A 230,686-nucleotide genomic window follows, 5' to 3' on the forward strand; every position below is an offset into this window, starting at 1 on the left:
GGCCCCCCCCGGGGGGGCCCCCCCCACCGCTGTGTCCGCGGCCGGGCGGAGCCGGTAGGCTCGCCCGCCTGCCGCCCGCCGGGCGGCGAGGCATGGAGAAAGCGCGGGACGAGCGTGGGCGACGACAGGATCGCGAACCTTCTGCTGATCGCGGGCGTTCCGCCGCTGCTCGCCGGAGGTTCCTGGCTGCTGCTGGGCACCCACACGGCCAGCGGCCCGGCCGCCCTGGCCGCCGGGCTCGGCTGGGCGTCGGTGTGCTTCTCCCAGGCGGCGCGGATGCTGGCGAGGCGCCGCTAGTGCTCTGGCCGGAACGCCGGGGCCGGCCCCGCGGGCGGGGCGGGCCGCCGTGTCCCGTCCCGTGGAGCGCGCACCTCGCGACGATCGAGGAGCGCCGCCGCGCGCTCGCCGCGGGCGGCGGCGGCCTCCTCGTCCGGTGACGGCGCTCAGATGTCGCGGAAGATCTCGATCTGCGCGCCGATCGTGTTCAGCCGCTCCGCGAGGTCCTCGTAGCCGCGGTTGATGACGTAGACGTTGCGCAGCACCGAGGTGCCCTCGGCGGCCATCATCGCGAGCAGGACGACCACGGCGGGACGCAGGGCCGGGGGGCACATCATCTCGGCGACGCGCCAGCGGGTGGGGCCCTCGACCAGGACCCGGTGCGGGTCGAGGAGCTTGACCTGGGCGCCGAGGCGGGTGAGTTCGGTGAGGTAGATGGCCCGGTTGTCGTAGACCCAGTCGTGGATCAGCGTCGAGCCCTGGGCGGTCGCGGCGATCGCGGCGAAGAAGGGCACGTTGTCGATGTTCAGGCCGGGGAAGGGCATCGGGTGGATCTTGTCGATCGGCGCGCGCAGCTTGGACGGCCGGACCGTCAGGTCGACGAGCCGGGTGCGGCCGTTGTCCGCGCGGTACTCGTCGGTCAGGTCGTGGTCGAGCCCCATCTCCTCCAGCACCGCGAGCTCGATCTCCAGGAACTCGATCGGCACCCGGCGGATGGTCAGCTCCGACTCGGTGACGACCGCCGCGGCCAGCAGGCTCATCGCCTCGACCGGGTCCTCGGAGGGCGCGTAGTCCACGTCGCGCTCGATGTACCCGACGCCGTGCACGGTCAGCGTGGTGGTGCCGATGCCCTCGACCCTGACGCCCAGCTCCTCCAGGAAGAAGCACAGGTCCTGGACCATGTAGTTGGAGCTGGCGTTGCGGATGACGGTGACGCCCTCGTGGCGGGCGGCGGCCAGCAGCGCGTTCTCGGTCACGGTGTCGCCGCGCTCGGTCAGCACGATCGGCCGGTGCGGGGTGACCTCGCGGTCCACGATCGCGTGGTAGGAGCCGTCGGTGGCCGTCACGTCGAGGCCGAAGTGGCGCAGCGCGTTCATGTGCGGCTGGACGGTGCGGGTGCCGAGGTCGCAGCCGCCCGCGTAGGGGATGCGGAAGCGCTCGGTGCGGTGCAGCAGCGGGCCGAGGAACATGATGACGCTGCGGGTGCGGCGGGCCGCGTCGGTGTCCATCGCGTCGAGTTCCAGCTCGGCCGGCGGCACGATCTCCAGGTCGTTGCCGTCGTTGATCCAGCGGGCCTTGACGCCGATGCTGCCGAGCACCTCGAGGATGCGGTAGACCTCCTCGATGCGTGCGACGCGCCGCAGCGTGGTCCGGCCGGCGTTCAGCAGCGTCGCGCACAGTAGCGCCACGCAGGCGTTCTTGCTCGTCTTGACGTCTATGGCGCCGGACAGCCGGCGCCCGCCGACCACCCGCAGGTGCATCGGTCCGGCGTACCCGAGGGAGACGATCTCGCTGTCCAGGGCCTCGCCGATCCGCGCGATCATCTCAAGGCTGATGTTCTGGTTACCGCGTTCGATACGGTTCACCGCGCTCTGGCTGGTGCTGAGCGCCTCCGCCAGCTGCGCCTGTGTCCAGCCCCGATGCTGCCGGGCGTCGCGGATGAGCCTGCCGATACGTACGAGATAGTCGTCGGTCATGACAATGAGGCTATCTCATATGTGAGATGAGACCATTCGGAAGGGGCCGTTCGTGACAGGGTCCGTACGAAATCCCCGCGCCGTCGTGACGCGCACAACCCGCCTTCACCGTACCCCCCCTTCACCGCGGTGCGCACGAGCAGCGGCGACCACGGAGCGTCATCACCCGGATGCGCCGGCGTCCGCGCGGGACGGACGCCGGCCCGTGCCGCGCGCCGCGCGCGTCCGGGATGCCCGCGGTGCCCGCTGTGTCCGCCGGTGGGCGTGTTCCGACAGGCCGGGACATGACCGCGCCGCGCAGGTGTACTAGAGTTATCTCGACATCGAGATATCTGCCGAGGCGTACCGTCAGATCGGCAGCAATGCGGTGGTACGCGTGGAAAACATGCATGAAGGAGACTGTCGTGTCGGCGAACAGCTTCGACGCCCGCAGCACCCTGCAGGTGGGCGACGAATCGTATGAGATCTTCCGGTTGGACAAGGTGGACGGCTCCGCCCGGCTGCCCTACAGCCTGAAGGTGCTGCTGGAGAACCTCCTGCGCACCGAGGACGGCGCGAACATCACCGCCGACCACATCAGGGCCCTCGGCGGGTGGGACTCGCAGGCCCAGCCGAGCCAGGAGATCCAGTTCACGCCGGCCCGCGTGATCATGCAGGACTTCACCGGCGTGCCCTGCGTGGTGGACCTGGCGACCATGCGCGAGGCCGTGAAGGAGCTGGGCGGCGACGCGGCCCGGATCAACCCGCTGGCGCCCGCCGAGCTGGTCATCGACCACTCGGTGATCGCCGACCGGTTCGGCACCCCGGAGTCCTTCGCGCAGAACGTGGAGCTGGAGTACGGCCGCAACAAGGAGCGCTACCAGTTCCTGCGCTGGGGCCAGACCGCCTTCGACGAGTTCAAGGTGGTGCCGCCGGGCACCGGCATCGTGCACCAGGTCAACATCGAGCACCTGGCCCGCACCGTCATGGTCAGGAACGGCCAGGCGTACCCCGACACCCTGGTCGGCACCGACTCCCACACCACCATGGTCAACGGCCTGGGCGTGCTCGGCTGGGGCGTCGGCGGCATCGAGGCCGAGGCCGCGATGCTCGGCCAGCCGGTGTCCATGCTGATCCCGCGGGTCGTCGGCTTCAAGCTCACCGGCGAGCTGCCCACCGGCACCACCGCCACCGACCTGGTGCTGACCATCACCGAGATGCTCCGCAAGCACGGCGTGGTCGGCAAGTTCGTGGAGTTCTACGGTGAGGGCGTCGGCGCCACCTCGCTCGCCAACCGCGCCACCATCGGCAACATGTCGCCGGAGTTCGGCTCCACCGCGGCGATCTTCCCGATCGACGCCGAGACGCTCGACTACCTGCGGCTGACCGGCCGCTCCGACCAGCAGGTCGCGCTGGTCGAGGCGTACGCCAAGCAGCAGGGCCTGTGGCTGGACCCGGCCGCCGAGCCGGACTACAGCGAGAAGCTGGAGCTGGACCTGTCGACGGTGGTGCCGTCGATCGCCGGCCCCAAGCGCCCGCAGGACCGGATCGTGCTGGCGAACTCCGCCCGGCAGTTCGCCCGCGACGTGCGCAACTACGTCACCGACGACGAGGAGGCGGGCAAGGAGTCCTTCCCGGCCTCCGACGCGCCGGCCTCGGCGAACGGCGTGCCCACCAAGCCGACCCTGGTCACGGCCGAGGACGGCAGCACCTACGAGATCGACCACGGCGCGGTCACCGTCGCCGCGATCACCTCCTGCACCAACACCTCGAACCCGTACGTGATGGTCGCGGCCGCGCTGGTGGCCAAGAAGGCGGTCGAGAAGGGCCTGACCCGCAAGCCGTGGGTCAAGACCACGCTGGCCCCCGGCTCGAAGGTGGTCACCGACTACTTCGACAAGGCGAACCTGACGCCGTACCTGGACAAGCTCGGCTTCAACCTGGTCGGCTACGGCTGCACCACCTGCATCGGCAACTCGGGCCCGCTGCCCGAGGAGGTCTCCAAGGCGGTCAACGACGCCGACCTCGCGGTCGCCGCGGTGCTCTCCGGCAACCGCAACTTCGAGGGCCGGATCAACCCCGACGTCAAGATGAACTACCTGGCCTCGCCGCCGCTGGTCGTCGCGTACGCCATCGCGGGCTCCATGAAGGTGGACATCACCAAGGACGCGCTGGGCACCGACCAGGACGGCAAGCCGGTCTTCCTGGACGACATCTGGCCGACCGAGGCCGAGGTCAACGACGTGGTCGCGTCCGCGATCGGCCAGGACATGTTCCGCGACTCCTACCAGGACGTCTTCGCGGGCGACGCGCAGTGGCAGGCGCTGTCGATCCCGACCGGCGACACCTTCGAGTGGGACCCGCAGTCCACCTACGTCCGCAAGCCCCCGTACTTCGAGGGCATGCAGATGGAGCCGGCCCCGGTCACCGACATCTCCGGCGCCCGAGTGCTGGCCAAGCTGGGCGACTCGGTCACCACCGACCACATCTCCCCGGCGGGCGCGATCAAGGCCGACACGCCGGCCGGCCAGTACCTCACCGAGCACGGCGTCGAGCGCCGCGACTTCAACAGCTACGGCTCGCGCCGCGGCAACCACGAGGTCATGATCCGCGGCACCTTCGCCAACATCCGGCTGCGCAACCAGATCGCGCCGGGCACCGAGGGCGGCTTCACCCGGGACTTCACCCAGGGTGACGGGCCCGTCGCCTTCATCTACGACGCCTCCCGCAACTACATCGAGCAGGGCGTCCCGCTGGTCGTCCTGGCGGGCAAGGAGTACGGCTCCGGCTCGTCCCGCGACTGGGCCGCCAAGGGCACCGCGCTGCTCGGCGTGAAGGCCGTCGTCGCCGAGTCCTACGAGCGCATCCACCGCTCGAACCTGATCGGCATGGGCGTGCTGCCGCTGCAGTACCCGGAGGGCGCCACGGCGCAGTCCCTGGGCCTGACCGGCGAGGAGGCGTACAGCATCAGCGGCGTCACCGCGCTCAACGACGGCACCACCCCGCGCACCGTCAAGGTCACCACCGACACCGGTGTGGAGTTCGACGCGGTCGTCCGGATCGACACCCCCGGAGAGGCCGACTACTACCGCAACGGCGGCATCATGCAGTATGTGCTGCGCTCGCTGATCCGCAAGTGACCCTCGCGTGATCCGCGGGTGATCCGGAGCCCGAACGGCGGGCGGGCATGACCCGTCCGCCACACCGGAAGTGACCCGTCCGGTGGAGCGAAAGTGACACGCCTTCGGATTCGAATCGAACACATGGGCCGCGTCTCCCGCCCGGGAGGCGCGGCCTTCGCGTTGTCCGGCCGTAACCCTTCGACCGATCGTGGAGCACCGTTCACCTGCGGTTTTGCCGGTCCACGTTTCGGACAGGTCTCAACTCGGGAAAGCTTCCCGCCCAAACAGCCGCTTGATCTTGCCCTCTTCGAGCCAAGTGGACTATACCTGTCGCGTCCAAGGAACCCGCAGGGCGCGGGGACGCGCGGGGGATGCGACACGGGTGGCACGGGCTGGTCGTTCGATATCGTTCCTCGCCTCACTGGATGCATGGCATCACTCACGCTTCAACTGTTCGCGGCTGTCGGCGGATTCCGCTGCACCGCATGAGTCCTGAAGAAGGCGAGGACTTGAGCATGGGATCCGAAATGAACCGCCGGGATCTGGTCAAGCGCTCCGCGGCGCTCGGCCTGGCAGCAGTGCCGGCCACCGGGCTGCTGAGCGCCTGTGCGTCCAGCGGGGGCGACGACACGTCCACCAAGCCCACCAAGGCGGCGGCCAGCAAGGACAACCCGTTCGGGGTGAACGACTCGGCCGCGCTGGACGTCATGGTCTTCGACGGCGGTTACGGTCACGACTACGCGACCGCGCTCGGCAAGCTGTACGAGTCCAAGCACAGCGGCGCCAAGGCCGGCGTCTCCTGGACCCAGGACATCACCGGCAAGCTGCAGCCGCGCTTCAACGGCGGCACCCCCCCGGACGTCATCGACGACTCCGGCGCCCAGCAGATCAAGCTGGACGTCCTGCAGAAGGCGGGCCAGCTCACCAACCTGACCCCGCTGCTGGACGCGCCCTACATCGACGACCCGTCCAAGAAGATCCGCGACGTGCTGCAGCCCGGCACGGTCGACGTCGGCAACATCGGCGGCGAGTTCGTCACCCTGCAGTACATCTACACCGTGTGGGGTCTGTGGTACTCCGGCAAGCTGTTCAAGCAGCACGGCTGGACCGCGCCGAAGACGTGGAAGGACTTCATCTCGCTGTCCGGGGAGATCAAGGCGGCCGGTATCGCGCCCTTCGCCCACCAGGGCAAGTACCCGTACTACATCAACGTCGCCATCATGGACCTGGTCGCCAAGAACGGCGGCCTGGACCTGCAGAAGCGGATCGACTCCTTCGACCCGACCGCGTGGGACGACCCGGCCGTCAAGAACGCCATCGAGGCGGTCTACGAGATCGTCGACAAGGGCTACCTGCTCCCCGGCACCAACGGTCTGACCCACATCGAGTCGCAGACCAAGTGGAACCAGTACAAGGCCGCGTTCATCCCCTGCGGTTCGTGGCTGGAGAACGAGCAGATGAAGGCCACCCCGGCGGACTTCGACATGAAGTTCATGCCGATGCCCTCGCTGGACGGCGACAAGCTGCCGTACGACGCGATCCGGGCCGGCGCGGGCGAGCCGTTCATCGTGCCGACCAAGGCGAAGAACGCCGCGGGCGGCATGGAGTTCCTGCGCATGATGCTGACCAAGGAGGCGTCCGGCAAGTTCGCCGCGGCCGCCAACTCGCTCACCGTGCTGAAGGACGGCGTCGGCCCCGACGTCCAGCTGCGTCCGGGCACCGCCTCCACCGTGGTGGCGCTGAAGGCCGCGGGCACGAACACGTTCAACTACAACTACCCGAACACCAACAGCGAGTTCGATGTCGCTCTGCAGAACCTCAGCGCCGAGCTGATGGCCAAGCGGCTGAAGCCGGCCGACTGGATCACCAAGGCCAAGCAGCTTGCCACGAAGGCCAAGAAGGGCTGAACCGCCGACGTCGTGCGTGATGCGGGGGCCGGACCTGCCGGCCCCCGCATCGGCACAGCCCCTCGATCAGGAGCAGGATCCATGCAGCATCGCAAATACCCCTTCATCGTGGGTTTCCTCATCGTTCCGCTCGTCCTGTACATCACGTTCGTCATCTGGCCGTACCTGCAGACCTTCGGGTACTCCCTGACGAACTGGACGGGTGAGTCGCAGTCGTTCAAGTTCGTGGGCTTCGACAACTACACGGCCCTGTTCCACGACTCGGTCTTCAGGACCGCGCTGTGGCACAACATCCTGCTCCTGATCTTCCTGCCGGTGATCACCATCCTGCTGGCCCTCTTCTTCGCCTTCATGGTGAACGTCGGCGGCCGCGAGCAGGCCGGCGGCGTCCAGGGCGTCAGGGGCGCCGGGTTCTACAAGATCGTCTACTTCTTCCCGCAGGTGCTGTCGGTCGCGATCCTCATCGTGCTGTTCGGCGCGGTCTACCGCAGCGACTCCGCGGGCCTGCTCAACGGCTTCCTGGTCAAGCTGCACCTGGAGGACGCGAACAACCCGATCGAGTGGCTGAACGACCCCAACCTGGTGCTGTGGTGCCTGCTGCTGGTCCAGGTGTGGGCGGGCGTCGGCTTCTACCTGGTGCTGTTCTCGGCGGCCATGCAGTCGATCCCCAAGGACATCTACGAGGCCGCGCTGCTGGACGGCGCCGGCCGGTCGCAGACCTTCTTCAAGGTCACCCTGCCGCTGCTCTGGGACAGCGTGCAGACCTCGTGGGTCTACATCTCGATCTTCGCGATGGACTTCTTCGCCCTGGTCTCCGGCCTGACCCCGGGCACGGCCTTCGGCGGCGGACCCGACCACCACAGCGAGGTGATGGCGACCTACCTGATGCGCAACTTCCTGGCGTTCGGCAAGAGCGGCTACGCCTGCGCCCAGGGTGTGATCATCATGCTGGTCACCTTGATCGTATCCGCCATCACGCTGCGGGTCTCCCGTCGTGACCGTATCGAGTTCTGAGCGGGGAAGCACCATGACCTCACCCATCACCGAGTCGCAGGCCGGCCTGATCAACGAGGTGCCCGTCGGTACGGGCAAGCCGCGGGGCCGGTCCAAGGACGGCGACGGCCGCTACGACGGCGACGGCGGACGCGTCCTGAACGTGTTCTCGCACGGCTTCCTCATCCTGTGGGCCGTGCTGATCGTCTTCCCGCTGCTGTGGATCACCCTCAGCGCGTTCAAGAACAACGCCGAGATCGGCGGCAGCGCCTGGTCCTGGCCGTCGCACTGGAGCTTCGGCGCCTTCAGCCGGGCCTGGGACAAGGGCATCGGCCACTTCTTCCTGAACACCGTCATCGTGATGGTCTTCTCGGTGCCGCTGACCATGCTGCTCGGCGCGATGGTCGCCTACGTGCTGGCCCGCTACGAGTTCCCGGGCAACCGGTTCTTCTACTTCTTGTTCGTCAGCGGCGCCATGTTCCCGTACTTCCTCGCGCTCGTGCCGCTGTTCTTCATGGTGCGCAACCTGCACATGCTGAACACGTACCAGGGCCTGATCCTCGTCTACGTGGCGTACTCGCTGCCGTTCACCACCTTCTTCATGCACTCGTTCTTCAAGACGCTGCCCACGGCGGTGCACGAGGCGGCGGTGCTGGACGGCGCCTCGCACACCAGGACCTTCTTCCAGATCATGGTCCCGATGGCGAAACCGGGTCTGCTGAGCGTCGGCATCTTCAACGTGCTGGGGCAGTGGAACCAGTACATCCTGCCGGTGACGCTGATGCAGCAGCAGTCCAGCACCGACAAGGACCACTCGATGCTGGCCCAGGGACTGGTCAACCTCGCGCTGCAGCAGGGCTACTCCGGCGACTACCCGGCGCTGTTCGCCGGCATGGTGGTCGCCATGCTCCCGGTGCTCGTGGTCTACCTCTCCTTCCAGCGGCAGGTTCAGGCGGGCCTCACGGCGGGCACCCTGAAGTAGCCGACGCGTCCGTCCAGCACCTTCCAGCGGCTCCGCGGCAGCGGAGCCGCTGTCGGGCGTTCGCCCGCGATTCCCATAACGGTGTGGTTCTCCCCCTTGACGGGACATCACACCAAACACTCAACTTAGAGTTCACATGTTGTAGACGACGGGGTCTCACGGGTGTGGCAGCAGTGACACCGGACCGGACCCCGTCCCGTGCGGGCAGCAGGAGGGGCTTCCGGCTGCCGGGCAGGAGTGGATGTCGTGGAGACTCCGGGATCGCAGTCATCGCTGCACCGGGCCAACCTGGAGCGGGTCGTGCGCGCCGTACGGCTGGCCGGGTCGCTCACCCAGGCGGAGATCGCGCGGAGCACGGGCCTTTCGGCCGCGACGGTGTCCAACATCGTCCGTGAGCTGCGGGACAACGGAACGGTGCAGGTCACGCCGACCTCCTCGGGGGGTCGGCGGGCGCGCAGCGTGGCGCTGTCCGGTGACGCGGGAATCGTGGTCGGGGTCGACTTCGGCCACTCGCACCTGCGGGTCGCCGTCGGGAACCTGGCCCACCAGGTGCTGGCCGAGCAGTCCGAGCCGATCGACGTCGACGCCTCGGCGTCGCAGGGCTTCGACCGGGCGGAACAGCTGGTCGCGCGGCTCGTGCAGTCCACCGGGATCAGCCCGGAGAAGGTGCTCGGTGTCGGCCTCGGCGTGCCGGGCCCGATCGACGTGGAGTCCGGGACGCTCGGCTCCACCGCGATCCTGCCTGGCTGGGGCGGCATCAACCCCCGCCAGGAGCTGTCCGACCGGCTCGGCGTGCCGGTCCAGGTGGACAACGACGCCAACCTCGGCGCGCTGGGCGAACTGGTCTGGGGCGGCGGCCGCGGGGTCAAGGACCTGGCCTACATCAAGGTCTCCAGCGGCGTCGGCGCCGGCCTGGTGATCGACGGCCGGATCTACCGGGGCCCCGGCGGCACGGCGGGAGAGATCGGTCACATCACGCTGGACGAGTCGGGGCCGGTCTGCCGCTGCGGCAACCGCGGCTGCCTGGAGACCTTCACCGCCGCGCGCTATGTCCTGGAACTGCTGCGGGGCAGCCACGGCGACGGTCTGACGATCCCGAAGATGGTCCAGTTGGGGCGTGAGGGCGACCCCGGCTGCCGCCGGGTGATCGGCGACGTCGGGCGGCACATAGGGATGGGCGTCGCCAGTCTCTGCAATCTCCTGAACCCCAGCAGGGTCGTGCTCGGCGGCGATCTCGCCGAGGCGGGGGAGCTGGTGCTCGGCCCGATAAGGGAGTCGGTGTCGCGCTACGCGATCCCCAGCGCCGCCCAGCGACTGTCCGTGGTGCCCGGCGCCCTGGGCGCAAGGGCCGAGGTTCTGGGAGCACTTGCCCTGGTTCTGTCCGAAATGGGCGATTCGACGCTTCTGGACGGGAACGTCCAGGTTGATACACCCGCATTCTCGGCATAACTGAGCGTTCACACAGCTAACGAAACGCGCCGTTGCCATCTCGTTAAGTGTTTACTTCTTGACGACACGACGTCAGCCGGAGTTGACTCACGACAACCTCGGCCGCGGTGTTGCGGCCCTGTCAGGGAGGCAACCTCACATGAACGCAATGACGCGTCGGATCGCCGTCGGAACGGTCGCCGTTTCGATCGCGCTCACCATGGCTGCGTGCGGCAAGGCCGGCGACAAGGGTTCGGACTCGGGCAAGGACAGCAAGTCCATAGGCCTGCTGCTGCCGGAGAACGCCACCACCCGGTACGAGAAGTTCGACAAGCCGCTGATCGAGGCGAAGATCCACGAGCTGTGCTCGGACTGCACGGTCTCCTACGACAACGCCGGCGCCGACCCCGCCAAGCAGGCGCAGCAGGTCAACACCATGATCACCAAGGGTGTCAAGGTGCTGATCCTGGACGCGCAGGACTCCGTGGGCATCCAGTCCTCGGTCCAGAAGGCCGTGGACGCGGGCATCAAGGTCGTCGCGTACGACCGCCTCGCGCAGGGCCCGGTCTCGGCCTACGTCTCCTACGACAACGAGAAGATCGGCGAGCTGCAGGGCCAGGCGCTGCTGGACGCGATGGGCCCGGCGGCCACCCCGTCCGCGGACGTCGTGATGATCAACGGTGACCCGGCCGACCCGAACGCCGCCCTCTTCAAGCAGGGTGCGCACAAGATCCTCGACGGCAAGGTCAAGATCGCTTACGAGCAGAGCGGTCTGTGGAAGGACACCGTCGCCAACCAGAAGGTGACCGCTGCGATCACCTCGCTCGGCAAGGCGAACATCAAGGGTGTCTACTCCGCCAACGACGGCATGGCCGGCGGTATCGCCACCGCCCTCAAGGGCGCCGGCATCAACGTCCCGCTGACCGGTCAGGACGCGGAGCTCGCGGGCATCCAGCGCATCCTCACCGGCGCGCAGGCGGCCACGATCTACAAGGCGTACAAGCCGGAGGCCGACGCCACCGCCGAGATCGCCGTGGACCTGCTGCAGAACAAGGACTTCAAGTCCGTCGCCGACACCACGCTGAAGTCCGGTTCCGGCACCGTCGTCCCGTCCAAGCTGCTGCCCGCCACCGCGGTGAACAAGGCCAACATCAAGGACACGGTCATCAAGGACGGCCTGTACACCTACGCGCAGATCTGCACCGCCGACTTCAAGGCGGCCTGCGACGCGGCTGGTATCACGCAGTAACCGCCACGCCGCCACAAGCCTGTCCGGCGCCCCGCCCCACCAATCCACCCCGCTGCCGGGGCGGGGCGCCGGACGGAATCGCTTCCGTGGCGAAGGGGCAACCCGGGGGGCGGGCATACCCCTAGCCCGACCCCGGTTCACTTTGTCATCCTGTGCTTTGCGCACTCCCTCCGCCGCTGTCCCAGCGCGCGGCATCCCCGCCGGTCAGGCGGCGAAGGAGATGGTTCACGTGTCCGCTACGCCCGTGCTGGCGTTGCGCGGAGTCTCCAAGCGATTCGGTGCGGTTCAGGCCCTCACCGATGTCGAACTGGAGGTCCATGCCGGAGAAGTGGTCGCCCTGGTGGGTGACAACGGTGCCGGCAAGTCCACACTGGTCAAGACGATCGCCGGGGTCCACCCCATCGACGAGGGCGTCATCGAGTGGGAGGGCAGGCCGGTCAGCATCAACCGGCCGCAGGACGCCCAGCAGCTCGGCGTGGCCACCGTCTACCAGGACCTCGCCCTGTGCGACAACCTCGACGTCGTCGGCAACCTGTACCTCGGCCGTGAGCTGCTGCGCTTCGGCAGCCTCGACGAGGTCACGATGGAGCAGCGCGCCCGCGAGCTGCTGAACACGCTGTCCATCCGGATCCCCAGTGTGCGGATCCCGATCGCCAGCCTCTCCGGAGGCCAGCGGCAGGTCGTGGCCATCGCCCGTGCCCTGATCGGCGACCCCAAGGTCGTCATCCTGGACGAGCCGACCGCCGCCCTCGGTGTGGAGCAGACCGCCCAGGTCCTCGACCTCGTCGAGCGGCTGCGCCAGCGCGGCCTCGGCGTCATCCTGATCAGCCACAACATGGCCGACGTGACCGCCGTCGCGGACACCGTCCACGTGCTGCGACTGGGCCGGAACAACGGTGCATTCCCGGTGAAGGGCACCACGAACGAACAGATCATCGCCGCGATCACCGGTGCCACGGACAACGCCGTGACCCGTCGGCAGGCGCGCAACGCGGAGGCGGCCAAGTGAGCAGCGACAAGACCACCCTCGACCAGGGCATCCCGGCCGACGAGGTGCCGCCGCCCGCCGTGGCGGCGATCGACCCGCGCCTGCTCGTGCGCGAAGAGGGCTTCAAGGGCTACATCACCGAGTTCAAGCGCAAGCTGAAGGGCGGCGAACTGGGCTCCCTGCCCGTCGTCGTCGCGCTGATCATCATCTGGACGATCTTCCAGGTCAAGGACAGCCTTTTCCTGAGCTCGGCCAACATGGTCAACATCAGCTACTTCCTGGCCGGCACCGGCATGCTCGCCATCGGCCTGGTGTTCGTGCTGCTGCTCGGCGAGATCGACCTGTCGGTCGCCTCGGTCAGCGGTCTGGCGTCGGCGCTCTTCGCGATCTTCGCCACCACGCACAACATCAACCCCTGGTTGGCGGCCCTGCTGACGATCCTCATCGGCGTCGGCATCGGCCTGGTGCACGGCTTCTTCTTCGCCAAGATCGGCGTCCCCGCGTTCGTCGTCACCCTGGCCGGCTTCCTCGGCTGGAACGGCCTGATGCTCTGGGTGCTGGGCGACACCGGCAGCCTCTCGCTCGCCGACAAGGGCCCGATGCACATCCTGGGCCAGCGCTCCTTCTTCCTGAACCAGGACATCGCCGGCGCCTACATCCTGGCGACCGTCGGCGTCGCGGCGCTGCTGCTCGGCTCCCTGGTGGAGCAGGCCCGCCGCCGCAAGGCCGGCGTGCCCTACCGCCCGACCAGCGAGATCCTCGCGCGCGTCGTCGCGCTCGCGATCGTCGCCTACGTCGCCGCGTACGTGCTGAACAAGACCGCCGGCGTGCCCAGCGCGCTGGTCATCTTCCTGGTCGCGCTGATCGTCTGCGACTTCGTGCTGCGCCGCACCACCTTCGGCCGCAAGGTCTTCGCGGTCGGCGGCAGCATCGAGGCGGCCCGCCGCGCCGGTATCAACGTGGCGTCGGTCCGTATGTCGGTGTTCGCCATCTCCGGCGGCTTCGCGGCCATCGGCGGCCTCTTCCTGGCCGCGCAGACCTACACCGCGACCCTCCAGGCCGGCCAGGGCAACCTGCTGATGCTCGCCATCGCGGCGGCCGTCATCGGCGGCACCAGCCTCTTCGGCGGCCGCGGCAACGTCTGGTCGGCGCTGCTCGGCATGCTGGTCATCCAGTCCATCCAGACCGGTCTCGACCTGCTGAACATGAACCAGTCGATCCAGTACATGATCACCGGCGCGGTGCTGCTGGCCGCCGTCGTGATCGACTCGGTGTCCCGCCGGACGCAGAAGACCTCCGGCCGCGCGTAGCACTCCCGCGCGAGGCGCGCCACGAGACACCTCACGAAACCGCCGGGTGGACCTGGACCCTCCAGGGCCACCCGGCGGTTTCGCGCGGTTTAGACTCGTCGGATCGGCCCGACCGGTCGGTAGCGACAGGCTTAAGGAGGCACGGGTGGCACTGCTGACCCGTATCAACGGACCCCGCGACCTGGACCGGCTGGACCGGCAGCAGCTCGTGGAGCTGGCAGCCGAGATCCGCGGCTTCCTGGTCGACGCGGTGTCCAAGACCGGCGGCCATCTCGGACCCAACCTGGGCGTGGTCGAACTGACCATCGCTCTGCACCGGGTCTTCCACTCGCCCCAGGACCGCATCCTCTTCGACACCGGGCACCAGGCGTACGTCCACAAGCTGCTGACCGGCCGCCAGGACTTCGCGAAGCTCAAGAGCACCGGCGGGCTCTCCGGCTACCCCTCGCGCGCGGAGTCCGAGCACGACGTGATCGAGAACAGCCACGCCTCCACCGTGCTGGGCTGGGCCGACGGCCTGGCCAAGGCGAACGAACTGCTCGGCCGCGACCACCACGTGGCGGCCGTGATCGGCGACGGCGCGCTGACCGGCGGCATGGCCTGGGAGGCGCTGAACAACATCGCCGCCGCCAAGGACCGCCCGCTGGTCATCGTCGTCAACGACAACGAGTGGTCGTACTCGCCGACCATCGGCGGCCTCGCCAACCACCTGGCGACGCTGCGCACCACCGACGGCTACGAGCAGTTCCTGGCCCGCACCAGGGACCTGCTGGAGCGCACCCCGCTGATCGGCCGGCCGCTCTACGAGACCCTGCACGGCGCCAAGAAGGGCCTGAAGGACTTCATCACCCCGCAGGGCATGTTCGAGGACCTCGGCCTGAAGTACGTCGGGCCGATCGACGGCCACGACATCGAGGCCGTCGAGTCCGCGCTGCAGCGCGCCAAGCGCTTCAACGGCCCGGTCATCGTGCACTGCATCACCGAGAAGGGCCGCGGCTACAGCCCGGCCGAGCAGGACAACATCGACCGCTTCCACGGCATCAGCCCGATCCACCCCGACACCGGCCTGCCGCTGTCGGCGTCCGGCGCCGACTGGACCTCGGTCTTCGGCGACGAGATGCTCAAGCTGGGCAAGGAGCGCGAGGACATCGTCGCGATCACCGCGGCGATGCTGCACCCGGTCGGCCTGACCAAGTTCGCCGAGGCGTTCCCCGAGCGGGTCTACGACGTCGGCATCGCCGAGCAGCACGCCGCCACCTCGGCGGCGGGGCTCGCCACCGGCGGCCTGCACCCGGTCGTGGCGGTCTACGCGACCTTCCTCAACCGCGCCTTCGACCAGGTGCTGATGGACGTGGCGCTGCACAGGTGCGGCGTCACCTTCGTGCTCGACCGGGCCGGCGTCACCGGCAGCGACGGCGCCTCCCACAACGGCATGTGGGACATGTCGATCCTCCAGGTGGTGCCCTCCCTGCGGATCGCCGCGCCCCGCGACGCCGACCAGGTGCGCGCCCAGCTGCGCGAGGCCGTCGAGGTCCACGACGCGCCCACCGTGGTCCGCTACTCCAAGGGCGCGGTCGGCCCGGCCGTCGCGGCGGTCGGCCGGATCGGCGGCATGGACGTGCTGCGCACCCCCGCCGAGGACGCGCAGCAGCCGGACGTGCTGCTGGTGTCGGTCGGCGCGCTCGCCCCGATGTGCCTGGAGATCGCCGCGCTGCTCGACGCGCAGGGCATCACCAGCACCGTGGTCGACCCCCGCTGGGTCAAGCCCGTCGACGCCGAGCTGCCCGCGCTGGCCGCCCGGCACCGGCTGGTCGTCACGGTGGAGGACAACAGCAGGGCCGGCGGCGTCGGCACGGCCGTGGCGCAGGCGCTGCGGGACGCCGAGGTGGACGTGCCGCTGCGCGACTTCGGCATCCCGCCGGAGTTCCTGGCGCACGGCTCCCGCAAGGACGTGATGGCGCGGATCGGGCTGACCGCGCCCGACATCGCCCGCCAGGTGACCGGCGTGGTCGCCACCATCGGCGGCGGGTTCGCCGACGAGGCCGAGGGCGCGGACGCCCCGGAGAGCGTCCAGGACTGACCGCGCGGGCCCGCGGCGGCCGCCGGCGAAGGGGGTTCACCCACAGGGATGGACCCCCTTCGCCGTGGACTGATGCGTAGGCGCGCCTGGAGCGGTGAGGTGAACCCCCGGAGTGGAGTACGACAGGCGTCCCGCCTTCCGGGGCGACCGAACCATCCGGAGGTGCCCCCATGGAGAGCAGGACCGACAAAGGGATCGGCGGAAGCAGGCAGGCGGCCCCGCCGCGGCAGCGGGGCGTCTTCCGCACCAAGTCCGTCGAGCAGTCCATCGCCGACACCGAGGAGCCGCAGCACGGGCTGCGCAAGGAACTCAGCGCGGTCGACCTGATCGTCTACGGCGTCGGCGTGATCGTCGGCACCGGCATCTTCGTGGTGACCGGCACGGTCGCCAAGCAGTACGCCGGTCCCGCCACGGCGCTGGCGTTCGTCGCCGCCGCCGCGGTCTGCGCGCTGGCCGGGCTCTGCTACGCCGAGTTCGCCTCCACCGTGCCGGTCGCCGGCTCCGCGTACACCTTCAGCTACGCCTCCATCGGCGAGCTGCCCGCCTGGATCATCGGCTGGGACCTGGTCCTGGAGCTGGCGCTCGGCGCCGCCGTGGTGGCCGGCGGCTGGTCGGGCTACGTGGCGAACCTGCTGAGCCACTTCGGCATCGACGTGCCCGCCTCGCTCAGCCACCAGCCGGGCCACTTCGGCTTCGACATCCTCGCCGCCGCCCTGGTGCTGGTGCTCACCGGGATCGTGATGGCGGGCATGAAGCTGTCCGCGCGGGTCACCGGGCTGGTCGTCGCGGTGAAGGTCACCGTGGTGCTGATCGTCATCTTCGCCGGGCTGTTCTTCATCACCGGCAGCAACTACACGCCCTTCCTGCCGCACTCCCAGCCGAACACCGGCAGCGGCTCCCACCTGCACGCGCCGCTGGTGCAGACGATGTTCGGCTTCACCCCGTCCTCGTTCGGGGTGATGGGCATCTTCTCGGCGGCCGCGGTGGTGTTCTTCGCCTTCATCGGCTTCGACATCGTGGCCACCGCCGCCGAGGAGACCAAGAACCCGCAGCGCGACATGCCCCGCGGCATCATCGGCTCCCTGGTGATCTGCACGACGCTCTACGTCGCGGTGTCGCTGGTCGTCACCGGCATGCAGAAGTACTCGCAGCTGGACACCAGCGCGCCGCTCGCCACCGCCTTCAAGTCGGTGGACGCGCCCTTCTGGTCCGGTCTGATCAGCTTCGGCGCGGCGGTCGGCCTGACCTCGGTGGTGATGATCCTGCTGCTCGGCCAGACCCGGGTGTTCTTCGCGATGAGCCGCGACGGCCTGCTGCCCCGCGCCTTCTCCCAGGTGCACCCGAAGTACGGCACCCCGTACCGCACGACCGTGCTGCTCGGGGTGGTCGTGGCGCTGATCGCCGGCTTCTTCACGGTGGGGGAGCTGGAGGAGATGGTGAACATCGGCACGCTGTTCGCCTTCGTGGTGGTCGCGATCGGCGTGATCGTGCTCCGCCGCACCCGCCCCGACCTGCCCCGCGCCTTCCGCGCCCCGTGGGTGCCGGTGCTGCCGATCGTGTCGGTGGGCGCCTCGCTGTGGCTGATGATCAACCTGAGCCTGGAGACCTGGCTGCGGTTCGCCGTCTGGATGGTGGTCGGCCTGGTCGTCTACTTCGGTTACGGCCGCTCGCACAGCAGGCTGGCCCGCGGCCGGGACGCCGCCGGGGGCCCGGGATTCGGGGCCGCGCCGAAGCGATGGTAGAAATGCGCGGAGAGCAGTGCGGGATGATGAGGTGGCGCAGTCATGACGGAGTCCAAGGGACCCGAGAGCCCGGATCGTGCGGCGGTCCCGGGCAAGAAGAAGCGGAAGAGTCTCCTTGACCGGGTGAGGCCCTACGCGATCGGCATCATCGCGATGGCCGTGGTCTTCGGCATCTCCGCGGTGATCGGCGCGCACGTGCGCAGCACCAAGGACGACAAGGTCAAGACGCCGACGAACGCCGCGGGACCCGCCGTGGTCCCCACCGGCCCGGCCGACAGCGCCTCGCCCAGCCCCAGTCCCACCCCCAGCGGGCCGAAGTTCGACCTGCCGGTGCACCCGTCGGTCCCGGTGACGATCACGGTCTACGAGGACCTGCGCAGCCCCGACTCCAAGGCGTTCGCCACGCGGTTCCAGCCGACCTTCGACCAGCTGCTGACCACCGGTCAGGTGCAGCTGCACTACCGGCTGGTGACCGCCTCCGACAAGAAGTACGGCGGCGACGGGTCGCTGCAGGCCGCGGCCGCCGCGGCGTGCGCGCAGGACCAGGGCCGGTTCACCAACTTCGTGGTCGCGCTCTTCAAGAACCAGCCGGACCCGCAGAGCGGCCGGCTGTCCAGCCAGAAGTTCCTGAAGGACATGGCCAAGCGGGCGCACAAGATCAAGCCCGGCACCTTCGACCCGTGCCTGGAGCAGGGCGACCACATCGGCTGGGTGCAGAAGTCCCAGGCGGAGTTCGCCGCCGCCGGCTACGAGGGCGCCGTACCGGTGGTGCTCGTCAACGGCAAGCAGGTCAAGGACGTGCAGGGCAGCCTGACCCCGCAGCGGCTGCGGTCGCTGGTGACGGCCGAGGCCAAGCGCGTCATCGCGGTGCAGGCCACCCCGTCCGCGACGGACGCGCAGCTCGGCTGACCCCGCCCCGGCGCCACGACGACGGCCCGCTGCTCCCGGCTCTGCCCGGGAGCAGCGGGCCGTTCTCGTCCGCGGGGCTCCGGATGCGTTCCTTCCGCGTGACAATTATCGTATTTCGTCAACTTTGCGGTCGCATCGGGTACGTCACAGATCTGACACCCGATCACAAAGGAGGCGAGCATGTCGACACCGGTCTTCGAGGAGGTCGAGCCCCCGCCGTCCTGCGTCTGCGAGAGCTGCGCACGGCAGCGGCTGGCCGACACGGTGACGCGCGGCAGCCGCGGACCCACCGCCCACCGCGCGGCGCGCGCCCTGGTGCTGGCCGCCACCGCCGCCGCCGGCACCGCGCTGTGCGGCGCCCCCGCCCTGGCGGCCCCCCCGGCCCCGGTGGGCGTGCCCGCCGCACCGCCCGCGGAACGTCCCGCCGAGGTCACGCCGGCGCCCCCGACGCCCGACCCCGCGGCGCCCCCGACGCCCACGGCGCCTGCCGATCCCGCCGCGCCCGACGGGGCGCCGCCCGCGGCCCCGGGCGCCCAGCCCGCCTCGGACGCCGGCGACGCGGCCGCAGGGACGCCGCAGGAACCTCAGACGTCCCAGCAGGCAGCCACGCCCCAGGGCGCTTCCGACGAGCTGCCTGACGCGCCGCTGCGGCTGACCCGCGGGCAGATCCTGGCGCGCGCCGAGACCTGGGTGGCCCAGCAGGTGCCGTACAGCATGACCTCGCGGTGGAAGGACGGATACCGGCAGGACTGCTCCGGCTTCGTGTCGATGGCGTGGGGCCTGGACGCCAACGCCTGGACCGGCGACCTGCACGACTACGCGTTCCGCATCACCAGGGCCCAGCTGCGGCCCGGCGACATCCTGCTCTTCCACAACCGCGCCGACCCCCGGCGCGGCTCGCACGTGGTCGTCTTCGGCGGCTGGGTCGACGCCGCGCACACCCGGTACACCGGCTACGAGCAGACCAGGCCGGGCACCCGGGTGCGCACCACGCCCTACGCGTACTGGACGAACTCCGCGAGGTACCTGCCGTACCGCTACAAGCACCTGGCGGCGGGCGGCGGGTCGGGCGCGCCCGAGCGGAAGGCGTTCCCGGGCACGGGCGTGTTCGGGCCCGGCGCCGACAACTCCTACGTCGCGCGGCTCGGCGTGCTGCTGGTCGGGCGCGGCGCGGGCGCGTACTACAAGGTCGGGCCCGGCTCGGCGTGGGGCGCCGCGGACCGCGGCGCCACCCGGGCCTTCCAGCGGGCGCAGGGCTGGACCGGAGCCGCCGCCGACGGCCTGCCCGGCCCCACCACCTGGAAGTACCTGGTGGGCCACCGCGGCAAGGACGTCAGGGCGGCCTCCCGCGCGGCCGTCCCCGCGGCACCGGCGGTCCCTCAGGCTGCGGCCGCTCCCGAAGCCGAGGCCGTCACCGCGGCCTCGGCCGCGCCGCGGTACCCCGGCGCGGCCGCCTTCCGGCCGGGCCGCAGCAGCGACGCCGTCCTCGCGCTGGGCCGCAGGCTGGCCGCCCGGGGCTTCGGCGGGCACTACACGGCCGGCCCGAGCCGCACATGGAGCGAGGCCGACCGGCGCAACGTGGAGGCGTTCCAACGGGCCCAGGGCTGGTCGGGACGGACCGCCGACGGCCATCCCGGCCCCGAGACGTGGAGGCGACTGTTCTCGTGACACCACCGCTCACCCCGCCCGACGCACCGTCGGGCCCACCACCACCCTCGACGGCGGTGCCCGCGGCGCTCCCCCCGGCGCCGTCGTGGGGAGGCGCCGACGACGCGGCGCTCGCCGACACCGCCGTGGACATGGCCGCCGTCGATCCCGGACTGCCCGCCCAGGGTCAGGCCCCCCCGCACGGCGGCCAGGGCGCGGACCTGCCGGCGGCCGCCCTCAGCGACGTGCCCAACGAGCGCCAGGGACCGTGCCTGGCCGGCTGGTTCGCGGTGCTGACCGCGCTGTCCGCCGCGGCCGTCGCCGGGTGGCTGCTGTGGCACGCCGGGCTGCTGCCACAGCCTTCGGGCGGCCTCTCCGCGCTGCCGCGCTCCCCGCACGGCGGCACCGGCCTCGGACTGTGGAGCGGACTCGCGGTGCTCGCCGCGCTCGCCGCGTTCGTGCTGCTCGGCCTCACCCGCGGCCGTCCGGGCAGCGTCTGGGTGCTCACCCGCTGCGGCGCCTACCGCGGCACCGTACGGCGCACCGGCCTGCTGTGGATCAGCCCGCTGCTGCGCCGCCGCAGGATCGACGTCACGCTGCGGCACTGGCGCAGCCGCCCGATCGGCGCGGTGGACGCCACCGGCACCCCGCTGCAGATCACCGTGCTGGTGGTGTGGCGGGTCAGGGACAGCGCGCGGGCCGCCTTCGCGGTCCACGACCACAGCCGCTTCCTGCGCGAGACCGTCGAGGCGGCCCTGGCCAGGGCGGTGTCCCGGCGGCCGGCCGACGACTTCCGCGGCGCCGCGCCGACCCTGCGGGACTGCGACCGGCTCGCCGACGAGCTGCAGTGGCTGGTCACCGCCGCGCTGCGGCCGGCCGGCGTCGAGGTCTTCTCCGCGACGCCGGTACGGATCGACTACGCGCCGGAGGTGGCCGCCGCCATGCGCCGGGCCCGGATCGCGGCGCTCGACGCGCGGCAGCGCAAGGCGGTGCTCGACGACGTGCTCGCCTCCGTCGCGGACACCGTGCGCGGGATCTCCGAGCGCGGGCTCGCCCAGCTCGACGAGTACGAACGCAAGGCGCTGGTGAGGGACCTGACGGTGAGCCTGCTGTCCCAGCCGGCCGCCCCGGCGCCGGGCCGCGCCCGCCTCAACTGACGCCCGCCGCACCCGAGGCGCCGCACCCTAGACGCACACGGCTCCGCACACGGGCCGGGGCCCGGCATCCGGAACCACCGGACGCCGGGCCCCGGCCCGTTCGGTCACGCCGTCGCGCTACCGCGGGACGCTCGCCACACCCGGCGCGAGGAACGGCTTGCCGTTCACCCGCTGCGAGACGCCCTCGCGGTCCAGGTAGGGGGTGACGCCGCCCAGGTGGAAGGGCCAGCCGGCACCGGTGATCAGGCACAGGTCGACGTCCTGCGCCTCGGCGACCACGCCCTCGGCCAGCATCAGCCCGATCTCCTCGGCCACCGCGTCGAGCACCCGCGCCCGGACCTGCTCCTCGGTCAGCACGGTGTCGCCCTGCTTCAGCAGGGCGGCGACCTCCGGGTCCAGCTCCGGCCGGCCGGAGTCGTAGACGTAGAAGCCGCGCTTGCCGGCCTTGACGACCGCGGCGAGGTTCGCCGAGACCGTGAAGCGGTCGGGGAAGGCGCCGTGCAGCGTCTCGGAGACGTGCAGGCCGATCGCCGGGCCGACCAGTTCGAGCAGCACCAGCGGCGACATCGGCAGGCCCAGCGGCTCGATCGCCTTCTCGGCGACCGCGACCGGCGTGCCCTCGTCGATGACGTTCTGGATCTCGCCCATGAAGCGGGTCAGGATGCGGTTCACCACGAACGCCGGGGCGTCCTTGACCAGCACCGCGGTCTTCTTCAGCTTCCTGGCCACCGCGAACGCCGTGGCCAGCGAGGCGTCGTCGGTGCCTTCGCCGCGGACGATCTCCAGCAGCGGGAGCACCGCGACGGGGTTGAAGAAGTGGAAGCCGACGACCCGCTCGGGGTGCTCCAGCTTCGCGGCCATCTCCGAGACCGACAGCGAGGAGGTGTTGGTCGCCAGGATCGCGTCGGGCCGCACCACGGCCTCCAGCTCCGCGAAGACCTGCTGCTTGACGCCCAGCTCCTCGAAGACCGCCTCGATCACGAAGTCCGCGTCGCCGAAGGCGGTCGCCTTGTCCAGGTGGCCCGAGACCAGCGCCTTGAGGCGGTTGGCCTTGTCCTGGCCGATCCTGCCCTTGCCGAGCAGCTTGTCGATCTCGCCGTGGACGTAGCCGACGCCCTTGTCGATGCGCTCCTGGTCGATGTCGGTGAGCACCACCGGCACTTCGAGGCGGCGCAGGAAGAGCAGCGCGAGCTGCGAGGCCATCAGGCCCGCGCCGACCACGCCGACCTTGTTCACCGGACGGGCCAGCGCCTTGTCCGGCGCGCCGGCCGGGCGCTTGCCGCGCTTCTGCACCAGGTTGAAGGCGTAGATGCCGCTGCGCACCTCGCCGCCCATGATCAGGTCGGCCAGGCCGCGGTCCTCGGCGTCGAAGCCCTGCCGCAGGTCGCCGCCCCGCGCCGCCGCGATGATGTCCAGCGCGCGGTAGGCGGCCGGTGCCGCGCCGTGCACCTTGCCGTCGGCGATGAAGCGGCCGCGGGCCACCGCCTGGTCCCACGCCTCGCCGCGGTCGATCTCCGGGCGGCCCACCTCGATCTCGCCCTTGAGCACCGCCGCGGTCCAGGCCAGCGACTGCTCCAGGAAGTCCGCCGCCTCGAACAGCGCGTCCGCGATGCCCAGTTCGTGCACCTGGGCGCCCTTGAGCTGGCGGTTCTGGTTGAGCGAGTTCTCCACGATCACGGTGACCGCGCGGTCCGCGCCGATCAGGTTCGGCAGCAGGGTGCAGCCGCCCCAGCCCGGGATCAGGCCGAGGAAGACCTCGGGCAGCGAGAAGGCCGGCACCGAGGCCGACACCGTGCGGTAGGTGCAGTGCAGGCCGACCTCGACGCCGCCGCCCATCGCCGCGCCGTTGTAGTAGGCGAAGGTCGGCACCGCGAGTGAGGACAGCCGCTGGAAGACGTCGTGGCCGCCCTTGCCGATGGCGAGCGCGTCCTCGTGCCGCTTCAGCAGCTCGACGCCCTTCAGGTCGGCGCCGACCGCGAAGACGAACGGCTTGCCGGTGACGCCGACGCCGGTGATGGAGCCCTCGGCGGCCTCCTTCTCGACCTGGTCGATCGCCGCGTCCAGGTTGGCCAGCGACTGCGGGCCGAAGGTGGTCGGCTTGGTGTGGTCGAAGCCGTTGTCGAGGGTGATCAGCGCGAACCGGCCGGCCCCCGGCAGGTCCAGGTGGCGTACCTGGGCGCTGGTGACGACCTCGCCGGGGAACAGCTCGGCGGCGCCCTTCAGCAGCTCGGTGGTGGAACTCACTTGGCGCTCCCGTCGAAGTGGGGGTTCTCCCAGATGACCGTGCCGCCCATGCCGAAGCCGACGCACATGCTGGTGATGCCGTAGCGGACGTGCGGCTGCTCCTCGAACTGCCGCGCCAGCTGCGTCATCAGCCGTACACCCGAGGACGCCAGCGGGTGGCCGAAGGCGATGGCGCCGCCGTACTGGTTGACCCGCGGATCGTCGTCGGCGATGCCGTAGTGGTCGAGCAGCGACAGCACCTGGACCGCGAACGCCTCGTTGACCTCGAACAGGCCGATGTCGTCGATCGTCAGCCCCGCCTTGGCCAGGGCCTTCTGCGTCGCGGGCACCGGGCCGATGCCCATCACCTCGGGCTCGACGCCGGCGAAGGAATACGCCACCAGGCGCATCCGCACCGGCAGTTCCAGCTCGCGGGCGACGTCCTCGGCGGCGAGCAGCGAGGCGGTGGCGCCGTCGTTGAGGCCGGCCGCGTTGCCCGCGGTGACCCGGCCGTGCGGGCGGAACGGCGTCTTCAGCCCGGCGAGCTGCTCCAGCGTGGTGCCCGGGCGCATCGGCTCGTCCACCGTGGCCAGCCCCCAGCCGGTCTCGCCGGCCTCGGCGTTGGTGCGGCGCACCGCGATCGGCACCAGGTCCTGCTGGATCCGGCCGTTCGCGTACGCCTTGGCCGCCTTCTCCTGGCTGCGCACCGCGAACTCGTCGGCGCGCTGCCGGGTCAGCTGCGGGAAGCGGTCGTGCAGGTTCTCCGCGGTCATGCCCATGAACATCGCGGACTCGTCGACGAGCTTCTCCGAGACGAACCGCGGGTTGGGGTCGACGCCCTCGCCCATCGGGTGGCGTCCCATGTGCTCGACGCCGCCCGCGACCACCACGTCGTACGCGCCGAAGGCGATGCCGCCCGCGGTGGTGGTGACCGCGGTCATCGCGCCCGCGCACATCCGGTCGATCGAGAAACCGGGGACGGTGGTCGGCAGCCCGGCCAGGATGGCCGCGGTGCGGCCGAGGGTCAGGCCCTGGTCGCCGATCTGCGTGGTGGCGGCGATCGCGACCTCGTCGATCCGCGCCGGGTCGAGGTCCGGGTTGCGCCGCAGCAGCTCCCGGATGCACTTGATCACCAGGTCGTCGGCGCGGGTCTCGTGGTAGATGCCCTTCGGGCCCGCCTTGCCGAACGGGGTACGGACGCCGTCGACAAAGACGACGTCCCTCGCGGTACGAGGCACGCTGGCTCCCTCACTTTTTATTGTGTTCCCTCGCCTCCGGGCGCTTGAGCCCGGTGTCGACGGTCGCCTTTTCCTGTGTTCCCTCGCCTCCGGGCGCTTGAGCCCGGTGTCGACGGTCGTCTTTTCCTGTGTTCCCTCGCCTCCGGGCGCTTGAGCCCGGTGTCGACGGTCGTCGCTCCCGCGCTCGTTCCTCGCTTGTCGCTCCTCGCTTTCGACACCGGCGCGCCCTTTGGCTCGCTCACCGGCTCGGCCGGGAGTAGGGCGGCGAGGGGCGAAAGCGCGGGGGAGTGCGGAACGCGGCTGCCTCGGGTCATGCTACTCGCGGGTAACCGATGTGCACACCTCTGGCGTGCGAAGCGGTGGAGGTCACATCGGGGCGCCGGCGTGCGGGCGGGCGCCCGAGGTCACGCGGGAGGCTCGGGGGCGGCCGCGGCCGCCTCGGGCGGCGCCGGACGGGCCGTCAGGGAGGCGGTCATCAGCGGGGTGACCAGCTCGACCTGCCAGGGGCGGGCGCCCAGCGAGGCAAGGGTGGAGGCGACCACCTGGGGTGAGGCGTCGGCCGGCGGCGCCCAGCACAGCCGGCGCACGGTGTCCGGCGACACCAGGTTCTCCTGAGGGAGGTTCAGCTCCTCGGCCAGCCCGGAGACGGCCGTGCGGGCCGCGGACAGCCGGGCCGCGGCCACCGGGTCCTTGTCCGCCCAGGCGCGCGGCGGCGGCGGACCGGTGTACGCGGCGGTGGGCTGCGGCAGTTCACGCTCCGGCAGTGCGCGGGCCCGGTCGATCGCGGCCTGCCACTGCTCCAGCTGGCGCCGGCCCATCCGGTGCCCGAAGCCGGAGAGGGCGGACAGCGCGTGCACGTTGGGCGGGGACTCCAGCGCGGCGGTGACGATCGCGGCGTCGGTCAGCACCCTGCCGGGCGAGACGTCCCGCTCCCTGGCGGTGAGGTCCCGGGCCAGCCACAGCTCGCGGACCACCGCGATCTGCCGGCGCCGCCTGACCTTGTGCATCCCCGAGGTGCGCCGCCAGGGGTCGACCCGCGGCGGCGCGGGGGGCGCGGCGGCGATCGCGGCGAACTCCTGCAGCGCCCAGTCCAGCTTGCCCTGGACCCGCAGCTCCTCCTCCAGCGCGTCGCGCAGGTCGACCAGCAGCTCGACGTCGAGCGCGGCGTAGCGCAGCCAGGGCTCGGGCAGCGGGCGGGTGGACCAGTCGACCGCGGAGTGGCCCTTCTCCAGGGTGAAGCCCAGCACGTTCTCGACCATGGCGCCCAGGCCGACCCGGGCGAAGCCGGCCAGCCGGCCGGCGAGTTCGGTGTCGAAGAGCGCGCCGGGCCGCATGCCCAGCTCGGCCAGGCACGGCAGGTCCTGGGTGGCGGCGTGCAGCACCCACTCGGTGTCGCCCAGGGCGTCGTCCAGGGTGGACAGGTCGGGGCATCCGACCGGGTCGATCAGCGCGGTCCCTGCTCCGGCGCGGCGCAGCTGGACCAGGTAGGCCCGCTGTCCGTAGCGGTAGCCGGAGGCGCGCTCGGCATCGACGGCGACCGGACCGGAACCCGCGGCGAAGGCCGCGACCACGCTGGCGAGGGCTTCCGGGCTGGCGGTCACCGGCGGGATGCCCTCGCGCGGGTCCAGCAGCGGGACCGGCGCCGCGGTCGTCCTGGTTGCGGTCTCTCTGGCGTCGGTCACCTGTCAAGGGTAGCCGTGCGAAGGCTTCGCCGCGGAGATCCACCGCACAGGCGTCCGTACGAGTGCGCGGTCGTGCGCCCCCCGGCGGGGGATGACGGCGCGCGCCGGGCATGACGGCGCCCGCCGGCGGAACGTTCCGCCGGCGGGCGCCGTGGCCGGGAGGTCAGTGGATGATGCCGGTGCGCAGTGCCACCGCCACCATTCCGGCGCGGTCGCCGGTGCCCAGCTTGCGGGCGATCCGTGCGAGGTGGCTCTTGACGGTCAGTGCGGACAGGCCCATCGACACCCCGATCGCCTTGTTCGACTGGCCCTCCGCGACCAGCCGCAGCACCTCGACCTCGCGGCCGGACAGCTCGCGGTAGCCGCTGCCGGGGTGGTTGCCCGGCGCGCCGGGCGGACGCCGCTGCATACGGGCCGCGGTGGCGCCGAGCGGGGCGAGCCCGGGGCGGCCGGCCAGCGCGCCCGCGGTGTTGCGGGTGCCGGTGACGACGTAGCCCTTGACGCCGCCGGCCAGTGCGTTGCGCACCGCGCCGATGTCGTCGGCGGCCGACAGCGCGAGGCCGTTCGGCCAGCCGGCGGCGCGGGTCTCGGCGAGCAGGGTGAGCCCGGAGCCGTCGGGCAGGTGGACGTCGGCGACACAGATGTCGCGGGGGTTGCCGACCCGGGGTCGCGCCTCGGCGATGGAGGAGGCCTCGATCACATCGCGTACCCCGAGGGCCCACAGGTGTCGGGTGACGGTGGACCGGACCCGGGGGTCGGCCACGACCACCATCGCCGTCGGCTTGCTGGGGCGGTAGGCGACCAGGCTCGTGGGCTGCTCGAGAAGTACGGACACCGGGCCTCCTGTGGCAAAGGGGACTGAAACGGTCACAGTCTCCTTCGGCAGCAATTGCTCCGGCCTTTAGGGAAAGATCACGATTTGTTGAGGATCAATTCCGGCAAATCGGACGGCCGCTCGAACGGAGGGCTCTCCGGGCCCGCCCCTTCCCACCTGCGCGGGCCCTCTCCGGCTGCGCCGGTTTAGCCGGCCCCGCTCTCCCCCCGGCCCGGGGGCGGCCCCCCACCGAGCGCCCTCCGGGCGCGCCCGTCCTGCGGCGCGCGTGCGCCGTGCCGTCCGCCGTGCCGGCCGCGCCGTTTGACGGGGGGTCCGCCCCCTGCGGTATGGGCGCCCGTCGCGCGGCGGGCACGCTCGCCGGGGGTGGGCGTATGTCCGCCGTGGCGGCGGGGCCGGCAGGGCCCGTGGGGCCTGCTCGCTGCCGGACGCGCCGTGGGGCGTGTCCGCCGTGCGGTGCGGGGCGCCGCAGGCCCGGCGGGCTCTGACCGTGGCGGGAAGCGCGTGCGCTGTGCCGCGTGCCGGCTCGCCGGGGGTGGGCGTATGTCCGCCGTGGCGGCGGGGCCGCCTGGCGGGGCGCTTCGCGGTGGGGGCGCATGGCGTGAGGCGGGTCCGCTGCGAGGGCGGGCACCGCCGCCGGGGTGGGTGCCGGGCGGGTGCCCGGTTCCCGCCGCCAGCGCGGCGTCAGGTGCGGCGTTTGGGGAGGGGGAGGACTCCGGCGGGGGCGCGCAGGACGGAGTCGGCGCCCTCCGCCGGGGGGAGTCCGGCGCAGGCGCAGAGGAGGTCGCACCAGGCGGCGAGGTGGGCGGGGAGGTCGGGGCCCGCGGCGCCCGGCCGCTCGGCGGGCGTCCATGACGCCCTGATCTCGATCTGCGTGTCGTCCTGCCGGTCGGCGATCCCGCCGAAGTAGTGGGAGGAGGCGCGCGAGACCGTACCGCTCGGATCGTGGTAGCCGGCCGCACGCGCGGCCAGCGCGCCCGTCAGCCACGACCAGCTCACCTCGGGCAGCAGCGGGTCGCCCGCCATCTCCGGCTCCAGTTCGGCGCGGGTCAGCGTGACCAGCCGGAAGACGCCCTGCCACGCCTCCTGGCCCTCGGGCTCGTGGAGCAGCACCAGCCGCCCGTCGGCCGTCTCCTCGCCGTCGGCGACCACCGTGGCCTCCAGCGCGAAGGCGTACGGGGCGAGCCGCCGTGGCGCCGGGACCTCCTCGATCCTGATCTCGGGCCGGGGCCGGGCGGCCCGGAGGTCCTCGACCGCCTGCCGGAAAGCGAAGGGGGTCTCATCGCCCAAGTGCCCGCGAACCGCTGCCATGCCCGGAAGGGTAAGCGCCCACGCCGCGCCGCGTGGGGACCAACACCGGCTTATTGGCACGCGTTGACAGCGCTTTCCGGCCGTCTGCCACCGGAACGTCCTGATCCGCCCCCCTCACGGCTCCGCGCGGCGAGTCCGGGCCCGGCCCGACGAGGCGCGATGACGGGCGGGCGCGGCGCCCGTGCGAAGATTCACTGCGTGAGTGCGCACCAGCAGACCGCTGCTTCCCCGTTCATCCGCGCCTGCCGGCGCGAGCCCGTGCCGCACACCCCGGTGTGGTTCATGCGGCAGGCAGGGCGCTCGCTGCCCGAGTACCTGAAGGCGCGCGAGGGCATCGCGATGCTCGACTCCTGCACGCGGCCCGACCTGGTCGCCGAGATCACCCTGCAGCCGGTGCGCAGGCACCGCGTGGACGCCGCGGTCTACTACAGCGACATCGTGGTCCCGCTCAAGGCGATCGGCCTCGACCTCGACATCAAGCCCGGCGTCGGCCCGGTGATCGCCGACCCGATCAGGACCCGGGCCGACCTCGCCCGGCTGCGCGACCTCGAGCCCGAGGACGTCTGGTACGTGACCGAGGCCGTCGGCCTGCTCACCGCGGAGCTCGGCGAGACCCCGCTGATCGGCTTCGCCGGCGCGCCCTTCACCCTGGCCAGCTACCTCATCGAAGGCGGCCCCTCGCGCAGCTACGAGCGCACCAAGGCCATGATGTACGGCGACCCCGAGCTGTGGTCGGACCTGGTGGACCGGCTGGCCCGGATCACCTCGGCCTTCCTCACGGTGCAGATCGAGGCCGGCGCGAGCGCCGTGCAGGTCTTCGACTCGTGGGCCGGCGCGCTGGCCCCGGCCGAGTACCGCAGCCAGGTCATGCCCGCCTCGGCGAAGGTCTTCGACTCCGTCGCCCGCTACGGCGTGCCGCGCATCCACTTCGGCGTCGGCACCGGCGAACTGCTCGGCCTGATGGGCGAGGCGGGCGCCGACGTGGTCGGCGTGGACTGGCGGGTGCCGCTGGACGAGGCGGCCCGCCGGGTCGGCCCCGGCAAGGCCCTGCAGGGCAACCTCGACCCGGCGGTGCTCTTCGCCCCGACCGCGGCGGTCGAGGCGAAGACCCGGGAGGTGCTGGACGCCGCGCGGGCCGCGGACACCGGCCACGTCTTCAACCTCGGCCACGGCGTGCTGCCCAACACCGCCCCGGACGCGCTCACGCGCCTCGTGGAGTTCGTGCACCTGGAGACGTCGGCCTGATCCGGCCGATCGCCCGGATCAGGCCGCGTCCGCGCCGGACCGTCAGTCCCGATCGGGCGCGGGTGCGGGCTCCGGCGCGGGCTCGGGCTCGGGCTCGGACCGAGGCGCGGTCTCCGGCCCGGTCCCGGACTTCGGCGCGGACGGCGCGTCCGCCGGGACCGCGGGGACCGGCCGGGCCTGTTCCGGCACCGGTCCCCAGGGGGACGGCGGCGCGCTGACGGAGCGCCGCGGGAGGCGGCCGCGGACCCGCCGGAAGACGAACCAGCCCAGCACCAGCACGACCGCGAACGGCAGCACGACCACGATCACCACGAGCAGCGCCCGCACCGTCACGTAGAAGGCGTGCCAGCCGTCGCCCGCCGCGTGGCCGACGGTGGTCCCCAGCCCGTCGCCCTTCTTCCGCACCGGCTTCTCCGGCGGCGCCGCCTTCACCGGCGGCTCGGTCAGCCGCAGCGTCACCGTCGCCAGCCCGGTCTGCGACTTCAGCGACGCCTGCTGCGCCTCCAGCGCCTCCAGGTCGGACTCGCGGGTGCTCAGCTCGCTCTCCAGCGTCACCACGTCGGTGAGCGAGCCGGCCTGGTCCATCAGCTTGCGCACCCGCGCCACGCTGGCCTGCTGGGACCTGATCCGGCTCTGCACGTCGACGACCTGCCCGGTCACGTCCTTGACGGCGACCTTGCGGTCGAGCAGCGTCCCCAGTCCGCCCAGTTCGGTGAGCAGCCGGTCGTACGCGGACGGCGGGACGCGCAGTTGCACGGTGGAGGCGGCGTGGCCCCGCGCGTCGACGGTGGTGTCCTCGTCGCCCGGGTAGCCGCCGGCCTCGACCGCGTACTCCCGTGCCCTGTCGAGCTGTTGGCGCACGTGCGGGGTCTGCACGGTGAGGTCGGCGGTGCGCACCAGGTAGGCGGGCGCCGCCGGGGGCGCGCCGGCGGGGCCCGCGGCGCGGCCGCTCGCGCCCGGCGCGGCGCCCGTCGGCCGGGACGCGTCCCCGGCGGCGCTGTCCTGCGAGCCGCCGCCGGCGCCGCCGTTCGCGTCGGCCGCGCCGCCGCCGGAGGCGACCGCCGGGTTCGCGGCCTTCGACGACGCGTCGCTTCCCGCGCTGCCGCACCCGGCGAGCGCCAGCAGCCCGGCGAGCACCAGGGCGGCCGCCCCCGCGCCCGACCGGGTCCCGCCGCCGCGCCGCGCCCGCCGGCCGCCCTCCCGCGGCGGCCGTCCCGCACGTCGTGCGCCCCCGGCGCGCAGCGCGCCGCAAGCCTGTGGTCTCCGCATCGAAATCCCCCTCGTCGCGGGGCCGTTGAAGGCCCTCAGAAGGCCCTGGAAAGGGCCGTCGAAGCTCTGTCGCCGATGGGACGTGCGGCCCGCCGGGCGGGTTGCGGGTCCGCGGTCCCGAAGGGGTCACGTTCGGAACTCGATCCGGAGTCTGCGACAGTGGGGGACATGAGCCAGACGCAGGACCGTACGCCCGGCGGCCCGTCCGCGGCCGGGCGCGTGGTGGTCATCGGCGGCGGGATCTCCGGACTCGCCGCCGCCCTCGACCTCGCCCGCGGGGGCGCCGCGGTCACCCTGCTGGAGGCGTCCGGACGGCTCGGCGGCAAGCTGCACGCCGACGAGATCGCCGGCGTCCCGGTCGACCTCGGCGCCGAGTCGATCCTCGCCCGCCGCCCCGAAGCGGTCGCCCTGGCGCGGGAGGTGGGCCTCGGCGACGACCTGGAGGCCCCCGCCGTGCTCGGCGCGACGCTGTGGACCCGCGGCAGGCTGCGGCCGATGCCGCAGGGCCAGGTGATGGGCGTGCCGGGCGACCTCGGACCGCTCGCCGCCTCCGGGGTGCTGTCGGCCGCGGGGCTCGCCCGCCTGCCGCTCGACCACGTGCTGCCGCGCACCGAGGTCGGCGAGGACGTCGCGGTCGGACGCTACGTCGCCGCCCGGCTCGGCCGCGAGGTCGTCGACCGCCTGGTGGAGCCGCTGCTCGGCGGCGTCTACGCGGGCGACGCCTACGAGCTGTCGCTGCGCGCCGCCGTCCCGCAGCTGTACGCCGCGGTCCGCACCGGCCGCTCGCTGATCGAGGCGGCCCGCGGGGTCCAGCGCAGGGCCGCCGCGGCGGGCGCCACGGGACCGGTGTTCAACGGCATCCGCGGCGGCGTCGGCCGGCTGCCGCTCGCCGTCGCCGACGCCTGCCGGGCGCTCGGCGTGGTCATCGAGACCGGCTCCGCCGTGCGCGAGCTGCGCCGCACCGGGCCGCACGGCTGGCAGGCGGTGCTCGCCGACCGGACCGTCGAGGCCGACGCGGTGGTGCTGGCGCTGCCGGCGCCCGCCGCTTCCCGGCTGCTGGCCGGCGAGTCGCCCGCCGCCGCGGCCGAGCTGGGCGCGGTGGAGTACGCGGGCATGGCGCTGGTCACCCTGGCCTTCCGCCGCCGCGACCTGCACCAACTGCCGGTCAGCAGCGGCTTCCTGGTCCCGCCGGTGGACGGCAGGACGATCAAGGCGTCCACCTTCTCCAGCCACAAGTGGGGCTGGCTCGGCGCGGCCGGCGGCGACACCTTCCTGCTGCGCACCTCGGTCGGGCGGCACGGCGGCGAGGCCGACCTCGCCTGGGACGACACCGACCTCGTACGGCTGTCCCGCGAGGATCTCGGCGAGGCCGTGGGGCTGCGCGCGGCGCCGGTCGCGGCGCGGGTCACCCGCTGGGACGCCGGGCTGCCGCAGTACGCGGTCGGGCACGTCGGCAAGGTCGCCCGGGTCCGCGAACAGGTCGCCAAACTGCCCGGACTCGCCGTGTGCGGCGCGGTCTACGACGGGGTGGGCATCCCGGCCTGCGTCGGCAGCGGGCGCAGGGCGGCGGGCGAGGTGCTGGCCACCCTGGTGCGGTCGGCCGGGGACGGCGCGGGAGAATAGCCCCATGACCGACTCGACTGCCGCGGGCTCCGCTGCCGCCTCCGAAGCCACCGCCGCCAAGGCCCCCCACGCGGGCAAGAAGGCCAAGGACCTCAACGAGGTCATCCGCTACACCCTCTGGTCGGTGTTCCGGCTGCGCGGGCCGCTGCCCGAGGACCGCACGGGCTGGGCGGACGAGGTGCAGGAGCTGTTCGGGCAGCTGGCCGCCAAGGACGTCACGGTGCGCGGCACCTACGACCTGTCCGGACTGCGGGCCGACGCGGACGTGATGATCTGGTGGCACTCCGAGACCGCGGAGGCGCTCCAGGAGGCGTACAACCTCTTCCGCCGCACCCGGCTCGGCCGGGCGCTGGAGCCGGTGTGGTCGAACATGGCACTGCACCGCCCGGCCGAGTTCAACAAGTCCCACGTGCCGGCGTTCCTCGCCGACGAGACGCCGCGCGAGTACGTCAGCGTCTACCCCTTCGTGCGGTCCTACGACTGGTACCTGCTGCCCGACGAGGACCGCCGCAGGATGCTCGCGGACCACGGCAAGATGGCCCGCGGCTACCCGGACGTGCGCGCGAACACCGTCGCGTCCTTCTCGCTCGGCGACTACGAGTGGATCCTCGCCTTCGAGGCGGACGAGCTGTACCGGATCGTCGACCTGATGCGCCACCTGCGCGCCTCCGAGGCGCGCATGCACGTCCGCGAGGAGGTCCCCTTCTACACCGGCCGGCGCCGCGAGATCGGCGAACTGGTCGCCGGCCTGGCGTGACCGGCCCCGCCTGACCGGCCCTGCGTGACGGGCCCTACGGCCTGCCGCGCAGGGCCGGGTGGTCGGCGATCACAGTGCAGGAGCCGGGTGCGATCTCGGTGAAGCCGGCGTCGCGCACCACCGGAAGGCCGGCGGCGGTCAGCCGCTCCCACCGCGGGCGCGACGGCGTGCGCACGCTCAGCGCGAACCCGTCCTCGCGCCACGCCTCGCGGTCGGCCTCGCCCAGCTCCCACCAGGCGAGCTGGGCGCCGTGGCCGGCCTGGGCCATCGCCTTGCCGGCGGACATGGCGACGTCGGGGTTCGTCCACAGCACCGGCCCGGCCGGGTCCGCCGGCTCCGGCGGCCGTGGATCGTCCAGCTCGGTGCCGGAGACCTGGAGCCTGGCCAGGTCCTTCGGCCAGCCGTCGAGGGGCACCGGCGGGAAGACCCGCACCTCGGCGGCCGCGCCGGTCACCGTGATGCCGGGCAGCGCCTCGGCCCGGCGCCACTCCGCGCCCCTGGCCCGCCGGACGACCTTGCGGATGCGCGCGTCCTGCCAGTCGTGGACGGCCCGCGTCCACGGGCCGTCCACCGCGGTCGCCCGCTCGTCGGCGAGCAGCGTCAGCACCGCGCGCGCCGCGGTCTCCAGCGCGTCCGTGCGGTCCGGCGGCGCGTCCCGCTCCAGCCGTACCACCAGCGGCAGTACGAACTGCGGGGCCGCGTCGCGGTCCGCCGCGGCGTGCTCGAAGGGACTTCTCGCCGGCTCGGGTGCTGTGTCGTGCGTGGTCACCGGCCCAGTGTGCCACCGGCCCTTTGCCGGGCGGCGCCGGTGGGCGAGGATGGCCGGGTGGACGGGGAACGCGAGCTGGCTCTGCACGGCATCGGGCGGCGGTACGGGGTCCGTGCGCCGTGGGTACTGCGGGACGTGGCGCTGACCGCGCCGCCCGGAACGCTGCTGCGGGTCGAGGGGGCGAACGGCAGCGGCAAGTCGACGCTGCTGCGGATCGCGGCCGGCGTCGACCGGCCCAGCACCGGGGTGGTGACCGGGCGGCCCGCGGACCGCACCGCGTACGTACCGGAGCGCTTTCCGCCCGCGCTGCCCTTCCCCGCGCTGCGCTATCTCACCCGGATCGGCGCGGTGCGCGGCCTGACCGCCGCCGACGCCCGGGTCAGCGCCCTGCACTGGCTGGACCGCTTCGGCATCACCGGGTACGCCTCGACCCCGCTCGACGAACTCTCCAAGGGCACCTGCCAGAAGATCGCCGTCGCGCAGGCGCTCCTCGCCGACCCCGCGCTCCTCGTCCTGGACGAGGCGTGGACCGGACTGGACGCCGCCGCCCGCGAGGTACTGGACGCCGCCGTCCAGGAGCGGGTCGCCGCCGGGGCGGTGGTGCTCTTCGTCGACCACGACCCCCTCCGGCTCGCGGCCGCCACCACCGCGGCGCTCGTCCTGCCGCCCCGCCCGGACGCCGGGTCCGCCGCGCCCGCGCCCGTGCCGGTGCCCAGCGCGCCGGCGCCGGCCGCCGGCCCCGCCGACCCGGCCGCGCCCGGCGCCGGCCTCGTGGTGATCGAGGCGGCCGGCGGCGGGGACGTGGCGCTGGAGAGCGGCGAGGCGAGCCGGGCGGCGGACACGCTGCGGGTGGTGGTGACCGCGGGGGAGTCCGACGGGGTGCTGCGGACGCTGCTCGCCGCGCGGCCGCCGTGGCACGTGACCGGCGTGCGGACGCTGCGCGGCCGCTCCGCGCAGCCGGCGCCCGCCACTCCGCGGCTGGACCGCGGCAGCACCGGCGCGGCGGCGAGAGCGGCGGCGCTGCTGCGCTACCAGGCCGAGCTGGTACTGCGCTCGCACCGCTGGCTGCCGCCCTTCCTCTTCTACGGCGCGGTCATGGCCATCGGGATCGCCGGCGGGCAGCCGCTGCTCGGTTCGCTCGGCTACGCGGCCGCGCTGCTGCTGCCGGTGGCCGCCTGGACCGTGCGGGTGTGCGTCACGACCGAGCCGCCCGCCGCGCGGGCCTGCGTCGCCTCGGCGGTGGGGACGCGCCGGGCGCAGGCCGGCGCGCTGCTCACCGCGCTGCTCGCGGCCGGGGCGCTCGGGGCGGTCGGCACCCTGCTGGTGACCGCCGTCAGCGGGGCGCACTCCGACGACCAGCGCACCGCCGTGCCGGTCGGCGCGGCGCTCGTCGCCGGGCTGATGGCCGCGGCCGTGTCGGTGCTGCTCGGCACGGCGGTGGGCGCGCTGACCAACCCGCCGGTGGTACGCGGCGGCGGCTGGTCGGTCCTCGGCACGGTGATCGCCGCCGGCGCGGTCCTCATCACCTCCGGCTCACCGGCCCAGGCGGCCGTCACCGGGCTGGTCAAGGGCTCCCGCACCGGCACCGTCCACTACCCGGTGCTCGCGCTCGGCCTCTCCCTGCTCGCCGCCGCTGCCGCGGCCGCGGTCTCCGCCGCGCGGCCGCCCGCCCGGCACACCTGACGTACAGTCAACCCGGCCTCGCTGGGCGGGGATCGGCGACCGGTCCGGGCGGCGGCCTGGTGCCGGGCCCGGGTGCGACGACAGGATGAGGGCATGGGGTCGGTGATCGCGGTCGCGGGGGTCGCCGTGGTGGTCGCCGGCGCCACGGGGGCCCTGTACTGGTGGGCGCGCAGGCGCCGCGGCTTCGGGACGCCCGCCGACCGGGCCGCGTTCGCCACGCTGCACCAGGCGTCACTGGCCGCGCCGCCGCTGCGCGACGGCCTCACCCGGGAGTCGGCCCGCCGGGCCGCCCGCCATCTGCGCGCGCTGCTGGGCACGCCCGCGCTCGCCGTGATCGGCGACGGCACGCTGCTCGCCTGGGAGGGGCCCGGCCGCCGGCACTCCGCGCAGGCCGTCGCGCACGCCGCGGAGGCGATCGCGGCCGGCCGCCCGTGGGTGGTGCCCGAGGAGGTGGTCGCCTGCAACGACCTCGACTGCCCGGTGCGCAGCGCCGTCGTGGTGCCGCTGGTGGTCGACGGCATGGTCGTCGGCGCGCTGTCGGTGTACGCCCGGCAGGTCTCGGCCGGGCTGGTGCGCGCCGCGGGCGAGGTCGCGCACTGGGTGATCGGCCAGCTCGAACTCGCCGAACTCGACCGCTCCCGCACCCGGATGATCGAGGCCGAACTGCGGGCGCTGCGCGCCCAGATATCGCCGCACTTCGTCTACAACTCGCTGACCGCCATCGCGTCCTTCGTGCGCACCGACCCCGACCAGGCCCGCGAGCTGCTGCTGGAGTTCGCCGAGCTGACCCGCTACAGCCTGCGCCGGCACGGCCAGTTCAGCACGCTGGCAGAGGAGTTGCGCTCGGTGGACCGCTATCTGCGCCTGGAACGCGCCCGGTTCGGCTCCCGCCTCCAGGTCGACCTGCTGATCGCGCCGGAAGTGCTGCCGGTGGCCGTGCCGTTCCTGTGCCTGCAGCCGATCGTGGAGAACGCGGTGCGGCACGGCCTCGGCGGCAAGCCCGGCCCCGGCCGGGTCACCATCCGCGCCGAGGACGCGGGCGCGGAGTGCCGGATCAGTGTGGAGGACGACGGCGTGGGCATGGACCCGGAGCAGGTCCGCGTGCAGCTCGCCGGCCGGGCCGAGGGGGACTCCCTGGGGCTGGGCAATGTGGACGAGCGGCTGCGCGCGGTGTTCGGCGACGAGTACGGGCTCGTCGTGGAGACCGCCCCCGGCGCGGGCACCAAGGTGAACGTGCGGGTGCCCAAGTACCGGAACGGGGTGCGCGTGCCGTGAGACCGCTGCACGTCCTGGCCGTGGACGACGAACCGCCCGCGCTGGAGGACCTGACCTATCTGCTGCGCGGCGACCACCGGATCGGCCGGGTGCTCGCCGCCGACAGCAGCGACGCGGCGCTGCGGCTGCTGGAGGGCGCCACCGTCGACGCGGTCTTCCTCGACATCCGCATGCCGGGCCTGGACGGGCTCGACCTGGTGCGGGTGCTCGGCCGGTTCGCCGAGCCGCCCGCCGTCGTCTTCGTCACCGCCTACGAGGACTTCGCGGTCGACGCCTTCGCCCTGAAGGCGTGCGACTACCTGCTCAAGCCGGTCGGCAGGGAGCGGCTGGCGGAGGCCGTGCGGCGGGTCGCGGCGGTGGTCACCGCGGCCGCCGAGGGCCCGGCGGGAGCGCAGGCCCAGAACGCCGCGGCCGCCGACCCCGCCGCCGACCGCATCCCGGTCGACGTCGGCGGCGTCACCCGTTTCGTGGCGCGCGCCGACGTGGCGTACGCCGAGGCGCAGGGCGACTACGTGCGCCTGCACGCGAACGGCGCCGCGCCGCTGGTGCGGGTCTCGCTCGCGGTGCTGGAGGAGCGCTGGGCGCCGCACGGCTTCCTGCGGGTGCACCGCGGCTTCCTCGTGTCGCTGCGGCACGTGGAGGAGCTGCGCGGGGAGGCCGGGCACTGGACGCTGAAGGTGGCCGGCCGCGAGCTGCCGGTCAGCCGCCGGCACAGCAGGGAGCTGCGCGACCTGCTGGTGCGCTGGTCCAGGACCCCCGGCGGTGACCCGTCATGACCACCGCACCGCCGGACCCCCCGCCGCCGCGCGTCGCGGTGACCGGCCCGCGCCGCAACCGCGCCGGCGGCTACTCGGCCCGACCCGGCGCCGCCGACCTGCACGCCCAGCCCCGGCTGGGGCAGATCTACGTGCGCTCGCTGGTACGGGACCAGCTGCGCCTCGCGCTGGGCGTGCTGGCGGTGCTCGCCGCGGTGCTCGGCGGGCTGCCCGCGGCGTTCGTCGTGTTCCCGGCGCTGCGCACCGCCGAGGTCTTCGGCTTCCGGCTGGCGTGGCTGCTGCTGGGCGTGGTGGCCTATCCGGTGATGGTGGGCGCCGCGTGGTTCCACGTGCGGCACGCGGAGCGCGCCGAGCGCGACTTCACCGACCTGCTGGGCGGCCTCCCGCCCGCTCCCGGGCCTCCCGCACCCCCCGGGCCGCGGACAACGGGCCCCGGGCCGCGGACAACGGGCCCCGGCGAGGACGCCGGGCGCGGCGGCGGATGAACCCGGCACTCGGCCTCGGCGCGCTGATCGCCGTGCTCGTGGCGACCGTCGCGGTCGGCGTCTACGGGCTGCGGCTGTCCCGGGGCACCTCGGACTTCTACGTGGCCTCCCGCGAGGTCTCGCCGCTGTGGAACGCCTCCGCGATCGGCGGCGAGTACCTGTCGGCCGCCTCCTTCCTCGGCGTCGCGGGCCTGGTGATGGCCTACGGCGTCGACATGCTCGCCTATCCGGTGGGCTACACCGCCGGCTACCTGGTGCTGCTGCTCCTGGTCGCCGCGCCGCTGCGCCGGTCCGGCGCGTACACGCTGCCGGACTTCGCCGAGGAGCGGCTGGGGTCCACGGCGGTGCGGCGGGTCGCGAGCGTGCTCGTCGCGGTGATCGCCTGGCTGTACCTGGTGCCGCAGCTGCAGGGCGCCGGGCTGACCCTGCAGACGGTCACCGGCGCGCCGCGGTGGGTCGGCGCGACGGTCGTCGCGGTCGCGGTGGTGACGGTCGCGGCGGCCGGCGGGATGCGCAGCGTCACCCTGGTGCAGGGCTTCCAGTTCTGGCTGAAGCTCACCGCGATCGCGGTGCCCGCGGTGTTCCTGGTACTGGCCTGGCGGTCGGCCGGCGCGCCCCCGCTGACCGGCCAGGACACCCCGCGGTTCGGCCACACCACGGTGGTCCGCCTCGACCAGACGGTGCGGTTCGAGGTCCGCTCGCCGGTGACCGTCACCGCGCGCGGCGACCTGGACGGCGTGCGGTACGCCGCGGCGGGCCGCAGCGTGCGGCTCGGCGACGGCCCGCACACCGCGCGGGCCGGAGCGCGGCTGACCTTCCCGGCCGGCGCCGTGGTGCCGCACCAGGAGGGCCTGACACCGGCGTCCGGCGTCCGCTGGGCGAGCCCGCTGTCCGGCGCCGGCGGCCGCGGCCACCCGGTGTACGCGATCTACTCGATCCTGCTGGCCACCTTCCTCGGCACCATGGGCCTGCCGCACGTCCTGGTGCGCTTCTACACCAACCCCGACGGCCGGGCCGCCCGCCGCACCACCCTGCTCGTACTCGTCCTGCTCAGCGTCTTCTACCTGCTGCCGACGGTGTACGGCGCGCTCGGCCGGGTGCTCGCGCCGCAACTGCTGCTCACCGGCAGGACGGACACCGCGGTGCTGGTGCTGCCGCAGCTCACCGAGGCGGGCGAGACCGGGCGGCTGCTCGCCGCGCTGGCCACCGCGGGCGCCTTCGCCGCCTTCGTGTCCACCGCGTCGGGCCTGACCGTGTCGGTCGCCGGAGTGGTCTCGCAGGACCTGCTGCGCGGCTCCACCCGGAGCTTTCGCTGGGCCTGCCTGGCCGCGGGCGTGCCGCCGCTGCTGATGGCGGTGACCACCACCGGGCTGCCGGTGGCCGACGCGATCGGGCTGGCCTTCGCGGTCGCCGCGTCGTCCTTCTGCCCGCTGCTGGTGCTCGGCATCTGGTGGCGGGGGCTGACCGATGTCGGCGCGCTGCTCGGCCTGGTGGCGGGCGGCGGGCTCGCCGCGCTCGCGGTGGTCGTCACCAGCGTCCACGGCGCGGGCCGCGGCTGGAGCGCGGCGCTCCTCGCCCAGCCCGCCGCGTGGACGGTGCCGGTGGCGTTCGCCGTGATGATCGCCGGGTCGCTGCTGTCCAGGAGCCGGATCTCCGCGGCCGCGGTGGACCGGGTGATGCTGCGGATGCACCTCCCGGAGGAGGTCGGCTCGGGCCCCGCGCTGCCCTGAGGCCGGCGCGCGGAGCGCTGCGCGGCACAGGGCGAGCGGCACAGGGCGCGCGGCGCGCCGCGCTCGCGTACCGCTCGTCGTGCCGGGCGGACCGTCCGGCGCAGCCGCGGGACCGTCCGGCGAGCGGTCGGGGCCGCTGGGCGACCCCGGTGGCGGGCCGCTGGCCGCGGAACCGGCCGCTCCCTAGCGTGACATGGGGGCCGGCGACGGCCCCGCACCGCACCGCGATTCCTCAACGAGGAGGGAAAACCGCCGATGAGCACTCCCACGACGGTCACCACGGCCGCGCCGGCCGCCGTCTCCGAGCCGGCCACCGCCGACCCCGGCCCGCTCGGCCTGGCCGCATTCGCCGGCACCACCTTCGTCCTCAGCTCCTTCAACGCGCACCTGATCGACCAGAGCCTGCTCACCGTCGTCCTGCCGCTCGCCCTGTTCTACGGCGGCCTGGTCCAACTGCTCGCCGGCATGTGGGAGTTCAAGAAGGGCAACACCTTCGGCGCCACCGCCTTCTGCTCGTACGGCGCCTTCTGGCTGTCGTACGCGGCGTACGTGAAGTTCGTCGTCGGCGACCTGCCCGCCGACAAGGCGCACCAGGCCACCGGCCTCTACCTGCTGATGTGGGCGGTGTTCACGGTGTACATGACGGTCGCCGCGCTGCGCACCAGCGGCGCGCTGCTCGCGGTCCTCACCGCGCTGTCCGTGACGTTCATCCTGCTGGCGGTCGCGGAGTTCGACCAGTCCACCGGAATCACCAAGGTCGGCGGCTGGATCGGCCTGGTCACCGCCGTGCTGGCCTGGTACGCCTCCTTCGCCGTCGTCGCCAACAGCACCTGGAAGCAGACGGTCGTCCCGGTCTACCCGCTGACCGGCCGGCGCGGCGGCCCGGTGGAGGGCGGCCACTGATGGCGGGCGGCGCCGACGGCCCCGCCGCGCCCGAGGGCAGTGGCGGGACGCTCTCCAACCTGCTGCGGGAGGAGCGCCGCTTCCCGCCGCCCGCCGACCTCGCCGCGCACGCGAACGTCACCGCGGCCGCCTACGACGAGGCGGCCGCGGACGGCGAGGCGTTCTGGGCGGCGCAGGCGGCCCGGCTGGAGTGGGCCGAGCCCTGGACGCAGGTGCTGGACTGGAGCAACCCGCCCTTCGCCCGCTGGTTCACCGGCGGCCGCCTCAACGTGGCGGCGAACTGCCTGGACCGGCACGTGCGGGCCGGCCACGGCGACCGGGTCGCCTTCCACTGGGAGGGCGAGCCGGGCGACACCCGCACCCTGAGCTACGCCGAGCTGAAGGACGAGGTGTGCCGGGCCGCCAACGCCCTGCTGGCGCTGGGCGTGCGGGCCGGCGACCGGGTCGCGCTGTACATGCCGATGATCCCGGAGACGGTCGTCGCGATGCTCGCCTGCGCCCGGATCGGCGCCCCGCACACCGTGGTCTTCGGGGGCTTCTCCGCCGACGCGCTGCGCGGCCGCGTCCTGGACTGCGACGCGCGCGTGGTGGTCACCGCGGACGGCGGCTACCGCAAGGGCGCCGCCTCGGCGCTCAAGCCGGCCGTGGACGAGGCGCTGGAGCAGTGCCCCGACGTCCGCAGCGTGCTGGTGGTGCGCCGCACCGGCCAGGACGTCGGCTGGACCGAGGGCCGCGACGTGTGGTGGCACGACCTGGTCGCCGCGCAGTCCGCCGAGCACGAGGCCGAGGCGTTCGACAGCGAGCACCCGCTCTACATCATGTACACCTCGGGCACCACGGCCCGCCCCAAGGGCATCCTGCACACTACCGGCGGCTATCTCACGCAGGTCGCCTGGACGCACTGGGCGGTCTTCGACGTCAAGCCGCAGACCGACGTGTACTGGACCGCGGCCGACATCGGCTGGGTCACCGGCCACTCGTACATCGTCTACGGCCCGCTCGCCAACGGCGTCACCTCGGTGCTCTACGAGGGCACGCCGGACACGCCGCACCAGGGACGCTGGTGGGAGATCGTCGAGAAGTACAAGGTGTCGATCCTCTACTGCGCGCCGACCGCGATCCGCACCTTCATGAAGTGGGGCGAGCGGATACCGGGCCGCTTCGACCTGTCCTCGCTGCGGCTGCTCGGCTCGGTCGGCGAGCCGATCAACCCCGAGGCATGGATCTGGTACCGGCGGGCGATCGGCGCGGACCGCTGCCCGGTGGTCGACACCTGGTGGCAGACCGAGACCGGCGCGCAGATGATCAGCCCGCTGCCCGGCGTCAGCACCGCCAAGCCCGGCTCGGCGCTGCGCGCGCTGCCCGGCGTCTCGGCGGAGGTCGTCGACGACTCCGGCAAACCGGTGCCCAACGGCTCCGGCGGCTACCTGGTGCTGACCGAGCCGTGGCCGTCCATGCTGCGCACCATCTGGGGCGACGAGCAGCGGTACGTCGACACCTACTGGTCGCGCTTCCCCGGCTGGTACTTCGCGGGGGACGGCGCCAAGAAGGACGAGGACGGCGACATCTGGCTGCTGGGCCGGGTGGACGACGTGATGAACGTGTCCGGCCACCGCATCTCCACCACCGAGGTGGAGTCCGCGCTGGTCTCCCACCCGCTGGTGGCGGAGGCCGCGGTGGTCGGCGCCGCCGACGAGACGACCGGCCAGGGCATCGTCGCCTTCGTCATCCTGCGCGCCGACGGCGAGCAGGCCGCCGCCGAGGCGGGCGGTGAGGACGTGGCCCGGCAGCTGCGGGCGCACGTGACGCGGGAGATCGGCCCGATCGCCCGGCCGCGGCAGATCATGGTGGTGGCGGAGCTGCCCAAGACCCGCTCCGGCAAGATCATGCGCAGGCTGCTGCGGGACATCGCGGAGAACCGGGCGCTCGGCGACGTCACGACGCTCACCGACTCCTCGGTGATGGACGCCATCCGCGACCGGCTGCCCGCGGGGCCGGCCGGCGGCGGGGACGAGGAGTAGCTCCGGCTCCGCGGCGGACGCCGCCGCGCCGCACACCGGCGCGGGTCACCGGCACGCACGGTCACGGACGCGGGTCACGGACGCGCAGTCGGCGCCGCGTCCGTGCCCGCACCGCGTGTTCCTCCGCGTGCTCCACCGCGCGCGGGGCGGGGGCGCGGGCCTCGCGGCGTCCGCCCCCCGGTCACGCCTTCGGCGTCAGCCGCAGGGAGACGGAGTTGATGCAGTACCGCTGGTCGGTGGGCGTCGGGTAGCCCTCGCCCTCGAAGACGTGGCCCAGGTGCGAGCCGCAGTTGGCGCAGCGCACCTCCACCCGCCGCATGCCCATCGTGCGGTCCTCGATCAGCTCCACCGCGGCGGAGTCGGCCGGGTCGTAGAAGGACGGCCAGCCGCAGTGCGACTCGAACTTCGTGTCGGAGCGGAACAGCTCCGACCCGCAGGCCCGGCAGGCGTAGACGCCCTCGGTCGTGGTGTCGGTGTACTCACCGGTGAAGGGACGCTCGGTGGCCGCCTCCCGCAGGACGGCGAACTCCTGCGGGGACAGCTCCGCGCGCCACTCGTCCTCGGACCTGTGCACCGGGTACGTGCCGGTGTCGTGCTTGCTCGCGTCGTGCGACATGTGGGACCTGGCCTCCTCAGTCGGCGAGGCGGGCGAGGATCCGCGGACCGAGATCGGTCACGTCGCCCGCTCCCATGGTGAGAACGAGATCACCGGGCTTCGCCATTCCTGCCACCGCCTCCGGGACCGCGTCCGTGTCGTGCCCGGCCGTCACGTCGGCGCCGGCCGCCCGCGCCGCATCGATGATCAGCGCGCTGGTCACCCCGGGGATCGGGTCCTCGCGGGCCGGGTAGATGTCCAGCACCAGCGACGCGTCGGCCAGCGCCAGCGCGGCGCCCATCTCGACCGCCAGCTCCCGGGTCCGGCTGAACAGGTGCGGCTGGAAGACCACCAGCACCCGGGCGTCGGCGCCGGCCGCGCCGCGGATCGCCTCCAGGTCGGCGGCCATCTCGGTGGGGTGGTGGGCGTAGGAGTCGATCACCTGGACGCCGGCCGCCTCCCCCTTGAGCTGCAGCCGCCGCTTGACCCCGGTGTACCTGGCCAGCGCCGACGCCAGATTGCGGGCCGGGACGCCGGCGGCGATGCCGGCGGCCAGCGCGGCGACCGCGTTGTGCGCGTAGTGCCGGCCGGGCACCGACACGGTGAAGGTGAGCATCCGGCCGTCGAGCAGGACGCTGACCTCGCTGGTCAGGCCGCGCGCGTTGATCCGGGTGATGCGCACGTCGGCGTGCTCGGACTCGCCGACCGTGACGATCCGCAGGCCCCCGAGGTCGCGCACCCGGGCGGTCAGCTCGACCGCGCCGGCCTGGTCCGCGGACACGACCAGGGTGCCGCCGGGCCTGATCCTGCCGACGAAGGTCTCGAACGAGTCGTAGATCTCCTCCATCGACGCGTAGTTGGCGTGGTGGTCCAGCTCCACGTTGAGGACGACGGCGACCTCGGGGGAGTAGGCGTGGAAGCTGCGGTCGCTCTCGTCGGCCTCCGCGACGAAGACCTCGCCGCCGCCGTGGTGGGCGTTGGAGCCGGGCGCGTCGAGGTCGCCGCCGATCGCGTAGGACGGTTCCAGGCCCAGCGCGGTGAGCGCGACCGCCAGCATCGAGGTGGTGGTGGTCTTGCCGTGGGTGCCGGCCACCGCGATCGGGCGGGCGTCCTCCATCAGCGCGGCCAGCGCGTCGCTGCGGTGCACCACCGGTACGCCGCGCTCGCGGGCCGCCGCCAGCTCCGGGTTCTCCTGCCGGATCGCGCTGGAGACCACCACGGCGGTGGCGTCCGGCGCGAGGTGCGAGGCGTCGTGCCCGAGGTGCACGGTCACGCCCAGCGCCCGCAGCGCCTGCGCGGTCTGCGAGTCCCTGGCGTCGCTGCCGGCCACCTGTGCGCCGCGCTGCGCCAGGATCTTGGCGATGCCCGACATCCCGGCGCCGCCGATCCCGACGAAGTGCGGCCGCTGCAGGGCGGTCGGAACGGACGGGCTGGACTGGCTCATGCGCGGATCTCCCGGGGTGTCGTGCGGTGGGCGTGCGCTGCGATTCTCGCACCTGCGCGGGCGGCTACTCGTGCTGGGCGAAGAGCTTCAGCACCGGGACGCCGACCTTGTGCCGGGCCCGGGACGTCCAGTCGCGGTGGAAGAACTCCTCGACGAAGTGCGGTGCGGTCAGCACGATCACCTCGTCGGCGCCGGTCCGCTCCACGACGGTGCGCAGCAGGTCCAGCGGGTGCCGGGCGACGACCTCGCCGACGGCCTGCGCGCCGCTCTGCCGCAGCGACTCCAGCGAGTGCGCGAGCGACCGCTCGGCCGGCGGCCCCGCGTCGTCGCCCTCCGGCACCTGGTTCTCCTTGGCGGCGTCGTCGATGTAGCCGAGCGCCACGTCGTCCACGGCCCGCAGCAGCACGTCCTGGTCGCCGCGCGGCTGCATCAGCACGACGAAGGAGACCGGTTCGTCGCCGTGGAGTGTGGTGACCATCTCCACGTCGGCGGGGGTGAGCGGCTTCTCGATCATGAGTACGGTCGTGAACACGGACCCGTCCTTCTCTCTCGTGAACCCTGCCCCGATCCTCACAGGGCTCGGCGGTAAGTGTTCCCGTGCGACGCCAGGTGGAACGGAGCAATCCGCTTTTTTCGGCCGGGTGCCGCACGTCAGCCACGGGCCCGGCGGTCCCGTACGTAGCGGGTGAAGAGGAAACCGTCCTCCTCCAGGATCGAGCGCGGCACGAAGCGGGCCGGCGGCGCCACGCCGGGGCCGTTCATGATCCTCGGCGCGTCACCCCCGGTGACCAGCGGCGACAGCGTCAGGCACAGTTCGTCGACGGCGCCGGCCGCGGCGAACTGCGCGAGGATCCGCGGGCCACCCTCGCACAGCAGCCGGGCGAAGCCCCGCGCGGCCAGCTCGCGCACCGCCCGCACCGGGTCCACGCCGTCGCCGTCACCGGCGGTCACCACCACGGCGCCGGCCGCGCGGGCCGCGTCGGCGGCGGCGCGCGGGGTGCCCGCGCCGGTCAGCACCAGGGTCGGCACGACGGGATCGGTGAACAGCGGCGTGCCGAGGTCCAGGTCGAGGCGGCGGCTGATCACGGCGATCGCCGGCGCGGGCGACTGGCCGTCGGCGGCCCGCAGGGCGGCGAACGCGGACCGCGCTCTGGCCGGGCGATAGCCCTCCTGCCGGACGGTCTCGGCGCCCACCACGACGACGTCGGCGAGCGCCCGCAGGACGCCGAACAGGCGCATGTCGGCCTCGGAGGACAGCGGCGCGGATCGACCCCCGGCGTGGGCGGCGCCGTCGAGCGAGCTGACCATGTTGGCCCGCAGCCAGGGGCCGTCCTCCCGCGGGGGGTACGCGTAGGCCCCGGCGAGGCCCAGCACCGTGTCCAGGGCCTCGCCCTGGCCTTCCGCCGTCACCGGATGCATCCGCCGCATCCCCCGATCCTGCCACGCCACCCGTGCCCGCCGCGGACCCCGCGCCCCCGGGCGGCGTCGCGGAGCCCCGACCGGCAGCCCGACCGGTGGGCGGGACCGCAGGCGGGACGGCAGGCGGCCAGAGGGCCGGACAGGGGTGGGGACAGGCGTGGGGAAGGCCACATCAGGGGGCGGGGTAGGGGACGCCGAGCCGCACTACCATGGGGAATTGTGTCCTCCTCGCTCGCGCCGAACGCCACGCACGCCGCCGGCACCGGGCCGCAGGCCCTGACCGGACGCCGGCCGCACGTGGACGCCGCCCGCCTCGTCGGCGAGCTGGTCCCGCCGCCGCGCTTCGACACCGTCCGCTTCGAGACCTACGTGCCCGACCCGGCGCGGCCCAGCCAGGCGGACGCGGTCCGCGCGCTGGGCGCGTTCGCCGCGGGGCTCGGCGACGCCGGGGCGCCGCGCAAGCGCTGGTTCCGGCGCGAGCCGTCCGCGCCCGCCGCGCCCGGCGGGGTCTACCTGGACGGCGGCTTCGGCGTCGGCAAGACGCACCTGCTCGCCTCGCTGTGGCACGCCGCGCCCGCCCCGCGCGAGCGCAAGGCGTTCGGCACCTTCGTCGAGCTGACCAACCTGGTGGGGGCGCTCGGCTTCCGGCAGGCCGTCGAGGCGCTCAGCGGCCACGCGCTGGTCTGCATCGACGAGTTCGAGCTGGACGACCCGGGCGACACCGTGCTGGTCTCCACGCTGCTCGCCCGGCTCGCCGACGCCGGCGTGCGCCTCGCCGCCACCTCCAACACGCTGCCGGGCAGGCTCGGCGAGGGCCGCTTCGCCGCCGCCGACTTCCTGCGCGAGATCCAGGGGCTGTCCGCCCGGTTCACCTCGCTGCGCATCGACGGCGAGGACTTCCGGCACCGCGGGCTGCCCGAGGCGCCCGCCCCGTTCTCCGACCAGCAGGTCGTCGAGGCGGCGGACACCCCCGGCGCCGCGCTGGACGGCTTCGGGCCGCTCGTCGCCCACCTGGCCACCGTGCACCCCAGCCGCTACGGCGCGCTGTGCGACGGCGTCCACGCGCTCTGCCTGCGCGAGGTGCGGCAGGTCACCGACCAGGCGACCGCGCTGCGGCTGGTCGTGCTCGCCGACCGGCTCTACGACCGGGAGGTGCCGGTGGTCGCCTCCGGCGTGCCCTTCGACCGCCTGTTCACCGAGGAGATGCTGGCCGGCGGCTACCGCAAGAAGTACTTCCGCGCGGTGTCCCGGCTGACCTCCCTGGCCCGCGACGGCCGCAGGCTGGTCCGGCAGCCGGGCTGACCCGCCGTACCGCCCGGACCGCCGCCGCGGCATGGCGCCCGGCCCGGTTCGGGCGCAGGATCGGTCCATGGCACAGCACAGCGGCAGCAAGGAGCTGCGGTCCCGGCTGCGCGTCGCGCCCGGCCGCGGCCCGCTCGACCTGACGGCGTACGACTCCTCCGACACCCCGGGCAGCCCCGGCGGCAAGCGGCGGACCCTGGCCGCGACCGAGGCCATGCGGCCCCGACTGGCCGAGCTGCAGCAGCGCCTCTACGCGCAGAGCACCGCGGGCGACCCGCGCCGGCTGCTGGTGGTCCTGCAGGGCATGGACACCTCGGGCAAGGGCGGCACCGTCAAGCACGTGGCGACCGGGCTCAACCCGACCGGCGTGCGGGTGCGGACGTTCAAGGCGCCCACCGAGGAGGAGCGCGCGCACCCGTTCCTGTGGCGCATCCGCAAGGCGCTGCCCGACGCCGGCGAGATCGGCGTCTTCGACCGCTCGCACTACGAGGACGTGCTGGTCGTGCGGGTGCGGGCGCTCGCGCCGCGGGCCACCTGGAGCGACCGCTACGACGTGATCAACCGCTTCGAGCAGTCGCTCGTCGACGACGGCTTCACGCTGCTGAAGGTGTTCCTGCACATCGGCTACGAGGAACAGCGCGAACGGTTGCTGGCCCGCCTCGACCGGCCGTCCAAGCACTGGAAGTTCGACCCGCAGGACATCGCGGACCGCGCCCTGTGGCCCGCGTACCAGGAGGCGTACGCGGCGGTGCTGGAACGCTGCTCCACCGACGCCGCGCCCTGGTACGTGGTGCCGGCCGACCGCAAGTGGTACCGGAACTGGGCGGTGGGCACGCTGCTGCTGCAGCACCTGGAGATGATCGGCCCGGCGTACCCGAAGGCCGCCTTCGACGTGCCGGGCAACCGGGCGAAGCTGCTGCGGACCTGACACCGCGACCGGCCCGCCCGGACGCGGTGCCGGTCAGCCCGAGCAGGCCGTGCGCTGGGCCTCCTGCCACTCGCACACCGGGCACAGCGTGGCCCCGCGGGTGCTCGCCGGGTGCTCGGTCGGCTCACTGCACAGCACGCAGTCGGCGACCGGGGCGGCCGGCTCCCCGGCCCGGCCCCCGCCGGCGGCGTCCTGGCGCCCTTCGCGGTCCTCGCCGAGGTGCCCGTCCTGGAGCCGGTTCCCGTTCCCGGGTGCGTTCGCAGTCACTCCGCCAGGGTATCGCCGAGCTCGCGGAGCACCGCGGCGCCGCGGGCCGGCAGCTGTACCGCCGGGCCGGGCAGCAGCGCGCACTCGGGCCGGCAGAGCACGACCTCGCAGGGCGCGGTGAGCGGCACCCGGGCCGGGGCGTCGGAGAAGTTCACCAGCACCCGGAAGGGGCCGCGGGCGATCCGCAGGGTGCGCCCGCCGACGGTGGCCGTCAGGGTGTCGAGCCGCGGGTCGCTCAGCGCCGGTTCGGCGCGGCGCAGCGCGATCAGCGCCCGGTACCACTCCAGCAGTTCGCGGTGCTCGGCCTTGTCCGGCTCCGCCCAGTCCAGCGCCGACCGGTCCCGGGTCGCCGGGTCCTGCGGGTCGGGCACGTCCTCCTCGGCCCAGCCGTGCGCGGCGAACTCCCGCCGCCTGCCCCGGGTGATGGCCGCGGCCAGCTCCGGGTCGCCGTGGTCGGTGAAGAACTGCCAGGGCGTGGCCGCCCCCCACTCCTCGCCCATGAACAGCATCGGCGTGAACGGCGAGGTCAGCACGAGCGCCGCCGCCGCGCCCAGCTGCGCGGGGGTCAGCCGGTCGCCGGTGGCCCGGTTGCCGACCTGGTCGTGCGTCTGGGCGTATCCGAGCAGCCGCTGGCCGGACACCGCGGAGGTGTCGACCGGGCGGCCGTGGTGGCGGCCGCGGAAGGACGACCAGCTGCCGTCGTGGAAGAAGCCGTGGGTGAGCACCTTGGCGACGGCCGACGGGCCCGCCGCGGCGAAGTCGGCGTAGTAGCCCTGCGCCTCGCCGGTCACCGCGGCGTGCACGGCGTGGTGGAAGTCGTCGTTCCACTGGGCGTCGAGCCCCAGGCCGCCGGCCTCGCGCGGCGCGGTGGTCCGCGGGTCGTTCAGGTCGGACTCGCCGACCAGGAACAGCGGGCGTCCCAGCGCCGCGCAGAGCCCCTGGACCGCCGTGGCCAGCTCCTCCAGGAAGTGCACCGCCCGGGTGTCGACCAGGGCGTGCACCGCGTCCAGCCGCAGCCCGTCCAGCCGGTAGTCGCGCAGCCAGGACAGCGCGCTGCCGATCAGGAAGTCCCGCACCTCGTCGGAGCCCGGCGCGTCCAGGTTCACCGCGTCGCCCCACGGGGTGTGGTGGCGGTCGGTGAAGTACGGGCCGAAGGGCGGCAGATGGTTGCCCGACGGGCCGAGGTGGTTGTGCACCACGTCCAGCACCACGCCCAGGCTGTGGCCGTGCGCCGCGTCGACGAAGCGCTTGAGCCCCTCAGGGCCGCCGTACGGCTCGTGCACCGCCCACAGCGACACGCCCTCGTACCCCCAGCCGTTGACGCCGGGGAAGGGGCAGAGCGGCATCAGCTCGACGTGCGTGACGCCGAGCCTGGCCAGGTGCGGCAGCCGCTCGATCGCCGCGTCGAAGGTGCCCTCGGCGGTGAAGGTGCCGACGTGCAGTTCGTAGAGGATCGCGCCGGGCAGTGCGCGGCCGGGCCAGGGCACCTGCCAGTCGAAGGCGTCGTGGTCGACGACCGCGCTCAGGCCGTCGGGGCCGTCCGGCTGGCGGCGCGAGCGCGGGTCCGGCAGCGGCGGGCCGCCGTCGAGCAGGTAGCCGTAGCGGGCGCCCGGCTCCGCGGGCAGCTCGGCGTGCCACCAGCCGCTGCGCGCCGGGTCGCGGCCGAGCGCCTGCGTGCGGCCGTCGACCAGCACCTCCACCTGCCGGGCGCCCGGCGCCCACACCTCGAACAGCACTCACGACTCCCGTCAGGTCGGTTCGCACGCGCGTCGGTCTCCCGCCAGATGCATGCCCGGCATACCCCCGGTTCAGACGGGGATCACGCGCCTCCCGTGATCGCGCCCGCCGCCGGGCCCCGCGGCGGCCGGCGCGCCGGCGCCCGTCACGCCCGGGTGAGCAGCGCGACGGGGGAGCCGGCGAGCAGGTCCGCGAGCGGCACGAGGCCCTCGTGGGCGGCGCCCGACAGGCGGTCGGTCCAGCGCCCGGGGGGCAGCGGCAGCGCGGTGTCGCGCCAGCCGCCCGCCTCCTCCAGCCGGCGCGACAACCGGGTCACCACGGTGATCGCGCCGCCGCCGCGGACGAACGCCACGCAGTGGCCCTCGGCCGGGCCGCGCGCGGCCAGCGGGTCGTAGCCGGCGGCGGGCCCGTACCACTGCGGCCGTTCCCTGCGCAGCCGCAGCGCCACCGCGGTCAGGCGCAGCTTCACGTCGTCGAAGACCCGCGGCGGTTCCCCGTCCAGCAGCCCGCGCAGGGTCCGCTCCAGGCCGAACCGCACGGTGCCCGGCTCCGCCTCGGTCAGCGGCCCCCGGTTGTCCGGGTCGACCAGCGTGAAGACCGGGAACTCGGTGCCCTGGTAGAGGTCGGGCACGCCCGGCATCGTCAGCTGCAGCAGCGCCGCGCCCAGCGAGTTCGCCTCGCCGTACGGCGCGAGAACCCGCGCGAACTCCCCGACGTCGTAGACCTGCGCCCCGCACGGCCCCTGGTCGGTGAACTCCGAGACGGCCTTCTCGTACGCCTCGTCCTGCTCGGTCCAGGTGGTGTGCAGAGCCGCCTCGCGGACCGCCTTGAGCGCCGCGGGGATCAGCCGGTCGGGATGGCAGAAGCCGAGCCCGACACCGGTCTGGAAGACGCTGTACGCGGTGTGCCGGTCGGGGGCGGCGGGCGTCGCGCGGCGCGCGCCCAGCCACTCCCGCCAGGCCCCGGGCAGCTCGGAGAGCACCGCGAGCCGCAGCCGCAGGTCCGCGCTGTGCTTGGTGTCGTGGGTGGACAGCACGGTGCCGGAGGCCGGCCGCTCGCGCACCCGGCGGGTGCAGAAGCCGTGGAACTGCGCCGGGCTGGTCGCCGGGCGCCCGGGGTCGCGCCCCACCTCGCACAGCGGGAGCAGCGGCGCGTAGCGGTAGAAGGCGGTGTCCTCGACGGACTTCGCGTGCAGCGCCGAGGCGACCTGCGCGAACCGGACGGCGAAGTCCGCCGCGTCCCCGTCCGGGCCGGACGCGCCGTCCGCGTCGCTGGCGCCGTCCTCACCGCCGTCGCGGCCGCCGCCGCCCGCGCGCCCCAGCGCCAGGTCGGCCACGAAGTCCAGCGTCGCGGCCGCCTGCGGGGTGCACGCGGTGCGGGCCGAGTCCGCCGCGTCCTCAAGCATCGCGGTGTCCCGCGCCGAGGCGGGCGTGCCGGGGACCACGTACGGCCGGTACACCGGCACGCGCACCAGCAGCTCCCTGATCGCCTCGGTGAGCGCCTCCTCGCGGGTCTGCCGGTCGGTGGGGGACTCGCTCAGCGCCGCGGTCCGCGCCTCGGCGCGCGCGTCGGTCCGCGGGCCCCGCTCCGCCGTGCCCGCGGGGTCCCGCCCCGGCCGCGCCGCCAGGACGCGCAGCGCGGTGCGGGTCAGCCGGGCGACCTCGGCCGCCAGGTCGCCGGTCACCACGCGGTGTGCCGCGCGCCGGGCGGTCTGCTCCCAGTCGCCGCCGCGGTCGTCCGCGACACCGGTGAACTCGCGGTAGAAGGCGGTCAGCTCCTCGACGCCCTCCGGATCGGTGAAGAGCCCGTCGATCCGGTCGAGGGCGTCGTATCCGGTGGTGCCGGCGCACCGCCAGTCCGCGGGCAGCGGCTCCTCGCGCTGGAGGATCTTCTCCACCACCGTCCAGCGGCCGCCGCTCGCCTCCGCCAGCTGCCGCAGATAGCCCGCCGGGTCGGCCAGCCCGTCGGGGTGGTCGATCCGCAGCCCGTCGGCGACGCCCTCGCGCAGCAGCCGCAGGATCGTGGCGTGGGTGGCGGCGAACACCTCGGGGTGCTCCACCCGGACCGCGATGAGGTCGGAGATGGTGAAGAAGCGCCGGTAGTTCAGCTCGGTGCGGGCGGTGCGCCAGTACGCCAGCCGGTAGAACTGCTCGTCCAGCAGCCGGGGCAGCGGCAGGTCCTCGGTGCCCGGCCGCAGCGGGAACCGGTGGTCGTAGTAGCGCAGCACCTTCGCGCCGGCCGGCTTGTCGCGGACCACCGCGAGCGCGCCCAGCACGTCCGGCAGCGGCTCGCCCAGCACCGGCAGCAGCACCTTGCCGCCGAGCGCCGCCCAGTCGACGTCGAACCAGGACGCGTACGGCGAGGACGGCCCCTCCCGCAGCACCGACCACAGCGGCGCGTTCAGGTGCTCGGGGGCCGGGACGGCCATGTGGTTGGGGACGATGTCCAGGATCAGGCCGAGACCGTGCTCGCGGGCGGTGCGGGACAGCTCGCGCAGCCCCTCCTCGCCGCCCAGCTCGGTGCGCACCCGGGTGTGGTCGACCACGTCGTAGCCGTGGGTGGAGCCCGGCACGGCCTCCAGGACCGGTGACAGGTGCAGATGGGTGACGCCCAGCTCCGCCAGATAGGGCACGGCCCCTGCCGCGTCGGCGAAGCCGAAGCCGGGCTGCACCTGTATGCGGTAGGTCGAGCTGGGCGTCGCGCTGAGTGCGGTCATGAGATCTTCTCTACCCCGGATCCGGCGGTACGGCGCGTCCAAAAGGGCCGAACGCACCACCCGCGCTCCGCCGGCCGCACGCACCGGCCGCGTCCGGCCCCGCCCGGACCGCGCGGCGCGCCGGGCCCGCTCAGTCGGCGGGGCGCTGCAGCACCACCAGGCTGCGGTCCGCGAGCAGCAGCCGGTCCCCGGCGCTGACCAGCTCGCCGGTGCCGGGCGGCACGCCCTCGGGCCGCTCGGTGTCCACCAGCAGCTGCCACTCCTTGCCGTGGTTGATCGGCACCGCGAACTCCTGGGCCCGCGGCGCGGCGTTGAACATCAGCAGGAAGGAGTCGTCGGTCACCGGCTCGCCGCGCGGTCCCGGCTCGGAGATCGCGTTGCCGTTGAGGAAGACCGACAGCGAGCGGGCGTGGGCCGCCTGCCAGTCCCGCTGCGTCATCTCGCGGCCCTCGGGGGTGAACCACGCGATGTCCGACAGCTCGTCGTGGGTGCCCTCCACCGGCCGGCCGTGGAAGAAGCGGCGCCGCCGGAACACCGGGTGGTCGCGGCGCAGCCACACCATCGACCTGACGAAGTCGTGCAGCCGCAGCGCCTCGTCGTCCTCCTCCGAAGTGCCCGGCTTGCCCGGCCAGGCGATCCAGGACAGCTCGTTGTCCTGGCAGTAGGCGTTGTTGTTGCCCCGCTGGCTGCGGCCGAACTCGTCGCCGTGGCTGATCATCGGCACGCCCTGGGAGAGCAGCAGGGTGGCGATGAAGTTGCGCATCTGCCGGCCGCGCAGGGTGCGCACCGCGCGGTCGTCGGTGTCGCCCTCGGCGCCGCAGTTCCACGACCGGTTGAAGCTCTCGCCGTCCCGGTTGTTCTCGCCGTTGGCGTCGTTGCGCTTGTCGTTGTACGACACCAGGTCGCGCAGCGTGAAGCCGTCGTGGCAGGTGACGAAGTTGATGGAGGCCAGCGGGCGGCGGCCGTCGTCCTGGTAGAGGTCGGAGGAGCCGGTCAGCCGGGAGCCGAACTCGGCGAGGGTGGCGCTCTCGCCGCGCCACAGGTCCCGCACGGTGTCGCGGAACTTGCCGTTCCACTCGGTCCACAGCGGCGGGAAGTTGCCCACCTGGTAGCCGCCCTCGCCGACGTCCCAGGGCTCCGCGATCAGCTTGACCTGCGAGACCACCGGGTCCTGCTGGACCAGGTCGAAGAAGGACGACAGCCGGTCCACCTCGTGGAACTGCCGGGCCAGCGTCGCCGCCAGGTCGAACCGGAAGCCGTCCACGTGCATCTCGGTCACCCAGTACCGCAGGCTGTCCATGATCATCTGCAGTACGTGCGGACTGCGCATCAGCAGGCTGTTGCCGGTGCCCGTGGTGTCCGTGTAGTAGCGCTTGTCGTTGCCGAGCCGGTAGTACGACGCGTTGTCCAGGCCGCGCAGCGACAGCGTCGGGCCGAGGTGGCTGCCCTCCGCGGTGTGGTTGTAGACCACGTCGAGGATCACCTCGATGCCCGCGCGGTGCAGCGCCCGCACCGCGGTCTTGAACTCCAGCACCTGCTGGCCGCGGTCGCCCAGCGCGCAGTAGCCGTTGTGCGGGGCGAAGAAGCCGATGGTGTTGTAGCCCCAGTAGTTCGCCAGTCCGGCGTCCGCCAGACGGTGGTCCTGGATGAACTGGTGCACCGGCATCAGTTCCAGGGTGGTCACCCCGAGTTCCACCAGATGGCCGATCACGGCCGGGTGCGCCAGGGCCGCGTAAGTGCCCCGGATCTCCTCGGGCAGCCCCGGGTGGGTCATCGTCAGGCCCTTGACGTGACCCTCGTAGATGACCGTCTTGTGGTAGTCGATGCGCGGCGCCCGGTCGTCCGCCCAGTCGAAGTACGGGTTCACCACCACGGAGGTCATGGTGTGCGGGGCGGAGTCCAGGTCGTTGCGCGACTCGGGCTGCCCGAAGCGGTAGCCGTAGACCGCCTCGTCCCAGTCGATCTTGCCGCTCATCGCCTTGGCGTAGGGGTCGAGCAGCAGCTTCGCCGAGTTGCAGCGGTGCCCGCGGGCCGGTTCGTACGGGCCGTGCACCCGGAACCCGTACCGCTGGCCCGGCATCACCCCCGGGAGGTAGGCGTGCCGGACGAAGGCGTCCGCCTCCCGCAGCTCCACCGCCGTCTCGGAGCCGTCGTCGTGCAGCAGACACAGCTCGATCCGCGACGCCACCTCGGAGAAGACGGCGAAGTTGGTGCCCGCGCCGTCGAAGGTGGCGCCGAGGGGGTACGACTGACCCGGCCAGACTTGCATGTAGTGACTCTTCCACTCCGCAACCGGACCGCGCGGACGACGCCCGCGCCTCCGGCCGTTACGTTGCCGAAGTCGCATCCTCCCATCCGGTCCCACCCGAGGGTGACACAGTCGCAACGGGCAGCGACCGCACGGGTGATGAGGTTGTCCGGTAGTAGTCAAGTAGGGTCGATACGGCTGCGGCACCCCCTGGGCCGCAGTACCCTTCCTTGATCGTGGACGGGGGTGGGAGGCGGTGGAGCGGTGACGTCCGGAGGTCTGATGCTCCCGGGTGGCGGTGAGCAGGGCGACCAGCACGGCGTCACCGCCGAGGGCCCGCCGGGCGCGGTCACGCTCGCCGCACCCCTGGAGATCGGAGCGGAACTGGACTGGGGCGCCGACGCCTGGGCCGAGGTGCGGACCCGCGCACGCCGGGCCGGGCGGGCATACGTGTGGCTCAACATCGTCGAACAGCGGCTGCGCGCGGTCGTCAACGCCGTGCTGCGCCCGATATACGAGCCCGTGCACGGCGAGGAGTGGGTGGTCGCCGCGGCCGGCCCGGCCGGCAGCGAATGGGTGCAGCGCGCCGTCGCGGTCCGCGAGGTCAGCCGCCGCAAGGGCTTCCTGCTCGACCCCGCCGACGACAACGTCCTCAGCTTCCTCACGCTGCCGCAGCTGCGCGAACTCCTGGTCCAGCACTGGCCGATCTTCGAGCCCTACTTCGACGACCGGCGGGAGCTCGAACTCGTCCTGGACGAGCTGGAAGTGGCCCGGCACGTCGTCTCCCGCAACCGCGCGCTGTCCAGGAACGTGCTGGACCAGGCGGAGCGGGCCTCCTCGCGGCTGCTCGAACTGCTCGGCGCGGGACCGTCCAGGGAGGGCTCCCAGCGGCTGCCCGTCGACGTGCTGGAGCAACTGGTCGCCGACCGCTACGCCGACGTGGTCGGCGTGTACCCCGATCGGGTGAGACTCCAGCGCCAGCTGCCGGTGGAGGACCTCTTCTCCGGCGCCCGGCGGCTCGACGCCATCGGCATCGGCCTCAACCTGCTGGTGCAGAACTTCTCCGGCCGCCGCCTGGTCGGGCTCGCCGAGTCCGGCTGCCGGGTGCGGCTGGCCTTCCTCAACCCGGCCAGCAGCTCGGTGCGCCGCCGGGAGCGCGAACTGGGCCTGAGCCGCGGCGAGCTGAGCCGGTCGGTGGAGATGAACATCATGCACATGCGCCGGGTGCGGGCCCGGCTGCGCGACCCCGGCGCCTTCGAGATCCAGGTATTCGACGAGACCCCGCGGTTCACCGCCTACCTGGTGGACGGCGACAGCGGCGACGGCCTCGCGGTCGTCCAGACCTACCTGCGCAGGGCCCGCGGCATGGAGGTGCCGGTGATGGTGCTGCGCGGCGGCTCCCGGCGCTCGGTGGAGGGCGAACGCCCCGCGGAGAGCGGCCTCTTCGAGGTCTACCGCGAGGAGTTCGAGGGCATCTGGACCGACTCCCGGCCGGTCTCCTGACCTTGCCGCGCGGCGGCCGGGCGGGCGCCGCGCGGAGGCCGGGCCGTCCGGACTGTCAGTGGTGCACAGGATGATGGCGGAGCAATCGGGGGATTCGGGAGGGAAGGACGCGCCATGGCATGGCATGAGGAGCTGCTGGTCGGCTTCGACCTGGAGACGACGGGCACCGACCCGCGCACGGCGCGGATCGTGACCGCCGCGGTCACCGAGGTCAAGAGCGGGGAGCCGGTCCGAGTCAGGACCTGGCTCGCCGACCCGGGCGTGCCGATCCCGGCGGAGACCACCGCGATACACGGCGTGAGCACCGAGCAGGCGGCCGCCGAGGGCCGGCCCGCCCAGGAGGTCGTCACGGAGGTCGCGGACGCGCTGCGCGCCCACTGGGCGGCCGGCGTGCCGGTCGTCGTCTACAACGCGCCCTTCGATCTCACCCTTCTGGATGAGGAGTTGCGGCGGTACGCGCTGCCGCCGCTGGTGCCCGCGGGCGGCGGCGCGGGCCCGGTGGTCGACCCGCTGGTGGTGGACCGGGCGCTGGACCGCTACCGCCGCGGCAAGCGCACCCTGGAGGCCGCCTGCCAGGTCTACGGGATCGTGCTCGAAGGGGCGCACGACGCGGGCGCGGACGCGCTGGCCGCGGTCCGGATGGCGCGGGCGCTCGCGCTGCGCTTCCCCGAGGCGGGCGGCGCCGACCTGGTCGAACTCCAGGCGCTCCAGGCCGGCTGGTACGCGGCGTGGGCCGAGGACTTCTCCGCCTGGCTGCGCAAGAAGGGCTCACCGGACGCCGACGTCGACCCCGGCTGGCCGCTGCGGGGCCCGCTGCGGGCCGACGCCTCCTCCTGACGGACGACGACCGGCCCGGTGCATACGGCCCCTGGGGTCCCCACGGCCGCCGCCCGGTGCCTCAGAAGGAGTACCAGCGGATCGTGCGGTCCGCCGAGCGCAGCGACGCCACCCGGCGGCGGAACTCGGTGAGCGCCGCGGGGTTGGCCGGCGCGTGCTGGGCGACCCACGCGCAGCCCGCCGTCTCCCGGGCACCGCGCAGCACCTCGCAGCCGTCCCAGTCCCGGACGTCCCAGCCGTAGGCCGCGGTGAAGGCGTCGTAGTCGGCGGACGGCACCCCGTAGCGGTCCCTGGACAGCGCGAGCACCACCAGATCGTGCTCGCGCAGGTCGGAGGAGAAGGTCTCCAGGTCGACCAGCACCGGGCCGTCCGGGCCGATGTGCACGTTGCGCGGCAGCGCGTCCCCGTGGATCGGGCCGCGCGGCAGGTGCGGGGTCAGCGCGGCGGCCGCCGCGGCGAAGCCGTCCCTGCGGCGGCGCAGGAACGCCGCGTCCGCCGGGTCGATGACGTCGCCGGCGATCCGCAGCCAGCGCTCCACGCCGCCGAGCAGATCCCGCGGCGGCAGCCCGAAGTCCGGCTCGGGCAGCGCGTGCACCAGGGTGAGCAGCGGCGCCACGTCCGCGGGCGCGGCCGGCCGCAGCGACTCGGGCAGCCGCTGCCAGTAGGTCACCGGATGGCCCTCGACGAGGCGGACCTCGGACTCCGCGGAGCGCACCGCGGGCACGTCGTGCTTGGCCAGCCAGTCCGCGGTGCGCACCTCGCGGCGCGCCCGGTCCAGCAGGTCGGCGCCGCGGCCGACCTTGATCACCAGCCGGCCGGCCGCGAAGACCGCGTTCTCCCCGAAGGAGATCAGGTCCGCCTCGCCGTGCCCGGCCGCGTCCAGCACCGACCGCGCCCGTTCCTGCGTGAACACCGCGTCCGCCATGCCAGCCCCTCGAAGTCCGCCCGTACGTGCGCCCGTTCGACCTGCCGCATATGCCGGTGACACCGTACACACGTGCGGCAAGGCTAGTGTCGCACCCGCGCGCCCCGGACTCGCGCCGGGTCCGCGCCCCGGCGCGTTCGCCGCCCCTTCCGCCGGCCGCGCCGAGGGCGGGCGAACGCGAGGGAAACGCGGTCAGACGCGGTCGGGCAGCGGCCGCGCGACCGGTGGCACGGCCGCCGGCGGCCGCGGCGGCGCGGACTCGTCGTGCGTCATGTCGGGCAGCCACCGCAGCCATCTCGGCAGGTACCAGTTGCGGTCGCCCAGCAGCGTCATCACCGCCGGCAGCAGCACCCCGCGGATCACCGTCGCGTCGATCAGCACCGCGAAGGCCAGGCCGACGCCCATCTGCTTCATGCTCTGCATGGACAGCGTCCCGAAGATCGCGAAGACCGCGACCATGATGACGGCGGCGCTGGTGACCACGCCCGCGGTGGTGGTGATGCCCTGCTCGATCGCGGCCTTGGTGGTCAGCCCGCGCATCCGGGCCTCGCGGATCCGGGAGACCACGAAGACGTGGTAGTCCATGCTCAGCCCGAAGAGGATCACGAAGAGGAACAGCGGCAGCCAGGCCACCACCGCGCCGGTGCCGGTCGCGCCGACCAGCGAGGCGCCCCAGCCGTGCTGGAAGACCACGGTCAGCACGCCGTAGGCGGCGCCCACCGACAGCAGGTTCAGCACGATCGAGGTCAGCGCGATGGCCAGCGACCTGAAGGACAGCAGCATCAGCAGGAAGGCGAAGACCGTCACGAAGGCGAACACCGGCGGCACGCTGCTGGTGATCTTGTCGGTGAAGTCCATCGAGCCGGCGGTCTCACCGGTGATCGGCGCCTGCACCCCGGCGACCTTGAGCAGCGTGTCGGGCCTGACCCTGTCGCGCAGCAGCCGCAGGTCCGCCTCGGCCCTGCCGTGGTCAGTTCCGCCGGCCAGCGGCACGTCGATCTGCGCGAGGTTCTGCGCGGCGTGCACGGTCACGGTGACGGGGCCGGTGCTCGCGCCGGAGGAGACCGCCTCGGCACGGAAGGCCGCGATGGCCCGCCGGACCCGCGGGCTGTCGATCGCGTCGGCCTTGACCACGACGTGCGCCGGGTCGGGCCCGCCGGGGAACGCGGCGTTGACGTGGTGGTAGGTCTGCACGATCGGCAGGCCGCCGCCGAGCTCCTGGTCCATCGAGAGGTTCTCGGTGTGCATGCCGAACGCCGGGATCGCGATCGCCACCAGCGCGCCGCCGGCCACCAGCACCGCGGCCCGGGGGCTGCGCAGCACCGGCCGCAGCGCGGTCCGCCAGAAGCGGCTGCCGCCGGCCGCGGCCCGGCCGCCGGTGCGCCGGGCGCGGGCCTGGACGGCGCGGCCCAGGAACGGGATCCGGCCCTTCTCGACCTTCCCGCCGAGCAGCGAGAGGAGCGCGGGCAGCACGGTCACCGAGCCGAACATGGCGATGGCGACGACGATCATCGTGGCCACGCCCATCGCCTTGAAGTCCCCGATGCCGGTGAAGAGCATGCCCGCCATGGCCACGATCACGGTGACGCCGGAGATCAGGACGGCCCGCCCCGAGGTGGCCGCGGCGATCCGCAGGGCGGTCTCCGGGTCGTGCCCCGCGGCCCGCTCCTCGCGCTCCCTGCGCAGGTAGAACAGGCAGTAGTCGACGCCGACCGCCAGGCCCACCAGCAGCATCACCGAGTTCGCGGTGTCGCTCATCGGCACCGAGTGGCTGACCAGCGCGACCACGCCGGTCGCGCCGAGGAAGGCGGTCATCGCCAGCATCACCGGCAGCAGCGCGGCGACCAGCGCGCCGAAGGCGATCAGCAGGATGCCGAGCGCCACCGGCAACGCCGAGAACTCGGCGGTCTTGAAGTCGTCGCCGAAGGCGTTGTCGACGGCCTGGTCGGAGCTGGCGTCGCCGAACTCCTCGATCCGCAGCTCCCGGTGGCCGTGCTGCACCCCGGCGACCGCGTCGAGCACCGGCTGCACCCGGTCCGCGGCGTCGTCGGCCGCGCCGAGCATGTCGAACCGCACCAGCGCCGAGCGGTGGTCGCCGGACACCGCGCCGGTGTCGTACGGCGAGGTGACCGCGGTGACCCGGCCGGTGCCCTTGACGGCGGCGATCACCGCGGCCACCGCGCCGCGCGCCGCCGGGTCGGAGACCGTCGCGCCCGGGTGGGTGACCTGGATCAGCACCATCTCGCCCGCCGCGTCCTTCAGGCCGGCGTCGTCCCTGAGGGTGGCGGCCTGGGCGACCTCGCCCGGCATCGCCTTGTCCTCGTTCACGTCGACCCGGCCGGCGGCCTGGCCGATCACCATGGCGACGACGACGAAGAGCAGCCACCCGCCCACCGCCGCCCAGCGGTGGCGGGCGCTCCAGCCGCCCATCGCCGCCGCGATGCCCATCCTGCTGCCGTGTGCGCGAGCGCGACTCACGGTGTGCCCCCTTGAAGGATCGTCGTGGGTGGCGGCCGACCTGCCGCTTCCCTGCACCCATGACGCTAGGGGCCACACGGGGGACGACCCATCCTGCCAACCGGTGACTTCCTGGCGGGCGTTCTCCCCCCCGGGGGTGGGGACAACCCCACCCCCGCCGTCCTGGCCGTCCCCTGCACGCACCCCCCGGTGGAGGCGCTGCCGCGCCCGCACCGGGGGAGTGCGGGGGCTCAGCGGCGCGGCGCCGGCGGCTGCAGCCCGAAGGCCGCGGTGTTGAGCGAGCGCCGCATGGCCAGCGCGATCGGCCGCTCGGCGAAGCGGTGGATCAGGTAGGACAGCACGATCAGCGAGCCGACCGTGACCCCGACGAGCAGCCAGGGGTCGACCCGGAGCCCGAAGCGGTGCGCGACGGTGATCCCGACGGTGTCGTGCAGCAGGTACAGCGGGAAGGTCATCGTCCCGGCCACGGTCAGCCCGCGCCAGCGCAGCCGGCTCGTCCAGCCGAGCGCGATGGCCGCGATCAGCAGGAAGAAGACCGAGGTCACCAGCACCAGCCAGCCGCGCCACGGCGACCAGGTGTCCCAGTTGTTGCGGCCGCCGCCCGGCGCCAGCAGGAAGTGCAGGGCCAGCAGCCACGACATCGCCACGACGCCCCACAGCAGCGGGGTGGGCCGGTACCGGTACATCAGGTAGAAGGCCATGCCGGCGATGAAGTACGGCGCCGAGGCCGGGTTGACCAGCAGCGTCAGCAGCGGGATGTGCGCGCCGGGCGCCAGCACCGTGGCGACCGTCCACAGCCCGCAGAAGATCACCACCCGCCGGTAGCTCAGGCCCTTCCACACCACGACCGCGAAGGTCAGGTAGAAGCACAGCTCCGGCCAGAGCGTCCAGTACACCGGGTCCAGGTTGTCCACGCCCAGCGGCGTCTGCAGCATCGTGAAGTTCGCGAAGAGCAGCCGCGGGTTGGGGTGGCCGAACGGGCCGTCGGTGAGGTAGATCACGCAAGCCGAGACGATGATCGCGACCCAGTACATCGGGTACAGCCGCGTCACCCGGGAGATGAAGAAGTCCCGGGGGCTGCGGCCCCACGCGCTCATGCAGATCACGAACCCGCTGATCAGGAAGAACAGGTCCACCCCGAGCCGCCCGAAGGCGAAGTACCGGTGCGCCTCGGGGAAGGTGTCCTGGTAGGGCCGCCCCCAGATGTCGAGCATCGCCCACGGCGTCTGCCCGACGAAGTGGAAGAGCACCACCGACAGCGCGGCCAGGAACCGCAGCCCGTCCAGCGCCGCCAGCCGGTCCTTGCGCGCTCCCGGCCGGCTTGCGGCCGGCCCGGCGGCCGGCTGCGCCCTCGGCAGCGGCACCTTCACCGCCACCGCCGTGCCGGCGGCGCCCGTGCCCCCGGCCCCCGCCCCGCCCGGTGGCGCCCCGGGCCCGACCTCCTCCGTCTGTGCCTGCTGTGCGGCTGCCGCCGCTCCGGCCGGCGTGGCCGCCCCCGCCCGATCCGTCTGGGTCATACATCCACCGTTCCGGTGTCGTCCTTCAGGTACAGGGCTCCGGAACCCTCGATCAGATGACCGACAGACCACGCGAAAGGTTGCCCTCAGGCGACCACCAGGCTGCTCGCCGGCGTACGCGCCTCGTCGTACCGCCGCAGCAGCAGCTCGGCCACCTCGGGGGCCGCGCCCAGAACCGGGGCCAGCACGTCAGCGCCGGCCGCGCGGGCGCCGCGTTCGATACGGTCCGGCAGGAAGCCGGGCGCGAGCACGTACGGCGCCACGGCGACCGACCGTACACCGTCGGCCCGCAGCTGCCGTACGGCGTCCTCGGTGCGCGGCAGCGCCGCGGAGGCGAACGCGGGCCGCACCGCGCACCAGCCGGCGCGGCGCCAGCGCCGCGCGATGTCGGCGATCACCGCCCGTGCCTCCGGGTCGGTGGAGCCGGCCGACGCCAGCACCACGCCGGTGGACGCCCGGTCGCCCGGCCGCAGCCCGGCCTCGCGCAGCCGCCGCTCCAGGGCCGCGGTCAGCAGCGGGGAGGGGCCCAGCACGTCGGCGGTGCGCAGCCGCAGCGCCGGCAGCGCCGCGGTCGCCTCGCGCAGCACCGCGGGGATGTCGGTCTTGGCGTGGAAGGCCCGGGTCAGCAGCAGTGGCAGCGCCACCGCGTCGCGCACCCCGTCGGCGGCCAGCCGCCGCACCGCCTGCGGCACCGAGGGGTCGCAGAAGTCGAGGAACGCCGTCTCCACCCGCAGCCCCGGCCGCGCCGCCGCCACCCGGCCGGTCAGCGCACGCACGGTCGCGGCGTGCCGCGGGTCGCGGGAGCCGTGCGCGATGACCAGCAGCGGCGGCTGCGGCGCGGAGCGGGGGCGGGCGGCGGGACGCAAACTCACTGGCTCCTGGAGTTCAGGCCGCGGCTGCGGAGCACCCAGCGCTCCAGCGGGCTGAAGAAGATCTGGTCGATGGCGATGCCGACGAAGAGGATGAGCAGGATGCCGAGGAAGACGCCGGCCATGTCCGAGCCCTCCCGCATGTTCTCCAGGTAGCGGCCGAGGCCCACGCCGAGGTCAGGCGAGGAGGCGATCAGCTCCGCGGCCATCAGGGACCGCCAGGAGAACGCCCAGCCCTGCTTCAGGCCCGCCACGTAGCCGGGCAGCGCCGCGGGCAGCAGGATGTGCCAGGCGCCGCGCAGGCCGGTCGCGCCGATCACCCGGCCGGCCCGCAGGTACAGCGGCGGCACCTGGTCGATGCCCGAGACCAGGCCGTTGGCGATCGAGGGGACCGCGCCGAGCAGGATCACCGCGTACATCGCCGAGTCCTCGATGCCCAGCCAGATCACCGCGGCGGGCACCCAGGCGACCGACGGCAGCGACTGCAGCCCGGACAGGATCGGGCCGATCGCGGCGCGCACGAACGGCACCCTGGCCACCACCAGGCCCAGCGGGGTGCCGATGGCCAGCGCCGCGAGGAAGCCCAGCAGGCCGCGCTGCACGCTGGTCCAGATGATGGAGAACAGGTCGCCGGCGTTCCACCGGTCGGCCAGCTCCTGCCACACCGCGTGCGGGCTCGGCAGCTTCGTCGGGTCGGAGAAGCCCGCCGACACGGCGATCTGCCACACCGCCAGGACCACCACGATCGCGGTGACCGGCGGCAGCACCCGCTTCAGCAGCACCTGCCCGACCGGGGTGCGGCCGACGGTGACGGTCTCCAGCGCGTCCAGGCCGGCCTCCAGGCCGGACATGTCGTGCACGTCCTTGACGTCGGCGTCCCCGGTGGGGGCCTTCCGCAGCGGTACGGCGCCCTGCGCGCCGGTCGTCTCAGTGCTGGCCATGACGGCGGATCTCCCCCCGGAGTTCCTCGGTGATCTCGATGGACAGGTCCGCCACGGCGGCGTCCTCGATGCGGCGCGGCTGCGGGATGTCGATGGTCCACTCCCGGGCGATCCGCCCGGGACGCGACGACATCAGCACGACGCGCTGCGCGAGCCGCACCGCCTCCCGCACGTTGTGCGTGACGAACAGCACCGACAGGCCGCTCTCGGACCAGATCCGGGTCAGCTCGTCGTGCAGCACATCCCGGGTGATCGCGTCCAGCGCGGCGAACGGCTCGTCCATCAGCAGCAGCTGGCTGTCCTGGGCCAGCGCCCTGGCCAGCGCGACCCGCTGCCGCATGCCGCCGGACAGCTCGTGCACCCGCTTGTCGTACGCCCCGCTGAGGCGGACCAGCGACAGCAGCCGCTCGGCCTCCGGGCGGCGCTCCTCGCGCGGCACGCCGCGCAGCCGCAGCGCCAGTTCGATGTTGCGGCCGGCGGTCAGCCACGGGAAGAGCGCGTGCTCCTGGAACATCAGGGCCGGCCGGCCGCCGGGGACGTCGATGCCCCCGGCGGACGGCTTGTCCAGCCCGCCGACCAGGTTGAGCAGGGTCGACTTCCCGCACCCCGAGGCCCCCAGGAGGCAGACGAACTCCCCCGGCGCCACGTCGAGCGTGATGCCGTCGAGCACCAACTGCTGGGCGCCGGGCCTGCCGAACGCCTTCGAGACATGGTCGAGGTGCGCTGCGTACGCGGCGGGTCCCGCGGTCTGCGCCGCGGGGCCGGTGAGAGTGTCGGCCATGGGGTGTCACCTCCTGGGTCCTCGGTGGGGGAACGGGTCGCCGGCCTGGCCGGCGGCGCGGGAACTACTGCGCGCCGAGGCCGGCGGCGCTCACGGCCGGCTCGCCCTGCGCCTTGAGGACCTTGTTGAGCAGCGTGAGGTCGTAGATGCCGTCCAGCTTCGGCGCCTTCAACAGGCCCGCGGCGACCGCGTGGTCGGCCTCGTCCTTGGCGGTCGACGCCAGCGGGTCGTCGAGGACCTTGATCGACTGCCAGGCCGGGTCGAGGACCTTCGCCGGCAGCGCCTTCTGGGTCAGCGCCTTGAGCTGGTCGTTCGCGTCGGCCTTGGCCTTGTCCGGGTTGGCGTTGATCCACGCGTTGGTCTTCACCGAGCCGCGCAGCACCGCCTCGACCACGTCGGGGTGGGCGGACAGGAACTTCTGCGACACGATCACATTGGTGATCACGAACTGCTTGTCCGGCCACAGCGTGCTCTCGTCCAGCAGCACCTTGGCGCCCTCGGCGACCAGCTTCGACGCGGTCGGCTCCGGCACCCAGGCGCCGTCGATCGAGCCGCTCTTGTAGGCGTCCGGGGTGATCTTGTTGTCGGTGCGGACCACCGACACGTCGCCCCTGCCGCTCTGCGCGTCGACCTTCCAGCCCTGCGTCTTGATCCAGTTGAGCAGCGCCACGTCCTGGGTGTTGCCGAGCTGCGGGGTGGCGATCTTCTTGCCCTTGACGTCCGCCAGGGTCTTGATCTTGGCCGGGTTCACCACCAGCTTCACGCCGCCGGACGCCGAGCCGGAGATGATCCGCAGGTCGCTGCCCTGGGACTTGGTGTAGCCGTTGATCGACGGGGAGGGGCCGATCCAGCCGATGTCGATGGAGCCGGCGTTCAGCGCCTCGATCTCGGCCGGGCCCGCGTTGAAGGTGGCCTGCTTGATCTTGGTGCTGCCCAGCTGCTGCTGGAAGAAGCCCTCCTTGAGCCCGACCAGCGCGGTGGCGTGGGTCAGGTTGGGGAAGTAGCCGATCTTCACCTCGTCGGCGGAGAGCTTGGCGGCGCTCTGGCTCCCGGCGGGGGCCGCGGCGGGGGTGGTGGCATTGTCGTCCGACTTGTCGGAACCGTAGCCGCAGGCGGCCAGTGCGCCGAAGAGGATCGGCAGGGCGGCGGCCGCGGCGACGAGTCTGCGGCGGCGGGCGGCGGTGCGGGCGAGCGGGCGGGGCAGGGCAGACACGTGGGTGTCCTCTCGTAAGGCCCGGCGTGTCGCGCCGTTGTCTCAGGGCGCGGCCGGAGTTGCGTCAGGTCTTCGAAAGCGGTGCGCCGGGAGGCGCGCCGGACAGGCGGGTTGAGGTACGGCTCTCAGCGCACACATCGTGCGACCCCGCCGGTCCCCGAGCCGAGCAAGCCGCTGCCGACCCGCCCGCCCTCCTTCGCGAAGCCCGAGAAGGCCTCCTGCGCCAGTTGAGACACCGTCAGAAATCCCATCCCTCGTCGTCTGCGTCCGGGGCCGCGGACCGTGCCTCGGCGAACGCCTCGCCCGCCATCCCGGCGGTCAGCGTCGTGCCGTCCGCGGGGTCGATCAGCAGGAAGGAGCCGGTCAGCCGGGAGTCCGCGTAGGCGTCGACCGGCAGCGGCTCGGCGGTGCGCACCAGCACCGCGCCGATGTCGTTGACGTCCAGGCGCTCCGGGTTGTTCTCGTGGGCCAGGCCGTGCGACAGGTCGATCCGGTGCGGGATCTCCTTCACGATCGCCTTGACCGTACGGGTGGCGTGCTTGAGCAGCACCCGCTCGCCGATCCGCAGCGGGCGCTCGTGCAGATGGCACACGGTGGCCCGGACGTCCTGCGTCACGGTGGGCAGCGAACCGCTCGGCGCGATCAGGTCGCCGCGCGAGACGTCCAGGTCGTCGGCGAGCAGCAGCGTCACCGACTGCGGGGCCCAGGCGGTGTCGACGCTCTCGCCGAGCGCGTCGATGCCCGCGATGGTGGTGGTCCGCCCGGACGGCAGCACGGTCACCGGCTCGCCGACCCGCAGCAGGCCGGAGGCGATCCGGCCGGCGTAGCCGCGGTAGTCGGGGTGCTCGGCGGTCTGCGGGCGGATCACGTACTGCACCGGGAAGCGCGGCGGGCAGGCCGCCAGGTCGTGGCTGACCGGGACGGTCTCCAGGTGCTCCAGCACGGTCGGGCCGCCGTACCAGTCCATGTGCGCGGACGGCTCCACCACGTTGTCCCCGGCGAGCGCCGAGATCGGGATGGCGGTGACGTCCGGGACGCCGAGCGAGGCCGCGTAGGCGGTGAACTCCTCGGCTATCGCCGCGAAGACCGGCTCGGCGTACTCCACCAGGTCCATCTTGTTGACCGCGAGCACCACGTGCGGGACGCGCAGCAGCGCGGCCACCGCGGCGTGGCGGCGGGTCTGCTCGACCACGCCGTTGCGGGCGTCGACGAGCACCACGGCCAGCTCGGCGGTCGAGGCGCCGGTGACCATGTTCCGGGTGTACTGCACGTGCCCCGGGGTGTCGGCGAGGATGAACCGGCGCCGGGCGGTGGCGAAGTAGCGGTAGGCCACGTCGATGGTGATGCCCTGCTCGCGCTCGGCCCGCAGGCCGTCGGTGAGCAGCGCCAGGTCGGGGGCCTCCTGGCCGCGGCCGAGCGAGGCGCGCTCGACCGCCTCCAGCTGGTCGGTGAGCACCGACTTGGAGTCGTGCAGCAGCCGGCCGACCAGGGTCGACTTGCCGTCGTCCACGGAACCGGCGGTGGCGAAGCGCAGCAGGGTGGTCGCCGACAACTGCTCGGCGGTGAGCGGACCGGTGGTGCTCGTCATGGCTAGAAGTACCCCTCGCGCTTGCGGTCTTCCATCGCGGCCTCGGACATCTTGTCATCGGCCCGGGTGGCGCCGCGTTCGGTCAGCCGGGACGCGGCGATCTCCGCGATGACCGCGTCGAGCGTGGCGGCGTCGGAGTCGACCGCGCCGGTGCAGGACATGTCGCCGACCGTGCGGTAGCGCACCAGGCGGGTCTCCACCGCCTCGCCGGCCTTCGGGCCGCCCCAGTCGCCGGCGGTCAGCCACATGCCGGACCGCTGGAAGACCGCACGGTCGTGCGCGAAGTAGATGCCCGGCAGTTCGATCTTCTCGCGGGCGATGTACTGCCACACGTCCAGCTCGGTCCAGTTGGACAGCGGGAAGACCCGCACGTGCTCGCCGGGGGCGTGCCGGCCGTTGTACAGCTGCCACAGCTCGGGGCGCTGGCGGCGCGGGTCCCACTGCGAGAACTCGTCGCGCAGCGAGAACACCCGCTCCTTGGCCCGCGCCTTCTCCTCGTCACGCCGACCGCCGCCGAACACCGCGTCGAAGCGCAGCTCGCGGATCGCGTCGGTGAGCGGCACCGTCTGCAACGGGTTGCGGGTGCCGTCCGGACGCTCACGCAGCCGCCCGTCGTCGATGTAGTCCTGCACCGACGCGATGTGCAGGCGCAGCGCGTGCGCGGCCACCGTGCGGTCCCGGAACTCCAGCACCTCGGGGAAGTTGTGCCCGGTGTCGACGTGCAGCAGCGCGAACGGCACCGCGGCGGGCGCGAACGCCTTGAGCGCCAGGTGCAGCATCACGATGGAGTCCTTGCCGCCGGAGAAGAGGATCACCGGCCGCTCGAACTCGCCCGCGACCTCGCGGAAGATGTGCACCGCCTCCGACTCCAGCGCGTCCAGGTGCGAGAGCGCGTACGGGCTGTCCGTCGCGTCGGTGTGCGCCACCGTCGTGGTCATGCCGTGCCCCTCTCCTGCGCAAAGGTGGTGGTGTCCGGCCCGGCGTCCGCGCCGCCGGCCGCCAGACCCCGCTCGGCGAGCAGCCGCTGGACGGCCGCCGCGGACTCCTGGACGGTGCGGCCCTGCGTCTCGATCCGCAGGTCCGGGTCCTGCGGCGGCTCGTACGGGTCGTCCACGCCGGTCAGCCCGGTGAGTTCGCCGGCGGCCTGCCGGGCGTACAGCCCCTTGACGTCCCGGTCCGAGCAGACGTCCACCGGGGTGGCGACGTGCACCTCGACGTAGCCGGTGCCGTGCGCCTGGTGGCGCTTGCGGACCGCCTCACGGCTGTCGGTGTACGGCGCGATGACCGGCACCAGCACCAGCACGCCGTGCGAGGCGAGCAGTTCGGCGACGAAGCCGATCCGCTGCACGTTGGTGTGCCGGTCCTCGCGGGTGAAGCCGAGGCCGGCGGAGAGGAACTCGCGGATCTCGTCGCCGTCGAGCACCTCGACCCGGCGTCCCGCGGCGCGCAGCGACTCCGCCACCGCGTACGCGATGGTGGTCTTGCCGGCGCTCGGCAGGCCGGTGAGCCAGACGGTGGCCCCGGTGCTCATCGCGTCCTCCTGAAGTGTCGTCACAGATGGATCCCGCACTCGGTCTTGCCGAGGCCCGCCCAGCGTCCGGAGCGGGCGTCCTCGCCCTCCAGCACCCGGCGGGTGCAGGGCGCGCAGCCGACCGAGGCGTAGCCGTCCATCAGCAGCGGATTGGTGAGCACGCCGTGCTCCGCCACATACGCTTCCACGTCCTGCTGGGACCACCGTGCGATCGGGGCGATCTTCACCTTCTGCCGCTTGGTGTCCCAGCCGACCACCGGGGTGTTCGCCCGGGTCGGGGACTCGTCGCGGCGCAGCCCGGTCGCCCAGGCGTCGTAGCCGCGCAGGCCCTCCTCCAGCGGCGCCACCTTGCGCAGGGCGCAGCACAGGTCGGGGTCGCGGTCGTGCAGCTTCGGCCCGTGCTCGGCGTCCTGCTCGGCGACCGTCCTGCGCGGGGCCAGCGTGATCACGTTCACGTCCATCACGGCGGCGACCGCGTCCCGGGTGCCGATGGTCTCCGGGAAGTGGTAGCCGGTGTCGAGGAAGACGACGTCCACACCGGGCAGCGCGCGCGAGGCCAGGTGGGCGACGACCGCGTCCTCCATCGAGGAGGTGACGCAGAAGCGCCGGCCGAAGGTGTCGGCGGCCCAGCGCAGGATGTCCTGCGCGGAGGACTCCTCGAGGTCGCGGCCGGCCCCGACGGCCAGCCGCTCCAGGTCCTGCGCGGTGCGCGAAGCGGCGCTCACGAGGCGCCTCCGTGCGGGGAGTCCGGCGAAGCCGCCGGGGCGGCGGCCTTCAGCCCCTCGGCGAGCAGGCCGAGGAACTTCAGCTGGAAGGCCCGGTTGCACGACCGGCACTCCCAGGCGCCGTGGCCCTGCTCCGAGGGGCGCAGGTCCTCGTCGCCGCAGTACGGGCAGTAGAAGGGCGCGGCGCGCTCCGTCATGACAGCGCCTCCTCGCTCGCGCGGGCCGCCCACTGCGCGAACCGCTCGCCCTCGGCGCGCTCCTGCTGGAAGCGCCGCAGCACCCGCTCGACGTAGTCGGGGAGTTCGGCCGAGGTGACCTTCAGGCCGCGCACCTTGCGGCCGAAGCCCGGGTCGAGGCCGAGGCCGCCGCCCAGGTGCACCTGGTAGCCCTCGACCTGCTCGCCGTTCGCGTCGGTCACCAGCTGGCCCTTGAGGCCGATGTCGGCGGTCTGGATGCGCGCGCAGGAGTTCGGGCAGCCGTTGAGATTGATGCCGATCGGCTCGTCGAACTCCGGCAGCCGCCGCTCCAGTTCGTCGATCAGCGCGGCGGCGCGCGCCTTGGTCTCGACGATCGCCAGCTTGCAGAACTCGATGCCGGTGCACGCCATCGTGCCGCGCCGGAAGGACGACGGCCTGACCTGGAGGTCGAGCGCCTCGAGTCCGGCGGTCAGCGACGCGACCCGGTGCTCCTCGACGTCCAGCACGATGAGCTTCTGGTCGGCGGTGGTGCGCAGCCGCCCGGAGCCGTGCTCCTCGGCGAGCGCGGCGATCTTCGTCAGGGTGGCGCCGTCGATCCGGCCGACCCGCGGTGCGAGGCCGACGTAGAAGCGGCCGTCCTTCTGCCGGTGCACGCCGATGTGGTCGCGCCACACCTGAGGGGGCTGCTCGGGCGCGGGACCGTCGGCCAGCTCGCGCTTGAGGTACTCGTCCTGCAGCACCTGGCGGAACTTCGCGGTGCCCCAGTCGGCGAGCAGGAACTTCAGCCGGGCGCGGTGGCGCAGCCGCCGGTAGCCGTAGTCGCGGAAGATGCCGACGACGCCGGCCCACACGTCGGGCACGTCCTCCAGCGGCACCCACGCGCCGAGCCGCTCGCCGAGCCGCGGGTTGGTGGACAGGCCGCCGCCGACCCACAGGTCGAAGCCGGGCCCGTGCTCGGGGTGCTCGACGCCGACGAAGGCGATGTCGTTGATCTCGTGCACCACGTCGAGCAGCGGCGAACCGGAGATCGCGGTCTTGAACTTCCGCGGCAGGTTCGAGAACTCCTTGCTGCCGATGAAGCGTTCGTGGATCTCGTCGATCGCCGGGGTGCCGTCGATGATCTCGTCCTCGGCGATGCCGGCCACCGGGGAGCCGAGGATCACCCGGGGCACGTCGCCGCACGCCTCGGTGGTGGACAGGCCCACCGCCTCCAGCCGCCGCCAGATCTCCGGCACGTCCTCGATCCGGATCCAGTGGTACTGGATGTTCTGCCGGTCGGTGAGGTCCGCGGTGCCGCGGGCGAACTCCTGCGAGATCTCGCCGATCACCCGCAGCTGAGCCACGGTCAGCCGGCCGCCGTCGATGCGCACCCGCATCATGAAGTAGCTGTCCTCCAGCTCCTCCGGCTCCAGGATCGCGGTGCGCCCGCCGTCGACTCCGGGCCGGCGCTGGGTGTACAGACCCCACCAGCGCATCCGGCCGCGCAGGTCGGCGCCGTCGATCGAGTCGAAGCCGCGGTGCGCGTAGATCGTCTCGATCCGCGTCCGCACGTTGAGACCGTCGTCGTCCTTCTTGCTCTGCTCGTTGGCGTTGAGCGGAGTGAAGTGGCCCATCGCCCACTGGCCCTCGCCGCGGTGGCGCCCTGTCCTGCGGCGGGCCGCCGGACTCGTCCTGGGGGCGCTCCCGGCCGGGTTCTGGGGGAGATCGGGGCTGGCAGCCATGGCGATGCGTCCTTCGGGCAGGCTCGGGTGCGGGTCGAAACAGCGCGGAACGGTCCCCTGACCCGGGCATGCACGGCTCGTCGGCGCGTCACGGGCGCGGCGGGGACCCCGCGCATCCACGACGACGGGGAGGGCGGAGAGGGAGGCCGGGTGCGGTCAGGCCGCCGGACAGATGGCGCTGGACACGCGGCAGAAGTCGACGTGCGGCCGACCTACCAAGGCGATTCCCGTGCGCGACATGACGAAAGCGTGGCACGACGGTCTCCGGAGCGTCCACCGCTATCCACTATGTGGACCAGATCATCTCACTCAGTGAGACATTGTGGTGTGCGTCACCCGGAACCCGCGACGCCGGTAATTGCCCAGCGCGTACGGCCCGTCGAGCGAGCAGGTGTGCAGCCAGACCCGCGCGGTGTCCTGCCGCCCGCGCCACCGCGCCGCGAGGTCCCAGGCCCGCTCGGTGCCGTACGACAGCAGGTGGCCGCCGATGCCCCGGCCGCGGAAGTCCGGCAGCAGGCCGAAGTACACGATCTCCACCGCGCCCTCGTCCTGCGCGTCCAGCTCCACGTAGCCCGCGGGCGTACCGTGCTCGTACGCCACCCACAGCTCGCAGCCGGGCCGGGCCAGATGCGTCCGCCACTGCTCGGCCGGCCACCCCAGCCGGTCCTTCCAGGAGACGTCCGAGCCGACGGCCGTATACAGAAACCGCCCGAACTCGCCCGACGCCACCTCCGCCCGCACGATCCGCAGACCCGCCCGCTCCTGCGGCGCCACCGCGGGAGTCAGCTCGTCCGGATCGGTCATCTCCAGATACCAGGTGGTCACGGGCGCGGCCGGGGTCGTGGTCATGGCCCTCACCCTACGGTGTGCCGGGCTCAGCCCTCCTCGTCCGGGCGCGCCGCGGCCACCGCGGGAGCCAGCGAATGGGGCAGCAGACCGGCCGGGTCCCGCGGCCGCAGCACCTCGACCTCCACCCCGTCCGCGAAACGGTACGGCCGGTGCGCCAGCACCCCCGCCAGGTTGCGGCGCAGCCGCGACAGTTCGGCGCGCACCGTCACCGCCCGGCCGGCGTCCCCGAACAGGTCCCCGGCCAGCTGCCCGGCCGTACGGCCCTCGCGGTGCATTGCGAGCACGAACAGCAGCTCCGCGTGGCGCGGGCTCAGCGGCAGCGTCCAGCGGCCCGCCGCGCCCACCACCGTCACCTCCCAGTCCCGCGGCCGGCGCACGTCGAGCACCACCCGGCTCGGCTCCGGCGGCTCCTCCTGCGGCCCCACCCGGACCAGCCAGCCGCCGGGCAGCGGTTCGAGCCGGCAGCGGCCCAGCGACGGCAGCCACGCCTGGCCCGCGCGCACCGCGGCGGGCAGCGCCACCCGGCCGGCCGGCGCGACTCCGGTCACCGCGGCCGTCCAGCCGTTGGCGTCCACCACCAGCGCCCGGCCGCCGATCCGCGCCAGGATCGGCGCGGCCGTCGCCCGCAGCCGCTCCACCGCCGCCCAGTGCCGGGCCCGCAGCTCGCCCTCCGCGACCCGCGCCACCGCGGTCACCAGCGACAGCGTCGCCGGATGCAGATTCGCCGCCGGCCCGCTGACGTCCACCACCCCGATCAGCCGGCCGTCCCGCGGATCGTGCAGCGGCGCGGCCGCGCAGGTCCAGCCGTGGTGGGTGCGGACGTAGTGCTCCGCCGAGTGCACCTGCAGCGGGGTGCGGGTGACCAGCGCGGTGCCGATGGCGTTGGTGCCGACGGCCTCCTCGGCCCACGACGCGCCCTCCGCGAAACCCAGCCGGTCCGCGCTCCTGCGCACCGCGACGCTGCCGTCCCGCCACAGCAGCCGGCCCTCCGGGTCGGTGACCACCATGATGTGCCAGGCCGCGTCCGCGACCGAGACCAGGCCCTCGCGCAGCACCGGGAGCACCTCGCCCAGCGGGCTCGACCGCCGCCGGTGCTCGATCTCGTCGGTGCTCAGCACGCTGCCCTGCCGGCCGGCGTCCGGGTCGATGCCCAGCCGCCGCACGCGCGTCCACGACGCGCCGATCACCGCGCGCGGCGCGACCGGCGGCGCGTCCCCCGCCAGGGCGGCCTCTCGCACCGCCGCCCGCAGATGCGGCGGCGTCCGCGGCGCGCGCCCGCCCGACCGCCCCCGTCCACCCGGTGAATGAGCCACGTCGCTCCTGCCCTGCGTCCCTCCCGTACCGCCCGCCTCCCATGCTCCCAGCGGCGCGCGGCGCACCGCAGCCCGATCCGCCATCGCGTGCGGGGCGGCGCGCCCCGCGCCAGGGGGCGCCGCCGTCTGCGCGCGGCCGGGAGCGGCTGCAACCGGCTGCAACGTTTGCGGGCCGGCCCGTCGCCGACGGACAGTGACGCCGCGTCAGCAGGTCGCGGGCACGGCCCGACAGACCGGGGGTGGCGCCGAGTCGGCGCGGCGTCATCCCCCCTCTTCTGCCGGCGGCTCGCCGCCGGGCCCTTCGGCCCGCCGCCTCGGGGGTGGACGCTCGGGATGGGGCGGAGCCACCGGCGTGACGCGCGGCGTCGGGTGGCGTACCGCGCGGCGCCGGCTCAGTGGGGGACCGGGGCGGCGCGCTCCACGACGGCGGGCAGGTCGAGGCCGGCCGGGAGGGTGCCGAAGGTCGCGCCCCAGTCGCGGCCCAGCCGGGAGGCGCAGAAGGCGTCGGCGACCGCGGCGGGGGCGAAGCGGACGAGCAGGGAGCCCTGGAGTACCACCGCCATCCGCTCGACGATCCGGCGGGCGCGGCCCTCGATGCCGTCCAGGTCGCCGAGTTCGGTCAGCAGGTCCTTGACCGCGCCGTCCAGCCGGTGGTCGGCGCCGCGGGCCCGGCCGATCTCGGTGAGGAAGGCGTCGAGCGCGCGCGGCTCGCGCTGCAGCACCCGCAGCACGTCCAGCGCCTGGACGTTGCCCGAGCCCTCCCACACCGAGTTCAGCGGGGACTCGCGGAACAGCCGCGGCATCCCGGACTCCTCCACGTAGCCGTTGCCGCCCAGGCACTCCAGCGCCTCGGCCGCGACCGGCGGGCAGCGCTTGGTCACCCAGAACTTGGTGACGGCCACCGCGAGGCGGCGCAGCGCGCGTTCCTGCTCGGTGTCCGCGTCGTAGGCCGCCGCCAGCCGGAGCGCCGTGGTGGTGGCCGCCTCGGACTCCAGCGCCAGGTCCGCGAGGACGTTGCGCATCAGCGGCTTGTCGATCAGCGGCCCGCCGAAGGCGCTGCGGTGCGCCGCGTGGTGCACCGCCTGCGCCACCGCCTGGCGCATCAGGGCCGCGGAGCCGAGCACGCAGTCCAGCCGGGTCGCCGCGACCATCTCGATGATGGTCGCGACGCCGCGGCCCTCCTCCCCGACCAGCCGCGCCCAGGTGCCGCTGAACTCCACCTCGGACGAGGCGTTGGAGCGGTTGCCGAGCTTGTCCTTCAGCCGCTGGATCGCGAAGGTGTTGCGGGTGCCGTCGGCGAGCACCCGCGGCAGCAGGAAGCAGGACAGCCCTCCCGGCGCCTGCGCCAGCACCAGGAAGCCGTCGGACATCGGCGCGGAGCAGAACCACTTGTGCCCGGTCAGCTGGTAGGTGCCGGACTCGGCGAGGGGCTGCGCGCGCGTGGTGTTGGCGCGTACGTCGGAGCCGCCCTGCTTCTCCGTCATGCCCATCCCGAACAGCGCGCCCGGCTTCGCGCCCGGCGCGACCAGCTGCGGGTCGTAGGCCCGCGAGCCCAGCCGCGGCTCCCACTCGGCGGCCAGCGCCGGGTCGGTGCGCAGCGCGGGCACCGCCGCGTGCGTCATCGACACCGGGCAGCCGTGCCCGGCCTCGACCTGGGACCACACCATGAACCCGGCGGCGCGGCGCAGGTGTCCGCCGGGCCGGGACCAGGCGTCGGTCAGCCCGGCCGACACGGCGTGCCCGAGCAGCCGGTGCCAGGAGGGGTGGAAGTCCACCTCGTCGACGCGGTTGCCGTAGCGGTCGTGGGTGCGCAGCACCGGCTCGTGGGTGTTCGCCTCCTCACCCCACTTCTGCGCCTGGGCGGAACCGGCCGCGCGGCCGAGTTCCCCGAGTTCGCCGGCGATCTCCGGCAGCAGGGCGGGATCGGCGTGCCGCTCCACCCCTTCGGTCAGCGCGCTGTCCGTGCCGTAGACGTCGTGGCCGACCAGCGGCGGAGCCTGGTTCGTCACGGTGTGAGTGAGGGTGCTCATGGCAGCTAACGTAAGGGGGTGCCAGCAGCAGAGGAAAGAAGCCATCGGCGTCCGAGCCGTTGGCGCAGGGCCCGTGCCCTGTACCGGAACGTCTCCAAGCGCAAGGTGGCCTGGCTGCTGCTCAAGGACACGGTCGACTCGTGCATGGAGTACCGCGTCACCGGGCTCGCCGCGGAGGCGGCGTTCTTCGTGCTGCTGTCGCTGCCGCCGCTGCTGCTCGGCCTGGTCGGCGCGCTCGGCTACGTCGACACCGTCATCGGGCTCGACACCATAGACCACATCCGGCAGAACATCCTCAGCGCCTCGACCACCGTGCTCTCCGACAAGGGCGTCAACCAGCTGGTGAAGCCGCTCGTCGACGACGTCTTCCACGGCCGCCGCCCCGACCTGATCTCGCTCGGCTTCCTGATCGCCCTGTGGTCGGGCTCGCGCGCGGTCAACGTCTTCGTCGACACCATCACCATCATGTACGGCCTGGAGGGCCGCCGCGGCATCGTCAGGACCCGGCTGATGTCGCTGGTCCTGTACGTGGTGGCGCTGGTGCTCGGCGCGGCGGTGCTGCCGCTGGTCGTGGTCGGCCCGAACGCGGTGACCGACGTGCTGCCCGGCGGCGCCGGCACCGTGCACGTCCTGTACTGGCCGTTCGTGCTGCTGGCGTCCGTCGCCTTCCTCACCACGCTCTACCACGTGTCGGTGCCGGTCCGCGCGCCCTGGTACGAGGACGTGCCCGGCGCGCTGGTCGCGCTGCTGATGTGGGTGGTCGGCAGTTTCGTGCTGCGGATCTACCTCACGCACGCGGTCGAGGGCCCGACCATCTACGGCTCGCTGGCCGCGCCGGTCGCGGTGCTGCTGTGGATCGGCGTGTCCGCCTTCGCGGTGCTGGTCGGCGCGGCCGTCAACGCGGCCGTCGACCGGGTGTGGCCGTCGCTGGCGACCGCGGCGGCCCGCGAGGAGAACGCGCGGCTGCGGGAGGCGGCGGCCGCGGAGGTGGTGGCCCGCGCCGCCGCCCGCAGGGCCCGCCAGGCGGCCGCCATGGAGGACGAGGACGACGAGGGGGAGCCGCCCGCGGAGTACCCCGAGCGGTGGGCGGACTTCCTGCCGCACGCCGATGTGCGCTCCCGGCTGCGGCGCCGCGCGGACGCCGCCCCGCTGCCGCACCAGCGCGGCCGGCCGGACGCCGAGCGCGCTCAGCAGCGAGGCCAGGGCCAGGGCCAGGGGCAGGGCCAGATTCGGGGCCAGTGGCAGGACCAGGAGCGGGGGCGCCCGCCGGGACCGCCCGGCGCGGCTGCGTCCCCGGCGTCCCCGCCGTTCCCGCCGCCCGGGCCGCCCTACGCGCCCCGGCCGCCGGGCCCGGCGCAGCCGCCGTACCCGCGGCCGCCCGACCACCGGCCCTGAAGCCGGGCCGGCCTTCCTCGCGCGGGCGGCCCGGGGCACCATGGAGGGGTGGGCGGATACCGGGAACGGCGCGGGCGCGCCGCCGGCGTCACCGTGTGGACGCGGACCGGTGGCGGCGGTGACTACCGGGTGCTGCCCGACGGCTGCATGGACCTGATCTGGCACGACGGCGCGCTGCTGGTGGCGGGACCGGACACCGCCGCGCACCTCACCCGGGACGCCCCGGGCTCCCGGTACGCGGGACTGCGCTTCGCGCCCGGCGCCGCGCCCGCCGTGCTGGGCGTCCCGGCGCGGGAACTGCGCGACCTGCGGGTCCCGCTGGACGCGGTGTGGGGCGGCGGCGCGGCCCGCGGGCTCGCCGAGCGCGCGGAGCGGGACCCGGCCGCGGCGCTCGACGCGTGGGCGGCCGAGCGGATGCGGCGGGTGGCGGCCGAGGGGAGCGCGGACGCGCTGCCCCGGGCGGTCGCCGCGCAGCTGGCGGCCGGGCGGACGGTGGCCGCCGTCGCGGCGGGCAGCGGACTCGGCGAGCGGCAGTTGCGCCGCCGCTGCGAGGCCGCCTTCGGCTACGGCCCCAAGACGCTGGCCCGGGTGCTGCGCCTGCAGCGCGCCCTCGAACTGGCCCGCCGCGGCGTCGCCTTCGCCTCCGTCGCGGCCGAGGCGGGCTACGCCGACCAGCCCCATCTGGCCCGCGAGGTCAGGGCGTTGACCGGGCTGCCGCTGGGCGAGCTGGTCCCGCCGACGCCGGGCGCCGATGAGGCCGGGCGCCGATGAGGCCGGGCGCGGCTGAGGTCAGGCACCGGTGAGGCCGGGCAGCGCCGAGGCCGGGCCCGGCGCTCAGGCCAGGGCGGCGAAGAGGTCCACGGCGTTGCCGTCCGGGTCGTGGACGACGGCGTAGCGCTGGCCCCAGAAGGCGTCCCACGGCTTGAGCCGGCCGTGGTAGCCGGCCTCGGTCAGCTCGGCGTAGACCGTGTCGACGCCGTCGGGCGAGCCGCAGTCGAAGGCCGGCGAGATCCGGCTGCCGGTCGCGGGGGACCAGTCGGGGTCGAAGGAGCGGACGGTCTCCACCGTGTCCCAGGCGAGCCGCAGGCCGCCGGGCAGCGTCGCCTCGGCGTGCGGGGCGGCGTCCGCGTCCGGCGGCACGTCGATGCCCAGCCGGCGGTAGAAGGCCAGTGAGGCCGCCATGTCGGCGACCACCAGGCCGATCAGGTCCAGTCGCGGGGAAAGGCGCGGTGCGCTGCGTGGTGCGTTCATGTCGGCCACGCTAGACCGCGCGGCGGCCGGGGTCTTGAACGAAACGGACGTCTCGCCGGTCAGCGCTCTTCCGGGTCACGGATTCGGTCGCGAGTCATTGACATGAACATAGTCTAGACCTTTGAATCGGCCGCACAGGCGCACGTCCCCACCGTCGCCCACAGGAAGGCCCCCACATGATCAGACGTCGCACGGCGACCCCCGCGTCCGCCCCGACCCGCACCGCGCTCCGCACCCTGGTACGGCTGTTCGCCCTGATCGCCGTGCTGCTCGGCGTGCAGGCAGGACCGGCGCACTCCGCGGGGGCGGCCTCCGCCTTCAAGGTGATCGCCTTCTACGACGGCACGTACGACGCGGCGCACATCAGCTTCGACCACGAGGCGAACGCGTGGTTCCCGCAGCAGGGCGCCGCCAACGGCTTCAGCTACACCTCCACCACCGACTGGAGCCAGCTCAACACCGCGAACCTGGCCAACTACCAGGTGGTGATGTTCCTCGACGACTACCCGCAGACCGCGGCCCAGCGGTCGGCGTTCCAGACGTACGTCCAGAACGGCGGCGGCTTCATCGGCTTCCACGTCTCGGCGTTCACCACCGACACCAGCGACTGGCCCTGGTACCACAACACGTTCCTCGGGACGGGCACGTTCCAGACCAACTCCTGGGGTCCCACGCAGGAGACGCTGAAGATCGAGGACCGCAACCACGCGGCGACGGCGGGCCTGCCGGCCACCATCACCTCGTCGGTCAGCGAGTGGTACAGCTGGCAGAACGACCTGCGGCAGAACCCGAACATCGACATCCTGGCGTCGATGGACCCGTCGACCTTCCCGGTCGGCACCGACCCCAACCAGACGTGGTACAGCGGCTATTACCCGATCGTCTGGTCGAACCGCAACTACAAGATGGTCTACAACAACTTCGGGCACAACGCGATGGACTACTCGACGAACACCACCCTGTCGTCGACCTTCGCCAGCGCCCAGCAGGACCAGCTGCTGCTCCAGGAGATCAAGTGGGCGGCCGGCCAGGGCGGTCCCGTCACCCCGCCGCCCGGAAACGCTTCCGGACCGATCAGCGGCTACGGCGGCAAGTGCGTGGACGTCGCGAGCGCCAGCTCCGCGAACGGCACCGCGGTCCAGCTGTACGACTGCAACGGCACCAACGCGCAGACCTGGACGGTCGGTTCCGACGGCACCCTCAAGGCGCTGGGCAAGTGCATGGACGTCACCGCGGCCGGCACCGCCAACGGCACCAAGGTCCAGCTGTACGACTGCAACGGCACCACCGCCCAGCACTGGACCCGCAGCGGCGCCACCCTGGTGAACGCCGGCTCGGGCAAGTGCCTGGACGCCACCGGGCCCAGCTCCGCCAACGGCACCCGGCTGCAGATCTGGACCTGCACCGGTTCCGCCAACCAGAGCTGGACGCTGCCCAGTTGATCCACCCCGCAGGAAGGCGCGGGCCCTGGGGAACCTCCCGGGGCCCGCGCCGCTTCATCCGCGGCCCCGCGCCACCGCTCCTGTGCGACAGCCGGCCCGGCCCGCTCGGGCGGGTCAGGCCGGATAGGCGTGTGTCCGGTCCGCCTCTACCGCGGCCCACACCTCGGCGCCCTGGTGCAGGGCCAGTTCGGCCACCGCGACCGCGGTGAGGTCCGCGGCCAGCGGCAGTTCGCCGCCGGCTCCGGCCAGCGCGACCCTGATCCGGTCGCCGCGCGACTCCAGGCCGGTGACCCGGGTCCGCCAGGCGTTGTGCGCGCGGTCCTGCGGCCGCCGGGCGTGCAGCGTCACCGCGGCGGGCGGGAAGGCCACGAAGGCCGGTCCGGACAGCTTCTCCGCGGTGGTCAGGGCCAGTTCGGGTCCGAGCGTCACGACATCGCCCTCCGCCCGGCCGCGGTAGAGGTTGAGTCCGACCAGCCGGGCGACGTAGTCGGTGCGCGGGCGGTGGGCGATCTCCGCCGGTGTGCCCTGCTGGACGATCGCGCCCTGCTCGACCACCACCAGCCGGTCGGCGAGCACCATCGCGTCCAGCGGATCGTGCGTGACCAGCACCGCCACCGCCTCGAACGCCGCGAGGTGGCGGCGCAGTTCGGCCCGCACGTCCAGCCGGGTGCCGGCGTCCAGCGCGGCCAGCGGCTCGTCGAGCAGCAGCAGCCGCGGCGCGGTGGCCAGCGCCCTGGCCAGCGCGACGCGCTGGGCCTGCCCGCCGGACAGCCGCCGCGGTCGGGCGTGCGCGTGCTCCGCCAGGCCCATCCGGTCCAGCAGCTCCGCGGCCAGCGCGCGCGCCTGCGCCTTGCCGGTGCCGTGGCAGCGCGGCCCGAAGGCGACGTTGTCCAGCGCGCTCAGGTGCGGGAAGAGCAGGTAGTCCTGGAAGATCACGCCGCACGGCCGGTGCTCGGCCGGCACCCGCAGCCGCCGCGCGGGCTCCTCCAACGGCACGCCGTCCAGCCGCAGATGGCCGCCCGTGAGGGGGGTGAGGCCGGCCAGTGCGCGCAGCGCCGTGGTCTTGCCCGCGCCGTTCGGCCCGAGCAGCGCCAGCACCTCGCCGGGGGCCGCCGTCAGCGACACGTCGAGCCGGAAGGCCCCCCGGTCCAGCACCAGCCGTGCGTCCAGCCCGGTGCCGTCGCCCGTGGCGTGGCCGCTGAGGGCGCCGGCGCGGGTGCCGCTCCCGCCGGGGCTCATGCCGCGCCCGCCCCGGTCCAGCGCTCCCGCAGCCCGGCGAGCACCGCCACCGACACCGCGAGCAGCACCAGGCTCAGCGCGATGGCCGCGTCCGGGTCGTCCTGCAGCGCCAGGTAGACCGACAGCGGCATCGTCTGGGTGCGGCCGGGGAAACTGCCGGCGAAGGTGATCGTCGCGCCGAACTCGCCGAGCGCCCTGGCCCAGGCCAGCACCGCGCCGGCCGCCACGCCGGGCGCGATCAGCGGCAGCGTGACCCGGCGGAAGGCGGTGAAGCGCGACGCCCCCAGCGTCGCGGCGGCCTCCTCGTACCGCGCGTCGGCGGCGCGCAGCGTGCCCTCCACGCTGATCACCAGGAACGGCATCGCCACGAACGCCTCGGCGACCACCACGCCCGCGGTGGTGAAGGGCAGGGTGACGCCGAACCAGGAGTCGAGCCAGCGGCCCACCACGCCGTTGCGGCCGAGCGCCAGCAGCAGCGCGACACCGCCCACCACCGGCGGCAGCACCAGCGGCAGCGTCACCAGGGCCCGTACGATCCGGCGGCCGGGGAAGCGGGTGCGGGCCAGCAGCCAGGCCAGCGGCACACCGAGGACCAGGGCCACCCCGGTCGCCGAGCTCGCGGTCTCCAGCGACAGCCGCAGCGCCTGCCACACCGCGGCCGAGGTCAGCTGGTCCGGCATCGACCGCCACGGCGCGCGGATCACCAGCGCGAGCAGCGGCACCAGCAGGAACGCCAGGCCGAGCAGGGCGGGAAGCAGCAGCGGCAGCGGGACGCCACCGGACCGCGGCCGCGGACGACGGACCCGGCCGGGAGCGGCAGGACCGGCGTCCGCGGACCGCACGGCACCCCTCACGGGTTGAGGAAGCCCGCCTGGCTGAGCACCTGGCGCCCCTGCGCGGACGTCACCAGGGCGATGAAGGCCTGCGCCGCCGTCGGGTTCGGGGCGTCCTTGAGCGCGACGATCGGGTAGGCGTTGATCGCCTTCGCCGACTCGGGGAACTCCACGCCGTCGACCTTGCCGCCGGCCGCCTTGACGTCCGTGCGGTAGACCACCGACGCGTCGACCTCCTTCAACTCCACCTTCGTCAGCGCCGACTTCACGTCCTGCTCGTACGACACCGGGGTCAGCTTCAGGCCGCTCGCGGTCAGCGCGGTCTGCGCGGCGGCGCCGCACGGCACGGTCTTGGCGCACAGCGCGACCTTCAGCCCCGGGCCGGTCAGGTCCTTCAGCGTGGTGACGTGCCGCGGATTGCCCGGCAGGGTGGCGATCTCCAGCTGGTTGCGCACGAAGGTGGTGGGGGCGCCCACGCCGTCGCCGGCGCCGGTGACGGTCTTCATCGTCTTGGGGCTGGCCGCCGCGAAGACGTCGGCGGGCGCACCGCCGGTGATGCTCGCCGCGAGCGTGTCGCTGCCGCCGAAGCTGAAGACCACCTTCGCCCCGGGGTACGCCTTCGTGAAGTCCTCACCCAGCGTCGTGAAGCTCTCCTTCAGCGAGGCCGCGGCGAAGACCACCACGGTCCCCTTCACCTGCGACGAGGCGGAGGCGGAAGCCGAGGGCGACCCCGTCGGGGTCGCGGAGGAGTCCGAGGTCTTGCCGTCGTCCGAGGACGAGCAGGCGCTCAGCGCCAGCAGCAGGGCGGCGGCACCGGCGGCGGCGGCGCCCAGGGCGCGGCGCCGCGCGGAACGGGTGGTCACAGAATGTCTCCCTCACTGATACGGCTATGCCGATGATATTGCCGCATCTGCGAGGCAGACGTCTCCTGGACCATTGCATAATCCGAACGATCGCCGCTCCTGGGCTCGCTTGTGCGATCCTCCGATGCCGCCGTCGGCGGGGCCGGCCCGGCCCCGCCCGCTCAGCCCGCCCGTTCACCTGCGCAGCGACGCCTGCGTGACCGGGGCCGGCCGCGGCAGCCGCACGCCGTCCACGGTGAGGTCGACGCGCTCGTTGTAGAAGCACATCAGCCCCGCGATCGGCAGCAGCTGCCGGGTCGGGAAGCTGTACGACCAGGCGATGTCCCGATGGGTGCCGGCCGGGGTGTGCGCCGACCAGTAACCGGTCGTGGTGCCCTTGTACGGGCAGGCGGTCACGGTGGCGGACGGCTCCAGCCGGGTCAGGTCGGCGTGCACCCGGTCCACGTAGTATCGGGTGGGCAGCCCGGTCTCGAAGACCGTCACGCACGACGGTGCGTCAGCGAGCAGCACCCCGTCCACCTCCACCCGCACCCGCCGGCCGGAGCGCAGCGCGTCGACCCGGGTGTAGGGGCTCCGCGGGTGCACGAAGACCTGCTCGTCCTCCTCGAACCACGCGTCGAGCGCGTCCCACTCGAAGCGGACGGTGCCCGCGAGGTCCGGCGCCGCGTCCTCGCCCCACACCCACGCCGCGCCGGTGCGCAACTCGCCGTCCAGCCGCAGGCCGTGCCGCCGCGCGGTGCCGGGCGCCCTCTTCTCCTCGTGGCCCTCGTCGATCAGTTCGGCCCCGGTCAGATCGGCCACCGGCACGCTGTACTGCGGATAGCCGGGCCACTCCCACACGTAGCGGGCCTGCTCGGTGTCCAGCACCGGCCGGCCGCCCGCGAAGGCGCGGATGCGGCGCGGCACCGGCTCGGTGTGCCCCGCCGGGACGATCAGCCCGGGATAGTTCTGGGCGGGGTCGGTACGGACGGGTTGCACCATGCTGGCTGCCCTCCTCGGCTGCGGGTCCCCGTGCCCTCCCGCCCAGGATCGCAGAGCCCGCGCCTCCTGGCACCCGGTGCCAGGAAGCGCGGGCCCGTTCCCCGCCGGCCGGTCAGCCGGCCGGCGGGGTCGAACGGTCCGGCCGGCCGGCGGTCAGCCGGTCGCCCAGCTGGTCAGCCCCGCACCGTAGGCGTACAGCGGGTTGCCGTACGTCGTCGGCACGGTCTGGCCGGCGTCGATCTTCGCCCGGATGTCCGCGCGCTCCGCGGCGGTCGCGCCGAGGTCGTACGGCAGGTCCCACGCCTCGTTGGCGTCGGCCGGATTGTCGCCGCCGCCCGGCTTGAGCACCTGGTCCAGGCTGCGCGGCAACTGCCAGGGCAGGTGGCCGTGCGGGGTGAAGTCCCCGAAGAGCAGGCTGGCGGTGGCCGGCCCGACCTCCTCGCCGCCGCGGTAGGTCACCACGATGGCGTCCGCCAGGTTGTTCCAGTCGCTGGTCACGATCGGCCGCGGCAGCGTCAGCACGACCACCACCGGGATGCCCTGGCTCTTGAAGTTCTGGATCAGGGCGAGCTGGTCGGCCGGCAGATAGGGCTGCGTGTCCGGCCAGGACGTGGCGTGGGTGTACGACGGCTCGCCCACGTTCACGATCGCCAGCTTCGGCGAGGGTCCGGTGTCCTGGTAGACGTTGACCCCCGCGGTCGCCGCTCTCTTCTTGATCGCGTCGAGCATGTCCAGCGAGCCGTAGTCCGGGTGGAAGTAGCTGGACCAGATGCAGCACGACGCGCCGTCGGTGGCCCGGGGGCCCGCGACCACGATGTTGTCGCCCGCGTTCAGCTTCACCGGCAGCACGCCGTCGTTCTTCAGCACGGTGTCCGACTCGCGCGCCGCCTGGTTGGCCAGCTGCACGTAGCTCGGCTGGTGGAAGCGGTACGGGCCGTTCACCGGGTCGCCGTACGGGTGGTCGAAGACACCCAGCTCGAACTTGAGCTTCAGGATGCGCGACACCGCGTCGTTGATCCTGGCCAGCGGCACCTGCTGCTCGAAGCCGGCCATGGTGAACCCGGTGGCGCCCGGGTCGGCGCCGCCCATCACGTCGGAGCCGGCGTTGGCCGCGTTGACCCATGCGCCCGACGGCAGCCAGTCGGTGGTGATCAGACCGGTGTACCCGAGGTTCTGCCGCAGGTAGGTGAGGATCTTCGCGCTGTCACCCGCGCCGGGGCCGCCCGGGTCCAGGTACGAACTGCCCGCGTAGCCCGGCATGATGTTGACCGCGCCGGCCTCCATCGCCGCCTTGAACGGGATCATGTGGTACTTGATCGTCACCCCGTCGTAGACGATGCCGGCCTCGCCGCCGGCGCCCTCGCCCGGCCAGTGCTTGACGGTGGCCAGCACCGAGCCCGGGTTCAGCTCCGGGCCGCCCTGCAACCCGGCCACCAGCGCCCGCAGTTGGGCCGCGGCCACGTCGGCGTTCTCGCCGCCGCCCTCCTGGATGCGCGGGTAGAGCACCTTCGTGCCCACCTCGGCCAGCGGCGACAGGGTGCCGCGCGCCCCGACCTCCAGCTCCTCCTCGCGCTGCATGTTGCCCAACTGGTAGTCCAGCGGGTAGTCCTTGCCCGCCGCCAGGGTGCTCTGCAGCGGGTACGTGGTCTGGTAGCCCGCGGTGGTGTCGCCCGCGGACACCGGCGGGATGCCGAGCCGGGTCGCAGCCGTGGACAGCAGCACGTTGTTCAGGTCGGCGGGCTGCGCCGGGCCGAAGTGCCAGCCCGACAGCGGGAACTGCTGGACGTTGTAGAACATCTGGTACGCCTTCTCCTCCAGCGTCATCCGCCCGAGAAGGTCGCTCACCCGCGTGTCGACCGACAGCCGCCAGTCCTCGTACGGCTCGATCGTGCCGTCCTTGTTCAGGTCACGGGCGCCGTTGACGACGTTCACCCCGTCGGCGACCTGCTCGATGTCCGGCAGGTAGACGCTGAACTGGCGGATGGTGGAGGTGGTCCTGGCCCCCGATCCGCTCACCGCGACCACGTACCACTTGTACGTCCACCGGTCGGTGATGTCCCACGTCGGCGTGTAGGTGGTGCCGGTGGGCTCGGCGACCTTGGTGTAGAGGTCGAGCAGGTTGCCGGAGGCGGTGAAGTCGTAGTCGGTGCGGCTGATGTTGATCCACACCTCGTAGTGCGCGGTCCCCGCGACGGCCGCCCAGGACAGCGCGGGCCTGCGGGTGTTGGAGACCATCGCCTTGTCGCCGGGCGCGGAGAGCTGGAACTGCCCCGTCGTGGCGGGCGCCTTGGTCGGCCCGGAGAGCAGCGGCGGGGTGGCGGTGGAGGCGTCCACCGTGCCGTAGACCTGGAACTCCCAGAGCGAGTAGCCGTATCCGGTGGCCCTGGCGGTGCCGGTCAGCCGCACGTAGCGGCCCTTGCCGGTGAGCGGGAGCTTCTCGACGCCGCCCTTGCCCGTGGTCGTGGTGTACAGGGGCGTCCACGCGGTGCCGTTGTCCGACACGTCGATGTGGTACGCGGTGCCGTAAGCGGACTCCCAGTTGAGCACGATGCCGCTGATGGTGCCGCTGCCCCCCAGGTCGACCTGGAGCCACTGGGGGTCGGTGTAGAGGCTGGACCAGCGGGTGTCGGTGCGGCCGTCCAGCGCCGCGGCGGGGGCGTTGCCGCCCTCGTAGGAGGAGGCGGACACCTGCTTGTAGGCGGAGATCACCGAGCCGGAGAAGTCGCCGCCGCCGGGGTTGCCGGTGCCGCCGGTGTCACCGCCGGTCGCGCCGCCGTTGCCACCGGTGGTGCCGGAGCCGGTGTAGACCTCGAACTCCCAGAGCGAGTAGCCGTATCCGGTGCCGCGCGCGGTGCCGTACAGCCGCACGTACCGGCCGGTGCCGTTGACGGAGAGCGTCTGCACGCCGCCCGCGCCGGTGGTGGTGGAGTAGACGTCGGTCCAGTTCTGCGCGTCGCCCGAGACCTGGATCTTGAACGTCTTGCCGTACGCGTTCTCCCAGTTGAGCACCACCTTGCAGACGGAGGTGCTCGCGCCCAGGTCCACCTGGAGCCACTGCGGGTCGGCGGCCGCGCTGGACCAGCGGGTCCCGGCGTTGCCGTCGAACGCGGAGGCGGCCGGGGTGCCGGCGTTCTCCGTCGAGGAGGTGGTGGCCGGGTGGTTCAGCGCCGCGTTCGCGGTGCCGCAGCCGGACGCCGTACCGGCGCTGCCGTAGACCTGGAACTCCCACAGCGAGTAGCCGTATCCGGTGCCGCGGGCGGTCCCGTACAGCCGGACATAACGCCCGGAACCGTTTACGGAAAGCGTCTGCACGCCGCCCGCGCCGGTGGTGGTGGAGTAGACGTCGGTCCAGTTCTGGGCGTCGCCCGAGACCTGGATCTTGAACGTCTTGCCGTACGCGTTCTCCCAGTTGAGCACCACCGAGCTGATCGTCGCGGTGCTGCCGAGGTCGACCTGGAGCCACTGCGGGTCGGCGGCCGCGCTCGACCAGCGGGTGCCGGTGTCGCCGTCGACGGCCGCCGAGGCGGGCGTGCCCGCGTTCTCCGTCGACGACGCGGTGGCCGTCTTGCCCTGGGACAGCAGCGTGTCCGCCGCCTGCGCGGTCCCTGAGGTCGCGCTGAGCGCGCCGCCGATCGCCAGCGCCATCACCGCGATGATGGCCACCAGCGGTCTGTGCCGCCTCGTACTTCGCAAAAGGAACGCCAACAGGCTCATCTGCATCTCCACGGAAGGTGCCGCCTGCCGGCGGCTGGGGGGACCTCGGAACGCCGGTCGCGGCGTCCGGAGTTGACATGGGAGAGCGCTCTCCCGGGAGTCTCGCGGCGAGCCCGAACCCGTGTCAATCCCTGTGCACCCGCTGTGCACGGCAGCCGGCCGCGCCGGCGGCCGGCTGGGCGACCGCGTGGCCCCTCGGCGGTGGGGCCGGGTGCGCCCGGCGTGTTCGGCTGGGCGTTCGACGCCCGTGGGGGGAAATCGGCGCGTCGGACCGGCCGAGAACGTAGGCTCGGAGCGTGAGTAGAGGTGTGGAGAGCCGACAGTGTGCCCGATGTGGCGAACTGGAGGCTCGTTTCGAGAACCCCGAGACCCCGAACCCGGGGGCCTTCCTCTACCGATGGGCCACCCACCACCTCGACGACCACGGCACGGAACCCGGTCCGCGGGAGGGCTGCGCGGAGTGCGCGGACTACGCGGTCAACTCCGGCGGCGTGCACGAGCGGGTGTGGGAGCGGTGGCGGCTGACCCACTTCATGTCGTGCGCGCTGGCCCCGGACTGGAAGCCCGACAGCGGCTGACGCGGGCGGAGCCGGCGTCCGCCGCGACCGCCGGCGTGCGGCCGACGAGCGGCGCGGCTACGGAGCCGGGGTGATCATCGTCATCCCGGCCGGGGAGCCCTCGCTCATCGCGGCGAGCGCCGCGGGGACGTCGGGCAGCCCGATGACCGAGCCGATCAGCAGGTCCGGGCGCAGCGTGCCCGCCGCCACCTGGCGCATCAGCTCGGGGTAGGCGTGCGCTGCCATGCCGTGGCTGCCCAGCAGTTCGAGCTCCAGGGCCAGCACCCGATCCATCGGCACCGCCGTGCCGCCGGCCGGCAGCAGGCCCACCTGCACGTGCCGGCCGCGCGTCCGCAGCCCCCACACCGAGGCCGCGCACGTCGCCGCCGAGCCCAGCGCGTCGAGGGACAGATGCGCCCCGCCGCCGGTCGCCTCCCGCACGGCCGCGGCCACCGCGGGGACGCCGCCCGCCGGGGCGGCGTCCTGCGCCGCCGGGTCCAGGCACACCGCCGCGCCCAGCGCCCGCGCGGCGCCCCTGGCCCGCGGCGAGGGGTCGACGGCCACCACGTGCGCGCCGGCCGCCACCGCGATCATCACGGCGGACAGCCCCACCCCGCCGCAGCCGTGCACCACCACCCACTCGCCGGACCGCACCCGTCCCTGCGCGACCACCGCGCGGTGCGCGGTGGCGAAACGGCAGCCGAGAGCGGCCGCGGTGGTGTACGCCATCGACTCCGGCAGCGCGACCAGGTTCACGTCCGCCTGATGGACCGTCACCAGCTCGGCGAAGGAGCCCCAGTGGGTGAACCCGGGCTGCTGCTGCCGCTCGCACACCTGCTGGTCGCCGCGCGCGCACGCCGGGCAGCTCCCGCACGCGCACACGAACGGCGCGGTGACCCGTGCCCCCTCCCGCCAGCGGCTGACGCCCGCGCCCGACGCGACGACCACGCCCGCGAGTTCGTGCCCCGGCACGTGCGGCAGCGCGATGCCCGGGTCGTGGCCGAGCCAGCCGTGCCAGTCGCTCCGGCACAGCCCGGTCGCCTCGACGCGCACCACCACGCCGCCGGGCGGCGGCGCGGGATCGTCGACGCGCCGCACCTCGGGCAGCCGCCCGAACTCCTCGACCAGTACGGCCCGCACGCCGCTCACCGTCCTCTCGCCCGCAGCCGGCCGACCGGCCGGAGCACTTGAACCTCTGGCTTGCGCCCCGGCCCCCCGCCCGGCAGCCCCAGACCCCCGCCCCTCGCCGCGAGTCCCGGTCCCGGTCCCGGTCGCCGTCGCCGTCGCCGTCGCCGTCGCCGTCGCCGTCGAGTCTGCCGGGCCGGTCCGCCGCCGCGGGCGCGGGGTCCCGGTTGCCGCCGGATCGCGCACGCGGAGGCCCTGCGGTCGGTCAGGGGGCGTCGAGCCCGCCGTCGGGGTGCCGTACCCCCGCCGACCACCGCTCGTGCAGGAACTTCACCGGCGGATGCCGCAGCGCGGCCTTCTCGTCCAGGTCGACCCCCCAGCCGGGCGCGTCGGACGGAGTCAGGTGGCCGTCGCGCACCACGGGGGTGCCCGGGAACACCTCGTGGGTGGCGTCGTCGTAGGTGTGCGACTCCTGGTAGCCGAAGGCGGGTGTCGACACGTCGACCGCGAGGTTCGCGGCCACGCCGACCGGCGAGATGTCGCCAGGGGAGTGGAACGCGGTGCGCACGCCGAGGAGTTCGGCCAGCGCGACCAGCTTGCGGGTCGGCGTCAGGCCGCCGACCGCCGAGGTGTGCAGCCGCAGCAGGTCGATCCCGCCGTCCCTGATCAGCCGCACCGCGTCGGTGACGTTGCCGATCTGCTCGCCGACCGCGATCGGCACCGGAGACGCCGCGCGGACCTCGGGCAGCCGGTCGTAGTGCTCCGGCGCGATCACGTCCTCCAGGAACGACAGCCGGTACGGCTCCAGCGCCCTGGCCAGCACCACGGCCTGCTTGGGCGTCAGCCGGCTGTGCACGTCGTGCATCAGGCTGACCTCCTCGCCGAGCCGCAGCCTGGCCGCCTCGAAGAGCCGGGGGGTCGCGCGCAGGTACTGGGCGGGGTCCCAGCCGTCGGGGTGCGGCGAGCGCGGGTAGCCGCCGCGGGTGCCGGGCGCGCCGTACGTGCCCAGGCCGGGGCCGCCGACCTGCAGCCGGACGTGCCGGTAGCCGTCGGCGAGCAGCGCCTCCGCCTGGTCCAGGGTCTCCTCGACGGTGCCGCCCGCGGCGTGCGTGTAGACCTCGACGGCGGCGCGGCTGCGGCCGCCGAGCAGCTCGTACACCGGCATCCCGGCGCGCTTGCCCGCGATGTCCCACAGCGCCTGGTCGACGCCGGAGAGCGCGTTCCCGAGGACCGGGCCGCCGCGCCAGTAGGACGAGTAGTGGATCAGCCGGGTGATGTCCTCGATGTCGGCGGGGTGCCGGCCCACCACGAGCGGGCCGACGTGCTCGTCGACGGCGGCGGCCACCGCGGCGTACCGCTGGGTGAAGGTCGCGCAGCCGAGCCCGTACAGGCCGGGCTCCGAGGTGTCGACGCGGACCACGACCAGCGGCAGGCCCTCGGGCGCGGTGACGACGGCGCGCACCGCGGTGACGCGCAGGCCGTCCCCGCCCTGCCAGGGCGGGAGGGCCTGCGGCAGGCCGCCCGAGGCGTCCAGCAGGCGGTCGGGACCTGATCCGGTCATGGGCTGTCTCCTCCGCGGGTCGCCGGTGATCGTCCGCGCCAGTCAACCACGGCAAAATGTTGCGCGACAGGACTTAATTCTTGGCAAGATTCCTGCAAGTATCCGGCGGTGGGGGGTGTGGTCCGCACCGACGCGGCGGGCGCGGCCTCGCGGGCGCGCCCGCCGCGGTGCCGGACCCGCGGTCCCACCGGACGGAAGGAGCCACAGTGAAGGTGCTGGTCACGGGCGCCGGCGGCACGCTCGGCCGGGAGGTGACGGCCCATCTGAGGGCCGAGGGCTGGACGGTCCGGGCGCACGACCGCGCGCCGCTCGACCCGGCGGTCGCGGACGAGGTGGTGACCGGTGAGCTGAGCGACCGGAAAGCGCTCTCCGAGGCGCTGGCGGGGGCGGACGCCGTGGTGCACGCCGCCGCGCTGCCCTCGCCGCACGTCGCGCCGCAGGACGAGGTCTTCCTCAACAACGTCTCCGCCTCCCATCTCGTGCTCGACGGCGCGGGGCGGGCCGGCGCGCGCCGGCTGGTGAACGTCTCCAGCCTGTCCGCGCTGGGCTTCGCCTTCTCCTGCCACGGACTGTCGCCGGCCGCCGTGCCGGTCACCGAGGAGCACCCCTTCGTCGGCGACGACGTGTACGGGCTCTCCAAGTACCTCGGCGAGGCGGTGGCCGCCCGGGTCGCCCGGCGCTTCGGGCTGACCGCGGTGAGCCTGCGCTTCCCGTTCCTCGGCACCGGGGAGCGGCTGCGCCGGCACCTCGACGCGGTGCACGCCGACCCCGCCTTCGACCGGTCCTCGCTGTGGGGCTGGCTGGACACCCGGGACGCGGCGCGGGCGGTCGGCGCGGCGCTCACCGCCGAGCTGAGCGGGCACACGGTCGTCAACGTCGCCGCGCCCGACACTTCGGCGCTGGAGCCGACCGCGGAACTGATGCGCCGTCATCACCCGCACACCCGGCTCGACGCACCGCTCGACGGCCACGCGGTGCCGTTCGACACCCGGCGCAGCCGCGAACTCCTGGGCTTCACACCGCGGTTCGCCTGGCGCGAGGAGTAGCCGCCGCGCCGCCCGTGCGGCTCCCCGTCCGAGTGCGGCTCCCCGGGGATCGCGGCGAGCGGGACGGTGCACGGGAAGGGGCCGCGGCGCCGGCGGCTGGCAGACTGGTCGCCATGGCGGCGGACCGGGGGCGGGCGGCACACGGCGGCGTGACGAGGATCGGCGTGACCGGGCACCGGGCCATCCCGCACGAGGCGTTCGGGCACGTCAGGGCGGCGCTCACGAAGGCGCTCACAGAGGCGCTGCGCGCGCCGCGCGGCGTGGGCGACCCGGTCGAGGCCCTCAGCAGCCTGGCCGCCGGCGCCGACCAGCTCTTCGCCGAGATCGCGCTCGACTGCGGTGCGCGGCTCACCGTCGTGACCCCGGCGGACGACTACGAGTCCACCTTCTCCCCGGCCGAACTCATCCGCTTCCGGGCGCTGCTGGACCGCGCCGACTCCCACGTCACGCTGGGCTACACCCGCGTCAGCGGCGAGGCGTACTACGCCGCGGGCGCGTACATCGCCGACCACTGCGACCTGATCCTCGCGGTGTGGGACGGCCGCCCCGCGCGCGGCCGCGGCGGCACCGCGGACGTCGTCCACTACGCCCGCGCCCTCGGCCGGCCGGTCTCCGTCATCTGGAAGCCCGGCGCCGAACGGCCCTGAGACGGGGCAAGGTTGGGACCGATACGTATCGGTTGGGGTGGCAAAGGCCCGAAATCGTCCGACGTCACGGTCTGTTGCGACAGCGCGGAGTACGGTTCCGCACAACTCAACGTGGGGGGGGACCCATGACGACGAGCTCGCACCAGCCGCCGGAAGCCGACGGACCAGGCGCGCCGGGGTCGGCGCCGGGGCAAGGGCCCAGGCCGGGGCCGGAGTCCGGTGCGCCGGAGACGTACGGCGCGGCCGTCTTCCGGACGCTCGACCGCGGGGTCAGGCTCACGCTCTACCGGCTGCTCGCGGTGCCGCTCGCGCTGGGCCTGGTGCTGGCCTTCCACCCCTGGACGTGGGGCGGCGGCTCGTCCGGGTCCTCGGGGTCGAGCGGGTTCGGCTCCGACAGCCCCTACGCCACGGGCGGCGCCGACGGGAGCGACCTCGACGGCACCGCCACCGACGACACGTCCACCGGCGCCGGCGGCGCCGACGTGACCGACGAGCCCACCCCCACCGAGACCACGCCGACCGAGGACCCGCAGAGCGAGGCCGCCGCGCTGGACGCACTGGTCTCCCAGTCGGCGGACGAGCGCAGCCAGGTCTCGGCGGCGGTGGCCGACGCCGAGCAGTGCGGCCCCGACGCCGGGCTGGGCCAGGACGCCACGACGCTCCAGGGCGCCGCGGACACCCGCACCTCGCTCGCCGAGCAGGCCACCGCGCTGCCCATGGACGCGGTGGCCGGCGGCTCCGACGCGGCGCAGCTGCTCAGCACGGCGCTGGACGCCTCCTCCTCCGCCGACGCCGACTACGCCCGCTGGGCCACCGCGCTCGCCGACGGGACGTGCAGGACCGGCGCGACGCACGACCAGAGCGACTACGTGTCCGGCGGCCAGGACAGCACGACCGCCCAGCAGGCCAAGTCGGCCTTCGTGGACGCCTGGAACCCGATCGCGCAGCAGTACGGCCTCGCGACCCGCAGCGTCGACGAGTTCTGACCCGCGCCCCTGCCGCCCGCGTCCCGCCTCCCGTCCCGACATTCCACTCGTACGCCAACCGGCCCCGCACCACTGGGAGTTCCGAGCCGTGACCACACACCGACCGACGCTCCCCGGACCGCGCGCGTACGACGACGCCGACCTGGCGCCCGCACCGCCGCCCGGCACCACGCCGCCCGAACTCAGCGAGGTCACCCGCCTGCTGGCGATCGGCGCGGAGACCGACCCGGAGTACGCCGACCGCGTCGTCGGCGAACTGGTCGGCAACAGCCACCGGTTCGCCGCACCCGCCTACGGCTACGACGCGGCCACCGTGCTCGGCCACGCCCTCGCCGCACGCGCCCGCCGCCGGGCGAGGACGACCGCCGTGGTGCTGGCGTGCGTGCTGTGGTTCCTCTTCGGCGTCCTGATGCCGGCCATGGGCGCCTACGGCGGCACCGGGTTCTGGGTGTCCAGCGTGGTGGCCGTGTGGACGGTGTGGGCGGCGAACCTGTTCGCCGCGATCGTGCAGCGGCAGGTGGTCACCGTGCAGTTGCGGCGCAGCCGGACCGCGGGCCGCGGCTTCGACGGGGTCGCGCCGGTGGTGGCGCCGGGTACGCCGGAGCTGTACGAGAAGATCCGCGGCGACCAGGACAGCACCGAGGGGGTCGTCTACTACGGCGGCTACGTGCCGTTCGTGGGCGCCGGCGACTCCGTGCGCCGCTGGTCGTTCGCCTGCCTGCTGGAGCGCGCCCAGCCGCCGTCGTTCCCGCCCTCGTTCCCACCGGCGTACGTGCCGCCACCCGGCCCGGCCGACGCCGGCCCGGCCGACGGCAAGGCCGGCCCGGCCCGCGCCACCGACCCCGACCCGTTCACCGCGGACGAGCTGACCGCGTACATGGAGGAGCGGCTGCGCTCCTCGCTGCTCGACGAGGTGGCGGCGCACAGCCAGCGGTTGCGGGGGCTGGAGGTCACCCGCCGGTTCTACGCCAAGGCGCTCGGCAGCCGGCCGCCGGTGCCGTACGAGCGGCTCGCGGAGTACCGGGCCGCCGCGGACGAGGTGCCCGACCACTACAACGCGGCGCGCGAGTACCTGTGCGTGCGGGTCGGCTCGTGGTCGCAGGAGCTGGTCACCTCGGTGTTCCTGAACGTGGACCTCAAGGGCCGGATGATCTACACCCAGTTCCACGGCTACCACCTGATGCCGATCAAGTCCGCCTACCACGAGGCGTCCCGGCTGCGGCGGCTGACCTCGGGCGAGGTGTGGTCGCTCGCCTGGCGGGCCGCCGTCGAGGCCGTCGCGGGGATCGCGACCGCCGCGGTCTGGCTGCTGGCCCTGCCGTTCGCCCTGGCCAGGACGGTGTGGAACCGCAAGGACCTGCGCGCCGCGGCGGTGCGGCACGAGCCGGACGAGGACCAGGACCTCGTCGACTGGGGCGCCCGCCGCAGCGTGCGCGAGATGGCGTCCGGCGGCTACCGGCACTTCTTCCAGCAGATGGACGACGAGAAGTTCATCAAGATCATCGAGCGGCGGACCTTCGAGGTGATCCTCGACTTCCTCGAGGACCACGCGGTGGACACCACGGAGTACCGCGCCCAGCAGACCGCGCTCAACGTGGGCATCCTGCAGACCGGTGGCGGCACCATCGTCAACTCCGGGGCGACGGCGGTCGGCCCGCAGGCGAAGGCGTCGTGAGCACCGGCGGTCTGGCGAGACATCACATCGGCGTGATGAAGGATCGGCGCGATGAGAGATCGGATCGGCGTGACGGGAAGGGGAGGACGGCCATGAGCGGCGGCGGCTGGAACATCGGCATCCACCAGAGCGGCAGCGGGCGGATCGAGAACTCCGGTCCGATGGCGGTCGGGCAGGGCGCGCGGGCGAGCGGAGGCGGCGGCGCCCCGGCCGGCGGGCTCACCCCCGCGCAGGCACTCGACGCCCTCGCCGCGCTGCTGGCCGCGCACGGCGCGGACCTCAGCGACGAGGAGCGGGCGCGGGCGCGCGGCGAGCTGGCGGAGGTCACCGACCAGCTCGCCGCTCCGGCCCCCGACCCGGGCCGGCTCTCCCGCGCCATCGGCCGGCTGACCACGGCGCTCTCCTCCGTCACCGCGCTCGCCGCGGGCGCCGAGGCGCTGCGCGAGGCGGTCGCCGGCGCCCTCGGCTGACCGCGCACGCACCGGCGGCGGCCGGGGCAATCGGCGGCGCGGCCGCCCGTCCGGTGCGGCCGGGTGCGGTCAGGTGCGGTGGCGGGCGAGCCAGGCGGTGTGGTCGGGGGAGATGGCGTCCTCGGCGGCGCGCACCGCGGTGGACCAGGCGGCCTCGGTGGTGATCTTCTCCATCGTGACGACCATGGTGTCCAGCTCCTGGGCGACCACCGAGTGGGCGGCCACCAGCGGTTGGTACTGGCGCAGTTCACTCCAGGCGACGCTGGCGGCCGCGGCCGAGGAGGCCAGCCCGACCAGGTCCACGGACGCGCCCCACCCGAAGGACCTGGCCGCCGCCGCGGCCAGCGCCGCGGCGGTGCCGAGGACCGCCACCGACCGCCACACCGCCCCGGCCCGCCGCGACTGCGAGGTCCTGCGCCGGTACCAGTCGCGCTGCTCCATGACCCGGTCCCGCACGTACACGTCCCGGCGCACGGCGAGGGGCTTGCCGCGCAGGTCGCGCATCGTCGCGGTGATCAGCGCGCGCTCCATCGCGGAGGAGCCGGCGGGACGCGGATCGCGCCAGCCGACGGACCTCAGCTCGTGCAGGCTGTCGTTCACCCGTACCTCGAAGTCGCCCTCCGCGTCCGGTGCCTCGCGCGCGAAGGGGGCACCGCAGACGGCGTAGCGCCAGCACTGCGAACGCAGCAGTTCCGCCGCGCTGCGATGCAACTGCCAGTTCTCGCGGTGGTGATGGCGCGCCGTCTGCCAGGTGAACCAGAGCGCGCCCACGTATGCCACCGCGCTGACCAGGGCCAGCAGCTCCAGGTGGCCGGATCGCAGCCGCCACGGGACGGCGGCGAAGGCCGCCGCGACGACCAGCAGCACCAGCTGCCGGCGCACCCAGTCGACGGTGAGGCGCTGGCGCCGTACGGCCGCGCCGTCGGCGAAGCGGAAGAGCCCCGGCAGGTCGGCGTCGCCGAACACCGCGCTGCGCCGGCCGCCGTCGTCAGGACCAGCCATCCGCGCCCCCGTCTCCGTGGCCGGCGCGTCCCCCCGGGCGTCGCGCGCCGTCGCTCCGCGTCCCGCGACCCGTCCCGCGGGCGCGGTCCTGCCCGGAGCATGCGGCGCGTCGGCTTCACCTGAACAGACGAGTTCGGGCCAAGCCGTGCGTTCACCGGGCGCTGTCGAATTCAGCGTCGAACAGGGGTCAATATTGTTCCCCGTCAGGTGTTCTCCTTTCGTGCGTCCGGGTGAACGCCCGATTCGGGGAGTACGGTGTGACCGCGTCCGAGGTGCAAGCGGAGAACACTCGCGCTAGGATCCAGAATTGCCAACCCATTTCGCTGCGGCAGGCCATGATCCCTTCCCATGGGGGACGTGGATCGATCCGGAGCGCCTCGCGCCCATAGGACGGCCGTGAACACTTCCGCGCACACCTCTCACTCCGCTCCCACGTCGGAGGTTCGTGTTCCGCTGGCTTCCGTGCGCACCTCCGGCGACGGCACGCTGGAAAGGAGCCTGCGCCGCTCCGTTTCCGCGCTGACCGGCCGCAGGGAATCCCGTACCACCTTCAACTCCTGCATCTGACTCCTCCCCGATGTCCGGACCGCTGGTCCCCTTCCGCCAGTTCGTGCTGAAGGTCCACAGTCGATGTGATCTGGCATGCCGCCACTGCTATGTGTACGAGCACGCGGACCAGAGCTGGAGTTCGCGTCCCAAGGTGATCTCCGAGGAGACGATCTCCTGGACCGCGCACCGACTCGCGGAGCACGCCAAAACGCATGCCATTTCCACGGTCCACGTCATCCTGCACGGCGGAGAACCGCTGCTCGCGGGCCCGGCGCGATTACGCCGGGTCTGCGAGGAACTCCGCACCAGGCTCGACGGAGTCAGCGCCCTCGATCTGCGCATCCACACCAACGGGATCCAGCTGAGCCCGCGCTACCTCGATGTCTTCGCGGAGTTCGACGTCAAGGTCGGCGTCTCGCTGGACGGGGACAAGGCCGCCAACGACCGCCACCGCGTCTACGCCAACGGCCGCAGCAGCCACCAGCGGGTGCTGGAGGGCGTGCGGCTGCTCCGCCAGGACCGCTACCGGCACCTGTACGCGGGCCTGCTGTGCACCGTCGACGCCGCCAACGACCCGGTCGCGGTGTACGACGCGCTGGCCGCCCTGGCACCCCCGCACATCGACTTCCTGCTGCCGCACGCCACCTGGGACGAGCCGCCCGCCCGCCCGGACGGCAGCGCGACCGCCTACGCGGACTGGCTGATGCGCGTCTACGACCGCTGGGACGCGCAGGGCCGCCCGATGCCGGTCCGGCTCTTCGACTCGCTGCTCAGCACCCTGGCCGGCGGTCCCAGCCTCACCGAGTCGCTCGGCCTCGGCCCCTCCGACCTCGTCGTGGTGGAGACCGACGGCACCCTGGAGCAGGCCGACTCGCTGAAGACCGCCTACGAGGGGGCCCCCGCCACCGGCTTCGACGTCTTCGCCGACAGCCTCGACAGTGCCGCCCGGCACCCAGGTGTCCTGGCCCGCCAGCGCGGCCTGGCCGGGCTGAGCGAGGAGTGCAGGGCCTGCCCGGTGGTCGGCTCCTGCGGCGGCGGGCTCTACGCACACCGGTTCCGCGCGGGCAGCGGCGGCGACGGCTTCGGCAACCCGTCGGTGTACTGCACCGACCTGAAGTCCCTCGTCGAGCAGGTGGGTTCGCGGACCGGCCTGGCCCCCGCCGCCCTTGCCCCCGCGGCCGCCGTGGCGTCGGCGGCGCCTGTGCTCGACCGGTACGCGGGCGTCGCGGAGCCCGCCGGGGTGCGTGAACTCGCCGCGGAGCAGCGGCTCGTGACCCACGACTGGCTGCGGCTGATCGACTCCGCGGCGGGTGGCCGCGATCCGCTGTGGGACCGCACCTGGCAGTGGCTCGACGGGGCAGGCGCCCGCCAGGACGTCCTGGACGCTGTCCTGGCCCACCCCTACACCCGCAGCTGGGCTGCCGCGTGCCTCGACGAACCGGCCACCGGGGGTGGCGTCCACCGGCCTGCCGAGGCGCGCCCGTACGGCCGGCCGCCGTACGACGGGCCGCCGTACGGCGGCCGCGCGTACGCCGGTTCGCCGCGCACCGCGCACCTCGCCTCGCTGGCCGTCGCGGCGGCGCTGCGCGCCGGGGCCGCGGACGGGCTGCCGGTGCCGGTCGGCGCCCACGGCGCCGTGACGCTGCCCGGTCTCGGCCGCGCCGCGTTCGCCAGGACCGGTCCCGGCACCGCCGAAGTCGAGGGCGGCGCGCGGGCGTTCGTGATCCGCCGCGGCGAGGAGGAGCTCGAGGTCGTCGCGGGGGCGCCGCACGACCGCAGGTGGCAGCCGGTGCGCGCGCTGACACCGGGCCCGGCGCCGGCGGGAGCACCGCCGGCGCTCGTCCTGGACGACGTCGACCCCTGGCGGGACACCCATCCGCGGCCGGCCGTGCCGCGGTTGAGCGCGGGGGAGGCCGACGCGTGGCGGCGGGCCGTAGGGGCTGCGTGGGCGCTGCTGCGGCGCACCGTGCCGGACCGTGCGGCGGAGCTGTCCGCCGGGCTGGCCGCCGTCACCCCGGTGGCCGCCGGCCGTCCGGTGCGCGGCGCCTCCGTGCTGCCCGGCGGCCGGCGCGGCCTGGGCGCGGTCGGCGTCGTGTACGCCGCCGAGGCCCCGGTGCTGGCGCGCAGGCTGCTCAGCGCCTGGCAGTGCGCCAAACTCGACGCGCTGCTGGAGCGGTTCGAGCTGTACGACGAGGCGGCCCCGCACTCCTTCCCGCAGCCCTGGGGCGGACCGCCGCTGCCCGTGGGCGAGTTGTTCGCCCGTGCGTGCGCGCGCTCCGCGACGGCCGCGCTCGCCGCCGACCCGGCCGCCCACGTGCGGGCCACCGGGCGGGCGCTCGACGACCTGTGCGGGACCGGCGTGCTGACCGCCCTGGGCGACCGGTTCGCGCAAGGGCTGCGGGCGGCTCTGGAGAGCGTCGCGACGGGGCGCTGAGGGGTGGCCGGGCACACCCGCGCGTCGCTCGCCGCGGACTTCGGCAGGCTCGGCCTCGCGGCGGGCGCGACGGTGCTGGTGCACGCCGCCATGAAGCCGGTCGGGCCCGTCGACGCGCCCCTGCCAGACCCCGCGCCGGACCGCTTGCCGGACCGCCTGCCAGGGCCTGCGGCCGACCCCGCGGCCGAGACCGTGCTCGCCGCGCTGCGGGACGTGCTCGGGCCGCGCGGCACGGTCGTGGTGCCGGCGTTCACCGAGTCCAACTCGGCGTCCTCGCGGCTGCACCGGCGGCTGACCGCCGCGATGACCGCGCAGGAGGCCGCCCGCCACCGCGCCGCGATGCCCGCGTTCGACCCGGCGCACACCCCCTCCGAGCAGGTCGGCCGGCTGGCCGAGGCGGTGCGGCGCGCGCCGGGGGCGCACCGCAGCGGCCATCCGCAGACGTCCTTCGCCGCGCTGGGGGCCCGCGCCGCCGCCGTCGTCGCACGGCACCACGCGCACGACCATCTCGGTGAGCATTCGCCGCTGCGCGCGCTGTACGACACCGACGCGGCCATTGTGCTGCTCGGGGTCGGATATGCGGTGTGCAGCGCGTTCCATCTCGCGGAGTACCGTATTCAGGACCCGCCGTACCGCGACTACAGCTGTGTGGTCAGGTGCGACGGCGCGGCGCGCTGGATCACTTACCGGGATGTCGCTCTCGACGACGGAGATTTCCCCGCGCTGGGCGCCGCATTCGAGCGTGCGGCCGGCGCCGGTACGGCGTACGACGCCGATCTGCCGGCTCCTCGGGCCGTCGGGCGGGGCCCGGTGGGAAACGCGGAGAGCCGGGTGCTGCCCCTGCGGGACGCGGTGGACTTCGCGGTCGGCTGGCTGTCCGAAAACCGCCCCCGGCCGCCGCGTCGATTACCTGGCGTATAGCGGATTCCGGCTGTCCGTGTTCCCGGTGCGGTCCATAATTCCTACACTGTGGACATCCGGAACCGGGTGGGAGACGCGCGTGCTCATATCGGGACAGGGACGGGGGCATGACGCGGCCCCGTATTTCTTTCTGAGCTATGCGCACACGCCGCGGCCCGAATCCAACGTGCCCGACCCGGATTTGTGGGTCGGCCGGCTCTACCAGGACCTGTGCGACCACGTGTTGGCGATGACCGATCTCGGCGCGGGCGCCCCGGTCGGATTCATGGACCGCGACATCCGCTCGGGCGAGGGATGGTCGGAACGGCTCGCCGACTCCCTCGCCACCTGCCGGGTGTTCGTCCCGCTGTTCTCGCCGCGGTACTTCGGCAGTGTGCAGTGCGGCAAGGAGTGGTACGCCTTCGCGCAGCGCGAGGTGCAGGAGCACGCCCGCAGCAACCGGGTCAGCGAGGCGATCGTCCCCGCGTTGTGGGTGCCGGTGCCGCCCAACCGGCTGCCGAACGCCGCGGAGCGGCTCCAGTTCAACCACAACGCGCTGGGCGACGCCTACGCCACCGAGGGCCTGTACGGGCTGATCAAGCTCACCATGTTCCGCAGCGCCTACGAACTCGCGGTCTACGAACTGGCCAAGCGCATCGTCAAGGTCGCCCAGAGCGGCGCCGTCAGCCCCGGCGCGCCGGTCGACTACCGCCGTATCCCCAGTGCGTTCGGCGAGGCCCGCGGCCCCCGCACGCTGCGCATCACCGTCGCCGCCTGCGTACGCGACCGGCTGCCGCAAGGGCGCAGCGCGGCGTACTACGGGGAGCGCGCCGCGGACTGGAACCCCTTCCACCCCTCCTCCTCCCGGCCGCTGGCCGCCGTCGCCGCCGACCTGGCGCGCACCTTCGACTACGAGCCGACCGTCGCGTCGCTCGACGACGACGCGGGCTCGGCCGGGCCCGCCGCGCCGGGCGGCCCGGAGATCCTGATCGTCGACCGCTGGACGGCCGGCGACCCGCGCTGGCGGGCCCGGCTCGCCGCCTTGGACGCGACCCGGCCGTGGACCGCGGTGGTCGTCGCGTGGAACCGCGACGACGCCCAGAGCAACGACGCCGAGGGGGAGTTGACGTCCCTGCTGGAACAGGCCATGCCGCACGGCACCGGGCAGGGGCCGCCCGCCTGCCGGACCGCCGCGCGCGGCGTGCACAGCCTGGAGAGCCTCACCGACATCCTGCCGCAGGTGGTGGAGTGGTCCGCCGCCCAGTACCTCAAGCACGCCCCCGCCTACCCGCCGGACGCCCCCCGGGCGAAACGGTTCCGGCTGCTCGCCCCCGAGGCGTCGCCGGCCGCCGCGGTCGCGCCGCCGCGCGGCAGGCCACCGGCCGGCACCCCGGACGACACGGAGGACCCGCGATGACGACGACGAGCCGTGGCGGAACCATCGTCACCTTCTACTCCTACAAGGGCGGCACCGGCCGGACGATGGCGCTGGCCAACACCGCCTGGATCCTGGCCGCCGGCGGCAAACGCGTCCTCACCGTCGACTGGGACCTGGAGGCGCCCGGCCTGCACCGCTTCTTCCATCCCTTCCTCGACCCCTCCACGGTCGGCGCGACCAGCGGAGTCATCGAACTCATCAGGGACTTCGCGGAGGCCGCCACCATCCCCGGCCGGCCGAGCGGTGACTGGCACAAGGACTACGCGCGCATCCGGCAGCACGCCGTCTCCCTGAAGTGGGACTTCCCCGAGGGCGGCACCCTGGACTTCGTGTCGGCCGGCCGGCAGGACCGCACCTACTCGGCGATCGTCAGCAACTTCGACTGGGACAACTTCTTCGACCGGCTCAACGGCGGCCAGTTCTTCGACGCCGTGCGCGAGGACATGAAGGAGTTCTACGACTACATCCTGGTCGACAGCCGCACCGGCATCAGCGACATCGCCGACATCTGCACCGTGCTGCTGCCCGACGTGCTGGTCGACTGCTTCACGCTCAGCGGCCAGAGCATCGACGGCGCGGCCGCGGTCGCCCGCAACATCACCGAGCGCTTCCACGAGCGGAAGATCAGGGTGCTGCCGGTGCCGATGCGCATCGACGAGGGGGAGAAGGAGAAGGTCGACGCCGGGCGGTGGCTGGCCCGCGCCAAGTTCGACCGGATGCCGCAGGGCCTGTCCGCGGAGGAGATGGCCCGCTACTGGGGGTCGGTGGAGATCCCCTACCGCTCGTACTACAACTACGAGGAGACGCTCGCGACCTTCGGCGACGAGACCGGGCTGACCACCTCGCTGCTGTCCGCCTTCGAACGGCTCACCTCGGTGATCAGCGACTCCGAGGTGACCGCGCTGCCGCCGATGCCCGAGGAGGTGCGGCTGCACTTCCGCGACATGTTCACCCGCCCCTACCGGCCGCTGGCGATGGCCGACGTGCACCTCAGCTTCGTGCCGCAGGACCGGATGTGGGCCGACTGGATCGCCTGGCTGCTGACCCGGGCCGGGTTCCACGTGCTGGTGCGGCCGGTCGTCGAGAACGGGGCGGCCTCCGGCGGCGACGGCGACACCGTCGGCGGGCCGTCGGCCGACGCGGCGTCCCGCACGCTGGTGCTGCTCTCCTCGTCGTACCTGCGCTCGCCCGGCGCCCGTACGGTGTGGGAGCAGGCGGTGGCCGCCGACCCGACCAACGCCCGCCGCCAGCTGGTCCCGGTGCGGGTCGGCGACGTCCGGCTGACCACGCCCTTCGCCGAGCGCAGCCCGGTGGACCTGGTGCGCCGCGACGACAGCTACGCGGCGGCCGCGCTGCTGCGCGCGCTGGACCGCCCGGCCCGCCCGCAGGACCTCGGCGCCGACGACGGCGCGCCCGCGCCGCGCTTCCCCGGCACGCTGCCCCGGGTGTGGAACGTCCCGCCGCGCAACCCGACGTTCACCGGCCGCAGCATGGGACTGGAGCGGATCCGCGCCGAACTCGGCGGCGGTATGACCATCGTGCTGCCGCGCCCGCAGACCCTGTTCGGCCTCGGCGGCGTCGGCAAGACGCAGATCGCCCTGGAGTACGTGCACCGGTTCATGGGCGACTACGACCTGATCTGGTGGATCTCCTCCGAGCAGACCGAGCTGATCACCGCCTCGCTCGCCGAACTCGCCGGCCGGGTGGGGCTGCCGGTCGGCGAGGACATCGCGGCGGCCGCCACCGAGGCGCTGGCGTACCTGCGGCACACCCCGGCCACCGAGCGCTGGCTGCTGGTCTTCGACAACGCCGACGACCCCGACGCCATCCGCCCGTTCCTGCCCGGCGGGCAGGGCCACGTGCTGCTCACCTCCCGCAACCAGAACTGGTCGCAGCTCGGCAACTCCCTCGAAGTGGACGTCTTCCTCCGCGAGGAGAGCATCGAGCACCTCTCGCGGCGCGTCCCGTCCCTCGGCCGCGAGGAGGCCGACGAGGTCGCCGCCGCCCTCGGCGACCTGCCGCTCGCCGTCGAGCAGGCCGGCGCCTGGCTCGCCGAGACCGCCACCCCGGTCGCCGACTACCTCGCCGAACTGCGCGCCCAGACCACCCGGGTGCTCTCGCTGAGCCAGCCGCCCGGCTACCCGGAGCCGGTCGCCGCCACCTGGAACATCTCCATCAACCGGCTGCAGAAGCGCTCGCCCGCCGCCGTGCGGCTGCTCCAGCTGTGCGCCTTCTTCGCACCCGAGCCGATCTCCGGCAACCTCGTCTACAGCGACCAGATGCTCGACGCGCTGCTGCCGTACGACGAGAGCCTCCAGGACCGCCTGAACCTGGGGCAGTTGATCCAGGAGCTGAGCCGGTTCGCGCTGGCCAAGGTCGACCAGTCCACCCGAAGCATCCAGGTGCACCGGCTGGTCCAGTCCGTGATGCGCTCCCAACTCGGCCTCCGGGAGCGGGAGAGCACCATGCACGAGGTGCACCGCATCCTGGTCGGCGCCCGGCCCATCCAGGGAGACACCGACGACCCGGCCAACTGGGAGCGGTTCGGGGAGATCTGGCCGCACCTGGACGCCTCGGAGGCCGCCCGGTGCGACGAGCCCGACACCCGCCAGCTGCTCATCGACCGGGTGCGCTACCTGTGGAAGCGCGGCGACCTGCAGGCCGCCTACTCCTTCGGCGCGCAGCTCGCCGAGCAGTGGGCCGGCCGGGACATGTCCGACGAGACCCCGCAGCGCCGCAAGTACTTCGAGCGGCTCAACCACTACCTCGACTTCCACCTCGCCAACATCCTGCGCTCGCAGGGCAAGTACGTGGAGGCGTACCAGCGCGACGCGCGCATCCTCGAATGGCAGCGGGCCAACCTGGACCGGCCGGGCCGCCCCGACACCCACACCCTGATGACGACCACCGGCCTGGCCACCGACCTGGGCACCCTCGGCCGGTTCGACGAGGCGCTGTCGATGGCGCGCGAGGCGTACAACGGCTTCAAGGAGCTGCTCGGCCAGGACCACCCGAGGACGCTGGCCGCCGCCAACAACCTCGGCGTGTGCCTGCGGATGGTCGGCAACTGGTACGAGGCCAGGGACATCGACCAGGAGACGCTGGAACGGCGCCGCGTGGTGCTCGGGGACCGCCACCCGTACACCCTGTCCTCCACCGGCAACCTCGCCCGGGACCTGCGCGAGGCCGGCGACTACGAGGAGTCGGCGGCGCTGCTGAGCAGCACCTACGAGGCGTACAAGGAGGTGCTCGGCAAGGACTTCCCCGACACCCTGGCCGCCGCGAAGAGCCTCGCCGTGTCGCTGCGCAAGGCCGGGCTGCTGGAGGACGCCATCCGGCTGTCGCGCAACACCCGCGACCGCTACACCGAGAAGTTCCCCGACCTGGTCACCCCCGACATCCTGGCCTGCACCCTCAACCTGGCCGCCGACCTGTACGCCACCGGCGAGCGGGCGTCGGCGCTTGACCTGGCCGAGGAGGTGATGCGCGCGTACCGCGTGGCGCCCGGGGTGCGGCACCCGGCGACCCTCGCGGCGGAGAACAACCTCGGCATCTTCCTGCGCGGCATCGGGCAGTTGGAGCGCGCGGAGCGGGTGCTCACCGACAACCTGGAGCTGCTGCGGGACGTCCTCGGCGACAGCCACCCCTTCACCCTGTCCTGCCAGGTGAACCTCGCGAACGTGCTGGCGGAGTCCGGGCGGCCGCTGCTGGCCGAGGAGCTGGAGCGGCAGGCGGGCGACGCCTTCGAGCGCAGGCTCGGCTCGCACCACCCGGAGACGGTGATCTGCCGGGCCAACCTCGCCGTGACCTTCGGCGAGACCGGACGCGCCCAGGAGTCCCGGCTGGCCTGGCAGGCCGCGGAGGAGCAGCTCAGCCGGCAGCTGGGCGCCGACCACCCGTACACGGTCAGCGTGCGCGAGCACAAGCGGATCTACCGCGACCTCGAACCCCCGGTGGTCTAGAGCCCGTTGCCCGCAGGCCCCGGACCTCCGGGCCCCCGGGGCTGCTGACCTGGTCGGGGGCGGACCGGCCGGCGCGCGGTGCGGGTCAGGCCGGGACCGGTCCAGCCCAGGGGCGGTCGCCGAGCAGCCAGACCAGGATCTCCGGCATCACCCGCAGTGCGGTGAAGTGCGCCGCGGCCGGCTCCAGCACCGCCGTCGCATACGGGATGCGGCCGGCCAGCCAGCGCGAGTGGCTGATCGGCGAGAAGACGTCCTCCTCGCCGTGCCACAGCAGCACCGGCACCGCGATGTCGGCGGGGTCGAACCCCCACGGGCGGCAGAAGGCGACCGCGTCGTCGATCCAGCCGTCCGCCGATGTCCGCAGGCCCTCACGGTAGTTGCGGACCAGCAGCGCCCTGATCCCGGCGTCCGAGACGACCCGGCGGTCCTGCTCGGTCAGCTCCCAGCGCAGATCCGCCAGCAGCTGCACCGGGTTGGCCCGGATCGCCGCCGACCGCGGCTCCAGGCTGACGGCGAGCTGGTCGGGACCGGTGGAGGCGGTGGTGTACTCCGTGACGTTGAACTGCGACATGCCGGCGAACCAGTCGAGGCCCTCCGCCTCCCACGGCGCCAGGCTGACCAGCGCGGCCGCCCGCGTCACCCGGTCGGGCAGCAGCGCGGCGCAGGCGAGCGCGTGCGGGCCGCCGCCGGAACGGCCGACCACCGCGAACCGCTCCACCCCCAGTGCGTCCGCGATCGCCGCCACGTCCTGCGCCACGTCGGCGACCGTGCGCATCCGCAGCCGGTCCGAACTCCCGTAGCCGGGACGGTCGTACGAGATCAGCCGGACGCCCTGCTGGTACAGCACCACCCCGCGCGGCGCGGGGCCCAGCCGGCTGCCCGGGGTGCCGTGCAGCAGGAACACCGGCTTCCCGCGCGGATCACCGGTGGTCTCCACCGTCAACTGCCGCCCGTCCGCGGCGCGTACGCTCTGGCGCACCGGCCACCTCCCCAGCCGCTCGCCCGATGGGCCGGCCGCGTAGTACCCAGGTGTACATTCTCGGTTCCCTGTGCACGCTGCCACCCGGATGTCGGACAAACAGCCGGGCGATTCAGCCGTCGCGCCCGCAAGGGGTCCGCGCCGGCGGGCTCACACCGTACGCTTCCCCGGCCCGCTCACGGCCTCCCTGCCGGGCGGGCCGCGCACGCCTCTCCCGGCGCCCGGGCCCGGCGCCCTCGTCGTGGTGGCGGGCGGCCACGCCGGATCGGGCGCAACGGCGTTCAGTCGCCGCAGAGTTCGGCGAAGCGCGGCGCGTCGATGTTGCCGCCGGAGATGATCACGCCGACCCGGTGGGGGAGTTCACCGGCGGTGCCGGCGATCAGGGCGGCGAGCCCGCTCGCCCCGCTGGGCTCCACGACGATCTTCAGCCGCTCGAAGGCGAACCGCATGGCGTCGCGGATCTGCTCGTCGCTCACCAGGGCGATCCCGTCGACGAGCCGCCGGTTGACGGAGAAGGTGAGTTCGCCGGGCGTCTCCGCCGCCTGCCCGTCGGCGATGGTGCGCGGCACCGGGACGCTCACCCGCCGGCCGGCCGCCAGCGAACGCCGGGTGTCGTCGCCCGCCCGCGGCTCGACCCCGATCATCCGCGTCGCGCCGTGCAGCGCCTTGGCCGCGGTGGCGCTGCCCGCGATCAGACCACCGCCGCCGACCGGGACCACCAGCGCGTCCAACGCGCCCACCTCCTCGACGAGTTCCAGCGCGGCGGTGCCCTGACCCGCGATCACGTGCGGATGCTCGTACGGAGGGATCAGCGCCAGGCCCCGCTCGGCGGCCAGCGCCTCGCCGAGCGCGACGCGGTCGCCGGTGTACCGGTCGTAGGTGACGACCTCCGCGCCGTAGCCCGCGGTCGCCTCCCGCTTGGAGCGCGGGGTGTCCTCCGGCATGAGCACCACCGCCGTACTGCCCAGCTCACGGGCGGCGAGCGCGACCGCCTGGGCGTGGTTGCCCGAGGAGTACGCCGCGATGCCGCGGGCGAGTTGGGCCGCGGTGAGCCGTGACGCGGCGTTGTAGGCCCCGCGGAACTTGAACGCGCCGATCCGCTGGAGGTTCTCGCACTTCAGGAAGACCTCCGCGCCGACCAGCGCGTCCAGCGTCCGCGACCGCAGCACCGGCGTGCGATGGGCCACGCCCGCGATCCGGTCGGCGGCGCTCCGCACGTCGTCCAGGGTCACCGGCAGGGGTGTGGTCATGATGCTCCGTTCCACGCGGCGGGACCCGGCGGGGCGTGCGGCGGCGGCGCCGCGGGCCGTGCCGGGACCGCCAACGTACCAACCGCGCCCGCACGCCGGGTCCGACCGGGTGGCGCGGGAGGCCGCCGCGCACAGCGGAGCGCGTGTGGCGCATGTCACACAGGGGGCGTCCGGTCGCCGGACGGCGGCCGCCGCCCCGCCGGCCGCGGAAGGCGCGCACCGCGCGTCACGGCGACACGAGCGCCGCCGAACGCCCGCCGCGAGCGGCCCGCGGAAGGGCGGGCGGCCACGCTGCGACCGCGACCGGGCCGCCGCCCGACCGGCGCACGACCGCCCGCGAAATCCCGGGGGTCGCGCCGCCGACGCCGCTCCGCTGTCCTGACGCCGCCCCGCCGTTCGTCGACGTTTCCGGAACGCTCGGAGACCCGCTGCGTGAACCGCGGGACGCCCTCCGGGCAGTTGGAGTCGTCGGAGGGAAGAGGACAGAGCCGGGATGTCGGAGGTTACGGCGGTCTGGGCGGGGGCGGGGAGCCGGTGACGGGGGTTCGGGTGAAGACGCCGGCTTCGACGCTCCTGCCGCGGCCCCGCTCACGCGGAAGTCAGCACAGCAGACACACGACGTCGAAGGTGAAGGGTCCCAGTGACAAAGACGTATGAGGCAGTGGTCGTCGGCGCTGGCATGTTCGGGGCCGCCGCGGCGAAGTATCTCAGTCGGGCCGGCGCCGAGGTGATGGTCGTCGGCCCCGAGGAGCCCCCTGATCTGGCGCAGGCCCAACTGGCCGACTTCGGAGCCCATTTCGACGAGGCCAGGATCACCCGGCGGCTCGGCTGGGACCCGGTCTGGGGGGCTCTGGACGCCCGCTCACTGGGACGGTTCCGGGACATCGAGGCGGAGGCGGGCACGAGTTTCTTCCAGGAGTGCGGCTCGCTCGTGCTCATGGCACGCTCGATCACCCACCGCACCGACGCCATCCTCGACCAGTGCGGCAGCGAGGGCATCGACGTGGAGCGGCTCTCCGCGGACGCGATCGTGCAGGAGCTGCCCGCTCTCGGCGCGATCCCCCTCGAAGGCGGAACGGAGGGGCTGCTGGAGCGGAAGCAGGCCGGGTACCTGAACCCGCGCCAGCTCGTGGCGGCCCAGCTGAACCTCGCCCAGGCGGCCGGCGCGCGGCTGCTGCGCGCCACCGTCACCTCCGTCTCCCGCGACGGGGCGGCCGGACCGTGGCGCATACGCACCGAGGCGGCGGGCGCCGTCGAGGAGGTCGAGGCCCGGCAGCTGGTCGTCGCCGCCGGCGCCATGGCCAACCTGTCCGGCGCCCTTCCGCCGGGCTCCGAGCTGGACTTCCAGATCTTCACCGAGCCGAACCTGCTGTACGAGGTGGCCGACGAGCAGCTGGAGCACCTTCAGACGCTGCCGGCCATCGTCACCGTCGATCCGGAGGACACCGGCAACGACAACATGACGGTCTACCTGCTGCCGCCGATCCGCTACCCGGACGGCAAGTGGTACGTGCGGATCGGGCCGGGCATGCAGCCGATCATCGAGGAGCTGGAGACGGCCGACGAGATACGCGCGTGGTACTCCGCCCAGCGCATCACCCCCGAGCAGGCCGACTTCCTCAGCCGGATGATGCGCCTGATGGTGCCGTCGCTGGCACCGGTCTCGGTCCGCGAGGCATGCTGCATCATCGAGAAGACCCCGTCCCGCTACCCCTACATCGGCCATCTCGACGGCGACGACTCGCTGACCGTGGTCGCGGGGGGCAACGGCCACGGCGCCCGCGGCTCTGACGAGATCGGCAGGCTCGCGGCCCGGATCGTGCTGGGCGAGCCGTGGGACTGCCCGATCCCCCAGGAGACCTTCCAGCCGCGGGCGGCGCCCGCGCAGCGCCGGACGGACGTGACCAGGCCGGGCTACCTGAAGCCGCCGTTCGGCCTCTGCTGACCGGTTGCCGCCGCTGACCGGTTGCCGCCTCCCACCTCCCGCCGCGGTGGGGTGGGAAGCGGCGCGTCGCCGTCGCTCGTCTCGGGCCGTGGCCGGGACACGCGACCCGCCGTCGGCGGGACCGGAGGCCCAGAGCGGGAGGCCCAGAGGGGGGGGCTCGGAGCAGGAGGCTCAGAGCAGGAGGGGGACCAGCCCGGCGGCGAAGGCGACGTAGAAGGCGGCCGCCGCGGCCAGGCGGCCCGCGGTGAGGCGATGGGCCCGCATGGTGAGCAGCAGGTAGACGATCGCCGCGATGGTGATCACCCCCGACCAGACCAGCGCGGCGTCGAACTTCCAGGAGGTGAAGAGCAGACCGAGCCCGCTCGGCACCGTCGCCTGGATCATCATCGACCCGGAGATGTTCGCCAGCGCCAGATCGGTCTTTCCCTGCCGCACCCAGATCACCGCGTTCATCACCTCGGGAAGCTCGGTCGCCACCGGGGAGAGCAGCAGCGCGGTGACCGCGCCGGACAGGCCCAGCATCGGGCCGATCGCGTCGAGCTGCTTCACGAACAGCTGCGAGGCGAAGAAGATCACCGCGAGCGTGAGCAGGGTCTGCGCGACGACCGCCCAGGTGGCGGGGGAGGCGGCCCCGCGCTGCAACCTGAGCGGCTCCAGCTCCTCATGGGCGCCGCCGCCCTCGTCGCCGGCGCGGATCTCACGCCAGAAGTAGACGCCGTACGCGGCGAAGAACAGCACGCCGAGGACCGGCTTGAAGGAGAAGGCCACCAGACCGAGGGCGACCTTCACCCCGAAGATCGGCAGGAACCACGTCTGGTCCTTCGCCAGCCGCCGCACGGCCTTCTCGTCCCCCAGGGCCTGCGTCCGCGGCCCGGCGGGCACCAGGCCCGTCTCCGCGTGGAGTTCGGCCGCACGCCGCCGGCGCCTGAGCAGCAGCATGAGACCGGTCACGCCGTAGGCGATGGTGGACAGCGCCAGCGGGCCGCCCATGGCCGCCCCGACGCCGACGTCCTTGGCCTCGGCGGTGCTGCCGGTGGTCACGGCGACCAGCGTCACCACCGATTCCGGCAGCGCGGTGCCGAAGGCGGCCAGGATGGTGCCGACCGCCATCCTGCCCACGTCCAGGCGTCGGCCCAGCCACTCCACGGCGTTGACGAACCACTCGCAGGAGAGATAGATCGCGGCCGCGCAGACGACCAGCAGGACGAAATGGATCACACGCACCATCCAGCCTTCCGGCGCCGCGGAAGCCTGGAACGACACGCGGGAAGCACGGCCTCGCGGCTCCCCCCGCGCGGCACGCGGCTGGGCCGACCGAGTGACGTGGCGGCTCGAACCGGGTGCCTGCGGGCGCGTCGTTCCGTCCCCGGCGCGGCGCGGTGGTGCTGGACCTCCTCGGCCACTCGTCGGCGCGACGCTCCGCGTCGACGGCGGCACGACGCTCTTCCCGGACGTCGCCACCGGAGGCCGACCCGTTCAGCCGCCTGCCCGCGCCGCGCTCGCGACCTCGTCACGCACACGCCGGCCCCCGTCCGGCGCAGCAGATCCCGGTATTCGCGCCTTGGCGCCGCGCAGGCCGTCACCCCGCCGCGGCCGGGCCGTGATGCCGGATCACCTCGCGGCGGCCATGATCGGACCTGAGGGAACGGCCCCGGGGCGGCGGGAACCCGAGCCCGGGGCAACGCCCACCGAGCGGGAAGGCCATCGCATGGCGGAGCAGATGCCGGCGGAGGGCGGCCGGAGGATCTCCGGGCCCACCGCCGACGGCAGGGACGGGCACCCGGGCCGGGGCCGCAGCCGCCGGGGCTGCCGCACTCTCCTCGGCGCGGTCCCGACCGGCGTCCCGCCCGCGAGGACCGTCGAGGTCCTCGCGTGACCTCCCCGAGCGGCGGGGCCGCGCCGGACGGAGGGCCCCCGGCAGCCGCGGCGAACCCCGTCGCGCTCGTCCGCGGCCGCGGATACGCGGTGCTGCTCCTGGTCGCCGCGGTCCTCGGCGTCCCGGTCTCGGTGGCGGCCTTCGGCTTCCTCGCCCTCGTCGACAAGCTCCAGTCGCTGACCTACACCGACCTGCCGAAGGCCCTCGGCTTCCACGGCACGCCGGACTGGTGGCCCGTGCCCCTGCTCGCCGTGGCCGGGCTCCTGGTCGGCCCGATCGTCCGCTACCTCCCCGGCGGCGGCGGACACGAACCGGCCCACGGCTTCGTGTCCTCGGGGCCGACCCCGCCGGCCGCCGTGCCGGGCGTGGTGCTCGCCGCTGTGGCCTCACTCGCGCTCGGGGCGGTCGTCGGCCCGGAGGCCCCGCTCATCGCCCTGGGCAGCGGAATGGCGGTGGCCGCGCTGCGGCTGACGAGGAAGTCGTTCCCGAAGCAGGCGACCGCGGTCGTCGGAGCCTCCGGGAGCTTTGCCGCGATCAGCACGCTGCTCGGCTCGCCCCTGCTGGGCGCCTTCCTGCTCATGGAGATGTCCGGCCTGGGGGGACAGCTGCTCGACGTCGTCCTGGTGCCCGGACTGCTCGCCTCCGGCATCGGTGCGCTGATGTTCACCGGCCTGGGCTCCTGGACCGGCCTGGGCACCTATTCGCTCACCCTGCCGGACGTCCCGCACGCCGGCGCACCCGACGCGGCCGGGTTCGGCTGGGCGCTGGTGATCGGCGTGGCGGCGGCCCTGCTCGGGGCCGGAATCCGGTGGCTCGCCCTCGGCCTGCTCAAGGTGGTCGCCCGCCGCCGGCTGCCGGCCACCGTGCTCGCCGGCGCCGCCGTCGGCGCGATCGCCCTCGGCTACGCGGAGTGGACCGGCCACCCGGCGTCGGGAGTCCTGTACTCGGGCCAGAGCGGGCTCGGCCCCCTCCTCGCCACGCGGGCGCAGTACTCCGGCGGGGCCCTGGCCGTGCTGGTCCTCTGCAAGGCCGCCGCCTACTGCGTGTCCCTGTCGGCCTTCCGTGGCGGCCCGGTCTTCCCCTCCATGTTCGTCGGCGCCGCCGGTGGCATCGCCCTCTCCCACCTGCCGGGGCTCGGCCCGACCGCCGGGCTCGCGATGGGCTTGGGCGCGATGGCCGCCGCGATGCTCAAGTTCCCGCTGGTCTCCCTGCTGCTGGCCACGCTGCTCCTGGGCAAGCCGGGAATCACCGTGATGCCGCTGGTGATCGTGGCGGTGGTGGTCTCCTACGTCCTCACCCTCAGGCTGACCCCGCGACCGGCTGACGCGCCGGCCGCCGAGCAGCAGGCGTCCGGCTAGACCCGGCGGATCAGGTCGAGAAGAGCGTCACCGGATGCCCGCACGCGCGCCCGCGACGAGCCGTCCGCGGCCACCGGCGGCTGCCGCGATTTCCCGCGAAGTGCCAGGAGATCTCCGCTCGGCGCTGGGTAGACGACGACTGATCGCCCCGGCTTCCCGTTGTCGGCACGTCCCGTTCCGCCTGTTCTGCCACGTCCGGTTCCGGCGTGTTCCTGCGATGCGCGCGAGAGGAGTGAGCGCCATGTCCTGCTCCACCGAGGGCTGCCGCAAGGGCGGCTGCACCACCGACCCACAGCCGCAGACGGGCGGCGCCCGCAAGGGCTGACCTCCCCCGTACGGACCCGGTTCCGACGCACCCCCTCGTCGCGCGTCGCGGTGCGGCGGCAAGCGAAGCCTCTGCCGGCACGGGCCGGGGCTTCGTTCACGGGGCCGCCGTCACGGCCCCCGGCGCCGGCCGCGCGCGGAAGCGACCACCTCCGGGCCGGGTGGGCCCCCCGCGTGCGGGAAGGCGGCGGATATGATCCGTTGCCCCGCGGCTGACGTCGGGCACGGCGCAACGCGGAGGGGCACCACGAATGGTCAAGACCCGTGCCGAGGCCTGGACCCGGCATCCCCGGCACGAGCGACGCGGGGAGCCCCGGCTTCCCGCCGTGATCGCCACCCTGGTCGCCATCGCCCTCTACCTGGTGCTGCCGCAGCAGATCCTGATCGCGCCGCGCTACGTGCTGCCCGGGCTGGAGCTGCTGCTGCTGGTCCCCCTGGTCGCGATCAACCCGCGGCGGCTCACCCGGCAGACCCGGACCTTCAGGATGCTGTCCCTCACGCTGGTCCTCGTCATCGCGGTCAGCAACCTCATCTCGCTCGGCATCCTGGTCCACCAACTGGTGTACGCCGAGGTGAAGGACGGGCGTTCGCTGCTCGTCGCCGCGCTGCAGGTCTGGCTCACCAACATCATCGCCTTCGGCCTGGCCTTCTGGGAACTCGACCGCGGCGGGCCCGTGGCGCGCACCCAGAGCCCGCGCGCGGACCTGCCGTTGGCGGACTTCCGCTTCTCCCAGGACGAGAACGCCGGGACCGTCGAGGAGGTCGCCGACGGCGCCAGCAGCAACGCCGACTGGGTGCCCACGCTCGTCGACTACCTCTACATCTCGGTGACCAACTCGACGGCGTTCAGCCCTACCGACACCATGCCGCTGTCCGCCCGGGTCAAGCTGCTGATGAGCGTGGAGAGCGTCTCCGCGCTCATCACCTCGCTCCTCGTCATCGCCCGAGCGGTCAGCATCCTCCACTGAGCGCCCGGCAGCCCGGCAGCCCCGGCGGGACCTTGGGCTACGGATCAGCGCTCACCCGTCACGGGTCAGGCGGCGGGCACCACGGCGACCGCGCGTGTCACTTGCCATGGCCCTTCCCGTGCCCGTGCCCTGCGTTCTTGTCCCGGCCTTTCGCCACTTCGGCCTTCCCCGAGGCCGGCGCGGGCCCCCCGGCCGGCATGCGCGTCGTGGCGGGGGCGCCGGTCGTGGCGGCGCCCGGGCCGGTGGGGTGCGCGGAGACCGCGGTCGATGCGCTCGGCTCGGCCGTCGTGGACCTGGGGGCGGCGCGGGAGGGCGCGGAGGAGGAGGGCGCGGGAGTGGGGGGCGACAGCTGGGGATGGCCCGCGCTGCCTGCGGCGACCAGGCTCCAGACGAGTCCGGTCCCGGCCAGAGCCGCGGCGACGGCGGCGGCCGGGCGATACCGGTGTCGGCCGGCGGCACGCAGGTGGACGTCCTGTGCGGTACGACCGGCATCCTGCCCGTCGGCCGGGCCGGGCGCGGCCGCGGTGGCTTCAAGCGGCGTGTCCGTGCTCCCCAGGGTTGTGCGCAGCGCTATGGCGCAATCCGCGGCGCTGATGCGCTTCTCGGGATCGTCGCAGGTCATCTGGTGGAGGGTCCGGGCCAGCGACCGGGGCAGTCCGGCGGGAACCCGAGGAGGGCACCGCAACCGGGCGACAGCCGCTTCGGCAGGCGGGCCGGAGTAGGCCCGCTCGGCGGTCAGGGATTCGATCAGCACCAGGCCCAGGGCGTAGACGTCCGCGGCGGGGCCGGCGCCCTGGCCTCGGACCTGCTCGGGGGCGAGGTAGGCGGCGGTTCCCATCACCATGCCGGTGCGGGTGCTGCCCGCGGTGTCCACGACCCGCGAGATGCCGAAGTCCGCAAGCCTGGGGCGACCGTGCTGGTCCAGCAGGATGTTCGCCGGCTTGACGTCCCGGTGCACGACGCCTTGGCCGTGCACGTACGCGAGGGTCTGTGCCAGGTCCAGCCCGGTGCGCAAGGTCTCGGCCAGGGGGCGGGGCCCGCTGCGCAGGAGGTCCCTCAAGGTGGGTCCGGTCAGCAGCTCCAGCACCAGATAGGGCCCCTGGGCGGTGTGGCCGAAGTCGAAGATCTCCACCAGGCCCGGGTGGCGCAGTTGCGCCAGGAGCCGGGCCTCGACCTCGAATCGGCGGACCAGGTCGGGATCGGCGTCCTGCCGAAACACTTTGACGGCCACCTCGCGCATCAGACGCTCGTCCAGGGCCCGGTGCACGGAAGCCGCCGCGCCGCGTCCGATGACGGGGCCCAGCCGGTAGCGGCCCATGAACAGGTCGGTCACTGCGTCCTCCACCTCCCCGTGCGGCATCGGCATCGCGGCGAGAGGTCGCCTACCCCTGGACGGAAGACCCACGCCGCCCAGGCGCGGCGGCGCGCGGCCGCCGCGGCGCCGGGCGGCGCCGACCGTTCCCGCTTCGCCGACACGGACGTCATCAGGGCCGTCCGCCCGCGGAGTCGACCGGCTACTCCTCGGGCTCCCAGGCGATCAGCTGCTCGAACACCCGCGGGTCGCCCTCGATCGTCAGGTCGCTCAGCGTGAGGCGGCCCCAGACGAGGAGGAGCAACTGCTCGGCCGTGCCCGTGGCCGAGGCGGAGGCGGGCGCGGCGTCGTCCGTGAGGGGTGCGGGCCAGGCACCGGTGGCGTCCAGCGTGAGGAGCCAGGATCGGCCCTCGGTGGCGTGGTAGTGGATGGTGGCGGCCTCGTGCGGCCAGGCCGCCGGGGTGGAGTTGCAGGTGTCGAGGAACTCGGCCACGCCGTCGATCGCGACGTCCGCCGGCATCGGCCGCACGGTGCCCGCGGCGAGCTGGGCGTCGTAGGTGTGCACCAGCACCTCGTGCACCCGGCGGCGGGCAACGCCCCAGGCGTTCGCCGGTGACACGCCGGCGCCCCACCACGTCCAGCACGCGCGCTCCGGGCCGGCCTCGCGCAGCGCACTCAGCAGCAGCTCGTTCGACTCGGCGTACCAGGCGAGCAGCGCCTCGCGCTCGCGCGGCACCCGCGCGACGTCCTTGGCCGGCGGCGCCTCGGCCGGGCCCGCGGCGACGATCGCGGCCCACCAGCGCTGGCCCGTACCCAGGTGGTGCACCAGATCGGACAACGTCCACTCGGGGCAGGACGGCACCGGCGCGTCGACGCCGGGCGCGGCGGCGACCGCACCGCGGAACGCGGCCGAGCACTCGTCGATCAGGTGCAGCAGGGCGGAGAACTCAAGACTCTCTGTCACGGCGCTTGCCTATCAACCCGGCACGGCCGGCGCACCCTGATTTCCGGGCCGTCGGCGGCGGGAACCGACCGCACCACAGCCCGCCCCGGCTTCGCACCGGGGCAGATCCCCAGCCGCGCGACGCGGCCGCCGCACGCCAGGACCGGGGTACGACCCCGGTTCGAAGGGACCAGGCCGGATGCTGTGATGTCAGCAGTCCAGTGGAGCTCCTCCGATGACATCGCGCCCGTGACGCGGGCCCCCAGCGGCCCGGTCCGCTGCGAGCGCCCGAACCGCCGGCCTCCGCACCCCGCGTCCTCGTATCCCCCTCCCTCACGCGTTCCGAACAATCCTGAGAAGGGCACCACCCTGATGACCAGCCCGACACCGGTCCTCTTCATCCACGGCCTGTGGCTGCACAGCACGTCCTGGCAGCCGTGGATCGACCTGTTCGACAGCGAAGGGCACCCCGCGTCCGCACCGGGGTGGCCCGGCGACCCCGACACCGTGCAGGAGGCGCGGGAGAACCCGGAGAGCATCGCCGGCCACGGCATCGACGACGTCGTCGAGCACTACGCGGCGATCATCCGCGGCATGGAGACGCCGCCGATCCTCATCGGCCACTCCTTCGGCGGACTGATCGCCCAGAAGCTGCTGGGGCAGGACCTTGCCGCGGCCGTCGTGGCGATCGACGCGGCCCAGATCAAGGGCGTGCTGCCGCTGCCGCTGTCCGCGCTGCGGTCGACGCTGCCGGTGTTCACGAACCCGGCGAACAAGCACCGCGCCGTATCGCTGACCGCCGAGCAGTTCCGCTTCGCGTTCGGCAACGCCATCCCCGAGGAGGAGTCCGACGCGCTGTACGCGCGGTGGACCATCCCCGCGCCGGGCAAGCCGCTGTTCGAGGCCGCCGCCGCGAACTTCAACCCCCACTCGCCCGCGAAGGTGGACACCGCGAACTCCGGGCGCGGCCCGCTGCTGCTGATGTCCGGCGGCAAGGACCACACCGTCCCCGAGGCGGTCACCCTCGCCACGCTCAAGCAGTACCGGCACTCCGAGGCCGTCACCGAGTTCCTGTCCTTCCCCGACCGCGGGCACTCGCTGACGATCGACGGCGGCTGGCGCGAGGTGGCGGACGCGGCGCTGTCCTGGCTGCGCCGGCAGGGCCAGGGGACCTCGCGGTGACCGCTGCCGCGTTCGACCTCGGCCTGGCCGGGCAGACGGCCGTGGTCACCGGCGCGGGCCGGGGCATCGGCCTGGCGGTCACCGAAGCCCTGCTGGCGGCGGGCGCCCGCGTCGTCGCCGGGACGCGGAACCGTACCGGCGCACTCGACGACCTGACCGGGGGCGGCGCCGAGCTGACCGTCGTGGAGGTCGACCTGGCCACCCCCGAAGGCCCGGGCACGCTCGTCGCCGCGGCGATCGAGCGGCACGGCGGGCTCGACGTCCTGGTGAACAACGTCGGCGCGGTACGTCCTCGCGTCGACGGCTTCCTGGCCACCACCGACGCGGACTGGGACTGGACGTTCGCGGTCAACGTCATGGCCGCCGTCCGTGCCACCCGCAGCGCGCTGCCGCACCTGATCGCCGCGGGCGACGGCCGGATCGTCACCGTCTCCTCGGTCAACGCCCGGCTCCCCGACCCGCTGGTCATCGACTACAGCGCCGCCAAGGCGGCCCTGTCCAGCTTCTGCAAGGCGCTGTCCAAGCAGGTGGGCGCGCAGGGCGTACGGGTCAACTCGGTCAGCCCGGGACCGGTCGAGACCGCGCTGTGGAAGGGAACGGACGGGGTGGCCGCGACCGTCGGCGCCGGCCTGGGCCTCGATCCGGGCGCCGTCGCCGAGACCGCGGCGGCCGCGGCGGCCACCGGCCGTTTCACCCTGCCCTCCGAAGTGGCCGACCTGGTCGTCTTCCTGGCGAGCCGGCGTTCGGGCAACGTCACCGGCGCCGACTTCCTCATCGACGGCGGCATGACCGACACCCTCTGATCCCCGTCACGAGGAGCCGGCCACCACGCCGGCCGACTTCCTCAGCCGTCCCCGCACCGCGCCCCCTCACGAAGGAGCATCCGTGATCAAGAATTTCCCCGGCTTCGAACCCACCGCCGAGCGCGAGCCGTTCTGGTTCCTCGGCGGGCAGGCCAGGATCCTGCTGCCGGGCTCCGCGACCGGCGACGCCATGAGCCTGATGGAGTTCACCGATCCGATAGGCCACGCCCCTCCGCGGCATGTGCACGAGAACGAAGAGGAGCTGTGGTTCGTCCTCGACGGCGAGGTGTCGTTCTTCGTGGGCGACGAGCGCCACGACCTGACCCCCGGGCAGGTCGCCCACGGCCCGCGCGGAGTGCCGCACAGCTACCTGGTCCGATCCGAGAGCGCCCGGATCGCCGTCGTCTTCAGCCCGGCCCTCATCGAGGAGTGGTTCAAGGCCAACGGCACCCCGGTCGCCGACGCCGGTGAGCTGCCGCCGGCCTTCGACCTGGCGGCCGTCGTGGGCTCGGCCGAGGCCTTCCGCCTGCGGGTCACCGGACCGCCGCCGACGCTGTGACCCCGCCCCAGACACCGACCCCCGGAGGCAAGTCGACATGAAGCCATCCCAGCCCGCTCGGCCCGCTCGGCCCACCCCGTCCGGCCGGCCCTTGCTGCGGCGCAAGCGCGTCGTGATCCCCGCGCTGGTGGCCGCGGCGCTGCTCGCCGTCCCGGCGAGTTCCGACGCCGCCCCGAACCCGGCGGCCCACGCCGCGACGAGAACGCCCAAGCCGACGATCGTCCTGGTGCACGGCGCCTTCGCCGACTCCTCCAGCTGGGACGGAGTCGTCACCCGGCTGGAGCGCGAGGGCTACCCCGTCGTCGGCGCGGCGAACCCGCTGCGCGACCTGGCCGGTGACGCGGCCTACGTGTCGAGCGTCGTGGCCTCCATCCCCGGGCCCGTCGTCCTGGTCGGGCACTCCTACGGTGGCGCGGTGATCACCGACGCCGCCGCGGGACACACCAACGTCAAGGCGCTGGTGTACATCGCGGCCTTCGCACCCGACGAGGGCGAGAGCAGCCTGGGGATCACGAGCGGGTATCCGGGCAGCCAGTTGCCGTCGTCCCTGGTGGTGCGGTCGTTCCCCGGCGGCCAGGACGCCTACCTCGACCAGGCCGCCTTCCGGCGCGTCTTCGCCGCGGACGTGCCGGCCCGCGAGGCCCGGCTGATGGCGGCCACGCAGCGGCCGGTCGCGCTGGCCGCGCTGGCCGCACCCAGCAGCGCACCGGCCTGGCGGACCATCCCGTCCTGGTACCTGGTCGCCGGCGCGGACCAGGCGATCCCGCCGGCGGCCGAGCAGGCCATGGCCGAGCGCGCCCACGCGCACACGGTGACCGTCAAGGGGGCCTCGCACGCCGTGCCGGTCTCCCACCCGGAGGCCGTCACCGACCTCGTCGAGGCGGCCGCGCGGGCCACCGCCTGACCCTGCGACCACCATGCGGCGGGACCGCGCGGCCGTCCGCGGTCCCGCCGACCTCTTCGGGACCACTCGCCTTCATCCGGCGACCGACTCTTTGAGGACCTTCACGCCGGGGTCCCTCCACTCGGCCGGGGTGATCCCGTAGAGCGACCGGAAGGCCCGGCTGAAGTGGGACGCGCTGGTGAAGCCCCACTGACGGGCCACTCCGGCGATGGAACGCTTCGTGGCGTCCAGCCCGGCCAGTTCACCTCGGCACTTCTGCAGCCGGCGACGCTGGATCCACTGCCCGGGAGTGTCGCCGTCGGCCTGGAAGAGCTTGTGGAGGTACCGGACGGAGATCGCGTTGGCGCGGGCCACCCTCTGCGGGGTCAGGTCCGGGTCGCTGATGTGCCGCTCGATGAACTCCTTGACCGCCGGCAGGCGGTCGGGGTTCGCCGGGCTCGGCGACCTCAGGCTCACCAGCTCCTCCGCCAGAAGGCTCAGAAGATCGATGGCGCTGTTCGCGAGGGGGACCCCCGCGGGTGCGGGGCAGTTCGCCGCCGTATCGACCAGGTGCACCAGAAACCCGGCAGCCATCACGCTCATGGTCGTGTCGGGACGGATCGCCGTCGCGCTGATCCGTCGGAGATGCCCGTCTCGCAGACCGACGAGCCGGCGTGGCACGACGATCAGCTTCACGCAGAACGGGCCGCGGAACTCGAGCGACACCGGCCGCGCCGTGTCGTAGAAGACCAGTTCGCCGGGGTCCAGGAAGACCCGGCGGCCGTCCTGCTCGACCACCGCGGCTCCGCTGACCACCAGCATGACGACGAGGAGGCCGTCGCCGCCGGTGACGGGTGGCCGCGCCCTCCACAGGCGCATCGCGCTCCCCTCCACGGTGGCGACCTTCACGTGGCTCAGCCGGTATGTCCGGACGGTTCCCGAGTGCTGCTCGTAGGGGACGGCGACGTCGACCGCCCCGAGCGTGCCGTGCAGGGCCCGGTGCCAGTGGCCCGGCGAGGTGTCGGCGGACCGGCGGGCGGCCTGGGCCTCGTTCGGCGTACGAGCGGGCGCCATGTGCAGGGTCTCCCTCACCTCGAACGCCTGCGCGCGGCTGCTTGGTACTCCCGGGGGGAGGTGCCGTAGGCGAGTCTGAAGACCCGGCTGAAATGGGAGGCGTTGGCGAATCCCCAGCCTTGGGCCACCATCGCCACGCTCGGGGCGTGGGACGTCGCCCGCGCCAGCTCCTTCCGGCAGCACTCCAGGCGCTGCTGCTGGAGCCACCGCGCCGCGGTGACGCCTTCGGACTCGAAGAGCTTGTGCAGGTACCGGAGCGACACGTGGTGCGCGGCGGCGATCGACACGAGGGTCAGGTCCGGATCCGCCAGATGCCGCAGCATGTACTCCTTGACGCGAAGGAGCATCGCCTGGACCGCCGCGGGCTCCTGGGGGGCCAGCCGGCCCTGTCTCTCCTGGATCAGGCAGGCCAGCAGGTCACAGGTGACCGCGGCGAGCCTGTCGGCCTGTGCGACGGGGACCGCTGCCGCGCTCTCGCCGAGGCGCTTCAGGTGCCCGGACAGAAGCGCGGAGAGCGCCTCGTCCTCGCCGAAGGGTGTGGCGGTCACCGCTTGCAGTGCGAGGTCGGTGACTCCGAGAGCGGACCTGGGGAAGTGGAACGAGGTGAGGCTGAACGCCTGCGGCAGCGACTTGCTGAAGGGGCGTCTGGAGTCCGAGAGCGAGAACTGCCCGGGGCGCACGACAGCCTCCCGGCCGTCCTGCGAACGCTCGGCGGTCCCTCGGTGCAGGAGTGTGAGGGCCAGCGTCTCCTCACCGTCCCTCGCGATCATGCGGGGACTGCGGGTGACCGTCTGCGGTCCGGCGGTGACCGTGGAGACCTGCAGGAAGCCCACCTGGCGGGTGACGATCGACGCTGCCGCCGGCGCGTCCTCGTGCAGGACGACATCCAGCGGGACGAACGCCCGCGACACGGCGTCCTGCCAGTAGTCCGCCCGGTCCGACACGGACAGAGAAGCAGTGGACAGAACCACGGACACGGCAACTCCCTGACGAGGTCATGCGGACGCGTAGCCGACGCGGCCGTCCAGCGGAGCGGTCTCCGGCCGGCTCGTCCGACGACGAGCGGAGCGGCCGGAGGGCTCACAGCGAGCTGTCTCAGCACATCGCAGCTTCACGGGCGGTACCAGGAAGAAGTGCAGGAAGAATTCCCGGGACGCCCTGCGGGGCAGGTGTCCCGGCGCTGTCCGTGCGGGCACCCCGGTTGCGCTTTCGAGCAGATCCGGCCGCCGGACGTTGACGGGAATGAGCGGCAGACCAAGGCTCACCGTCGAGTTGCCGGGCATCCCCCCGGGTGCGTCGGCACAGGACAGAGAACGGAAAAGAGGTCGCCCATGGTGACGCCGGGATTTCCGCGGAACACGCTCGATCCGGACGGGCTGCCGGTGTGGATACGCGGCCTGGCCTGCCAGGACCCGCACCACAGTCTGCATGTCGCGCGGAACGTCGAACCGGCCCGGGCTCTGGAGGCCCTCGGCGTCGAGCCCGGTTCGATCCGACCCTGCGTGCTGCCCGGCACGAAGCCGAACCCGTACACGTCGCTGCCGGGCGCCGCGTTCGCCGGCGCCACGGGAGACGCCGCCACGCTGCTGGCCGGACGCATCGGGGAATGGACCTTCGTCTACGACGATCTGGGATACACCTTCGACGGCGCGGCGGAGGTCCTCTCCCGTGGCGGACGGACGGCCGTCGCGACGGTGTGCGCCATCAACGGCCACGCGGGTCTTCGCTATGCGGTGGACGGCGAGGCGGTCGAGGAGGTCGTCATCGAGGATCTCCGCCTGGCGGAGCGGCTTCCTGCCATGCCCGCCGAGCTGGCCGCCGCCTTCGCGTCCGCCGGGATCGCCGACTGGGAGGACCTGGAGCCCGGCGAGGTCGACAGCCTGATCGGTATGCGGGCCGCCTGCGCCCTGGCGGGGGCCGTTCTGACGCTGGACGACCTCCGCGGGATTCCGCTCCTCATGGCACAGCGACATGCCGGCGACCGCGTGCCCGCGCGGGCGGGGGAGCCCCGTGTCCCCGGCCGCGGAAGCCGCGGGATCACTTTCGGTCGGTGATGCGCCGGATGGAACGCCGCTCTTTCTCGGTGTAGCCGCCCCAGACGCCGTACTCCTGCTGCGAGGTGTGGGCGAAGCGTCCGCAGGGACCGCTCACGGGGCATGCGCGGCAGATCTCCCGTGCTGCTTCCTCCCGGCGTCGACGGGCCCGCCCCCTTTCGCTGACGGGTGAGAAGAAGACGGAGGGGTCCATACCTCGGCAGGCGGCCTCTTTCTGCCATGCCCAGACCCGAAGAAGCGGCTTGGTCGATATCTTCATGCTCATCTCCTCAGAAAGCGGACAGGGGGAAACCCTAGGAACCGGTGCGTCCGGCTCGCGTCGACGCATGCACGGGGCCTTGCCCAGGGAGGCACTCCTCCCGTGCCCGCTTTCCCAGGGCGCGGCTCGCCGTTCCCGCCGACCGTGCGCCGCGGGAACCGTGCGCGCACGGAACAGAGCCGGTGCGCGGACAGGCGCACCGGCCGGTTCCCGGCTCCTAGGCTTCCGTCCAGGCCGGCGCCGATCTCGCCGGTGCCATGTCGCACAACCGAAACATGCTGACAAATACGGTTACTTGACTTCTCATCGGCCCATCTGCGAAAACGTCTGTGGTGAACATGAGTTCGTCTTCCACTGGCTGTCCCCGGAGGTGGTCCGGGGTGCAAGCGCGCAGGAGTCGCACGTTGCGAATACCAAGGCTGCTCACTGCGAGGCGTGGGCCGGCGCCCGTGCGCCTGGCGGCTGTCGTCGCGACGGCGGTGGCGGTGCTGCTCTCCGGTCTGCCTCCTGCCGTGGCAGCGGCGGCGGAATCGGGCGGCGACGCGGCCGTGCGGACCACCGAGCCGCTCGTCGAGCCGGTGTGCGATGTGCCGCAGCCCGGCAGGGTGGGGTGCTTCGCCCTGCGGCGCATTGAACCCGGCAGGCACCAGCAGGCATGGGCGGTCGCCGGGACACCCGACGGGTACGGTGCGGCGGACCTGCGGAGCGCGTACAACCTCCCGGCGGACGGGGGTGGGGGCCGCACCGTCGCCATCGTGGTGGCCGACGACGACCCGACGGCGGAGGCCGATCTGGCCGTCTACCGCGCCCAGTTCGGTCTGCCCCCGTGCACGACCGCCAACGGCTGCTTCCGCAAGGTCGATCAGCGGGGCGGCGCCGACTACCCGGCACCCGACGTCAGCTGGGCGGGGGAGGCATCCCTCGACATGGACATGGTCTCGGCTGCCGCGCCCGCCGCTCACATCCTGCTGGTGGAGGCGGACAGTTCCCTCTTCGAGGACATGTTCGCCGCCGTCGACCAGGCGGTCGCACAGGGCGTGCAGTACGTCTCCAACTCCTACGGGAGCAACTACACCAGCGCGCCCGGCAGCGGTGAGGACCCCGCGGAGGCGACCGAGTTCGACACCCACTACAACCATCCCGGTGTCGTCATGGTGGCCTCCTCCGGCGACCTCGGGTACGGCGTGACGTACCCGGCCGCCTCCTCGTTCGTCACCGCCGTCGGCGGCACGACGCTCACCCGGAGCACGACCACGTCGCGCGGCTGGGCCGAGTCGGCGTGGTACGCGACCGGTTCCGGGTGTTCGGTGTACGAGCCCAAACCCGGTTTCCAGACGGACACAGGCTGTGACGGGCGCTCCGAGGCCGACGTGGCCGCGGTCGCCGACGTCCGCCCCGGTCTCGCGGTCTACCAGACGTACGGCGCCGGCGGCTGGGGAGTGATGGGCGGCACCAGCGCCGCCGCTCCCCTCATCACCGGTGTCTACGCCGCGGCCGGTGTCCCCGCCGCGGGCAGCTATCCGAACTCCTACCCCTACTTCAGCCGGTCCGCCCTCAACGACGTCACCAGCGGCGTGAACGGCACCTGCACGCCGGCCTATCTGTGCGCCGCGGCGGCCGGTTACGACGGGCCGACGGGCCTCGGCACGCCCAACGGGCTCGCCGCCTTCCGCAGTTACCCGAACGGCCGGGTGAGCGGCACCGTCACGGACTCGGCCGGAGCCCCGGTGGCATCGGCCACCGTCACCGCCGACGGCTACCAGGTCACCGTGAACTCCCACGGGCACTATGCGCTCACGCTGCCGCCCGGCAGCTACGATCTGCGCGCCGCCGCCTACGGCTACCGCACCAGGACCGTCCAGGCCGTGACCGTCGCCGACGGCGACTCGGTCACACGGGACATCGCGCTGGACGCCGCCGCGTCCCGGACCGTCACCGGCAGGGTCACCGACGGTTCCGGCCACGGATATCCGCTCTACGCGTCGGTCACCGCCCAGGACGTGCCGGGCGCGCCGGTCTTCACGGACCCCTACACCGGCGCCTACGAGCTGACGCTGCCGGAAGACCACGACTACACGCTGAAGATCGTCGCCCAGTACCCCGGGTACCGGACGGTCACGAAGGACGTCACCGTCGGAGCCTCGACAGGAGCGGTCGACGTCGCCCTGCCCGTGGACGCCGAGAAGGACACCGTCGCGGGCTATGCGGTGGGGACCGTCGGCCGCACCGAGCCGTTCGACGCGACGGACTCCCCGCCGGACGGCTGGAGCGTCGTCAACGCGGCGGGCACCACCGGTGGCTGGCAGTTCTCCGACCCCGGACACCGGACGAACACCACCGGAGGCAGCGGCGGCTTCGCGATAGCCGACAGTTACTACTTCGGCGGCGGGGGCCGCCGGCAGGACACGTCCCTGGTGAGCCCGGTCTACGACTTCGGCGACTACGCGAGGCCCCGCATCTCGTTCGACATGAACTACTTCCACCAGACCGGTCAGAGCGGCGCGGTCGACATCACGACCGACGGCGGCGCCACCTGGACCACCTTGCGGACGTACACCGTCACACAGACCGGGCACATCGAGATCCCGATCGCCGCCTACGCCGGAGCCAGGACCGTACAGGTGCGGTTCCGTTTCACCGGCGCCTACAACCTGTGGTGGGAACTGGACGACGTCTTCGTCGGCGACCGACCCCTCACTCCCGTGAGCGGCGGACTGGTGGCCGGTGTCATCAAGGACGCCAACACCGGTGCCGGCGTCCTCGGTGCGACCGTTCGCGACGCCGACGACGCCGGGCAGACGGGCCTGACGGTGGCCACTCCGAGCGATCCGCAGCTGGACGACGGCTTCTACTGGTTCTTCTCCGACCCTCCCGGCAGGCGGTCCTTCACGATCACCAAGAGCAGGTTCGCCTCCGGGACCGGGACGGCGCGCGTGGCGCCGGACGGAGTGGCCCGGGTCGACCGCGGTCTCCAGGCGGGAAGGCTCTCCCTCACGTCGGCAGCGGTGGAGAAGACCCTGCCGTGGGACGGCGCGGCCACGAAGAAGCTGACGGTGAAGAACACCGGCCGGGCTCCCGCCACCTTCACCGTCACCGAGCGACTCAGCAGCCCCGGCCCCGCCGGGACCGGGCCGTCGCCCCCGGCCGGGGGCGACGCCTGGCAGCCGGTGGCGGACCTGCCGTCGCCCGTCATGGACAGCGCGGTCGCCGCGGACGGCGGCCGGCTCTACTCCGCCTTCGGGTACGACGGCACCACCTACACCTCGGATCTGTACGCCTACGACTCGGGCACCGACACCTGGTCGCAACTGGCTGCGGCGACCGACGGCCGCGACGCGCCGGCCGGAGGATTCATCGGCGGCAAGTTCTACGCCGTCGGCGGATGGCGCACCGACGGCACACCCGACGCCACCCTGGAGATATACGACCCGGCCTCCGACACCTGGACCACCGGGGCGCCCTCACCCAGGCCCTACGCGGCCTCCGGCAGCGCGGTCGTGGACGGCAGGCTGTACGTCGTCGGCGGATGCGCCAAGGACTCCTGCCTCACCACGGACGTGTACGCCTACGACCCGCGCACCGACACCTGGTCGGCGATGGCCTCGTACCCCGAGACCATCTCCTGGACCGCCTGCGGCGAGATCGCCGACGTGCTCTACTGCGCCGGCGGCAACACCGACAGCGGTATCACGAAGCACGCCTACGCCTACGACCCGGTGACCGACGCCTGGTCGCGGATCGCTGACATGCCCCTCGCGCTGTGGGGATCGGCCCACACGGCAGCGAACGGCCGGCTTCTCACCATCGGCGGCAGGGCGGCGGCCGGTGTCACCAACAGGGGCTTCGCCTACGACCCGCAGGCCGGCGCCTGGACGGCGCTGCCCAACGCCGCGAGCGCGGTCTACCGCGGCGGTGCGGCTCCCGGCTTCTACAGCGTCGGAGGCAGACGCGGCACCTCCGGCCTCCTGCCGCCGGTCGCCACCGCCAGCGTGCTGCCCGGATACGACCAGGGCGACCGTACGGACGACGTCACCTGGCTCGACCTGCACGGACAGCAGGCGACACTGAGCCCGGGGGCCACCGCCACGGTCACCGTCTCCCTGGACGCCACGGTCTCCGAGGTCACCGGACCGGGCGACTACCTCGCGCAGTTGGGCGTCAGCACCGACACGCCCTACCACGTCGCCGCGATCCCCGTGACGATGACCGTCAAACCGCCCAAGGGATGGGGCCGGTACGCCGGCACCGTGCTCGGCGACGACGGCGCCGGCGGGACCGCGCCCCTCGCGGGGGCCGCCGTCCGGCTCGACGGCAGGACGGCGAGCCATACGGTGACGACCGCACCGGACGGCACCTTCGCCCTGTGGCTCGACGCCCGCGGCGGCCCGCTCACCGTGACCGTGTCGAGGGAGGGCTACGCCTCGGCGACGACCCGGGTGAAGCTGGCCAAGGGGCGTTCGACTCCCGGTGACTTCACGTTGCGGCAGGCCCCGTGACCGGCGCGCCCGGGGCTCACCGGTGACCGAGCTCGGCCAGCCGCTCCTGGGCGGTCGCCAGGTGCTGCGGGTTGGCGGAACTCCCGAGGTCGAGGCACTGGGTGTAGACCTCCTCGGCCTGCTCCCGGTGCCCGCCGCCGAGCAGGGCCTCGGCGAGATGGATCAACGCGCGGCTCTCGAGCCCCGGATTGGCCCTCGCGCGGGCGAGGCCCACCGCGGTCCGCAGGTGTTCGGCGGCCTCCTCCCAGTTCTTGAGGAGGGTGTGGGCCTGGCCGACCGACGTCTGCGCGTTGGTGCGGTTGAAGGCCGCGCTGTGGGGTTCGATGCCGTCCCCCGCCTGATCGAGGAAGGCGAGCGTACGGAGGTGCTCGGCGATGGACTCCTCGTAACGCCCCGCGCGCAGCAGGGTGTCGGCGTGACTGCACATGGCGTGCAGGGTCCCGTGCAGGTCTCCCGCCGCTTCGAACAGCCGAGCCGCCTCGCGGTTGTGCGGCGCCGCCGCGGAGAAGTCGGCGAGCTGGCTGAGCGCCCAGGCCGTATAGCTGTGGGACCAGGCCTGTTGGGGAACATCGCCGGCCCGCAGGGCCGCTTCGAGCGCCGCCGCCGACCGGTCCATGCTGTCGTGGTGGCGGCCTTCGCAGATCAGCAGCGCCCAGGCGTGGAGGTTCAGGTGGGTGGCTTCGAGGCGGGGATCGCCCAGTGCGTGCGCGCTGTCGGCGGCAGTGGCGCAGACCTCGGGCCAGTGTCCCCAGAAGATCCACTGGTCGGAGAACCAGTGGAGCGCCTCCGCGACCTCGACCACGGTGGCGTGGTCCCCCTGGGCGGCGGCGGCCCGCAGGGCCGCGAGCCAGTTGCTGCCCTCGGCCTGCAGCCATTGGCGGGCCTGGTCCGCGGTGGACAGCGGAACGGTTCCCCGCCACGCGGGACCCGGGGTGCCGAAGTCGGGATCGAACCACCGCCCGGCCACGACCGCGGTCTCCAGCAGCCAGCCGTGCATCGCGGACCGGGCGGCCGCGGCCACCTCCTCGGGTTCCTCCGCCGTCAGCCGGTCGCGGGCGTACAGCCGCAGCAGGTCGTGGAGACGGTAGCGATCCTGGTCGGAGCCCAGCAGCCCGGTCTCGACCAGCTCCTCCAGGGTGTCCTCGACGTCGAAGAACTCCTGCCCGGTGAGTTGGGCGCTGCCCGCGACGCCGACATCCGGACCGTCGACCAGGGCGAGGAGGCGGAAGAGCCGGGCGGCGTTCGGGGTGAGCTGCCGGTACGACAGGTCGAAGGCCGCCGAGACGCGGATGTCGCCGGCGGCGAGGGTGTCGAGACGGCGCTCTTGCAGAGCCAGCCGGTCGGCCAGCCGGCGTACGGTCCAGCCGGTGCGCGTCGCCAGCCAGTTGCCCGCCACGCGCAGCGCGAGGGGCAGGTAGGCGCAGCGCAGGGCGACCTCGGCGAGCGCGCGGGGGTCCGTGGCCGCGCGGTCCCGGCCGATCACACCGGTCAGGAAGATTCCGGCGTCGGCAGGGGAGAGTTCGCCGATGGGCAGGCGTTCGACGTCCTCCAGACCGGTGAGCATCCTCCGGCTGGTGATCAGCACCATCACCGCACCGGAGCTCGGTAGGAGGGGGCGGACCTGGGCCTCGTCCCGGGCGTTGTCCAGTACCAGCAGGTAGCGACGCCCGGCCAGCGCCTGCCGGTAGAGCTCCGGGTGGCCTTGCGGGCCGGCCTTGGCGAGGTCCCGGTCGGACACCCCGACGGCCTTGAGCACCCGCAGCGTCAGCTCCGCCGGGCTGCGCGGCTCGTCGTCCATGCCGCGCAGGTCGAGGACCAGTTGGCCGTCGGGGAAGTGCTCCGCCAGCTCACGGGCGGCCTGCAGCGCCAAGGTGGTCTTCCCGGTTCCCGGAGGCCCGGACACCGCCACCACCTGTGACCGGCCGAGGGACGCCTGCCCGGCCAGCGCGGCCAGTCGGGTCAGCTCGTGCTCCCGGCCGACGAAGTCGTCGATGCCCCGCGGGAAGGCGCGCACGTCGGCGCGGCCCTGGCGGGGATTGCGGCCGATCCGGGCCGCGGCGAGCAGTTGCTCCCGCTCCGCCTCGCGCAGGTTCAGTCCGTTCGCCAGAGCGGCGACCGTTCCCCGCTGCGGAGTTGCCCGGCGTCCCCGCTCCAGGTCGCCGATGCCGCGGCCGCTGACGCCCGAGGCGTCAGCCAGCGCCTCGATCGTCAGCGACGCCTCCAGGCGCAACCGCCTGAGCAGCGCCCCGAATTCCACACCGTCCACGTCGGTCACCCGACCCACCCCCTGTGCCTCGTCCCCGCGCGCCCGAGCCGGCTCGGGGGACCCCCACCCGCCGGACGCCGAGGACGACGAACCCTGCTCGGCGATCACGCTCGTACGGCCACAGGATATTCGCACACGATGCCGGAGTTGGACGGGAATGCGCGCTGCTGCCGGGAGCGCGGCACCGGTGGACCGCCCGGATGAACCGCCGGCGCCCCGCAGGGACCCGAGGACCGCCGGCCTCGGCCGGCCCGTGGCGCCCGGTTCTCTCCTGGACAACCTTCCGTACATCGCCCGGCAAAAGGTCCGCCGCGGGCAGTCCTAGGGTCGTTCGCAGAAGAGCTGCCGTCCCTCAGACCTTGCTGAACGGGTAGGACATGGATCAACCGTCGTCAAGAGCCGCGGAATCGAAGGTCACGTGTGACCTCGTCGTGCAGGTGCTCGTGGGAGGGGAGCCACAGGTCTCGCTGCCCGCCAGTCTCCACTATCGGCGTTCGGACCCCTACGCCGTACTCCTGTCGATCGGGACCCCCTCGACGGGGACGATCGACTGGATCTTCGCGCTGGATCTCCTGCGGGAGGGAACGAGCCGACCCGTGGGGGAAGGAGCCGTCCTCGTGTCGCCCCGGCGCTCGTCGCGGGGCGCCGCGGTGCGCGTCGTCGTCAGATCGCACGCCGGGTCCGCGGCGCTCGACATCAGGGCCTCGGCCGTCGCCGACTTCCTGGACCGGGTGCACACGCTCGTGCCGCAGGGCACCGAAGGCGGCTGCGTCGACATCGACCACCTCGTGACCCTCCTTCTGGACGCCGGCGCCTGAGGCACGGCGGGCGGTGCGCCCGGCCGCGGCCGGGCGCCGCACCGCGGGGCTCTCCGGCGCCCCGTCCGGCATCATCCGCTCCAGGCCGCGGCCCGCGGCCGGTCCCGCCCCTGTGAGCCCCGCCGAGGCGCCGCCAAGGGCGCGGCCGGCGTGAGCTTTTCACGTCTTCGTGCCGGCGGGGCCCCCGAAGGGTCGATCGAGCAACCATGCCGCCTGAAAGGGCAACGCTCCTCATGCGGGTACTTCTCGTGCCCGGTGACGGCCCGCGGCGGTTGTATGGTCCCTCGATACGACCAAAGCGTTGTCGCGTGGAACGACGGTGGGCACGTACGGGATTGTGCCCGGGTGCGGCATGCCATCGCGCTGGCGCGGGGAAGCCCCGGGGCGTGTCGCCCCGGGAGCGCGACCGCGGCGGTGTCCGACGCGGGGCGGCGAACGGGCGTACCCCGCTTCGGGAGACCGCCCCTGCGGCGGTTCCGGGGGGCGGGGGCGGCCCCGGGACCCCCGCATCTTCGCGATCGTGCGTGGAGACCGCGTCGCGCCGATCCCGGAGGACCTGCGGTGACCTTGAAGGAGAGACCTCCTGCCTCGACATCGATCGCCGTGCGGGCGGCCGATCCGGTGTCCCTGCAGGGCGCCGAGGTCCTTCTGCGCAGGTCGGAAGGGACGACGCTGCTGCCGGTCGACCAGGCGGACCGCGCGGACGTGGTCCTGATCCTGGCGCACGAGGTGACCGAGGAGACCATGACGTGGATGGCGGAGGCGTCCGCGCTCTCCTCCAATCCGGACATGCGGATCGTCCTGGTCGCCGACCGCATCAGCGGACCGCGGCTGGCCCGCGCCGTCCGGCACGGTCTCGTCAGCGTGCTGCCGCGGGCGCGGACCGGCTTCCCCGAGATCGTCGAGGCCGTGGTGTCGAGCCGGGCCGGTGGGGCGCACATGCCGGGGGAGCTGCTCAGGTCCCTGGTCGAGGAGATGCGCACGCTGCTGCGCGATCCGGGCGGAGGGATCCTGCCGGGCGGTTTCGAGGGCCGCGAGGTGGAAGTGCTGAGGCTGCTGGCCGAGGGACTGGACACGACGGAGATAGCGGTGAGGCTCAACTACTCCGAGCGCACCATCAAGAACATCATCTTCGCGCTGACGCGGCGGCTCAACCTGCGCAACCGCACCCACGCGGTCGCCTACGCGATGCGGATCGGCGCCCTGTGAGCCGCCGGAGCCCCTGCTCCGGCCGGCGGGCAGGAGCGGTGGGCCTGGTGGAGGCCGGGCCCGTTCCGCGGCGCGGAATAGTGCGGACACATAATTGATTGAACGATCCAGAAAGCGGCGCCGGAGCGCGCGGGACGCGCCCGGCCCGCGCCCGTGCGAGCCGCCGCGGCGGCGTGGCCCCATCAAGCGAGGAGGTCGTTGCTTGCGACGCGAAGAAGACCGCACTCTCGCGGAGGCCGACCCGGTGCGCGGTCCTGGATCGTCGCGCACCGTGCAGATCGTCGTCCTGTCGGAGGACATCCTGACCGCGCAGGGGGTCGAAGCCCATCTGACACGCGACGACCGGGTGCTGGTCCTCCCCCCGGACACCGAGGAGAGACCCGACGTCGTGCTGGTCATCACCGGAGAGGTCACGGACAGGACCCTGACCTCGATGCAGCGGTTCTCCCGGGACGACCCGGCCGACAACCCGCTGCTGATGCTCGTGGCCGAGCCGCCCACGGCGAAGCAGCTCGTCCGCGTCGTCGCCATGGGACTCGTGGCCTTCATGCCACGGGAGGGCACCACCCTCGCGGACATCACCGACACGCTGTGCGTCGTCACCCGCGGCGCCGCGTCCCTGCCGCAGCCGCTCCTCGGCTCGCTGCTGGAGCAGATCCGCACCCGGCGCTGGAACGACCCCGCCGCCGAAGCGGGCGACGGACCGAGATCCTTCACATCGAGGGAGATCGCCGTCCTGCGACAGCTCGCCGCGGGGTTCAGCACCGCGGAGATCGCCGCGGAGCTGCACTACTCGGAGCGGACGGTGAAATACGTCATCCACGAGGTGATCATGCGGCACGGCCTGCGCAACCGGGTCCACGCGGTCGCGTACGCCCTGAAGCAGGGACTGCTGTGAACCGGCCGGCGCCGCGCAGGCGCTCCCGCCGGATCGGGCACGCTGACGGATGCGTCGTACGCCGCGGCCGCCGGCGGACCGCGGCGCTCCGCTGACCCCGTCAGTCGTCCGAGCCGGCCTGGTCCAGCCGGGACGCGATGTGCTTGCGCGAGGTGATGCCGAGCTTGCGGAAGACCCTGCTCAGATGGAACTCCACGGTCGAGGTGGTGACGAACAGCTGGCCGGCGATCTCCGCGTTGGTGAGCCCCGAGGCGGCCAGGGCCGCCACGTGGCGTTCCTGCGGGGTGAGGTCGGACAGGGTGTCGGCCGTTCGTCTGCGTGCGGTCTCCCCGGTGGCCAGCAGCTCGGCCCTCGCCCGCTCGGCGAAGGGCGCGGCGCCCCACGACGCGAAGGACTCGTACGCGACCCGCAGCTGGACCCTGGCGTCGGCTCGGCGCTTGCGGCGGCGCAGCCACTCCCCGAACAGCAGTTGCGACCACGCCAGTTCCACCGCCACCGGGACCTTCTCCAGCTGCGCGATCGATTCCTGGTACAGCGGCTCGGCCTCCTCGCCGTCGGCCATCAGGGCACGGCAGCGGGCGAGCAGCCCCAGCGCCCACGGGGTCCCGGCCAGCGGAGCGCGCTCTTCCAGGCGGTCCATGGCCAGGGCGGCGGCCCCCCGATCGCCGGCCCGCAGTCCGGCCTCGACCATGCCCGCGAGGTTGGTGTCGCCGAGGATCACCGGGTGGCCGTCGAACATCGCGAGCTGGGCGTCGAGTGCCTCCCGGTAGCGCCCGCGGCCGATCTCGAAGATGCCCAGGGCCTGCGCGGCCCACCGGTCCATCACTCCGGTCCGCTGGCTCTCGGCCAGGGCGCGCATCTCCGCGACCGCGGCCCGCAGCTCCTTCTCCCGTCCGGTCCAGGCGTACAGCAGGACCCGGTGGAAATCGCCCGACAGGAAGTGCCCCGTCGCGGCCATGTAGTCGTGCGACTCGGTGTAGAAGCTCTCGGCGGCCGCGAACCGCCCGTTCCAGATCTCCACCTTGGCGAGGGCGAGCAGCGCCAGGCTGAGCCCGTAGAGCGCGCCGCGGTCGCGGTCCGACCTGACCAGCTTCTCGAGGATCTCCCGCTTCGCCTCGACGTCCCACAGCTCGTCGCCCGCGATGCTGATCATGACGCTGAACGAGTCCTGCCCGTGGAGCTCGTCGGCGTCGCGCAGGCGGGCCAGCGCGGCCGCCAGGGCCGGGGCTCCCGCCGCGTAGCCGTAGGCCATCGAGCGGGCCATCGCCGCCATCAGCGGATCGGGGCTCCAGGCCGGCGACGCGCTGTCCTGCCATGCCTCCGCGGCGGCCCTCGCCACCTCACGGGGGGTCGTCCCGGTGATCATCCGGCCGCCGATGACCGCGGCCTGCACCGCCTCGCGCAGCAGGTCCCAGCTCGCCGCCGGGTCGGTGGGGCCGAGGCGGGCCACGGCGTCCAGCAGCATCGCCGGCACCTCGCCTGGACGGGAGCAGAACATCTCCACGGACGCTCGCAGCCTTGTCGCCCGCACCCGCGCGACCGGTCCGGTCAGCAGCGGAGTGGCGAGTTCGAGGAGCGGCTGGACAGCCGGGAGGTTGCCGGAGGCGAGGTGTGCCGTCGCGGCCGCCAGATACCGCTCGGCCCGCCGCCCGGGATGCGCGGTCATCTCCGCCGCCCTGGTGAGCACCAGTGCCTGTTCGGAGTATCCGCCCCGCGCCTGGGCCAGTGCGGAGGCGGCTTCGAGCTCCGCGGCCACCTCGTCGTCCGGCGCCTCGGTGGCCTCGGCCAGATGCCACGCCCGGCGCTCGGGGGCGCTGGTGGCGGCGAGCGCCGCCTGGACGCCGCGTCGCTCCTCGGCTGAGGCGGCCGAGTGGACCGCGGAGCGGATCAGCGGGTGGCGGAAGGCGGCGGTGGTCCCGCGGCTCAGTATCCCGGCGGTGACCGCGGGCGCGGCGGACCGGACGGAAAGCCCCAGGGCCCCGGCCGCCCGCCACAGCGCCGCCTGGTCGTCCGTCGGCGTCATGGCCATGAGGAGCAGCAGGGTCCGGGTGCCCGCGGGCAGGAGCGCCGCGGTCCGCTGGAAGTGGGCCTCCAACTCCCGGTTGACGGGCAGCGGTTCCGGCAGCGGGGTGACTCCGGCCAGCTGCTCCGGGCTCAGGTTCTCCGCCAGCTCCCGCAGCGCCAGGGCGTTGCCCCCGGTGCCGGCGACCAGCCGCTCGGCGACCGCCTGGTCCAGGTGCCCGCTCACGGCGCAGGCCAGCAGCGCGCCGGCCTCCACGTCCGCCAGTCCCTCGATCCGCATCGCGGGCAGGTCGCCGAAGACCTCCAGGCCGTCGGTCCCCTCTCGACCGGCGAAGAGCAGCCCGAGGCAGTCCGCGTACAGGCGCCGGCCGACGAAGGCGAGGGTCTCCGCCGACTCGCGGTCCAGCCACTGCACGTCGTCGACCAGGAAGAGCATCGGGGTCGCCGTGGCCGCGTCCGAGAGCAGCGTCAGCGTGGCCAGTGCGACCAGATGGCGGTCGGAGGGCGGGGCGTCGTCCAGTCCGAACACGGCGTTCAGGGCGTCCCGCTGACGTTGCGGCAGGTCCGGCACCCGGGCGAGGTGGGGCCGAAGGAGCCGGTGCAGGGCGGCGTAGCCGAGCCGAGTCTCGGCCTCCACACCGACCAGCCTGACGACCGACAGGTCCTGGGCGGACTCGGCCGCGTACTCCAGCAGCCGGGACTTTCCGACCCCTGCGTCGCCGTTGAGCACCAGGACTCCGCTGAAGCCGTCGCGGACGGCTTCGAGGAGCCTGCCGATCGCCTCGCGCTCCGCGACCCGGCCGACCATCGGCGGCCCGGCCGGGGGGCGAACGTCGGTCCACAGCATGGGCTTCTCCCTCGCTCGCACTCCTGGACCCGCCGGCTCGGCGACGGGCTCCCGCGACGCTGCGTACGACGGCATGCGCAACCTCTCCGGAACCCGCGCGACGGGCGGTGACACGTCGCAGCGTAGAAAGCCGGAGGGCGGGGGCCTTTGCCCAACGTGTACCGGTGCTGTGCGGATGCTGCACTTGCCCCGCGCGTCCGGGTGCCGGGCGGCTCGGGCCGCGCACCGGCACATCAGCCGGCACATCAGCCGGCACGCAGTCGGCCGGCCGTGGGCATGACGGACGTCGGTCGGCCGCCGGCGCCCGCAGCGCAGGCGCGCGGGCCGCGGTGCGGGCCGGGACGGCGCAGGGCCGTCGCTCCGGGCCGCGCACCGGCCGGACGACGGTGGTCCGGCCCGGTGCGGGTCGTCGGCGGGGGAGCCGCGAGTGTCCGCACCGGGCCGGGGATGGGGGCCCTTCTCCAGGCGGCTGTCCGCGCCTACTCGGCCAGGAAGGCCAGCAGCGCGGCGTTGACCTCCTCGGCGTGCGTCCACAGCAGACCGTGCGGCGCGCCCTCGATCTCGACGTACTCGGCCGCGGGCAGCAGCGCGTGGAAGGGCCGCGCCGTCGAGTCGATCGGCAGGATCCGGTCGCCCGAGCCGTGCAGGATCAGCGCCGGTACGTCGATCGTGGCGACGTCCGCGCGGAAGTCGGTGATCCAGGTGGGCACGCACGCCACGGACGCGTGGGCCGAGGCGCCCGCCGCCACGGTCCAGCTCGCCCGGAGCGCCTCGTCGCTGATGCGGACGCCGAGCGTCTCGTCGAGGTTGTAGAACGCCTCGTAGAAGCTGGTGAAGTAGGCGTAGCGGTCCTTCGTGACCGCTTCCAGGATGCCGTCGAAGACGGACCGGTCCACACCGTCGGGGTTGTCGCCGGTCTTGAGGAGGAAGGGTTCGAGGGAGGCGAGGAAGGCGGCCTTCGCGACGCGCTGCGAGCCGTGGGTCCCCAGGTAGCGGCAGATCTCCCCGGTGCCCATGGAGAAGCCGACGAGCACCACGTCGGTGAGGTCCAGCCCGGTCAGCACCGCGTCGAGATCGGCGGCGAAGGTGTCGTAGTCGTACCCGGTGGTCGGCTGCGACGAGCGGCCGAAGCCGCGCCGGTCGTAGGTGATGACCCGGTGGCCGGCGTCGAGCAGGGCGGGGAGCTGCTTCTCCCAGGAGTGGCCGTCCAGCGGGTAGCCGTGGATCAGCACGACGGGCTGCCCGCCACCGTGGTCCTCGTAGTACAGCTCGATGTCGGTGGAGTTCTCCCGGCCGACGGTGATGTAGGGCATGGCGTTTCCCTTCGCGAGGTGTGGTGGACCGGCGCCGTCATCGCCGCCCGCCGAGGAAGTCCAGCAGCAGTCCGGTCATCTCCTTCGGGTGCTCCTCGTAGATCCAGTGGCCGGAGTCACGGACGACCACCGGCGTGACGTCGGTGGCGTAGCGGCGCACCTGCTTGGGCACGGCGGCGCCGAGGCTGCCGTCGGCGCCGATGGCCAGGACCGGCATGGTCAGCTTCCTCTTCTGGAACCGCGCGTTGTCCGCGATGTCCTGGGGGAACGCGCGGAACCAGGCGAAGCTGGCTGCCAGGTGCGCGGGGTCGCGCAGGTAGGAGGCGAACACCTGCAGGTCCTCGGGGGTGAGGGCGTCCTTCCTGACGGCGATCGCGCGCATGAAGCCGGACGTCCAGGTCAGTTCGCGGCCCTGGACGAGGCTTTCCGGCAGGCCGGTCTGCAGGGAGAAGAAGCCGAAGTTCCACACCCCGGGTCCCTTGGCCGTGAGCGCGGGGAAGGTGTAGATGCTCCGGTCGGGAATCGGAGCCTCGCTGAGCACGAGTTTGCGGACGCTGTGCGGGTACTGGGCGGCGTAGGCGTAGGCGACCATGGTGCCGATGTCGTGGCCGACGATGTCGACGTCCTTGTCCTTGCCCAGGGAGACCAGGACCGCGTGCAGCTCCGCGGCCATGGTCTTCTTGTCGTAGCCGGACGCGGGGGCGTCGCTGCGGCCCGCGCCGGGCAGGTCGGGTGCGATGACCGTGTAGTGCCGGGCCAGTGCGGGCATGATGCCGTGCCACTCGTACCACGTCTGGGGGTAGCCGTGGATCAGGACCAGGGTGGGTCCGTGGCCGCCGATCACGTAGTCGATGCCGGTCCCGGCGACCTGGGTCCGGTGTTCGCTGAAGCCGGCGGGCATCTGCTCGGCGGGCGTCCGCTCGGCGGGCGCGGCCGCGGAGCGGTCGGAGGCCGCGGCGGCGGTGAGTGTGGTCGTGCCGAGGGCGACGGCCATGGCGCAGGTCGCGGCCAGCAGGCGGCGGGATCGGGGAAGGCGGAATCGCACGGATCGCTCCAAAGGAAGGGGAGGTGAGGTGGGGTGGAGATGCCTGGCGTCCGGATCGGACACGTGCTCACGAAACCGGGAGTCCGGCGGCTCTCGCACCGGGGTGGCACCCCAGCGGTTCAGGGCCGGAGACCGTCCGGCAGAACCAGGGGGCCGGAGTTCAGGGGATGATGGCGTTCACCACGCCGCCGTCGACGCGCAGTGCGGCGCCCGTGGTGGCGGAGGCGCCGTCCGAGCCGAGGTAGTGGACGAGGTGGGCGACCTCTTCGGGGCGGATGAGCCGTCCCAGGAGCGAGGTGGGGCGCTCCTCGGCGATGAAGCGGCGTTCGGCTTCGGCGAAGGGGACGCCGTCGCCGAAGCGGTCGGCGATGAACACCTCGACACCAGGGGTGAGGGTGGGGCCGGGCAGGACGGTGTTGACCGTCACGCCGGTGCCTGCGACCTCCTGGGCGAAACCGCGGGCGACGGCCAGCTGCGCGGTCTTCGTGGTGCCGTAGTGGATCATTTCCCTGGGGGTGCTGATGGCCGACTCACTGCTGATGAAGACGACGCGGCCCCACCCGCGCTCCACCATGCGCGGGGCGTGGTGGCGGGTGAGCCGGACACCGCTGAGGACGTTGGTGACGAAGTAGAGGTCCCATTCCTCGTCGGTGATCTCGAACGCGGGTCTCGCGCCGAAGATCCCGGCGTTGTTGACGAGGACGTCCACGTCGGGCACGGCGTCCGTCAGGACGCGGACCCCCTCGGCGGAGCTGACGTCGGCGGCGACGGCGCGGATCTCACCGTGTCCGCCGGCGGCGCGGACGCGTTCCGCCGCGGCTTCGGTGCGCTCGGGGTCGCGGCCGTTGACGACGACGTCGGCTCCGTCGCGGGCGAAGGCGGCGGCGATCGCCTCGCCGATGCCGGAGGTGGAGCCGGTGACGAGCACGGTGCGGCGCGCCGTCGCGCTCACGGGAGCGCCCCCTGGGCTGGTGGGAGTCATGCGGGCTTCCTCACTTGACGGTTCCGAAGGGCTCCGAAGGGTGCCGGCGGTTCACGGCCGGACGCCGAAGGGCCCGAGGAGGCCCGCGTCGATGCGCAGGGATTCCAGCAGGGCCCAGGCGTTGTCCTTGGTGAAGACGTCGGCGGCCGCCAGCACTCCGGCGTACTTCGCGGCGACCGGGGCGGCCGCGGTGTCCGCGACCGCGTCGAGGAAGGTCTTGAAGACGGCCCACGAGTTGCCCTGTGCGCTGTATTTGGCGAAGTAGGGGCTCGGGTCGACGGAGTCGATGGCAGCGCGGGTGCCGGCTTCGAGATCGTTCATGTACTGGATCTGCCGGGTGCCGTCCGCCCGGACGCCGAGCCGGCCGAGGTGGCCGCCGACGAACGTCGTCCAGGGGTAGTCCATCGCGATGCTCTGCGCCTTGATCCAGTCGGGGATGTCCTGGGAGACGGCGAGGTTCTTGAACGGCACCCAGCCCGGGTAGAGCACGTCGACCAGCATCAGGGTGGCGTGCTCGGGTGCGTAGACGAAGATGTTGTCGGGGGAGTGGTTGGGGCCGTGGTAGGCCAACTGCAGTGTCTCGCCGCCGACTTCGAGCCGGTACGTGTCCTGGAAGGTGACGGTCGGCAGCGGCCGGTTGCGGTCGGCCGCGCGGGCCAGCAGGCGGGCCGTGGCGACGTGCGAGATGCGTTCGACGCCGGGTCCGAAGAGGCCGGCGGCGCCGATGTGGTCGGCGTGCGAGTGGGAGTAGACGAGGTGGGTGACCTTGCTGGGGCGGCCGTTGGCCCGGGTGACGTCGTCGATCGCGCGCAGCAGGTTGTGCCCGATGGTCGGCGGGGCGTCGACGAGGACGACACCGTGCCTGGTCGACAGGAACATGGCCTGGTAGTAGGTGTCGGTGACCCAGTGGAGGTGTCCTGAGATCCGGCCGACGTAGTAGCCGTCGGCGTTCGGGGCGGGGCCGGCCGAGGCGGCCGGCACCGGCGCGTAGTCCGGCAGGCCGGTGTCGTCGGCGCGGGCGGGCGCGGCCAGCCCGCCGACGAGGCCGGCGGCGGCCGGAACGGCGAGGGCGCCGGCGGCGCCCCTGAGGAACGTACGGCGGCCGGTCGGAGACGGGAGTTCGCGAGACATGACGGTCTGTATTCCCTTCGGCAGGAGGACAGGGAGACCTGCCAGGGCACAGGACAGCACCGGGGCGCGGCGGTTCGCACCGGGGCTCGACCCCAGCGGACCGGGCGTCCGGCGGCCGCCGGGTACTGGGGTGGGCGCCGGTGCGGGATACCCCGCAGGCCGCGGACGCGGTGCCGCCAGGCCCTCCGGCCCCGCCGCGGATGCCCGGCGCGCGCTGCTCGACACGACCGCGCCACGGACCTCACCACCGGTGCGGCGGCTGCGGATCGGCCACGCCCGCTGCGGGCTCGGCGGCCGGCCCTCCATGGCTTCCTCGGGAACTTCCCGGCCGCGGGGGACTGCCGCGGGTCGCGGTGCGATCCTGTCGCGTCGCCGGTTGCTGCCCGGTCGACGCGCTCAACCTGCGCCGCGGCGCGTCGGCGGTGTCGTCAATCCTGCGGGCGGGGCGGCGTCGGCGCCGGATTCCGGTGGCCGATCTCGGCGGACATGGCCGCGGCCGTCGCGCACACCTCCTCCGCCAGTCGCGCCACGGTCTGCTCCGTGGCCTGGCGGGTCGGCAGGGCGAGGGCGACGACGAGCGGGAGGGCGCCGACGGCGGGGAACACCGGGGCAGCGACCGAGGAGACGCCCGACAGCACTCCGCCGGAGGTGACCGCGAAGCCGTCGCGGCGTACCGCGGCCTTGACCGTCTCGATGTCGCCGTCGGCCGGGCCGGCCTGCCCGGCGGTCTCGGCCTGGCTCACCAGTACCGGATCGGTGATGGCAGCCGGCAGGTGGGCCAGGTAGACCCGCCCGACCGACGAGCCGAGCAGCGGCATGGTCGCTCCCACCCGCACCGTGATCGGCAGGGCATGGGAGCCGTAGTCCCAGCGGACGATGACGGGCCCGTGGTCGCCCCACACCGCCAGGTTGACGGCGTGTCCGGTACGGTCCCGAAGCTCCGGGAGGTACTCGGAGGCCAGTCCCACCTCGTCCATCCGCCGCAGCGACTCGGCGCCCAGGCGGCGCATCGAGGGGCCCATGTCGTAGAGGCCCGAGTTCCTCGACTTGGACACCAGCCCGACCCGGCCGAGACTGACCAGGTAGCGGTGGGCCTTGCTCGGCGCCATCGCGCACGCCGCCGAGATCTGGGTGAGGCTCATCGGCCCCACGCCCTCCTCCAGCGCGAGCAGCACCGTCATGGCGTTCTCGACGGACTGGATGCCCTGGCGTGCGTCGTCAACGTCCTCTGCGGCCATGATCCGTACTATAGGTCAGCCCTGATGGGCGCGGCCGTGGCAGCCGTCTGCCCCCAGAGCGCCGAGCAGATCCTCGGCCAGTTCCCGCGGATCGACGGAGCCGCCGGCCGCGCCGTACACGTAGAAGTCCGGGCGCACGGCGACCGCCGACCAGCCGGACTCGGCGAACCAGCGGGCATAGGTGCCGTCGACGTCGGTCAGCGGTCCCTCCGCCGAGATCCCGGCCACCGTGACCCCGGCTCGCTCCAGCCGCCGCACGGTGGGGCCGAGGCCGGCGACCACCTGCGGGGTCGCCAGGAAGGCGAATCCGTCCCCGACGACCTGGTCGAACCGGCCCCGGACCGTGCCGTCGTCCACCACTCCCTGCCGGGACAGTTCGCCCTGGCCGCGCAGCGGCCGCGCGGCCAGCAGGCCACGGGTCAGCGCGGGGAAGCGGATCTTCTTCAGCTCCCGGCCGGCCGCACGCTCGGCGCGCAGCCTGCGGTCGCGCTCGGCGGCCGTGGCGGGGTCCCTGGTGGTCTGCAGGCGGCCCAGCTCGATGCCCATCTCGGTGACCGTGCGCACATGCGGCTCACGTTCGGCCTGGTAGGTGTCGAGCAGGGAGGCGTCCGCCGAGCCGCTGAGCACCCGGTCGAGCTTGAACGCGAGGTTCTGGGCGTCGCGGACGCCCGAGCACATGCCCTGGCCGAGGAAGGGGGGCATCTGGTGGGCCGCGTCCCCGGCCAGCAGGACGCGGCCGCGGCGCCACTGGTGCGCCACCCGCGAGCGGAAGGTGTAGGTGGCCACGCGGATCAGCTCCGCGTCCTCGGGAGTGAGGTACCGCGCGACGCGCTCCCACACCCGCTCCGGGTCGCGCTCGACCGCGAACTCGTCCACCGAGTCCAGCATGAAGCTGAAGCGGTGGTGGTCAGGGCCCAGCGAGATGATCGACGTGGGCCGCCGCGGATCGCCGACCTGGCGCGCGGCAGGCACCGAGGAGGGTCGGCGCAGCCGGAAGTCGCACACCATCCACGGCTCGGAGAAGCCGTAGTCGTCCTGCCCGATGTCCAGGGCGCGACGTACGAAGCTGTTCCCCCCGTCGCAGGCGACCACATGGCGAGCGGCCACCGTCGCACCGCCCTCGACCGTGACCAGGACGCCGGAGCCGTCCTGCTCGATGCCGACGACCGGCGACCCCTGCCGGACCTCGACGCCCGGCAGGGCGCGGCAGACCGCGTCCAGCGCGTCCTCCAGATCGGGCTGGTACATCATGTACCACTCCGCCCAGCCGCTCGGCCCCCGGTCCTCGAAGCGCTGCTCCCTGAGCACCTCGCCCGAAGACCCCGTCCATTCGTAAGCGTGCTGGACGCGGACCTTGGGCAGCAGTTCGTCGGCGATGCCCAGGCGGGCGAAGGTCCGCATCGTCTCGTCGTCGAAGCTGGCCGCCCGGGGCAGGTTGTAGAGCCCGTCGTAGCGCTCCAGCACCGTCACCCGGTGGCCCGCCCGGCCGAGCAGCGCTGCCGTGACCATTCCTGTGGGCCCGTAGCCGACCACGACCACATCCGCGGTTGCCGCCACGTCGCTGGATCCGTTCGTCGACATCGCCCGACCTCCTCCTGCCGCCACTGTTGACATGCGGGACGCTAAGTTCCATCATCCGTAAAGTCAATGAATAATGGTGAAACATAGCGAGGGTAGAGAAGCCGCGATGCGCACGATCGGCCTAGAAGAGCATTTCGTCACCCCTGGCCTTGCCGCGTACGGCGCGGGTTCGGCTTCGATCGCCCAGCCGGCCCGTTGGGCGGAGGCGTCCCGGCTGCTGCTGGACCTCACCGAGGAGCGGCTGCCGGGCATGGACGCCGCCGGGCTGGACGTCCAGGTCCTGTCGCTGAACTCGCCGGGGATCCAGGCCGAGCCCGACCCGGCCGTGGCCGTCCGGCAGGCGGTCGCCGTCAACGACCTGCTGGCCTCGGCGATCGCCGCGAACCCCACCCGGTTCGCCGGCTTCGCCGCGCTGCCCCTGCAGGATCCGCAGGCCGCCGCGAAGGAGCTGGAGCGGGCCGTGAGCCAGCTGGGCCTCAAGGGCGCGCTCGTCAACGCGCACACCCAGGGCAGGTACCTCGACGATCCCGGTCTGCGGGTGGTCTGGGAGCAGGCCGCCGCACTGGACGTGCCGCTCTACCTGCATCCGGCCAACGGCGTGGACAGCGCGGACGTCCTGTCCGGCCACCCCGAGCTGATCGGCCCGATGTGGAGCTGGGGCACGGACACCGCCTCCCACGTGCTGCGGCTGATCTTCGGCGGCGTGTTCGACGACTTCCCCGACGCGAAGCTGCTGCTGGGTCACATGGGCGAGGGCCTGCCGTACGTGCTGTGGCGCCTGGACTCGCGGTGGGGATTCCACCACCACCACGGCGTCGAGCTCGCCCGCGAGAAGCCGTCGTACTACCTGCGGCACAACCTGTACATCACCACCAGCGGCGTCTGCGACGCCCCGCCGCTGCTCTGCGCCATGCTCGCCCTCGGCGCGGACCGCATCCTCTTCGGGACCGACTACCCCTTCGAGGACATGGCCACCGCCACCCGGTTCCTGGAGACCGCGCCGATCAGCGAGGCGGACCGCCGCAAGATCGCCGGCGCGAACGCCGAAGCGCTGCTGCGGCTCTGACCGCCGCTTCCACCGGCCGACCCCCACCGACCCGGCCCACGCCGGACCAGCGGAACGGAGAGCACACCCATGGGACACCAGCTTCAGCAGGCGCGGCACTGGATCGACGGCGAGTGGACCGACTCCCAGAGCCCGGGATCGCCGAGTACGGATCCCGCGACCGGGGAGCAGATCGGCACCTACACCGACGGCGGCAAGGCGGTCGCCGAGGCGGCGATCCAGGCCGCCGTCGCCGCTTTCGAGACCGGCGCGTGGCGCGAGGACGCGATGCTGCGCGCCACCGCGCTGCATCGCCTGGCCGACGCCTACGAGGCGCGGACCGACGACCTGATCGACACCCTCTGCCTGGAGAACGGGAAGCTGCGCGGGGAGGCCGCCTACGAGGTCCACTTCATCCCGCGCGCCCTGCGCTTCGCCGCGGGACTGGCCCTGCACAGCTTCGGCCGGGTGACCGGGACCAAGCCCGGCCAGCAGTCGATGTCGATCCGCCAGCCGGTCGGGGTGGCGGGCATCATCACGCCGTGGAACTCCCCCGCCTACCTGTCGGTGCGCTCGCTGGCCCCGGCTCTGGCGGCCGGCTGCGCCGCGGTCGTCAAGATGCCCGCCCAGGCCGCGCAGACCGCACGGGTGATGTCCGAGATCATCGCGAGCGTGGCCGAGCTGCCGCGCGGCCTGGTCAACATCTTCATCGAGTCGGGCAGTGAGGGAGCCCGCCACCTGGTGGGTTCGCCGCGGGTCCCGGTCATCAGCTACACCGGCAGCACCGCCGTCGGACGGGTGATCCTGGCCGACGCGGCAGCCTCCCTCAAGCGGGTCGGCGCCGAACTCGGCGGCAAGACCCCGCACCTGATCTTCGCCGACGCGGACTTCGACACCGCGCTGGAGACGGTGGTGGCCTCCTGCACGGTGTTCGCAGGCCAGTTCTGCATGACCGGCAGCCGCGTCCTGGTGCACGACGCGATCGCCGACCGCTTCCTGGAGGCGCTGGCCCGGCGCCTGGACCAGGTCCGGCCCGGGCCTGCCGCCGACCCGGCCAGTGAGATCGGCCCCATGATCGACAAGGCGTCCGTGTCCCGCGTGGACGCCCTGGTGGAGGACGCCCTGGCGGCCGGCGCCAAGCCGCTGGTCCGGGGCGGACCGGCCACCGACCCCGCCCTGGCCGGCGGCGCCTTCTACCGCCCCACCCTGCTGGAGGTCACCGACTCCTCGCTCCCCATCGTCCAGCAGGAGGTCTTCGGCCCGGTGCAGGTGGCTCAGCGCTTCAGCACCGAGGACGAAGCCGTCGCCCTGGCCAACGCCACCGAATACGGCCTGAGCGCCTGCGTGTGGAGCCGCGACGCCGACCGCCCGCTGCGCGTCGCCCGCCGGCTCGACGCGGGGCTGATCTCCGTCAACAGCTGGGCCAACCTCGCCGTCGAGACGGAAGAAGGCGGCTGGAAGGCAAGCGGCCTGGGGCGGCTCGGCGGAGTGGCCAGCATCGACGACTTCACCGAGTACAAGCAGATCACCCAGAACCACGGCTGACGACCTGCCCGTCCCGCTCCAGCGCAGGCAGGGGAGCAGGACCTCGTCAGGCCGGGCGGTTCGGGCCGGGCCACCGGGGACTGCTCCTCGGTCGCCCGGCCCGGCCCCGGTCACGGACGAGGGCGGGCGGCGGCGGTCCAGCGCGCCGGCCGGTGCCTCGGGCGCGGCCCGTGGTGGCTACAGGCGGTACCAGCTCTGGTTGTCGCCCTCGTTGCCGGAGTAGGCGCGCAGTTGGTAGGCGAAGCTGTCGTCGATGTAGCGGCCGGTGCCGACGTCGGCGAGCCCGTAGGTGCCGTCGATCGCGGTCCAGTCCTGCGGCTGCCAGCGCTGGAAGCTCTTGTCGTTGCAGGCGAGGGAGCGCAGGCCGTACGACATGCTGTCGTCGATGCACTTGTGCGTCGCCCAGTTGACGAGCTCCCACTGCCCGCTGTGGTTGACGATCGTCCATTCCTGGAAGGTCGTGTCGTTGCAGGCCACGGCGCGGAGCCCGAACGACGGGCTGTCGTCGATGCAGCGGTGGGTGGCCTTGTTCTGGAAGGTCCAGGGAGTGGCGGTGTGCGGTGTGATCCCGGCCGCCGCCCGGGGGGCGGTGTGTGCGGAGGCGACGGCCGCTGCCGGGGCCGGCGCGGGTGACGCGTCGGCCGGGGCGACCGCGGTGACCGCCATGACAGCGGCCGCTGCCAGTACCGGCAGGATCCGCACCGCGAGTGTCCTGCTGCGCTTGAGGTCTGTCACTTCGGTGTTCCTCTTCTGTGGGTGTCCGTCCCGGCGTCTCGCGGGCTGTCGACGCCTCCCGGTTCCGTGCGGGTGGCATCGGGTGCTGCCGCGGCCCGGGCCGGTGTATCGGCCGAGGAGGTCTCCGCTGCCGTGCGATCAACCCTCCGGCACCGCCGCCGCCCCCACGTCGTGCGCGGCGACGATCCGCCTCCGCCGTATGGCGGAGACGGCCCTCATCCCACGCCGACCTGTCCTCGGCCGGCTTCTCCCGGGCCGACTCCTCGGGCCGCCTGCCGAGCAGCACGCGACGCCGACACCGGTGTCACCTGGCGCGATGTCCGGCGCAGACCCTGACCGGCGGCGCCGTCACCCGAACCGGATGAAGCCGGACTCGTACGCGGCGATGACCGCTTGCGTACGGTCGCGGGTGCCGGTCTTGGCGAGAACCGCGGCGACGTGGGTCTTGGCCGTCGCGGCCCCGACACCGAGCTTCGCCCCGATCTCCGCGTTCGTGAGCCCCGCCGCGAGCAGCCGCAGGACCGCGGACTCCCGCTCGGTCAGGCGGGCCGCCCACGCGGGCGGGGCCACACCGCCGCGCCGCGCGTGCTCGGCGGCAAGCCGGCGTACGGCGGCCGGGAACAGCACGGAGTCGCCGCGCACGACCAGGCGCACCGCCAGGATCAGTTCCTCGGCGCCCGCCCGCTTGAGCAGGAAGCCGGCGGCGCCCACGCGCAGCGCGTCGTAGACGGCGGAGTCGTTCTCGAAGGTCGTCACGACGAGGACGCGCGGCGGCCGCTCCGCCGGCGTCGCGAGGATCTGCTCGGTGGCACGGATCCCGTCGATCTGCGGCATCCGGACGTCCATCAGGACGACGTCGGGCCGCAACTGCCCGACCACGGAGACCGCTTCGGCGCCGGACGCGGCGTCGCCCACGACCTCGATGTCGGGCTCGGCGTCGAGGATGGCGCGCAACGCGGTGCGCACCAGGTGTTCGTCGTCGGCCAGAACGACCCGGATCACCGGGCGCCGCCCGGCAGCGGCAGCCGCACGGTGAGCCGCCACCGCCCGTCGTCCGGCCCGGCGTGAGCCCGGCCGTCGAGGAGCGCGGCCCTCTCGCCGATCCCCCGCAGGCCCCGCCCCCCTCCGGCGCCGGCTCCGCGCAGCGGCCGCGCCGGCTCCCCCGTCTTCGCACGGTCCGCCCCGTCCGCCCCGTCCACCAGGGAGTTGAGCATCGTGATGGTCAACGCGGTGTCCTCCCAGGCGATATGCAGGCGTACGGGTTCGGTCCCACCGTGGCGAAGGGCGTTGCTGAGCCCTTCCTGCACGATGCGGTAGGCCGCACGTGACACCGGGTCGGGTGCCCGCCCCGGGACGCCGCTCACGGTGTACGCCACGGGCGCACCACTGTGCGCCAGCAAGCCGCCGAGGGCGTCCAGGGTCGGCCCGGTGGAAGATCCCGGCTGCTCCCCGTCCTGCCGGAGCAGGCCCAGGACCGAGTCCAGCTCGCCCACCGTGCGCCGCGTCGCCTCCTCGATGGAGGTGAGCGCCCCTCGGACGAACTCCCGGTCCGAGTCCAGGATCCGGGCCGCGGCGCCCGCCTGCAGGGTGACCGCGCTCAGCGTGTGCCCGATCGAGTCGTGCAGCTCGCGGGCGAGCCTGCTGCGGGCCGCGAGATCCGCCGCGCGGGCCTCCACCGCGGCGAGCCGGTCCGCGGGGGTCGGCCCGAGAAGCGCGGGCGCGGTGCGGGCGAGCAGGGCTCCGGCCACGGCCGCCCCCGCGGACAGCGCGAGCAGCAGGGTGATCCCCGCGGGTGGCGCGAGCAGGACCCGCCAGCCGTGGAACGCACGGGGCAGCGGCGGTCGGGAGCCGCGCAGCCGCGCCGGAGTCCGCACCACGATCAGCACGAGGGCGAGCCTCGGCAGCGCCAGAGCGCAGATGCCGACGAGCCCCCCGAGCCCGACATGGAGGACGAACCAGACCGACGTGCGCACCCGGGCGGCCCACGACCGGGCGGGCGCATCGGCCAGCAGCGCCGGGTCCACGCCGCCGAGCGACCGTGCCCCGATCACCGACAGCGGGCGGGCGAGAGGCAGCAGAGCGGCCGCCGCGGCGAGCGGCAGCGCGCAGCCGAAGGCGGCGATCTGCGCGGGCAGCGACTCGAAGACGCTCCCGCCTCCCGTGAACGTCGGCACGAACACGGAGGCGACCAGGAAGAACGGCATCAACAGCGCGCCGCCCAGGATCAGATGGACCCAGCGCAGCCGCGCCCGGTGCCCGTACAGCAGTCTCACGCCGCGCGTTCCGCGGGGGAGCGCGCGCCGGCAGGACGAACCGATAACCCGACGATCATTTCTCCAGCCTAGGCCAGACTCATGGGTCGGGCAGGGGCCTTGGCCGTGGCGAGGCCACGGTCGCCCTGTGCGCGGGCAGCGACCTGCGGCCCCGATGTCGCTCCCCGAGGCCGCGGGCCAGAGCGCGGCGGTCAGGCCGTGGTGGTCCGGCCGTGGCGGTCCGGCCTCGGCCGATGCGCGAACCGCTCTCGTCATGGCGATGACCTGCGCGAGCGCGTGGACGGAGGCCGCGCCGGCGCACGCGGCCGCGTCCTGGCCGTGGGCCTGCTCGCCGGCTGCCCGACGCGGATCGTCTCCTGCCGGGAACCGGACCGACCCGCCGCCGCAGCGTCCCCGGCGGAGCCCAGGGAAGCCCCCGGCTACGGCCTACGGCCTACGGCTCGGCCGCGTCGCTGCCCGGGTTCGGGTTCTCTTCCAGCGGCGACGTGCCGGTCACCATGGCCCGTACCAGCACCCCCAGCAGCTCCGCCTGCGGCCAGCAGGTGGCACGAAAGCTGATGTCCTGCGCGACGGCGCGCTCCAGGTCCGTCTCGGCTTCCCGAAGGCGCCGCAGACTCTCGACCTGCTCGTTCGCGGACCTGGCAGTGCGGCGCGAGCGGCGCATCAAGGCCCATATCGCGCCTGTCCCGAAGAAAGCAGGCGACCGGCCCCCCTTGGAACGCCGGTGGCCCTGGATTCGCTGACGAACGGTGGTATGTGAACACCGGGGTGCGTGGTGTCGGCTTCCGCTCAGCGGGCGCGGTGGTCCGGACGTTCGGCGGGAGTCCGGTCGGGAATGGAGAATTCGTCTCCAGCGACCAGAAGCGTGCAGGTCGGGGGGTGGGATCGGTGGTGCTGCCGCCCGTCCACGCGAACAGCGAAGGGCTGGGGTGGGACTTCCGGCAACTGCCCGGACAGCGTGAGCCTGTCGGCGTTCCTGTCCTTCTGGTGGCCCACCTCGCGGCCGTCCACGAGGAGCTCGACCTCCCGGTGGCGTCCGCCGCTGACGTCCACGGTTATGGAGTGTCCGGCGTGTTCGATGTGGAAGTGCTGGCGCTGGTTCATAGCGGCCTCGTTCAGGCGCTGGATTGCGGTCGCGGAGGCGAGTCGACCGGTCGGCCGGTGGTTTTCCCTGTCGCCCGGATGCCGGCTCCGCATCTTCCCGGGCCGCCGGCGCGGCCGGTCATCCCTGACGGACCGGGCGATACCGCGGTGACGCCGTTGCGGCCCGCCTCACAGCCGGCGACGCCCGGTGCATCCGCTCGGACGCTCCGGGCGGGAGACGCCCATCTCCCATCAGACCACGTTCCGGACGTCACCGCATGGCGGCCATGCCGTCACCGCGGGGCGACCCGCTCCGGTCCCACACCGGTCACGCGGGACGCAGCCCGTCACGCCGCCGCCCGCGCCTCTGGCGGGACCGGAGCGATCAGGCGGCAGACGTGGGTGCCGTCCGAAGAAAAACGGGTGGCGGGCGGGGGGCTCGCGCGCTACGGTCCTGGTGTTCGAGAGCGCGGGCCCGTTCGGGGCTGGTGCGAGCCGTCGAGATGACGTGGGAGGTGTGACCCGATGGCTGTCTTTGTGACGGGCGCTGCCCGAATTCAGCAGATCGTGCGTGACACCTCCGTGGTCTCCGGCTGACTCCTTCCTCCTTCATCTCCGCGCGCGGGGCGTGCGGTGCCGGGGGCTGCCCTTTCGAAGGGTTTCCCTTGTCTTCCTCGACGTCTTCTTCGTCGTTCTCTTCCTCTTTCTCGTTCCGTGACGCCTCCTCTCACGCGCTCGTGCCCTATGGCTGGGACGACGTGTGGGAGGCGGAGTTCGCGCCGTACGCCGCGCAGGGCCTGGTGGCCGGGCGGGTCGTGCGGGTGGACCGGAACATGTGTGACGTCTTCACCGCGGACGGCACCGTGCGCGCGGACACCGCGCTCGTCATGCCGTCGGACCCGCTGCGCATCGTCTGCACCGGGGACTGGGCGGCGCTGGACCCGCGGGGTGTCGACCCGCGGTTCGTCCGGACGCTGCTGCCGCGCAGGAGCGCGTTCGTCCGGTCCACCTCGTCCAAGCGCTCCGAGGGCCAGGTGCTCGCCACCAACGTCGACCACGTCGTGGTGTGCGTGTCACTGGCCGCCGAGCTCGAACTCGGACGGCTCGAACGCTTCCTCTCGCTGGCCTGGGAGAGCGGCGCGGAACCGCTCGTCGTGCTCACCAAGGCCGACCTCGTGGCCGACACCACGCACCTGCTGGCCGACGCGGAGGCGGCCGCGCCCGGCGTGCAGGTCGTGGTGGCCAGCGCCGCGAGCGGCGAGGGGCTCGACGTGCTCGCCGCCGTGCTCGGCGGCGGCACCTCGGTGCTGCTCGGCCAGTCGGGCGCCGGCAAGTCCACCTTGAGCAACGCGCTGACCGGCAGCGAGGTCCAGGAGGTGCAGGCCACCCGGGACGCCGACGGCAAGGGCCGGCACACCACGACCACGCGTGACCTGCTCGCGCTGCCCGGCGGCGGGGTGCTCATCGACACCCCGGGGCTGCGCGGCGTCGGTCTGTGGGACGCCGAGGGCGGCGTCGCCCAGGTGTTCTCCGAGATCGAGGAGTTCGCCCGCGACTGCCGCTTCCACGACTGCTCCCACGAGGCGGAGCCCGGCTGCGCGGTGCTGGCCGCGCTGGAGGACGGCACGCTGTCGCACCGCCGCCTGGACAGCTACCGCAAACTCCTGCGGGAGAACGCCTGGATCGCCTCGCGCACCGACCAGCGGCTGCGCGCGGAGATGCGGCGCGAGTGGAAGCAGCGCTCGGCCGCCGGGCGCGAGATGTACGAGCGCAAGCGCGGCGGAGGCGGTGGGCACCGCCGGGTCTACTGACGGCCCCGCGCAACCGGCGCCGGCCGTACGGCCTTCGGGCCGTACGGCCGGCGCGCCCGCGGGCTCAGCCCATGCCGTCGCCCCTGCCGTGGCGGCGCCGGAGCGCGATCGGGCTGCCGGCGCTCCAGAAGGAGCCGACGACGACTCCGACCACGAGCGCGACGATGACGATCCCCAGAATCACGGCCATACCGAGCCCTCCTCGCTCCCGCGCGGCTTTCACCGCACCCTCACGTTCGCTGCCTGTTCGTGACGTTCCCGTTGCCCGGTGTTTCCAACCCACCGATCGTGGGACCGAGTTCAGGAGGCGCTGCGGAGGGGGAGCGGCGGCGGCCTACGCCGAGGCCCTCCGCACCAGTTGGGTCGGCGTCACGATCGGCGCGGGCGCGGGAGTCTCCGTGCCGTTCGCGGCCGGCGCCGCGACGGTGCGCAGCAGCAGCCGGGCCATCATCCGGCCCATCTCCTCGATGTCCTGACGGATCGTGGTCAGCGGCGGGTCGGTCCACTCCGAGACCGACACGATGTCGTCGAAGCCGATCACCGCCACGTCCTCCGGCACCCGGCGCCCGCTGGTGCGCAGCATCCGCAGCGCGCCCGAGGCCATCACGTCGGACGCCGCGAACACGGCGTCCACGTCCGGGCAGCGCTCCAGCAGCGCCGCCATCGCCTTGGCGCCGCCGTCGGGCGTGAAGTCGCCCTCGGCGGTCAGCCGCGGGTCGTTGTCGGGCAGGACGTCGCGGAAGCCGTCGAGCCGGTCGACCGAGGCCGTCTGGTCCAGCGGGCCCGCGATGTGGGCGATGCGGCGGCGGCCGAGCCCCAGCAGGTGGCGCACCGCGTCCCGGGCGCCGCCGCGGTTGTCGCAGTCCACGTAGAGGGTGTCGGCGTCGGACCAGCCGGGCCTGCCGCCTATCACCGTCGGCACCCCGGCCCGGCGGGCGAGCATGGGCAGCGAGTCGTCGTCGTGCAGCGAGAAGAGCAGCGCGCCGTCCACGTGGCCGCCGGCCAGATAGCGGCCCACCCGCTGGTAGTCGGCCGCCCCCTCGGTCAGCAGCAGCACCAGCTGGTTGTCGTGCGCGGTGAGTTCCTTGCTGATGCCGCGGACCTGCTGGGCGAAGAAGGGGTCGGCGAAGAAGCGGGTCTCCGGTTCCGCGACGACCACGGCGATCGCGTCGTTGCGCCGGGTGACCAGGGTCCGGGCGGCCTGGTTCGGCACGTACCCCAGCTCGTCGACGGCGCGCCTGACCCGCTCGGCCAGCGCCGCGCGCACGCCCTCGCTGCCGTTGACCACCCGCGACGCGGTCGCCCGCGAGACCCCGGCCCGCGCGGCGACGGCCTCCAGAGTGGGACGGGACGCGAAGCTCTGGTCGGACAACGGACGGCTCCTCTGCGCGCGGATAACAGAAATTCGGCGACGAATCTCGACTGTGCACAGCGTAACCGCTCGACAAGCGTCTATGAGAGCGCTCTCACCGCCCGGCGCGCCGGTCTCGGGCGGCAGTCCTACGCCTTCAGGCCCGATCCGGGACCGGATGACCGCCCGCAGGTGGTCCCGTCGCCCGATGCGCGGCGGCGGGCGTCCTGCGAGCGTGGGGGGTATGACGACACAGCAGACACCCGGGCAGCCGGAGAAGGCGCCCAGGACCGAACTGACCGGGCCCGAGCGGGAGTACCTCGGCGGGCAGCGCCTCGCACGGCTCGCCACCGTGGACGCCGAGGGCCGGCCGCAGAACAACCCGGTGGGGTTCTTCCTCCGCGAGGACGGCGCGATCGACATCGCCGGCTGGGCCATGGGCGGCACCCGCAAATGGCGCAACATCGCCGGCGACCCCTACGTCTCGCTGGTCGTGGACGACCTGGCGAGCGTCCGCCCGTGGAAGGTACGGGGCGTGGAGATCCGCGGTGTGGCCGAGCAGGTGACCGGGCCGCACGCGTACGGCGACCACCTCAGCAAGGAGCTGATCCGGATCAGGCCGTACAAGATCCTCGGATGGGGCGTCGAGGACTGAGAGCCGCCGTAGGGGCGGGCCGGGCCCGGCGGGCGGGGACCGTCCCGGGGGAGCAGCCGGCGATGAGCGTGCCCGGGTCGGAGGGCGATGACCGCGCCCGGGTCAGCCGGCGACGACCGCGCCGAGCCAGGCGCCGGCGACCAGCAGGCAGGCGAGCAGTTCGACCAGTACGGACCCGCCGACCGCCCGCATCGTGCGGCGGGTGGCCGCCCAGGCGGCGCGACGGCTGCCGAGGCGCATCCGGTCGCGGACGTGGAGAGTGCCGACGAAGCCGAGCACGGCGCCGAGCACCGGCACCAGGAGGAACCCGACGACGGCCACCCCCGTCGCCGTCATGACGGTCCGCCAGTCCACCCCCGAGTCCCGTATCCGGCGGGACGGCATCAGCCACACCACGACCTGGCCGACCGCGAGCACGCCCGTCGCCGCGGCCAGCACGCCCCAGGTCAGGCCGGTGTGCCGCAGCGTGGCCCACCACAGCACGGCCGCCCAGCACAGCAGGGTCCCCGGCACGCCGGGAGCCGCCACGCCGAGGAGCCCCAGCAGCATCACCGCGCCGATCAGGCCCACCTCTGCGGTCCCCATGAAAACCACCCTGCCCGACCCGCGCCGCGCCCGCCGCCCGGCGCGGGTCGATCACCTGACGGCGTCACGGCCGGCCGGCGGTGACGCCACGGCTGCCGGAGCCGTCCACGGGTGGCTCTCGCGCTCCACCCAGCCGCGTTCGTACGACTGCCAGCCCAGCTGCAGCCGCGTGCTCACCTGGGCGATCTCCATCAGGCGCCTGACCCGGCGCTGGACCGTGCGCAGCCCCAGGTCGAGCTGCTTGGCGGCCGCAGCGTCGGTGAGGCCGGCCAGCAGCAGGGAGAGGATCTGCAGGTCGGTGGTGTCGGGCTGGTCGGGGGAGGTCGCGGCGACGGCGCCCCGGCCGTCCAGCCGCAGCGGCATCGCCTGCCGCCAGACCGCCTCGAAGAGGCCCATCAGGGACTCCAGCAGCCCGCTCGCGTGCACCACCACGGCGGCCGGCCGGGCGCGGTCGCGGGTGGTCAGCGGGACCATCGCCAGGGTGCGGTCGGCGACCACCAGCTTGGTGGGGACCCGGTCCACCACCCGTACCCGCTCCTCGCGGCCGAGCGCCGCGGACAGCTCCGCCAGGCCGTGCGGTCCCGTCACCACCTCGCGCTCCACGACCACCCGGTAGGCGACCCCGCGGCGCGCCGCGTCCTCCTCGGCCTCGTTCTCCATGCCGCTGATGGCCACCGGCTTGTCCGTGACCAGGGCGCACACCTCGGTCTCCGCGCCGAACTGAAGCTGCAGGAAGCGCTGGGCGACGGCGTTCGCACCGGTGACCACCTCGACGAGGTCGTGCACCGCCGGCTCCGCCGCCTCCGCGCGGAACTCCGCGGCCAGCACCGCCGCGGCCAGCTCGGCCTGATCCAGCTCACGGCGCTGCCGGGTGAGCAGCGCGGCCAGCGCGACGGCCGGCGGCGCGGCGACCCAGCGCCCGGGGCGGGCGGGCGAGCGGGCCACGAGGCCGTGGTCCTCCAGCCGGCGCAGCGCCCGGCCGGCCTCGTCCTCGGAGAGCCCGAGCCGCGGTGCGAGGTCGCCCAGCTCCGCCGCGCCCAGGCCCACCAGGGCCCGGTAGGCGGATTCCTGCACCTCGTCGAGTCCGATCGCGCCGAGCAACGAAACCCCCTGGTCAGTGCGGCCCGCAGGACCGGCCCGGGTCACGCGCGCCTGCGGCGGCGGGAAAGAGCCGTGGCGGTTTTCCGCCGTGGGCATCCTCTCCCGGCGCGGGGCAAGCGTGCCACTGCGATCCGCGCCGTGCACGTGATCGCTCCGGCGAGGCCGGGAGTACGGCGGTGGCCGGAGCGGCCCCGGCTGGGGGGACATGTCCCGCCCCGGCGTTTCGCGTTTCCCTGCGGCCCGTGCGGTGGACAATAAGGGCATGAGTCAGCCGGGCGACGCGCGTGGGAGCCAAGAGGACGACTGGTGGCGGCAGTTGTACGACGAGGACGCCGCCCCGGGTGGGTCCGGGCCGGCCGCGGGCGCGGCCGGCGGCTCCATCGACGCGCATTTCGACTCGGCGGTCGACGCGATGTCGCCGCCGCCACCGCCGCGCGAGGGAACCATGCGCCTGCGGCGGCCCACCCCGCCGCCCCCGCCGCCTTCCTGGCCGCGCCCGACCCGGACCACCCCGCCGCCTCCCCGCCGGCCCAGCGCCTCGCCGCCGCCTTGGACGCCGCAGCAGCCCGAGGACGACGCGGACGCCCCGCCCGTACCGGTCGAGCAGCGTGCCGCTCCTGCCGACGACGAGGCCGCGGCCCAGCCCCCGACCGCCCCCGGCGCCGCGGCGAACGGCTGGGACCCGTGGTCGGCTGCGCCGACGTTCGCGGGGCCGCGGGCCGAGCCGGCGGGTGGTGAGGTGGCGGGGTCGGGTCGCGACGCCGCGCCGGAGGCGGCCGAGGCTGAGGTCGGGGAGCCGGAGCGCGAGGGTGGGCCGGAGGTGGCGGCGGGGTCGGGGGACCCGTGGTCGGCTGCGCCGACGTTCGCGGGGCCGCGCGTCGCGTCGGACGAGGCTGAGGTCGGGGAGCCGGAGCGCGAGCCGGAGGCTGCGGCTGCGCGCTGGGACCCCTGGGCGGCATCGCCCACCTTCGAGGGCGCGCCCCCCGCTGAGGAGAGCCGGGTGGTGGCGCCCGAGCCCGTAGCCGAGCCGGAGGACGTGGATGCGGCGGCTGAGGGGCCGCGGGCGTGGGACCCGTGGGCAGCCGCGCCCACCTTCGGCGGGGCCGAGGCGCCCGCGGACCTGGACGAGAACGCGGACGAGCAGCGGTCCGAGTCCGAGGCGTCGCCGCCTGTCGCGCGGGGCTGGGACGCGTGGGTGACGCCGCGTCCCTCCGCGCCGACCGCCCCCGCCCCGGCGGAGAGCTGGGGTACGCCCCCCACCGCTGAGCCGGAGCCGGAGCCCGAGCCGGCACCTGAGCCGGAGCCGGCACCTGAGCCCGAGCCGGCACCGGCACCGGCACCCGAGCCGGCAGCGGCCGCGGTCACCGCCGGCGGGGAGACCGGGTTCGCGGAGGGCGAGGTGCGGTGGGCGCCGGAGTTGCCGCCGGGGTGGGTTGCGGCGGCCGACGTACCGGAGGAGGTGCGCGAGCCCGAGGTGGTGGGCGGCGGGCCGCCGACGTACGGCGCGGAGCCGACCGCGTGGCCCGAGGCGGACCCGGACGGGCTGGACGGCCTGGTCGCCGACACGGTGCTGGACGGCGCGCGCTACGGCGCGATGACGCTGCGCAGCGTGGCGATGCGCGGGGACTCCGCGCGCTACCGCGGCCAACCGCGCCGCGACGCCCTGCTGACGGCGCGTTTCGGCAGCGGCGACGACGCGCTGCTGCTGCTCGCGATGGCCAGCGGCGCCCGCGCGGCCGACGACGCGCACCGCGCCGCGCAGGACACGGTGCGGTGGATCGCCGGCGCGGTCGGCCGCAGCCGCGCCCGGCTCGCGGACGACCTGCGTGCCGCCCGCCGCGGCTCGCTCAAGTCCGGTCTGCACCGGCTCACCGACCGCTGCTACGGACGGCTGCGCGCCCGCGGCGAGGACCTGGGACTGGACGACGGCACGTACACCGCGTCGCTGCGCTGCCTGCTGCTGCCCGCCGACCCCGAGTGCCGGATCAGGCTGTTCTTCGGGGCGGGGGAGGGCGGGCTGTTCAGGATCAGGGACGGCTCGTGGCAGGACCTCGACCTCGCGCCGGATCTGGCGTCGGCGCCGTTCCGGTTCCGTGCGACGGTCGCGCAGCCGGGTGACGCGCTGGTGATGTGCAGCGCGGGCTTGGCCGAACCGCTGCGCGGGGAGCCGGAGTTGGCGGGTCATCTGGCCGAGCGCTGGGGCGGCGGGCGGATTCCGGGCCTGGCCGCGTACCTCGCGGACGTTCAGACCCGGGTGAAGGGCTACGCGGACGACCGCTCGGTCGTGACCGTCTGGGACTCCTGATCCCGGACGGCCCGCACGCGCGGCACGCGCCGGGATTGCGTACGCGTGCGGCCCCCCTGCCCGGCGAACGGGCAGGGGGGCCGCGGCTCGTGGCCGGTGCGCGCCTCAGTCGTCGACGAGGTCGAACTCCTCCCACGGCCCGATCGCCGTGCGGTTGGCGATCAGCGCGGCCGCGCCCGCGTTCTCCGCGGTCACGTAGTCGCCGTTGACGCGGGCCTTGAGGCTGACGCTGCCGTCGCCGTTGTGGACGAGCTGGTACTGCTCCCAGGTGCCGATCGCGTCGACCTTGGCCAGCAGGGGGGCGGCGCCCGCGTTGTCCGCGGTGACGTACTTGCTGTTGGCATGGGCGCGCAGGCTGACGTAGCCGTCGCCCGAGTCGATCAGGTCGAACTGCTCCCACTGGCCGATCGCGGTGCGGTTGGCGATCAGCGGCGAGGCGCCGGCGTTGTCGGCCGTCACGTAGTCGCCGTTGGCGTGGGCCCGCAGCGAGACCACCGTGCCGGTGCCGCCGGAGGAGGTGCCGGCGTCCAGGCCGAGCTGCACGGTGCCCAGGTGCTTGGCGGCGGTCGCGGGCGTCCCCGAGACCTGCGCGAAGGGCAGCGCGGTGGTCGGCGAGGCGACCTGCTCGACCAGGTAGGACTGGCCTGCGGTGAGCGGCACGTCGACGGTCGCCGCGGTGGTCGCGGAGACCACCGTGCCGCTGCCGGAACCGTTGACGACCTGGATCGACTTGCCGGGCCACGGGTTGCGGACCCGCTGGGTGCGGGTGGACCCGGCCTGGATGGCGACGGTGACCGGGGTGCCTCCCTGCACCTGCACGTCCACCTTGGTCCCGCCCTGCACCGAGACCGTGCCGCTGACGTCCCAGCCGGACGGCCAGGCGGGGGCGATGCGCAGGGTTCCGTCGTAGTCCTGGACCAGCGCCTCGTCGAGCGCGGTGGCGACGCCGGAGACCTGCTCGATGTACGCCTCGGTGCCGACCGTCGCGCCCAGGTCGGCGAGGCCGTTGATGTACACCTGGTGGCTCTGGGTGATGGACACCAGGCGGGCCGCGACCTCGCTGGCCAGGCCGAGCCTGGCCGCGTCGATCGCGTCCATGCTCCAGTCGTTGCCGCCGGTGACCGCGCGGTGGTTGTAGCTGCGCACCGCCAGGTCGTGCAGGCTGCCGGGGTCGTCGGTGACGAGGTTGTACGGCCAGACCGGTTCCAGGTCGATGTTCTCGCTGTTCCTGATCTGCGCGGTGGGCTGGTAGGAGTAGCCGATGATGTCGCTGCCCGAGGCGTCCGCGGACGGCGCCAGCACCTGGGTGCGGCCGTAGTCGGTACGCGCCCAGGCCGGTATCTGGCCCTGCGCGGTGGTCAGCTGGGACTGCAGCGCGGAGTCGGAGCCGAGCAGCTTCGCGGCCTGCACGACGACCGGGAAGAGCGCGGCGTCGGCCGCCAGGTCGGTCGTCGGGTCCTGTACCGCCCACTGCGTCTCGTGCGCGTTGGCGACCGCGTGCAGCTTCCCGTCGGAGCCGACCTTCTGGTAGGCGAGCAGGAAGGTGGCCGACTCCCGCATCAACGGGTAGTACGTGCGGAGGAAGTTGAGGTCGCCGGTGTCCTGGTACTGCTGCCACGCGTAGAGGCTGATCTCGGCTCCCGACGTGATGTCCAGGGCGTTCCAGTTGGGGCTGCCGGGCTGGCTGCAGGCCGCGTTGGCGCCGGCCCCGGGGTCGCCGCCGTTGCCGTTGAACCGCATGACCTCCGGCACGCAGGCGCCGGACAGGCCGCCCATCTGCTGCTTGGTCCACGCCTCGATGGCGGCCAGGTTGTTCTGGTAGAGGTTGAAGATCGGGATGTTGAGCGCGAAGTTGCCGCTGCTCATGTTCGCCGAGATCTGGGTGCGCAGGTTCCACAGCCAGGTCGCGGAGGGCGTCCAGTTCTGGTGGTCCTGGCCGAAGTTGAACATGTCGGCGACGCCCGCCTGGCTGCCCGGGATCGCGCCGCGCATCGAGGCGGCCTCCATGAACAGGTACAGGGTGCGCAGGCTCTCCATGTACTGCGCCGAGCCGTCCGCCGAACTGGCCTCAAGGACACCGCTGTTGGCCCAGTAGTTGGCCCACCACGACTGCTGCGTGCCGAGCAGCGCGGACTCCGCGGCGCTCGCGTCCGAACCGAGCAGGCCGGAGGCGGTCCCGGCCGCGTCCCCGCCGGTCCAGGTGGGCGCGCCGACGACGACCCGGTACGAGCCGTCGGTGTTCGGCGTGAAGTTCACCTTCACCTGGGTGGAGTTGACGACCTGTGCGGCGACGTTGCGGCCGCCGGCCGTCAGGGCCGCGAGCGAGCCGAAGGTGCGGCCGGAGGAGCCCGCCTCCTGGTTGTCCACCCAGGTCTCGGCCAGGGTGCCGATCGCGCCGGACGCGGCGGCCTTCGGACTGCGGCCCGACCACAGGCCGACCGTCGCGCTCTGCTGGGAGTTCGGGTCGGCGCCGGTGACGTCGACGACCAGTTCGTCCTTGGTGGCCGACACCCAGGCCTTGAGCGTCATGCCGCCGCCGGACTCGGTGAGCACGCCGGTGTAGACGTCCAGCGCGCCCTTGAAGTCGCTCGCGCCGGTGAGCGTCGCCAGGCCCGGAATCTGCACCTGGCCGGGGGACTTGCGGCCGGGCAGCGTGTCCGCCCGGTTGAGCTGTGCGGTGAAGCCGCCCGCGCCCCAGGCGGCCACGCCCAGCGAGCCGTTGCCGAGCGGCAGCGACTGGGCGGCGGCCGTGTTCGCCTTGCCGAGCACGATGTCGGAGCGGCGGATCACGTCGGGGGTGTCCACGTGGAAGCCGCCGCCCTGCCACGCCGTGGTGGGGGTGGCCGCCGCGGCGGGCGGCGCGGCGGCGGGTACGAGCAGGCCGGCGGCCAGCAGTGCGGTCACCGCGGCGGCAGGTGGTCGGATGAATCGTCGGATTCCTGGAGTTCCCTGGAATCCCGTGAAGTGACGCGGAACGTGCACAGCCCCTCCCGAGGCAGTGGGGGATACGACGGGATACTTGCCATGGCAGCCCAACCGCCCTGTGTGCGAGGGGGGTTGACGGGGCACACAGTGGCCGTCGGTAGGGGCGGTGTCAAGGGTTCCGGCAGCACATACATCGGAGGTATAGCGGAGTGCGCCAAGACTTCGCCTGGGCATGACTGGACGCAATCGAGGTGGGCATGCCTAACGGCAGGAGAAAGGAAGTGCACTCGATCGGGGGAAGAAGACGGATATCACGGGGCACCGGTTACGGCACACCGTCCAGCAGGCCGACCTACCCGCCGTGGCCGAGACGCGCAGACTGCTGCGCGAGTCACTGCGTCGCTGGGGAATCCCGGCGCTGACCGACACCGCGGAACTGCTCACCACGGAACTCGTCACCAACGCGCTGCAGCACACCACCGGCGGCGCCGTCCTCACCGCGACGCTCACCGCGGGCGCGGACGCGGCGTGGCAGGAGCAGCAGGACCCTCCCGCACCGGAGTCGGCCGCCGTCCGGACGCCGAGGCGGCTGCGCGTGGAGGTGCACGACTCGCTCGCCAGACGCCCGGGCGCCGACACCGCCCAGCGGGAGGCGGCCGCGGCGCAGGCGGGGGAGCACGGCACCTCGGGCCGCGGGCTGCTGCTCGTGCAGGCGCTCGCCGACGCGTGGGGCGCGCAGCCGCACGGCAGCGGCAAGGTCGTCTGGTTCGAGCTCAACACCGGAACGGCGTGACCGCCGGGGACACCTGGTCCCCGGCGGTCACGCCGCCGCGCCGTCTCTGCCGGCCCTGCCGCGGCTCAGCCGAACTGCCGCTCCATCTCGGCGAGCTTGCGCTCCAGCGAGTCCAGCCGGGGCAGCGTCATGGTGTCGTCCTCGGCCGTCAGGTCGACGGTGGACGACGACGCCTTGACCTCGTCCGCGGCCGCCCCGCGGGACGCCTCCTCGCGCACCGGCTGGAGCGCGGGACGGGCCCGTACCGGCAGCTCACCGGCGGGCAGCGCGGCCGACGGCCCTATGGCAGGCTCCGATGCGGTCTGGCCGCCGCCGGCCGCACTCGCCGAGGGCAGCTCCACCTGGCGGCCGCCGCGGCCGCCGCGCGGCCAGGTCCTGTGCTGCCTGCTCAGCGCCTTGATCTTGGCCCGCTCCATCCGGTCGTGGTCGCGGCGGCGCAGGGTGTTCTGCTCGCGCTGCCGCCGGTCCTCGCGGACCTCCTCGACCGCCTCGTCCAGCGAGCGCACGCCCTCCAGCAGCATCAGCGACCAGGCGCCGTACGTCTCGCGCGGCGCCCGCAGCCAGCGGACCATCCGGATCTGCGGCAACGGCCGCGGCACCAGGCCCTGTTCGCGCAGCGCCGCCCGGCGGGTCTGCTTCAGCGCACGGTCGAAGAGCACCGCGGCGGACAGCGACATGCCGGCGAAGAACTGCGGGGCGCCCGCGTGGTCGACGCCGCGCGGCGCGTGCACCCAGTTGAACCAGGCCGCCGCACCGGCGAAGAGCCACACCAGCATCCGCGAGCCGAGCGCCGCGTCGCCGTGGCTCGCCTCGCGCACCGCGAGCACCGAGCAGAACATCGCGGCGCCGTCCAGGCCGAACGGCACCAGGTACTCCCAGCCGCCCGCCAGGTTCAGGTTCTCCCGGCCGAAGCCGACGAGCCCGTGGAAGGAGAGCGCGGCGGCCACCGCGGCGCAGCAGAACAGCAGCACGTACGACGCGCTGCCGTAGACCGCCTCCTTGCGGCGGCGGCGCTCCTCGCTGCGCTCCCAGGAGTCGGTCGCGGCGGCCGAGCCGGACGTGCGGCGGTTGCGGACCACGAGGACGCAGGCCGCGAGGACGATCAGGCCGATGGCGGCCGAGATCGTCCAGTCCAGCGATATGTCGGTCATTCTCATGTGCGGATTCCTCGTGTCGCTTCCGTCGCGCTCGGGCCGCGGGACGGCTTACGACCGACATCATCGCGAAGAGCGCGGGTACGTGCAGACGTTATGGCGCAAGAGCACGCGTAGGGATCGTCGCGCATCGAACTCTCGTGCCACAACGGCTGAGTTGAGCGAAATCGTAGCGCGACCGATCACACCGCAGACGCCGGGCTGCGGATTCGGCCGGACGCGCGGGTGCGCGGGCAGCCCGCGCAGGTGCCCGAGGGGCTGACGGTGTAGAAGAGACAGCACGTGAGACGCTCGCGCGCCGGCCGTGACGCGGCGTCAGCCGGTGCGTCCGGACCGGCGGAACCGGTGCGCGCGGCCGGCCCGGCGGGTCCTGCTGCGGCGAACCGGGCCTTCCCGGGCAGCAGTTGGGACAGCTCGGCGACTGCCCGGTCCTCCTCGCCCAGCAACCGCCCGATGTACCAGAGGCCTTCGGTGATCTCGTCGTGCGCGGACCGCCACAGGGCGCGCGGACCGCGCCGCAGCAGAGGTGCGAAGCCGGCCAGCACCGCGGTGAGGTGCTCGTCGAGTGCGGCCCGCAGCTCCTCGCGCAGCGCGTCGGGCGAGGCGACCGCACGGGCGCCGGGCAGCGCCGCCGCCGCGTCCTGCGGCAGGCAGGCGAAGGTCCGGGTCCGCGCGGTGAACCGGCCGCTCGCCGGGTGGAACCCGACGTCGCCGACCGGCAGCCGGGGCACCCGGCGGTGGAGGAACCACGGCACGGTGAAGAGCAGGCAGGCCGGCCACAGGTAGCGGTGCAGCGCGAGGGCGGCGGCCACGTCCGGGCGCGGCCGCGCGCCGTGCGCGCCGGTGAGCCTGCGCGCGTCGCCCGCCACGAAGGCGGCGAGCGCGGGGCCGCCGCGGGCGAGTTCGGCCACGCACACCCAGCCGCCGTCCGGCGGGGGAGCGGCGGCGGTGATCCGCAGTCCGGGGAAGACCGCGGACAGTCGGGCGTAGGCGGCGCTGGTCGCAGGCATGGTAAGGCTTACCTTAACGATCTCGAACGAGGGATAACCTAACCGCCGTACGCCACCCGGGTGACAGGGCGGCGGTGGTGTCCGGGGGACGTGCGGAAAACGGGGGAACCGATGGAGCGAGCCGCACCGATACGGCTGTCCGTACGCGATCAGGTGCGCAAGGCGCTGCGCGCGGCGATCGTCGGCGGTGAGCTGGCCCCCGGGTCGGTGCACTCCGCTCCGGCGCTCGCGGGGCGCTACGGCGTGTCGGCGACGCCCGTGCGTGAGGCGATGCAGCTGCTGGAGCGCGAGGGCGCGGTCGAGGTGCTGCCGAACCGGGGTTTTCGGATCTGCGCGCGCACGGCGCGCGACCTCGCGGACCTCGCGGAGGTCCGGGCGCTGCTGGAGGTGCCGGTCATGCTGTCGCTGGCGCGTACGGTGCCGGCGTCCCGCTGGGCGGGGCTGCGGCCGCTGGCCGACGCCACCGTCGTCGCGGCTGCGCGCGGCGACCGGGCCGCGTACGCGGAGTCCGACCGGAGGTTCCACCAGGCGCTCCTTGAGCTGTCGGGGAACGCGCAGCTCGTCGCCGTCGCGGACGAGCTGCACCGGCGCGCGCAGTGGCCTCCGGCGGTCGGGGCGGAGACGGGCGCGGGCTCGGAGCCGCGGGCCGCGGCGCGGTTGCGGCCGGGCGTGCTGCTGGCGGACGCCACGGAGCACGGCGTGCTGCTGGAGGCGTTGGTCGCCGGCGACGTCGGCACGGTGGAGTCGCTCGCACGCGAGCACTTCTCCGGCTCCGCCTGGCGGTAGTCCCCGGCGCTGCCGTTGCCGTTGCCGTCGGGGCTACGTGGGTGCGCCACGTCCGTGGGGTGGTGCGCCCGGTTTCGCGGGTGCGGCGCCGTGGTGGCTGGGGCGCGGGGCAGGTCAGGGGAGGGCGACGGGGAGCCAGGCGGGGATTCCGCCGAGGAGGGTGTGGAGGCGGGCGGCTTCGGCGCGGAGGGGGGCGGCCTCCTCGTCGGAGGAGACGTCGGCGAGGGCGAGGAGGGCGGGGGCGGCGCCGACCAGGTGGCCGAGGGCGACGCGGATGCGCAGCGACTCGGCGAAGCCGTGCCGCGCCTCGGCGAGGTCGCCTTCGGCCGCGGCGAGCCCGGCCAGGTGCCGCCAGGTGAAGGAGGTGAGGAAGACGTCGCCGTGGGCGACGGCCCCCGCGTGGGCGCGGCGGTACGCCGCCTTCGCGGCGGCCGGGTTCGACGCGAGGTTCTCCGCCACCAGGCCGCGCCGGAAGTCGAGCAGCGGCCGCCCCGGGGAGGCGGGCGACAGCAGCGCCGCGCTGCGCCCGAACGCGCTGCTCGCCTCGTCCGCCCGGTCCCGTACCGAGAACAGCGTCGCGCCGTAGGCGAGGTACCCCCGCTCGGACGCGGCGGCGCCGCGCTCCTCGTCGGTCGCGGCCATCGCCTCCGCGGTGCGGAGCGCGTCCTCGGCCGGCCCCCAGCCGTCCAGCTGGTAGAAGCACCCCTCGATCAGCAGCTCCGCGCAGCGCAGCGCGGCCCCCGCGTCCCGCGCGCAGTGCGGCGCGAGGAGTGCGGCCGCCTCCGCCCAGCAGCCGCGGGCCCGCAGCCGCCAGACGTCCGGTATCCCGACCACCGCATCCGACAGGGCGGTATCCGCCACAGTTCTCCCCCAAGCGCGCAGTCGAGCCCGTGTGATGAACAGTGGCCGAAGTCCAGCACGCACAGGGGCCCCGCGCCAAGGGGTCGGAGATCACTTCTTGTGAACGGGATCACTTTCACGAGCGGACAAGCGGCGGCCCGGCCGGCGCCCCGCCGGCTCAGCTCATCCGCAGCGCCAGGAAGAAGTCCAGCTTGTCCTCCAGCCGGGACAGGTCCCGGCCGGTCAGCTGCTCGATCCGGCCGATCCGGTACCGCAGCGTGTTGACGTGCAGATGCAGCCGGGTCGCGCACCGGGTCCAGGAGCCGTCGCACTCCAGGAACGCCTCCAGCGTCGGGATCAGCTCGGCGCGGTGCCGCCGGTCGTACGCGTGCAGCGGGTCGAGCAGCCGCGCGGTGAACGCCCGCCGCACGTCGTCCGGCACGAACGGCAGCAGCAGCACGTGCGAGGCCAGCTCCTCGTGCCCGGCGACACAGACCCGCCCCGGGCGGGCCGCGGCCACCCGGCGGGCGTGCCGCGCCTCCTCCAGGGCGCCGCGCAGCCCGTCGGGGGAGTGCACCGCGGCGCTGACCCCTATCGTCAGCCGGCCGTCCTCGGCGAGGCCGCGCGACAGCGGGCCGCGCAGCGCGCCCTGCAGCCGCTCGGCGGCGAGCGGCTCCGGGCCGGCCGGGCCGCCCTCGGGGCCCGGCGGGCCGGGCAGCAGGGGCACCAGCGCCATCGCCTTGTCGTCGGCGTGGGCCACCGCTATCCGGTCCGCCTCGCCGGGGCCGGCGGCCGCCGGGTCGGCCAGCGCCTCCTCCAGCAGCGTCTGCGCGACCGGGCCCGAGGGCACGTCGCCGCCGGCCCAGTCGACCCGGGCCACCACGATCTGCCACCGCGGCTCGTCGCCCGCGGCGCCCGGCACCAGCACCGGCGCGGCGGCCCGCAGCCTGGCCCCGATCTCGGCGGGCGGCGCGCCGCCGCGGACCAGCTCGAAGACCTCCGCGGCCAGCCGGCGGCGGACCACGCGGCCCGCGTCGCGGCGGTCGCGCTCGACCGCGATCAGCTGGGTGACGCCGTGCAGCAGGTCGAGCCGTTCGTCCGGCCACTCGCGGGCGTCCGCCTCCACCGCGAGGAACCAGTCGGAGAGCACCGTGGCCCGCACGTCCGGCCGGGCGTCCGCCGCGCCGGCCCTGACCGGGAAGAGGGAGTACGTGCGGCCGCCCTGGGCGGCGACCCGGTGCGGCGCGGGCCGGCCGGTCCTGGACGCCGCCTGCTGGGCGCCGGCCAGCTCGGCCCGTACGGAGGCGGGCAGCGGGCGCTCTGAGCCGCCGATCTCCCGTCCGGTCGAGGACAGCACCCAGGCGCGCAGGTCCAGGTCGCTGCCGAGCAGGTCGAGCACCGCGTCGGGGCCGCCGCCCGCCGGTCCTGCCGACATCAGCCGCCGGTGCCGGTCGACGACCGCGGCGAGGTCGCCGGCCCGCTCACCCGACACCTGCCGGACCACGTACTCGGTCACCGTCGCGAAAGCGACCTTCTCGTCGACCGCGAACAGCGGCAGCCGGTGCCGCTCGCAGGCCGTGAGGAGGTCCTCGGGGACCGGGCTCAGCTCGGCCTCGCCTGCGGCGAGCGCGGCCACGCCCGCGGCGGCCAGCAGCCGTACGAACGGTTCGGAGTCCGCCGGGCCGTGCCGCCAGGACAGGCCGGTCAGCACCAGCTCGCCGCCGGTGAGGTAGCGGCTCGGGTCGCGCAGGTCGGTGGTCATCACCCCGCGGACGGTCCGGTCCAGCTCGTCGGCGCCGCCGAGCAGGCGCAGGCCAAGAGCTTCGGTGTCCAGCAGTGCGCGCAGCCGCATCGTCGTCGCCTTGTCGTGAAGTCCATGAGCCGGTGGTGCCGAAGTCTCGGTGACCGGGGTACCCCCGGTGTTGCCGGTGGGATGCCGCGAGGTTTCCTGACGGGCCCTTTCAGAGGAATCTACAAGACGGGTCCGCCGACCAGCCGGGTGCTTCATGCATTCGGTGACTGCACCCGGACGGCCGTACCGCCGTGTACTGGGGCCACGCAGCGTGCATTGCTCAACTGGAGGACGTCCTCCACACCCCTCGAAGACACGCCGAACCGCATCCCCGGACCTGTGAGCACCGGACGCCGACCAGCCCGGACATTCGAGAAGCGAGAAGAGAGCAGCCCCCATGGAATTCCTGCGCCCCGCCAGCTGGCAGGAGGCGCTCGCCGCCAAGGCCGAGCACCCCTCAGCCGTGCCCATCGCGGGCGGCACGGACGTGATGGTCGAGATCAACTTCGACCACCGGCGCCCCGAGCACCTCCTCGACCTGAACCGCATCGGCGAGCTCCAGGAGTGGGAGGTCGCCGGCGACACCGTGCGGCTGGGCGCCTCCGTCCCGTACACGCGGATCATGGAGCGGCTGCGCACCGAGCTGCCCGGCCTCGCGCTCGCCTCCCACACGGTGGCCTCCCCGCAGATCCGCAACCGCGGCGGGGTCGGCGGCAACCTCGGCACCGCCTCGCCCGCGGGCGACGCGCACCCCGCGCTGCTGGCGGGCGGCGGCGCGGTCGAGGCGGAGTCGGTGCGCGGCACCCGGATGATCCCGATCGACGACTTCTACCTCGGGGTGAAGCGCAACGCGCTCGCCCCCGACGAGCTGATCCGCGCCGTGCACCTGAAGAAGGCGACCGGGCCGCAGCAGTTCTCCAAGGTCGGCACCCGCAACGCGATGGTCATCGCGGTCTGCGCGTTCGGCCTCGCCCTGCACCCCGACGAGCGCACCGTGCGCACCGGGATCGGCTCCGCCGCGCCCACCCCGATCCGGGCGAAGGCGGCCGAGGAGTTCCTGGCCGCGGCGCTGGACGACGCCGGGCTGTGGGACAGCGGCAAGGCCGTGCCGCCCGCGGTGGCGCGGCAGTTCGCCGACCTGGCGGCCGGCGCCGCCAACCCGATCGACGACGTGCGGGGCACCGCCTCGTACCGCAGGCACGCCCTCGGCGTGATGGCCCGCCGCACCCTCGGCTGGACCTGGGAGCAGTACCGCGGCAGCGCACAGGGCGAGAGGAGCAGGACATGCGCGTGACCTTCGATGTCAACGGCCGCCGGCAGGAGGCGGACGACGTCTGGGAGGGCGAGTCCCTGCTGTACGTGCTGCGCGAGCGGATGGGCCTGCCGGGCTCCAAGAACGCCTGCGAGCAGGGCGAGTGCGGCTCCTGCACGGTCCGCCTCGACGGCCTGCCGGTGTGCTCCTGCCTGGTCGCGGCCGGGCAGGCCGAGGGCCGCCAGGTCGTCACGGTCGAGGGCCTGGCCGGCGAGAACGGCGAACTGTCCACCGTCCAGCAGGCGTTCGTCGACGCGGGCGCCGTGCAGTGCGGCTTCTGCACCCCCGGCCTGCTGGTCGCGGCCGACGAACTGCTGGAGCGCAACCCCGAACCGTCCGACGGCGACATCCGGGAGGCCCTGTCGGGCAACCTGTGCCGCTGCACCGGCTACGAGAAGATCCTCGACGCGGTACGCCTGGCGGCCGCCCGCGCGGAACAGGCGGTGTGACCATGGCCCACGAGACGCCCGCCGCGACCACCGGCGGTCCCCGCGCCGCGACCGCCCCCGGCCGCGCCCCCAGCAGCCTCACCCAGGGCGCCGTGACCCGCGGCGGCATCGGCGAGTCCACGCTGCGCCCCGACGGCGTGCTGAAGGTCACCGGGGAGTTCGCGTACTCCTCCGACCTGTGGCACGAGGACATGCTGTGGGGCTACACGCTGCGCAGCACCGTCGCCCACGCGAAGATCCTCTCCATCGACACCGGCGAGGCGCTGGCCACCTCCGGCGTCTACGCCGTGCTCACCCACGACGACCTGCCGACCGAGGTGAAGCACTACGGCCTGGAGATCCGGGACACCCCGGTGCTCGCCCACGGCAAGGTCCGCCACCACGGCGAACCGGTCGCCCTGGTCGCCGCCGACCACCCGGAGACCGCCCGCAGGGCCGCCGCCAAGATCCGCGTCGTGTACGAGGAGCTGCTCGTCATCACCGACGAGGCGTCGGCGACCGCGCCCGGCGCGCTGCTGGTGCACGAGGGCCGCGACGACCACCACAGCGGCCACGTCCCGCACCCCAACATCGTGCACCGCCAGCCGATCGTGCGCGGCGACGCCGCCGCGGCGGCCGCCCGCGCCGACGTGGTCGTCACCGGCGAGTACGTCTTCGGCATGCAGGACCAGGCGTTCCTCGGCCCGGAGTCCGGGCTCGCGGTGCCCGCGCAGGACGGCGGCGTCGACCTGTACGTGGCCACCCAGTGGCTGCACTCGGACCTGCGGCAGATCGCCCCCGTCCTCGGCCTGCCGGAGAGCAAGGTGCGGATGACGCTCTCCGGCGTCGGCGGCGCCTTCGGCGGCCGCGAGGACCTGTCGATGCAGATCCACGGCTGCCTGCTGGCGCTGCGCACCGGCAAGCCGGTGAAGATCGTCTACAACCGCTTCGAGTCCTTCTTCGGCCACGTCCACCGGCACCCCGCCAAGCTCCGGTACGAGCACGGCGCGACCCGCGACGGCAAGCTCACCCACGTCAGGTGCCGCATCGTGCTGGACGGCGGCGCCTACGCCTCCGCCTCGCCCGCGGTGGTCGGCAACGCCGCGTCCCTGTCGGTCGGCCCTTACGTGGTGGACGACGTCGACATCGAGGCGATCGCCCTGTACACCAACAACCCGCCGTGCGGCGCGATGCGCGGCTTCGGCGCGGTCCAGGCGTGCTTCGCCTACGAGGCGCAGATGGACCGGGTCGCCGCCGAACTCGGCATGGACCCGGTGGAGTTCCGGCAGCTCAACGCCATGGAGCAGGGCACGATCATGCCGACGGGACAAGCCGTCGACTCGCCCGCGCCTGTCGCCGAACTGCTGCGCCGCGTCAAGGCGATGCCGATGCCGCCCGAGCGGCAGTGGGAAGTGGCCGGCGGCGCCCCCGACGTGCGCGCGCTGCCCGGCGGCCTGTCCAACACCACCCACGGCGAGGGAGTGGTCCGCGGCGTCGGCTACGCGGTCGGCATCAAGAACGTCGGCTTCTCCGAGGGCTTCGACGACTACTCCACCGCCCGGGTCAGGATCGAGGCGATCAACGGCGAGGCGGTGGCCACCGTGCACACCGCGATGGCCGAGGTCGGGCAGGGCGGCGTCACCGTCCACGCCCAGATCGCCCGCTCCGAACTGGGCGTCGCCCAGGTCACCATCCAGCCCGCCGACACCCGGGTCGGCTCAGCCGGCTCCACCTCCGCCTCCCGGCAGACGTACATGACCGGCGGCGCGGTGAAGAACACCTGCGAGGCGGTACGGGAGAAGGTGCTCGACATCGGCCGCCGCAAGTTCGGCACCTACCACCCCGCCTGGGCCACCGCCGAACTCCTGCTGGAGAGCGGCAAGGTGGTCACCGACGGCGGCGAGGCGCTGGCCGGCATCGCGGAGGTGCTGGAGGACGAGTCGGTCGACCTGGAGCTGGAGTTCAGGCACCGGCCGACCCAGGCGTTCGACCTGCGCACCGGCCAGGGCAACGGCCATGTGCAGTACAGCTTCGCGGCGCACCGCGCGGTCGTCGAGGTCGACACCGAACTCGGCCTGGTCAAGGTCGTCGAACTCGCCTGCGCCCAGGACGTCGGCAAGGCGCTCAACCCGCTCTCGGTGGTCGGCCAGATCCAGGGCGGCACCACGCAGGGCCTGGGCATCGCGGTGATGGAGGAGATCGTGGTCGACCCGAAGACCGCGAAGGTCCGCAACCCCTCCTTCACCGACTACCTGATCCCCACCATCCTCGACACGCCGACCATCCCGGTCGACGTGCTCGAACTCGCCGACGAGCACGCCCCGTACGGGCTGCGCGGCGTCGGCGAGGCGCCCACCCTGTCGTCCACCCCGGCCGTCCTCGCGGCGATCAGGGCGGCGACCGGCCTGGAGCTCAACCGGACCCCGGTCCGGCCCGAGCACCTGACCGGCGTGCGGTAGCGCCGCGGGAGCCGGTGCGGCAGCACCGCAAGAACCCCGCCCCCGGGACGCCGCCACGGCGTCCCGGGATCGGACAGGGCAACGCACCCGGGCCGTCCCCCGGGTCGTGCACGCCCAGCACATCCCAAATCCCGCGCGGAGCGCGCGGGTGCCCCTGTGAACCTTGGGAGTCGGCACCATGACCCAGACGCCAGTAGAGCAGCGGACGGCTGCTGACGACGCGGCCGGCGGCCCGCCCGCCACCACCGCACGACCCTGGCTCGACCGGTACTTCCACATCTCCGACCGAGGCTCGACGGTCCCCCGCGAAGTCCGCGGCGGCGTCACCACCTTCATGGCGATGTGCTACATCCTGCTGCTCAACCCGCTGCTGCTGTCGGGCCCCGACGCGCACGGCCACCGGCTCGGCCACGCCGCGCTGATCACCGCGACCGCGCTGGCCGCGGCCGTCTCCACCCTGCTGATGGGCTTCGTCGGCAAGGTGCCGCTGGCGCTGGCCGCCGGGCTGAGCGTCGCCGGGGTGATCTCCACCCAGGTCGCGCCGAACATGACCTGGCCGCAGGCGATGGGCATGTGCGTGATCTACGGCGGCGTGATCGTGCTGCTGGTGGTCACCGGACTGCGCGAGATCGTGATGAACGCGATCCCGCTCGCCCTCAAGCACGGCATCACCATCGGCATCGGCCTGTTCATCGCCATGATCGGCCTGGTCAACGCCGGGTTCGTGGGCAAGGGCGACCCGCACGGCAGCGCCCCGGTCACCCTCGGCGCCGACGGGCGGCTGGCCGGCTGGCCGGTGCTGCTGTTCTGCGTCACGCTGCTGCTGATCTTCATGCTGCAGGCGCGCGGCGTCCCCGGCGCGATCCTGATCGGCATCGTCACCGGCACCGTGCTCTCGGTGATCGCCACCGCCGCCGGCCACCTCACCGCGGCCGACTGGGGCGGCAGCGCGCCCCGGCTCCGGGGCAGCGCGGTCTCCGCGCCGGACTTCTCGCTCTTCGGCCACGTCGAGTTCGGCGGCTGGGGCGCGATCGGCGGGATGACGGTCGGCGTGATCGTCTTCACCCTGGTGCTCGCCGGGTTCTTCGACGCGATGGCCACCATCATCGGCGTCGGCACCGAGGCCGGGCTGGCCGACGGGCGCGGCCGGATGCCGGGCCTGTCCAGGGCGCTGTTCGTCGACGGTGCGGGCGGCGCGATCGGCGGCGTGGCCGGAGCCTCCGGCCAGACGGTGTTCATCGAGTCGGCGACCGGCGTCGGCGAGGGCGCGCGGACCGGCCTGTCCTCCGTCGTGACCGGACTGCTCTTCGCGCTCGGCCTGTTCCTCACCCCGCTCGCGCAGATCGTGCCCGGCCAGGTCGCGGCCGCCGCGCTGGTGGTGATCGGCGCGATGATGATGAGCAATGCCCGGCACGTCGACTGGTCCGACCGGGCGGTGGCCGTCCCGGTCTTCATGACCGTGGCGCTGATGCCCTTCACGTACTCCATCACCGCGGGCGTCGGCGCCGGCGTCGTGTCGTACACCGCGATCAAGGCCGCGCAGGGCAGGTGGCGCGAGCCCGGCGTCTTCCTGTGGATCCTGACCGCGGTCTTCACCGCGTACTTCGCCCTGCACCCCATCGAGGGATGGCTCGGCGTCAGGTAGCGCGCCGGGCAGGTCCGTTCCCTCCGGGACTCTGACGAGGAGTCGATCAGCCATGCTGGACATCGCCGAAGAGCTGCACCGCTGGTGCGAGCGCGGCCTGCCGTTCGCGGTGGCCACCGTCGTCGCCGTCGCCGGCAGTGCGCCCCGGCAGCCGGGCGCCGCGCTCGCCGTGGACGGCGAGGGGACCGCGGTCGGCAGCGTGTCGGGCGGGTGCGTCGAGGGCGCCGTCTACGAGCTGTGCCGCGAGGCGCTGTCCGGCGACGGCCCCGCGACGGTGCGGGCCCGCTTCGGCTACTCCGAGGAGGACGCCTTCGCGGTCGGCCTGACCTGCGGCGGCGTGATCGACCTCCTCGTGCAGCGGGTCGACCCCGCGGCGCGCCCCGAGCTGGTCCACGCGCTGGCGGCGGCGTCCGGCGGCGGCACCGCCGCCGTCGCCAGGATCGCCGAGGGCCCCGAGGAGCTGCTCGGACGGGCGGTGCTGGTCGGCCCCGACGGCCGCCACGAGGGGTCGCTCGGCGACGCGGAGCGGGACCGTACGGCCGCGGGCGAGGCCCTCGCGATGCTCGCCGCCGGGCGGACCGGCACGGTGGAGATCGGCGCCGACGGCAGCCGCTGCGGGGTCCCGCTGACACTGCTGGTGGAGTCCAGCGTGCCGCCCCCGCGGCTGCTGGTGTTCGGCGCGATCGACTTCGCGGCGGCGCTGGTGCGCGCCGGGAAGTTCCTCGGCTACCGGGTCACGGTGTGCGACGCCCGGCCGGTCTTCGCCACCGGACGCCGCTTCCCCGACGCCGACGAGGTGGTCGTCGACTGGCCGCACCGCTACCTGGAGGCGGAGACGCGCGCGGGGCGGATCGACGGCCGCACCGCGGTGTGCGTGCTCACCCACGACGCGAAGTTCGACATCCCGCTGCTGGAACGGGCGCTGCGGCTGCCGGTGGCGTACGTTGGCGCGATGGGCTCGCGCCGCACCCATCTGCAGCGCCTTGACCGGCTGCGCGAGAGCGGCCTGAAGGACCTCGACCTGGCCCGGCTGCACTCCCCGATCGGCCTCGACCTCGGCGCCCGCACCCCTGAGGAGACCGCGCTGTCCATCGCCGCGGAGATCGTCGCCCACCGCCACGGCGGCACCGGCGCCCCGCTGACCGGCGCCCACACCCCGATCCATCCGGCGCCCCCGGCCACCGCCCGCCGCATCGGCACACCGGCCGCCTGAGCCCTGCGCCCGACCCGGTCCCCGGTGGCCGACACCCGTCGCACTGCGGACAGGAACGGTCCGCAATCCGCCCTACCGTAGGACCATGGTCAACGAGCCGCTGGGCCTGCGCACCCTCAACCGCACCCTGCTCGCCCGTCAACTCCTCCTGGAGCGCGCTGAGATGGGCGCCCAGGACGCCGTCGGGCACCTGATCGGGCTGCAGTCCCAGACACCCCTGTCCCCCTACCCGGGCCTGTGGACCCGGCTGGCCGGGTTCGACTTCGCCGGCCTCGGCGCGCTGCTCACCGAACGCCGCCTCGTCCGGCTGGTGCTGATGCGCAACACCGTGCACCTGGTGACCGCCGCCGACGCGGCCGCTCTGCGGCCGTGGCTGCAGCCGATGTTCGAGCGGTCCTTCCGCGGCTCCCAGTGGGCCGCGGGCCTGGCCGGCGCCGACCAGGCCGGCGTCGTCCGGCACGGCCGCCGGCTGCTGCGCGAACAGCCGCGCACCCCGGCGCAGTTGCGCACCGAGCTGGGCGCGCGCTACCCCGCCGCCGACCCGGCCTCCCTGGTCAACGCGCTGCGCTCGTGGCTGCCGCTCGTGCAGCTGCCGCCCCGCGGGGTCTGGGGGCGCGGCGGCGGGCCGGTGTACAGCCTGCTGGAGGAGTGGACCGGCGCGCCGCAGGCCGCCCCCGACCCGGCCGGCCTGGTCCGCCGCTACCTGGCCGCCTTCGGCCCGGCGACCCCCGCCGACATGCAGAAGTGGTGCGGGCTCACCGGTCTGAGGCCGCTCTTCGCCGCGATGGACCTGCGCCGGTACGCCGCCGAGGACGGCCGGGTGCTGTACGACCTGCCGGACGCCGAACTCGCCGACCCCGCGCAGGAGGTGAGCGCCCGGCTGGTCGCCGACTTCGACAACCTGCTGCTCTCCCACGCGGACCGCGGCCGGATTCTCGCCGCCGAGCACAGGAGCCGGGTCATCACCGTCAACGGCCTGGTGCGCGGCACCGTCCTGGTGGACGGATTCGTCGGCGGCACCTGGCAGTTCGAGCGCGGCAAGGGCGCGGCTGCGGTGGTCGTCACGCCGTTCGCCCGGCTGCGCGCCGCCGACCGGTCCGCGCTGGAGGCCGAGGCGCTGCGGCTGCTCGCGGCCGCAGATCCGGGAGCCGCGCACCGGGTGCGCTTCGGCGCGGGGTGAGCCGGGGGCGCCGCGTCGCACCCCCGGCTCGTCGACGGGCGCTCAGCGCGCCGCTTCGAAAGCGCGCCCGGCCGGGGTCTCCGCCGGGCCGCTGTGGAAGAGGCCGCTGCTGGGGCCGTCGTCCTTGGCGGGCAGCCCGAACCAGGCGTAGCGCTGCAGCCACGGCAGGCCGTCGAGCATCCTGGCCGCCGCGGTGACGAACGCCGCCTGCTGCTGGTCGGTCGGGAACCGCGTGCCCTGGGAGAAGTCGATCAGCGCGAACTCGGTGAGCCAGATCGGCTTGTGGTAGCGGTTGTGGACCGCCTCCAGGTACGACCTGAGCTGCGCCACCGCGTCCGGGGTGGTGAAGTCGCCGCCGTACCAGTGCAGGGCGATGAAGTCGACGCGGTAGCCCTTCGCCTGCGCCCCGGTCATGAAGCGGTCCAGCCAGCCGCCCGCGGTGTCGCCGCCGTAGGCCACCGCGGGGCTGCCCAGCACCTTGCCGGTCCGCATCAACGACGGCCACAGCGACAGCGCCTGGTCGACCGTCATGTTCGACTGCCCCGCCATGTCCGGCTCGTTGAACCCCAGCAGATAGGGGCCCGCCTGCTTCGCGCGCGCCAGCGAGGCCGCGTCCGCGCTGCTCGCGCCCCAGATCATCGGCACGAATCCGGGACCGCTGACGCCGTCGTGGGCGGTGGACCAGGTGTAGTACCAGCCGGCGCCGGAGCGGGCCAGGGCGGTGTTCACGCCGTTGAAGGACCAGACGCCGACGCCCTTGCGGGCCGAGCCGACGGCGGCCGCCGGGGGCGGCGGCGCGACGGTCGCCGGACGGTGCGTGGTCGCCCTGGGCGTGGGGGTGGCCGTACGGGTCGGCCTCGGCGTCGTCGTGGTCGGCGCCGGGGTGCTCGGCGGCGCGGCGGCGGGCACCCTGGGGGCCGCGGCCGCGGCCGAGGTGGCGGGCGCCGCGTCCGCGGCGGGCCGGGCCGGGTCCGCGGTCAGGTGCACCGCGAGCAGCGCGCCCGCGGCCACCGCCGCCACCGCGCTCACCGCGGCCGCGGGTCCGGCGACCGGACCGTGCAGCAGCCGCGGCCGCAGCCGGCGGACGCCCCGGTGCGCACCGCTCCGCCTCGGGGGGCGAGGTCGCGGAGCGGTGCGCGCGGCCGTGGGGGACACGGCCTCGGTGGGGGGCACGGCGGGGTGCGCGAGCAGTGCCGAGGCGCCGTGCCGGGCCGCCAGGTGCACCGGGACCGGCAGCAGGGGCAGGCCGCTGAGCAGGCGGTCCATCGGCAGCAGGACCGCGCCGGCCCGCCCGCACTCCTCGCAGCCGCGCAGGTGCCGGGCGAACCGCTTGCGCCACAGCGGGCTCGGCACGCCGTCCCAGCCGGCGGTCAGCTCGCGCAGCCCGGCGCACGGCCGCGCGGCGCCGAGCGCCCGCACCACCGTCCGGGAGATCTCCAGCTGCTCCTTCATCCGCTGCACCTTCACCGCGGCGTGCTGCCGGGTCAGGCCGAGCGCGTCGGCCAGTTCGGTGCGGCCGATGTCGCCGGTCTCCTCCAGCCACCACAGCGCGAGCAGCGTCCGGTCGTCCGCGTCGAGCCAGCGGGTGGCCTCGGCGATCTCCCGGCGCTGGTCGGTCAGGCCCAGCCGCAGGATCGTCACGGCGGCGAAGTCCGAGGCGGGATCGGGTATCAGCTCGGCCGCGTCGAGCGCGGTCCGATGGTGCCAGGAGGCCTTGCGGGCCTGCTCACGGTCGCGGACCTGCCGCACCGCGATGGCCACCAGCCAGGACCGGAACGCCGCCGGGTCGCGCAGCTCGCCGAGCCCGCGCACCACCCGCAGCAGCGTCTCCTGGACGACGTCGTCGACGTCGTCGTGGCCGTCCAGCGCCCGGCCGACGATGTTGTAGACCAGCGGCAGGCACTGCCCGACCAGCAGGTCGAGCGCCCGCTCGTCACCCGCCCGCGCCGCGGTCACCACTGCGGGGTCGGGACCGACCCGATCGCTCGCTCGCATACGCTCCGCTCCGTGCTCCGCACTCTGCCCCCGAACAGGAGACGGTGCCAGGACTCGCGGATAACGGAAAGTCCCCGCCGCACGGTGAGACCGCGGGCGGGGACCTGTCCGGCTCAGCTGGACGGCACGGTGTCCTTGAACGCGGTCCCCGCGCCCCGCAGCCCGGTCACCGCGGACTGCACCTGCGCGGGCGAGAGCACCTGGTCCTTGACGAAGTACACGTAGTCGACCTGCTCGTTGTACGAGCGCGAGGTGCTGCCGGTCTGGCCCGCGAGGTCGATCAGCCAGTGGTTGAAGTCGATCCACTGCGGGGTCTCCGGCAGGTACGGCTCACCGTGCTGGGCGACCTGCTGGCCGTCGATGTAGTAGGTGATGTTCGAGTTGTCGATGGTGATCTGCAGGTTGTGCCAGCCGTCGAGGCTGCCGTACTGCTGGCCGTGGGTGTTGACGGCGTTCCACGGGTCCGGGTTGTACGTCTCCCAGGACGTCTCGTACATGATGTTCTGCGTCTCGCCCCAGCCGCCGTTGGGCAGGTACTCGAAGTCCTGCTCGCTGTAGTTCGGGTCCATCGGCGCGTTCAGCGGCGTGAAGGTGAAGAACGTCTGGTTGACGTGGTCGCCGTCGGGGCCGCCGGTCGGGGTGTCGTTGAACTTCACCCGGGCCGCGTACGTGCCGTTCCTGAACTTCCGCGCGGTGGTCTGGATCTCGGTCTCCTTGGTGCCCGCGGCGGTGCCGTCCGTGGTCAGCCGCAGGTTCATCACCTTCCCCGAGCCGTCCGCGACGAAGGTGACGTCGCCCGGCGACCAGGTCGCGCCCGCCACGCCGGGGCCGCCCTGGCCGGACTTGACCGTCCAGCCGTGCTGCTGCACCGCCGGGTCGGAGCTGCTGGTGTAGCTGAAGTCGTCGAAGAGCGTGGGGGCGTTGGGGTCGCCGCCGCCGCCCGGCGAGGTCGGCGGGGTGGTGGGGGGCGTGGTGGGCGGAGTCGGGTCGTTGCCGGCCGGCGCGGTCCCGTAGATGAGGGCGCCGCTGTCCTGCACCGTCACCTTGGGCCAGTTCGCGTAGGACGTCTGGGCGCCGTTGAAGGAGTAGTCGTCGGCCTGGTTGATGGTCTGCCAGTCCGCGCGGTAGAAGCGCAGTTGCAGGTCGCCGGTGTTCTGGCCGGGCGCGAGCGAACCCGCGCCGGCGGTGAAGCCGACCTCCAGGTAGCGGTCGGCGGTCGCGGTGGGACTGGTCAGGGTGCCGAAGGTGCCGGTGACGTTGGCACAGCCCTTGACCGCCCAGGAGCAGGCGAAACGGTAAGTGACGCCAGGACCGTCGGACTTGAAGTAGTAGCGCAGGGTGACGTGGCTCAGCGGCACCGACGTGGAGCCGGTGTCGGTGACCTCGAACCACGGCTCGACCTGGTCGGCCGTGGCGCCCGATGCGCTGGTCCGGTACTGGACGGTCAGCGAGTCCTGGGCCGCGGCGGCGGGCAGCGCGGTGAGCGCGGCGCAGGCCAGGCCTGCCGCCGTGCACACCGCCATCGCGGTGCGGACCCGGGTGGGAACGCGGAGCTTTCCTGACACGGTGATCCCTTTCTGTGGGGGGTGACCGGCCATGGCGGGCCGGTCGGGGTCGCGGGTGCGAGCAGGAGGAGAGGAACGGGGGACCGGGGGAACGGGGGGACTGGCTGGGACGGGGAGAACGTGCGGGAACAGGGGGCGACAGGCCCGCGGCGGGCGGGGTTCAGCGCCGCCGCGGCGTGGCGAGAGCGGGCTCCGGGGGCGGTACGGGGCCGTGGTGGACGCCGAGCGCGGCCAGCCGGGCGCGGTGGCCGTGCAGCGCGGGCAGGAAGTCGGCGGCCCAGTCGCCGTCCGGGTTCCAGGTGCGGTCGGCGAGCGCGCACAGCCGGGGGAAGGCGAGGTACTCGGCCTGCCGCGGGGTGCGGACGAACTCGGTCCACAACTGCCCCTGGGCGCCCAGCACCCGGGCCGCGGCCTGCGGCTCCCAGGTGGCGGGCGCGGGCTGCGCGGCGTGCACCGCGGCCAGGTCGACGATCTCGCCCGCCTGGCCGAGCGGCTCCCCGGGGTCGGCGGACTGCGGGTAGTCCAGGTACGTCGCGCGGTGCGGGGCCATCACCACGTCCTGGCCGCGCCGGGCGGCGGCCAGCCCGTGGTCGGCGTCCCGCCACGGCATGACGGTGAACTCCATCGGCGGCGCACCCGAGTTCTCCGCCCAGCACAGCGGCCGCCGTCCGGCCGCCAGCAGGAAGGCGCCGATCCGCCCCAGGAACCAGCCGTGCAGGTCCCTGACCGCGGGCAGTCCCGACGCGTCCGCCCTGCGCCGCGCCTCGGGGCTCGCCTCCCACTCGGTGACCGGGCACTCGTCGCCGCCCACGTGCACGTACGGGGAGGGGAAGACGTCCATCACCTCGCCGAGCACCGTCCGGCAGAACTCCAGCACCTCGTCGTGGACGCCGAACACCTGCTCGCAGACGCCCCATTCGGTCCACACGTCGAGCTTGCGGCCGGGCACGTTGCCCAGCTCCGGGTACGCCGCGAGGGCGGCCCGCGCGTGGCCCGGCATCTCGATCTCGGGCACCACGGCGACGCCCCGCTCGGCCGCGTAGACCGTCAACTCCCGCAGCTCCGCGGCCGTGTAGGCGCCGCCGTGCGGCTCGGAGTCGTACAGCCCGCTGCCGGCCCGGCCGGCCATCGAGCGGGACCGGACGCCGCCCACCTCGGTGAGCCGGGGGTAGGCGGCGACCGGCATCCGCCAGCCCTGGTCGTCGGTGAGGTGCAGGTGGAGCACGTTCAGCTTGTGCAGGGCCAGCAGGTCGACGAAGCGGCGCAGGAAGGACACCGGCTGGAAGTGCCGGGCCACGTCGAGCATCGTGCCGCGCCAGCCGAACCGCGGCGCGTCGCTGATCCGCACACACGGCATCCGCCACGGCACGCCGGCCACCGGGTGCGCCGACAGGGCCTCGGCGGGCAGCAGTTGGCGGATGGTCTGCACGCCGTGCAGCAGGCCGGCCGGCCGGGCGGCCCGCAGCAGCACGGCGTCGGGCCCCACCGTCAGCTCGTACCCCTCCTCGCCCAGGCCGCCGCCCCGGCCCTGGGCCGCTCCCGCCGCCCCCGCGAGCGCGGGGTCCAGGGCGAGCACCACCGCCCCGCCGGGGGCGTCCGGAAGCGGCAGCCCGGTGGCCGGCCGCAGCAGCGTGCGCAGCAGCCGCGCGGCTCCGGCGGCGCCGGGACCGGCCGTCAGCGCGGTGCTCGCGTCGAAGGTGAAGGTGCCGGGCAGGCGGACGAGCCGGGTGGGTCGGGGGATGATCACGACGGGGTCTCCTGGGTCCGGGTGGGGCGCTGACGCGGTCCGGGTCGTACGGAGATGTCGCCTCGTGGCGGAGCGGCGGAACTTACCACTTGGCAACTGGTCTACCACTGGTAAGAGAAGGTGGCATAGACCACTGGTCGCGTCAAGAGGCTCCGCAGGGACTGCTGTTGCCGGTATTCGGTCCCGTGGGCGCTCGGCGGGCCCGGACGGCCTTGGCGCGGTGGTCAGCATCTGGTTAGCCTGGGAGCGGGACAGTACGTCAGGGAAAGGGACTTACCACATGACCAGTGAGCCGCCGCGCTCCGCGCTGAAACGCGAGCGCGTCCGCGACCACCTCATGGAGCTGGTCGAGTCACGCGCCCCCGGCGACGCGATCCCCTCCGAGCGCGCGCTCTGCGACCGGCTCGGCGTCTCCCGGCCGACGTTGCGCTCGGCGGTGGACGAACTGGTCACCAACGGGCTGCTGGTGCGCGAGCACGGCCGCGGCATGTTCGTCGCCCGCGCGAAGATCACCCAGGAACTCGCCCCGGACCGCGACGCCCACCGGCTCCCGCGCGCCGCGGGCGTCTGGGCGAGCCAGGTGCTGGAGTTCACCACCGTGCGGGCCGGCGCCCGGGTCGGCCGCAGACTGCACGTCTCGCCGGCCGCCGAGGTCCGGTACATCGCCCGGCTGCGGCTCGTCGACGGCGAGCCGATGGCCATCGAGTACCTGCACGTGCCCGCCGCCCTCGTGCCGGGTCTCGCCGCGGCGGACATGGAGTCCGGCGACTTCTACGACGTGCTGCGCGAGCGGTACGGGGTGCGGGTGCACGAAGCCGTGCAGTCCATCGAGCCCACCGTCACCAACGAGGAGGAGGCGCGGCTGATCGGCGTGCCGGTGCTGTCGCCCGCGCTGCTCTTCGAGCGGCTCACCAGGGACGACACCGGATGCCCCGTCGAGTACGTGCACTCCGTCTACCGCGGCGACCGCTACCGGATCGTCTCCCGGCTGGCCCTCGGCGACGCCGCCGCTGCCGCCGCGTCGGACTCCCCGGCGCGCGACGGCCACCACCCCGGCATCCCGCCGGGCGACTTCGCCGCGCGCGGCGGCCGCCCCGCGCTCATGGTCGGCGACGTCCAGCCGGCCGGGTGACCCGTCCGCACCCGTCCGGTGGACCGTGACCTGTGACCTGTGACCCGTGGCCTGTGCCGCCGGCCTGCGGGCTACGGCGCGGCGGGCGCCGCGTCGCGCCCGTACGTCCCGGTCTCCGGCGCCTCGGCGCCACTGGTGCCGGAGCCGGGGGCCCCGGTCGCCTCGCCCTCGGCTTCAGCGGTTTCCGTCGCGCCGGCCTGCGGCGCGGGCGCGGCGCTCTCGCGTGACCAGGCGGCCGGAGGCCGCGCGGTGAGCACCGGGTCGACCGTCAGACGCACGGCCCCCAGCGGCTCGGCCATCCGGCGCAGCGCCGCCTCGGACAGGCGGATCCATGCCTGGGTGGGTCCCAGCACCGAGCGCAGCCTGCGGTCGCTGGTGAACGCCACCGCCGTGCGCGTGCCGAAGGGCGTCCGCCACAACCGGATCACCGACCCGGCGGGCCCCCGTCTGACCGGCACGTACAGCGACCGCCGGGAGGCGCCCGCGGCCGGCTCTGGCCCGGTGGACGGCTGGTGCTGGCTCACGTGCATGCGCCCACGGTATCTCCCCGCCCCCGCGGGGCGCCGCGCGCGGACGTCACAGGCGTCGCGTGCGAGCGGCGGCCCGCGCCCGGAGAGACCCTAGAGCGAGCAGCTCCAGCGCGGCGTCGGCCCGGCGATGGTCAGCGCGCGGCCGCCGTCGACGTAGCCGACCCGCCAGCGGAAGGCGGGGGCGCGCTGGGAGCCGCCGTCGGGGTCCAGCCACACGCACTGGTTCATGAAGGCGTGCACCTGCACGGACACCGTCTGCAGCGGCGCCACGTCGCCCAGCTCGCACCACAGGTCGGCGGGCGACTGCGCGTCGAGCCGGCTCAGGCAGCGGCCGTCGGGCGAGCCGACCGGGTTGTCCACCGTCGCGTCGTCCAGCAGCACCCGCACGTCCTGCGCGGTGACCGTGCCGGTGTTGGTCACGCTGAGCGTGAAGTCGCCGTTCTCGTCCTCGTCGACCTGCGTGTCGACCGGCGTCACCCGGCCGTCGAGCACCGCGCCGCCGCGGTCGTCGGCGCTGGGCGGCACCGGCGCACCGCCCGCGCTGCCCGTGCCGCCCGCGCTGCCCGTACCGTCCGCGTCGCCCGCGGTGAGCACGGTGCGCGGCCAGAGGGGCTCACCCCAGCCCGGTGCGGCCGCCCCCGCGCCCGCGGCGCCCAGCACCAGGCCGGAGGCGAGGACGAGGCAGCCGGGTACGCGGACCAGGACGCGCAGCAGGGGAGCGGTACGGCGACGGCGGTTCATGGGGGCCTCTCGGGGGTGCGGTCGGGCGCCGTAGGGCGGGCGCCGCGGGGTACGGCTGCGGTGGGACGCCGGAGTGCGCTGCCCAGCAGCCTGCCGCGCCGGCACCCGCCGGACGCGTGACGCGGCTGGGGGAGGACGCCAAAAGCACCCGCATGACCGTCGCGCGCCACCGCGCGCCCCGCCCGCGCGCGCACGGACAGCCGCCCCGCCGGTGCGCACGGGGGTCGCGCACCGACGGGGCGGCTGTCCTGAGGGGGCCGGTGACGGCCGGGTGTCCCGTCCCCACGATGACCCGGCCTGCCGGCCCCCGCCCCGTACGCTCTCCGCTCAAGAGCGGCGGGGGGTCAGGGAGCCCGCGGGGCCCGTCACATGTGGACGGCCGCCGCGTCGCCTTCGGCGATCTGCTCGGGCACGCCCCTGCGGTACATCAGCAGGGCGAGCACCGTGCCGAACGCGAAGAACCCGGCCGACCACCAGTAGGCGGTGGAGTAGCTGTGCAGCTGGGCCTGGGCGAGGACCGCCGGCGTGCTGCCGTGGCTGTGCACGTAGGTGGCGGCGGCGGTCGCGGCCAGCGTGTTCAGCAGCGCGGTGCCGATCGAACCGCCCACCTGCTGCATGGTGTTCACGCCCGCGGAGGCCACACCGGCGTCCCGCGGGTCGATCCCGGCGGTGGCCACGCTCATCGCGGTCGGCATCGCCAGGCCGATGCCCAGGCCGATCACGATCAGCGGCGGCAGCACGTTGGCCGCGTAGGAGCTGCTGCCGTCCAGCGCGGTCAGCCAGGCCATGCCGACCGTCGCGAGCCCCATGCCCAGCGGCACGATCGGCTTCGGGCCGAACCGGGGCACCAGCGTGTTGGTGGCCAGCTGCGCCGAGACCATGAGCGCGCCGATCATCGGCAGGAAGCCCAGACCGGTCTTGACCGGCGTGTAGTGCAGCGACAGCTGGAGGTAGTAGGTGAGGAAGAGGAAGACGCCGAACAGCCCCACGCCGGCGATGCCCAGGACCGCGAAGGACGCGCCGCGGTTGCGGTCGACCAGCACGCGCAGCGGCAGCAGCGGGTGCGCCGTACGGGTCTGCCACCAGGTGAAGGCGGCCACCAGCACCCCGCCCAGGAGCAGGAAGCCCCAGGTCAGCGGGGAGCCCCAGTGGTGGGTCTCGGCGTTCGAGAAGCCGTAGACGATGCCGAACAGGCCGGTGGTGACCAGGACCGTGCCGGGGATGTCGAGCTTGGGCCGCTCGGCCGGGGCGCCCTTGCGCAGCAGCGTCATGCCGCCGACGAAGGCGATGACGGCGAAGATCAGGTTGACGTAGAGCGTCCAGCGCCAGCTGAGGTGCTCGGTGAGCACGCCGCCGAGCAGCAGGCCGATGCCGCCGCCCGCGCCCGCGATGGCGCCGTAGATGCCGAACGCCTTGGCGCGCTCCTTGGCGTCGGTGAACGTCGTGTTGAGCAGCGAGAGCGCGGCGGGCGCGAGCATCGCGCCGAACAGGCCCTGCAGCGCGCGGCCGGAGACCAGTACGTCGAAGTTCTGCGCGGCGCCGGCCAGTGCGGAGGCGCCGGCGAAACCGACCACGCCGGTCAGGAAGACGATCTTCCGGCCGATCAGGTCGGCGAGCCGGCCGCCGAGCAGCAGCAGCGACCCGAAGGCGAGGGAGTAGGCGGTGACGATCCACTGCCGGTTGCCGTCGCTGAAGTCGAGCGCCTTCTGTGCGGACGGCAGCGCGATGTTCACGACGGTCGCGTCGAGGACCACCATGAGCTGGGCGATGGCGATGACGCCGAGCACCCACCAGCGGTGGTTGGCGCGCTCGCCGCCCGCGGTCTTCTCCGCGGGTGGAGCCTGGACTTGCTCGACGGGGGCGCCGACGGGGGTGTCGGCCGGTGACTGAGTCGACATGGGACGGACTCCTGGGTGGGACGGTTGCCTCGGAACCTGCGAAACCGCCCGCGCGAACGAAACGGTTTCGTACTCCACTGACCGTATGACTCGTCCTATCGAAACGCAAACGTTTCGTTCGGCACGGCCCTGTGCGACTCCTCACACACCCACGGGCTCAACCCCGCGCGCCGCCCGCGGCGTCCCCTCCCACGGGCGTGGTGCGCCCGCGGGCCGGGCTTGCGGCCGGTGGTCGCGGCCGGGGGCGGGGGCGCTGGACCGGGGCTAGGCGTCGGTGCGGCCGGTGACCGCGACCGTCACGCCGAGGCCGATCATGGCCAGGCCGCCGGTGCCGCCGACCGCCGCCATCCGGCGCGGCGAGCGGGCGAACCAGGCGCGGGCCGCCGAGGCGCCCACCGCCCACATGCTGTCGCAGACCAGCGCGATGACCGTGAAGACCAGTCCGAGCAGCAGCATCTGCCCGTGCACGCTCGTCCACACACCGCCGTGCGCGGCCGCGTCCCGGTCCACGAACTGCGGCAGCACGGCCGCGAAGAAGACCATCGTCTTGGGGTTGGTCACCCCGACGACGAAACCCTCGCGCAGGGTGCGCAGGTCGCCGCGGCGGGCCGTTTCCCCCGCGGCGCCGTCCGCCTCCGGCACGGCGGCGAGGCTGAGCGCGCCGCGGTGGCGCCACGCCCGCACGCCGAGCAGCACGAGGTACGCCGCGCCGGCCAGCTTCACCGCGGTGAAGAGCGCGACGGAGCGGGAGACGACCTCGCCGAGGCCCAGCGAGACGAGTGCGACGAGGACGTACGCGCCGGCCGCGTTGCCCAGCACGCTGCCCAGCGCCGTGCGCCTCCCGTGCGCCAGCGCACGCCCGAGCACGAACAGCACGCTGGGGCCGGGGATCAGGACGAGGAGGAGGGACATGGCGGCGAAGCCGGCCAGTCTGTCGGGGGACATCCTGTTTTCTCCTTCGGGTGGGGCCGGCTGGGTGGGGTGAGGGGGTGGGTTCAGCGGTGGGGTGCGACGCCGAGCGTAGGCCCGGGGGCGGGGCGGGCGCCTTCGCATTCGCCGCGCCCCTCCGGGAAGGGGCTCGCGCCCTCGCCGGCTCGGGGCGTTACGGGAGGAGGCCGGCGCGGCGGGCGGCGACGACGGCTTCGAGGCGGGTGTGGGCGCCGAGTTTGCGCATGGCGGAGCGCAGGTAGCTCTTGACGGTTTCGGGGCGCAGGCGCAGGCGGCTGGCCGCGGCGGCGTTGGTGGCGCCGGAGGCCACGGAGGAGAGCACGTCGAGTTCGCGCGGGGTCAGCAGGGCGGGCGCGGCCGGGGGCTCCGGGGCGTGCGCCGGCGCGGAGGCGGTGGCGAGGCGGGCGCAGGCGGTGAGCAGCTCCTGCCGCAGCAGCGTGTCGGGGATGCGGCCGGCCAGCGCGCGCAGCTCCGCGTGCGCCTCCCGGACCTCCTCCCAGGCCCGCGGGTCCGTGCTGGCGGAGGTCGGCGGCTGGGCGTAGGACAGCAGCCGCTGCGCCTCGTCGCGGACGGCGAGCGCCTGCTCCAGCTCGCGCGCCGCGTCCAGCGCCACGGTCAGCGGGCGGTCGCCGAGCGCGAAGGTCTGGCGCAGCGCCCCGTAGAGCACCCCGCGCACCCGGCGGTGCACGACGATCGGCACCGCCAGCACCGAGCGCAGGCCCTCCGCGGCGACCGCGGTGTCGTACTCGTGGCTGATCACCCGGGAGGTCCGGTAATCCGTGACGGTGTACGGGCGTCCCATCGCCAGCGCCTTGCCGCCGAGTCCGTTGCCGGTGGTGATCGCCAGCCCGCGCAGCGAGTCGGTGCCGGTGCCCGACAGCTCGCTGATGCTGAAGTGCCGGGCGCCGTAGCCCTGTTGCGGACCGGCGCCGGGGACCAGGCCGCCGAACGCCACCGGCAGCAGGCCCGACCTGCGCATCCGCAGCAGGGCCGCCCGCACCTCGACCGCATCTCCGCGCCCGCCGTCCACCGGCTCCACCCCCTCACCCCCTTCCGGGGGTAGTGAGACCCACGTCACTCGCGCACGATGCTACTCAGGAGTCCTGATCCAGGAGTCCGTTACGAGGAGGACATATGGCGGCATCCGATGCGACCGGGGCATTCCGCGCCGCCCGGGACCTCCTGCTGCGGCATCGTGAGGACTATACGGCGGCTCGCGAGGGCTTCCGCTGGCCCCGTCCCGAGCACTTCAACTGGGCGCTGGACTGGTTCGACGTGATCGCCGCGGACCCGGACACCGGCGGCCGCCCCGCGCTGTGGATCGTCGAGGAGGACGGCGCCCAGACCCGGATCACCTTCCGTGAGATGAGCGAGCGCACCTCCCGCGTCGCCAACTGGCTGCGCGCACAAGGGGTGCGGGCCGGCGACCGGGTGCTGGTCATGCTCGGCAACCAGGTGGAGCAGTGGGAGACCGCGCTGGCCGCGATGAAGCTGCGGGCGGTGGTCATCCCGGCCACGCCGCTGCTCGGCCCGGCCGACCTGCGCGACCGCGTCGACCGCGGCCAGGCCCGGCACGCGGTGGTACGGGCCGCAGACACCGGCAAGTTCGCCGAGGTGCCCGGGGACTACACCCGGATCGCGGTCGGCGCCGCGGAAGGGGACGCAGGCGCGGAGGCGGGCGTGGGCGCGGAGGCGGGCGTGGGCGCGGACGCCGCCGGCTGGCTCCGCTACGAGGACGCGTACGCGGCCGCCCCCGACTTCACGCCCGACGGTCCCACCCGATCGGATGATCCGCTGATGCTGTACTTCACCTCCGGCACCACCGCGCTGCCCAAACTGGTGGAGCACACCCACGTCTCGTACCCGGTCGGGCACCTCGCCACGATGTACTGGATCGGGCTGCGGCCGGGCGACGTGCACCTCAACATCTCCTCGCCCGGCTGGGCCAAGCACGCCTGGTCGAGCCTGTTCGCGCCGTGGAACGCCGAGGCCACGGTGTTCGTGCACAACTACACCCGCTTCGACGCGGCCCGGCTGATGGCCGCGATGGACCGGGCCGGCGTCACCAGCTTCTGCGCGCCCCCCACGGTCTGGCGGATGCTCATCCAGGCCGACCTGAGCGGGCTGCGCACGCCGCCGCGCGAGGTGGTGGCGGCCGGCGAACCGCTGAACCCCGAGGTCGTCGAGCACGTGCGGCGGCAGTGGGGCGTGGTGGTCAGGGACGGCTTCGGGCAGACCGAGACCGCCGTGCAGGTCGCCAACACCCCCGGCCAGCAGGTGCGGCCCGGTTCGATGGGCCGCCCCACCCCCGGCTACGAGGTGGTGCTGCTCGACCCGCTGACCGGGCGTCCCGCCGACGAGGGCGAGATCAGCCTGGACCTGGCGGCCCGCCCGGTCGGCCTGATGGCCGGCTACGCGGGCGACCCGCGGCGCACCGCGGAGGCGATGGGCGGCGGCTACTACCGCACCGGCGACATCGGCCGCCGCGACGCCGACGGCTGGATCACGTACATCGGCCGGTCCGACGACGTCTTCAAGTCCTCCGACTACAAGATCTCGCCGTTCGAGCTGGAGAGCGCGCTGCTGGAGCACGAGGCCGTCGCCGAGGCCGCGGTGGTGCCCGCGCCGGACGAACTGCGGCTGTCGGTGCCGAAGGCGTACGTGGTGCTCGCCGAGGGCTGGGAGCCGGACGGTGGGACCGCCAAGGCGATCTTCGCGCACTCGCGGGCGGCGCTGGCGCCGTACAAGCGGATCAGACGGCTGGAGTTCGCCGCGCTGCCCAAGACGGTGTCCGGCAAGATCCGCCGGATCGAACTGCGCGAGGCGACCATGCACGACGGCAGCCGAGAGTTCCACGAGGAGGACTACAGGTGAGCCCCGACACCGCGCCACCCGCCCCGCCGTCGTACGCGCACGGCGCCGGCGGCGACCCGCTGCTCGGCGACACCGTCGGCCGCAACCTGGACCGGGCGATCGCCGCGCACCCCGACCGCGACGCGCTGGTCGACGTGCCCAGCGGACGGCGGTGGACCTACGCGGAGTTCGGCCGCGACGTCGACCGGGTGGCGCGCGGCCTTGCCGCCCACGGCGTCCGCAAGGGCGACCGGGTGGGCATCTGGGCGCTGAACTGCCCGGAGTGGGTGCTCGTGCAGTACGCCACCGCGCGGCTCGGCGCGATCATGGTGAACATCAACCCGGCCTACCGGCTGCACGAGCTGGAGTTCGTGCTCAACCAGGCCGGCATCGGGGTGCTGATCGCCTCCACCGCGTACCGCACCAGCGACTACCGGGCGATGGCCGCCGAAGTACGGCCGCGCTGCCCGCGGTTGCGCGAGGTCATCCACATCGGGGACCCGTCGTGGGACGAACTGGCGGCCGCGGGCGAGGAGTTGCCGGAGGGCTTCCTGGCCGCCGCCGAGGCGGCGCTCAGCTGCGACGAGCCGGTGAACATCCAGTACACCTCGGGCACCACCGGCTTCCCCAAGGGCGCGACCCTGTCGCACCACAACATCCTCAACAACGGCTACTTCGTGGGCGGCACGGTCGGCTACACCGAGCAGGACCGGATATGCCTGCCGGTGCCCTTCTACCACTGCTTCGGCATGGTGATGGGCAACCTCGGCGCCACCTCGCACGGTTCCTGCATCGTCATCCCCGCCCCGGCGTTCGACCCTGCCGCGACGCTGCGCGCGGTCCAGCAGGAGCGCTGCACCTCGCTGTACGGGGTGCCGACGATGTTCATCGCCGAGCTGGGCCTGCCCGACTTCGCCGGCTACGACCTGTCCAGCCTGCGCACCGGCATCATGGCCGGATCGCCGTGCCCGGTCGAGGTGATGAAGCGGGTGATGGCCGAGATGCACATGGCCGAGGTGTCCATCTGCTACGGCATGACCGAGACCTCGCCGGTGTCCACCCAGACCCGCCGCGACGACGACCTCGAACACCGCACCGAGACCGTCGGCGCGGTGCTGCCGCACATCGAGGTGAAGGTGGTGGACCCTACGAGCGGCGTCACCGTGGAGCGGGGTACCGCGGGTGAACTGTGCACCCGCGGCTACTCGGTGATGCTGGGCTACTGGGACGAGCCGGAGCGCACGGCCGAGGCGGTGGACGCCGGCCGCTGGATGCACACCGGAGACCTCGCGGTGATGCGCGACGACGGCTACCTCGCCATCGTCGGCCGGATCAAGGACATGATCATCCGCGGCGGCGAGAACGTCTACCCGCGGGAGGTCGAGGAGTTCCTCTACACTCATCCCAAGATCTCCGACGTGCAGGTCGTCGGGGTGCCGGACGCCCGGTACGGCGAGGAGATCCTGGCCTGCGTGATCCCGCGCGACCCGGCCGACCCGCCGACGCTGCGGGAGGTCGAGGACTTCTGCGGCGGCCGGCTCGCGCACTACAAGGTGCCGCGCCACCTGCGGATCCTCGACGCCTTCCCGATGACGGTCAGCGGCAAGGTCCGCAAGGTGGAGCTGCGGGAGGAGTTCGCCCGCGGCGTCGCCGGATCAGGCGGCGGATGAGCCCAGCGGGATGATCGCGGTCGGTGCGTGGCCCGGCTCGGTGGCCGTCTCCTCGAACTCCGTGACGTCGGAGATGTCCGCGGTGGTGGACATCGAGATGTCGGTGATCCGCTCCAGGATCACCTCGACCACCACCGGCACCCGGTGCTCGGCGGCCAGCTTCCCGGCCTGCTCGAAGGCCGCGCCCAGCCCGGCCGGGTCGGTCACCCGGATCGCCTTGCAGCCCAGCCCCTCGGCGACCTTGACGTGGTCCACGCCGTAGACGCCGATCTCCGGCGAGTTGAGGTTCTCGAACTCCAGGTTCACCTGGTAGTCGATGTCCAGGCCCCGCTGCGCCTGCCGGATCAGCCCCAGGTAGCTGTTGTTGACCAGGACGTGCACGTACGGGATGCGGTGCTGCGCGCCGACCGCCAGCTCCTCCAGCATGAACTGGAAGTCGTAGTCCCCGGACAGCGCCACCACCCGGGCCCCGGGGTCGGCGGTGGCGACGCCGAGCGCGGCCGGCACCGTCCAGCCGAGCGGGCCCGCCTGGCCGCAGTTGATCCAGTGCCGCGGCCGGTAGACGTGCAGCATCTGGGCGCCGGCGATCTGTGACAGGCCGATCGTGGTGACGTAGCGGGTCTCCGGGCCGAAGGCGCGGTTCATCTCCTCGTAGACCCGCTGCGGCTTGATCGGGATGTCGTCGAAGTGGGTGCGGCGGTGCAGGGTGCCCTTGCGCCGCAGGTGCGCCGCGATCCACGCCGAGCGGTCCGGCAGCCGGCCCTGGTCCCGCAGCTCGCGGGCGACCTCGACGAACAGCTCCAGCGCGGCCGCCGCGTCGGAGGCGATCCCGTAGTCCGGCGGGAAGATCCTGCCGAGCTGGGTGGGCTCGATGTCCACGTGCACGAAGGTGCGGCCCCGCCGGTAGACGTCCAGCCGGTAGCCGGTGTGGCGGTTGGCCCAGCGGTTGCCGATGCCGAGCACGAAGTCGGACTCCAGGAACGTCGCGTTGCCGTAGCGGTGGGAGGTCTGCAGGCCGACCATGCCGGCGTTGAGCCGGTGGTCGTCGGGGATGGCGCCCCAGCCCATCAGGGTGGGCACCACCGGGGTGCCGGTGATCTCGGCGAACTCCACCAGCAGGTCGCAGGCGTCGGCGTTGATGACGCCGCCGCCGGCCACGATCAGCGGGCGCTCGGACGCCAGCAGGTACGACAGCGCCTTCTCGATCTGCGCCCGCGAGGCGGTGGGCTTCCACACCGGCAGCGGCCGGTAGGTCTCCGGGTCGAACTCGATCTCGGTCTGCTGCACGTCGATCGGCAGGTCGATCAGCACCGGTCCCGGCCGGCCGGACCGCATCAGGTGGAACGCCTGCTGGAAGACGCCCGGCACCTGCGCGGCCTCCAGCACGGTGGTGGCGGCCTTGGTCACAGGACCGGCGATCGCGGCGATGTCGACCGCCTGGAAGTCCTCCTTGTGGATCACCGCGCGCGGCGCCTGGCCGGTGATGCACAGGATCGGGACGGAGTCGCCGGTGGCCGAGTACAGGCCGGTGATCATGTCGGTGCCGGCCGGGCCCGAAGTGCCGACGCACACGCCGATGTTGCCGGGGCGGGCACGGGTGTAGCCCTCGGCCATGTGCGAGGCGCCCTCGACGTGCCGGGCCAGCGTGTGCCGGATGCCGCCGGACGCCTTGAGGGCCGCGTAGAACGGATTGATCGCGGCGCCGGGCACACCGAAGGCGGCGTCCACGCCCTCCAGCTTGAGGATCTCCACGGCCGCGCGGGCGGCGGTCATTCGGGGCATCAGGACTCCCTCTCCCGGAGCGGTGACACTTCCTTCTTGACTTCCACTATGCGGAAAGTGTCTTCTGCTTTATGGAAGGAACATAAGCGGGCCCGATGTGGGCGTCAAGGGCGCCGGGAGGCGCGGGGCCCGGGTGGGGCCCGCGGAGGACGCGCGTGGGGACATGCCCGGACGTGCGGGCGGCTCCGGAGAACGCGAAGGCGCCCGGCGCGGGTGGTCCGCGTCCGGGCGCCCGGCGGGGCGGGTCGGGGTCAGTCCGGCGGCCCGTGCCGGATCAGCTCGTCCGCCGCGTCGTTGACGGGCTGCGGCGTGCCGGTGAGGTCCATCACGAACAGCGGCACGCCCAACTGGTCGGCGCGCAGCCGCGCGTCGTGGGCGTAGCCGGCAAGCGAGAAGAAGGCCCCCGCGGCGTCCTCGTGCGCGCAGTTGAGCCACAGGCACTCCACCTCGCGCAGCGGCGTCGGCAGCGTGGCCGGGTCCACCTGGGCCACCAGGCCGTCGCCGCGCAGGTCGATGCCGTTCGCGGTGCGGTCCCCGGCCAGCCGCACGCCGCCGAAGCCCAGCCACTTCAGGTACTGGGCGGCCGCGGTCAGGGTGTCGCGCGCGGTGCGGATCGTCACCGGGCGGAACGGCGGCCGCGCGGTCGGCGGCGGCACCTGCCCCGAAGACCCGGGCGCCGCGGGATGCGGTACGCGCGGCCGCGCCGCCTCGTCGCCCGCCGCCTGGCCGGCCGCCGCCTGGCCGCCTGCCTCGTCGCCGTCCACCGGCAGCCGCACCAGCGCGCCGCACGCGCAGTCGAACTCCGGTTGCGGCCACTGGTCGGCGCGCCCGCAGTCCGGGCAGCGCAGCCGCACCCACGAGTCGTCCCAGGAACGGTGGAGCACCTCCACCGGCGCGGCGCCATGCCGCACCGGTGGCGCCAGCGGCGCCCCGCACACGCAGGGGAACGTCGGGGCGCAGTAGCGGTGCTCGCGTCCGCAGGCCGGACAGCACACCGGCAGGCTCTCGGCCATGGCTCGAACTCCCGGTCGGCCGCGGCCTGGTCGGGCCGCGGGTGGTCGTCCGTCCATAGTGCAGGAAGTTCGCGCCGCTGTGACCGATACGGAACACACCGTGACGAATCGTGCGGGGCGCCGGTCACCCGCGCCGCCCTGACCACCCCTCAGAAGTCCGGACGGCGCGGGCTGATGGTCCGCCCGGCGGTGCGCTGGGCGCGACAGGACTGTCACGCACCGCCGGACGGGGTTCGGGGGAGCGGGGGTTCAGTCCTCGACGGTGAGCCCGGACAGCCGCTGCACGCCGCGCAGCAGCGCCGAGTGGTCCAGGCCGCCGTCGCCCTGGGCGCGCAGCGAGGCGACCAGGTTCGCCACCACCGAGCCGACCGGCAGCGCGGCGCCGACGCTCCGCGCGGCCTCCGTGACGATGCCCATGTCCTTGTGGTGCAGGTCGACACGGAAGCCGGGGGCGAACGCGCGGCGCAGGAAGTTGTCCTTCTTGCGGGCCAGCACGGTCGAGCCGGCCAGGCCGCCGCCCAGCACCTCCAGGGCCGCGGACAGGTCGACGCCGGACTTCTCCAGGAAGACCACGGCCTCCGCGCACGCCTGGATGTTCACCGCCACGATCAGCTGGTTGGCGGCCTTCACCGTCTGGCCCGAGCCGTGCGGACCGCACCGCACCACGGTGCCGCCGAGCACCTCGAGCAGCGGCCTGGCCTCGTCGAAGTCGGCCTGGTCGCCGCCGACCATGATGGAGAGCACGGCCTCGACCGCGCCGGCCTCGCCGCCGGAGACGGGTGCGTCCAGCACCCTGATGCCCCGGTCCGCCGCGGCCGCGGCCAGGTCGACGGAGGTCTGCGGGGTGATCGAGGAGGTGTCGATCAGCAGCGCGCCCGGCCGGGCGTTCTCCAGGATGCCGTCCTCGCCGTAGGCGATCGCCTCCACCTGCGGCGAGGCCGGGACCATGGTGACGATGACGTCCGCGTCCCGCACGGCCTCGGCCACCGATCCGGCGGCCGTGCCGCCGGCCGCGGCCAGCCGCTCCAGCTTCGCCTGCTCCAGGGTGTGTCCGGTGACGTCGTATCCGGCCCTGATCAGGTTCTCGGACATGGGCGAACCCATGATGCCGAGTCCGATCCAGGCGACCTTCGGCAGTGCGGTGGGCATGTGTTCCGGCCTTTCGTGTGGTGGGAGCGGCGGGCCCGGAGGCGGGTGTGCGGGTCAGGGACGCCAGGAGAAGGAGGCGGCGGACCCCTCGGCGGACGGCTTGTACTCCAGGCCGGTCCAGCCGGTGTACCCCGCCTCGCGGAGCCGGCCGAGCAGGTCGGCCAGCGGGAGCGAACCGGTGCCGGGGGCGCCGCGACCGGGGTTGTCGGCGATCTGCACGTGTCCGGTCCTGGCCGCGTGGCGGGTGATGGCCGCCGGCAGGTCCTCCCCGTTCATGGACAGGTGGTAGAGGTCGAGCAGGAAGCGCGCGTTGCCCAGGCCGGTCGCCTCGTCGACACGGTCCGCGACCGCGACCGCGGCGTCCGCGCCGACCAGCGGGTAGCGCGGCGACTCGGGCGCGTTGAGCGCCTCGACCAGCAGCACCGCGCCGGCGTCCGCCGCGGCGCGGGCGGCGAACACCAGGTTCTCCAGCGCGAGCGCGTCCTGCTCGGCCGGGTCGACGCCGTCGACCCGGTTGCCGTACAGCGCGTTGAGCGCGGTGCAACCGACGGAGGCGGCGAACGCGGCCGCCACCTCGACGTTGGCCCGGAAGCGGTCGGACTCCGCGCCCGGGATCGACAGCGCGCCGCGGTCGGGGCCCGGGAGCCGCCCCGCGTAGAAGTTCAGCCCCACCAGGCGGGTGCCGGCCGCCTCCAGGGCGGCGCGCAGGGCGTCCAGCTCCGCCCGGCCGGGGGTCGGGTCGTCGGCCCACGGCCACCACAGCTCGACCGCGTCGAACCCGGCGGCGGCCGCGGCGGCGGGCCGCTCCAGCAGCGGGAGTTCGGTGAACAGGATCGAGAGGTTCACATCGAAGCGCGCGTCGGCGAAGCTCACGAGAGTGCGCTCCTTCCGTATTGCGGAAGTTGATTTCTGTCTTGTGGAACAGTGAATCAGCCTCCGGCGCGCTGTCAAGTGCGGGTCCCCGCTGCCGGGAGGGTGCGCGGGCGCGCCGCGGAGGCGGCCGGCGGGCGCTCCGTCCGCGGCCTGCGGGCCGGCCGCGCGGCGGCCGGCCTTTACCACTTGCCGCTAAAGGTAGAGACCTGTCGTCCTAAACCCGTCCCGGCGTCCTTCCGCGGCCGGAAGGGGCGACTTAAAAGATCCCGCGCGATCGGCTTCCGTAAAATTGGCATTCATGCTGCCGCAATACTGCGAAGTTTGTCCGTTTGCTTACCCTTCGGGCTTCCCCAGGACGCCCGCACATGGTCCGCTTTCCTCTGGACAAGGTAATGGCCCTGCCGTATTGTCATGCTCGATCGCCGATAGGTGCGGCCCAACCAGGCCGCTGAACTGCCCGGCGCACCTCCGCCTGGGTTCGGCTGTCGCACGGCGCTACGGGGACGGTGGAGTGTGTGGTCTGGAACGATGCGCGCACGGCGAAGGACGATTTACGAGAGACGACCGGGACCACCCCGTTGACCTCGGCGGATGCGTCCGCCACAGGCAAGCGTGCGGACGCCGGCGGCAGCCCTGGAGCACGGTTCACGGTGCTCGGCCTGCTGACCGTGGGGGACGGCGCGGACTCGGTGGCGCTCCAGCCCTCGCGCCCCGCCGCACTTCTCGCGGCATTGCTGCTGCATGCGAATTCTGTGGTATCCGCGGAATTCCTGCAACGGGTTATCTGGGGTGTGGAACCTCCCGCGCAGGCGAAGTCCGCATTGCACAGCTGCGTGCTGAGGCTGCGCCGCCTGTTCGGTAAATACGGTATCGCCCCGGGTGCCATCGAGGCTGTTCCCGGTGGTTACCGCCTGATCGCGGACGCGGCGACCCTCGACCTGGTCGAGTTCCGCGAGCTGCTGGACCGCGCGTATTCCCGTCGGGACCCGGAGACCGAATTACGGCTGCTCCGCGCGGCGCTCGCGCTCTGGCAGCCCCCGCTCATGGCGAATGTGCACTCCGATCTGCTGCACCGCGACGAGGTGCCGCGGCTGCGGGAGGAGTGGCTGCGGGCCATCGAGCGGGTCTTCGACCTCGAACTCGCCTGCGGGCGGCACCGCGAGGCGCTCGCCGAGATCGGCGCCACCGCCCGCGCGCACCCGCTGCACGAGCGCTTCACCGAGCAGCTGATGGAGGCGCTGCGGCGGGTCGGCCGCCGGGCCGAGGCGCTCGCCGAGTACCGGCGTACCAAGGTGCACCTGGCGCAGCAGCTCGGGGTCGATCCCGGGCCCGCGCTGCAACGGCTGGAGCTGGACATCCTGCGAGGCGAGCCCGAGTCCGTCGGGCCGGCCCACGCCGCGCGTGGTCCCGTGGAGCCGGGCTCCCCGGCCGGGACCGCCGGGCCGGGCGGGTCGACCGGGTCCGCGTCCTGGGCGGACGGCCGCGGCGCTCCGACGGCGGGACGGAACCTCGCCGCCGGCCAGGCGGGCGGCCAGGCCGCCGGTGCCGCACCCGGCAGGTACGGCTCCGCGGCGCCTGGCGCCGCCACCGCGCCGGACACCGCCGCCTCCGCGGGCCCCGCCCCCGGAACCGCCGCCCCGGGCGCACCCCCCGGGCGGTCCGCCCCCGCTGAGGACCGCGCGGCCCCCGGCTGCGCCGAGCAGGGCGCCCCGGGCGATCCCGCGGGACCCGACCGCGCCCTGGTCCCCGGCGACCGGATGCTCGACCGGCTGGTCTGCGCCGGCCTGCTGCAAGAAGGCCCGCACGGCCACTACCGCATGCACGAACTGCTCAGCGCCTTCACCCGCGCCGCCACCGCGGACGGCGTCGGCGCCCGCGCCCGGTCCGGCCGGCGCACCCCCGCCCATTCCCCCCGGCCAGGCGCCGCGGACCTGCACCCGACGGAGGCGTGACTGACATGGTGTCACCGTACGAGGAGATCGCCGCGACCCGGCCGCGGATCCGGCGGGACGTGCTCTACACGCGGACGCCCACCGGCGTGCACTTCCACAACGCCCGCGGCGGGTTCAGCGTCGTGATGCCGTCCGCGTACCGCTTCGCCTCGATCATCGTCCCGCACCTCACCGGCGAGAACACCGTCGCCACCCTGTGCGACGGACTCGGCGACAAGCAGCGCGAGATGGTGACCCGGCTCGTCGGCACGCTCTACGCGCGTGGCTTCGCCCGCGACGCGGTGCCGCCCGAGCCCGGCGCGCCCGTCCCCGAGGCCGCGGTGGCACAGCGGTTCGCCGCCCAGATCGACTACGTCGACCACTACGCGGACGACGCGGCCACCCGCTTCCTGCGCTTCCGCGACTCGCGCGTCGCGGTGCTCGGCGAGGACGGACTCGCCCGGTGGGCCGCGCTGTCGCTGATCCGCAACGGCTGCGCGGCGGTCGCGGTGCCGGCCGCCGCCGACACCCCTGCCAACCGCCTCGACGAAGTCCGAGCCGAGGCAGCGGAGTTGGCGGCGCAAGGCTGTCCGGTCGAGCTGCGCACCCTGCAACCCGGGCGGCAGCCGGGCGAGTTCGGGTGGGCGGACCTCGACGGCTACGACGTCGTGCTCGTCACCGGAGCGCACGCGGCGCGCCAGAGCGCCGCGCTCGCCGACGTGCCGGCCGGCCGGATGCTGGTGCCGGCCTGGGGGTACGGCGGCTCGGTCGTCATCGGTCCGCTGATGACCGACGGCACCCCGGGCTGCTGGACCTGCGCGGCGCTGCGGCTGACCGCGAACGGCGACCCCGCGGACGCCGCCGACCTGTGGGCGTCGCTCGGCCCCGCAGCGCCGCCGGCCGCCACCGCGCCGGCCACGGGCGTGTCGCCCGCGCGCGGCCCGGTCGCCGCGATGATCGGCAACCTCCTCGGCTACGAGGTCTTCCGCCTCACCACGCAGGCCCTCGCCGCCGAGACCCGCGGCCACCTCGTCATCCAGCACCTCGACTCCCTCGACACCGTCGCGGAACCCCTGCTGCCGCACCCGGCCTGCCCCACCTGCGCCCCGGTTGCCGCCACGGCCGCCGAGCCCGCCCCGCGGCCCGCCGCGGAACTGGCCGCGCTCGGCGCCGCGGAGCCGACCGACGCCGTGGCCGAACCGGAGGCGGAGGAGGACGCCGCACAGGCCGCGCTGGAGGAGATCACCGGGCGGGACGTGCTGGTGCAGCCGGCCGCGGGCGTCTTCCGGCGGTACGACGACGAGGTGTGGGCGCAGACCCCGCTGAAGGTCAGCGCGGTGGAGCTGAGCACCGGGCACGGGGCGCGGCGCACCGTCGCGGCGTTCGACGTGCACCATGTGGCCGGCGCCCGGCTGCGGGCGCTGCAACGCGCCGCCGAGGTCTACGCCGAGCACGTGGTGCCGCTGCCCGACGTGCTCACCGGCGCCGCGCTGGACGCCGCGCGCGGGAAGTGGCCCGCCGTGGCGGCCGAGCGGCTGGGCATCGCCTCCGGGCTCGGCGGGGCCGACCCGGCCGCCTGGTGCACCGCGACGTCGCTGCTGGGCGGCGAGACCGTGCTGGTGCCCGCGGCGGCGCTGCGCACCTTCGGCCCGCACAACGCGGACCGGCTCGTGGAGCCGACCGCCGCGGGCACCGGCGCGGGCCGGACCCCGAGGGAGGCGACCGGGCGCGCGGTGCTCACCGCGCTCGCCCACGCGACGCTGCGCGCCGCCCTGCACGGCAGGACACCCGTCACCGCGGTCGACCCGGCCGCGCTGGAGGCCGCGGGCGACCCCGAACTCACCTTCCTCGTACGGTCGGCGGCGAACCTCGGTGTGCCGCTGGAACTCCTCGACCTCGGCGCGCCGGCGGCGCACCCGGCCCCGGTGATGCTCGCCAGGGCGGACGGGCGGTGGGCCGTCGCCGCGGGCCTGCTGCGGCGGGACGCGGCGCTCGAAGCGATCCGCGACCTGCTCGGCGCCGCGCAGTTCGCCCGTGAGACACCGGGCCAGGACCGCACCGGCTTCGACCACCCTGACACCGGCGACCCGCTGCTGGCCGACCTCGACCCCGCGGCGCTCACCGCCGACGGCGTCACCGCACCGGACCTCGCCGCCGGCACCGACTGGCCGGGCCTGGCCGCGGCCCTGCGCGCCGCGGGCCGCGACGTGCTCGCCGCTCCGGTCGTCGCGCCCGACCTGGCGGCCGGCCGGCTGTACGCCACCCGTGTCCTCCTCACCTCGGCCGGTGCCGCCGATGCCGACTGACCTGCGACCCCGCCCCTCGGCCTCCGCGCCGCCCGGACCCGCCGTCCAGGATCCCGCACCCACGACCGCGTCCACGACGGCGCTGGCGGCCGCGCTGGCCACCGCACAGGACACCGCACGGGTCGCCGGCGCCGGACCGCGCTCCGGCGCGGCCGAAGTGGCGCGCCCGGCCCCGGTGTTCGTCGCGGCCCTCGGGATGCGCGACGAACTCGCCGCGGGCACCGGGGAGTCGGCCGGCGCGGCCACCCCCGGGGTGTACGTGTACGGCGGGCACGCGCTGGTCGGCCCCTACCCGGGGAGCGACGCGCCCGCCTGCGGCCGCTGCCTGGTGCGGCGCTGGCAGGCGGTGCGGACCCGCGGTCTGCGCGAGGCCCTGGAGACGGGCTCCGGCACGCGGGCCGCCGGAGCGGCGCCGTGGGCGGTGCCGTTCGTCGCCGACGCCCTCGCCGCGGTGCTCGCCGCCGAGGACCGCAGCGCCCCGGGCGACGGCCGCTTCCCGTACGCCTACCTGGTGGACCTGGAGACGCTCGGCGTCACGCCGTTCGCCTTCGTGCCGGACGCCGAATGCCCGGTGTGCGGCGACCCGGTGCCGGACAGCGCGGACAACGCCCGCCTGGAGCTGCCCAGTTCGCCCAAGCGCTCGCCGCACGACTTCCGGGTGCGGCCCGCCGACGACTACGACGTGCCGCTGGAGGCGTTCGTCAACCCGGCCGCCGGCATGCTCGGCCCGTCCGTGGTGCCGGACCTCGCCTCGGCCTCCACCTCCTCCGTGGTGGGCTCGTTCTTCCTGCGCTCGGGCGACTACCTGCGCGAGTGCTTCTGGGGCGGCCACACGCCGCGCTACCGCTCCAGCGTCCGCGTCGGCCTGCTGGAGGGCCTGGAGCGCTTCGCCGGGATGCGCCCGCGCGGCCGGCGCACCAGCGTCACCGCCGCCTACGACGACCTGCGGCGCGACCACGGCGAGCAGGTCCTCGACCCGCGGAACTGCGGTGTGTACACAGAGGAGTTCCACCGCGCCGAGCCCGGCGTGCGCTCCTTCGACCCGGCCCGGCCGATCCCCTGGGTGTGGGGGTGGAGCCTGCGCGACGGCCGCCCGGTGCTCGTCCCGGAGATCGTCGCCTACTACCACGCGCCCGGCGGCCTGGAGAACCGCTTCGTGCAGGAGAGCTCCAACGGCTGCGCCTCCGGGGGCAGTCCGGCCGAAGCCGTGTACTTCGGCCTGATGGAGGTCATCGAGCGCGACGCCTTCCTGCTCGCCTGGTACGGCCGCGCGCCGCTCACCGAGATCGACGCCACCGCCAGCCGCCGCCCCGAGACCCGCGCGATGATCGACCGGCTGGCGATGTACGGCTACCGCGCGCGCTTCTTCGACACCCGGATCTCCTTCGCGGTGCCCGTCGTCACCGCGGTCGCGGAGCGCCTCGACGGCGGCCCCGGACGGCTCTGCTTCGGCGCCGGCGCCGGACTCGACCCGGAGGCCGCGCTCGCCGCGGGACTGTGCGAGATCGCCACCGACGCGGTCAACCTGCGCCGCAGGACGCTGCGCGAGCACGCCAGGCTGACCGCGATGGCCGCCGACTTCCGCCGCGTCCAGGTGCTCCACGACCACCCGCTGCTCTACGGCCTGCCCGAGATGGCCCGGCACGCCGACTTCCTGCTGCGCCGCGAGCACACCCCGCGGGTGCCGCTGCACGAACTCGCCCGCGACACCGTGGCGCCCGGCCACGACATGCGCGAGGACGCGGAACGCGTCGTCGCCGAGGTCGCCCGCGCCGGGTTCGACGTCATCGCCGTCGACCAGACCACGCCGGAGCAGCGCCGCCTCGGCTTCTCCACCGCCGGGGTGATCGTGCCCGGCCTGCTGCCCATCGACTTCGGCTGGTCCCGGCAACGGGCCCGGCACATGACGAGGACGCGCCTGGCGCTGCGCGAAGCAGGGATCGCCGAACGCGAGTTGACCGCCGCCGACCTCAACCCCGCACCGCACCCGTTCCCGTAGCGCCCCCGTCCCGTCGCGCGCCCGCTCACGCGGCACCGCCCGTCACCGTACGACCGCCGCCGCAGCCGGAACCCGCCCAGCGGGGGACGGCCGAACCGAGGAAGGAACAGCCGTGGGATTCGCCCATGAGTACGCGACCGCCATCGTCAGGCGCGGCAGGTATCCCATGGAGCCCGCCGACTGGGTGCCGGACTGGGCCGACCGGCCGCGCAAGGGCAAGCACTTTCCCGGCGCCACCTCCTTCCCGCTGCCCGAGGGCGCGCCGGACGACCCGGCGGCCGACGTCGAGCGGGGGCTGCACGGACCGCGCGGTGAGGGGGAGTTCACGCTGCCGCTGCTCGCCGGGATGCTCCGCGACTCCTACGGCCTGATCGGCCGCCGGCTCGCCGTGCAGGCCAACACCGACCTGGTCACGCTGCCGATGTACCCCCAGGCCAACTGGTCGCGCGGCTCGGCCTCCGGCGGCGGCCTCTACCCGGTGGGCGTGCACTGGGTCGCCGGGCCCGGCGGCCCGCTCACCCCGGGCGTGCACTACTACGACACCCGGCACCACGCGATGCGCCGCCTGCTGGCAGGCGACGTCACCCCGCAGGTCCGCGATGCGGTCGGCGAACCGGCCGCACCCTACCGGCAGTTCCTCGTGCTCGGCGTCCGCTTCTGGCAGAACGCCTTCAAGTACAACAGCTTCAGCTACCACGTCGTCACGATGGACACCGGGGCGCTGCTCCAGACCTGGCGGATCTGGGCCAGGTCCCGCGGCCTCGACCTCGGGCCCGCGTTCTGGTTCGACGAGCCGCGGCTCGGCGGCCTGCTCGGGCTGACCGCCGAGGAGGAGGGCGTGTTCGCGGTGGTGCCGCTGCGCTGGCACGGCGACCAGGCGGCGCGGCGGCCGGCCGTCGCGGCGGGCGCGCACGGCGGCGGGCCGCGGGTCCGCCACACCGACCGGGAGCGCTCGCTGCGCGTCACCGCCTTCGAGACCGTCGAGCGGATGCACGCCGCCACCGTGGACGGCGCCGCGCTGCGGCCGCCGCCCGGCGCGCTGGACGCCGCCCTGGCCCCGCCGGTGCCCGCGGGCGGCGAACGCACCGCGCTCCCCGCCCCCGAGCCGCTGACCGCAGGCGTACAGCAGGCGCTGCGCTCCCGGCGCAGCAGTTTCGGCAGGTTCCAGGCCGCCCCGCCGCTGGCCGCGGCCGCGCTGTCCACCGTGCTGGCCGCCGCGGACGCCGCCGGACGGCTGGACAGCGACGCCGAGTCGCCGCAGGCGCCGCCGCTGACCCGGCTGTACGTCTTCGTCAACCACGTCGCCGGCGTCCCGCAGGGCGCGTACCTCTACGACCGGGCCGACCGCACGCTGCGGCTGGTCAGGGCCGGCGCGCCCGGCGACTTCCTCCAGCGCAACTACTTCCTGGCGAACTACAACCTCGAACAGGCCGGGGCGGTGATCGTGCCCGCCGCGCGCACCCACGCGGTGCTCGACGCGGTGGGCGACCGCGGCTACCGGCTGGTCAACGCGGTCGTCGGGGGCATCTCGCAGGCCGTGTACACCGCGTCCGCCGCGGCCGGACTCGCCTGCGGGGTCGCGCTCGGCTTCGACGCGATCTCGTACACCGAGGAACTGGGCCTGGCGGCGACCGGCGAACTCCCGCTGCTGATCATGATGATCGGCCACGAGCGCCCCCGCCCCGCCGACTTCCGCTACGAGATCGCCTGACGGCCGCCGTGACGACGACCACGCCGGGCCCGTCCCGGCCGCAGCCGCCCGCCGGCGCACGGCCGCAGGACCCGGCCGAGCCGCGACGCGGACAGGGAACACCGGACAGGGGAGAACGGGACATGGACGCCGTCGCCCCCGGGCCGCGGAGCGCGGAAAACGACGCTCCCGGATGGGAGTTGCACCGCCGCTTCGTGCTGCGGCTGGCCGGGCTGCCGGTGGAGTCGGTCGCGGGCCTGCGTGACCCGGCGGCCGCCCGGTGGGCCGCGGGCGTGCTCGACGCGGAGCGCGAACTGCACGAGCTGGCAGCGGAGTTGGACCTGCCGCTGACCGCGCTGGTGAAGACCGTCGAGGACCCGGCGCAGCGCCGCGCGGTGCTCGCCGTGCGACGCGAGGTCTTCAACGGGCGGCTGCCGCGCGACGAGCGGCCGGCACGGGCGGTCGCCGCCCGCCTCGAACCCGCGGCCGCGGCCACGCTGACCCGCTGGCTGGGCCGCCGCCGCGACCTCGCCGCGCTGCTGGCCGACGGCGGCCCGCTCGTCGACGCGGGCCTCGCCGCCGCCCGCACCCGGCTGCGCGCCCTGGCCCGAGAGGACCGCCTGCGCCGCGGCCTGGTGCTCGCCTCGCCGAGCCTCGACGCCCAGCTCGACGCCTTCATCGACCAGCCGCCCGCCACGGGCGGGGGAGCGCCCGACAAGCGGACGCGCAAGAAGGAGCGGTCGCTGCTGGCGTACCTCTACCGGACGGCCTGCAAGACCAGCCCGTTCAGCACCTTCACCGGCGTCGCCGCCGGTGAGTTCCGCCCCGGCGCCGACCCGACGCGGGCCGGCGGCGGGTGGACCAGCCACCCCCGGCTCAACGTGGTGGTGCTGGCCCGGCTCGCGGAGCTGATCGCCGCCGACCCGGCCCGCCGCGCCGACCTGCCGGTCGCCCTGTCGGCCGGCTGGGAGCTGGACGAGGAGCGGGTCCGCTACGTGCGGCGCTCGGTGACCGCGGGCGACGACAGCGCCGCGGTGAGCTTCGACGCCGCGCACGACCGGCTGTTCTTCCTGCGCCGCCGCGGCACCCTGGAACGGATGCTGGCGCTGCTCGCCGACGGCGCCGCCCTGCGCTACGCCGACCTCGCGGAGTGGCTCGCCACCCAGACCGGCGCGCCGCCCGAGGAAGCGGCCCGCTACCCCGCGACGCTGCTGGACCTCGGCATCCTGCAGACCGCGGGCCTGGCGACCGACGTGCACGCCGCCGACCCGCTGCGGGACTTCCAGGCCGCGCTGCGCGCCCTGGGCCGCGACTGGGCCGACGCCACCGCCGCCCGGCTCGACGCGGTGGCGGACCTCGTCAGCGGATACGGCGCCGCCGACGCGTCCGGGCGGCGCGCCCTGCTGGCCGCGCTGCGCACCGAACTGCTCGGCGTGCAGCGCGCGCTGGGCGCCGCCGACCCGTCACTGCCGCGCACCCTGCTCTACGAGGACGTCGCCGAGGAGCCGGTCACCGCCGACCTGGACCGGTGGACGGACCTGGCCGCGGAGCCGCTGCACGCGCTCGGCGGCATCCTGCCCGCCTTCGACGTGGCGCTGCCGCAGCGCCTGGTCCTGAAGGGCTTCTTCCTGGCCCGCTACGGCCGCGGCGGGCGCTGCGACGACCTGCTGCGCCTGGTGCACGACTTCCACGAGGACATCTTCACCCAGTACCTCCAGTTCACCTCGCTCAAGTCGCCGTCCGGGCCGGACGGCGCGCCGGCGCCGGAGGAGAACTGGCTCGGCATGCCCGAGGTGACCGCGCTGGACCGGGCGCGCGCCGAGTTCACCCTGCGCATGCGCGCGCTGTGGGCGGCGCACCCCGAGGACGGCCGCGAACTCCACCTGGACGAGGCCACCGTGGCGGCGGTGCGCGGTGAACTGGCGCCGCTCGGCTCGCCGTTCGCACCGCAGAGCCACTTCGTGCAGCTCGCCGAGCCGCAGCCGGACGCCACGTCGGACGCCGGGCCCGGTGCCGAGCCGCTGGTCGTCCTCAACAACTCCTACGGCGGACTGTGCTTCCCCTTCACCCGGTTCACGCACTGCTTCGAGGGGCCGGACGGCGGCGGGGCAGGCCGTGGCCTCACCGCCGAGCTGCGTGCGGGCCTGCGCGAACACCACCCGGCCGGTGCGGTGTTCGCCGAGGTCACGGCCGGCTCCGCGACGACCAACCTCAACCTGCACGGCCGCCTCACCGACCACGAGATCGTGTGCCCCGGCGAGACCAGCACCGCCCCGCCGCAGTCCAGGATCGACCTGGAGGACCTCTACGCCGAGCACGACGAGGCGACCGACCGGCTGGTGCTGCGCTCGCGCCGGCTCGACCGCGAGGTGGTGCCGCTCTACCTCGGCTACCTGGTGCCGATGGTGCTCCCCGAAGTGCCGCGCACCCTGCTGCTGTTCTCACCCACCTCACGGGCCAGGCCGGACGTCTGGCGGGGGGTGCCGGAAGGCCCCGAGCGCGACGGCGTGACCGCCCGGCCGCGGGTGCGCTACCGCAGCCTGGTGCTGCACCGCCGCCGCTGGACCGCGGCCCCCGGCACGCTGCCGGTGCGCGAGCCCGGCGCGGACGAGGCGGCGTACTACCTGGCGTGGCAGCGCTGGCGCGGCCGGCACGGGCTGCCCGCACGGGTGTTCGCGACGGTGCGGCCGGACACCGCGGACGGCGGCGGCCCCGGCGCGGCCTTCGGCGGCGGCGCCAAACCGCACTACGTCGACTTCGACAGCCCGCTGTCGCTGACCGCGCTCGAAGGGCTGCTCGCGGGCGGCCCGGTGCGCACCGTGTTCGAGGAGATGCTGCCGGGACAGGACGCCCTGCACGTCCGCTCGGCGCGCGGCCGGCACGTCGCGGAGCTCGCCCTGGAGATCCTCCCCGGCCCGGCGGCGCCCGCCGGTCCCGACCGCAGGCACGGAAGGCAGGACACCCCCGCATGACCACCACTCCGCCGGACACCCCCGGCCGCCCGCCCCGCGCCGACTGGCAGGCGTACCACGTCTTCTACGCCGCGAGCACCCGCCCCTTCCTGCTGGAGTGCGCCCGCCCGCTGGTCGCCGAACTGACCGGGGACGGCCTGCTGGAGCGGTGGTTCTTCATCAACTACTGGCTGGAGGGCCCGCACATCAGGCTGCGGCTGAGGCCGTCCTCGCCGCGGGCGGCCGCCGAGGTGACCGAGCGGGCCACCCGCGCCGTCAGCGGCTTCCTGCGCCGCAGGCCGGCGCTGTACGAGGTGAAGGACGGCTTCCTCGCCGAGCTGTACAACACGCTCTTCGAGCTGGAGTACCCCGGCGGCGAGCGCGACCGCTACACCGACGCGGCCGGCCGGATGGTGCTGCGTCCCAACAACTCCTTCAGCCCCGAGCCGTACGAGCGGGAGTACGGCAAGTACGGAGGGCCCGCCGGCGTGGAGCTGGCCGAGTGGCACTTCCAGCGCTCCAGCGAGCTGGTCGTCGACGCGGCCGCGGGCATGAACCTGCACCTGCGGACCGTACTGCTCGGCGTGGCCGCCCAGTTGATGATGACGATGTCCGGCTGCCTGCTCGAAGGGGAGGCGGCGCTGCTGGAATTCCTGGACCGCTACCACGAGTTCTGGAACTCGGCCTTCAGCGGCACCAACTTCACCGCGCAGGACGGTTACGACCGCGCCTACCGCTCGATGGACGCGGCGCTGCCCCGCCGGTTCCAGGAGATCCGCCGGGCGGTCGCCGTCCCCGCGCCCGAGCGGCTGCCGGGCTTCCTGCGCGGCTGGGCCCAGCACTGCCTCGAACTGCGCGAGCGGGTCACGGCGCTGGCGACCGGCGGCGACCTGGTGTTCCGCTCCTGGGACGGCGCCAGGGACCTGCACGTCACCGAGCCGGCGCAGGCGCTGCCGATGCTCGCCTCGCCGTACATGCACATGACCAACAACCGGCTGTCGGTGAGCGTCCGCGACGAGGCGTACCTGTCGTACGTCCTCGGCCGCGCGCTGCGCGAGCCGTCCGCCGGCGCCGAGGCCGCCGCGCGCGGTCAGGCCACCGCCGCCCGGCCCGCGCCCACGGCGGCGTCATGACCACCGTCGACCTGCTGGGGATGCGGCCGGCGGTGCGGCCCGACGTGCTCGTCGGGCCGGCCCTGACGCGCGGACCGGCGGTCGTGCACCTGGTCAAGGACCCTGTCAGCGGCGCCCGTCTGGAGGTCGGCGCCAAGGAGCACTTCCTCATCGTCCGCCTCGACGGCACCCGCACGCTGGCCGAGGTCGGCGCGCAGTACGCCGCCGAGTTCGGGGTGCGCCTCGGCGCGGCGCAGTGGCAGCAGCTGCTGCGGCTGCTGTCCGTACGGCAGTTGCTGGCCGGCGCGGTCCCGGCAGGCCCGCCGCGGCAGAACGGCGGTGCGGCGCGGCGGCCCGCCGCGTCCTGGCTCTCCGGCCGCACCCGGATGGTCGCCGACGCGCCCGCGCTGATGGACCGGCTGCACCGCGCGACCGCGTTCGCCCGCCGCGCCGCGGTGCTCGGCCCGCTGCTCGCGCTCTGTGCGGCGCTGCTCGTCGCGGAGGGGCTGTGGTTCGGCGAACTCGCCGACGCCACCGCGCGGTTGTTCGACCAGCCGGTGACGCTGTGCGCGGCCGGCGTGGTGCTGTGGTTCAGCCTGGCGGCGCACGAGCTGGCGCACGGCCTGGTGGCCAGGGCGTTCGGTCTGCGCGTCGCCGAGATCGGGCTGCGCCGCTACGCGGGCTTCATGACGTACCTGTACTGCGAGGTCGAGGACGTGCAGTTCCTCGCCGGCCGGGGGCGGCAGGTCGCGGTCGCCGCCGCGGGAGCGGCGATGAACCTGGTGTTCCTGCTGCCGTTCTGGCCGGTGTGGGTCCTGCTGCCCGGCTCCGCGCAGGCCGTGCCGTTCTTCGGCGGGCTGCTGCTGCTCGGCACCGCGATGGCGCTGCTCAACCTGGTGCCGCTGCCGCCGCTCGACGGCTACAAGGCGCTCGGCTACGCGCTCGGCACGCTCCGACTGGCCACCGAGAGCCGCGCGTTCCTGCGGGCCGCGCGCCGCCGCGCCTCCCGCGCCGCCTACCCGCCCCGGCTGCGCGCCGTCTACGGCGGCTACGCCGCGCTCTGCGTCCTGCTGGCCGCCGCCGCCCTCACCGCCCTCGGCCTGGGCTGCCGCGCCGAACTGCCCGCGTCCTGGTCCCCGGTGAGCCCCTGGCTGCCGCTCGCCGCCGTCGCCGCGGCCCTGCTCCTGCGCGCCCTCGGCCTGCGAGCCGCCGCCCGCCGCACCCGCAGCGCCCCCGTCAGCGGGCCCACCGCGTCCGCCGCCCCCGCCCCGGCCGCCGCCGTCCCGACGCCCGTCCGGCCGGACGCCGGGCGACCGGCGGAGCCGACCGCCACCTCCACCGCCACATCGACCAGCGCATCCACCAGCGCATCCACCAGCGCTTCCGCCGGAAGCACCGACGCGCCGGAGGCGCTCATGAAGAACGGCGGCCAGGGGTCGCAGGAGACCGCCGTCGTCCTCGACGGCGTGTGCAAGCGCTACGGGGAGGTGCGCGCGCTCGACGGGGTGTCGCTGACCGTCGGCCGGGGGGAGTTCTTCGGCGTGCTCGGCCCGAACGGCGCGGGCAAGACCACGCTGGTCGAGATCGTCGAGGGGATGCGGCAACCCGACTCCGGCACCGTGTCGGTCTTCGGCGAGAGCCCGTGGCCGCGCAACCTCGGGCTGATGCGGCGCATCGGCGTGCAGACCCAGACGTCCGCCTTCTTCACCCGGCTCACCGCCTGGGAGCACCTGGAGACGGTGGCGGCGCTGCACGGCCTTGGCCGGCCCGCGGCGCACCGCGCACTGGACGCGGTCGGCCTCGCCGACAAGGCCCGCAGCCGGGTGGACGACCTGTCGGGCGGCCAGCGGCAGCGCCTCGCGCTGGCCACCGCGCTGGTGCACGACCCGGACCTGATCTTCCTCGACGAGCCGACCGCCGCCCTCGACCCGGAGGCCCGCCGCTCGCTGTGGGACGTGCTGCGCACGCTGCGCGGCCAGGGCCGCACGATCGTCTACACCACGCACTACCTCGACGAGGCCGAGGCGCTCTGCGACCGGGTCGCGATCATCGCGGCCGGCCGGCTGGCCGCGCTGGACACCCCCACCGCGCTGATCCGCTCGCTCGCCGCTCCGGCCAGGCTGCTGGTGCCCGCCGACCGGATCACCCCCGACCAGGCCCGCGCCATCGAGGGCGTGGACCGGGTGCTCGTCGAGGGCGGCGAGGTCGTCATCGAGACGCACGCCGCCAACCGCGTCCTGGTCGCGGTCGGCGAGTACGTCGACATGGACGCCGTCCAGACCCGTACCGCCACCCTCGAGGACGCCTACCTGCGGCTGACCGGATCGGAGCACGCCCGATGAGCACCGCCTACGCCGCGCTGACCAGAGCGGCCTACCTGGCCTCGGTCCGCGACCGCACGACCGTCTTCTTCACCTTCGCCTTCCCGCTGGTGTTCCTGCTGGTCTTCGGCCTGCTGTTCCGCGGCCAGACCGTCAACGACGGCCTGCCGTACATCAATTACGTCGCCCCCGGCGTGCTGTCCTGGGGGGTGGGCAACGCGGCGCTGTTCGGGCCGGCGTTCGCGCTGATGCACTGGCGGCGCGACGACATCCTGCGGCTGGTGTGGCGTACCCCGACCCCGCTGCCGACCGTGCTGGGCTCCCGGTTCGCGGTCGCGGTGGGCACCGGGATCGCGCAGGCGGCGCTGTTCACCGCGGTCGCGCTGCTGCCGCTGTTCGGCCTGCACCTGTCGGGCGACTGGCCGCTGGCGCTGCCGCTGCTGGTGCTGGGCGTCGCCGCCTTCCTGGCGATGGGCCTGGTCGTCGGCAGCCTCGCCGACACACCGGAGGCGGTCGCCGCGATCGCCAACTGCGTGATGGTGCCGATGGCGTTCCTGTCCGGCGCGTTCTACCCCGCCGACCTGCTGCCCGGCTGGATCAGGACGATGTCCTGGATCTTCCCGCTGCGCTACCTCGACCACGGCCTGACGAACATCCTGGCGGGCCGCGCCGACCTCGGACCGCTCGCGCTGGACTGCCTCGGGCTCGCGGCCTTCACCGTGGTCTTCGGGCTCATCGCCGCCCGCACCTTCCGCTGGAGCAACCGGACATGACCCTCGACCCCGCGACCTCCGACCCCGCGACCTCCGACCCCTCCGGCGCCTCGGCGGCGTCCGGCGCCGGTCAACGCCCGCACGAGCAGCGGCAGTCGGCGTCCCCGACACCACTGGAGGCCGCCGGGCTCGACCTCCAGCGCCGACTGGCCGCGCTGGCCGCCGCGACCGCGCTGCGCGCGCCCGGCGTCGCCGTCCTCGGCGCGTACGACGTGCTGCGCCCAGAACCGGCCGAGCGCGCGCACCACCGCGCCGCGGCGACCGTGCACCTCACCCCGGAGTCCGTGCTCCTCGGCCCCTGGGGTGGCGAGGCCGAAGGAGCCGGCCCGTCAGCGGACGCCTGCGGCGCGTGCCTGGGCGTGCGCTGGCAGCGGCTGCGCACCCGTACCGAGCGCGAGGCGCTGGAGACCGGCGAGACGGTCAGCGCCGCGGGCCGCTGGCCGATCCTGCCCGACCACGCGGCCGACGCCGTATGGGCCCTGTACGCCTGGGCGTTCGCGCCGGACCGGGCGCGGGCGGCGGCGGCCGTGCGGCGGCGCGGCGCCGTACCGGGCTCCGCTGCCGAAGCAGCTTCCGGCGGGGACTCCGCCGGGCTGCCGCGAGTGACGCGCTACGACCTGGAGACCGGTCTCGTCCGCACCGTGCCGCTGCTCGCGGAGCCGCTCTGCCCGCACCACGGAACGCCCCCGGACGAGGGCCCGCTGACGCTGGCGCCGCGCCCGAAGCCGGCTCAGGACCGCTACCGGCTGCGGGCGCCGTCGGGCTATCCGCTGCCGACCGACGCGCTGGCGAACCCGGTGTGCGGCGTGCTCGGCGCGGGCGTGTGGAACGACGTCACCTCGCCCACCACCGCGCCGGTCGCCGGCACCGTCTTCATGCGCGGATACGCCGGCCTGACCGACGTGACGTGGAGCGGGCAGGCCAACTCCTTCGCCGCCAGCCGCGATCTGGCATTTCTGGAGGGCCTGGAGCGCTACGCGGGCACCCACCGCCGCCGCGCCGACGGCCTGCTCACCGCGGCGTACGACAGCCTCGGCGACGCGGCCCTCGACCCGCGCGCGTGCGGCCTGTACGCGCCGCAGACCTATCGCGACGACCCGATGCTCGCGCCCTTCGACCCGGCCCGCCCGATCCCGTGGGTGCGCGGGCACTCGCTGCGCGACGACCGCCCGGTCTGGGTGCCGGCCCGGCTGGTCTACTACAGCGCGGGCACCGCCGCCGACCACTTCGTCTTCGAGTGCTCCAACGGCTGCGCCACCGGCAGCTGCCTGGAGGAGGCGATCCTCTTCGGGCTGCTCGAACTCGTCGAGCGGGACGCCTTCCTGCTCGGCTGGTACGGCGACGCGCCGCTCGCCGAGATCGACCTCGCCTCCTGCGACAGCCCGGTGATCCGGGCGATGACCGACCGCGCCGCGCTCTGCGGCTACGACGTGCACGTCTACGACAACCGCATCGACCTGCCCGTCCCGGTCGTCACCGGGCTCGCGGTGCGCCGCGACGACGGCCCCGGCACGCTGGCCTTCGCCGCGGGCGCGGCCCTCGACCCGCAGACCGCGGTGGAGTCCGCGGTCTCCGAGATCCTCACCTACCTTCCGCACCTGCCCCGCCAGGTCGCCGAGCGCCCGGCCGAACTGGAGGCGATGGCCGAGGACTTCGGCCTGGTGCGCCGACTGCCCGACCACGCCGCGCTGTTCGGGCTGCCGCGGATGAAACGCCATGTGCGCGGCTATCTGGAGCCGCCCGCCGTACGGACGCTGGCGGACACCTACGCGGAGTGGGAGCGCTGGGACCGGCCGCGCGGCGCGGACCTGCGGGACGACGTGCGGTGGCTGCGCGACGCGCTGGCCGGCGCCGGCTTCGACGTCGTGGTGGTCGACCAGACCGCCCCCGAGCAGCGCGCGATGGGCCTGCGCACGGTCGCGACGATCGTGCCGGGGCTGCTGCCGATCGACTTCGGCTGGGCCCGCCAGCGGGCGCTGACCATGCCGCGGCTGCGGACCGCGCAACGCCGTGGCGGGCTGCGCGACCGCGACCTGCGTGAGGACGAACTGCGGCGCGTGCCGCACCCGTTCCCGTAGCGGAGCGCGCTTCACGCCGAAGGGTCCGGGCCGGGAGACCGGCCCGGACCCCCGGGTGGTGCGGGTCGAACAGGTGGTGCGGGTGGAGCGTACGGAGCAGGAGGTCAGGCGGTGCAGCTGGTGGTGCTGGTGGTGCTCGAGCAGGTGCTCGTGCTGGAGCAGCTGGTCGACGAGCCGAGCATGACCTCGCTCGCGTCGGAGTAGTCGGTGATCTCGAACGTCTCGGACTCCAGCTCCAGGATCTCCTGGGCGAGGGAGGCGAGCGGAGTGTCCAGCTTGGAGATGTCAGCCATGGTGACTCCTTCTCGACGGGATGCGCCCCAACGGGCCGCAGCCCAGCGGGCCATGCGGCCCGGAGCGGGCCACGCGACCCTTTCTACGCGCGTCCACTGGCACATCCGCTGGCCGATCGCTTTCACCCCGCTTTCACGCCGACCAAGCGCCACCTTCCCCACGGTCCGCACCGTCCCCACGGTCCGCATCTTCCCCACGGTCCGCACCGTCCCGCGCCCGCGGCACAGGAGGCCGGCGTGAACCAGGAGATCCTCGCGGCGGCGGCGGAGCTGTACGTCGCGGTGCACCGCGAGCCGGAGCTGTCGGGGGCCGAGGAGCGGACCGCGGCACGGTTCGCCCGGTCGCTGCGGGACGCCGGGTACGAGGTCACCGGCGGGGTCGGCGGCCACGGCGTGGTCGGCGTGCTGCGCGGCGGTCCCGGCCCCACCGTGCTGATCCGCGCCGAACTCGACGCGCTGCCGGTGCGGGAGGAGACCGGCCTGCCCTACGCCAGCACCGTCACCGCGCCGGTCCCCGTCATGCACGCCTGCGGCCACGACGCGCACCTGGCCTGCGCGGCGGGGGCCGCCGGTCTGCTCGCCGCGACGGCGGAGCAGTGGCGGGGCACGGTCGTGGTGGTCGGCCAGCCCGCGGAGGAGACCCTGAGCGGCGCCGCCGCGATGCTCGACGACGGGCTCTACCGCCGCTTTCCGGTGCCCGACGTGGTGCTCGCCCAGCACACCGCGCCGCTGCCGGCCGGCATGGTCGCCCACACCGACGGCCCGCTGCTCGCCGCGAGCGCCACCTTGGAGGTGGTGCTGCACGGGCGCGGCGGCCACGCCTCGGCCCCGCACCTCGCGGTCGATCCGGTGCTCACCGCGGCGGCGGTGGTGCTGCGGCTGCAGACCGTGGTGTCCCGGGAGACCGCCCCGGGCGAGCCGCTCGTGCTGACCGTCGGCTCGCTGCACGCTGGCGGCGCGGGCAACGTCATCCCGGAGTCCGCCAGCCTGCAGGTGACGCTGCGCGCCTTCGCACCGGCGACGCTGGAGCGGGCGCTCGCCGCGGTGCGCAGGATCGTGCGCGCCGAGTGCGCGGCCTCGGGCGCGCCGCGCGAGCCGGAGATCAGCGAGGTGTCGCGGTCCGGCGTGACGCTGAACGACCCGGCGGCCGGCGAGGCGGTCCGCGCCGCGCACGAGCGGATGCTCGGCCCCGAGCGGGTCACCCGCTGGCAGCCGTCCACGGCCACCGAGGACTTCCCGCTGCTCGGGCCGGCGGGGGTGGCCCTGCACGGCGTTCCCGGCATCCGCAGCGCGTACTGGATGCTCGGCTCGGTCGGGCCCGCGCAGTGGGCCGCCGCGGGCGCCACCGCGGCGGAGCGGCTGGCCGCGCTGCCGGCCAACCACTCCGCCCGCTTCCGCCCGCACCCCGCCCTCACGCTGCGCACCGGGATTCCGGCGATGGCCGCCGCCGCGCGGGCCCACCTGGGCCTTCCGGCCGGCGCCGCCAGCGGCGCCGGCGGTGCGTCCGACCCGGCCGCAGCCGGGGGGTCGGCGGCGGCCGGGTCGGTTAAGGTCGCCTCGGAGTCCTCCGCGGGGGAGGGCTGAGAATCCGCGCAGGCCGCAGCCTGCACAGCCGGCGTGGGGGCCGTGATGAGACTGAGGCTGGAATTCACGACCGAGCCGTTCGACCTGGAGGAGCCGCCCGCGCACGCCGTGGCGGCCCGCGAGGTGGTGGAGAGCGGGGTGCTGGACGCGGTGGACGTCGGCCCGTTCGGCAACACCGCAGAGGGTTCGGCCGACGCCGTGGTCGAGACGGTCGGCGAGGTGCTGAGGCGTACCCTGGCCGCCGGCGCGACCCGGGTGTCGCTGCAGGTCAACGTCGTGCCCGAGGCCGGCGGCGAGGCCCTGCGATGAGCCCTGCGCCACAGGACGGCGAGGCGGCGGACGGCGAGGCGGCGCGGGACCCGGCCCCGCGGACTCCGTCCGGCGCGGCCGCCGGTCCGCCGGCGCCTGCCGTGCACCCCCTCGCCGAGGCCGTCAGGCCGCTCGCGGACGCGATGGGCGCGGCGCTGCTGCCGCCCGCCGAGGCCCGCGGCGACGACGTGGTGCTCAGCTGGGAGGGGCGCGCGGTGGTGGCGGTGCGGCTGCCCCATCTGGCCGACTCACTCGACCACATCCTCGCCGACCTGGAGCGCCGCCACGGCCCGCTCGCGCGGCTCGGCCGCAAGGAGAAGCAGGGCGTGGTGCGGATACTGGAGGAGCGCGGCGCGTTCTCGGTGCGGCACGGCGTGGAGACCGTCGCCGCGGCGCTCGGCGTCAGCCGCTTCACCGTCTACAACTACCTGAACAGGGAGAACGCCCAGCGGGTGGAGAAGCCGCAGGGCTGACACCCCGGCCCCGCGGCGCGGTCATGCGCCGAGCCGGCGGTCATGCGCGCCCAGGAATGTTCAACAAACTGTTGACGCTGCGCGCCGGCGGCTCGTAGCTTGCGAGGGTGACTTCCAGCGCATCGCCGGGTCTCGCCCGGCTCAACGGTGCCACCGCGCCCACCGCCTCCCGGCTGCTGCACGAGGTGTGCGGCAGCACGGCCTGGTGCGCCGCGGTGGCGGCCGGCCGGCCGTACGCCCGCCTCGACGACCTGCTCGCGGCGAGCGACACGGCGACGGCGGCGCTCACCGCCGCCGGCCTCGGCGAGGCGATGGCCGCACACCCGCCGATCGGCCGCCCGAAGCCGGGCGACCCGGCCTCCGCGCGGGAGCAGAGCGGCGTCGGCGACGCCGAGCGCGCGGAGCTGCTGCGGCTCAACCTGGAGTACCAGGACGCGCACGGGCATGTCTTCCTGATCTGCGCCACCGGACGCACCGGGGAGCAGATGCTCGCCGCGCTGAAGGAGCGGATCGGCAACGACACGGACACCGAGCGCGAGATCGTCCGCGTCGAACTGGGCAGGATCAACCGCATCCGGCTCACCCGCCTCGCCGGCACCCAGGAGGACTCTCCATGACCGCAGAGCCCGCCACCACGACCGGCCCGGCGGGGCCTCGCCCCGCCTCGGTGTCCACGCACATCCTCGACACCAGCATCGGCCGGCCCGCCGAGGGCGTCGCCGTCACGCTGTCGGCCCGCCCGGCGCCCGGCGCCCCGTGGACCGCGCACGGCGCGTCCGCCACCGACCCGGACGGCCGCTGCAAGGACCTGCCCGCCCCCCCGGAGGGCACCACGCACGTCCGGCTCGAATTCGCCGTCGAGCCGTACTTCACCCGCAGCCCCGCCTCCACCCACACCCCAGCCGAGGCCCAGCAGGACGCCCCCCGCACGGACTCCGGTCCAAGGGACAGCGGAGTGTTCTTCCCCGAGGTGGCGATCGTCTTCGCCGTCACCCCGGGCGAGCACTATCACGTACCGCTGCTGCTCAACCCGTTCGGCTACTCCGTTTACCGAGGGAGCTAGCACCGATGACCGACGCATCACGGCCTGCCGCCGCTCGCACCACCTATCTCGGCCAGAACCAGTACGGCAAGGCGGAGAACCGCGTCGTGCGGGTCTACCGCGACGGCGCCTCCCATCGCGTCAAGGACCTGAACGTCTCGGTGGCGCTGTCCGGCGCGATGGACGAGGTCCACTACTCCGGCTCCAACGCCAACGTGCTGCCGACCGACACCACCAAGAACACCGTCTTCGCCTTCGCCAAGGAGCACGGCATCGAGTCCGCCGAGGCGTTCGGCGTGCACCTCGCCCGGCACTTCGTGACCAGCCAGGAGCAGATACAGCGGGCCAGGATCCGGATAGAGGAGTACGGCTGGCAGCGGATCGGCGACACCGGCCACTCCTTCGCCCGCACCGGCCAGGAGACCCGCACCACCGAGATCACCTACGACGGCCTGGGCTTCCAGGTGGTCTCCGGCCTGAAGGACCTGGTCGTGCTCAACTCCACCGACTCCGAGTTCTGGGGCTACGCCAAGGACGGGTACACCACCCTCAAGGAGGCGTACGACCGGATCCTCGCCACCGAGGTCACCGCGCGCTGGCGGTTCGGCTGGACCGGCGGCGCCGCCACCGAGCCGTCGTGGGAGGAGAGTTACGGGCAGGTGCGCGGCCATCTGCTGGACGCGTTCGCGGACACGTACTCCCTGTCGCTGCAGCAGACGCTGTACGCGATGGGCAGCCGGGTCGTCGAACAGCACCCGGGCATCGACGAGGTGCGGCTGTCGCTGCCCAACAAGCACCACTTCCTGGTCGACCTGGAGCCCTTCGGCCTGAAGAACGACAACGAGGTGTACATCGCCGCCGACCGCCCGTACGGCCTGATCGAGGGCACCGTGCTGCGCGACGGTGCGCAGGCCGGCATCCCGGTGACGGACTGAGGAGGCCGCCATGACCGAACGCATCGTCATCGAGAACTGCGCGATCGCCACCGTCGACGGGCAGGACACCGAACACACCGCCGGACACGTGGTGGTGGCGGGCAACCTCATCGAGTCGGTCGGCGCGGGACCCGCGCCCGCGGGGCTGGACGGCGTGGTCCGCCGCGTCGACGGCGCCGGGCACCTGGCCACCCCCGGCCTGGTCAACACCCACCACCACTTCTACCAGTGGATCACCCGCGGCCTCGCCCAGAACAGCAACCTCTTCAACTGGCTGGTCGAGCTGTACCCCACCTGGGCCAGGATCGACGAACCCATGGTGTACGCGGCCGCGTCCGGCTCGCTCGCCATGATGGCCCGCGGCGGCGTCACCACCGCCATGGACCACCACTACGTCTTCCCGCGCGGCGCGGGCGATCTGCTCGGCGCCGAGATCAGGGCCGCCGCGGAGCTGGGCGTCCGGTTCACCGCGGCGCGCGGCTCGATGGACCGCGGCACGTCCGACGGGGGACTGCCGCCCGACTTCGCGGTGGAGACCACCGAGGCGGCGCTGCTGGCCACCGAGGAGGCCGTCGACCGGCACCACGACGCCTCCTTCGGCTCGATGCTGCACATCGCCGTCGCACCCTGCTCGCCGTTCTCCGTCTCCACCGAACTGATGCGGGACGCGGCCCTGCTGGCCCGCCGCAAGGGGGTGCGGCTGCACACCCACGGCAGCGAGACGGTGGAGGAGGAGAAGTTCTGCCACGAGCTGTTCGGCAGGGGCCCGACCGACTACTTCGAGTCCACCGGCTGGCTCGGCGACGACGTGTGGATGGCGCACTGCGTCCACATGAACGACTCCGACATCGCCGCCTTCGCCCGCACCCGGACCGGCGTCGCGCACTGCCCCTCGTCCAACGCGCGGCTCGCCGCCGGGATCGCGCGGGTGCCGGACATGCTCGCCGCCGGAGTCCCGGTCGGCCTCGGCGTGGACGGCACGGCGTCCAACGAATCGGGCGAGCTGCACACCGAGTTGCGCAACGCGCTGCTCATCAACCGGCTCGCCGGCGGCGAGAAGGCGCTCGACGCCCGCCAGGCGCTGCGGCTCGGCACCTACGGCGGCGCCCAGGTCCTCGGCCGGGCGGCCGAGATCGGCTCGCTGGAGCCCGGCAAGCTCGCCGACCTGGTGCTGTGGAAGCTGGACGGCATCGGGCACGCCTCGATCGCCGACCCGGTCGCCGCGCTCGTCCTCGGAGCGGCCGCCCCGGTCACGCTCTCGCTCGTCAACGGCGTGCCGGTGGTCGAGAACGGGCGCCTCACCCGGGCCGACGAGGACGCCATCGCCGGGCTGACCCGGACCGAGGCCCGCCGCCTCGCACAGCTCGCGGGCCTGGCCTGAGCAGGTGCGCACGACGACCGGCCGGGGAGGGACGGCCCCCGGCCGGTGGCCGGACCCTTTCCTGAAGAGGGTCCGGCGGCGCCGCCCCCGGGTCCACCAGGTCCCGGGGGCGGCGCGCCCATGCGTCAGAAGCAGAGCCTGAGCACGCAGAAGTGCGCGTGCTGCGGAGGTGATGTGGTCGGGGTCGGGGTCGGCACGGGGGTCGTCGGCCGCGGACTCCCGCCGGTCCCCGTCCCTGTGCCGGTCCCGCTGCCGGTCGGCGTCGGCGTCGGGGCGCTCGTCGCCGACGGGCCGGCGCCGCCCCGCGCCGTGCCGGCCGCCGACGGAGGCCGCGGCGCGTACGGCACGCGCGTCCCCGCGTCCTCGTCCAGCGTGCCGTTCGGCGGCGGGACCCGTCCCGCGCGCGGCGGGCTCCCCGGCGGGTAGCCGCTCGACGGCGGCGCGGCGGGGGAGGAGCCCGCCGCGGGCACGCTGGCCGCGCCCGGCGTGGACGCCGTCACCGGCTGCCTCGGGCCGCCGGCCGACACCACCGCCAGGGTCGCCGCACCGCCCAGCACCACCACGGCGGTCGCCACGAGGGCACGCCTGCGCAGCTTTTGCCGCAGGCCGCCGCCACCGCCGTGCGGCTCGGCCGGAACGGCCGCGGCCGGGACGGGCTCCGCCGGGACGGGCTCCGCCGGGACTTCAGGGAGCGCCGGGAGTTCGGCGCGGGACGCGGGCCGGGCGGCGGCCGCGGCGCGGTGGGGGTCTATGTCGGGGGCGTAGGCGCCGCAGTCGGGGCACACCAGCGCGCCGTCGAGAGGGCGGCGGCAGGCGGAGCAGAGATCCATTCGCGTCTTCCTGTGCCGACGGCGCGGGCAGCCCGAAACGCTAGCAGCCGGATCGGGAGAGCGCGCGTGAGTCCTGTGTGACTTGTGGAGAGGTCACGCAGACCTGTCCACTCCGCCCGGCCCCACCTCGCGCTGCCCCGACCCGCCACCGCTGCCCGCCCCGACCGGCCCGCGGGGTGCGCGCTCAGCCGGCCGTGGCGAACGCGTCCAGACCCGTCCGCTCGGCCGACAGCGCCCACAGCCGGGCGGCCTGCTCGGGGTCGGCGGCCCAGCCGCGCACCCCGCCTGCCACGCCCGCCGCGGCGGCCTGCTCGTCGTCCGGCACCAGCCGGGCGATGTCGCAGTCCTCCAGGTAGACGCCGCCCTTGCCGTCGAGCTGCGCCGAGGTGGCCGCCCACACCTGGGTCGCGGCGCCCTGCTCGGGCGTCTTGAAGTCGGAGTTCAGCACGTTGCCGTCCTCGTCGATCCAGCCGAAGTCGACCATCTCCTGCTTGGGCAGGTGGCGTTGCAGCGGGGTGAGGATGCCGCCGGGGTGCACCGAGAAGGCCCGGACGCCCGAGTCGGCGGCGAGCGTGTCGAGATGGCGGGCGAACAGCGCGTTGGCGGTCTTCGCCTGGCCGTACGCCGCCCACTTGTCGTAGCCGGTGGCGAAGTCGATGTCGTCCCAGCGGATGCCGGAGCGCCGGTGGCCGCCGGACGAGACCGCGACGACCCGGCCACCCCCGCGCGCGATGGCCGGCCACAGCCGGTTGACGAGCGCGTAGTGGCCGAGGTGGTTGATGCCGAACTGGGACTCCCAGCCGGGGCCGACCGACGCCTGCGGGCACGCCATGACGGCCGCGCTGTTGATCACGTGGTGCAGGTCCCGGCCGGAGCCGAGGAAGCGGTCCGCGAAGGCCGCGATGCTCGCCTGGTCGGCGAGGTCCAGCTCGTCGACCTCGACGCCGTCGATGCCGGCCAGCGCCTCGCGAGCGGCGTCGGGGCGGCGCGCCGGCACCACGACGTGGGCGCCGGCCGCGGCCAGCGCGCGGGTGGTCTCGATGCCGATGCCGGAGTATCCGCCGGTCACCAGCGCGTTGGTGCCCGTGAGGTCGACGCCGTCCAGGACCTGCGCCGCGGTCGTCCTGGCGCCGTACCCGGAGGGCAGTGGCTGCTGTGCTGTCTGGGCTGTGGTCATGCCCTCCACGCTACGAACTGGAGTGCACTCCAAGGCAACCCGACGCTCGGGTCTGCGCCACCGAAGCGTTCACAGGGTGAAGGCGGCTGCCCCCGGCGCGTCCCGGCAACCCTTCCGGAGGCGAATCGCGCGCAGTGTCTTGACGGCGCGCCACCGCCAACTGACACTGCCATACGGATCGCGGGATTCCCTCGATCCGCAGATTGAGAGCGTTTTCAGAAGTGTCAATCGAAGGCTATGAACACGTGTGGCCTGACATTGCAGCAGAACGAGCGCGATTTACCCCCACATCTCCCGCGCTGACCCGGCCTTCACCCAACGAAGCCGGGTGAAAGGACCTCCACTGATGCGCAGCACTCTTCCCGCCGGCCCCGGACAGCCGGGACTGCTATCGCGCAGGCGCGGCGTCGCGCTGGTCGCGGCGTTCCTGCTGGCGATGGCCGGGCTGCTCGGCCTGACCCGGATCGCCGGCACCGCGGCCGCCGACACCTCCGACTACACGCAGAGCGTCAGCCGGCTGAGCGCCACCCAGGCGCAGATCACCTTCACGCCCACGACGACCGCCACGTACGTGATCTCGCACTACCTGGTCAACGGGACCAACCAGCAGAACGTCCAGATGACCAACTCCGGCGGAAAGTGGACCCTCACGGTCTCGCCGATCAGCGACGGCTCGGTGCTGACCTACTCGTTCACCTACGAGAAGAACGGCCCGCAGTACGACACCCCGCAGTTCACGTACACGCAGGGCAGCGGCAGCACCACGACGCCGCCGACCACTCCCCCCACCACGCCGCCGACCACCCCGCCGGCGGCCGGCTGCACCGGGCAGTCCGACACCCCGAACTTCGGCTCGAACGTGCACATCTACGATCCGTCGATGTCGGCGGCGAGTATCCAGTCGCAGTTGGACGCGCAGTTCAACCAGCAGAAGGACACGCAGACGGCGCAGTTCGGCAACAACAGGGTGGCGCAGCTGTTCAAGCCGGGGACGTACAACGTCAATGACAATGTGGGGTTCTACACCTCGGTGGCGGGGCTGGGGCAGAATCCGGACGATGTGACGTTCAACGGGAACATCACGGTGGATGCGTTCAACGCCTCGGATGCGGGGAACGCGACGCAGAACTTCTGGCGTAGCGCGGAGAATCTGGCGATCAACCCCGGTGGGGGTACGGATCGTTGGGCGGTGGCGCAGGCGGCGCCGTTCCGCCGGATCGACGTGCACGGCAGTCTGGCGCTGTATCCGGCCAGTTACGGGTATGCCAGTGGCGGGTACATCGCGGACACGAAGGTCAGTGGTCAGGCCGCGTCGGTCTCGCAGCAGCAGTGGTACACCCGGGACAGCAGTTTGGGCAGCTGGGCGGGCGGGGTGTGGAACATGGTCTTCTCCGGGGTGAACGGCGCGCCGGGCACCACGTTCCCGAACCCGCCGGAGACGACGCTGGCCACCACCCCGGTCTCGCGTGACGTGCCGTACCTGTACGTCGACGGCTCGGGGAAGTACCGGGTGTTCCTGCCGTCGCTGCGGACGAATGCCTCGGGGCCGTCGTGGGCGGGCGGCAGCACGCCGGGCAGTTCGCTGCCGATGAGCCAGTTCTACGTGGTCAAGGCGGGTGACACGGCCGCGACGATCAACAGTGCGCTGGCGGCGGGCTGCAACCTGTTCGTCACCCCGGGGGTGTACCACCTGAGCCAGACGCTGAACGTCACCCGTGCGAACACCACGATTTTGGGGATCGGGTATCCGACGTTCGTGCCGGACAACGGCGTGAACGCGATGCAGGTCGCCGATGTGGACGGGGTGCGGTTGAAGGGCCTGCTCTTCGATGCGGGCACGACCAACTCCCAGGCGCTGCTGACCGTGGGTCCGGCCGGGTCGTCGGCGAGTCATGCGGGGAACCCGACGACGATCCAGGACGTGTTCTTCCGGATCGGCGGGCAGGTCGCGGGCAAGGCCACCAACAGCCTGATCGTGAACAGCAGCAACGCGATCATCGACCACATCTGGGCGTGGCGTGCCGACCACGGCAGCGGTGTGGGCTGGACCAGCAACACCGCGGACAACGGGCTGACCGTCAACGGCAACAACGTGCTGGCGACGGGGCTGTTCGTCGAGCACTACCAGAAGTACGAGGTGGTCTGGAACGGGCAGGGCGGCAAGACGATCTTCTTCCAGAACGAGATGCCCTACGACCCGCCGAACCAGGCCGCCTGGAAGAACCCCTCCGGCCAGAACGGCTACGCCGCCTACAAGGTCGGTAGCGGTGTGACCACCCATGAGGCGTGGGGGCTGGGCAGTTACTGCTACTTCAACGTCAATCCGGCGGTCAACAGCTACCACGCGTTCGAGGTCCCGAACACCTCGGGCGTGAAGTTCCACGACGCCCTGACCGTCTCCCTGGGCGGGGTGGGGACCATCACCCACGTCATCAACGACACCGGAGCGGTCACAGCCTCCAACACCACCCCCAGCAACGTCGTCAGCTACCCCTGACCCCACCCCCGGCCCCACCCCGGCCGGACCTGATCGACCTGCTCTGACGGCCTGGAACTCCCCCCGATCCGGGGGGAGTTCCAGGCCGCTGCGGTACCGCTCAGAGCGCCCGGTGCATGATGTGCAGCCCCACGAAGCCCAGCGAGGGGTGCCGGAACCCCTCGGGCACGGTGCCGACCACTCGGAAGCCCAGCGACTCGTAGAGCTTCACCGCGTGGCTGTTGCTCGCCACCACCGCGTTGAACTGCATGGCCCGGTACCCCTGTTCCGTCGCCCAGCGCAGGGCTTCCTCACACAGGGCGCGGCCGACGCCGCGGCCGGTGTGCGCCGGGTCGACCATGAAGCTGGCGCTGGAGACATGGGCGCCGTTCCCCATCTGGTTGGGGTTCGTCTTGGCGGTCCCCAGCACCGTGCCGGCGTCGTCCACGGCGACGACGGTACGGCCGGGCGGCGGCAGCATCCAGAAACCGCGGCCCTGCTCCTCGGTGATGTCGGTGGGATAGGTGAAGGTCTCGCCGTCGGCGCAGATCTGCCGCAGGAACGGCCAGATCCGGGGCCAGTCGGTCTCGCGCGCGTCGCGTGTGCGGACGGTCACCGGCTCAGCCCGCGAGCTGCTCGTAGGCAGGCAGCGTCAGGAAGTCGACGTACTCGGTGTCCAGGGCGGTGCGGATCAGCAGCTCGTGGGCCTCGGTCCACCTGCCCTCGGCGAAGGCGTCCTCGCCCACCTCGTCGCGGATCGCGAGCAGTTCGTCGGCGGCGACCTGCCGGACCAGCTCCGGGGTGGCCTTGACCGCCGCCTCCCCCTCCGCGCCCTCGAAGACCACGCCCGCGTTGACCCACTGCCAGATCTGCGAGCGGGAGATCTCCGCCGTCGCGGCGTCCTCCATCAGGTTGAAGATCGCCACCGCGCCGACCCCGCGCAGCCACGCCTCGATGTAACGGACGCCGACCTGCACCGCGTTGCGCAGACCCGCGAAGGTCGGGCGGGCGTCCAGCGAGGCCACGTCGATGAGTTCGGCGGCGGTGACGTGGACGTCCTCGCGCAGCCGGTCCTTCTGGTGCGGGCGCTCGCCCAGCACCGCGTCGAAGGACGCGCGGGCGATCGGCACCAGGTCGGGGTGGGCGACCCACGAGCCGTCGAAGCCGTCGGCCGCCTCGCGGTCCTTGTCCGCCTTCACCTTCTCGAAGGCCACCTGGTTCACGTCGGCGTCCCGACGGGACGGGATGAACGCGGCCATGCCGCCGATCGCGTGCGCGCCGCGCCTGTGGCAGGTGCGCACCAGCAGTTCGGTGTAGGCGCGCATGAACGGAGCGGTCATCGTCACCGCGTTGCGGTCCGGCAGCACGAACCGCGCGCCGCCGTCGCGGAAGTTCTTCACGATCGAGAACAGGTAGTCCCAGCGGCCCGCGTTGAGTCCCGAGGCGTGGTCGCGCAGCTCGTAGAGGATCTCCTCCATCTCGTACGCGGCGGTGATCGTCTCGATCAGCACGGTGGCCCGAACGCTGCCCTGCGGGATGCCCACGTAGTCCTGGGCGAAGACGAACACCTCGTTCCACAGCCGGGCTTCGAGGTGCGACTCGGTCTTCGGCAGATAGAAGTAGGGGCCCTTGCCGAGGTCCAGCAGGCGCTGCGCGTTGTGGAAGAAGTACAGCCCGAAGTCGACCAGGCCGCCGGGCACCTGCTCGCCCTCCACGGTCAGGTGACGCTCGTCCAGGTGCCAGCCGCGCGGCCGCACCACGACGGTGGCCAGATCGTCGGCGGCCTTCAGAGCGTAGGACTTGCCCTCGGGTGAGGTGAAGTCGATCCGCTGCTCGTAGGCGTCGATCAGGTTGAGCTGCCCGCCGACGACGTTCTCCCAGGTCGGCGCGGAGGCGTCCTCGAAGTCGGCCAGCCAGATCCGGGCGCCGGAGTTCAGCGCGTTGATCGTCATCTTGCGGTCGGTGGGGCCGGTGATCTCGACCCGGCGGTCCTCCAGCGCGGCCGGCGCCGGTGCGACCCGCCAGTCGCCGTCGCGGACGTGCGCGGTCTGCGGGAGGAAGTCGAGCGTCGCGGTACGGGCGATCTCGGCGCGCCGGGCCCGCCGCAGCTCCAGCAGTTCCGCGCGGCGCGGGGCGAATCTGCGGTGCAGCTCGCCGAGGAAGGCCAGGGCCTGCGGCGTCAGCACCTCCTCCGCGCGGGGGACGGGGCCTGCGGTGCCGGAGACGACCGCGGGGGGCTGGGCGCTTGCGGACATGCTGTCACTCCTCCAGAGGGTGCCTGGGGCGGGCCGTGCGCCCGCGCGGTGCGGCACCCGGTGCCGGGTCGCTCCACGGAGGGACGCATTCTGCAAGGTGGAGCATAGTTTTCGCAGTGCGGAAGTTCAACGTTTTGTGGCACGCCGTGCAGCCGCGTCCAGAAGCCGCAGGTCGGCGGGGGTGTCGATGTCGGCCGGGTCGGCCACGTCGCCGCACTCCACCAGGAGTGTCTGCCCGGCGTGCTCGCGAAGATACGTCCGCGCGCCGCGGTCCTCGCCCGCGCTGCACGCCACCCCCGCCCAGCGGCTCGCCCCGATCAGCACCGGGTGGCCGCGCCGCCCCTCGTACATCGCCGACGCCAGCGCCGAGGGAAGGTCCTCGCCGGCGCGCGCCGCCGCCACCACCCGGGCGACCGCGGCGCCGCCCACCCCCGGCTGGTCGACCAGCGCGATCACCGTCGCCGCCGGCGGCCGTTCCGCCGCGGCCAGCGAGGCCAGGCCCAGCCGCAGCGAGGAGCCCATGCCCTGCGTCCACTGCGGGTTCTCCACCACCACGCAGTCCGTGAGGTCGGCCCGCTCCCGCACCTCCCGCGCCGCCGCGCCCAGCACCACGTGCACCGGTCCGCAGCCGCCGGCCCGCAGCATCGCGACCGCGTGCTCCACCAGCGGCCGGTCCCGGTACACCAGCAGCGCCTTGGGCCTGCCGCCGAGCCGCCGCCCCCCGCCGGCCGCCAGCAGCAGTCCGGCCACCCCGCTCTTGGTCTCCATGCGTCCTGCATACCGCGCCCCGCCCGCCCGCGGAACAGGACGCCGGGGGGCAGACCTGTTCCGGTATCGTCGGGCCGTGCCCCGGCGGGGGCGCCGCACGGGGAGGATCGGGGGCTGATGGGCGTGCCGCACACCGGTCCCGACTTCCCGGGCCCGGCTTTCGAACCGCCCGCGGCGGACGATCCTGCCGGTGTGTCGGGACACCGCGTCGACGGCAGGCTCGGCGCCTGCGCGCTCGGCCGGGTCCTGCTCGCGCAAGCGCCCGGCGGGCAGCCGGTCGCCCTCACCCTGGTCCGGCCCGAGACGGCCGAACTCGACGGCTTCGAGGCCCACTTCCACCGCGCCGCGCAGGCCGCGGCCCAGGTGCGCGCGCCGTCGCTGGTGCCGCTGCTCGGCAGCGGGAGGGAGGGCGCGCACTACTGGGTGGCCGCCGCCCACCCGCCCGCCGTCACGCTGCGCGCCGCCGGACCGCTGCCCACCAGCGTCGTGCTGCGGCTGGTCGCCGGACTCGCCGACGGGCTGCGCGCCCTCCACGACGCCGACGTGGTGCACGGGGACCTGCGGCCCGCGAACGTGCTGCTCGCCGCGGACGGGCCCCTGATGAAGGAGTACGGGTTCTCCGGGCTGCCCGGGTTCACGCCGCTGGCCGGCGAGGCTCCGGCCTTCCTCTCGCCCGAGCAGGTCGCGGGCCGGCCGGCGACGCCCGCCACCGACGTCTTCGCGCTCGGCCAGATCGCCGCGTACGCCTCGATCGGCGCGACGCCCTTCGGCGAGAGCGCCGCCCGGGTCCGGCAGGAGGAGCCCGACCTCAACGAACTCCCCGGCGAGCTGCGGGAGATCGTCACCCGCTGCCTCATCAAGGACCCGGCGCTGCGGCCCTCTTTGGCGCAGATCACCACGATGTGCCGCCAGGCGGCCCCCCCGGCCCCCTCGCCCCACCCCCCGGCGGCCTGGCTGCCCCCCCACCTGCTCACCCCCGCTCCGTCGGCCCCCACCGCGCCGCTGCCGACCTCCGCGCCCACCGCGCCTCCTGTGCCCGGGGCCGCGCCGGTGCCCGTACCCACTCCGCCGCGGGCGCCGGTGCCCGTACCCACTCCGCCGCGGGCGCCGGTGCCCGTACCCGCGCGTGGGTACGTCGCGCCGCCGCCCGCCCCGCCGGTGCTCGCGCCGGTGCCCGTTCCCGGGGCCGGGTACGTTGCCGGGCCGTCGGCGCCGACGGCCGCACCCACCCCGCGGGCGATGCCCGCACCCGCATCCGCGGCGGGACCGCCGCAGGCGGTGCCGGCTGGGGCAGCCGGGCCCGTTGCCGCGCCGCGTGCGGCGCGGCGGCTGTGGCGCGGAGGTGTCGGAATGGTCGGAGTGCTGGCCGGGGTTGCGGTGGCCGTGACCGCGGGGATCGCGCTCGCCGGGGGCCGCGCCGATCCGCACGGGCAGGACCTCGGGGCGGCGCCGTCGGCGGCCGCGACGGCGTCCGGGGCCGGGGCCTCCGGGCCGACGCAACCGCCGTTGCGCGGCGGCGAGGTGTACCAGGGCGTCCGGCTGCCCGCCGGCGACGCGCTGGCGCTGCCGGAGTCGCCGTACACGCTGCGTACCGGCGCCGACAACGGTGCCTTCGGCTTCACCGCGCAGGCCGACGCCTTCGTGTCGGACGCCCACCAGGCGACGCTCGCCCCGCTGGACCCGGCGCTGCCGTCGGCGCCCGACTCCTGCATCGGGGTGGGCGGCGTGCGGGACACCCTGATACCGCGCGGCGCGGTGACCGCCGGCAGCCGGATCTGCGTGCAGTCGGTGGACGGAACCCTCGCACTGGTGACGATCCGTCAACTGCCGCCGCCCGGCGACCCGGAGCCGTACGCGCTGCTCGACGTGACGCTCTGGCGGGTGGCGGCGCGCAGCGCCGAGGGCGATCAGTGACGTCCGATCAATAAGTGCAACGAATTTCAACGACTTTGTAGCGCAGGGACCGCGGAGTCGCGTTAACTGTCCGCCCCGGGCGTCGCATCCGGGCGGCGACGGGGGACCGGGCAGGGACATGGTGGGGGAGACGTACGTGCTCGACGACGACCGCAGCGGTGTCCCCGCGCGGCCGGCGGAAGCCGGCGCGGCGGCGGGTCTGCAGGAGGCGGTGTTCCGCCTTCGGCGTGAACTGAGCGCGTACCGGCCGCTGTTACCGGACCGCGGGGTCGCGGAGGACGAACTGGACGCGCTGGCGCTGCAGGCGGCGGCCGCCGTCCCGGGGCCGGGCTCGCCGGACACCGAGCGGCTGCGCCACTCGCTGCTGCTGGTGGCGGCGGCGCTGGGTTCGGTCAGTGCCCTGGCCGGCCCGCTCGACGCCCTGCGCGGGGCCGTCGAGGACCTCGCCCCACCCCGGTGAGCGTGTCAACTCGTAGGCGAGGCAGTCCCGTTGCTGCTCAGTGCGATCGCGAGCCGTCCCGCCACCTCGTGCAGCACCGGCACGATCTTGTCGGTGGCGGCCTCGGTGACGCGTCCGGCCGGGCCGGAGATGGAGATCGCCGCGGCGGTGGGGGAGTCCGGCACGGTCACCGCGAGGCACCGCACGCCGATCTCCTGCTCGCTGTCGTCGACGGCGTAGCCCATCTCCCGGATGTGCGCCAGCTCCGCCAGGAAGGCGTCCGGCTCGGTGATGGTCCGCTCGGTGGCGGCCGGCATGCCGGTGCGCGCCAGCAGCGCCCGTACCTCCTGCGGCGGCACCGCGGCGAGCAGCGCCTTGCCGACGCCCGTGGAGTGCGGCAGCACCCGCCGGCCCACCTCGGTGAACATCCGCATGGAGTGCCGGGAGGGGACCTGGGCCACGTACACCACCTCGTCGCCGTCGAGCAGCGCCATGTTCGCGGTCTCGCCGGTGGCCTCGACCAGTTCGGCGAGGTAGGGCCGGGCCCAGGTGCCGAGCAGGCGCGAGGCACCCTCGCCCAGCCGGATCAGCCGGGGGCCGAGCGCGTACCGCCGGTTCGGCTGCTGGCGGACGTATCCGCAGGCCACGAGGGTGCGCATGAGCCGGTGGATGGTGGGCAGCGGCAGGCCGCTGCCGGCCGACAGCTCGCTGAGACCGACTTCGCCGCCCTGGTCGGCCATCCGCTCCAGCAGGTCGAAGGCCCTCTCCAGCGACTGCACGCCCCCGGCGCGGTCAGCGGTCACGTCGTTCCCCTCGTCAGACGTCCACATGTGTGGAATGCGATTTTCGCTCTGTGGAATCCTACTGCCCTTGACGTCCCGGCGGACCATCCCCACCATGGCCGTCAACAGAACGTTGAATGCTACCGGCGGGCCGCCGGGCGGACGGGAGGGCACTCGATGCGGGAGGAGCCGGAGGCACGGGACGAGCCGGGTGCGCGGGGGGAGCAGGTGCTGCGCTCGACGCGCGTGGTGACCCCGGAGGGCGAGCGGGGCGCGTCCGTCGCGGTGCGCGGCGGCA

The 230,686-nt window shown here is 73.9% G+C and carries 181 protein-coding genes (1 of these 181 cut by a window edge); 90 read left to right on the plus strand and 91 right to left on the minus strand.

The window, feature by feature from the left end:
- The first annotated feature begins 114 nt into the window (after window positions 1-114).
- Complete coding sequence (locus tag V2S66_RS11080) at window positions 115-297, plus strand: hypothetical protein (protein ID WP_330794442.1); 183 nt, start codon at window positions 115-117, stop codon at window positions 295-297.
- A gap of 146 nt (window positions 298-443) precedes the next feature.
- Here the strand turns inward: V2S66_RS11080 and V2S66_RS11085 are convergent, their stop codons facing one another.
- Complete coding sequence (locus tag V2S66_RS11085) at window positions 444-1,973, minus strand: UDP-N-acetylglucosamine 1-carboxyvinyltransferase (protein WP_330794443.1); 1,530 nt, start codon at window positions 1,971-1,973, stop codon at window positions 444-446.
- 404 nt (window positions 1,974-2,377) lie between these two features.
- Here V2S66_RS11085 and acnA point away from each other — a divergent pair, with 404 nt between their 5' ends.
- From acnA to V2S66_RS11150, 13 genes are all read left to right on the plus strand, one after another.
- Window positions 2,378-5,092, plus strand: coding sequence for an aconitate hydratase AcnA (acnA, locus tag V2S66_RS11090; RefSeq protein WP_330794670.1), 2,715 nt, complete (start codon window positions 2,378-2,380; stop codon window positions 5,090-5,092).
- Between the two features lie 497 nt (window positions 5,093-5,589).
- Complete coding sequence (gene ngcE, locus V2S66_RS11095; protein WP_330794444.1) at window positions 5,590-6,981, plus strand: N-acetylglucosamine/diacetylchitobiose ABC transporter substrate-binding protein; 1,392 nt, start codon at window positions 5,590-5,592, stop codon at window positions 6,979-6,981.
- Window positions 6,982-7,062: 81 nt separating this feature from the next.
- The gene (locus V2S66_RS11100) at window positions 7,063-7,995 is read left to right on the plus strand and encodes a carbohydrate ABC transporter permease (RefSeq protein WP_330794445.1); all 933 of its coding nucleotides are present in this window, start codon (window positions 7,063-7,065) and stop codon (window positions 7,993-7,995) included.
- Between the two features lie 13 nt (window positions 7,996-8,008).
- The gene (locus tag V2S66_RS11105; RefSeq protein ID WP_330794446.1) at window positions 8,009-8,956 is read left to right on the plus strand and encodes a carbohydrate ABC transporter permease; all 948 of its coding nucleotides are present in this window, start codon (window positions 8,009-8,011) and stop codon (window positions 8,954-8,956) included.
- A 246-nt stretch (window positions 8,957-9,202) separates the two neighbouring features.
- Window positions 9,203-10,405, plus strand: a complete 1,203-nt coding sequence (locus V2S66_RS11110; protein ID WP_330794447.1) for an ROK family transcriptional regulator — start codon at window positions 9,203-9,205, stop codon at window positions 10,403-10,405.
- Window positions 10,406-10,544: 139 nt separating this feature from the next.
- Complete coding sequence (locus V2S66_RS11115) at window positions 10,545-11,633, plus strand: sugar ABC transporter substrate-binding protein (RefSeq protein WP_330794448.1); 1,089 nt, start codon at window positions 10,545-10,547, stop codon at window positions 11,631-11,633.
- A 220-nt stretch (window positions 11,634-11,853) separates the two neighbouring features.
- Window positions 11,854-12,642: an ATP-binding cassette domain-containing protein gene (locus V2S66_RS11120; RefSeq protein ID WP_330794449.1), complete on the plus strand. Its 789-nt coding sequence runs from the start codon at window positions 11,854-11,856 to the stop codon at window positions 12,640-12,642.
- 29 nt (window positions 12,643-12,671) lie between these two features.
- A complete protein-coding gene (locus tag V2S66_RS11125) occupies window positions 12,672-13,931 on the plus strand; it encodes a sugar ABC transporter permease (RefSeq protein WP_330794671.1) in 1,260 nt (419 codons plus the stop codon).
- A 145-nt stretch (window positions 13,932-14,076) separates the two neighbouring features.
- Complete coding sequence (gene dxs, locus V2S66_RS11130; RefSeq protein WP_330794450.1) at window positions 14,077-16,011, plus strand: 1-deoxy-D-xylulose-5-phosphate synthase; 1,935 nt, start codon at window positions 14,077-14,079, stop codon at window positions 16,009-16,011.
- A gap of 170 nt (window positions 16,012-16,181) precedes the next feature.
- A complete protein-coding gene (locus V2S66_RS11135; RefSeq protein WP_330794451.1) occupies window positions 16,182-17,753 on the plus strand; it encodes an amino acid permease in 1,572 nt (523 codons plus the stop codon).
- Between the two features lie 42 nt (window positions 17,754-17,795).
- Window positions 17,796-18,662: a DsbA family protein gene (locus tag V2S66_RS11140; RefSeq protein ID WP_330794452.1), complete on the plus strand. Its 867-nt coding sequence runs from the start codon at window positions 17,796-17,798 to the stop codon at window positions 18,660-18,662.
- Window positions 18,663-18,842: 180 nt separating this feature from the next.
- Entirely contained in the window at window positions 18,843-20,330 is a 1,488-nt protein-coding gene (locus V2S66_RS11145) for a peptidoglycan-binding protein (RefSeq protein ID WP_330794454.1), read from the plus strand.
- A 56-nt stretch (window positions 20,331-20,386) separates the two neighbouring features.
- Window positions 20,387-21,466: an SPFH domain-containing protein gene (locus V2S66_RS11150; RefSeq protein WP_330794455.1), complete on the plus strand. Its 1,080-nt coding sequence runs from the start codon at window positions 20,387-20,389 to the stop codon at window positions 21,464-21,466.
- A 117-nt stretch (window positions 21,467-21,583) separates the two neighbouring features.
- Here V2S66_RS11150 and V2S66_RS11155 read toward each other — a convergent pair whose 3' ends face one another.
- The 5 genes from V2S66_RS11155 to V2S66_RS11175 all read right to left on the minus strand — a co-directional run bounded on the left by V2S66_RS11155 (window position 21,584) and on the right by V2S66_RS11175 (window position 28,752).
- Window positions 21,584-23,710: a 3-hydroxyacyl-CoA dehydrogenase NAD-binding domain-containing protein gene (locus V2S66_RS11155; protein ID WP_330794456.1), complete on the minus strand. Its 2,127-nt coding sequence runs from the start codon at window positions 23,708-23,710 to the stop codon at window positions 21,584-21,586.
- A complete protein-coding gene (locus tag V2S66_RS11160; RefSeq protein WP_330794457.1) occupies window positions 23,707-24,927 on the minus strand; it encodes a thiolase family protein in 1,221 nt (406 codons plus the stop codon). Before V2S66_RS11160 ends, V2S66_RS11155 begins: the two co-directional genes overlap by 4 nt.
- A 404-nt stretch (window positions 24,928-25,331) precedes the next feature.
- The gene (locus V2S66_RS11165) at window positions 25,332-26,609 is read right to left on the minus strand and encodes a ribonuclease D (protein WP_330794458.1); all 1,278 of its coding nucleotides are present in this window, start codon (window positions 26,607-26,609) and stop codon (window positions 25,332-25,334) included.
- 163 nt (window positions 26,610-26,772) lie between these two features.
- Window positions 26,773-27,444, minus strand: a complete 672-nt coding sequence (locus V2S66_RS11170) for a response regulator transcription factor (protein WP_330794459.1) — start codon at window positions 27,442-27,444, stop codon at window positions 26,773-26,775.
- A 681-nt stretch (window positions 27,445-28,125) separates the two neighbouring features.
- Window positions 28,126-28,752 carry a DUF3000 domain-containing protein gene (locus tag V2S66_RS11175; RefSeq protein ID WP_330794460.1) on the minus strand — a complete coding sequence of 209 codons (627 nt, stop codon included), beginning with the start codon at window positions 28,750-28,752 and terminating at the stop codon, window positions 28,126-28,128.
- 198 nt (window positions 28,753-28,950) lie between these two features.
- Between V2S66_RS11175 and hemE the strand changes: the two genes are divergently transcribed.
- Window positions 28,951-29,997, plus strand: a complete 1,047-nt coding sequence (hemE, locus tag V2S66_RS11180; protein ID WP_330794461.1) for a uroporphyrinogen decarboxylase — start codon at window positions 28,951-28,953, stop codon at window positions 29,995-29,997.
- Window positions 29,998-30,039: 42 nt separating this feature from the next.
- On the opposite strand, the gene V2S66_RS11185 is transcribed toward hemE, so the two are convergent.
- The gene (locus tag V2S66_RS11185; protein WP_330794462.1) at window positions 30,040-31,266 is read right to left on the minus strand and encodes a DUF4349 domain-containing protein; all 1,227 of its coding nucleotides are present in this window, start codon (window positions 31,264-31,266) and stop codon (window positions 30,040-30,042) included.
- A 168-nt stretch (window positions 31,267-31,434) separates the two neighbouring features.
- On the opposite strand from V2S66_RS11185, the gene hemG reads away from it, so the two are divergent.
- Window positions 31,435-32,889, plus strand: coding sequence for a protoporphyrinogen oxidase (hemG, locus tag V2S66_RS11190; protein WP_330794464.1), 1,455 nt, complete (start codon window positions 31,435-31,437; stop codon window positions 32,887-32,889).
- A 4-nt stretch (window positions 32,890-32,893) separates the two neighbouring features.
- Window positions 32,894-33,646, plus strand: a complete 753-nt coding sequence (gene hemQ / locus V2S66_RS11195; protein WP_330794466.1) for a hydrogen peroxide-dependent heme synthase — start codon at window positions 32,894-32,896, stop codon at window positions 33,644-33,646.
- A 34-nt stretch (window positions 33,647-33,680) separates the two neighbouring features.
- Here the strand turns inward: hemQ and V2S66_RS11200 are convergent, their stop codons facing one another.
- The gene (locus V2S66_RS11200) at window positions 33,681-34,415 is read right to left on the minus strand and encodes a peptidyl-tRNA hydrolase (protein WP_330794468.1); all 735 of its coding nucleotides are present in this window, start codon (window positions 34,413-34,415) and stop codon (window positions 33,681-33,683) included.
- Window positions 34,416-34,472: 57 nt separating this feature from the next.
- Between V2S66_RS11200 and V2S66_RS11205 the strand changes: the two genes are divergently transcribed.
- The 7 genes from V2S66_RS11205 to acs all read left to right on the plus strand — a co-directional run bounded on the left by V2S66_RS11205 (window position 34,473) and on the right by acs (window position 43,288).
- Window positions 34,473-36,098, plus strand: coding sequence for an ATP-binding cassette domain-containing protein (locus V2S66_RS11205; protein ID WP_330794470.1), 1,626 nt, complete (start codon window positions 34,473-34,475; stop codon window positions 36,096-36,098).
- Between the two features lie 93 nt (window positions 36,099-36,191).
- Window positions 36,192-37,373 carry a sensor histidine kinase gene (locus tag V2S66_RS11210; RefSeq protein WP_330794471.1) on the plus strand — a complete coding sequence of 394 codons (1,182 nt, stop codon included), beginning with the start codon at window positions 36,192-36,194 and terminating at the stop codon, window positions 37,371-37,373.
- Window positions 37,370-38,149, plus strand: a complete 780-nt coding sequence (locus V2S66_RS11215) for a LytR/AlgR family response regulator transcription factor (RefSeq protein WP_330794472.1) — start codon at window positions 37,370-37,372, stop codon at window positions 38,147-38,149. Before V2S66_RS11210 ends, V2S66_RS11215 begins: the two co-directional genes overlap by 4 nt.
- The gene (locus tag V2S66_RS11220) at window positions 38,146-38,634 is read left to right on the plus strand and encodes a hypothetical protein (protein WP_330794473.1); all 489 of its coding nucleotides are present in this window, start codon (window positions 38,146-38,148) and stop codon (window positions 38,632-38,634) included. The genes V2S66_RS11215 and V2S66_RS11220 overlap by 4 nt, the downstream gene beginning before the upstream one ends.
- A complete protein-coding gene (locus V2S66_RS11225) occupies window positions 38,631-40,364 on the plus strand; it encodes a sodium/solute symporter (RefSeq protein ID WP_330794474.1) in 1,734 nt (577 codons plus the stop codon). The genes V2S66_RS11220 and V2S66_RS11225 overlap by 4 nt, the downstream gene beginning before the upstream one ends.
- A 255-nt stretch (window positions 40,365-40,619) precedes the next feature.
- Window positions 40,620-41,267 (plus strand): acetate uptake transporter, encoded by a 648-nt coding sequence (locus V2S66_RS11230; RefSeq protein ID WP_330794475.1) that lies wholly within the window; start codon window positions 40,620-40,622, stop codon window positions 41,265-41,267.
- Window positions 41,267-43,288 (plus strand): acetate--CoA ligase, encoded by a 2,022-nt coding sequence (gene acs / locus V2S66_RS11235; RefSeq protein WP_330794476.1) that lies wholly within the window; start codon window positions 41,267-41,269, stop codon window positions 43,286-43,288. Before V2S66_RS11230 ends, acs begins: the two co-directional genes overlap by 1 nt.
- Window positions 43,289-43,469: 181 nt before the next feature.
- Here acs and msrB read toward each other — a convergent pair whose 3' ends face one another.
- The 4 genes from msrB to V2S66_RS11255 all read right to left on the minus strand — a co-directional run bounded on the left by msrB (window position 43,470) and on the right by V2S66_RS11255 (window position 46,755).
- Window positions 43,470-43,904, minus strand: coding sequence for a peptide-methionine (R)-S-oxide reductase MsrB (msrB, locus tag V2S66_RS11240; protein WP_330794477.1), 435 nt, complete (start codon window positions 43,902-43,904; stop codon window positions 43,470-43,472).
- Window positions 43,905-43,920: 16 nt separating this feature from the next.
- Window positions 43,921-45,327 carry a UDP-N-acetylmuramate--L-alanine ligase gene (gene murC, locus V2S66_RS11245; protein ID WP_330794478.1) on the minus strand — a complete coding sequence of 469 codons (1,407 nt, stop codon included), beginning with the start codon at window positions 45,325-45,327 and terminating at the stop codon, window positions 43,921-43,923.
- A 64-nt stretch (window positions 45,328-45,391) separates the two neighbouring features.
- Window positions 45,392-45,859, minus strand: a complete 468-nt coding sequence (locus V2S66_RS11250) for an indole-3-glycerol phosphate synthase (protein ID WP_330794479.1) — start codon at window positions 45,857-45,859, stop codon at window positions 45,392-45,394.
- A 119-nt stretch (window positions 45,860-45,978) separates the two neighbouring features.
- The gene (locus V2S66_RS11255; protein WP_413966355.1) at window positions 45,979-46,755 is read right to left on the minus strand and encodes a pyrimidine reductase family protein; all 777 of its coding nucleotides are present in this window, start codon (window positions 46,753-46,755) and stop codon (window positions 45,979-45,981) included.
- 207 nt (window positions 46,756-46,962) lie between these two features.
- On the opposite strand from V2S66_RS11255, the gene zapE reads away from it, so the two are divergent.
- Window positions 46,963-48,048 carry a cell division protein ZapE gene (gene zapE, locus V2S66_RS11260; protein ID WP_413966366.1) on the plus strand — a complete coding sequence of 362 codons (1,086 nt, stop codon included), beginning with the start codon at window positions 46,963-46,965 and terminating at the stop codon, window positions 48,046-48,048.
- A gap of 67 nt (window positions 48,049-48,115) precedes the next feature.
- A complete protein-coding gene (locus V2S66_RS11265) occupies window positions 48,116-48,976 on the plus strand; it encodes a PPK2 family polyphosphate kinase (protein ID WP_330794481.1) in 861 nt (286 codons plus the stop codon).
- 33 nt (window positions 48,977-49,009) lie between these two features.
- On the opposite strand, the gene V2S66_RS11270 is transcribed toward V2S66_RS11265, so the two are convergent.
- The 4 genes from V2S66_RS11270 to glgX all read right to left on the minus strand — a co-directional run bounded on the left by V2S66_RS11270 (window position 49,010) and on the right by glgX (window position 55,965).
- Window positions 49,010-49,243 (minus strand): hypothetical protein, encoded by a 234-nt coding sequence (locus tag V2S66_RS11270; RefSeq protein ID WP_330794482.1) that lies wholly within the window; start codon window positions 49,241-49,243, stop codon window positions 49,010-49,012.
- Window positions 49,240-50,979 carry a malto-oligosyltrehalose trehalohydrolase gene (gene treZ, locus V2S66_RS11275; protein ID WP_330794483.1) on the minus strand — a complete coding sequence of 580 codons (1,740 nt, stop codon included), beginning with the start codon at window positions 50,977-50,979 and terminating at the stop codon, window positions 49,240-49,242. The genes V2S66_RS11270 and treZ overlap by 4 nt, the downstream gene beginning before the upstream one ends.
- 146 nt (window positions 50,980-51,125) lie before the next feature.
- Window positions 51,126-53,696: an alpha-amylase family glycosyl hydrolase gene (locus V2S66_RS11280; protein WP_330794484.1), complete on the minus strand. Its 2,571-nt coding sequence runs from the start codon at window positions 53,694-53,696 to the stop codon at window positions 51,126-51,128.
- A gap of 130 nt (window positions 53,697-53,826) precedes the next feature.
- Window positions 53,827-55,965: a glycogen debranching protein GlgX gene (glgX, locus tag V2S66_RS11285; RefSeq protein ID WP_330794485.1), complete on the minus strand. Its 2,139-nt coding sequence runs from the start codon at window positions 55,963-55,965 to the stop codon at window positions 53,827-53,829.
- A gap of 243 nt (window positions 55,966-56,208) precedes the next feature.
- On the opposite strand from glgX, the gene V2S66_RS11290 reads away from it, so the two are divergent.
- Together V2S66_RS11290 and V2S66_RS11295 are read left to right on the plus strand one after the other, a co-directional pair.
- Window positions 56,209-57,447 (plus strand): SAV2148 family HEPN domain-containing protein, encoded by a 1,239-nt coding sequence (locus V2S66_RS11290; protein ID WP_413966356.1) that lies wholly within the window; start codon window positions 56,209-56,211, stop codon window positions 57,445-57,447.
- Window positions 57,448-57,561: 114 nt separating this feature from the next.
- Window positions 57,562-58,284 (plus strand): 3'-5' exonuclease, encoded by a 723-nt coding sequence (locus tag V2S66_RS11295; RefSeq protein ID WP_330794486.1) that lies wholly within the window; start codon window positions 57,562-57,564, stop codon window positions 58,282-58,284.
- 61 nt (window positions 58,285-58,345) lie between these two features.
- Here V2S66_RS11295 and V2S66_RS11300 read toward each other — a convergent pair whose 3' ends face one another.
- From V2S66_RS11300 to V2S66_RS11380, 17 genes are all read right to left on the minus strand, one after another.
- The gene (locus V2S66_RS11300) at window positions 58,346-59,209 is read right to left on the minus strand and encodes an aminoglycoside phosphotransferase family protein (protein WP_330794487.1); all 864 of its coding nucleotides are present in this window, start codon (window positions 59,207-59,209) and stop codon (window positions 58,346-58,348) included.
- Window positions 59,210-59,401: 192 nt separating this feature from the next.
- A complete protein-coding gene (locus tag V2S66_RS11305; protein ID WP_330794674.1) occupies window positions 59,402-61,657 on the minus strand; it encodes an MMPL family transporter in 2,256 nt (751 codons plus the stop codon).
- Window positions 61,658-61,917: 260 nt separating this feature from the next.
- On the minus strand, window positions 61,918-63,204 hold the full coding sequence (locus V2S66_RS11310; RefSeq protein ID WP_330794488.1) for an acyltransferase family protein: 1,287 nt from the start codon (window positions 63,202-63,204) through the stop codon (window positions 61,918-61,920).
- A gap of 86 nt (window positions 63,205-63,290) precedes the next feature.
- A complete protein-coding gene (locus V2S66_RS11315) occupies window positions 63,291-64,076 on the minus strand; it encodes a sirohydrochlorin chelatase (RefSeq protein ID WP_330794489.1) in 786 nt (261 codons plus the stop codon).
- Window positions 64,073-65,014 carry an ABC transporter permease gene (locus tag V2S66_RS11320; protein WP_413966357.1) on the minus strand — a complete coding sequence of 314 codons (942 nt, stop codon included), beginning with the start codon at window positions 65,012-65,014 and terminating at the stop codon, window positions 64,073-64,075. Before V2S66_RS11320 ends, V2S66_RS11315 begins: the two co-directional genes overlap by 4 nt.
- Window positions 65,001-65,795, minus strand: coding sequence for an ABC transporter ATP-binding protein (locus V2S66_RS11325; RefSeq protein ID WP_330794490.1), 795 nt, complete (start codon window positions 65,793-65,795; stop codon window positions 65,001-65,003). The genes V2S66_RS11320 and V2S66_RS11325 overlap by 14 nt, the downstream gene beginning before the upstream one ends.
- Window positions 65,796-65,859: 64 nt before the next feature.
- Entirely contained in the window at window positions 65,860-67,008 is a 1,149-nt protein-coding gene (locus V2S66_RS11330) for an aliphatic sulfonate ABC transporter substrate-binding protein (protein ID WP_330794491.1), read from the minus strand.
- 238 nt (window positions 67,009-67,246) lie between these two features.
- Window positions 67,247-68,596 carry a sulfate adenylyltransferase subunit 1 gene (locus tag V2S66_RS11335; protein ID WP_330794492.1) on the minus strand — a complete coding sequence of 450 codons (1,350 nt, stop codon included), beginning with the start codon at window positions 68,594-68,596 and terminating at the stop codon, window positions 67,247-67,249.
- 2 nt (window positions 68,597-68,598) lie between these two features.
- A complete protein-coding gene (cysD, locus tag V2S66_RS11340) occupies window positions 68,599-69,534 on the minus strand; it encodes a sulfate adenylyltransferase subunit CysD (RefSeq protein ID WP_330794493.1) in 936 nt (311 codons plus the stop codon).
- Window positions 69,531-70,127: an adenylyl-sulfate kinase gene (cysC, locus tag V2S66_RS11345; RefSeq protein ID WP_330794676.1), complete on the minus strand. Its 597-nt coding sequence runs from the start codon at window positions 70,125-70,127 to the stop codon at window positions 69,531-69,533. Before cysC ends, cysD begins: the two co-directional genes overlap by 4 nt.
- Before the next feature lie 20 nt (window positions 70,128-70,147).
- Window positions 70,148-70,852 carry a phosphoadenylyl-sulfate reductase gene (locus V2S66_RS11350; RefSeq protein WP_330794494.1) on the minus strand — a complete coding sequence of 235 codons (705 nt, stop codon included), beginning with the start codon at window positions 70,850-70,852 and terminating at the stop codon, window positions 70,148-70,150.
- Window positions 70,849-71,049 (minus strand): PDDEXK family nuclease, encoded by a 201-nt coding sequence (locus V2S66_RS11355; protein WP_330794495.1) that lies wholly within the window; start codon window positions 71,047-71,049, stop codon window positions 70,849-70,851. Before V2S66_RS11355 ends, V2S66_RS11350 begins: the two co-directional genes overlap by 4 nt.
- Window positions 71,046-72,770, minus strand: a complete 1,725-nt coding sequence (locus V2S66_RS11360) for a nitrite/sulfite reductase (protein WP_330794496.1) — start codon at window positions 72,768-72,770, stop codon at window positions 71,046-71,048. The genes V2S66_RS11355 and V2S66_RS11360 overlap by 4 nt, the downstream gene beginning before the upstream one ends.
- Before the next feature lie 156 nt (window positions 72,771-72,926).
- Entirely contained in the window at window positions 72,927-73,010 is an 84-nt protein-coding gene (locus V2S66_RS11365) for a putative leader peptide (RefSeq protein WP_322935262.1), read from the minus strand.
- Between the two features lie 69 nt (window positions 73,011-73,079).
- A complete protein-coding gene (locus tag V2S66_RS11370) occupies window positions 73,080-73,619 on the minus strand; it encodes a GNAT family N-acetyltransferase (RefSeq protein ID WP_330794497.1) in 540 nt (179 codons plus the stop codon).
- 26 nt (window positions 73,620-73,645) lie between these two features.
- A complete protein-coding gene (locus V2S66_RS11375) occupies window positions 73,646-74,857 on the minus strand; it encodes a GAF domain-containing protein (RefSeq protein WP_413966358.1) in 1,212 nt (403 codons plus the stop codon).
- A 467-nt stretch (window positions 74,858-75,324) separates the two neighbouring features.
- The gene (locus tag V2S66_RS11380) at window positions 75,325-76,962 is read right to left on the minus strand and encodes an acyl-CoA dehydrogenase family protein (protein WP_330794499.1); all 1,638 of its coding nucleotides are present in this window, start codon (window positions 76,960-76,962) and stop codon (window positions 75,325-75,327) included.
- A gap of 18 nt (window positions 76,963-76,980) precedes the next feature.
- Between V2S66_RS11380 and V2S66_RS11385 the strand changes: the two genes are divergently transcribed.
- Together V2S66_RS11385 and V2S66_RS11390 are read left to right on the plus strand one after the other, a co-directional pair.
- A complete protein-coding gene (locus tag V2S66_RS11385; protein ID WP_330794500.1) occupies window positions 76,981-78,357 on the plus strand; it encodes a YihY/virulence factor BrkB family protein in 1,377 nt (458 codons plus the stop codon).
- A gap of 48 nt (window positions 78,358-78,405) precedes the next feature.
- Window positions 78,406-79,128, plus strand: a complete 723-nt coding sequence (locus V2S66_RS11390) for a helix-turn-helix transcriptional regulator (protein ID WP_330794501.1) — start codon at window positions 78,406-78,408, stop codon at window positions 79,126-79,128.
- Window positions 79,129-79,191: 63 nt separating this feature from the next.
- On the opposite strand, the gene V2S66_RS11395 is transcribed toward V2S66_RS11390, so the two are convergent.
- On the minus strand, window positions 79,192-79,608 hold the full coding sequence (locus V2S66_RS11395; RefSeq protein ID WP_330794502.1) for a VOC family protein: 417 nt from the start codon (window positions 79,606-79,608) through the stop codon (window positions 79,192-79,194).
- Between the two features lie 176 nt (window positions 79,609-79,784).
- On the opposite strand from V2S66_RS11395, the gene V2S66_RS11400 reads away from it, so the two are divergent.
- Window positions 79,785-81,050: a ThuA domain-containing protein gene (locus V2S66_RS11400; protein WP_330794503.1), complete on the plus strand. Its 1,266-nt coding sequence runs from the start codon at window positions 79,785-79,787 to the stop codon at window positions 81,048-81,050.
- A gap of 114 nt (window positions 81,051-81,164) precedes the next feature.
- On the opposite strand, the gene V2S66_RS11405 is transcribed toward V2S66_RS11400, so the two are convergent.
- The 5 genes from V2S66_RS11405 to V2S66_RS34515 all read right to left on the minus strand — a co-directional run bounded on the left by V2S66_RS11405 (window position 81,165) and on the right by V2S66_RS34515 (window position 88,629).
- A complete protein-coding gene (locus V2S66_RS11405; RefSeq protein ID WP_330794504.1) occupies window positions 81,165-82,289 on the minus strand; it encodes an ABC transporter ATP-binding protein in 1,125 nt (374 codons plus the stop codon).
- Window positions 82,286-83,131: an ABC transporter permease gene (locus V2S66_RS11410; RefSeq protein ID WP_330794505.1), complete on the minus strand. Its 846-nt coding sequence runs from the start codon at window positions 83,129-83,131 to the stop codon at window positions 82,286-82,288. Before V2S66_RS11410 ends, V2S66_RS11405 begins: the two co-directional genes overlap by 4 nt.
- 8 nt (window positions 83,132-83,139) lie before the next feature.
- Window positions 83,140-83,985: a molybdate ABC transporter substrate-binding protein gene (gene modA, locus V2S66_RS11415; protein ID WP_330794506.1), complete on the minus strand. Its 846-nt coding sequence runs from the start codon at window positions 83,983-83,985 to the stop codon at window positions 83,140-83,142.
- A 174-nt stretch (window positions 83,986-84,159) separates the two neighbouring features.
- Window positions 84,160-84,966 (minus strand): DUF427 domain-containing protein, encoded by an 807-nt coding sequence (locus V2S66_RS11420; protein ID WP_330794507.1) that lies wholly within the window; start codon window positions 84,964-84,966, stop codon window positions 84,160-84,162.
- A 153-nt stretch (window positions 84,967-85,119) separates the two neighbouring features.
- On the minus strand, window positions 85,120-88,629 hold the full coding sequence (locus V2S66_RS34515) for a discoidin domain-containing protein (RefSeq protein ID WP_461949943.1): 3,510 nt from the start codon (window positions 88,627-88,629) through the stop codon (window positions 85,120-85,122).
- A gap of 347 nt (window positions 88,630-88,976) precedes the next feature.
- Here V2S66_RS34515 and V2S66_RS11435 point away from each other — a divergent pair, with 347 nt between their 5' ends.
- The gene (locus V2S66_RS11435) at window positions 88,977-89,258 is read left to right on the plus strand and encodes a hypothetical protein (RefSeq protein WP_330794508.1); all 282 of its coding nucleotides are present in this window, start codon (window positions 88,977-88,979) and stop codon (window positions 89,256-89,258) included.
- Window positions 89,259-89,315: 57 nt separating this feature from the next.
- Here V2S66_RS11435 and V2S66_RS11440 read toward each other — a convergent pair whose 3' ends face one another.
- Both V2S66_RS11440 and V2S66_RS11445 read right to left on the minus strand, forming a co-directional pair.
- Window positions 89,316-90,377, minus strand: coding sequence for an alcohol dehydrogenase catalytic domain-containing protein (locus tag V2S66_RS11440; RefSeq protein WP_330794509.1), 1,062 nt, complete (start codon window positions 90,375-90,377; stop codon window positions 89,316-89,318).
- A gap of 250 nt (window positions 90,378-90,627) precedes the next feature.
- Window positions 90,628-91,923 (minus strand): enolase C-terminal domain-like protein, encoded by a 1,296-nt coding sequence (locus tag V2S66_RS11445; protein ID WP_330794510.1) that lies wholly within the window; start codon window positions 91,921-91,923, stop codon window positions 90,628-90,630.
- A 206-nt stretch (window positions 91,924-92,129) separates the two neighbouring features.
- Between V2S66_RS11445 and V2S66_RS11450 the strand changes: the two genes are divergently transcribed.
- The 5 genes from V2S66_RS11450 to V2S66_RS11470 all read left to right on the plus strand — a co-directional run bounded on the left by V2S66_RS11450 (window position 92,130) and on the right by V2S66_RS11470 (window position 96,747).
- A complete protein-coding gene (locus tag V2S66_RS11450; RefSeq protein ID WP_330794511.1) occupies window positions 92,130-92,969 on the plus strand; it encodes an NAD-dependent epimerase/dehydratase family protein in 840 nt (279 codons plus the stop codon).
- 149 nt (window positions 92,970-93,118) lie between these two features.
- Window positions 93,119-93,616: a hypothetical protein gene (locus V2S66_RS11455; protein ID WP_330794678.1), complete on the plus strand. Its 498-nt coding sequence runs from the start codon at window positions 93,119-93,121 to the stop codon at window positions 93,614-93,616.
- 125 nt (window positions 93,617-93,741) lie between these two features.
- Window positions 93,742-94,602 (plus strand): hypothetical protein, encoded by an 861-nt coding sequence (locus V2S66_RS11460; protein ID WP_330794512.1) that lies wholly within the window; start codon window positions 93,742-93,744, stop codon window positions 94,600-94,602.
- An 88-nt stretch (window positions 94,603-94,690) separates the two neighbouring features.
- On the plus strand, window positions 94,691-96,277 hold the full coding sequence (locus V2S66_RS11465) for a hypothetical protein (RefSeq protein WP_330794513.1): 1,587 nt from the start codon (window positions 94,691-94,693) through the stop codon (window positions 96,275-96,277).
- Between the two features lie 92 nt (window positions 96,278-96,369).
- The gene (locus V2S66_RS11470; protein WP_330794514.1) at window positions 96,370-96,747 is read left to right on the plus strand and encodes a DUF5955 family protein; all 378 of its coding nucleotides are present in this window, start codon (window positions 96,370-96,372) and stop codon (window positions 96,745-96,747) included.
- A 69-nt stretch (window positions 96,748-96,816) separates the two neighbouring features.
- Here the strand turns inward: V2S66_RS11470 and V2S66_RS11475 are convergent, their stop codons facing one another.
- Window positions 96,817-97,749: a DUF4231 domain-containing protein gene (locus V2S66_RS11475; RefSeq protein WP_330794515.1), complete on the minus strand. Its 933-nt coding sequence runs from the start codon at window positions 97,747-97,749 to the stop codon at window positions 96,817-96,819.
- A gap of 577 nt (window positions 97,750-98,326) precedes the next feature.
- Between V2S66_RS11475 and V2S66_RS11480 the strand changes: the two genes are divergently transcribed.
- The 4 genes from V2S66_RS11480 to fxsT all read left to right on the plus strand — a co-directional run bounded on the left by V2S66_RS11480 (window position 98,327) and on the right by fxsT (window position 107,032).
- Entirely contained in the window at window positions 98,327-100,732 is a 2,406-nt protein-coding gene (locus V2S66_RS11480) for an FxsB family cyclophane-forming radical SAM/SPASM peptide maturase (protein ID WP_330794516.1), read from the plus strand.
- A 3-nt stretch (window positions 100,733-100,735) separates the two neighbouring features.
- Window positions 100,736-101,653 carry an AAC(3) family N-acetyltransferase gene (locus V2S66_RS11485; protein ID WP_330794517.1) on the plus strand — a complete coding sequence of 306 codons (918 nt, stop codon included), beginning with the start codon at window positions 100,736-100,738 and terminating at the stop codon, window positions 101,651-101,653.
- A gap of 79 nt (window positions 101,654-101,732) precedes the next feature.
- Complete coding sequence (locus V2S66_RS11490) at window positions 101,733-103,049, plus strand: TIR-like protein FxsC (protein ID WP_330794518.1); 1,317 nt, start codon at window positions 101,733-101,735, stop codon at window positions 103,047-103,049.
- Window positions 103,046-107,032 carry an FxSxx-COOH system tetratricopeptide repeat protein gene (gene fxsT, locus V2S66_RS11495; RefSeq protein WP_330794519.1) on the plus strand — a complete coding sequence of 1,329 codons (3,987 nt, stop codon included), beginning with the start codon at window positions 103,046-103,048 and terminating at the stop codon, window positions 107,030-107,032. The genes V2S66_RS11490 and fxsT overlap by 4 nt, the downstream gene beginning before the upstream one ends.
- An 85-nt stretch (window positions 107,033-107,117) precedes the next feature.
- On the opposite strand, the gene V2S66_RS11500 is transcribed toward fxsT, so the two are convergent.
- Both V2S66_RS11500 and V2S66_RS11505 read right to left on the minus strand, forming a co-directional pair.
- On the minus strand, window positions 107,118-108,011 hold the full coding sequence (locus V2S66_RS11500; protein ID WP_330794520.1) for an alpha/beta fold hydrolase: 894 nt from the start codon (window positions 108,009-108,011) through the stop codon (window positions 107,118-107,120).
- A 281-nt stretch (window positions 108,012-108,292) separates the two neighbouring features.
- Window positions 108,293-109,264 (minus strand): pyridoxal-phosphate dependent enzyme, encoded by a 972-nt coding sequence (locus V2S66_RS11505; RefSeq protein ID WP_330794679.1) that lies wholly within the window; start codon window positions 109,262-109,264, stop codon window positions 108,293-108,295.
- A gap of 637 nt (window positions 109,265-109,901) precedes the next feature.
- Between V2S66_RS11505 and V2S66_RS11510 the strand changes: the two genes are divergently transcribed.
- On the plus strand, window positions 109,902-111,206 hold the full coding sequence (locus tag V2S66_RS11510) for an NAD(P)/FAD-dependent oxidoreductase (protein WP_330794521.1): 1,305 nt from the start codon (window positions 109,902-109,904) through the stop codon (window positions 111,204-111,206).
- A gap of 171 nt (window positions 111,207-111,377) precedes the next feature.
- On the opposite strand, the gene V2S66_RS11515 is transcribed toward V2S66_RS11510, so the two are convergent.
- A complete protein-coding gene (locus V2S66_RS11515) occupies window positions 111,378-112,424 on the minus strand; it encodes a sodium:calcium antiporter (protein ID WP_330794522.1) in 1,047 nt (348 codons plus the stop codon).
- A 490-nt stretch (window positions 112,425-112,914) separates the two neighbouring features.
- On the opposite strand from V2S66_RS11515, the gene V2S66_RS11520 reads away from it, so the two are divergent.
- The 3 genes from V2S66_RS11520 (at window position 112,915) to V2S66_RS11530 (ending at window position 115,732) form a co-directional block, all read left to right on the plus strand.
- Window positions 112,915-113,082 carry a hypothetical protein gene (locus tag V2S66_RS11520; protein WP_330794523.1) on the plus strand — a complete coding sequence of 56 codons (168 nt, stop codon included), beginning with the start codon at window positions 112,915-112,917 and terminating at the stop codon, window positions 113,080-113,082.
- A complete protein-coding gene (locus tag V2S66_RS11525) occupies window positions 113,079-114,440 on the plus strand; it encodes a chloride channel protein (protein ID WP_330794524.1) in 1,362 nt (453 codons plus the stop codon). Before V2S66_RS11520 ends, V2S66_RS11525 begins: the two co-directional genes overlap by 4 nt.
- Window positions 114,441-115,015: 575 nt before the next feature.
- Window positions 115,016-115,732 carry a hypothetical protein gene (locus tag V2S66_RS11530; RefSeq protein ID WP_330794525.1) on the plus strand — a complete coding sequence of 239 codons (717 nt, stop codon included), beginning with the start codon at window positions 115,016-115,018 and terminating at the stop codon, window positions 115,730-115,732.
- Window positions 115,733-115,829: 97 nt separating this feature from the next.
- Here the strand turns inward: V2S66_RS11530 and V2S66_RS11535 are convergent, their stop codons facing one another.
- Together V2S66_RS11535 and V2S66_RS11540 are read right to left on the minus strand one after the other, a co-directional pair.
- Window positions 115,830-117,065, minus strand: coding sequence for a serine/threonine-protein kinase (locus V2S66_RS11535; RefSeq protein ID WP_330794526.1), 1,236 nt, complete (start codon window positions 117,063-117,065; stop codon window positions 115,830-115,832).
- Between the two features lie 181 nt (window positions 117,066-117,246).
- Window positions 117,247-118,008 (minus strand): maleylpyruvate isomerase family mycothiol-dependent enzyme, encoded by a 762-nt coding sequence (locus V2S66_RS11540; protein WP_330794527.1) that lies wholly within the window; start codon window positions 118,006-118,008, stop codon window positions 117,247-117,249.
- Window positions 118,009-118,359: 351 nt separating this feature from the next.
- Here V2S66_RS11540 and V2S66_RS11545 point away from each other — a divergent pair, with 351 nt between their 5' ends.
- The 4 genes from V2S66_RS11545 to V2S66_RS11560 all read left to right on the plus strand — a co-directional run bounded on the left by V2S66_RS11545 (window position 118,360) and on the right by V2S66_RS11560 (window position 121,435).
- Window positions 118,360-119,169: an alpha/beta hydrolase gene (locus V2S66_RS11545; RefSeq protein ID WP_330794528.1), complete on the plus strand. Its 810-nt coding sequence runs from the start codon at window positions 118,360-118,362 to the stop codon at window positions 119,167-119,169.
- Window positions 119,166-119,972 (plus strand): SDR family NAD(P)-dependent oxidoreductase, encoded by an 807-nt coding sequence (locus V2S66_RS11550; protein WP_330794529.1) that lies wholly within the window; start codon window positions 119,166-119,168, stop codon window positions 119,970-119,972. The genes V2S66_RS11545 and V2S66_RS11550 overlap by 4 nt, the downstream gene beginning before the upstream one ends.
- Window positions 119,973-120,054: 82 nt before the next feature.
- A complete protein-coding gene (locus V2S66_RS11555; protein ID WP_330794530.1) occupies window positions 120,055-120,531 on the plus strand; it encodes a cupin domain-containing protein in 477 nt (158 codons plus the stop codon).
- 37 nt (window positions 120,532-120,568) lie between these two features.
- Window positions 120,569-121,435 carry an alpha/beta fold hydrolase gene (locus V2S66_RS11560; protein WP_330794531.1) on the plus strand — a complete coding sequence of 289 codons (867 nt, stop codon included), beginning with the start codon at window positions 120,569-120,571 and terminating at the stop codon, window positions 121,433-121,435.
- 72 nt (window positions 121,436-121,507) lie between these two features.
- Here V2S66_RS11560 and V2S66_RS11565 read toward each other — a convergent pair whose 3' ends face one another.
- Window positions 121,508-122,488, minus strand: coding sequence for a helix-turn-helix domain-containing protein (locus V2S66_RS11565; RefSeq protein ID WP_330794532.1), 981 nt, complete (start codon window positions 122,486-122,488; stop codon window positions 121,508-121,510).
- 14 nt (window positions 122,489-122,502) lie between these two features.
- Window positions 122,503-123,465: a helix-turn-helix domain-containing protein gene (locus V2S66_RS11570; protein WP_330794533.1), complete on the minus strand. Its 963-nt coding sequence runs from the start codon at window positions 123,463-123,465 to the stop codon at window positions 122,503-122,505.
- Between the two features lie 354 nt (window positions 123,466-123,819).
- On the opposite strand from V2S66_RS11570, the gene V2S66_RS11575 reads away from it, so the two are divergent.
- Entirely contained in the window at window positions 123,820-124,542 is a 723-nt protein-coding gene (locus tag V2S66_RS11575) for a hypothetical protein (RefSeq protein ID WP_330794534.1), read from the plus strand.
- Here the strand turns inward: V2S66_RS11575 and V2S66_RS11580 are convergent.
- Window positions 124,526-124,801 (minus strand): WhiB family transcriptional regulator, encoded by a 276-nt coding sequence (locus V2S66_RS11580; protein WP_330794535.1) that lies wholly within the window; start codon window positions 124,799-124,801, stop codon window positions 124,526-124,528. The two genes, V2S66_RS11575 and V2S66_RS11580, sit on opposite strands and share 17 nt — an antisense overlap.
- Before the next feature lie 449 nt (window positions 124,802-125,250).
- On the opposite strand from V2S66_RS11580, the gene V2S66_RS11585 reads away from it, so the two are divergent.
- Window positions 125,251-129,297 (plus strand): carboxypeptidase regulatory-like domain-containing protein, encoded by a 4,047-nt coding sequence (locus V2S66_RS11585; RefSeq protein WP_330794536.1) that lies wholly within the window; start codon window positions 125,251-125,253, stop codon window positions 129,295-129,297.
- Window positions 129,298-129,313: 16 nt separating this feature from the next.
- Here V2S66_RS11585 and V2S66_RS11590 read toward each other — a convergent pair whose 3' ends face one another.
- Window positions 129,314-131,572 (minus strand): ATP-binding protein, encoded by a 2,259-nt coding sequence (locus V2S66_RS11590; protein ID WP_330794537.1) that lies wholly within the window; start codon window positions 131,570-131,572, stop codon window positions 129,314-129,316.
- Window positions 131,573-131,940: 368 nt separating this feature from the next.
- On the opposite strand from V2S66_RS11590, the gene V2S66_RS11595 reads away from it, so the two are divergent.
- The 3 genes from V2S66_RS11595 to V2S66_RS11605 all read left to right on the plus strand — a co-directional run bounded on the left by V2S66_RS11595 (window position 131,941) and on the right by V2S66_RS11605 (window position 134,488).
- The gene (locus V2S66_RS11595) at window positions 131,941-132,381 is read left to right on the plus strand and encodes an SsgA family sporulation/cell division regulator (protein ID WP_330794538.1); all 441 of its coding nucleotides are present in this window, start codon (window positions 131,941-131,943) and stop codon (window positions 132,379-132,381) included.
- A gap of 561 nt (window positions 132,382-132,942) precedes the next feature.
- Window positions 132,943-133,590: a helix-turn-helix transcriptional regulator gene (locus V2S66_RS11600; protein WP_330794539.1), complete on the plus strand. Its 648-nt coding sequence runs from the start codon at window positions 132,943-132,945 to the stop codon at window positions 133,588-133,590.
- Window positions 133,591-133,792: 202 nt separating this feature from the next.
- The gene (locus V2S66_RS11605; RefSeq protein WP_330794540.1) at window positions 133,793-134,488 is read left to right on the plus strand and encodes a helix-turn-helix transcriptional regulator; all 696 of its coding nucleotides are present in this window, start codon (window positions 133,793-133,795) and stop codon (window positions 134,486-134,488) included.
- A gap of 100 nt (window positions 134,489-134,588) precedes the next feature.
- Here the strand turns inward: V2S66_RS11605 and V2S66_RS11610 are convergent, their stop codons facing one another.
- From V2S66_RS11610 to V2S66_RS11640, 7 genes are all read right to left on the minus strand, one after another.
- On the minus strand, window positions 134,589-137,357 hold the full coding sequence (locus V2S66_RS11610; protein ID WP_330794541.1) for a helix-turn-helix transcriptional regulator: 2,769 nt from the start codon (window positions 137,355-137,357) through the stop codon (window positions 134,589-134,591).
- A gap of 479 nt (window positions 137,358-137,836) precedes the next feature.
- Entirely contained in the window at window positions 137,837-138,670 is an 834-nt protein-coding gene (locus V2S66_RS11615; protein ID WP_330794542.1) for an alpha/beta fold hydrolase, read from the minus strand.
- A gap of 37 nt (window positions 138,671-138,707) precedes the next feature.
- The gene (locus V2S66_RS11620) at window positions 138,708-139,715 is read right to left on the minus strand and encodes an alpha/beta fold hydrolase (protein WP_330794543.1); all 1,008 of its coding nucleotides are present in this window, start codon (window positions 139,713-139,715) and stop codon (window positions 138,708-138,710) included.
- A 160-nt stretch (window positions 139,716-139,875) separates the two neighbouring features.
- Window positions 139,876-140,667, minus strand: coding sequence for an SDR family NAD(P)-dependent oxidoreductase (locus tag V2S66_RS11625; RefSeq protein WP_330794544.1), 792 nt, complete (start codon window positions 140,665-140,667; stop codon window positions 139,876-139,878).
- Window positions 140,668-140,748: 81 nt separating this feature from the next.
- Window positions 140,749-141,828, minus strand: coding sequence for an MBL fold metallo-hydrolase (locus V2S66_RS11630; protein ID WP_330794545.1), 1,080 nt, complete (start codon window positions 141,826-141,828; stop codon window positions 140,749-140,751).
- Between the two features lie 428 nt (window positions 141,829-142,256).
- A complete protein-coding gene (locus tag V2S66_RS11635) occupies window positions 142,257-143,066 on the minus strand; it encodes an IclR family transcriptional regulator (RefSeq protein WP_330794546.1) in 810 nt (269 codons plus the stop codon).
- 15 nt (window positions 143,067-143,081) lie between these two features.
- A complete protein-coding gene (locus V2S66_RS11640) occupies window positions 143,082-144,647 on the minus strand; it encodes a bifunctional 3-(3-hydroxy-phenyl)propionate/3-hydroxycinnamic acid hydroxylase (RefSeq protein ID WP_330794547.1) in 1,566 nt (521 codons plus the stop codon).
- 106 nt (window positions 144,648-144,753) lie between these two features.
- Here V2S66_RS11640 and V2S66_RS11645 point away from each other — a divergent pair, with 106 nt between their 5' ends.
- Together V2S66_RS11645 and V2S66_RS11650 are read left to right on the plus strand one after the other, a co-directional pair.
- Window positions 144,754-145,713: an amidohydrolase family protein gene (locus tag V2S66_RS11645; protein WP_330794548.1), complete on the plus strand. Its 960-nt coding sequence runs from the start codon at window positions 144,754-144,756 to the stop codon at window positions 145,711-145,713.
- Window positions 145,714-145,782: 69 nt separating this feature from the next.
- Window positions 145,783-147,237 carry an aldehyde dehydrogenase family protein gene (locus tag V2S66_RS11650; RefSeq protein WP_330794549.1) on the plus strand — a complete coding sequence of 485 codons (1,455 nt, stop codon included), beginning with the start codon at window positions 145,783-145,785 and terminating at the stop codon, window positions 147,235-147,237.
- A 177-nt stretch (window positions 147,238-147,414) separates the two neighbouring features.
- Here V2S66_RS11650 and V2S66_RS11655 read toward each other — a convergent pair whose 3' ends face one another.
- The 5 genes from V2S66_RS11655 to V2S66_RS11675 all read right to left on the minus strand — a co-directional run bounded on the left by V2S66_RS11655 (window position 147,415) and on the right by V2S66_RS11675 (window position 151,349).
- Window positions 147,415-147,972 carry an RICIN domain-containing protein gene (locus V2S66_RS11655; RefSeq protein ID WP_330794550.1) on the minus strand — a complete coding sequence of 186 codons (558 nt, stop codon included), beginning with the start codon at window positions 147,970-147,972 and terminating at the stop codon, window positions 147,415-147,417.
- A 348-nt stretch (window positions 147,973-148,320) separates the two neighbouring features.
- Complete coding sequence (locus V2S66_RS11660) at window positions 148,321-148,971, minus strand: response regulator transcription factor (RefSeq protein ID WP_330794680.1); 651 nt, start codon at window positions 148,969-148,971, stop codon at window positions 148,321-148,323.
- Entirely contained in the window at window positions 148,971-150,245 is a 1,275-nt protein-coding gene (locus tag V2S66_RS11665; RefSeq protein WP_330794551.1) for a sensor histidine kinase, read from the minus strand. The genes V2S66_RS11660 and V2S66_RS11665 overlap by 1 nt, the downstream gene beginning before the upstream one ends.
- 433 nt (window positions 150,246-150,678) lie before the next feature.
- Window positions 150,679-150,909, minus strand: a complete 231-nt coding sequence (locus V2S66_RS11670) for a hypothetical protein (protein ID WP_330794696.1) — start codon at window positions 150,907-150,909, stop codon at window positions 150,679-150,681.
- A 125-nt stretch (window positions 150,910-151,034) separates the two neighbouring features.
- Entirely contained in the window at window positions 151,035-151,349 is a 315-nt protein-coding gene (locus tag V2S66_RS11675; RefSeq protein ID WP_330794552.1) for a hypothetical protein, read from the minus strand.
- A gap of 644 nt (window positions 151,350-151,993) precedes the next feature.
- On the opposite strand from V2S66_RS11675, the gene rsgA reads away from it, so the two are divergent.
- Entirely contained in the window at window positions 151,994-153,139 is a 1,146-nt protein-coding gene (gene rsgA, locus V2S66_RS11680) for a ribosome small subunit-dependent GTPase A (protein ID WP_413966359.1), read from the plus strand.
- 64 nt (window positions 153,140-153,203) lie between these two features.
- On the opposite strand, the gene V2S66_RS11685 is transcribed toward rsgA, so the two are convergent.
- Both V2S66_RS11685 and V2S66_RS11690 read right to left on the minus strand, forming a co-directional pair.
- On the minus strand, window positions 153,204-153,329 hold the full coding sequence (locus V2S66_RS11685) for a hypothetical protein (protein WP_330794554.1): 126 nt from the start codon (window positions 153,327-153,329) through the stop codon (window positions 153,204-153,206).
- Window positions 153,330-153,473: 144 nt separating this feature from the next.
- On the minus strand, window positions 153,474-154,511 hold the full coding sequence (locus V2S66_RS11690; protein WP_330794555.1) for a LacI family DNA-binding transcriptional regulator: 1,038 nt from the start codon (window positions 154,509-154,511) through the stop codon (window positions 153,474-153,476).
- Window positions 154,512-154,734: 223 nt separating this feature from the next.
- On the opposite strand from V2S66_RS11690, the gene V2S66_RS11695 reads away from it, so the two are divergent.
- The gene (locus V2S66_RS11695) at window positions 154,735-155,145 is read left to right on the plus strand and encodes a PPOX class F420-dependent oxidoreductase (RefSeq protein WP_330794556.1); all 411 of its coding nucleotides are present in this window, start codon (window positions 154,735-154,737) and stop codon (window positions 155,143-155,145) included.
- A gap of 102 nt (window positions 155,146-155,247) precedes the next feature.
- On the opposite strand, the gene V2S66_RS11700 is transcribed toward V2S66_RS11695, so the two are convergent.
- Window positions 155,248-155,730, minus strand: coding sequence for a DUF456 domain-containing protein (locus tag V2S66_RS11700; RefSeq protein ID WP_330794557.1), 483 nt, complete (start codon window positions 155,728-155,730; stop codon window positions 155,248-155,250).
- A gap of 51 nt (window positions 155,731-155,781) precedes the next feature.
- On the minus strand, window positions 155,782-156,831 hold the full coding sequence (locus tag V2S66_RS11705) for a helix-turn-helix domain-containing protein (protein ID WP_330794558.1): 1,050 nt from the start codon (window positions 156,829-156,831) through the stop codon (window positions 155,782-155,784).
- Between the two features lie 262 nt (window positions 156,832-157,093).
- Here V2S66_RS11705 and V2S66_RS11710 point away from each other — a divergent pair, with 262 nt between their 5' ends.
- Window positions 157,094-159,136, plus strand: coding sequence for a protein phosphatase 2C domain-containing protein (locus tag V2S66_RS11710; RefSeq protein WP_330794559.1), 2,043 nt, complete (start codon window positions 157,094-157,096; stop codon window positions 159,134-159,136).
- A gap of 105 nt (window positions 159,137-159,241) precedes the next feature.
- Here V2S66_RS11710 and V2S66_RS11715 read toward each other — a convergent pair whose 3' ends face one another.
- Window positions 159,242-162,040, minus strand: a complete 2,799-nt coding sequence (locus V2S66_RS11715) for a fascin domain-containing protein (RefSeq protein ID WP_330794560.1) — start codon at window positions 162,038-162,040, stop codon at window positions 159,242-159,244.
- Between the two features lie 382 nt (window positions 162,041-162,422).
- On the opposite strand from V2S66_RS11715, the gene V2S66_RS11720 reads away from it, so the two are divergent.
- The gene (locus V2S66_RS11720; protein WP_330794561.1) at window positions 162,423-162,854 is read left to right on the plus strand and encodes an ATP-binding protein; all 432 of its coding nucleotides are present in this window, start codon (window positions 162,423-162,425) and stop codon (window positions 162,852-162,854) included.
- 65 nt (window positions 162,855-162,919) lie between these two features.
- Here V2S66_RS11720 and V2S66_RS11725 read toward each other — a convergent pair whose 3' ends face one another.
- Together V2S66_RS11725 and V2S66_RS11730 are read right to left on the minus strand one after the other, a co-directional pair.
- Complete coding sequence (locus V2S66_RS11725) at window positions 162,920-164,011, minus strand: DUF2637 domain-containing protein (protein ID WP_330794562.1); 1,092 nt, start codon at window positions 164,009-164,011, stop codon at window positions 162,920-162,922.
- A gap of 179 nt (window positions 164,012-164,190) precedes the next feature.
- Window positions 164,191-165,018 (minus strand): (2Fe-2S)-binding protein, encoded by an 828-nt coding sequence (locus V2S66_RS11730; protein ID WP_330794563.1) that lies wholly within the window; start codon window positions 165,016-165,018, stop codon window positions 164,191-164,193.
- 60 nt (window positions 165,019-165,078) lie between these two features.
- On the opposite strand from V2S66_RS11730, the gene V2S66_RS11735 reads away from it, so the two are divergent.
- Complete coding sequence (locus V2S66_RS11735; RefSeq protein ID WP_413966360.1) at window positions 165,079-165,804, plus strand: GntR family transcriptional regulator; 726 nt, start codon at window positions 165,079-165,081, stop codon at window positions 165,802-165,804.
- Between the two features lie 114 nt (window positions 165,805-165,918).
- On the opposite strand, the gene V2S66_RS11740 is transcribed toward V2S66_RS11735, so the two are convergent.
- Together V2S66_RS11740 and V2S66_RS11745 are read right to left on the minus strand one after the other, a co-directional pair.
- A complete protein-coding gene (locus tag V2S66_RS11740) occupies window positions 165,919-166,665 on the minus strand; it encodes a hypothetical protein (protein WP_330794565.1) in 747 nt (248 codons plus the stop codon).
- A gap of 157 nt (window positions 166,666-166,822) precedes the next feature.
- A complete protein-coding gene (locus tag V2S66_RS11745; RefSeq protein ID WP_330794566.1) occupies window positions 166,823-168,496 on the minus strand; it encodes a PucR family transcriptional regulator ligand-binding domain-containing protein in 1,674 nt (557 codons plus the stop codon).
- 337 nt (window positions 168,497-168,833) lie between these two features.
- On the opposite strand from V2S66_RS11745, the gene V2S66_RS11750 reads away from it, so the two are divergent.
- The 6 genes from V2S66_RS11750 (at window position 168,834) to V2S66_RS11775 (ending at window position 176,673) form a co-directional block, all read left to right on the plus strand.
- A complete protein-coding gene (locus V2S66_RS11750) occupies window positions 168,834-169,730 on the plus strand; it encodes an FAD binding domain-containing protein (protein WP_330794567.1) in 897 nt (298 codons plus the stop codon).
- Entirely contained in the window at window positions 169,721-170,197 is a 477-nt protein-coding gene (locus V2S66_RS11755) for a (2Fe-2S)-binding protein (RefSeq protein WP_330794568.1), read from the plus strand. The genes V2S66_RS11750 and V2S66_RS11755 overlap by 10 nt, the downstream gene beginning before the upstream one ends.
- Before the next feature lie 2 nt (window positions 170,198-170,199).
- On the plus strand, window positions 170,200-172,635 hold the full coding sequence (locus V2S66_RS11760; RefSeq protein WP_330794569.1) for a xanthine dehydrogenase family protein molybdopterin-binding subunit: 2,436 nt from the start codon (window positions 170,200-170,202) through the stop codon (window positions 172,633-172,635).
- 178 nt (window positions 172,636-172,813) lie between these two features.
- A complete protein-coding gene (locus tag V2S66_RS11765; protein WP_330794570.1) occupies window positions 172,814-174,280 on the plus strand; it encodes an NCS2 family permease in 1,467 nt (488 codons plus the stop codon).
- A 52-nt stretch (window positions 174,281-174,332) separates the two neighbouring features.
- Entirely contained in the window at window positions 174,333-175,493 is a 1,161-nt protein-coding gene (locus V2S66_RS11770; RefSeq protein ID WP_330794571.1) for an XdhC family protein, read from the plus strand.
- Between the two features lie 85 nt (window positions 175,494-175,578).
- The gene (locus tag V2S66_RS11775; protein ID WP_330794572.1) at window positions 175,579-176,673 is read left to right on the plus strand and encodes a winged helix DNA-binding domain-containing protein; all 1,095 of its coding nucleotides are present in this window, start codon (window positions 175,579-175,581) and stop codon (window positions 176,671-176,673) included.
- 42 nt (window positions 176,674-176,715) lie between these two features.
- Here V2S66_RS11775 and V2S66_RS11780 read toward each other — a convergent pair whose 3' ends face one another.
- The 3 genes from V2S66_RS11780 to V2S66_RS11790 form a co-directional block, all read right to left on the minus strand.
- On the minus strand, window positions 176,716-178,668 hold the full coding sequence (locus V2S66_RS11780; protein ID WP_330794573.1) for a sigma-70 family RNA polymerase sigma factor: 1,953 nt from the start codon (window positions 178,666-178,668) through the stop codon (window positions 176,716-176,718).
- 113 nt (window positions 178,669-178,781) lie between these two features.
- Complete coding sequence (locus tag V2S66_RS11785; RefSeq protein WP_413966361.1) at window positions 178,782-180,266, minus strand: cellulose binding domain-containing protein; 1,485 nt, start codon at window positions 180,264-180,266, stop codon at window positions 178,782-178,784.
- A gap of 127 nt (window positions 180,267-180,393) precedes the next feature.
- Entirely contained in the window at window positions 180,394-181,980 is a 1,587-nt protein-coding gene (locus tag V2S66_RS11790) for a beta-N-acetylhexosaminidase (protein WP_413966362.1), read from the minus strand.
- A 280-nt stretch (window positions 181,981-182,260) separates the two neighbouring features.
- On the opposite strand from V2S66_RS11790, the gene V2S66_RS11795 reads away from it, so the two are divergent.
- Window positions 182,261-183,112: a GntR family transcriptional regulator gene (locus tag V2S66_RS11795; RefSeq protein ID WP_330794574.1), complete on the plus strand. Its 852-nt coding sequence runs from the start codon at window positions 182,261-182,263 to the stop codon at window positions 183,110-183,112.
- 71 nt (window positions 183,113-183,183) lie between these two features.
- On the opposite strand, the gene V2S66_RS11800 is transcribed toward V2S66_RS11795, so the two are convergent.
- The 5 genes from V2S66_RS11800 to V2S66_RS11820 all read right to left on the minus strand — a co-directional run bounded on the left by V2S66_RS11800 (window position 183,184) and on the right by V2S66_RS11820 (window position 188,229).
- Window positions 183,184-183,642 (minus strand): SAV_915 family protein, encoded by a 459-nt coding sequence (locus V2S66_RS11800; protein ID WP_330794575.1) that lies wholly within the window; start codon window positions 183,640-183,642, stop codon window positions 183,184-183,186.
- A gap of 90 nt (window positions 183,643-183,732) precedes the next feature.
- Entirely contained in the window at window positions 183,733-184,383 is a 651-nt protein-coding gene (locus V2S66_RS11805) for a hypothetical protein (RefSeq protein WP_330794576.1), read from the minus strand.
- A gap of 365 nt (window positions 184,384-184,748) precedes the next feature.
- On the minus strand, window positions 184,749-186,281 hold the full coding sequence (locus V2S66_RS11810) for an MFS transporter (protein ID WP_330794577.1): 1,533 nt from the start codon (window positions 186,279-186,281) through the stop codon (window positions 184,749-184,751).
- Between the two features lie 264 nt (window positions 186,282-186,545).
- Window positions 186,546-187,226, minus strand: a complete 681-nt coding sequence (locus V2S66_RS11815; RefSeq protein WP_330794578.1) for a LysE family translocator — start codon at window positions 187,224-187,226, stop codon at window positions 186,546-186,548.
- Between the two features lie 157 nt (window positions 187,227-187,383).
- On the minus strand, window positions 187,384-188,229 hold the full coding sequence (locus V2S66_RS11820) for a LuxR C-terminal-related transcriptional regulator (protein ID WP_413966369.1): 846 nt from the start codon (window positions 188,227-188,229) through the stop codon (window positions 187,384-187,386).
- Window positions 188,230-188,363: 134 nt separating this feature from the next.
- Between V2S66_RS11820 and V2S66_RS11825 the strand changes: the two genes are divergently transcribed.
- Both V2S66_RS11825 and V2S66_RS11830 read left to right on the plus strand, forming a co-directional pair.
- Window positions 188,364-190,103, plus strand: coding sequence for an AMP-binding protein (locus tag V2S66_RS11825; protein WP_330794579.1), 1,740 nt, complete (start codon window positions 188,364-188,366; stop codon window positions 190,101-190,103).
- The gene (locus V2S66_RS11830; protein ID WP_330794580.1) at window positions 190,100-191,752 is read left to right on the plus strand and encodes an AMP-binding protein; all 1,653 of its coding nucleotides are present in this window, start codon (window positions 190,100-190,102) and stop codon (window positions 191,750-191,752) included. Before V2S66_RS11825 ends, V2S66_RS11830 begins: the two co-directional genes overlap by 4 nt.
- Here V2S66_RS11830 and gcl read toward each other — a convergent pair.
- From gcl to V2S66_RS11850, 4 genes are all read right to left on the minus strand, one after another.
- Window positions 191,738-193,534: a glyoxylate carboligase gene (gene gcl, locus V2S66_RS11835; protein WP_330794581.1), complete on the minus strand. Its 1,797-nt coding sequence runs from the start codon at window positions 193,532-193,534 to the stop codon at window positions 191,738-191,740. The two genes, V2S66_RS11830 and gcl, sit on opposite strands and share 15 nt — an antisense overlap.
- A 251-nt stretch (window positions 193,535-193,785) precedes the next feature.
- A complete protein-coding gene (locus V2S66_RS11840) occupies window positions 193,786-194,547 on the minus strand; it encodes a hypothetical protein (protein WP_330794582.1) in 762 nt (253 codons plus the stop codon).
- A 249-nt stretch (window positions 194,548-194,796) separates the two neighbouring features.
- On the minus strand, window positions 194,797-195,696 hold the full coding sequence (locus tag V2S66_RS11845) for a 2-hydroxy-3-oxopropionate reductase (protein ID WP_330794583.1): 900 nt from the start codon (window positions 195,694-195,696) through the stop codon (window positions 194,797-194,799).
- A gap of 54 nt (window positions 195,697-195,750) precedes the next feature.
- Window positions 195,751-196,569: a TIM barrel protein gene (locus tag V2S66_RS11850; protein WP_330794584.1), complete on the minus strand. Its 819-nt coding sequence runs from the start codon at window positions 196,567-196,569 to the stop codon at window positions 195,751-195,753.
- Between the two features lie 689 nt (window positions 196,570-197,258).
- Between V2S66_RS11850 and V2S66_RS34520 the strand changes: the two genes are divergently transcribed.
- The 9 genes from V2S66_RS34520 (at window position 197,259) to V2S66_RS11895 (ending at window position 213,730) form a co-directional block, all read left to right on the plus strand.
- The gene (locus V2S66_RS34520) at window positions 197,259-198,521 is read left to right on the plus strand and encodes a BTAD domain-containing putative transcriptional regulator (protein WP_413966371.1); all 1,263 of its coding nucleotides are present in this window, start codon (window positions 197,259-197,261) and stop codon (window positions 198,519-198,521) included.
- Window positions 198,522-198,526: 5 nt separating this feature from the next.
- Window positions 198,527-200,806, plus strand: a complete 2,280-nt coding sequence (locus tag V2S66_RS11860; RefSeq protein WP_330794684.1) for a TOMM precursor leader peptide-binding protein — start codon at window positions 198,527-198,529, stop codon at window positions 200,804-200,806.
- Window positions 200,796-202,805, plus strand: coding sequence for a TOMM precursor leader peptide-binding protein (locus tag V2S66_RS11865; protein ID WP_330794585.1), 2,010 nt, complete (start codon window positions 200,796-200,798; stop codon window positions 202,803-202,805). The genes V2S66_RS11860 and V2S66_RS11865 overlap by 11 nt, the downstream gene beginning before the upstream one ends.
- 112 nt (window positions 202,806-202,917) lie before the next feature.
- Complete coding sequence (locus tag V2S66_RS11870) at window positions 202,918-204,516, plus strand: nitroreductase family protein (RefSeq protein ID WP_330794586.1); 1,599 nt, start codon at window positions 202,918-202,920, stop codon at window positions 204,514-204,516.
- Window positions 204,517-204,638: 122 nt separating this feature from the next.
- Complete coding sequence (locus V2S66_RS11875; protein WP_330794587.1) at window positions 204,639-207,467, plus strand: lantibiotic dehydratase; 2,829 nt, start codon at window positions 204,639-204,641, stop codon at window positions 207,465-207,467.
- The gene (locus V2S66_RS11880) at window positions 207,464-208,579 is read left to right on the plus strand and encodes a lantibiotic dehydratase C-terminal domain-containing protein (RefSeq protein ID WP_330794588.1); all 1,116 of its coding nucleotides are present in this window, start codon (window positions 207,464-207,466) and stop codon (window positions 208,577-208,579) included. Before V2S66_RS11875 ends, V2S66_RS11880 begins: the two co-directional genes overlap by 4 nt.
- Window positions 208,580-209,973: 1,394 nt before the next feature.
- Window positions 209,974-210,900: an ABC transporter ATP-binding protein gene (locus V2S66_RS11885; RefSeq protein ID WP_330794685.1), complete on the plus strand. Its 927-nt coding sequence runs from the start codon at window positions 209,974-209,976 to the stop codon at window positions 210,898-210,900.
- Entirely contained in the window at window positions 210,897-211,652 is a 756-nt protein-coding gene (locus tag V2S66_RS11890; protein ID WP_330794589.1) for an ABC transporter permease, read from the plus strand. Before V2S66_RS11885 ends, V2S66_RS11890 begins: the two co-directional genes overlap by 4 nt.
- Window positions 211,649-213,730 carry a YcaO-like family protein gene (locus V2S66_RS11895; protein WP_330794590.1) on the plus strand — a complete coding sequence of 694 codons (2,082 nt, stop codon included), beginning with the start codon at window positions 211,649-211,651 and terminating at the stop codon, window positions 213,728-213,730. The genes V2S66_RS11890 and V2S66_RS11895 overlap by 4 nt, the downstream gene beginning before the upstream one ends.
- 104 nt (window positions 213,731-213,834) lie before the next feature.
- On the opposite strand, the gene V2S66_RS11900 is transcribed toward V2S66_RS11895, so the two are convergent.
- Entirely contained in the window at window positions 213,835-214,023 is a 189-nt protein-coding gene (locus V2S66_RS11900; RefSeq protein WP_093711265.1) for a thiazolylpeptide-type bacteriocin, read from the minus strand.
- A gap of 237 nt (window positions 214,024-214,260) precedes the next feature.
- Between V2S66_RS11900 and V2S66_RS11905 the strand changes: the two genes are divergently transcribed.
- The 7 genes from V2S66_RS11905 to V2S66_RS11935 all read left to right on the plus strand — a co-directional run bounded on the left by V2S66_RS11905 (window position 214,261) and on the right by V2S66_RS11935 (window position 219,747).
- A complete protein-coding gene (locus tag V2S66_RS11905) occupies window positions 214,261-215,607 on the plus strand; it encodes an amidohydrolase (RefSeq protein ID WP_330794591.1) in 1,347 nt (448 codons plus the stop codon).
- 45 nt (window positions 215,608-215,652) lie between these two features.
- Complete coding sequence (locus V2S66_RS11910; protein ID WP_330794592.1) at window positions 215,653-215,916, plus strand: hypothetical protein; 264 nt, start codon at window positions 215,653-215,655, stop codon at window positions 215,914-215,916.
- 143 nt (window positions 215,917-216,059) lie between these two features.
- On the plus strand, window positions 216,060-216,389 hold the full coding sequence (locus V2S66_RS11915) for a helix-turn-helix domain-containing protein (protein ID WP_330794686.1): 330 nt from the start codon (window positions 216,060-216,062) through the stop codon (window positions 216,387-216,389).
- Window positions 216,390-216,496: 107 nt separating this feature from the next.
- Window positions 216,497-217,006 (plus strand): 2-oxo-4-hydroxy-4-carboxy-5-ureidoimidazoline decarboxylase, encoded by a 510-nt coding sequence (gene uraD, locus V2S66_RS11920; RefSeq protein WP_330794593.1) that lies wholly within the window; start codon window positions 216,497-216,499, stop codon window positions 217,004-217,006.
- Window positions 217,003-217,452: a hydroxyisourate hydrolase gene (uraH, locus tag V2S66_RS11925; RefSeq protein ID WP_330794594.1), complete on the plus strand. Its 450-nt coding sequence runs from the start codon at window positions 217,003-217,005 to the stop codon at window positions 217,450-217,452. Before uraD ends, uraH begins: the two co-directional genes overlap by 4 nt.
- Before the next feature lie 5 nt (window positions 217,453-217,457).
- Window positions 217,458-218,366 carry a factor-independent urate hydroxylase gene (gene pucL, locus V2S66_RS11930; RefSeq protein WP_330794595.1) on the plus strand — a complete coding sequence of 303 codons (909 nt, stop codon included), beginning with the start codon at window positions 217,458-217,460 and terminating at the stop codon, window positions 218,364-218,366.
- 10 nt (window positions 218,367-218,376) lie between these two features.
- Complete coding sequence (locus V2S66_RS11935) at window positions 218,377-219,747, plus strand: 8-oxoguanine deaminase (protein WP_330794596.1); 1,371 nt, start codon at window positions 218,377-218,379, stop codon at window positions 219,745-219,747.
- 125 nt (window positions 219,748-219,872) lie between these two features.
- On the opposite strand, the gene V2S66_RS11940 is transcribed toward V2S66_RS11935, so the two are convergent.
- Both V2S66_RS11940 and V2S66_RS11945 read right to left on the minus strand, forming a co-directional pair.
- A complete protein-coding gene (locus V2S66_RS11940; RefSeq protein WP_330794597.1) occupies window positions 219,873-220,577 on the minus strand; it encodes an SCO2400 family protein in 705 nt (234 codons plus the stop codon).
- Between the two features lie 184 nt (window positions 220,578-220,761).
- On the minus strand, window positions 220,762-221,754 hold the full coding sequence (locus tag V2S66_RS11945; protein ID WP_330794598.1) for an SDR family NAD(P)-dependent oxidoreductase: 993 nt from the start codon (window positions 221,752-221,754) through the stop codon (window positions 220,762-220,764).
- A 346-nt stretch (window positions 221,755-222,100) separates the two neighbouring features.
- On the opposite strand from V2S66_RS11945, the gene V2S66_RS11950 reads away from it, so the two are divergent.
- On the plus strand, window positions 222,101-224,251 hold the full coding sequence (locus tag V2S66_RS11950; protein WP_330794599.1) for a hypothetical protein: 2,151 nt from the start codon (window positions 222,101-222,103) through the stop codon (window positions 224,249-224,251).
- 100 nt (window positions 224,252-224,351) lie between these two features.
- Here the strand turns inward: V2S66_RS11950 and V2S66_RS11955 are convergent, their stop codons facing one another.
- The 3 genes from V2S66_RS11955 to V2S66_RS11965 form a co-directional block, all read right to left on the minus strand.
- Complete coding sequence (locus V2S66_RS11955) at window positions 224,352-224,846, minus strand: GNAT family N-acetyltransferase (protein ID WP_330794600.1); 495 nt, start codon at window positions 224,844-224,846, stop codon at window positions 224,352-224,354.
- A gap of 4 nt (window positions 224,847-224,850) precedes the next feature.
- Window positions 224,851-226,485 (minus strand): malate synthase A, encoded by a 1,635-nt coding sequence (aceB, locus tag V2S66_RS11960; RefSeq protein WP_330794601.1) that lies wholly within the window; start codon window positions 226,483-226,485, stop codon window positions 224,851-224,853.
- A gap of 126 nt (window positions 226,486-226,611) precedes the next feature.
- Complete coding sequence (locus V2S66_RS11965) at window positions 226,612-227,253, minus strand: nucleotidyltransferase family protein (RefSeq protein ID WP_330794602.1); 642 nt, start codon at window positions 227,251-227,253, stop codon at window positions 226,612-226,614.
- A 192-nt stretch (window positions 227,254-227,445) separates the two neighbouring features.
- Between V2S66_RS11965 and V2S66_RS11970 the strand changes: the two genes are divergently transcribed.
- The gene (locus tag V2S66_RS11970; RefSeq protein ID WP_330794603.1) at window positions 227,446-229,167 is read left to right on the plus strand and encodes a protein kinase domain-containing protein; all 1,722 of its coding nucleotides are present in this window, start codon (window positions 227,446-227,448) and stop codon (window positions 229,165-229,167) included.
- A gap of 118 nt (window positions 229,168-229,285) precedes the next feature.
- The gene (locus V2S66_RS11975) at window positions 229,286-229,627 is read left to right on the plus strand and encodes a DUF5955 family protein (protein ID WP_330794604.1); all 342 of its coding nucleotides are present in this window, start codon (window positions 229,286-229,288) and stop codon (window positions 229,625-229,627) included.
- Window positions 229,628-229,632: 5 nt separating this feature from the next.
- Here the strand turns inward: V2S66_RS11975 and V2S66_RS11980 are convergent, their stop codons facing one another.
- Window positions 229,633-230,436, minus strand: a complete 804-nt coding sequence (locus V2S66_RS11980) for an IclR family transcriptional regulator (protein WP_413966363.1) — start codon at window positions 230,434-230,436, stop codon at window positions 229,633-229,635.
- Window positions 230,437-230,565: 129 nt separating this feature from the next.
- On the opposite strand from V2S66_RS11980, the gene allB reads away from it, so the two are divergent.
- Window positions 230,566-230,686, plus strand: the start of a protein-coding gene (gene allB / locus V2S66_RS11985) for an allantoinase AllB (protein ID WP_330794606.1). 1,292 nt of this gene lie beyond the right edge of the window; the window shows 121 of its 1,413 coding nt (coding positions 1-121); its start codon is at window positions 230,566-230,568; the stop codon falls past the right edge of the window.

Origin of the sequence: Actinacidiphila polyblastidii (genome assembly GCF_036353415.1) — a bacterium.
Classification (GTDB): domain Bacteria; phylum Actinomycetota; class Actinomycetes; order Streptomycetales; family Streptomycetaceae; genus Actinacidiphila; species Actinacidiphila polyblastidii.

Excerpts from the sequence above, each read along its gene's own strand:
- V2S66_RS11725 (WP_330794562.1), bottom strand. The coding sequence starts at position 164,011 with ATGAGAATGACCGACATATCGCTGGACTGGACGATCTCGGCCGCCATC.
- V2S66_RS11460 (WP_330794512.1), top strand. The coding sequence starts at position 93,742 with ATGACGACGAGCTCGCACCAGCCGCCGGAAGCCGACGGACCAGGCGCG.
- V2S66_RS11145 (WP_330794454.1), top strand. The coding sequence starts at position 18,843 with ATGTCGACACCGGTCTTCGAGGAGGTCGAGCCCCCGCCGTCCTGCGTC.
- V2S66_RS11885 (WP_330794685.1), top strand. The coding sequence starts at position 209,974 with ATGAAGAACGGCGGCCAGGGGTCGCAGGAGACCGCCGTCGTCCTCGAC.
- V2S66_RS11910 (WP_330794592.1), top strand. The coding sequence starts at position 215,653 with ATGAGACTGAGGCTGGAATTCACGACCGAGCCGTTCGACCTGGAGGAG.
- V2S66_RS11530 (WP_330794525.1), top strand. The coding sequence starts at position 115,016 with ATGGTCAAGACCCGTGCCGAGGCCTGGACCCGGCATCCCCGGCACGAG.
- msrB (WP_330794477.1), bottom strand. The coding sequence starts at position 43,904 with ATGTCGCACGACGCGAGCAAGCACGACACCGGCACGTACCCGGTGCAC.
- V2S66_RS11710 (WP_330794559.1), top strand. The coding sequence starts at position 157,094 with ATGAGTCAGCCGGGCGACGCGCGTGGGAGCCAAGAGGACGACTGGTGG.
- V2S66_RS11210 (WP_330794471.1), top strand. The coding sequence starts at position 36,192 with ATGGGGTCGGTGATCGCGGTCGCGGGGGTCGCCGTGGTGGTCGCCGGC.
- V2S66_RS11685 (WP_330794554.1), bottom strand. The coding sequence starts at position 153,329 with ATGGCCGTGATTCTGGGGATCGTCATCGTCGCGCTCGTGGTCGGAGTC.
- V2S66_RS11595 (WP_330794538.1), top strand. The coding sequence starts at position 131,941 with ATGGATCAACCGTCGTCAAGAGCCGCGGAATCGAAGGTCACGTGTGAC.
- V2S66_RS11225 (WP_330794474.1), top strand. The coding sequence starts at position 38,631 with ATGAACCCGGCACTCGGCCTCGGCGCGCTGATCGCCGTGCTCGTGGCG.
- V2S66_RS11575 (WP_330794534.1), top strand. The coding sequence starts at position 123,820 with ATGGTGACGCCGGGATTTCCGCGGAACACGCTCGATCCGGACGGGCTG.
- V2S66_RS11360 (WP_330794496.1), bottom strand. The coding sequence starts at position 72,770 with ATGGCTGCCAGCCCCGATCTCCCCCAGAACCCGGCCGGGAGCGCCCCC.
- V2S66_RS11860 (WP_330794684.1), top strand. The coding sequence starts at position 198,527 with ATGGTGTCACCGTACGAGGAGATCGCCGCGACCCGGCCGCGGATCCGG.
- V2S66_RS11745 (WP_330794566.1), bottom strand. The coding sequence starts at position 168,496 with ATGCGGCTGCGCGCACTGCTGGACACCGAAGCTCTTGGCCTGCGCCTG.
- acs (WP_330794476.1), top strand. The coding sequence starts at position 41,267 with ATGGCGGGCGGCGCCGACGGCCCCGCCGCGCCCGAGGGCAGTGGCGGG.
- glgX (WP_330794485.1), bottom strand. The coding sequence starts at position 55,965 with ATGCAAGTCTGGCCGGGTCAGTCGTACCCCCTCGGCGCCACCTTCGAC.
- V2S66_RS11355 (WP_330794495.1), bottom strand. The coding sequence starts at position 71,049 with ATGACGGAGCGCGCCGCGCCCTTCTACTGCCCGTACTGCGGCGACGAG.
- V2S66_RS11405 (WP_330794504.1), bottom strand. The coding sequence starts at position 82,289 with ATGAGCCCCGGCGGGAGCGGCACCCGCGCCGGCGCCCTCAGCGGCCAC.
- V2S66_RS11800 (WP_330794575.1), bottom strand. The coding sequence starts at position 183,642 with ATGCACGTGAGCCAGCACCAGCCGTCCACCGGGCCAGAGCCGGCCGCG.
- V2S66_RS11185 (WP_330794462.1), bottom strand. The coding sequence starts at position 31,266 with ATGCGGAGACCACAGGCTTGCGGCGCGCTGCGCGCCGGGGGCGCACGA.
- ngcE (WP_330794444.1), top strand. The coding sequence starts at position 5,590 with ATGGGATCCGAAATGAACCGCCGGGATCTGGTCAAGCGCTCCGCGGCG.
- V2S66_RS11760 (WP_330794569.1), top strand. The coding sequence starts at position 170,200 with ATGGCCCACGAGACGCCCGCCGCGACCACCGGCGGTCCCCGCGCCGCG.
- murC (WP_330794478.1), bottom strand. The coding sequence starts at position 45,327 with ATGAGCCAGTCCAGCCCGTCCGTTCCGACCGCCCTGCAGCGGCCGCAC.
- V2S66_RS11520 (WP_330794523.1), top strand. The coding sequence starts at position 112,915 with ATGGCGGAGCAGATGCCGGCGGAGGGCGGCCGGAGGATCTCCGGGCCC.
- V2S66_RS11865 (WP_330794585.1), top strand. The coding sequence starts at position 200,796 with ATGCCGACTGACCTGCGACCCCGCCCCTCGGCCTCCGCGCCGCCCGGA.
- V2S66_RS11840 (WP_330794582.1), bottom strand. The coding sequence starts at position 194,547 with ATGGCCGAGAGCCTGCCGGTGTGCTGTCCGGCCTGCGGACGCGAGCAC.
- V2S66_RS11815 (WP_330794578.1), bottom strand. The coding sequence starts at position 187,226 with ATGTCCCCCGACAGACTGGCCGGCTTCGCCGCCATGTCCCTCCTCCTC.
- gcl (WP_330794581.1), bottom strand. The coding sequence starts at position 193,534 with ATGCCCCGAATGACCGCCGCCCGCGCGGCCGTGGAGATCCTCAAGCTG.
- V2S66_RS11100 (WP_330794445.1), top strand. The coding sequence starts at position 7,063 with ATGCAGCATCGCAAATACCCCTTCATCGTGGGTTTCCTCATCGTTCCG.
- V2S66_RS11400 (WP_330794503.1), top strand. The coding sequence starts at position 79,785 with ATGATCAGACGTCGCACGGCGACCCCCGCGTCCGCCCCGACCCGCACC.
- V2S66_RS11945 (WP_330794598.1), bottom strand. The coding sequence starts at position 221,754 with ATGACCACAGCCCAGACAGCACAGCAGCCACTGCCCTCCGGGTACGGC.
- V2S66_RS11565 (WP_330794532.1), bottom strand. The coding sequence starts at position 122,488 with ATGGCGCCCGCTCGTACGCCGAACGAGGCCCAGGCCGCCCGCCGGTCC.
- V2S66_RS11940 (WP_330794597.1), bottom strand. The coding sequence starts at position 220,577 with ATGGATCTCTGCTCCGCCTGCCGCCGCCCTCTCGACGGCGCGCTGGTG.
- V2S66_RS11325 (WP_330794490.1), bottom strand. The coding sequence starts at position 65,795 with ATGGCCGACACTCTCACCGGCCCCGCGGCGCAGACCGCGGGACCCGCC.
- V2S66_RS11965 (WP_330794602.1), bottom strand. The coding sequence starts at position 227,253 with ATGGAGACCAAGAGCGGGGTGGCCGGACTGCTGCTGGCGGCCGGCGGG.
- V2S66_RS11320 (WP_413966357.1), bottom strand. The coding sequence starts at position 65,014 with ATGGCCAGCACTGAGACGACCGGCGCGCAGGGCGCCGTACCGCTGCGG.
- V2S66_RS11265 (WP_330794481.1), top strand. The coding sequence starts at position 48,116 with ATGGCACAGCACAGCGGCAGCAAGGAGCTGCGGTCCCGGCTGCGCGTC.
- V2S66_RS11700 (WP_330794557.1), bottom strand. The coding sequence starts at position 155,730 with ATGGGGACCGCAGAGGTGGGCCTGATCGGCGCGGTGATGCTGCTGGGG.
- V2S66_RS11670 (WP_330794696.1), bottom strand. The coding sequence starts at position 150,909 with ATGCGCCGCTCGCGCCGCACTGCCAGGTCCGCGAACGAGCAGGTCGAG.
- V2S66_RS11135 (WP_330794451.1), top strand. The coding sequence starts at position 16,182 with ATGGAGAGCAGGACCGACAAAGGGATCGGCGGAAGCAGGCAGGCGGCC.
- V2S66_RS11785 (WP_413966361.1), bottom strand. The coding sequence starts at position 180,266 with ATGGCCGGTCACCCCCCACAGAAAGGGATCACCGTGTCAGGAAAGCTC.
- V2S66_RS11220 (WP_330794473.1), top strand. The coding sequence starts at position 38,146 with ATGACCACCGCACCGCCGGACCCCCCGCCGCCGCGCGTCGCGGTGACC.
- V2S66_RS11560 (WP_330794531.1), top strand. The coding sequence starts at position 120,569 with ATGAAGCCATCCCAGCCCGCTCGGCCCGCTCGGCCCACCCCGTCCGGC.
- V2S66_RS11630 (WP_330794545.1), bottom strand. The coding sequence starts at position 141,828 with ATGTCTCGCGAACTCCCGTCTCCGACCGGCCGCCGTACGTTCCTCAGG.
- V2S66_RS11120 (WP_330794449.1), top strand. The coding sequence starts at position 11,854 with ATGGTTCACGTGTCCGCTACGCCCGTGCTGGCGTTGCGCGGAGTCTCC.
- V2S66_RS11295 (WP_330794486.1), top strand. The coding sequence starts at position 57,562 with ATGGCATGGCATGAGGAGCTGCTGGTCGGCTTCGACCTGGAGACGACG.
- V2S66_RS11895 (WP_330794590.1), top strand. The coding sequence starts at position 211,649 with ATGACCCTCGACCCCGCGACCTCCGACCCCGCGACCTCCGACCCCTCC.
- V2S66_RS11255 (WP_413966355.1), bottom strand. The coding sequence starts at position 46,755 with ATGCGGCGGATGCATCCGGTGACGGCGGAAGGCCAGGGCGAGGCCCTG.
- V2S66_RS11645 (WP_330794548.1), top strand. The coding sequence starts at position 144,754 with ATGCGCACGATCGGCCTAGAAGAGCATTTCGTCACCCCTGGCCTTGCC.
- V2S66_RS11795 (WP_330794574.1), top strand. The coding sequence starts at position 182,261 with ATGACCAGTGAGCCGCCGCGCTCCGCGCTGAAACGCGAGCGCGTCCGC.
- V2S66_RS11825 (WP_330794579.1), top strand. The coding sequence starts at position 188,364 with ATGGCGGCATCCGATGCGACCGGGGCATTCCGCGCCGCCCGGGACCTC.
- V2S66_RS11980 (WP_413966363.1), bottom strand. The coding sequence starts at position 230,436 with ATGTGGACGTCTGACGAGGGGAACGACGTGACCGCTGACCGCGCCGGG.
- V2S66_RS11105 (WP_330794446.1), top strand. The coding sequence starts at position 8,009 with ATGACCTCACCCATCACCGAGTCGCAGGCCGGCCTGATCAACGAGGTG.
- V2S66_RS11085 (WP_330794443.1), bottom strand. The coding sequence starts at position 1,973 with ATGACCGACGACTATCTCGTACGTATCGGCAGGCTCATCCGCGACGCC.
- V2S66_RS11805 (WP_330794576.1), bottom strand. The coding sequence starts at position 184,383 with ATGAACCGCCGTCGCCGTACCGCTCCCCTGCTGCGCGTCCTGGTCCGC.
- V2S66_RS11610 (WP_330794541.1), bottom strand. The coding sequence starts at position 137,357 with ATGCTGTGGACCGACGTTCGCCCCCCGGCCGGGCCGCCGATGGTCGGC.
- V2S66_RS11975 (WP_330794604.1), top strand. The coding sequence starts at position 229,286 with ATGGTGGGGGAGACGTACGTGCTCGACGACGACCGCAGCGGTGTCCCC.
- hemQ (WP_330794466.1), top strand. The coding sequence starts at position 32,894 with ATGACCGACTCGACTGCCGCGGGCTCCGCTGCCGCCTCCGAAGCCACC.
- cysD (WP_330794493.1), bottom strand. The coding sequence starts at position 69,534 with ATGACCACGACGGTGGCGCACACCGACGCGACGGACAGCCCGTACGCG.
- V2S66_RS11635 (WP_330794546.1), bottom strand. The coding sequence starts at position 143,066 with ATGGCCGCAGAGGACGTTGACGACGCACGCCAGGGCATCCAGTCCGTC.
- V2S66_RS11335 (WP_330794492.1), bottom strand. The coding sequence starts at position 68,596 with ATGACGAGCACCACCGGTCCGCTCACCGCCGAGCAGTTGTCGGCGACC.
- V2S66_RS11765 (WP_330794570.1), top strand. The coding sequence starts at position 172,814 with ATGACCCAGACGCCAGTAGAGCAGCGGACGGCTGCTGACGACGCGGCC.
- aceB (WP_330794601.1), bottom strand. The coding sequence starts at position 226,485 with ATGTCCGCAAGCGCCCAGCCCCCCGCGGTCGTCTCCGGCACCGCAGGC.
- V2S66_RS11445 (WP_330794510.1), bottom strand. The coding sequence starts at position 91,923 with ATGACCGGATCAGGTCCCGACCGCCTGCTGGACGCCTCGGGCGGCCTG.
- V2S66_RS11950 (WP_330794599.1), top strand. The coding sequence starts at position 222,101 with ATGCGCAGCACTCTTCCCGCCGGCCCCGGACAGCCGGGACTGCTATCG.
- V2S66_RS11750 (WP_330794567.1), top strand. The coding sequence starts at position 168,834 with ATGGAATTCCTGCGCCCCGCCAGCTGGCAGGAGGCGCTCGCCGCCAAG.
- V2S66_RS11900 (WP_093711265.1), bottom strand. The coding sequence starts at position 214,023 with ATGGCTGACATCTCCAAGCTGGACACTCCGCTCGCCTCCCTCGCCCAG.
- cysC (WP_330794676.1), bottom strand. The coding sequence starts at position 70,127 with ATGAGCACCGGGGCCACCGTCTGGCTCACCGGCCTGCCGAGCGCCGGC.
- V2S66_RS11890 (WP_330794589.1), top strand. The coding sequence starts at position 210,897 with ATGAGCACCGCCTACGCCGCGCTGACCAGAGCGGCCTACCTGGCCTCG.
- V2S66_RS11675 (WP_330794552.1), bottom strand. The coding sequence starts at position 151,349 with ATGAACCAGCGCCAGCACTTCCACATCGAACACGCCGGACACTCCATA.
- V2S66_RS11395 (WP_330794502.1), bottom strand. The coding sequence starts at position 79,608 with ATGAACGCACCACGCAGCGCACCGCGCCTTTCCCCGCGACTGGACCTG.
- V2S66_RS11640 (WP_330794547.1), bottom strand. The coding sequence starts at position 144,647 with ATGTCGACGAACGGATCCAGCGACGTGGCGGCAACCGCGGATGTGGTC.
- V2S66_RS11420 (WP_330794507.1), bottom strand. The coding sequence starts at position 84,966 with ATGGTGCAACCCGTCCGTACCGACCCCGCCCAGAACTATCCCGGGCTG.
- V2S66_RS11280 (WP_330794484.1), bottom strand. The coding sequence starts at position 53,696 with ATGACCGCACTCAGCGCGACGCCCAGCTCGACCTACCGCATACAGGTG.
- V2S66_RS11935 (WP_330794596.1), top strand. The coding sequence starts at position 218,377 with ATGACCGAACGCATCGTCATCGAGAACTGCGCGATCGCCACCGTCGAC.
- V2S66_RS11115 (WP_330794448.1), top strand. The coding sequence starts at position 10,545 with ATGAACGCAATGACGCGTCGGATCGCCGTCGGAACGGTCGCCGTTTCG.
- pucL (WP_330794595.1), top strand. The coding sequence starts at position 217,458 with ATGACCGACGCATCACGGCCTGCCGCCGCTCGCACCACCTATCTCGGC.
- uraH (WP_330794594.1), top strand. The coding sequence starts at position 217,003 with ATGACCGCAGAGCCCGCCACCACGACCGGCCCGGCGGGGCCTCGCCCC.
- V2S66_RS11730 (WP_330794563.1), bottom strand. The coding sequence starts at position 165,018 with ATGCCTGCGACCAGCGCCGCCTACGCCCGACTGTCCGCGGTCTTCCCC.
- fxsT (WP_330794519.1), top strand. The coding sequence starts at position 103,046 with ATGACGACGACGAGCCGTGGCGGAACCATCGTCACCTTCTACTCCTAC.
- V2S66_RS11545 (WP_330794528.1), top strand. The coding sequence starts at position 118,360 with ATGACCAGCCCGACACCGGTCCTCTTCATCCACGGCCTGTGGCTGCAC.
- V2S66_RS11770 (WP_330794571.1), top strand. The coding sequence starts at position 174,333 with ATGCTGGACATCGCCGAAGAGCTGCACCGCTGGTGCGAGCGCGGCCTG.
- V2S66_RS11140 (WP_330794452.1), top strand. The coding sequence starts at position 17,796 with ATGACGGAGTCCAAGGGACCCGAGAGCCCGGATCGTGCGGCGGTCCCG.
- V2S66_RS11915 (WP_330794686.1), top strand. The coding sequence starts at position 216,060 with ATGGGCGCGGCGCTGCTGCCGCCCGCCGAGGCCCGCGGCGACGACGTG.
- V2S66_RS11845 (WP_330794583.1), bottom strand. The coding sequence starts at position 195,696 with ATGCCCACCGCACTGCCGAAGGTCGCCTGGATCGGACTCGGCATCATG.
- V2S66_RS11650 (WP_330794549.1), top strand. The coding sequence starts at position 145,783 with ATGGGACACCAGCTTCAGCAGGCGCGGCACTGGATCGACGGCGAGTGG.
- V2S66_RS11310 (WP_330794488.1), bottom strand. The coding sequence starts at position 63,204 with ATGACCCAGACGGATCGGGCGGGGGCGGCCACGCCGGCCGGAGCGGCG.
- hemG (WP_330794464.1), top strand. The coding sequence starts at position 31,435 with ATGAGCCAGACGCAGGACCGTACGCCCGGCGGCCCGTCCGCGGCCGGG.
- V2S66_RS11365 (WP_322935262.1), bottom strand. The coding sequence starts at position 73,010 with ATGTCGCGCACGGGAATCGCCTTGGTAGGTCGGCCGCACGTCGACTTC.
- V2S66_RS11480 (WP_330794516.1), top strand. The coding sequence starts at position 98,327 with ATGTCCGGACCGCTGGTCCCCTTCCGCCAGTTCGTGCTGAAGGTCCAC.
- V2S66_RS11300 (WP_330794487.1), bottom strand. The coding sequence starts at position 59,209 with ATGGCGGACGCGGTGTTCACGCAGGAACGGGCGCGGTCGGTGCTGGAC.
- V2S66_RS11615 (WP_330794542.1), bottom strand. The coding sequence starts at position 138,670 with ATGCCCTACATCACCGTCGGCCGGGAGAACTCCACCGACATCGAGCTG.
- V2S66_RS11475 (WP_330794515.1), bottom strand. The coding sequence starts at position 97,749 with ATGGCTGGTCCTGACGACGGCGGCCGGCGCAGCGCGGTGTTCGGCGAC.
- V2S66_RS11755 (WP_330794568.1), top strand. The coding sequence starts at position 169,721 with ATGCGCGTGACCTTCGATGTCAACGGCCGCCGGCAGGAGGCGGACGAC.
- V2S66_RS11580 (WP_330794535.1), bottom strand. The coding sequence starts at position 124,801 with ATGAAGATATCGACCAAGCCGCTTCTTCGGGTCTGGGCATGGCAGAAA.
- V2S66_RS11780 (WP_330794573.1), bottom strand. The coding sequence starts at position 178,668 with ATGCGAGCGAGCGATCGGGTCGGTCCCGACCCCGCAGTGGTGACCGCG.
- V2S66_RS11175 (WP_330794460.1), bottom strand. The coding sequence starts at position 28,752 with ATGGCAGCGGTTCGCGGGCACTTGGGCGATGAGACCCCCTTCGCTTTC.
- V2S66_RS11880 (WP_330794588.1), top strand. The coding sequence starts at position 207,464 with ATGACCACCACTCCGCCGGACACCCCCGGCCGCCCGCCCCGCGCCGAC.
- V2S66_RS11230 (WP_330794475.1), top strand. The coding sequence starts at position 40,620 with ATGAGCACTCCCACGACGGTCACCACGGCCGCGCCGGCCGCCGTCTCC.
- V2S66_RS11380 (WP_330794499.1), bottom strand. The coding sequence starts at position 76,962 with ATGAGCACCCTCACTCACACCGTGACGAACCAGGCTCCGCCGCTGGTC.
- V2S66_RS11695 (WP_330794556.1), top strand. The coding sequence starts at position 154,735 with ATGACGACACAGCAGACACCCGGGCAGCCGGAGAAGGCGCCCAGGACC.
- V2S66_RS11775 (WP_330794572.1), top strand. The coding sequence starts at position 175,579 with ATGGTCAACGAGCCGCTGGGCCTGCGCACCCTCAACCGCACCCTGCTC.
- V2S66_RS11470 (WP_330794514.1), top strand. The coding sequence starts at position 96,370 with ATGAGCGGCGGCGGCTGGAACATCGGCATCCACCAGAGCGGCAGCGGG.
- V2S66_RS11370 (WP_330794497.1), bottom strand. The coding sequence starts at position 73,619 with ATGACCACGACCCCGGCCGCGCCCGTGACCACCTGGTATCTGGAGATG.
- V2S66_RS11875 (WP_330794587.1), top strand. The coding sequence starts at position 204,639 with ATGGACGCCGTCGCCCCCGGGCCGCGGAGCGCGGAAAACGACGCTCCC.
- V2S66_RS11305 (WP_330794674.1), bottom strand. The coding sequence starts at position 61,657 with ATGGGCATCGCGGCGGCGATGGGCGGCTGGAGCGCCCGCCACCGCTGG.
- V2S66_RS11810 (WP_330794577.1), bottom strand. The coding sequence starts at position 186,281 with ATGTCGACTCAGTCACCGGCCGACACCCCCGTCGGCGCCCCCGTCGAG.